The following is a 227207-nucleotide window of genomic DNA, read 5'->3' on the forward strand; positions in this document are numbered from 1 at the left end:
GGGGCGTGGGACCGATCCGGGTGGGAGCGATATGCTGGCCCGTATCCCGCTGTTAATGATGTACAAGGCAGCGCGGCTCAGCGGCGTGCCCCTGAAACTGGAAATGGCAGCGCCCATTGCACAAGCGCGATTCGCGCTGGCGCCTGAGGCGATCAAGGCATTCAACGCCTATATTGCGGCGTGCCGCGAGACCAATGGCCCCTTGCATCGCATCATGCGCGAGCAGGCGCGCAAACAGATTGAGTGGCGCCTGGCGCGCCGGGTGAAAGGCAACACGCCCATCCAGAAAACCGCCAGTTTTGCGCGTGCAACGACCTTCGATCAAAACGATTTGCATAGTGCCGCCGTCGAATTCGAAGATGAAATCAAGGCGTTTGGCGAGTGGCGCAAAGGGAAGGGGCCAGCCTTTCGGCCGGTTTCCCAACAACGCGGATTCGACAATGAGCACGAGTCCGAGTGGGAAGAAATTGCGACCTGGTGGAATGAGGCGGTCCGGCCTCCTGCCGAAGTACTGGCCTTCTTCGACAATTTCGTGCACGACTCACGGGCGTGGTTCAAGATGGACGGTTCTCCCGACAGTGAGGCGAAGATGCATGCCGAACTGTCGAAATGGGTCCAGAAGCGCAAGACGGCCCAGGCGCTGAATGCGCAGCCGATGGGCGGATCGGCGTTGGCCGCCGACTTCAGGGTGATGCGCGTTGCCGACGGCTTGAGCGAGGAGCAGCGCCGCGCCGCCGATGACTATGCGAGAACAGGCAAGATTCCACGGATGATGACGTCCGGCCGCGAGCCCTTCAGTCTCGCAAAAGCGGGCTACCTGCGGTTTCGCAAGGTCTACGGCGGATTGGACTCGGTACTTCTTTCCGCGGTCGAGGAGAAGCCAGGCTCCCTTGACGAAAACGAGGTGCATCGCGTGTAGCCAGGCCAGGCCTACGGCTGCACCGGCGCCGCCTGCACGACTGTTGCGCGCTGCGCCCACCGCTGCGCCAGCACCGCGCACACCATCAGCTGGATCTGGTGAAACAGCATCAGCGGCAGGATGATCATGCCCAGCGCCGAGGGCGCGAACAGCACCTTGGCCATCGGCACGCCGCTGGCCAGGCTTTTCTTCGAACCGCAGAACACGATCGTGATCTCGTCTTCTTTTGAAAAGCCCATGCGCCGGCTGGCCCAGGCGGCCAGGCCCAGGGCGACGGCCAGCATCACGCAAGAGAGCACGGTCAGCACCAGGATCGCCGTGCCGGACACGTGCTGCCACAGCCCCTCGGTCACCGATTCGCTGAAGGCCATGTAGACCACCAGCAGGATCGAGCCCTGGTCGACATAGCGCAGCACCGGCTTGTGGCGGTCGATGAAGGCGCCAATCCAGGGGCGCAGCAGCTGGCCGGCGATGAAGGGCAGCAGCAGCTGCTCGACGATCTTCCAGACCTGCGACAGTCCCGAGCCGCCCGCCGCCTGCGCGCCTTGCAATACCAGTGCGCCGACCATCAGGGGCGTCAGGAAAATCCCGATGAAATTCGAGGCCGTGGCGCTGCAGACGGCGGCGGCGACGTTCCCGCGTGCCAGTGCCGTGAAGGCGATCGAGGACTGCACGGTCGACGGCAGCACGCACAGGAAGAGAATGCCCATGGTCAGTTCGGGCGTCAGCAGGCGCAAGGCCAGCGGTTCGATCACCAGTCCCATCAGCGGGAACATGACGAAGGTCGAGGCCAGCACCAGCAGGTGCAATCGCCAGTGGGTCAGGCCCGCCAGCAGCGCTTCGCGCGAGAGCTTGGCGCCGTGCAGGAAGAACAGCAGGCCGATGGCAAGCGTGGTGATATCGCCCAGCACCACGGCCGCCTGGCCGCTGGCCGGGAGCAGGGTAGCCAGCAGCATCATGACCATCAGGCCGATGGTAAAGGCGTCGAGCGCGAGGCGGCGCGCGGTCGTGGCGAGGAAGTGCGTCATGCGTCCCATGGCGTTGCGGGCAGGCCCGGCAGTCAAAAGAATCCATTCTAGCTGCTCGGGCCCATCTGTTGTTGGCAACCCACGGCGCAGCGATGATTGGTAGATTTGCAATTAATAATGCTAAACTGCAATATTGCCGCTCACTTTCACCCATCGGAACCTGCCATGACCCAATCGCTTCGCGCCATCCTGATCGCTGCCGCCGTCCTCGGCGCCGCTTCCGCCCAGGCCTCGACCATCACCGTCACGCCTGAGGACATGGGCGCTGGCCTGAACAAGTGGAACGTGGCGAACGTGCGCGAGAGCAGCAGCGCGGCGATCACGGATACGCAGGCGCGCAGCGGCAACGGGTCGGTCGAGATGGCGCTGGCCAACGGCAGCGGCAAGGCCGATTACGTCTACACCTGGGGCTATGTTGCGGGCCGCACGCTGGGCAATCTCGACACGCTGAGCTATGACTGGCTGCGCAGCAGTGGCGGCGCGGCGCCGGCGCACCTGCAGCCGGCCCTGCGCCTGTCCTATGACGCCGACGGCGACAGCGGCACCACCTTCGACCGTGGCTACCTGGTCTGGGAGCAGACCTATAACGGCGGCGGACTGGTCGAGAATCGCTGGACCACGAGCGATATCCTGGCCGGGAATTTCTGGATGCGCCAGTTCAGCCCGGGCAATACGGTCGAAAACTACGGCACCTCGCTGGCCGAGTGGATCGCAGGTCCCCGTCCGGGCGCGCCGGCCGACGTGCTGGGCGCGAATACCGCCATCCTCGGCATCGAATTCGGCATCGGTTCGGGCTGGAACGGCAGCTTCACGGGTTACGTCGACAACGTCAGCTTCGGCTTCAAGGGCCAGGGCGCGACCACCTTCAACTTCGAGACGCAGCGCAGCGACGTGCCGGAACCGGGCAGCTTCGCGCTCCTCGGCCTGGGCGTCGCCGCCCTGGTCGCGGCGCGCAAGCGCAAGCAGGCCTGAAGGCGCGTATTGACGCCAAAAAATCGATTTCCCGGCGCTGGCAACCGGGCTATACTCCCCGCTTGAACTTTCTCACCCGGGGTCTATCTTGTTCAAATCGATCGTTCTTCCCGTCGTTCTCCTTGGCGCCGCGGCGCCTGCCCTGGCCGACGAAGGCCAGTGGCAGCCGCACCAGCTGCCCCAGCTGAAATCCGAACTCAAACGCATCGGCATCACCATGCCGGCCGAGAAGCTGGCCGACCTGTCGAAGCATCCGATGAGCGCGATCGTGTCGCTGGGCGGCTGCTCGGCCTCCTTCGTCTCGCCCGATGGCCTGGTCGTCACCAACCACCACTGCGGCTATGGCGCGATCCAGCGCAATTCGACCCCGGAAAAAAACTACATCGTCGACGGCTTCCTGGCCAAGACCCGCGCTGAAGAACTGCCGGGCGGCCCGAACACGCTGGTCTACGTGACCGAAAAGGTCGAAAACGTCACTGCCCGCGTCCTCAAGGACCTGGGCGCGGACCTGACCGGCCGCCAGCGCAACGAGGCGATCTCCCAGCGCGTCAAGGCCCTTATCGCCGAATGCGAAAGCGACAAGACCTCGCGCTGCTCGGTGCCGGCCTTCCATCGCGGCCTCGAGTACTACCGCATCAAGCAGCTGATGATCCGCGACGTGCGCCTGGTGTACGCGCCGTCGGACAAGATCGGCAACTTCGGCGGCGACATCGACAACTACGAGTGGCCGCGCCAGACCGGCGACTACACCTTCCTGCGCGCCTATGTCGGCCCGGATGGCCGCCCGGCCGATCCGTCGCCGAACAACCTGCCGTACAAATCGAAGGACTTCCTGGTCGTCTCGGCCGAAGGCCTGAAGAACGGCGATCCGATCCTGCTGGCCGGCTACCCGGGCCGCACCAGCCGCTACAAGCTGCCGTCGGAAATCCGCTTCGCGCGCGACACCGACTTCCCGGCCAAGGTCTCCACCATCACCGCCGACCTGGCCGTGATCGCCGACGCGACCAAGGGCAACCCCGCCTGGGACGTGCGCTACGCCAGCGTCGCCAAGGGCCTGAACAACGTGCTCAAGAAAACCCAGGGCCTGCTCGACGGCTTTGCGCGCAAGGACGTCGCCGCGATCAAGGACGTGCAGGATGCCGAGTTCCGCGCCTGGTACGCGCGCAGTGGCAACGTAAGCGGCAGCGGCGCCACGCTGCTCGCCGACCTCGACGCCGTGATCGCCGCCGACATGGCCTTGTCGCGCGAAGAGGGCGCCTATGCGGAAGCCTCGCACAGCGATTTGTTGAAAAGCGCGCGCAGCCTGTACCGCCTGGCGCAGGAGCGCCAGAAGCCGGACGCCCAGCGCGAAGCCGGCTACCAGGAGCGTGACCTGTCCTTCATCAAGGCGCGCCTGACCCGCCTGGAGCAGTCGTTTGTGCCGAGCGTCGACCAGGCCCGCTACACCGCGGCCCTGAACCGCTACGCGAAGATCGACCAGAAGCTGCGTCCGCAAGGGCTCGACGCGCTGGTGCCGAACGCAGGCGCGCTGGACGCGATGTACAAGTCGACCGAACTTGGCGACACGAGCAAGCGCCTGGCCTGGATGGGCAAGGACGTCGAGGCTTTCCGCACGTCGGCCGATCCCTTCATCGTGCTGGCCGTGCGCCTGAACGACATCGCCAAGGGCCTGGACGAGCGCCGCAAGGAAGTCGACGGCAACCTCGACCGCACCATCCCGCAGTACATGTCGGCCGTCATCGCCTATAAAAAATCGCAGGGCAAACCGGTCTACCCGGACGCCAACTCGACCCTGCGCGTGACCTTCGGCACCGTGTCGCCGTATGCGCCGCGCGACGGCCTGGTCAAGGGCCCGTTCACCACCGTCGAGGGCATCGTCGAAAAGGCCACCGACAAGGATCCCTTCCTGGTCCCGGCGGCACTGACCGAAGCGGTGAAGGCCAAGCGTTATGGCGTATTCAAGGACCCGGTACTGAACACCGTGCCGGTCAACTTCCTGTCGAGCGCAGACACGACCGGCGGCAATTCCGGTTCGGCCGTGATGAACAAGCGCGGCGAACTGGTCGGCCTGAACTTCGATTCGACCTATGAATCGATCACCAAGGACTGGTACTTCGACACCGCCATCACGCGTGCGATCCACGTCGACATCCGCTACATGCTGTGGGTGATGAAGGAAGTCGACCACGCCGACAACCTGCTCAAGGAAATGACGATCAAGTACCCGAAGAAATAAGTGGACAGCTTGTCTCGGAAAAGCCGCGGCCGGAGCAATCCGGACCGCGGTTTTTTTGTAGGTCGGCACCCCGTGTCCAGCAGGATGTAGGGTGGGCGGGTTCCCCGCCCACGCGTTCAGTGTAGCCGGCGTCGTGGCACACAGCGCAGTAGCACGAGCGTTCGTTGAACGCGTGGGCGGGAGACCCGCCCACCCTACGGGTCAAGTTCAAACGTCGGCGCTTGCGGCGGCGGTTGCGGCCGAAAACCGGATCTCGAAGCGCGTCTCGCCTTGACCCGTCGCGCCGAGCGCGTAGGCAAAACCGTGGCGGTTGAGCACCTCGCGCACGAACATCAAACCGATGCCCTGGCCGCCGCGCTTGGTGGTGAAGAAGGGCGTGAACAGCTGGCGCGGGGCGACCTCGCCCAGCAGGTCGGCCGAGTCGAGCACAGCCAGCACCACCTCGTTCCCCTGCGCCTCGAGCGTAACCCGCACATGCCCGCCCGGCACGCCGAGCATCTGCCGCGCCTGCACCGCTTCGATGGCATTTTTCACGACGTTGAGCAGCGCCTGTTCGATCAGCTGGGCATCCATGGGAATGGCGCCGACCTCGTCGCAGCGTTCCCAGCGCAGCGCGATGCCGCGTGCGGCGCAGGTTTCGCGGTTGAGCCAGAAGATGTCGTCGACGATCGCGCGCAGGCTGGCCGGGCGCAAGTCGACCTCGGGCATCTTGACCACCCGCGTGAAGCGGTCGATGAATTCGCCCAGGCTGACGTTGCGCCGCTTGACGGCGTCGATGGCGGTGGAAAAGTCGGCGGCGTCGCTCGAGGCCAGCTGGTCGCGGTAAAACAGCAGCGAGTCGAGCACCGAGCAGGTGGCCGCCACCGTGTTGTTGACCTCATGCGCCAGCACCCGCACCAGCTTGGCGTAGGTGGAGCGTTCCGAATCTTCCAGTTCGGCCGTCAATTCCTCGACCAGCATGAAGTGGCGCACGAAGCCGCGGTCATAGAACTGGCCGCGCTGGGCGCGGTAGCGGCGCCCATCGAGGTCGGTCAGCAGGCGGCTTTCGAGCGGCGCCAGGGTGTCAAGCTGGGCGATCAGGTCGCGCTTGCGTTCGCCCTCGCGCAGGGCGGCCGGGGCGCCAGGCAGGGCTGCGGCGCCCAGCCAGTGAGCCAGCGGCTTGCCCTGCGCCTGCTCGAGCCCGAGCAGGCTGGCCGCGCTGGCGTTGACCAGGCTGATGGCGCCGTCGAAATCGAATACCAGCACCGCGCCCGGTGTTGCTTCCAGCAGGCGGTCCAATAAACCCTGCTGCTCGCCGACCATCAGGCGCTCGCGGTGCAGGGCGGCGAGCATGGTGTTGAACATCGCGACCAGTTCGCCCAGCTCGCCCGAGGCGGGCGGCGCCAGCCGGTTGGCGTAGTGCTGGTCCTGCAGCAGGTCGTGGAAGCGGCGCGTGTAGTCGAGCGGTTCGAGCGCGCGCCGCGCCAGCCGCCAGCCCGTGGCCAGGCTCGCCAGCAGCAGCAGTTCGGCGCCCACGAAATACGCGGGGCGCTCCGGCAGCAGCAGGAAGGCGCAGGCGAAGGGCGCCAGGTGGATGGCGAGGATGTAGGCGCCGAGCCGGTGGCCCAGCTTCACGCGCCGTCCTCGCTGCCTGCATGGTTCTCGCCCAGGCCGTGCCGCTCGAGGCGCCGGTACAGCGCCGTGCGCGACAGGCCGAGCGTCTTGGCCACGCGCGAGATGTTGCCCGTGTGCTGGGCCAGCGCCTGCTCGATCATGTGGCGTTCGACCTGTTCCAGCGTCATGCCGTCCACCCCCAGGCGCGCGCCGCCGCCGGCTTCGTCGAGCTGTCCGGCCGCGATGAAATCGGCCTGGGTCAGCTGCGCCTTGTCGACCAGCAGCAGGGTGCGTTCCAGCGTCTGCCTCAGCTGGCGGATGTTGCCGGGCCAGGGCTGGGCGGACAGCCATTCGAGCGCCTGGCCGGTGAGCGACACCTCGCCCAGGCCATAGCTGGCCGCGACCCTGGCCACGATGTGGCGCGCCAGCAGGGGGATGTCGCTGCGCCGTTCGCGTAGCGGCGGCAGGCGGATCGTGATCAGGTTCAGGCGGTAGAACAGGTCTTCGCGAAATTCGCCGGCCGCGACCAGCTCAGCCAGTTCGCGGTTGGTGGCCGAGACCACGCGCACGTCGGCCTGCTCGCTGTGGCTGGCGCCGACCGGCTGGTAGCGCCCGTCCTGCAGCACGCGCAGCAGTTTTACCTGGTCGCCGCGATTGAGTTCCCCGATCTCGTCGAGGAAGAGGGTGCCGCCCTCGGCGCTGGCGACATGGCCCTTGCGGTCGCTGCGCGCGTCGGTGAAGGCGCCGCGCACGTGGCCGAACAGTTCGCTCTCGAACAGGGTCGAGGTGATCGCGCCCATGTTGATCTTGACGATGGGGCTGGCCGCGCGCGGGCTGTTGCGGTGGATCGCATCGGCCACCAGCTCCTTGCCGGTGCCGCTTTCGCCCAGGATCAGCACCGGCGCCCGGGTGCGTGCGACCTGGCCGATGGTGGCCAGCACGCGCAGCAGTTTCGGATGCTCGCCGACGATGCCGCTGAAGTCGAACTGCTCGTCGAAGGCGCGCCGCGAGGGTGCGCTGGCGGGCGAGTTCAGTTCGAGCGTCGCACGTACCAGTTCGATCAGCTGGGCGTTGTCCCAGGGCTTGGTGAAGAAGTTGGCGGCGCCCGCCTTGATGCCGGCCACCGCCAGCCCGATCGAGCCCCAGGCCGTCATCAGGAGCACCGGCAGTGCGGGATGGTGTTCGCGCACCCGGGCCAGCAGGGCCAGGCCTTCTTCGCCGCCGGTCTGCAGCGAAAAATTCATGTCCTGCAAAACGAGGTCGACCGGCTCGCGGGCCAGCAGGTCGAGGGCTTCTTGCGCGCCGGCGGCGCGCAGCGGCTCGAAACCGGATTGCTTGAGCAGCAGGGCCAGCGAGACCAGCACCGCGCCGTCGTCGTCGACGATGAGGATGCGCGGAGAGTGGGAAACTTGCATCGTGCGTGATTCTTTCGTTTGCTATTCGTAGTGCAGCGCTTCGGTTGGCGACAGGCGGCTGGCGCGCCAGCCCGGGTACAGCGCGCAGAGCGAGGATATCAGATAGATCACGGCCATCGACAGCAGCGCCGCGGCGCCGAAGACGCTCCAGTTCAGGCTTTCGCCGAGCACGCCGGTCAGCGGCAGCTGGACCAGCAGCACCAGGCCGAACGCAATGGCGATGGAGCTGAGCAGGAACTGTTCGGCCACGATCTGGCGGTAGATCCCGCCGGCGCTGGCGCCCAGTGCGCGGCGCAGTCCGATCTCGGGGATGCGCTGGGTGGTGTTCTGCCACAGCGCGCCGAACAGGCCGAAGGCGACCATCAGCAGCATGAAGGAGGCGATCACGCCGACCACGATCAGCGGGACCATGCGTGACTTCATCATCGACGCGCGCGTGCTGGTCAAGGGCGCGATCTGGTAGGTCCAGTCGTTGTGGATCAGTTTCAGGCGGGTGTTCAGGCGCCGCTCGAAATCGCGCGTGGTGCCGGGTTTCAGCTTGAGCAGGATGGTGCGGGCGTCGCGGTCGTTCTTGCCGGCCTCGAAGCGCATGAAGACGAAGTTGACGGGCGCGGCCAGCTCACCCTTGGCGCGGTAGTCGTCGACCACGCCGACCACGCGGTAGGTCGTTTCGATTTTCGCGCCTTCGCCGTCGACGAACTGTTGGCCAAGCGCGCGCTCGCCGGGGAACATGGCCTCTGCCATGCGGCGGTTGATGACGACCGGCCGTTGCGCGCTGCCGTTATCGCGCTCGGAAAACCAGCGGCCGTCGACCAGGTTCAGTCCCAGCACGGCGGCCAGGGCGTCGTCGGCTTCGACCATTTCGGTCGGCACCTGCTTGCCGCTGCCGCCATTGCGGCGCAGGTCGCTGGACATGGTCGACATCGCGTAGGGCTCGAAGCTGGCGAATGCGACGCCGGCCACTTCCGGCAGTTCGGACAGGCCGCGCCGCAAACCGTCGTAGCGCGCCGGGTCGATGCGGCCTTCGAGGTGATGGCCGGACTCGATCGAGACCGACCACACGTCGGCGCCCTCGAAACCCAGCGGCATCCGGTACAGCTGCGCATAGCGCAGGCCGAAGGCGGCAACGCCGAAGACGATGGCGAAGGCGAGCAGGATCTCGAGGCTGAGCATCAGGTTCCTGGACTTGCGCTTCCAGGTCAGTTTCAACAAATGGCGGAACATCAGATGGCTCCCTTCAGGGCATGGACGGGATCGAGGCGCGACATCTTCCAGGCGGGCAGGACGCCGGAGAGCAGGCCGAAGACGGTGGCGATCAGCATGCCCCAGCCGAAGACGGCGAGGTTCAGGTCGACCTTCAGGTAGGGAATCAGGCCGGCGCCCTCGAGCCAGGCGAGGACCAGGGCGGTGACGCCCAGGGCGATCAGGCCTCCGGCCAGGCAGAGCAGCACATTCTCGATCACCAGCTGCACCGCGAGCTGGCCGCTGGTGGCGCCGAAGGCCTTGCGCACGCCGATCTCGGCGCGCCGCTCCATGATGCGGCCGGTGTTCAGGTTGACCAGGTTCAGGGCCGGCAGCAGCATGAAGACCAGCATCGCCACCACGATCCCAGTGAGCAGCTTGCCGGCTCCGGAGTCGCTGCTCTCGTCGCTGCTGGTCAGGATGCGGGCGAACAGATCGAGCTTGCTGTCGGCCCAGAAGCGGATCGTCTTCCATTCTTTCGGGTCGTCGTGGACCACGCCGGCGGAGATGCGCGCGACCTGTTCGCGCACGCGCGGCAGGTCGGCCGCGCTGTCGGCCAGGATCAGCGCCGTGAACATGCCGGTCAGTTCGTTGCGGTAGCCGCTCGAGGCGAAGGTGGAGATCGGCACCCAGATGTCGGCAAACGCATTCAGGTGCATTGCGTCCTCGACCACGCCGACGACTTCGAACACCTGGCCGCCGACGTCGATGCGCTGGCCGAGCGCGGCCTTCGGCTCGCCAGGGAAGAGGCGCAGCGCGGTCGATGCGTTGAGCACCACGATCATGCGCCCGGCGGCGTCGTCGAGCGCGTTCGGCAGGCGCCCGGCCAGCAGCCTGAAGTCGAGCACCTTCCAGTAGTCGGCGTCGGCGCGGCGCATCTGGACCTCGCTCACGGCTGCGCCCTGGTAGACCGATTGCGCTGTGGGCAGGGTGACGGTGGCGACGCGCTCGACCCCCGGCATCGGTTTCAGGTATTTCTCGATCAGCTTGAAGCCGGGCGGCGTGCTGCTGCGGCGGGTCCCGTCGGGGCTTTCCATGCGCATCATCAGCACTTGCAGGAAGCGGTCGCTCTTGCCCTCGACGCCGGAAGGGCGGAAGGCCGTCTCGAGCAGGGAGGCGATCACCATCAGCACCACCAGGGTCAGCACGATGCACAGCAGGTTGATCGCCGTGAAGAGCTTGCGGCGCATGAAGACCTTCCATGCGGTGAGAAGATAGTTGCGGAACATGGCGGCCCCTTATGCGACCATCTGGCCGTCGAACACGCGCACGATGCGGTTGGTGCGGCGCGCGTCGCGTTCGTCGTGGGTGACCATGACGACGGTCGTGCCTTCCTCGTTCAGTTTCAGGAGGATGTCCATCACTTCCTCGCCCATCTTGCTGTCGAGGTTACCGGTCGGCTCGTCGGCCAGCAGCACCTGCGGCCGGCCGACGATGGCGCGCGCGATCGCCACGCGTTGCTGCTGGCCGCCCGAGAGCTGGTTCGGATAGTGGTCCATGCGTGCGCCGAGGCCCACTTTTTCAAGTGCCGCGCGCGCCAGTGCGCGGCGTTCGCCTGCGGCCATTTTGCGGTACAGCAGCGGCAGTTCGACATTGTCGATCACGCGCAGGTCGGGAATCAGGTGAAAGCTCTGGAAGATGAAGCCGAAGGTGCTGTTGCGCAGCCCCGCCACCTGTTTGTCGCGGTAGCGCGTGATCGGGACGCCATCGACTTCGATGCTGCCCTGGCCGGGCCGGTCGAGCAGGCCAATCAGGTTCAGCAGGGTGCTCTTGCCGCAGCCGCTGGGCCCCATCATGGCGACGAATTCGCCTTTTTTGACGTGCAGGTCGACGTCCTTCAGGGCCAGGGTTTCCACCTTGTCGGTGCGGTAGGTCTTGCTAACTTTGTTCAGGCGGATCATGGGCTCGCTCGTGTTGTTGTCGTTAATCGGAGATGCGGATGCTGTCCTGCTGGGCGTAGGCCTTGGTATCGGAGACGATGAAGCGCTCGCCGGATTTTGCGCCAGCCATGACTTCGACCAATTTGCCGTCGCTGCTGCCGAGTTGCAGGGTGGTCCTGCGCGCCATGCCATCAATGACCGCGAACGCATCCTGGCGCCCTCTGCCGTTGAAGGCCGCGCCGGAATCGATCACCAGTACGCCGGTCTTCTGCGCGGTGACGATGTTCACGTCGACCCGCATCTTGTTGCGCAGGAGCGGGTTGTGCGGCTGCGCCAGTTCGACCAGCAGCTTGACGGTGCCGTTCTGGATCTCGGGCAGGATCGTGTGTACACGGCCGGCCAGCCGCTCGCCGTTCTGCTCGACGCGCACCAGCTGGCCGGGGGACAGCAGGCGCGCGTGGAAATCGGACAGGGTCGCTTCGACCCGGTAGTTGTTCAGCTCCGAGACGCGCGCCAGCAGCTGGCCGGCGCCGACGCTGGCGCCTTCTTCCTGGACCAGCGAGGTGAGCATGCCCTTGATCGGCGCACGCACGCGGGCCCGCGCCAGCAGGCCTTCCTGCTGTGCGATCTGTTTAAGCAGGATCGCCTTTTGCAAGTTGGCGGCGCCGATGCTGCCGTCGGTGGCGCGGCGCGCATCGACCAGCTGTTCGCGATGCTGGCGCAGCTGGATTTCGGTGCGCTTGACGTTCAGTTCCGCGCCCAGCAGGTCTTCGCCCGATACCAGGCCGCTCTGGCGCAGCTTCTGGTTGCGCTCGTGGCGCGCGCGCGCCGACAGCAGGTCCAGTTCGAGCAGTTCGATGCTGCTGGTGAGCTGCTTGCGTTTCTGGTCGAGTTCGACCGCCAGCACCTGGACGCGGTTTTCCTGTTGCGCCAGCTGCTCCTGCAAGGCCTCCAGCGCGAGGCGGATCTCGCGGTCGTCGAGTTCGAGCAGCAGTTCGCCCTGCGCCACCTGCTGCCCCGGCTTGGCGTGCACTTTCGCCACGCGGCTGGCGGCCGGGCTGGCCACGACTTCCTCGTGCACGGGAATGACGACGCCGGCGGCGTTGACGGTGTTGGCGACGTCGCCGCGGCGCACGGTCGAGACGACGATGTCGGTGGCATCGAGGCTGGGACGCAGCACGCGGTTCACGCCCCAGGCGGCGCCGGCCAGGCTGGCAGCCAGGAGGGCGCCTGCCAGCATGCGGATGCGGCGGCGGCGTTGAAGAATTGCTGGGTCGAGGGCTTGGTCCATGGTCGGGGTGCAGTGGGTCTTGCCGCTTGTATTGCAAGGGCCGTGCCAGCTCCGTTTGCCCCGTGTGCGTGGCCAGGGCAGGGCCTTGCCTGCCCGCCTGCGGGCACCAGTGTCCGGATCCGGGCAGTGGCGCGAAAAAAATACCGCGGCGCTGGGCGCCGCGGCTGTCCGGGACATCGCCTGCACTACCGCTTATTTTGCGGCCGGCGCCTTGCCGATGTGGCGCCCGAGGAAGGCTTCGAGCTTTTCGTAGAACGCGGTGCGGTTGGCCGTGTTGTAGAAACCGTGGCCTTCGTCCGCGACCAGGAACCATTCCGGCGGGCGGCCGGCGGCGGTCAAGGCGGCGCGCATCGCGTGCGCATGTTCGACCGGCGCGCGCGTGTCCTTGCCGCCGTGGACCAGCATGACGGGCGAGGTGATTTTCGCGCCCAGCTTGACCGGCGAAATGCGGTCGAGTTCCGCGCGGTCGTCGCCGATGTATTTGCGCATCGTGTTGGCCAGGTAGGTATCGGTGCGTTCGTTCTGCGCCTTGCCCAGCAGTTTCAGGTCTTACACGCCGACATAGCCGACGGCGCACTTGTAGGTCGCCGGGTCGCGCGCGGCCAGCATCATCGATGCATAGGCGCCGAAGCTGGCGCCATAGGCGCACACGCGGGCGCCGTCGACTTCGCCCTGGGCCACCGCCCAGCGCGTCGCGTCTTCGAGGTCGTCGATGATCTTGCCGCCCCACTGGCGGTAGCCCGCCTCCTGGAAGTTGACGCCGCGCCCGCCGGAACCACGGAAGTTCAGCTGCAGCACCGCATAGCCGCGGCTGGCCAGGAACTGGGCGTCCTCGTCGAAGAACCAGTCATCGGAGGGGCCGTGCGGTCCGCCGTGCGGCAGCACCACCAGCGGCAGCCTGGTCCCGGCCGCGTGCGCGGGCATGGTCATGAAGCCGTGCAGGTCGAGGCCGTCGCGCGCCTTCAGGCTGATCGGGCGCCGCTCCGCCATGCGCTCCGGATCGATCGCATCCATCGCCGCGAACAGCATGCTCGCCTTCATCGTCGTCCGGTTGAACAGGTAATAGGCGCCGGGATCGCGGTCGCTCTTCACGCTGAACAGGAGCAGCTTGCCGTCGTCGCTGAAGTCGATGAAGTGCAGGTGCTGGCCCGGGAACTGGGCGCTGAGCTTCTTGTGCAGCTGGGCCTCGGCGCTATTCTCGTCAAAATAGCGGACGTTCGGAATGCCGATCGCGGAATAGGCGCCGAAGGGCAGGGAGGCGCTGGTGAAGAGCAGCCCGGTCACGCTGCCGACCGGATCGGCGAACAGGGAGGTGCGCTGGCCGCTCGCCAGGTTTTCCTTGATCAGGGTATCGGGCTCGCCCTTGGCCGAGTGGATGGCGATGAAATCACGGTCGTCCGGGCTGATATAGAAAGGCCGGTAGCGGCGGCCCGTGTCTTTTTCGATCTTGTTCCAGCGTCCGCTGGCGTCGTCGAAGCGGAACTCGACGGCGTGCGTCTTGTCGTCGACCCCGAACGCGAAGCGCGGCTGGCCGTTGTGCTGCAGGATGAAGGTCAGGTCCCCCATCGGCAGGTCGGCCAGCAGCTTGCGCGAGGCCCTGGCCGAGTCGATCTCGTAGAGGGCACTGTGACTGGTTTCCCAGTCGTGGCCGGTGACGTAGACGCGCCCGTCGCGCTGTTTCGAAATGTCCTGGACATAGCCGAAGCTGCGGTCATCGCCATAGTGCTCGCCGCGCCGCGACTGCTGGCGCATGCGGTAGCCGAACAGGTATTCCTGCTTCTTGCCGTCGATGTCGGTGGCGACGATCTCGCCGGTGGCCTGCGGCCCCTCGAGCGAACCGAATTCGCGGCCCTTGGCCACGACCAGCCGGGTCGCGCTGGCCCAGTAATAGTTGGCCGGCACCTCGAAGACAGGGAAGCGGATCGCGCCGGTGAGCTTCATGTCCGGCAGCGAATACATCTTCAGGACGGGAATGAAGCGGTCGCCGTCCGGTACGCGCTCGGTGATGGCGATGTGCTTGCCGTCAGGCGCGAGGCGCGGATTGTAATACTGGTTCTCGTGGACGAAGTCGGCAAGGGGCACCTGGGCCGGGGCGGCCGTGGATTGGGCCAGGGCCGGCTGGGCCGCGAGAAGGGCGGCGTAAAGGACAGCGAAATGCAAGCGCATGGAAACGTCTCCGATCATCTTTTCAAGAATGCACGCGTGGTTGATTGACATGGCAGGCGGTGCGGGCGGCCTTATTTCGGCGCCGCTCCCTTGCCGATGTTCCGGTCCAGGAAAGCCTGAAGTTTTTCGTAAAAGGCGGTACGGTTGGCGGTGTCGTAGAAGCCGTGGCCCTCGTTGGGTGCCAGGAACCATTCGGGCGGGCGGCCTGCGGTGGTGAGCGCGGCGCGCATCGCATGCGCATGTTCGACCGGCGCGCGCCTGTCATTGCCGCCGTGGACCAGCAGCACGGGCGAGTTGATTTTTGCCGCCAGCTTGACCGGCGAAATGCGGTCGAGTTCCGCGCGGTCGTCGCCGATGTACTTGCGCATCGTGTTGGCCATATAGGTATCGGTGCGTTCGTTCTGCGCCTTGCCCAGCAATGTCAGGTCATACACGCCGACATAGCCGACGGCGCACTTGTAGGTTGCCGGGTCGCGCGCGGCCAGCATCATCGATGCATAGGCACCGAAGCTGGCGCCATAGGCGCACACGCGGGCGCCGTCGACTTCGCCCTGGGCCACCGCCCAGCGCGTCGCGTCTTCGAGGTCGTCGATGATCTTGCCGCCCCACTGGCGGTAGCCCGCTTGCTGGAAGTTGACGCCGCGCCCGCCGGAGCCGCGGAAGTTCAGCTGCAGCACCGCATAGCCGCGGCTGGCCAGGAACTGGGCGTCCTCGTCGAAGAACCAGCGGTCGGAGGGTCCATGCGGTCCGCCGTGCGGCAGCACCACCAAGGGCAGCCTGGTCCCTGGCGCGTGTGCGGGCATGGTCATGAAGCCGTGCAGTTCGAGGCCGTCGCGCGCCTTCAGGCTGATCGGGCGCCTTTCCGACATGTGCGCAGGATCGATCGCCTCCATGGCCGAGAACAGCATGTCGGCCTTCATCGTGGCCCGGTTGAACAGGTAGTAAGAGCCGGGGTCGCGGTCGCTCTTCACGCTGAACAGGAGCAGCTTGCCGTCGTCGCTGAAGTCGATGAAGTGCAGGTACTGGCCCGGGAATTGCGCGCTCAGCATTTGGTGCAGCTGGGCGTCTACGCTCTTGTCGTCGAAGTAGCGCACGCGCGGGATGCCGACCGCGGAATGGGCGCCGAAGGGCAGGGACGCGCTGCTGTAGAGCGGCGCGGTATAGCTGCCGACCGGGTCCGAAAACAGCGTGGTGCGCTGGCCGGTGGCCAGGTTTTCGCGGATCAGGGTATCGGGCCCGCCGGTGGCCGAGTGATTGGCGATGAACTCGCTGTCGTCGGCGCTGAAATAGAAAGGACGGTAGCGGCTGCCGGCATCTTTTTCGATCTTGTTCCAGCGGCCGCTGGCGTCGTCGAAACGGAACTCGACCGCGCGCGACTCGTCGTCCACCCCGATCGCAAAGCGCGGCTTGCCGCTGTGCTGCAGGATGAAGGTCAGGTCCTGCATCGGCAGGTCGGCCACCAGCGTGCGCGTGCCCTTGATCGAGTCGACGTCATAGAGCATGCTGTGGTTGCCCTCCCACGCGCGGCTGGTAATGAAGACGCGCCCGTCGCGCTTCTCCGATACGTCCTCGACATAGCCGAAGCCGCGGTCGTTGCCGTAGCGATCCCCGCGGCTGGACTGATTGCGCATGCGGTAGCCGAACAGGTATTCCTGCTTCTTGCCATCGATGTCGGTAGCGACGATTTCGCCGGTCGCCTGCGGCGCCTCGCGCGAGCCGAATTCGCGGCCCTTGGCCACGACCAGCCGGGTCGGGCTGACCCAGTGATAGGCGACCGGCACCTCGAACACGGGGAAGCGGATCGCACCGGTGATCTGCATGTCCGGCACCGAATACATCATCAGGACGGGGATGAAGCGGTCGCCGCTCGGGACGCGCGCGGTAATGGCGATGTGCTTACCGTCGGGCGAGAGGCGCGGATTGGAGAACTGGTCCTCGTGCACAAAGGCGGCGAGGGGCACCTGGGCCGCGCCGGCCGTGGACTGGGCGAGGGCCGGCTGGGCCGCGAGAACGGCGGCGTACAGTGCAGCGACATGCAAACGCATCGAAACCTCTCCGATCATCTTGTTAAAAATTCACTCAAGGAATCATCGAGTATAAGGAAAATATTTCCAGAAATAAAAATCTTTATGGCAACATGTTGTTTTGATACGACCATTCCGCTTGCGTTGCATTAACATTGCGCAGCGTGCATACTCGCCGGCCCGATGGCTATCATCTCTCCACCTAATCGACCATGTTCCTGGCGCGCATGCCTGCCTGCCGGACCTGATCGCCGCTGCGCATGAACGACGCCCTCGCTTTCGCTGGTTTCAGCACCACTCCGCTCGAACTGATCTCGTTTGCCCTCGCGGTGACGACAGTGCTGCTCAACATCCGCCAGAACCATTGGGCCTGGCTGTTCTCGATCGTCTCTTCGGCCACGTATGCGGTCGTCTTTTTCGACGCCCGCCTGTACGGCGACAGCGGCCTGCAGCTGGTCTTCATCGCCGCCTCGGTATGGGGCTGGTGGCAGTGGCTGCGCGGCAGCGGCGAGACGAAGCTGGTCGTCACGCACCTGGACCGCACGGCCATTGCCTGGGCCCTGGGAGGCTGGGCTGCGGCCTTCCTGGCGCTGTCCTGGTTCCTGAAGACCTGGACCAACACCGACGTCCCCCATATCGACGGCTTCCTCACCGCGGGCAGCCTGGTCGGCCAGCTGCTCCTGGCGCGCAAGAAAGTCGAGAACTGGCATGTATGGGTGATTGTCGACGTGCTCTACGTGGGCCTCTACATCTTCAAGGACCTGCACGTGACGGCGGTGCTGTATGCGGTCTTCGTTGTGCTGGCCTGGCGCGGGCTGCGCGAATGGAGCAAGGTCGCGCGGGTGGCGCCATGACGCTGCGCCGCATCGCCGTGCTGGGCGCGGAATCGTCGGGCAAGTCGACCCTGTGCGTCGCGCTGGCGCGGCGCTACGAGACACTCTGGGTACCCGAATACCTGCGCGAATTCGTCGACACGCAGGGCCGCGTGCCTTATGAGTCGGACCAGTACGGGATTGCCCGCACCCAGCGTGCACGCGAAGACGCGGCTGCGCTGGAAGCGAACGGCTTCCTGTTCTGCGACACGACGCCTTTGATGACGGCGCTCTACAGCCGGGTGTACTGGGGCAGGGTCGACGCGCAGCTTGCGCAACTGGCCGCGAGCCACGACTACGCGCTGACCCTGGTGACGGCGCCGGACACGCCCTGGATCGCGGACGGCCTGATGCGCGAATCGGAAGAAATGCGCCAGCGGGTGTTTGCGCTGCTGGTGGAGGAACTGGATGCGCGGGGAGTGCGCTTCGTGCTGGTGGACGGGGACCTGCCGCACAGGCTGCGGCAGGTGGAGGCGGCGCTCAAGGTGCTGGCGCCGCCGCTGTAAATCCCTGTCAGAAGTCGAACTGGGCCGACACGCGCAGCGTGCGCGGTGCGCCCGGCAGCAGGTAGCCGCCCAAGTCCTGGGTGACGTCGCGCCAGTAGAATTTGTCGAACAGGTTGTCCACCCGCGCGCGCAGCGTGACCTGCGTCGACCCCATCTTCATGCCATACGCAGCGCCCACGCCGAACAGGTGGTAGCCCGGCACGTCGACCGTGTTCTCCGGGTCGAAGGTCTTCTTGCCGGCGTACTGCCACTGGCCGTTGAGCTTCAGTCCCGGCACCGCCGCCACGGCATATTCGCCCCAGACGGTCGTCTTCAGTTCCGGCACGTTGGTGACGCGCTTGCCGTCCAGGGTGGCGTCGCCCGTGTCCTGCTGGCGTGCGCGCAGCGCCATCAGCGAAGCGCCATAGGCCAGGCCATTCGCCGCGCGCTGCGCCGACAATTCCAGGCCGCGGTGATTGCGCTCGCCATTGCGCACAAAGGTCTCGGTTGCATCGGTGTATTCGAGGCCCGTGGTGATCTGGAACACGGCGGCGCTGAGCGAGACGCCATCGCCCGCAATGCCTTTCACGCCGAACTCGAGCTGCTTCGAGCGGTTCGGTCCCAGGTCCTGGTTCGCATTCGTCGTTTCGATCGGCGCCACGCCGCCGGACTCGAGCCCGTGCGCGAGCGTGCCGTAGACATTCCAGTTGCGGGTCGGGCTGTACACCAGCGAGACGTTCGGCAGCGTGAACGAGGCTTTGTCTGCTACCCATGGCAGGGCCGATTCGGGTTGCTGGTCGCTGTCGATTTTTACGAAGCGCAGGCCGGCGTGCAGGGCCAGTTGCGGCGAGAGGGTGACGATGTCCTGCACGTAGACGGCGCGCTCGCGGTCACGGAAGCGCTCGTAGACCGGCCCCGTGCGCGGGTTGCCCGGCGCCGGCTCGGTGACCAGCGGATTGTAGATGTTGCTGTAGCCGGCGTAGTCGTAGACATAGTCGCCGTAGCTGTTGTGGCGCTCGGCATAGCTGGCGCCGAAGGTCAGCAGGTGGCGCAGGGCGCCGCTGGCGAAGCGGCCCTGGAGCTGGGCCTGCAGGCCGAAGGGCGTCTTGCGCTCGCCCACGCTCTGGTAGTCGTAGACGTCGAAGTCGCCATTGCCGCAATAGCCCGGATAGTAACCCTCGCCCTCGTTGCTGCAGCCGTAAGGGAAGGCGGTGTAGTCGTCGCGCTTGAACCAGTGCTTGTTGGCGCTGACCGTCGCATTCCATTCGGTGTTCAGGCGGTAGGCGAAGCGCAGGCCGAGGTTGGCGCTGTCGGTGTCGACGGGGCGGGTCCAGGGCTGGGCGTTGAGCAGGGTTTTGGGCGAGATGTTGGCCGGCAGGTCGACGCCGCGGGTAAGCTGGTAGCCGGGCGCGGTGATCTGCTCCTTGTGCTGGAAGTCCATGTCCAGGTCGAGGCGCGCGTCGGGGCTGATCTGCCAGTCAAAAGCGGCGGAGGCAAACTGCCGCTTGCCGTCGGCGCCCTTCACGTAGGAACGCAGGCGGTCGGCGGCGGCATTGATGCGGTAGCCGAAACGCGTATCCTCGAAGCGGCCGCCGAGGTCGAACTCGCCGTGCAGGCTGCCGCGCTCGCGCGCTTCGACGGTCGCCGAACGCAGGGGCGCGTCAAGCGGACGTTTGGTCACGAAATTCAGCACGCCGCCCGGCGCCGCCAGGCCTGCCTGCAAGCCGGCCACGCCCTTGAGCAGCTCGAAGCGCTCCTTGTTTTCCATCGGGATCTGGGTGTCGGCCGCGATCGCGATGCCGTCCTTGCGGTAGCCCGAGTTGTTGTTCAGTTTGAAGCCGCGCACCGAGAACTGCTCGGCATAGCCGACCGCGTTGTAGGCGTCGCCGACCGAGGCGTCGTACTGCGCGGCATCGGTGGCCGAGCGGATCGACAGGTCCTGCATCTGGCTGCGGTCGAAGGCCACGACCGAGGCCGGAATGTCCATCAGGGGCAGGTCGGCGAAGCCGCCGATGCTGGCGCGCCCGCCGGCGGCTTCTTTGCTGCCGGTGACCAGCACCGAAGCGACTGGTGTGGGCGACTGCGCGGTTTGGGCGTGAACGGCGAAGGCTTGCGCGAGGGCGCAGGCGAGGAGGGAAAGCTTGAAGACGGGTTTCATTGGTGTGCTCGCGGATCGAGCGGCGCAGTAACGCGACGCTTTTTCAAAAAAAGCCGGAGCCAACGCGGGGGAAGGGCAAACAAGGTGTGAACTGCTTGGCGCGCTTTCCTTCGCTGGCATTATCCAGATCAGGTACGAAGGGTATCTCTCACCCGGAAACACGTTCCAGGACCCCTAGCGAGCCGCGAGTGTAGCACGGAGTTTTATAGCCGTGGTGCTTCTGTCAATGAAGGTGGGCGGCGGCAATGCCTCGGCGGCCGCCCGCGCCGGGGCGCCCCTTATACCTCGACCGTCTCCCGGAAGGGCGCGGCATGCTCGTGGTTCGAGCGCGCATGCAGCAAGTGGCGCTGCAGCGTCGCGCGCGTGCTCGCTTCGATCGCGCGCCAGTTGTCGCGGCGCTGGGCGGCGCGCTTGCGGTGCTTCGAGGGCATGTCGGCTAGCGGTTTGAGGTAGAAGGGCAGGCTCACCTGCCAGGCGTCGCCGGGCAGTTCGACCCCGCCCAGAATCTTCCAGAAGCCGTCATAGGCATTCGCGAAATGCTTGATCTCGTCCGGGTCGTAGGCGATGTGCGAAGTGCACTTCACGGCCAGCACCTGTTCCATGCCGACCGCCTGCGCCAGGCCCTGCATGGCCGCGAAGCAGAAGAAGCTCGGCGAATTGTTCGGGAAGCACAGCTCGAAGGCCTCGAAGGCATCGCCCGAATCGGTCCAGCGGCCCTGGTTGCGGGCCACGAAAGGCACCAGCGGCGCCGGCACGCCGACGATCCGGCCTTCGATCCAGGAATAGGACAAGCGGTGCAGCACCTTGCCGTCGGCAATCAGGGCAATCGTCAGGTCGCCTTCGGCATTCATGCGCGAGGCCATCTCGAGCCGGATCAGGAAGGCATGCGTGCCGACGGTCTGCTCCCACAGGGTCAGGCCGCCGCTGCCATACACGGCCGCCTTGTAGGCCGCATCAAACGTGGTCTCTTCGAAGCGGTAGTGCGAGAGCACGCACTGCACGCGCTGGCGGCTGCTCAGGCCCTGCAGCAGGTAGCCGCGGTGGCTCAGGTGGTGGAAGGGATCGTCGTTCGGCGCGGCCATCACGTGCTGGCGGTAGACGTCGAGCTGGCACAAGGCCGCGTGGTCGCGATAGAAGCGCAGCACGCGCGCGCTGCGCAGCACGGCCAGCAGCCAGGAGGAAAAACCCAGCTCGGTGCGGCGAGCCAGCCAGTAGCGGGTAAGGTGAGCGAAGATCATGGGGCGCTCCGTAGAAGACGGCGGGTTGCGGACAGGCTCATGGTGTCCCACCCGCACGCTCCCGGCGGTGCGATTGCTCAAGGGAAATAGATTCTCTGTGGCAATATTTTCGGCGGACTCATCCTCGCCCGGCGTTCGCATCGTCAGCATTGTGATGTTCTTTCGCAGCTATTGTTTTCTTGGGCAAACTTTTCTTGTTGCAAGATTAGCACGGGAATGGCGCAGTTTGCGCGGGGCCTTGCGAAATTCTGTTTCATACTCGGCCTTCGCATCCTGTGGAGGTGACGTATGGCATACGAACTGTTCTATTGGCCCAGCATCCAGGGCCGCGGCGAATTCGTCCGGCTGGCGCTGGAAGAGACGGGAGAAGAGTACGCAGACGTGGCGCGCGGGCCGGACGGCGTCGACGCGCTGATGGCGGCGCTCAAGGATGGGCCTACGCCCAGCTTCGCGCCGCCTTTCCTGCGCGCGGACGGCATGACAATCGGCCAGACAGCGGCAATCTTGATGTATTTGGGCGAGCGCCATGGCCTCGCGCCGCAGGACACGGAGGGCCGCATCTGGACCCACCAGCTGCAGCTGACGATCGCCGACCTGGTCAACGAGGCGCACGACAGCCACCACCCGGTCGGCAACGGCTTGTACTACGAAGACCAGCAGGAGGAAGCGCGGCGCCGCGCGGGCGAATTCACGTCGGCGCGCATCCCGAAGTTTTTGAAATACTTTGCCCGCGTGCTGGGCGAGAAGGACTACCTGGTCGGGCAAGAGATTACCTACGCCGACCTGTCGCTGTTCCAGGTGCTGGAAGGACTTGCTTACGCCTTCCCGAAAGCGGCCGGACGCGCACTGGCAAAGCACCCGAACCTGGCGGCGCTGCGCCGGCGCGTGGCCGAGCGGCCGCGCATTGCCGCCTATCTGGCGTCGCCGCGCCGGATCCCGTTCAGCGAAGAAGGGATCTTCCGGCATTACCCGGAACTGGACAGTTAGTCCCGGCGCGGTCCGAAGTCCGGGCTGACCAGGCGTTCGCCGCGATCGAGCGCATCGATGGCGGCGATGTCGCCCGGGCTGAGCACCAGTTCGCGCGAGGCCAGGTTGCTGGCCAAATTCTCGCGCCGGGTCGACGATGGGATGACCGTGAAACCCTTGGCCAGCAACCAGGCCAGCGTGACCCGGGCCGGCGTCGCGTTCAGCCGTGCTGCGATGGCGCCTATGACCGCGTCGTCCAGCACCTTGCCGTAAGCGAGCGGCATGTAGGCCGTCAGCGCGATGCCGTGTTCAAGCGCGAAGGCGGCGACGGCGCGGTTCTGCAGGTAGGGATGCAGCTCGACCTGGTTGGTGGCGATGTTCGCCGCGCCGACACTGTCAATCGCTTCCTGCATCAGGGGAATTGTGAAGTTGGAGACGCCGATGGCGCGCGTCAGGCCCAGTTCACGCGCTTCCAGCAGGGCCGCCATCGATTCGGCAACCGGTACCGCGCCGCCAGGCGAGGGCCAGTGGATCAGGGTCAGGTCGAGCTGCTCGAGGCGCAGCTTGCGCATGCTCTCTTTCAGGCTCGGAATCAGGGCGTCGCCGGCGAGGTGCTCGGTCCAGATCTTGGTCGTCACGAAGACGTCCTGGCGTGCCACGCTGCTCTTTGCGAGCGCGGTGCCGACCTCAAGCTCATTGCCATAGATCTGGGCGGTATCGATGTGGCGGTAGCCGAGGTCGAGGGCGTTGGCGACGCTGTCGATGGCGGTCTGGCCTTGCAGGCGGAAGGTGCCGGCGCCGATGGTTGGCATGTGCATGGTGTATTCCTTTTGAGTGAAAAATAATTAAACGAGTTCTGCTTCTTTGATTGGGGCGGGCCGCGCCAGCGCCTCGCGCTTGTCCAGCCGGCCGGCCAGCGTGGTCAGGGCCAGCGCGCCGACGAGGATCAGGGCGCCGATCGGCGGCGTCGCCATCAGGCCGAGGTGTTCCAGGATCAGGCCACCGCCCCAGGCGCCCAGCGCGATGCCGAGGTTGAAGGCGGCGATGTTCATTCCCGAGGCCATGTCGACCGCTTGCGGCACGTCGCGTTCAGCGCGCTGCACGACATACAGCTGCAGGGCCGGCACATTGCCGAAGGCGACCGCGCCCCAGGCCAGCACGGTGGCGACAACCAGCACCGGATGCGGCGCGGTGAAGGTCAGGATGGCCAGCACGGCGGCCAGCAGCGCGAACACGATCTGCAGGGCGCGGATCGGGCCCTTCTTGTCGGCCAGGCGGCCGCCCCAGATATTCCCGGCCGCGACCGAGACGCCATACACCAGCATCACGAGACCCACGCTGCTTGGGGCAAAGCCGGCCACGTCCTGCAGGATCGGGGCAAGATAAGTAAAGGCGATGAAGGAGCCGCCATAGCCGAGCGTCGTGATCGCATACACCAGCAAGAGGCGCGGCTGCTTCAGCACGGCGAACTGCTTGGCGAGGCTGGCCGGCTTGGCGCCGCCGATGGCTTTCGGCACCAGGAGCGCGCTGCCGATCATGGCGACGATGCCGAGCGCGGCCACCGCCAGGAAGGTCGACTGCCAGCCGAATTGCTGGCCGATCCAGGTACCGAGCGGCACACCGGTGACGAGGGCCACCGTCAGGCCGGTGAACATCAGGGCGATCGCGCTGGCGGCCTTTTCTTTCGGCACCAGGCTGGTCGCAATGGTCGAACCGATCGAGAAGAACACGCCGTGGGCGAGACCGGTGAGCACGCGCGCGGCCATCAGGGCGGCGTAGCCGGGGGCGATCGAGGCGACCAGGTTGCCGAGCGTGAACAGCAGCATCAGCGCGATCAGCAGTTTCTTGCGCGGCACATGGGCGGTGAGGGCTGTGAGCAGAGGCGCGCCGATGGCCACGCCGAGCGCGTACACGCTCACCAGGAGGCCAGCGGAGGGAACGGAAACGCCGAGGCTGGCGGCGACGTCGGGAATGAGCCCGACGATGACGAATTCGGTGGTACCGATGGCAAAGGCGCTCAAGGTGAGCGCCCAGAGGGCAAGTGGCATGGTGACTCCTGGGGCAAGGGATGAACAGGCATGCAGTCTGGGCCATATGCGTGTTGCGAAAAATCCCTTGCCGTACAATAGACTTTTGACTGGGAGTCACGAATGATCGATGTAGAGGCCTTGATTGCATTCTCCGCCGTCATGGATGCCGGCTCGTTTTCCGGCGCCGCCGCACGCCTCGGACAGACGCCTTCGGGTGTCTCGCGCACCATTGCGCGCCTGGAAAAGCATCTCGGCCTGACCCTCCTGCACCGCACCACGCGGAGCCTGCAGCTGACCGACGAAGGCGCCTGGCTGCTCGAGCGCGCCCGTACCCTGCTGGCGGCGCTCGCCAACACCGAAGCCGAAGCCGCCGCGCGCCGCTCTCAGCCCGCGGGCCTGGTGCGCGTGAATGCGGCCACGCCCGCGCTCGGCCACCTGCTGGCGCCGCTGGTGCCGGCTTTTCTCGACGCCTATCCGCTGGTGCAGCTGGAGCTGAAGAGCGGCGAAACCGTCGTCGACCTGATCGAGGAACGCGCCGACCTGGCAATTCGCATCGGCAGCCTGCCGGACTCGACCCTGAACGCGCGCAGGCTGGGCGCCAGCCGCCTCCGGGTGCTGGCTGCACCCGCCTATCTCGAACGCCATGGCATGCCGCTTGATGTGCCCGCGCTGGCACACCACCGCCTGCTCGGCTTTGCGGCGCCGGCCACGCTCAACACCTGGCCGCTGGCGGATGGCGGGGCCGAGGGCTATACGATCGCCCCCAGCGTGACCGCCTCGAACGGCGAAACGGTGCGCCACCTGGCGCTGGCCGGTGCGGGGATTGCCTCGTTGTCGGACTTTCTTACGCGCGACGACCTCGCCGCAGGAAGGTTGGTGCCGGTGCTGGCAGAGGCAGCGCTGCCGTGGTCGCAGCCGGTGTGGGCCGTGTTCTACAAGCAGGGCGGCCTGGCGCCGCGGGTGGCGGCATTGGTGGATTTTCTGGCGCGCGAATTGGGGGCCGTGCTCGACGCGTGAGGCGCTTGGCGCAGCGCAGCACAAGCATTCGTTGCGCGAACTTCTGCCAGGCGCTACGCTCATAAAGCAGCACCAACAACAATATTAATTATCCTGAAAGGAACACGTCATGAGTTCAGAGGTCAAGCCGGTCGAAGAGGGCATGCACACCGTTACCCCGCATCTCGTCTGCGCCAACTGCCACGAGGCGATCGAGTTCTACAAGAAGGCTTTCGGCGCCATCGAAATCATGCGCTCGCCCATGCCGGACGGTAAGGTCGGCCACGCCATGCTGCGCATCGGCGACTCGCCCCTGTTCCTGGCCGACGAATTCCCGGACTACGGTTCCTTCGGCCCCCTGACCCTGAAAGGTTCGCCCGTCACGATCCACCTGTCGGTGCCGAACGTCGACGAGATCTGGGCCAGCGCAACAGCCGCCGGCGCCACCGTGCGCATGGAACTGGCCGACATGTTCTGGGGCGACCGCTACGGCCAGATCGTCGATCCCTACGGGCACATCTGGTCGATGGCGACCCACATCAAGGATGTGTCGCCCGAGGAGATGGAAGAGGCGATGAAGCGCGAGTGCGCGTAAGCGTTCAGCGCAACAAGGTGGCTGCTCAAAGCGCCGCCACCTGCAGGTGATCGTACAAAATCAAACTACCGATCACGATCAGCACCACGCCGCCGACGATCTCGGCGCGCTTGCCCACCAGCGCGCCCAGGCCGCGGCCCAGCATCACGCCGAGCGTGACCATGATGAAGGTAGCGCAGCCGATCGCGGCGGCGGTAATGAAAATGTTGGCGTCGATGAAGGCCAGGCCTGCGCCCACGATCAGGGCGTCGATGCTGGTCGCCATGCCGGTCACGGCCAGGCGCAGGAAGGAATGGCTGTTCGGCTTTTCCTCGTCGAGCTCGGGTTCGCCCCAGCCTTCGTGGATCATGCGCAGGCCGAGCGCGCCCAGCAGCACGAAAGCAATCCAGTGGTCCCAGGCCTGCACGTAAGGTGCGGCGGCGTTGCCCAGCGCCCAGCCGAGCAGGGGAGTGAGGCCTTCGATCACGCCGAAGATGAGGCCGGTGCGCAGCGCCTCGCGCAGCTGCGGCCGCTGCAGGGCCGCACCCTTGCCGACGGCGGCGGCGAAGGCGTCGGTGGACATGGCGAGGGCGAGCGAGGCGGTGGCGGCGAAATTCATGGGGGCTTTCCGTCGGGCAAACGCAAAGGCAAGCCCGCGCGGCCCGAACTCGCGCGCTGGCATGCCAGTGGTCTTGCCAACCGGACGGTCGATCGACCGGCTGCCCGTACCACGGCGCGCTGCTGGCGCCGAGTATGTTGATACGGGAACTTCGCTGACAGCGAAGCAGGCTACTCCCCAATGGATGGCGATATTGTACTCCAGCGCATCGAAAAACTCAGCCATTGGCTGTGGCGCCCGCACACAGTAGCCATTTGCACAAGACCTGCCGGCCACGTAGACTGGGCCCGAACCCCTGCAAGGAGAATAGTTTGGACAGCCACGACAACATCGGCGCAATCGACATCGTCATCGTCCCGCCCACCCACGACCTGGGCGACGGTTTCAAGGTGCGGCGCGCCTTGCCCAGCCGCCAGCGGCGCATGGTCGGCCCGTTTGTGTTTCTCGACCAGATGGGCCCGCACGTGTTCGACGCTGGGCGCGGGCTCGACGTGCGTCCGCATCCGCACGTCTGCCTGGCCACCGTCACCTATTTGTTCGATGGCGAAATCCTGCACCGCGACAGTGTCGGCAGCGTGCAGGCGATCCGCCCCGGCGAGGTGAACTGGATGACGGCCGGAAGCGGCATCGTCCACTCCGAGCGCACCGACAGCGTGCTGCGCCAGGGCCGCTCGAACCTGTTCGGCCTGCAGTGCTGGGTTGCGCTGCCCACGAAACACGAGGAAACCGATCCGGCCTTTGCCCACCTCGACGCCGGCGCGCTGCCGGTGATCGAAGGCGAGGGCGTCGAGGCACGCGTCGTGGCCGGCAGCTTCTGGGGCCGGCGCGCGCCGGTGGCGACCTTGTCCGACATGTTCTACGTCGACGTCAAGCTCCAGCCCGGCGCGCGCATCGCGATGCCGCCGGAATACCCGGAGCAGGCCATCTATATCGTCGAAGGCAGGCTCGACCTCGGCCGCGACGGCGTCTTCGACGCCGGCCAGCTGGCGGTCATCAAGCCTGGGGCGGAAGTGATGCTGGGGGCGCCCGGACCGGGACCGACGCGCATCATGCTGCTGGGCGGCGAGCCGATGGATGGGCCGCGTTTCCTGTCCTGGAATTTCGTTGCCAGTTCCGAAGAGCGCATCGAGCAGGCCAAACGCGACTGGCAGGCCGGCGCCTTTCCCCAGGTGCCGGGCGAGACCGAATTCATCCCGCTGCCGGAGCCGCAGGGCAAACCAGTGCGTTATCCATAAACCAAGGTCACGTCAGCAAAATTGTTGGGTACACGCTAACATCGGCGCTCTTCCATGTTCCAGGAGCGCGCCGTGTCCCAGCCCCACCACTTGACCGCGAACGCCGCCGACGTCCAGCGCATCGCCGCCTTTTCCGACGGCACCCAGGGCGGTAATCCGGCCGGGGTGTGGATCGGCGCCGCCTTGCCGCTTGAAGCCGAGATGCAGCGCATCGCCCACGAGATCGGCTATTCGGAAACTGCCTTCGCCGCACCGCTGGGCGAGGGCTGGCGCGTACGCTATTTTTCGCCCGAGTCGGAAGTGCCCTTCTGCGGCCATGCCACCATCGCGCTCGGCGCTGCGCTCGCGGCCAGCCATGGCGACGGCGTCTATCCGCTGGTACTCAATAGTGCTGCGATCACCGTCGAGGGCCGGCGCGGCACCGGCGCGGACGGCAGCGTGCTCACCTCGGCCGCGCTGCAGTCGCCGCCCACCCGCAGCGCCCCGGCGCCAGGCGAGGTCGTGGCCCGGGCGCTGGCGCTGTTCGGCTACCAGAAGGAAGATCTCGATCCGCACATTCCGCCGGCCCTGGCCCATGGCGGGGCGGACCATCTGGTGCTCGCCCTGCGCAGCCGCGCCCTGCTGGCGGCCATGCGCTACGATCTCGACGCCGGCCGCCATTTCATGCGCGAACTGGACATCGTCACCGTGGTGCTGGTGTTTGCGCAAACCGATACGCTGCTCCACACGCGCAATCCCTTCGCCTCGGGCGGCGTCTACGAAGACCCGGCCACGGGCGCCGGCACGGCCGCGCTCGCCGGCTACCTGCGCGACATCGGCTGGCCGCATGGCGGCGCGATCGACATCGTGCAGGGCGAAGACATGGGCATGCGCTCGCGCCTGCATGCCGGGATCGGGGTGGAGCAGGGCGGCTCGATCCGCGTTTCGGGGACTGCGCGCATTATTTGAAAGCGGAATTATCCGAATAGCATGAATTAGAACGGGCGTTCAGTGAGCGTTGAATAAAGGGAAAAAAGCATCTTTTATTGACGTTTAGAAAAGTTTCTAAAGATTGATAATTATCAACACAGAAGTCGTTGGCCAACTATCAATCAAGGAATTCCGTCATGGATATGCGCACCCCCGCCACTCTCTCCGCCACCTTAGCGCGTCCAGCCATGTCGACCGAGCGCCTGCCGTTCACGATCCGCCGGGTCGAGACCGAGGACAGCCTGAAGAAAGCCGTGGCGCTGCGCCATGCGGCCTATGCCCGCCACGTGCCGGACTTCGCGCGCTCGCTGGCCCTGCCGGAAGCCTGCGACTACGACGAGGACACGGTAGTCTTGCTGGCCGAATCGAAGCTCGACGGCACGGCCCTGGGCACGGCGCGCATCCGCACCAATGTGCACCATCCGCTGCATATCGAAGAATCGGTGGTGCTGCCGCACTGGCTGCAGGGACGCAGCCTGGGCGAAGTCGAGCGCCTCGGCGTCACCGAAGGGCGCATCGGCCACGTCGTCAAGGTCGCGCTGGTCAAGGCCTTCTTCGACTACTTTGAAAAGACCGGCATCGAATACGCCGTCATCGCCGGCCGCGCCCCGATCGACCGCCAGTACGAACAGCTGATGTTCAGCGACGTGTTCGGCGAAAAGGAAATGGTGCCGCTGGTTCATACGGGCAACATTCCACACCGCGTGATGGCCTTCGAGATCGCCACCGGCGAGGCGCGCTGGCAGGCGGCGAACCACCCGATGCTGAAATTCTTCCGCCATACTCACCATCCGGACATCGACGTCGGCGTGGCGCCGCGTCGCCTTGTGGCCACGCCGGCCGGCGCCCGTTCGCCGATGTTGGCCGAAATTGCACAGATGGCTAGCTGCTAAGGCAAATATTGCATGACAGCATCTGCAGCAGCTTGTATCCTTCAGGGGTAACACGCGCTGGCAGCGGGCTGGCGTTTGCCAGCCTGACCCGACCAGCCTATGCCCGATTCGCCTTCGCCAGACCCAGTACCGCCTCCAGCGTCGTTCGACCGGCTGCTGACGGCAGCGATGCGGCTGTTGTCCCTGTACCTGGTGCCGCTCGGGGTGGCGCTGGTCTCGGTGCTGGCGCTGGTTTCCTGGAACAGCCATTACGTCGCCAACGACGACGTCATCTTGCCGCTACGCGTGGTCGCGGAAGAGGGCAGGGCGCTGACGCCGGCCACCGCCCTGCGCCAGCTGGCAAACGTGCCGGGCGTCGAGCGCTACGACACGCATCTCACCGAAGAGCCGCTCTGGTTCACGCTCCATACCCATAGCCAGGGCGATGGTCGCCAGGTGGTCGAATTCCCCTCGCGCCACGCGGTCGACATCGCCTGCTGGAATGGCGCCACCCTGCAGTCGCTGGGCAGCGCATCGCACGAGAACGCCAGCGGTGCGCTTGCGCTGGCCAAGGCCGGCTTCGTGCTGCAGCCGAAAATGATGCCGGCCGAAGTGCTATGCCGCGCCCGCTTCACGGGACCGGCGCGGGTGAGCGCCGTGCAATGGCCGGCGGACGAAATGACGCTGTCGATCCAGCAGTTCCACCGCAAGTCGGGCCTGCTCGACGGCGGCATGATCGTGCTCAGCCTCTTCATCCTGATTACCGCCCTCATCAACCGCCAGCTGCTCTACCTGCAGTTTGCCGTCTGGCTGATCCTGAACCTGCGCATCGGCGCCATCTCGGCCGGCTGGGACATCCAGTGGCTGGGCCAGACCCTGCCCCAGGACTGGCTGGCGCCGAGCCGCGCCGTCACGACCGCCCTGTACGCCATCGCCACCATGACCCTGTACCGGGAACTGTTCGGCGCGGAACTGGCGCGCACCCGGCTGGCCGGGCCGCTGCGCGTGGCGCAGGCGCTATGCCTGTGCCTGCTGCCGATGGGAATCTTCCTGCCTTACGGGATCTACCTGCCGGTGATGTGGCTGCTGGTCGGTCCGGGCCTGGCGATGATGACGCTCGGCCTGTTTGGCGTGATGCGCAACAGCCAGGCGCGGGTGGCGATGTGGTTTGCCGCTTCCTTCGTCGTCACCTTCCTGTCGACCCTGGCCGAGGTGCTCTCGGCCGCGCTGGGCATGCGCGAGATGCTGGGCGTGGTCAACAGCGTGACGGCGGCACTGGCCTCGAGCCTGCTGGCGGCGCTGGCCGTAGCCGAGCAGATGCGCCTGGAAACCCAGAAGCGCATTGCGGTGCAGGCAGAACTTGAACACGCCTACGAGGCCATGCCGGTGGGCCTGTTTACGCTCGACCTGCAGGGCGCCTTCCTGTCGGCCAATCCGGCCCTGTGCCGCATGCTCGAATGCGAGCTGCCCGCGCCAAGCCGCACGCTCTGGCAGCAGTTTTTTGACGACGCATCCTGGTTCCACCTGCGCGAACAGGTGCACCAGCAGACCGCGGTCGAGATGGACATCGCCAGCCGCCAAGGCGGGCGCCGCTTCCTGGTGCGCGCGACGCTGGCCCATGGCCGCATCGAAGGCGTCCTCGAAGACATCACCGAAAAGACCAAGGCCACCGAGCAGCTGCAGTTCATGGCCAACAACGATCCGCTGACGCGCGTCTTCAACCGGCGCGGCATCGAGAAGACGTTCGAAGGCGCGGCGGCCTCGCTTGCCAGCGGCAAGCCGATGGCGATCGCCTACATCGACCTCGACCGCTTCAAGCTGATCAACGATCTGTTCGGCCACAGCGCCGGCGACGAGGTGCTCAAGCAGGTCTGCGAGCGCATGGCCATGATGCTGGCCGGCGGCCAGCAGATCGGGCGCGTCGGCGGCGACGAATTCGTGATCGTGATGCCCGATACCGCCATTCCGCTGGCTTCGCTCATTTGCCGCGGCATCGTCGAGCGCATCGGCGGCACGCCTTACCGGGTCGGCGACAAGGCCTTCCACGTGCGCGGCTCGGTCGGCCTGATCGAAGTCTCGAACGGCATGCCGATGCGCGACGCCATCTCCGCGGCCGACCGCGCCTGCCGCGAAGCGAAGGAGGCCAGCGACGGCCTGGTAGTCTACGAGCGCAATGCGGCGGCCTTCCACGAGCGCGAGGCCGAGCTGAACCTGGTCGCCAAGCTGCAGGGCCCGAACGCGACCGAGGGCCTGTTCGTCGAGATGCAGCCGATCATGTCGCTGAAGAACCCGCACGATTCGCTCAACTTCGAAGTCCTGCTGCGCATGCGCGGGCCCGACGGACGCGTGATGCCGGCCGGCCCCCTGATCGGCGCTGCTGAAAAATGCGGGCGCGCAGGCGCCATCGACCGCTGGGTCCTTTCCACCACCCTGGGCTGGATCGCGGAGAACGTGGGACGCCTGCCGAACACCCGTTTCGTGTGCATGAATTTGTCGGGGGCTTCGCTCAACGACGAACGCTTCGTCGCCGACACCCTGGAGATCCTGGGCCGCCACGTGCACGTAGCGCCGCGCCTGTGCATGGAAATTACCGAGAGCGTGGCCTTGCACGACCTCGATAACACGCGCCGCTTCATCGACCAGGTGCGCAATTTCGGCGTGAAGGTGGCGCTCGACGACTTCGGCGCCGGCTACACCTCCTTCTCCTACCTGAAGGAATTGCCGGCCGACGTGCTGAAAATCGACGGCAACTTCATCGTCAACATCAACGCCCATCCCGCCAACGTGGCGATCGTCGAAGCGATCGTCAGCCTGGCCGGGAATCTCGGCATGAAGACGATCGCCGAATGGGCGGAAGACGCGGCCACGGTGCAGACCCTGGCCGGGATCGGCGTCGACTACGTGCAGGGCTGGGCCGTGACGCGCTCGCTGCCGCCGGAGCGCATGCTCAGCGCCGCCTCGTCGGCGAGCTTCATCTCCGATCCGGAATTGCTGGAGATGCTGCCCAACCTCGGGCTGGGGGCGGCGCTGGATTTACGCGGAATGATGAAGTTTCACTGAGGCTGGCGGTGGTGCTTTGGTAGGGTGGGTACTCTGTGCCCACGCGGAACGCGCCGCTGTGTTTGCCGGGCGCAGCGTGCGTCGTTTCCCATTCGGCGCTGCGTAAAATGATGTTTCCCCAACGCTTGCCGTAGCCAACGTGATGCAGGCGTTGGCGTGGGCACGGAGTGCCTTTCGCGGCTCGGCCCACCCTTCTATGAAGACTGTCAAGGAGCGTGTGCGATCTTGCCTCTCCTGGTAGCTATCTGGTTGATGCTGCTGTCGTAAAGCTCTTGGTCATCTGTCCGTGAGACATTGGCGTCTCACCACCTTCTATCCGTTGGGCTGTTTGTCCAACTGAATCCTGCATGCGCGTTGCGCTCAGGTGACCTCGTTAAGGCAAGCCCCATCTACTAGCGTCGGCTGTTGGTTGACAGCCAGGGTGGGCCACGGGCTTGCAAGCTTCACACTGCAAAACTTCCTGCTCGTCATACTGCCGCTTCGATTATCTTGCCAGTCCTTGGTTTGAGCTCAGCGCCGTCGGGCATCACGCCGTCCTTCAGGTAACGCCAGAGGGCAATGGCCAATCGTCGGGCCACAGCCACGATGCAGACCCGCCGGCCACGCTTGCCCGCCGAAGGGGCGTCGGTGCCGCTGTTGGTTCGTCGCTTGAACCACTGGGCCAGCGCACTGTCGGGCTGGTGGCGCAGCCACATCCAGGCCATCTCGACGAGCAAGGCGCGCACCCGGCGATTGCCCTGCTTGCTGATGCCCTGGTCGACCCGGCGTTGCCCGCTGTCGTACGGTTGAGGTACCAGTCCCACGCAACTGCCGACCTGGCGGGCATTGTCGAACTGGCGCCAGAACAGTTCGAGGACCAGGCGCTGCGCGCCGACCGGGCCGACACCGCGCAGCTTCTGCAGCGTGGCGGCCGAGGACGCCGCAGCGGGGGGTAACAGCCGGGGCAACTGGGCTTCCAGTTCGTGAAATTGCTGGGTCACCAGCGCCAGCCGATCGCATTCCCTCATCAGGCGCTGTCGCAGGCACTGCGGCAGCGCAACGCCGTCATGGCAGATGATTTCGTTGCGTCCGAGCTGTTCGGCAAACTTCGGTCCGACTTCCATCCAGCAGCCGACGGTACGCAGCAACTTCGTGATGCGGTCCCGGTGCTGCGTGATTTCCTTTTGCAACTGGCCGCGGTCGCGTACGAGGTGACGCGTCGCTTCGTCCTCAGCCGCCGGCACCGATACTGCCCGCAGCCGGTCACGCTCGCCGCGCAGCCAGCCGCGCAGGCACGACAGCAGGCGCAACGCGTCGAGTCGGTCGGTCTTGGCGCGCCGGGCGTGGCGTTCCACGGGAATGCTCGCTGGATCGGCGACCACGACTTCGTATCCATGTTTCTGCAAGGCCCGGCAAATCCAGAACCCGTCCTGGCCTGCCTCATACAACACCACGACGCGACAGTCTGGGGGCAAGCCCCATTTCCCTCGTTCTGCTTCGATTAGCCCAATCAATTCGGCTAACCGGTTAGAGGCGCTTGCCTGCTTCGTGTTGTGCACTGAGGGCCGCTCGTGCGCATCGTCCTGCAACGCCACTTTCCAGTTCTTGCACGCAAGTTCGAGCGAGGCTGTCAGCGTCTGGTGGGTGAGCGTAATATCCTGAGTGTGAGCCGGTTGCATGTCGTTCTCCTAAATCTGCGTTTCGAACTCTCAGGTTAGGACTCGATCTGCAAATCGGCTCACTTTTTTTTCATCATAGGATCTACGGGAAAAACAACGCTTACTGGATTGTTGCGAGCGTCTGACGATGCGGCCGGTCGGCATCGATCAGCAGCAACTGCGCACGGGCCGCCTTCAGCGTGGCCACGTCGCGCGCCAGCGGGCGGTCGCGGTTTTCCACGCGCGGGCGCCAGGCATGCTGGCGCACCAGCGCGGGCGAGGCCTCGTAACGCTGCGCACCTGCCGTGGGTGCTTCGTTTGTCGCTGCGGCCGGTGCCGGCTCGCTGTCGGGCGCTGAGCCACTGCTCAGGCGCGTAACGCGCGAGCCGCTTTCGCAGGGCTGGTCGGTCAGGGTCACATGGCCGGCGCCATCGACGCATTTCAATACTTCAGATCCCGCCAGGGCGGCGGGGGCGGCGACTATGGCCGCAAATACCAGGGTCAGCTGAGTGGCCAGGCGTTTCATGGCTACCTCCATCAATACGATGGAGCCATTGTCCCGGCCGAGGCTGCCGCAGTATGTTCGGTGCTACACAGAGCACTAATATTATCAAAAAAACCACGGATGAGCTCGCTCATCCGCCCGCTGCAGGCGCGAACGCCTCAGGGACGCTGGGCGACCAGCTGGATCTCGACCAGGAAACCGAAATGCAGGGCGGGTACCGGCACCACGGCGCGCGCCGGTTTGTGCGCGCCGAACGTGCGCGCGTAGAGGTCGTTGAAGGCCGGCCAGTGTTCGACGCCGGCCAGGTAGACCGTACACTGCACGACGTCATTGAAACTGCATCCCGACGCGCGCAAGACCTTCTCGCATTGGTCGAAAACCGATGCGCACTGGTCTTCGAAGGACGCGTCCGGCGCGACGCTGCCCCGTGCCGGCAGGATGCCGGACACGAAAACCAGGCCGCCCGCCGCCACCGCCTGCGAATAATGCCCGCCAGGCGCGGGCAGCTCATCGGACTGGATCAGCTCCATCAGGCGACCAGTTCGGCGAAGCGCGACAAGTCGACGTTGCCGCCGCTGATCAATATGCCGACGCGCTTGCCGGCGACCGGCACCACGCCGCACAGGGCCGCCGCCGCACCGAGGCAGCCGGTCGGCTCGACCACCATCTTCATGCGTTCGGCGAAGAATTTCATGGTCTCGACCAGCTGCGCGTCGCTGACCGTGACGATGTCGTCGACGCGGCGCTTGATCACCTCGAAATTATGCTCGCCCACATGGGTCACCATGGCGCCGTCGGCGATCGTTTTCGGCACGCCGATGTGGACGATCTCGCCGCGCCGCAGGGATTGCTGGCCGTCGTTGCCGGCTTCCGGCTCGACGCCGATCACCTTGCAGCTTGGTGCCAGGCCGCTGGCCGCCAGCGCGCAGCCGGCCAGCAAACCGCCGCCGCCGAGCGGCACCAGGAGCAGGTCGAGCGGGCCGACTTCCTCGAACAGCTCCTTGGCCGCCGTGCCCTGGCCGCAGATGACGTCGGGATGGTCGTAGGGCGGAATCAGGGTCATGCCGCGTTCATTGGCCAGCCGGCTTGCGATCGCTTCGCGGTTCTCCGTGTAGCGGTCGTAGAACAGCACTTCGCCGCCGTATTCCTTCGTCGCCTGCACCTTCAGGGCAGGGGCGTCCTGCGGCATGATGATGGTGGCGCGAATACCGGCCAGGCGCGCCGACAGGGCGATGGCCTGGGCGTGGTTCCCCGAGGAGAAGGTCAGCACGCCGGCCGCGCGCTGGGCATCGGTGAAACGTGCGATCGCATTGAAGGCGCCGCGGAACTTGAAGGCGCCCATGCGCTGGTAGTTCTCGCATTTGAAAAACAGCGCGGCGCCGGTGCGCGCGTTGGCGGTCGTGGAAGTGAGCACCGGCGTGCGGTGGGCGGCGCCTTCAAGGCGGCTGGCTGCCAGTTCGACGTCGCTGTAGGAGAGAAGTGCGGAATCGTTCATGGTGGTCGGGTAGAAAAGTATTAGCTTGCCAGGGGGAGCGCCAGCTGCACCAGCAGCCCGCCGCCTTCGCGGTTGCGCACCGCGAGTTCGGCGTTGTGACGCGTGACGACGCGCTCGACGATCGCCAGGCCCAGGCCCGCGCCATTGGCCTGGCCGCGCGCCGTGTCCAGGCGCGTGAAGGGTTTCAGGAGCTGGTTGATCTGGTCGTCCGGCACGCCGGGACCATGGTCGGCGATCTCGACGACGGCGCGCCGGCCCTGGGGCGTGCTGCGCACGTGGCAGGCGAAATCGAGCTCGGTGTAGTCCTGGCCGGGCGTGCGCGCATAGCGGCGCGCGTTTTCGACGATGTTGTTGATCACGCGGCGCAGGTCGATCTCGTTGCCGAGGACCTGCACGTCTTCCTCGAGATGGGTCGACACACGCATGCCGGGCAGGCGCCGCGCGTGCTGGGCACAGTCGGCCAACAGGTGCGAAATCTCGACCGGCACGAAGCTCGACGTCTCGGTCGGCTTGGCGTAGTCGAGGAACTGGCCGATGATCGCATCCATCTGCGCGATGTCCGACTGCATGCCTTCGCGTGCGTCGGTCGACAGGCTGGCCATCTCGAGTTCGAGCTGCATGCGCGCCAATGGCGTGCGCAGGTCGTGCGAGATGCCGGCCAGGATCACGGCGCGGTCTTTTTCGACCTGGGCCAGGTCTTCGACCATCTGGTTGAAGCTGCGGTTCGCGACGATGATCTCTTTCGAGCCCTTCTCGGGCAAGGGCGTCGGACGCTCGCCTTTGGCGATGGCACGCGCCGCCGCGGTCAGGCGCGCGAGCGGCCGGTTGATCAGGCTCGAGATGAAGGCCGCACCCAGCAGCGACAGCACGCCCACCACGCCGGCCCAGCCCAGCCACTGGACGCGCGTCAGGCCCGCGATGCGCTCGCGTTCGAGCATCAGCCAGTACTGGTCGTCCTCGATGTTAAAACTGATCCAGAAGCCTGCCATGCCGTTCACGCGGCTGGAAAAGCGGGTCTGGGGGCCGAGCTTTTCGCGCACGGCGGCGGCGATTTCCGGCATCAGGGGGTTGGCCGGGGGCGGGTCGACCTGGTCGGAGTCTTCGAGCGCGAAGATGCGCACGCCTTCGTTCGACACCAGTTCGAACATCAGTTCGCGCCGCAGTTCGGGCGCCGAGTGGGTCAGCGCCGCTTTGGTGAGCGTGACCACCGAGACCACCAGTTCGGCCGTTTGCTGCACCTGGGGGCCACGCTGGAACACGTTGAGCATGCCGATCCAGGAACCCATCGACAGGGTCGTGAGCAGCGAGAGCAGGAAGAAGGTGCGCCAGAACAGGCCGCTCTTGACCCAGCCCATGCGCCTTGACTTGCGCGGTGAAAACGAAGCAAGCACTTAGCGCGGCTGCCCTTCAGGGATGAAGACGTAGCCGAGACCCCAGACGGTCTGGATGTAGAGCGGGCTCGACGGATCGGGTTCGATCAGTTTGCGCAGGCGCGAAATCTGGACGTCGAGCGAGCGGTCGAAGACCTCGTATTCGCGGCCGCGGGCCAGTTCCATCAGCTTTTCGCGGGACAGCGGCTGGCGCGCATGGCGGGCGAACACCTTCAGCACCGAGAATTCGCCGGTCGTCAGGGGCACGGTCTCGCCATTCTTCTTGAGCGTGCGCGTGCCGAGGTCGAGCACGAACTGGCCGAATTCGAAGGACTGCGGCGTCTCCGACGGCGCGCCCGGGATTTCGTCCGGACCCTTGCGGCGCAGGACGGCGCCGATACGGGCCACCAGTTCGCGCGGATTGAAGGGTTTCGGCAGGTAGTCGTCGGCGCCCATCTCGAGGCCGACGATGCGGTCGACGTCTTCGCCTTTGGCCGTGAGCATGATGATCGGGGTCTGGTCGCCGGCGCCGCGCAAACGGCGGCAGATCGACAGGCCGTCTTCGCCGGGCAGCATCAGGTCGAGCACCAGCAGGTCGTAGCGCTCGCGCAGCCACAGCTTGTTCATGGCCGGCGCGCTTTCTGCCGTGACGACCTGGAAGCCCTGTTCGGTGAGGTAGCGGCGCAGCAGGTCGCGCAGGCGCACGTCGTCGTCGACGACCATGATCTTGGCGCTGTGCGTGGCGTTGGCGGTGGTGTTAGTTGCGTTGGAAGCAGAATTCATATGCCGTTAGTTTGTCAGATTCATATCGCTATGGTAACTTCTCTTCGCTTTGCATTCAGCATTACAGACAAGTCATTACATTGTGTTACAAACTTTACCCAATTAGCCTTATACCCCCGAGCACTTCCCCATACACTGGGAACCAATGAAACACAGCTTATCCGTTTATCCCGCACCACGGAAGAGGAACACCATGACAAACGCGCTCGACAATACCAATGCAGCAGCCCAGGCCCAGGGCCGGCTCGCCCGCCTGGCGCGCCGTGGTGTGGCGGTGTGCCTGCTCGCCTGTGCCGGCGTTGGCGCGGCCCACGCACAATACCATGGCCGCCGCGACGATGCCCAACTGACGCCGCCACCGTCCGCCCGTGCCGACCGCCTGCCGCCCCCGCAGATCGAACAGCCGCGCGAGCAGCAGCGTTATTACGATCAACAGCGCGAGCAGCAGCGTGCCTACGAGGAACAGCGGCGCCAGGCCACCCAGGTGCAAGGCGAGGGAAATCGCGAAGGCCGCCGCGGCGGGCGCCTGACGCCTGACGAACGGCGCGACCTGCGCCGCCAGATCAACGAGGCGGGCGCCGACATCTATCCAAACGCGCAGCGGCGCTAGAGCGCTGACGCATTGGACACAAAGCCAGGCTGGTCCCGGCTTTTTTAATGTCTGAAGTGACAAGCTTGCCTTGATCGTCGTCATTTTTAGTGACGATCCGCGGCTATTATTGTCAATTGTCATTTATTTATGTGAAACAACATGGTAGGCTGATACGGTGCGATCCTTGCGTTTTGATAAGGGTCCAGTCCATACCCTGGAGTGTGAACGTGTCCGAACCTGCTGTTGCCCTACCTGCCGCGCCAGGCGCCCGTTTCGATTCGACCGGCCCCGAGCATTGCATCCAGCGCCGGCCGGACGGCATCTATGCGGATCCGGCCGTGCTCGGCACCACCGTGCTGGCCGCCATCGACAGCATCCTGCGCTCAGGCAGCATCCTTGCCGGCATCGACTATCCAGTCCTGATCAAAGCCATCTACGGCAGCGGCCCGGCCCTGCCGCATGGCCCCGACGGCCAGCCGCTGGTGCGCCTGGCGCGCGACATCGTTCCCTTCAACGTCCAGCGCCGCAGCCTCTACCGCTCGGTACGCATCACCGGCGGCGAGGCCGAATACTGCTTCGAGCCGGTCTACCTTCCGGGGCCAAACGGCGAGGGAGATATCCCGACGCGCCTCGACCTCGACGAATTCGTGGCCGACATGTGGATCAAGGGCATCCGTTTCGGGATCGACCTGGCCAGCGTGCAGGCGGGGATCGCCAATCCGAGCATCGGCCGCAGCGTGGTGGCGCGCCGGCTCGAGCCGGTAGCCGGCATCGATGCCACGGTCGTGGAGGTATCGGACGACATCCACCGCAGCGACGCGCCGCGCCAGCTGTCGAACGGCAAGCTCGACCTGATGTCCTTCCAGAACCGCTTTCCGCAGGTGCAGGGCGGCACCAAACTGCTGCAAAAACTGCCGAGCAAGGTTGGCCAGCCGGGCTTCGAGCTGTCGGGCATCCGCATCGAGCCCGCCGCGCCGGCCGACCTCGATTTTTTGCGCTTTGCCGGTGAAGGCACCAGCGTCGAGAAAAGCGCCGGCGGCGAATACCTGCTGGCCGCGCGCGCAGGCTTCCTGAACGTCGACCCGAAGACCCACCAGATCGCCGTCGGCAACAAGATCGTCAGCCGCGACGGCGTCAGCGCCCGGACCACCGGCAACCTGCATCTGACCGGCGACTACGAGGAATTCGGCGAGGTGCAGGAAAAGCGGGTCGTCGAAGGCAACGGCATCACCGTGCACGGCAACGTGTACGGCGAGATCCTCTCGCGCGGCGGCATGGTGCGCCTGCGCGCCAACCTGGTCGGCGGCAGCGTCCACAACAAGCTGGGCGACGTCCAGGTCGACGGCGTGACGGCCAACGCCATCGTGCAGGCCACGTCCGGCACCGTGACGCTGCAGCGCGCCGAGAACAGCGTTATCTCCGGCACACGCGTGCGCATCGAGCAGGCACTTAATTGCGAGATCATCGCCGACGAGGTCTCGATCGGCAGCGCCGAAGGCTGCGCGGTCGCCGCGCGCCGCATCACGATCGACAGCAGCGCGCCCTGGCACGACAGCGAGATGCTGGTGTACGCGCTGGCGGCCGACTGCGGACGGATCGACGAGGTGCTGGTGCAGATCGGCGCGCGCCTGGCCCAGTTCGACGCCGCCATCAACGGCCACAAGACCGAGCAGGCCTATTTATGCGCCCAACCTGCCGTGCGCAAATACCTCGACGTCGCCGGGCGCGTGCGCAGCGGAGAAATGGTCCTGACGCCGGCCCAGGGAACGCAATTCAAGCTGATGGGGCAGGCCGTTTCCGCCGACCTCACGCGCATCGGCGAGCTGTCGAACGCGCGCAAGGCGGCCGAGAAGGAAAGGGCAGAAGGGCAGGCCATGTTGGACCGTTTCAGCGCCCAGCGCAGCGAGCGCGCCGCCGGCACCGAACTGACGCTGCGCCAGATCAAGGGCGACACGCAAATACGCCTGCTCCCCTTCGACCCGGACGGCCCCTGCTTCTACGACCTGGCCGCGCGCGAAATCAAGGCCAACCTGCGCGGCAACGGCGGCACCAGGCTGCATGCGGCCGCCAGCGGCAGCTATGCCTTCCAGGGCAGCGCCATCGCGCCACCCGCCTGATCCAGTAATAATGGTGTAAGGAAATATTGACTGCACTCAACGAGTGCAGGAGGGCAAAAGCCTAGCATGGTGGCTGTTACCGAAAGGACCCATCATGCACAAGGACACAACGGCTTTCTGCCCGCCAGCGCATCGCTTCCTCAGCTTCAAGCTCGGCGGCCTCGAATACGGGCTCGATTTCAGCAAGGTGCAGGAGCTGCGCATCCTCAAGTCGCTCGAACGCTTCTCGTCCGACGGCGCCATCGTCCAGGGCGTGGCCGTCTCGCGCGGCGTCATCATGCCCATCGTCGACATGCGCGGCGGCATCGTAGGCCACCCGGTCGCCACCACGCCCACCACGGACGTCATCATCCTTAAACTGTCGACCTGCGTGATGGGGATGGTGGTCGATGGCGTCACCGACGTGGTGGGCCTGACGCCTGAACAGATCTCGCCGATTCCGGGGGCGGACGGCGGGGCGATCGACTACCTGATCGGGCTCGGCGTGACCGAGGGCCGCAGGCTGATCCTGGTGGATATCGACCGCCTGATGTCGATCGATAAAAAAACGAGCACGCGCCAGGTGGCGTAACTGTCTTGATTGTCCCGCGACCCTCATCGCAGGGAGGTAGGGTGGGCGGGTCTCCCGCCCACGCGTTCAACGCACGTACGATTCGTCGCGGGGCATCATCGGCCGCTGGAACCGACAGCGTCAAATCGGCCTTACGCGGCCAGCCCTTCGATCTGCTCCTGCAACTCCAGCCACTCATTCTCCAGCGTCGCCAGGTCGCGCACGCAGAAGGCCTGGTCCGCGACCAGGGTCTTGAGGGTATCCTTCTTGTCGGCGTCGTAGATCGTCGGATCGAGCAAACGCGCGTCGATGTCGGCCTTCTTCGCATTGAGCTTGGCCATCTGCTCGTCGACCCGCTTGAGGCGGTTCTCCAGAGGCTTCTTCAGGGCCGCGACGCGCTGGCGTTCTTCGGCGCCGAGGCGCTTCTGTTCCTTGCGCTCGGCCGGCGGCACCGGAGGCGCGGCTACCACGGGCGCGGCGACCGGGGCTGCGGCGGCAGCTGCTTTCGGCAGCGGCAGCAGGTCGGTGCCCTTGCCAAGCTTGGTCTTGAACAGCCAGTCCTTGTAGTCGTCCAGGTCGCCGTCGAAAGGCTGCAGGCGGCCATTGGCGACGATGATGAATTCGTCGGTCGTGGCGCGCAGCAGGTGGCGATCGTGGGAGACGACAACCAGCGTGCCTTCGAACTGCGCCAGCGCCATCGTCAGCGCCTCGCGCGTTTCCAGATCCAGGTGGTTGGTCGGTTCATCGAGCAGCAGCAGGTTCGGACGCTGCCAGACGATCAGGGCCAGCGCCAGGCGCGCCTTTTCGCCGCCCGAGAAGGGACGGATCGGGCTGGTGACCATTGTGCCCGGGAAGTTGAAGCCGCCCAGGAAGTTACGCAGTTCCTGCTCGCGCACGGTCGGCGCGATCTTCGCGAGGTGCCACAGGGGCGACTCGTCGTGGCGCAGCATCTCGACCTGGTGCTGGGCGAAATAACCGATCGACAGGCCCTTGCCCAGCGTCGATTCGCCGGTCAGGGGCGCCAGTTCGCCGGCAATCGTCTTGATCAGCGTCGATTTGCCGGCGCCGTTCACGCCCAGCAGGCCGATCCGCTGGCCGATCGTCAGCGAGAAGGTGATGTCGTTGACGATGGTCTTGGCGCCGACCTTGTCGCCATGGCCGTCCAGCAGCGGGTAGCCGGCGTCGACCTTGTCCATTACCAGCAGCGGATTTGGCGCTGCCAGCGGCTCGCGGAATTCGAAGGAGAATTCGGCGGCGGCGCGCAGCGGCGCCAGTTCTTCCATCTTGGCCAGCTGCTTCATGCGGCTCTGGGCCTGGCGCGCCTTACTGGCCTTCGCCTTGAAGCGGTCGATGAAGGACTCGAGGTGGGCACGCGCGCGCTGCTGCTTTTCCATCGCGCTGGCGGCCAAAATCATGGCGGCGGCGCGCTGGCGCTCGAAGGACGAGTAGTTGCCCGAATAGCGTTTCAGTTTGCGCTCGTCGATGTGCACGACGACGTTGACGATCTCGTCCAGGAAGTCGCGATCGTGGGAGATGATGACCAGGGTGCCCGGATAGCGCTTGAGCCAGTCTTCCAGCCAGATGATCGCATCTAAATCTAAGTGGTTCGTCGGTTCATCGAGCAGCAGCAGGTCGGAAGGACACATCAGCGCCTGCGCCAGGTTCAGGCGCATGCGCCAACCGCCCGAGAAGCTTGCCACCGGCTGCTGCATCTGGTCGAGCGTGAAGCCCAGGCCCAGCAGCAGCTGTTCGCCGCGCGACTGCACCGTGTAGGCGTCGGCATCCATTAGCGCGCCGTGGACGTTGCCCATCGCGATGCCGTTTTCTTCCGTGTGTTCGGCCGCTTCCAGCACGTCGAGTTCGGCCTGCAGGCGGCGCAGCGTGACGTCGCCGTCGATCGCGTATTCGAGGGCAGGGCGGTCGAGCGCCGGCGTCTCCTGCGCCACGTAAGCCATGCGCCATTTGGCGGGGAAGTCGATCTCGCCCTGGTCTGCATGCAATTCATTGCGGAGCATGGCAAACAGGCTGGATTTGCCGGCGCCGTTCGCGCCGATGAGGCCGATCTTGTCGCCGGGGTTCAGGGTCAGGTCGGCGTTTTCCAGCAGCGGCTTTATGCCGCGCATCAGGCTGACGTTCAGGAAGCGGATCATTCGTGCGTCTTTACTTTATAAATCTTGTTGATTATGCGTTTTGCAGTTGCTCGGCGGTGAGCAGGAACACCGCCTCGTCGCCGGCGCTCGTGGTAAGCCAGGTCAGGCCCAGGTGGCCGAAAGCAGCTTCCGCGTACTCGGCCTCGTTGCCGATTTCGACGACCAGGATGCCTTCCGGCGTCAGGCGCTCGGCGGCGCCGGCGACGATCTTGCGCACCAGGTCCATGCCATCCTCGCCGCCGTGCAGGGCGATTTGCGGCTCGCGCAGGTATTCCGGCGGCAGCTTCGCCATCGAATCGGCGTTCACATACGGCGGATTGGTGACGATCAGGTCGTACTTCTTGAACGGGACGTTCTCGTACAGGTCGGACTCGATCGGATTGACGCGCCCTTCCAGTTTGTAGTCGCGGATATTGCGTTCGGCGACAGCCAGCGCATCCTTCGAGATGTCCACTGCGTCGACCACCGCGTTCTGGTAGACGTCGGCCATCATGATCGCCAGGCACCCGGATCCCGTGCACAGCTCGAGCACGTTTTCGACTTCATACGGATTGGTCACCCACGGGCTGAAGAAGTTCGGAATCAATTCGGCGATGAAGGAGCGGGGCACCAGCACGCGCTCGTCGACATAGAAGGCATAGGTGCCGAGCCAGGCTTCGTTCGTGATGTAGGCAGCCGGAATACGCTCGACGGTGCGGCGCTCGATGACCGACAGCACTTGCAGCACTTCTTCCGGCAGCAGCTTCGCATCCAGGAAAGGATCGAGCCGGTCGAGCGGCAGCTTCAGGGTATGCAGGACCAGGTAGGCCGCTTCGTCGAAGGCTTCGGCGCTGCCGTGGCCGAAGAACAGCTTGGCCGCATTGAAGCGGGTAACGGCATAGCGCAGCAGGTCGCGCGGGGTGCTGAAAGGTGTAGTGGTCATGGCGGTTTCTCGCGGTCTGGGTGTCTGGATCGGTTCAAGCGGCCAGCAGGTTTTCCAGCGTGCGGCGGTAGATGTTCTTCAGTGGATCGATGAAGCGCAGCTCGACGTGTTCGTCGATTTTATGAATGCTGGCGTTTGGTGGGCCGAATTCTATCACCTGAGGGCAGATGCGGGCGATGAAGCGCCCATCCGAGGTCCCGCCGGTGGTCGACAATTCGGCCGCCACGCCCGTTTCCTGCTTGATCGCGCTGCAGACAGCGTCCGACAGCGTGCCTTTGGGCGTGAGGAAGGGCAGGCCGGACAGCGTCCACTCCAGTTCGTACTCGAGGCCGTGATGGTCGAGGATGGCATGCACGCGCGCTTCCAGCCCCTCGGCCGTGCTCGCGGTCGAAAAGCGGAAGTTGAACTCCAGCGTCATCTGGCCGGGAATGACGTTGTTGGCGCCGGCGCCGGCATGGATGTTCGACACCTGCCAGGAGGTGGGCGCATAGTATTCGTTGCCCTCGTCCCAGACCTCAAGCGCCAGCTCCGCCAGCGCGGGCGCGGCCTGGTGAATCGGATTGCGCGCCAGGTGCGGGTAGGCGATGTGGCCCTGGATGCCCTTGATGACGAGGTGGCCCGAGAGCGAACCGCGCCGTCCGTTCTTGATCATGTCGCCCAGGATGTGGCTTGACGTGGGCTCGCCCACCAGGCAGTAGTCGAGCTTGACGCCGCGCTCTTCCAGCAGCTCGCAGACGACCACGGTGCCGTCGGTCGCCGGGCCTTCTTCGTCGCTCGTGATGAGAAAGGCAATCGAACCGGTGTGGTCGGGGTGGCTTGCCACGAACTCTTCGCAGGCGACTACCATCGCCGCGATCGAGGTCTTCATGTCGGCTGCGCCGCGCCCATACAGCTTACCGTCGCGCACGGTCGGCGCGAAGGGCTCGGAGGTCCACTGGTGCACAGGGCCGGTCGGCACCACGTCGGTGTGGCCGGCGAAGACGAATACCGGAGATTCGGTTCCCTTGCGCGCCCACAGGTTGGTCACGCCATTCGACTCGATGGTCTCGCACACGAAACCGAGGGGCGCGAGCAATTCGGCCAGGCGCCGCTGGCAGCCCTTGTCCTGCGGCGTGATGGAATCGAGCGCGATCAGTTCGGCGGCCAGTTCCTGGGTGCGCGAGGTCTTGATCATGCCGCCCCCATCAGGCGCGCGTAGTTGTCGGGGCTGAAACCCACCGCCAGCGCGCCGTCGCCTTCCAGCACGGGACGCTTGATCACCGAGGTCGTTTCCAGCATCAGCTCCAGCGCCGAGGCTTTGTCCACGACCGCCGCCTTGCGCTCGTCCGGCAGGTTGCGCCAGGTCGTGCCCTTGCGGTTGACCAGCACTTCCCAGTCGATTGTCTCGAGCCAGCGCGCGGCCGTCTCGCGGTCCAGGCCCTGCTTTTTGAAATCGTGGAAGCTGAAGTCGTGTCCGTTCTCAAGCAGCCAGGTGCGGGCCTTCTTGACGGTGTCGCAGTTGGGAATACCGTAGAGCGTCTTATTCATGGGCGTAAATAGTGCTGAGCAAGGGGGCTTGCCGGAAGCGCGGTGGGTCGGGGAGGGCGAGAGGATAGCATAAGCCCATCGCGCCAACAGATGTCGCACACGGCCGTTCCAAATCGAACTGCTGGGCATTCATCCTGTCTTAGTGATAAGGGCCGCGCTGGGCGGCCCTCCCAGACAGGAGGACATCATGAACGCTTTGCGGATCGTACCGGGTGCGCTGGCCGCGCTCGTCTTGCTGGCCGCATCCGGCTGCGCCACGCGGGAGTATTACCACGCGCCCCATGAAATGGCCGAGCTCTATGGGACCTATCCGCTCTCCGATGGCGACACGCTGCGCGTGGAGCGGCGGGGACACCGCACCTGGGCGCAGCTGAACGACACCGAGCCGATGCGGCTGACCGGGGTGGGGCCGCTCGAATTCGTCACCCAGGACCAGTCCCTGCACCTGCGCTTCGAGCCCTACGCGTTCTCGACCGAGGTGGAGGTGCAGCGCTTGCGCCAGCCTAGGTATTGAGGGTGAACTCGGTGAACGAGGCTTCCGGGGGCTCGTCGTTCTTGTTCGACGCGTCCTCGGCGCCCTGGGCCGGCCCGTTATTGAGCAGCCAGAGCAGATTGGTCGCCGAGTCCGCGTTGGCCAGCGCTTCTTCCTGCGTGACGAGGCCTGCCTGCACCAGCGCCAGCAAGGCATACTCGAAGGACTGCGAGCCGGGAGAGAGGCTCTTGTCCATCGCTTCCTTGATGCCGCTGAGTTCACCCTTTTCGATCAGGTCGGCGACGTAGCGGGTATTGAGCATCACTTCCACCGCAGGCTGGCGCGTGCCGCCGGCGGCCGATTTCACCAGGCGCTGCGAGACGATCGCGCGCGTGGCCGAGGCCAGGTCCTGCAGCAGGGCGGGGCGGTTCTCGACCGGGTAGAAGCCGATGATGCGGTTCAGGGCGTTGTAGCTGTTGTTCGCGTGCAGGGTCGCCACGACCAGGTGGCCGGACTGGGCATAGGCCAGCGCCGCGCCCATGGTGGCCTGGTCACGGATTTCGCCGATCAGGATCACGTCGGGCGCCTGGCGCAGGCTGTTGCGCAAGGCCTGGGCGAAGTCGAGCGCGTCGCTGCCGATCTCGCGCTGGTTGACGATCGATTTTTTGTTCTTGAACAGGTATTCGATCGGGTCTTCCAGCGTCAGGATGTGGCCGGTGCGCTGCTCGTTGCGGTAGTCCAGCATCGAAGCGATCGTGGTCGATTTACCGGAGCCGGTGGCGCCGACGATCAGCAGCAGGCCGCGCTTGTCCATGATCAGTTCGGACAGTACCGGCGGCAGGCCGAGTTCGCCCAGCGGCGGAATGGTCGCCGGCACGAAGCGGAACACGGCCGAGACGCTGCCGCGCTGGCGGAAGGCGGACAGGCGGAAGCGCCCCAGGTTGGGCACGGAGATGCCCATGTTCAGTTCGTTGGTGCGGTTCAGTTCATCGCGCTGTTCGGGGGAGGTGATTTCCGAGAGCAGGGAGTCGATGTTGTCGCGGTCGAGCTTGTGCTGGTTGATCGGGATGAGGTTCCCGTTGATCTTGATGTGGACGGGAGAATTGACCGCGAAGAACATGTCCGACGCGTTTTTTTCTTTCATGAGCTGGAACAGGCGGTCCATGGCCATTGGCGGTGTCTCCCGGGTGGTGCGGTATTCGTATGATAGTTGAACGCGTGGGCGGGAGACCCGCCCACCCTACGGGTATGCAATTTACGATACAGGCTGAGCAGGGACGTAGGGTGGGCAAGTTCCTTGCCCACGCGTTCAACCAGCTGAAGCCAAGCCGCGAAAAATTAAATCCCGCGCAGCAGCTCGTTGATGCCCGTCTTCGCACGCGTCTTCGCATCGACCCGCTTGACGATCACTGCACAGTACAGGCTGTACTTGCCGTCCGCCGAAGGCAGGCTGCCCGACACGACCACCGAACCCGAAGGAATGCGGCCATACGTCACTTCACCGGTTTCGCGGTTGTAGATCTTGGTCGACTGGCCGATATACACGCCCATCGAGATCACCGAGTTTTCCTCGACGATCACGCCTTCGACGATCTCCGAACGCGCGCCGATGAAGCAGTTGTCTTCGATGATGGTCGGATTGGCCTGCATTGGCTCCAACACGCCGCCGATGCCGACGCCGCCCGACAGGTGGACGTTCTTGCCGATCTGGGCGCAGGAGCCGACGGTGGCCCAGGTGTCGACCATCGTGCCTTCATCGACATAGGCGCCGATGTTGACGTAGGACGGCATCAGCACCACGTTCTTGCCGATGAAGGAGCCGCGGCGGGCGACCGCCGGTGGCACCACGCGGAAACCGCCTTTGGCGAAGTCTTCGGCCGTGTAGTCGGCGAACTTGGTCGGCACCTTGTCGTAGAACTGCAGGCTGCCGCCGAGGCCCGCCGCCGAGCCCATTGGGGTATTATTTTCGAGGCGGAACGACAGCAGCACGGCCTTCTTGATCCACTGGTTCACGGTCCACTCGGCGCCTTCTTTCTGCGCCACGCGCAGGGTGCCGGCGTCCAGGCCGGCCAGCACGTGGGCGACGGCCTCGCGCAATTCGGCGGGCGCATTCGAAGGACTGAAGTCAGCGCGCTGTTCCCAGGCGGTGTCGATGATGTTCTGGAGTTGTTGGGTCATGGTTGTGGTCTCGTTTCAGGAAGCGGTATTCGGTGACTTGGTGCCGAGCGACTGGCAGAACTGGACGATGCGATTGGCGGCCTCCAGGCCTTCGTCGACGCCGGCCACCAGTGCCATGCGGATGCGGTTGCGGCCCGGATTGGTCCCGTGCGCATCGCGCGCGAGATAGGATCCTGGCAGTACCGTCACATTATATTCGGCGTAGAGGCGGCCTGCGAAGTCGGTGTCCGACAGGCCTGTCCTGCGTACGTCGGCCCACAGGTAGAAGCCGGCATCGGGCAGCTCGACGTCCATCACCTCGCGCAGCAGCGGCGTGATGAGCTTGAATTTTTCCTTGTACAGGGTGCGGTTGTCCTGCACGTGGGTCTCGTCGTTCCAGGCTGCGATCGAGGCGGTCTGCACCACCGGCGACATCGCGCCGCCGCAGTAGGTGCGATACAGCAGGAATTTCTTGAGCACGGCGGGGTCGCCCGCGACAAACCCGGAACGCATGCCCGGCACGTTCGAGCGCTTCGACAGGCTCGAGAACACGACCAGGTTGGCATAAGGATGGGCACCGCTGCTGCGGCCCAGCTGGTGCGCCGCTTCCAGCGCGCCCAGCGGCGGCGCGGCGCCGGTATAAATCTCGGAATAGCATTCGTCGGCCGCGATCACGAAGCCGTGGCGGTCGGAGAGCGCGAACAGCTCGCGCCAGTCGTCCAGCGTGAGCACGGCGCCGGTCGGGTTCCCCGGCGAGCAGACGTAGAGCAGCTGCACGCGCGCCCAGACGGCCTCCGGCACGGCGCTGTAGTCGGGCGCGAAGTTGCGCGCAGGGTCGGAGTTCACGAAATACGGCGTGGCGCCGGCGAGGTAGGCCGCGCCTTCGTAGATCTGGTAGAAGGGATTCGGGCACAGCACCAGCGGATCCGGCCGGCTGGCGTCGATGGTGGCGTGGGCGATCGCGAACAGCGCTTCGCGCGAACCGTTCACCGGCAGCACCATCGTGGCAGGGTCGATACCGGTCAAGCCATAGCGGCGTTCGATCCAGCCGGCGATGGCCGCGCGCAGCGGCTCGGCGCCGACCGTGCTCGGGTAATTCGACAGGCCGGCCACCGCATGGGTCAGGGCCTTTTCGATGAAGAGCGGCGTCGGATGCTTCGGTTCGCCGATGCCGAGGCTGATCGGCGCCAGCGCGGCATTCGGGGTCACGCCGGCGAACAGTTCGCGCAGCTTTTCGAAAGGATAGGGATGGAGTTTGTCGAGGTTTGGATTCACGGCGGCGGTCTGGTTGGGCGCGATGCGAAAGCGACCATTATAAGCCGATAAATGGCGCCGCCGCGCGGCCGCCTGCCTCAGGCCGGGCCGCGTGCGGCGCGCTCGCGCCAGGCGCCGGGATTCGCGCCCGACCATTCCTTGAACGCATGCGTAAACGCGCTCTGCTCCTGGTAGCCGAGCAGGAAGGCGATTTCCTGCAGCGACAGGCTGCCCTGGCGCAGGTAGTCGAGCGCCAGCGCGTGGCGGGCGCCGTCGAGCACCTGCTGGAAGCTGGCCCCGGCGTCGGCCAGCTTGCGCTGCAGGGTGCGCGGCGACAGGGCCAGCTCGGCCGCGATCGTGTTCAGGCGCACCCGGTCGTGCGCCAGGTTGCGGATGATGGCCGCGCGCACCTGGGCCACGATGGCGGGCGCTGTCGCTTCGCGCTGGCTGAGCACGCGTTCGGCATGCTGCTGCAGTACCGGATAGAGCGTGATGTCGGCATTCGGCAGCGGCAGCGCGAGCAGGCTGGCCGGGAAGTGCGCGCTGTTGGCCGGCGCATCGAAGCGCGGCAGGACGCCGAACACGCGCACGTACTCGCTGGTGTCCGTGCTGCCGGCATGGGTGAAGGCCAGCGCGGCCGGCGGCAGGCGGCCTCCGGCGAGCCAGTGGCCGAAGGTCTGGATGCCGGCGAAGACGCTGTCGGCCAGGTGGCGGCTCGCATGCGGATAGTGGCTGATCCATTCGTACTGCGCGTGGGTGGCGCCGAGCGTGAGCTGCGAGCGCCCGAGGTCGTGCGCCAGCGCCTCGTAGCGCATGGTCTGCTCGAAGGCCTGGCCGAAGTCGCGGCAGGCCAGCAGCACCAGGCCGTAGACGCTGTAGGTGCCGAGCTTGACGCATTCGCCCACGTGCAGGCCGAAGTGCTCGTCCTGCGCCAACGCCGCGCCGGCGTCGAGCAGGCGCAGGTAGTCGCAAGCGGGCAAGGAGTCGGGGAGCGGCGTTAGTAGCCCATCAGGCAAACCGGCGGCGCGCGTCAAGGCGTCAGTCGTCACGCCGCGCGCGCCGGCGGCGTCAAGCAGGGGCTGCAGGTAGGAGCCGGTGACCCGGGGCGGGGCCGAAACGCCGGCTGGCGCAATCGAGCAAGGCTGTGTCATAAAGGAGCAAGACGCCGCGGCGGTTTCCGCTTACTCTGGCATGAAATTTGATAATAAGTATAAGGGGAAAAGCGCATGAGACGGTGGAATGGCTGGGGCGACGACACGATCGATGTGGCACTCAATGACGATGCATTGGCCTTCCTGGAAGCGCGCATCGGCGCAGGACAGGCGCCGGCCGATGCAAGCTTCGACCAGGCCTGTGCTGCAATCGCGCCGAGCCGCCTCGCGCCGCATCCGCTGGTCGATACCGCGCCTTCCGTACGCGCCCTGCATGCACTCGGCCAGAGCCTGCCCGACTGGCTGCGCCTGCGCCACGGCCGCCTCGGCCCCGTGCCCGATGGCGTGGCATATCCGGAAAGCGCCGCCCAGGTGCGCGCGCTGCTGGCCTACGCGGCCGCGAACGGCGCCTCGGTGATTCCCTACGGCGGCGGCACCAGCGTCGCCGGCCACCTGAGCGTGGCCGATGGGCCGCCGACGCTGTGCATCGACATGACGCGCCTGCGCGCCATGACGGCGCTCGACCGCGAAGCGCAATTGGCCACATTTGGCGCCGGCGTCACCGGCCCCGACCTGGAAGCCCAGTTGCGCGCCCACGGCTACACCCTCGGCCACTTCCCGCAATCCTTCGAATACTCGACCCTGGGCGGCTGGGTGGTGACGCGCTCCTCCGGCCAGCAATCGCTGCGCTATGGACGCATCGAGGCGATGTTCGCGGGCGGGCAGGTCGAAACGCCCGCCGGCACGCTCGCCATCCCGACTTTCCCAGCGTCCGCCGCCGGCATCGACCTGCGCGAAATGGTGCTCGGCTCGGAAGGGCGGCTCGGCATCCTGACGGAAGCGACGGTGCGCGTGACGAAGCTGCCCGATTACGAAGCCTTCCATGCCGTCTTCTTTCCCGACTGGGAATGCGCCGTCCAGGCCGTGCGCACGCTGTCCCAGGCGCGCCTGCCGCTGTCGATGCTGCGCCTGTCCAATGCCATGGAAACGCAAACGATGCTGGCGCTGGCCGGCCACAAGCGCCTGGTCGGCTGGCTGGAGAAATGGCTGCTTCTGCGCGGCTGCGGCGAAGGCAAGTGCATGCTGCTGGTCGGCGCCACGGGCGCGAAGCGGCAGGCGCGCGCCGCCCTGGCCGATGCCTTCGCCATCTGCCGCAGCCAGGACGGCGTGCATATGGGGCAGGGGCTGGGCGAGCGCTGGCGCGCGAAGCGCTTTCGCAACGTCTACATGCGCAATACCGCCTGGCGCCACGGCTATGCCATCGACACGGTGGAAACGGCCGTCGACTGGCCAGGCGTCACGGGCGCCATGCAGGCGATCGAAGCGGCCGCCACGCGCGCCTTGGGCGAGCACGGCGAACGGGTGCACGCCTACACCCATTTGTCGCACCTGTACCCGCAGGGCGCCAGCGTGTATTCGACCTTCGTGTATCGCCTGGCGGGCGACTACGACACCGATCTCGCGCGCTGGCGCAGCCTGAAAACTGCCGTATCCGACGCCATCGTCGCCGGCGGCGGCACGATCAGCCACCAGCATGGCGTCGGCGCCGACCACGCGCCCTGGCTGGCAGCGGAAAAAGGCGAGCTCGGGCTGGACGCGATGCGCGCGCTGTTTGCGCGCTTCGATCCGGACGGGCGCATGAATCCGGGCAAGTTGGTGCTGCCGCTGGTTCAATCATGAAGGCGCTCTGGCCGCAGGGCTGGCGCGCTGCGCTGCCGGACCTATGCGCGCGCGAGTGGGACCTGTTGATCGTCGGCGGCGGCATCACCGGCGCCGGCATCCTGCTCGAAGCATCGCGCCGGGGTTTGTCGGCGCTGCTGGTCGAGCAGCGCGACTTCGCCTGGGGCACCTCGAGCCGCTCCTCGAAGCTGGTCCACGGCGGCCTGCGCTACCTGGCGCAGGGACACATCGGGCTGACGCGCGAAGCGGTGCACGAACGCGAAGCGCTGCTGCGCGACGCGCCCGGGCTGGTCGAGCCGCAGGGCTTTGCCTTCGCCGATTTCGGTACGAGCAAGCGCAAACGGCGCACCATGCTCGCAGGTCTCGCGCTCTACGACCTGTTCGCCGGACGGCGCGAAGCGCACTGGCTGGCTGCCGACGAATTCGCGCTGCGCGCGCCGAATGCGGCGGGGCCGAACCTGGCGGGCGGGATCGTCTACACCGATGCCAAGACCGACGACGCGCGCCTGGTCCTGCGCACGCTCGCCGAAGCGCGCCGTCACGGCGGCGTTGCCGTCAACTACCTGAGCGTGCAGGCCCTGCGGCGCGAAGGCGAGCAGGTGGTGGGCGCCTGCCTGCGCGACAGCGCCGCCGGCGAACAGCATGAAGTCAGGGCCAGGCTCGTCATCGACGCCTGCGGCGCCTGGAGCGGCATGCTCGGCGCCAGCAGCCTGCGCCTGCGCCCGCTGCGCGGCAGCCACCTGGTCCTGCCGGCCTGGCGCCTGCCGCTGGCGCAGGCGGTCAGCCTGATGCACCCCGTCGACGGCCGGCCCGTGTTCGCCTTTCCCTGGGAAGGGGCGACCCTGGTCGGCACGACGGACGTCGACCACAAGGAGGGCCTGGTGAAGGAAGCGGCGATCACGCGCGCAGAACTCGATTACCTGGTGGCGGCCCTGCAGGCGCAGTTCCCGCAACTGGGTTTGAGTGAGCGCGACGTGATTGCGACCTATGCCGGCGTGCGGCCCGTGGTCGACAGCGGCGCCGATGGCACGCCCTCGAAGGCGGGACGCGAACACGCGATCGTCGCGGCAAAGGGCCTGGTCAGCGTCACCGGCGGCAAGCTGACGACCTTCCGCGCGATTGCGCTCGCGACCCTGCGCGAGGCGCAGAAGCAGCTGCCCGGCTGGAGCGATGCGCTGGCGCCATGCCGCATTTTCGACCCCGTGCCGCTGCCGCGCGCGGCGCAGCGCCTGCCGGCGCCGGTCCTGCGCCGCCTGGCCGGGCGCTATGGAGAGCAGGCGCAAGCCCTGCTGGACGCGGCCGGCGTCACCGAGCTGGAAACCATTCCCGGCACCGAGACCCTGTGGGCCGAGCTGCGCTGGGCCGCGCGCGCCGAAGCGGTGGCGCAGCTGGACGACCTGCTGCTGCGCCGCACCCGCATCGGCCTGCTGCTGCGCGGTGGCGGAGAGGAACACCTGGCGCGCATCCGCGCGATCTGCCAGCCGGAACTGAACTGGCCTGACGCGCGCTGGGAAGAGGAGGCTCGCGCCTATGCCCGGCTCTGGCAAACCCACTACAGCCTGCCCGCGGCAGAGCAGGCATCCGCATGAAGACCGAACCGCTCATCCTCGCCATCGACAACGGCACCCAGAGCGTGCGCGCGCTGCTGTTCGACCTGCAGGGGAACATCGTGGCCAAATGCCAGGTGCCGCTGCAAGCCTATTTCTCGACCCACCCCGGCTGGGCCGAGCACGAGCCGGAAGGCTACTGGCAAGCCGTCTGCCGTGCCTGCCAGAGCCTGTGGGACCAACCCGGCGTGGAGCCCAGCGCCGTGCAGGCGGTTGCGGTGACGACCCAGCGCGGCACGGTGGTGAACCTGGACCGCGCCGGCCGGCCTCTGCGTCCGGCCATCACCTGGCTCGACCAGCGACGCACCGAGTCGGTCCCGCCGATCAGCGCCTTCTGGCGCACCGCCTTCAGGCTGGCGCGGGTGAACAACACCATCGATTTCTTCCGCGGCGAAGCCGAGATCAACTGGATTCGCGCCCACCAGCCGGAGGTGTGGGAAGCCACCGACAAGTTCCTGCTGCTCTCGGGCTACCTCAACTGGCGCCTGTGCGGCAGCTTCGTCGATTCGAGCGGCTCGCAAGTGGCCTATCTGCCCTTCGACTACAAGCGCCACCAGTGGGCCTCGAAACGCGACTGGAAGTGGCAGGCGCTGGCGGTCGAAGCGCGCATGCTGCCCGAACTGCAGCCGCCCGGCACGCAGCTGGGCACGATCGACGCGGATGCCGCCGCACAGACCGGGATCCCGCTTGGGACGCCCCTGTTCGCCGCCGCCGCCGACAAGGCCTGCGAAGTGCTGGGCGCCGGCTGCCTCGAGCCGCAGGTCGGCTGCCTCAGCTACGGCACCACGGCGACCATCAACACGACCAGCCGCCGCTATGTCGAGGTGACGCCCTTCGTGCCGCCGTACCCGTCCGCCGTGCCCGGCGCCTACAGCACCGAAGTGCAGGTCTTTCGCGGCTACTGGATGGTCAACTGGTTCAAGGAGCAGTTCGGCCATCACGAGCAGCTAAGGGCGCTGGCCGGCGACCTGGCCCCCGAGCAGCTCTTCGACCAGCTGGCCGAATCGGTCCCGCCGGGATCGATGGGCCTGATGCTCCAGCCCTACTGGACGCCCGGCATCCGGGTGCCGGGGCGCGAGGCGAAGGGTGCGATCATCGGTTTCGGCGACGTGCACACGCGCGCCCACGTCTACCGGGCCATCCTCGAAGGCCTGGCCTATGCGCTGCGGGACGGGAAGGAACGCATCGAAAAAAGGAGCGGCGTGCGCATCACCGAGCTGCGGGTGTCCGGCGGCGGTTCGCAGAGCGACGCGGCGATGCAGCTCACGGCCGACATTTTTGGCTTGCCGACCGCGCGCCCGCACGTCTACGAAACCTCGGGCCTGGGCGCGGCCATCGACGCCGCCGTGGGCTTGAAGCTGTATCCGGATTTCGCCAGCGCCGTGAAGGCGATGACGCGGGTGGGGCGCGTGTTCGAGCCGATCGAGGCCAACCGGGCGATCTACGACAAGCTCTATAAGCAGGTGTACCGCAGGATGTACCGCCAGCTGCAGCCGCTGTACCGCGAGATTGCCGACATTACGGGCTACCCGAAGCAGTGCTAGCGTTGTAGTGCGGCGTCGATGGTCTCGAAGGTAGCGCCGGTTCTGACCGCGCGCACCGCGTTGCGCCCGGCCTCCTTGACCGCGTACATGGCACGGTCGGCCTGCACGAAAAATTCCTTGATGTCGTCGAGCTGGGTCGGCACGATCGTGGCCACGCCCAGGCTGGCGGTGACCCAGTGCGACGTGGCGGAGCGGGGATTCGGGATGTTGAGCGACTCGATGTGGGCGCGGATCGCCTCGGCCAGCACGCAGGCTGCCTCGAAGCCGGTCTCGCCGAACAGCAGTACGAATTCTTCGCCGCCGTAGCGCGCGGCCAGGTCGGTCGCGCGCAGCGCATGCGACTGCAGCGCCATCGCCACTTGCTGCAGGCAGGTGTCGCCGGCGGCGTGACCCAGGCTGTCGTTATAGCCCTTGAAGTGGTCGACGTCGAGCACGATGAGCGACAAGGGCTGGCTCGAGCGGATCGCGCGCTGCCATTCCTTCTCCAGGAAGGTGTCGAAATGGCGCCGGTTGGCTATTTTCGTGAGCGGGTCGATCAGGGCGGCGCGCTGCAGCGCGTTTTCCGACTGCTTGTGGTGGGTGATGTCGTGCAGCAGGGCGACAAAGAGCGGCTGCTCGGCGCCCAGCGGGGTCAGGGTGAAGTCCATCGCGCGCAGGGTGCCGTCGCGCTGGCGGATCAGCACTTCGCGCGCGCCCGCCGCCACGCCGCCCACACCGCTCACCTTCATGCTTTCGCCAAACATCGCGAGGTATTCCTGCGCCACCGAAGGCGCCAGCAGGTCGTCGAGGGCGGCGCCGGCCAGTTCTCCGCTGGCATAGCCGAGGTAGCGGTCGCAGGCGGGATTGGTGTACTGGATGCGGCCGTTCGGTTCGATCACCATCAGGCCCTCGTCCATGCTGTCGACGATCAGGCGCAAACGCTCGGCCTGCTGTTGCTGCGACATGCTGGTGCGGCGCAATTGCAGCTGGGCGCGCACCCGGGCGCAGACTTCGGCCAGGCGCAGGGGCTTCGCGACGTAGTCGGACGCACCGATGTCGAAGGCAGCGACGATGTCGTCGGTCTCGTTCCTGGAACTGATGAACATGACGGGGATATGGCTCGTCGCTGGGTGCGCCTTCAGGCGGCGGCACACTTCCATGCCGTCCATGCCGGGCAGGACGATGTCGAGCAGGATCAGGTCCGGCTGGGCGCGCTGGGCAATGACCAGGGCACGCTCGCCGCTGTTGGCCACGAAGGTCTGGTAGCCCTGCTGCAGCATCATGGAACGCATGGCGCCGAGTTGGGCGGGAGCGTCGTCAACGATCAGGATGGCGGCCTGGCGCGTCGTTGCGGCAGGTGCGGAGGCTTGAGTGGACATTGCAATTCGTCGCAGTTGACGGGTTTGATCTCGTTCAAAATCATACCCCGATGTCCATGCTAGCGGGAAACTTGTTGTTTAAAGACTAGTTTTTATTGTTGCAATGCCACAACCAATAATTGCAATGTTATCAGTAACTTAAGGTATTCAATCAGGAAGGGGCAGCCGCTGCCTGCTGCAGCTGCCCCAAGCCGTTACAGCAATGCCGCGATCAGCTTGCCGAGGATCGCAATGCCTTCGCGGATGCGCTCGGGCGGTACCGTCACGAAGGACAGGCGCAGCGTATTGGTTTCGCCTTCGTTGGCATAGAAAGGCGCGCCCGGAACGAAGGCCACGCGCGAAGCGATCGCGGTGTCGAGCAGCTTCATGGCGTCGATGCTTTTCGGGAGCGTGACCCAGATGAACATGCCGCCTTCCGGCTTGGTCCAGGAGACGCTGGCCGGGAAGTGCTCGGCCATCGCGTCGAGCATGGCCTGGCACTGCTTGCCGTACAGGTCGCGAATGGTCGGGATATGCTCGTCGAGGAAGCCGTCCTTGATCACCTCATGCACCACCATCTGCGTGAGCTGGGCGGTGTGCAGGTCGGCGGCCTGCTTGGCCAGCTCGAGGCGGCGCACCAGCGGCAGCGGCGCGCACACGTAGCCCAGGCGAATGCCGGGCGTGAGCACTTTCGAGAACGAACCCATGTAGATGACGCCGTCCGGGTTCATCGCCACCATCTTCGGCATCGGCTCGCCCGAGTACGAGAGCGCGCCGTAGGGATCGTCCTCGATCAGCGGCAGGCCAAGGCGGGCGCAGGTGTCGACCAGCTCGCGCCGGCGCGCCAGCGACAGGGAGCGGCCGGTCGGGTTCTGGAAGTTCGGCAGCGAATACAGCAGGCGCGCGCCCTTGGCGACGGCGTCGATCGAGGACGGCACCAGGCCGTCCTCGTCGGTGGCGACCGAGGCGAACTCGGGGCGGTAGACCGAGAAGGCCTGCAGCGCACCGAGGTAGCTCGGGGTTTCGACCAGCACGCGGCTGCCTTCGTCGATCAGCACTTTGCCGATCAGGTCGAGCGCCTGCTGCGAACCCGACACCATCAGGATCTGCTCGGGCAGGATCTTCGTTCCTTCCGTGGACAGCGAATTGGCGATCCATTCGCGCAGCGGCGCATAACCATCGGTCGGGCCGTACTGCAGCGCCACCTTGCCGGCTTCGCTGAGCACCTTGTCGTAGGCTGCCTTCATGCGCTCGACCGGGAAGGTGGCGGGCGAAGGCAGGCCGCCGGCGAACGAAATGATCTCCGGGCGCTGGGTGATTTTCAGGATCTCGCGGATGAAGGAGCTTTGCAGCCCCTGCGCGCGTTCCGAAAACTGCCACTGGATGGGATGGGGATTCTCGATTTTCATGCTGGTCTCACAGGAATGAATCGCCGGCCCGGTATCCGGTGCCGGCCATGATGGGCGCGCTGGGTAAGCTGCCCGCGAAAGGGGCCAGGGCGGATAAGCCCGGCCCCGGAATGCGTTTGTTATGCCACTTCGACGATCATCTCGATCTCGACGCAGGCGCCGCGCGGGATCTGGGCCACGCCGAAGGCCGAACGGGCATGCTTGCCGGCGTCGCCAAAGACTTCGCCGAACAGTTCCGAGGCGCCGTTGGTGACCAGGTGCTGCTCGGTGTAGTCCGGGGTCGAATTCACGAGGCTCATCAGCTTGACGATGCGCGTGACGCGGGTCAGGTCGCCGCCGCAGGCATCCTGCAGCGTGCCCATCAGGTCGATGGCGATCGCGCGCGCGGCGGCCTGGCCGTCGGCGGTGGTCTTGTCCTTGCCGAGCTGGCCGACATTGACCGAGCCGTCCGCGTTCTTGGCGATGTGGCCCGAAATGAAGACCAGGTTACCGGTCTGCACGTACATGACGTAGGCGGCGGCAGGGGCGGCGGCCTGCTGCAGGGTGATGTTCAGTTCCTTCAGTTTGTCGTAGACGGACATGGCAATTCCAATGCGGTGGATGAAGCCGGTATTGTACGTCTTGAAGGGCGCGCTGGACACCGCCGCGGTAAGGGGCGCGTGGCGCCAACCCAGGGCGGACATTGCATTTTGTTATCAACTCGATATTGCTTGGTGGTATCATCGCGGCTTGCCGCAGTTGCGGCTCAAGAGGGAGATACACCTTGTTTACCCCGGTTTTCGCGCTCAAGCTTTTCCTGGTCCCGCTCCTGATCTGGCTCGTCACCCTGGCAGGCCGGCGTTGGGGGCCGGGCGTGGCCGGCTGGCTGTCGGCCTTTCCGATCGTCGCCGGCCCGATCCTGTTTGCGCTGAACCTGGAGCAGGGCGCGGCCTTTGCCGCGCACGCGGCCGAGGGGACGCTGCTGGCGGTGCTGGCGATTCTCGTGTTCTGCCTGGTGTATGCCTGGGCCTCAGTGCGCTGGGGCGTGGCCGGTTCCATGACGCTGGCCTTGCTGGCCTGGGCCGCGAGCGTGGCCCTGCTGCAGACGCTGCGCCTGCCGCCGGCTGCGGGCTTCCTGCTGGTGTGGGCTGCGCTCCTGCTGGCGGGGCGCCTGTTTCCGCCGGCCGTGCCGGTCGCCGTGGGCGCGCGCCGCAACGATCTGCCCTGGCGCATGCTCGCCGCCGCCGCGCTGGTGCTGGCGGTGACGGCCGGCGCGGCCCACCTGGGTGCGCGCCTGTCGGGCTTTCTGGCCATGTTCCCCGTCATGGGCAGCGTGCTGGTGGGCTTCGCCCATGCCGGCGCCGGACGCGGCAGCGCGGTGGCGCTGCTGCGCGGCATGGTGACCGGCTTCTATGGGTTCGCCGTGTTCTGCGTCGTGCTGGCGCTGCAGTTGCAGCCGGGGCGCGTCGGGACCGCGTTCGCACTCGCTTTGGGCTGCGCACTGGTGGTACACGTGGCGGCGCGGCGTCTGCTGGCGCCGCCTCCTTCGGCCGCGCTTGCGAGGGCCTCTTGAAAACCGACACGCTATCCCAATATTGCAGCAATCCGTTCAACACCTAATCCGTTCAATCTGTAACTAACGAGGAACAAGATGGCGCACGCCGAAAAAGAAACCCTTGGCTTTCAAGCTGAAGTAAAGCAGCTGCTGCAACTGATGATCCACTCCTTGTATTCGAACAAGGAAATCTTCCTGCGCGAACTGATATCCAACGCCTCCGACGCGGCCGACAAGCTGCGCTTCGAAGCGATCAACAACGACGCCCTGTACGGCAATGACCATGAGCTGAAAATCCGGGTCACGCTGGACAAGGAAGCGAAAACGATCACGATTTCCGACAACGGCATCGGCATGAGCCGCGAGGAAGTCATCTCGCACCTGGGCACGATCGCCAAATCGGGCACCAAGGAATTCTTCTCGCGCCTGTCGGGCGACCAGCAGCAGGACGCGGCCCTGATCGGCCAGTTCGGCGTGGGCTTCTATTCCGGCTTCATCGTCGCCGACCGCATTACGGTCGAGACGCGCCGTGCGGGTGCCGATGCATCGGAAGGCGTGCGCTGGGAGTCCGCCGGCGAAGGCGACTACAGCGTCGAATCGATCGAGAAAGTCGGCCGCGGCACCGACGTCATTCTGCACCTGCGCGCCGGCGAAGAAGAGCTGCTGTCGAACTGGAAGCTCAAATCGATCATCCGCAAGTACTCCGACCACATCTCGCTGCCGATCCTGATGCAGAAGGAAGAGTGGGACGAAGAGGCGAAAGCCACCGTCGCGCGCGACGAGTTCGAGACCGTGAACCAGGCCAGCGCGCTGTGGGCACGCAACCGCTCCGAGATCACGAAAGAGCAGTACGACGAGTTCTACAAGCACGTCTCGCACGACTTCCAGGAGCCGCTCACCTTCACGCACAACCGCGTGGAAGGGCGCAGCGAATACACCCAGCTGCTGTACGTGCCGAGCCACGCGCCGTTCGACCTGTGGGACCGCAGCAAGCGCAGCGGCATCAAGCTCTACGTCAAGCGCGTCTTCATCATGGACGATGCCGAGCAGCTGATGCCGACCTACCTGCGCTTCATTAAAGGCGTGATCGATTCGGCCGACCTGCCGCTGAACGTCTCGCGCGAGATCCTGCAGGAGTCGCGCGACGTGAAGGTGATCCGCGAAGGTTCGACCAAGCGCGTGCTTGGCATGCTGGAAGAAATGGCGAACGCGGACGAAGCCGAGACGAAAGACAAATACGTCACCTTCTGGAAGGAATTCGGCCAGGTGCTCAAGGAAGGCATCGGCGAGGACGCGACCAACAAGGACCGCATCGCCAAGCTGCTGCGCTTCGCCTCGACCCAGAACGCGTCGGACGACCAGACCGTGTCGTTCGAAGAGTATGTCGGGCGCATGAAGGAAGGCCAGGACAAGATTTTCTACGTCACGGCCGATAACTTCAACGCCGCCAAGAACAGCCCGCACCTCGAGATCTTCCGTAAAAAGGGCGTCGAAGTGCTGCTGCTCACCGACCGCGTCGACGAGTGGATGCTGTCCTTCCTGACCGACTTCGACGGCAAGGAACTGACCTCGGTGGCCAAGGGCGGCCTGGACCTCGGCAAGCTGGAAGACGAAGCCGAGAAAAAGGAACACGAAGAGACCGAGACCCAGTACAAGGACCTGGTCGAGAAGATGAAGGGCGCTTTGGCGGAGAAGGCCAAGGACGTGCGCGTGACGCACCGCCTGACCGATTCGCCGGCCTGCCTGGTGGCGGACGAGCACGAGCTGTCGGCCAACCTGGTGCGCATGCTCAAGGCCGCCGGCCAGAACGCGCCCGAGTCGAAGCCCATCCTCGAGATCAACCCGAACCACCCGCTGGTGACGCGCCTGAAGTACGAAGATGCGACCCAGGCGCGCTTTGCCGACTGGTCGCATATCCTGTTCGACCAGGCGATGCTGGCCGAAGGCGGCAGCCTGGCTGACCCGGCGAGCTTCGTGAAGCGCCTGAACGAGATGCTGCTGGCGATGGCGAAGTAAACGCCGGAGGAGTAGACGAAAAAACGGCCCGGGCAGCGATGCCCGGGCCGTTTTTATATGCTGGCGCCGGTTCGGCGATCAGGTCTTGCGGCGGCGTGCCCCGGCCAGGGCGGCAAGCGCCAGGCCAAACAGCGCAAGGTTGGCAGGCTCAGGCACGTCGCTGCGCTGGCCGATATCGAGCTGGAACACGGCGTTATTGGTGGTGAAATTGAAGATGTCGCGCGAGTCGTAGGCGATGCGCAGGCTGTTGCCCGTGAAGCTGAACTGGGCGGCGGCGTTCGTGGTCAGCTGATCCGATACGAGGCTCAGGCCGCGCAGGTATTGGCCGGCATCGAATGTGAGGTTATCGATGGTCAGCACGTAGGTCTGGAAGTCCAGGTTGTCCTGCGAATCGAGGGTCAGCAGTCCAGTGCTTGGGTTCAGGTCGATGAAGACGCGGCCACCGCTCCAAATCGACGGATTGTCGAACGCGGTGCTGCCGTTGATCTCGAAGCCGCTACCGATCGCACCGCTGTATTCGGCGGTCAACGGACCGCTGCGCTGGCAGCAGTATGGCAGGTCGGCAGCAGATTTGATGTCGGCCGTCAACACGTCGGCATTGGCCGCTGTTGCGCTGATTGCGAGAAGGAAGGAAAGCAGAAATTTACGCATGAGACACCCCTATGGTTTAGTTTTAATTACAGCTCATCCATTAGCACAATTTGTGCCAGGAAATAAAGCATGAGGCAAATCAAGTATTTACGGCTGCCAGCTGCGTTAAATTTTGCTCGGCTGTAAGGTTTTCCGACAGTGCGCTGCCCGGGAGCGGGGCTGGCTTCAACGTGGCGCCGGCGCGCCGCTGGCGTGGAAGAAGACGCGCCGCGCAAGCCTGGTGAACCCGGTCTGGAACAGCTGCTTGCGATGTTCGGTCAGCTGGCCAATTATCAGGGTCGCCGCGATGATCAGCATCACCAGCGCCAGCACATCGCCAGGATGCGACTGGCGGTGCGGATAGACGAGCAGCCACGTCTTCATTACCAGGGCATGCGAGAGGTAGAGCGTGAAGGTGTACGAGGCCAGCCAGCGCACCGGCCGCTCGATGCGCAGCAGGGCCTGGAGGCCGGCGCTCTTCGCGCACAGGAAGTTCACCACGACCAGCACGCAGACCAGGTAGTCGGCCAGGTAGCGGTCGGCGCTTTTCAGGGGCAGTCCGGTCCAGGGCCAGTGTGCCAGGGCGAATGCGCGCAGCGCCGCATCCAGGTCGCCCAGCTTGAACGCCGCCAGCAGCGCCAGCGTTGCGCACCAGCCGGCGAGCGCCAGCGGACGCGCGATCGTATGCGTCTTGTGCCAGTGGTAGGCGCCCACGCCGGCCAGCCATACCGGCAGCAGCAGCCAGAGCTTCGGCCCCACGAACAGCAGCACCGAGCCGACGACGGCCAGCCGGCGCCTGCCGCGCAGGTAGAAGGCCGCGCCGAACAGGACGTAATACCAGACCTCGTAGCCGAGCGACCAGTAGGGTGCGAGCAGCGGCGGCGGTTCGGAGACGGTCCAGAGTTCGCCCATGAACAGCAGGTGCAGCGGCAGGTAAAGCCAGGGTTTGGCCAGCTGGTAGTAATGCGCGAGCGTCCCCTGGCCCGACAATACCAGCACGGCGGCCACGGCAAAACCGAGCAGCAGCACGGGCAGGGCGACCGAATAGATGCGCGTGCAGCGGGCCACGCAGTAATCATGCAGGCTCGCGTTCTTGTACTCTGTGGTGTAGGCGATCACGAAGCCGGAGAGCACGAAGAACACCACCACCGATTCGCGCCCGAGGTTGGGCAACCAGGCGACGGCACTGGGGGCGACCACGCCATAGGGAACAAAGTGGCTGACGACGACCAGCACCGCCGCCAGGAAGCGGCAGCAGTCGAGGTAGAGCGAAAATGGACGGGGAAGCGGGAAGACCGGGGTTGTCATGGTCGTGCCTGGTGGTGCAGCGGCCATGATAAAGGCATCCCTGAGCTTGCAGCCGTGGCTAGGCGCGCAGCTGGGCGAGGAAGTCGAGCAGCAGCTGCTCGCCCTCGGGCCAGTCGCCGAAGCCTGCGTCGGCATTCACATGGCCGGCGTCGCCGATCTCGACATAGCTGCTGCCCCAGGCCTCGGCAAAGGCGCGCGCCCGTTCGCGGCTGACGAATTCGTCATTCGTGCTGGCGAGGACCACGCTGGGAAAAGGCAGGCGCGCCATCGGCACCGGCGCAAAACCGTTGGCGTCGATCGGGTAGGATGGGGCCTCGACGTCGCTCGGCGCGACCAGGAAGGCGCCGGCTGCGCGCAGGGGCGAACCGGACGCCGCCCAGTGCGCGGCCAGCATGCAGCCCAAGCTGTGCGCGACCAGCACCGGCGCGCCATTGCAGGTGGCGATTGCCGCATCGAGTTCAATGACCCATTCGCTTTGCACCGGGTTGTTCCAGTCGCGGTGCTGAACGCGGCGCCACGCGGGATGGCGCGCTTCCCAATGCGACTGCCAGTGCTGCGGGCCCGAATTCCACAAGCCCGACAAAATCAGTACGTCGCCATCCATGCCGCCTCCTTGTCGTTCAATCCATTCTACATGGGCTAACGGTCGGCCGTTCACAGCGCCGTGCGCAGCGCGAACAGTTCCGGGAACAGCACCACGTCAAGCATCTTGCGCAGATAGCTCACGCCCGCCGTACCGCCGGTGCCTTGCTTGAAGCCGATGATGCGCTCGACCGTCGTCACGTGGCGGAAGCGCCAGAAGCGGAAGGCTGTCTCCAGGTCGACCAGCTTTTCGGCCAGTTCGTACAAGGCCCAGTGCTGTTCCGGATCCTGGTAGACGGCGAGCCAGGCGGCCTGCACCGAATCGTCGTGCGCGGTCGCCTCGCTTGGCGCGCGCGCCAGGCGTTCGGGGGAGATCGTAAAGCCGCTCCCCGCCAGCAGCTGCACGGCTTCGTCATAGATCGAAGCTGTCTGCAAGGCGCCGGAGAGCACGGCATGGGCCGGCGGATTCTTTTCGTGCACCGCCAGCAGGGCCGCGTTCTTGTTCCCGAGGATGAATTCGAGTTCGCGGTACTGGTGCGACTGGAAGCCCGAGGAGGCGCCGAGATAGGGGCGGATGGCCGTGTATTCGGACGGCGTCATGGTCGCCAGCACGTCCCAGGCGTGCACCAGCTGGTCCATGATGCGGGCCACGCGCGCCAGCATCTTGAATGCGGGATTGAGTTCGCCGGCGCGCAGGTGCACGCGCACCGCGTGCAGTTCGTGCAGCATCAGCTTGACCCAGAGTTCGCTGGTCTGGTGCTGGATGATGAACAGCATCTCGTTGTGGTTCGGCGAGAGCGGGTGCTGGGCCGACAGGATCTGGTTCAGGCCGAGGTAGTCGCCGTAGCTCATCGACTCCTTGAAGTCCATCTTCGCGCCATGCCAGTCGGCGGGTTTTTTCTGATCGTTGTCCATGTACGCCTCAAGTCACCGCGCCGCGTTCGGCGGCCACGTCGTAGTCTTCACGGTCGAGAATATCCTTCAGGATCGCCACCGCATCCCAGACGTCGACAAAGCGCGTGTACAGCGGCGTGAAGCCGAAGCGCATGATCTCCGGTTCGCGGTAGTCGCCGATCACGCCGCGCGCAATCAGGGCCGCCATCACCGCATAGCCGTGCGGATGGGTAAAGCTGACCTGGCTGCCGCGCCGGGCATGCGCGCGTGGCGTGACCAGGCCCAGCGGGTGGCCGGCGCAGGTGGCTTCCACCAGTTCGATGAAGAGGTCGGTCAGGGCCAGCGACTTGGCGCGGATCGCGTCCATGCTGGTTTCTTCGAAGACTTCGAGGCCGCACTCAACCAGGGCCAGCGACACCACCGGCTGGGTGCCGCACAGCGCGCGGCCGATGCCATCAACCGGTGCGAAGCCGGGCGCCATGGCGAAGGGCCTGGCGTGGCTCCACCAGCCGGTGAGTGGATGCTGGAACTGCGCCTGGTGGCGCCGCGGCACCCAAATGAAGGCGGGCGAGCCGGGACCGCCGTTCAGGTATTTATAGGTACAGCCGACGGCGAAGTCGGCTTCCGCGGCCGTCAGGTCGAGCGGCACGGCGCCGGCCGAGTGGGCCAGGTCCCAGACGATCAATGCACCATTTTGGTGCGCGTGGCGGGTGAGGGCGGCCATGTCGTGCTGGTAGCCGGTCCGGTAGTTCACGTGGGTCAGCATGACGACGGCGCAGTCAGCGTCGATTGCTCCCGGCAGTTCGTCGACGGAGTCGACCAGGCGCACGCGGTAGCCCTGTTTCAGCCAGGCGCTCAGTCCCTCTGCCATGTAGATATCGGTCGGGAAGTTGCTGCGTTCGGTGACGATGACCCGGCGCGCCGCGTTCAGCCCCGCGGCCTGGATGTGCACGGCGGCGGCCAGCGCCTTGAACAGGTTGAGCGAGGTGGTGTCGGTGACGGCCACTTCGCCCGCCTGCGCACCGATCAGCGGGGCCAGGCGTTCGCCCAGGCGCTTGGGCATGTCGAACCAGCCGGCCGTGTTCCAGCTCTTGATCAGGTCCTGGCCCCATTCGCGCGCCACCACCGCTTGTGCGCGCTCGAGCGCCGCGCGCGGACGGGCGCCCAGCGAATTGCCGTCGAGGTAGATGACATCGGGCGGCAGGTCGAAGCGCTCGCGCAGGGGCGCCAGGGGATCGGCGGCGTCGCGCGCGATGCAGCCGGCGCGGGTAATCGAAAGTTCGCTCATGCTCATGTCTATATAGAGAGGTGGAGGGCAGGGCCGTTCGGGCGGGAGTGTAGCAAGAAAAGGGAGGCTGAAGTCAGCTGCAAGATGACGCTTTTGCATCTGTTGTCCCTGCCACGAACTTTTTTGAACTTTTTTGAACTTTTTTCACTCTGAACCCTAAAGTTCAGCCGAACGCTGCCGTAAAGGAGTCAGAGGCAGCAGAACGGTGACGAAAAAAGTTCAAAAATAGTTTGAAATCACCCTAAAGTTCCTCGCGATGCTGCCGTTAAAGGTGCATCAGGCAAGAAAGCGGGTCGAAATTAATTTCAAAACGACCCTAAAGTTCTGGATTTGGTTGACGTAAACCAACACATGAGCAGATTGCCGCGCTGGCTAGCAAGTTGATACAGCCCAGTTCGCATCACCGCTTCAGCCTCCTGCTTCATAGGAGCGCACCCCACCTTGGCCCGGGTTTGTCAGACAAACTCCTACGGGTACACCCGCGTTTACCGGACGCAAAATACAGTGTCCGTCCGATTCCCCAAAAGTTTCCGTACAGTCAGAATCTATCTCACTGGCAACACACATAGCGCCAGGTTCAACGGAAGATGGAGAATAAAAATGACTGCAAACGACATGATGGCTGAAATTCGCGACGCCAACCTGAGCTACCTGATGCTGGCCCAGCAAATGATCCGCGCCGACAAAGTCACCGCCATTTTCCGTCTGGGCATCTCGGCCGACATCGCCGACCTGATCGAAGGCATGAGCAACGCCCAGATCCTCAAGCTCGCCGGCGGCAACATGATGCTGGCCCGCTTCCGCTTCGATGACACCGCGATCCTGTCGATGCTCACCAGCCACACCAAGGATCGCGCACTGGCCCAGTCCCACGCCGCCATCCTCATGGCCGGCCAGCCTGCTGAAGAAATCGCCTAAGTTGCCTGTCAGTGGATAAATTTCCACTGGGCTACATTGTAAAATCCCGCTGAGCTCAGGCTGATGGTGTAGGATAGCTGTGAACCAAGCGGAGCCGTCGGATGAGTAAAAAAAGCGTCGTATCAGAAGCGCAGGAAATCCAGCTCGCCATCGAGCTGATCACATTGGGCGCCCGCCTGCAATTGCTCGAGAGCGAAGTCTCGCTGTCCCGCGAGCGCCTCATCAAGCTGTACAAGGAGTTGAAGGGCATGTCGCCTCCCAAGGGCATGCTGCCGTTTTCGACCGACTGGTTCCTGACCTGGCAACCGAACATCCACTCCTCGCTGTTCATCAATATCTATAACTTCCTGGTCGAACATGCCGGTGCCACCGGCGTCCAGGCGGTGATGAAGGCCTATAAACTCTACCTCGAACAAATGCCGGCCGCGCCCGGCGAAGAGCCGCTGCTCTCGCTGACCCGCGCCTGGACCCTGGTGCGTTTCTTCCAGAGCAACATGCTGGCGCTGGCCCCCTGCGGCAAGTGCAAGGGCAAGTTCGTCGTCAATTCATTCGACCTGAACAGCGACTACCAGTGCGGCCTGTGCCACATGCCTTCGCGCGCCGGCAAGACGCGCAAGGCCAAGGACGCCGCCGCGCTCGACGCCGCCAACGCCATCGAAGCGGCCCGCCAGGATGCCCAGGGCGGGGCGTAAGTAACTCCCGTGACCTTCACGCTCCTGCGCGCACCCGCCGTGCGCGCGCTCCTCTGCCAGATCGCCGCCTTTCCGCTGACCCTGCTCACCGTCTACCTGCTCGCGCGCGCCGCCATGCAGCCGACCTATCTCGTGGCCGCGCTCCTGCAAGGCGCGTTTGCCGCGCTCTTCACCTGGCGCTGGCGCCTGGCCTCCTGGTGGATCGCGATCTGCCTGCTGTTCCCGCTGGCCTTATACGGCGCGAGCGGCCTGGACTTGCCGCCCTGGCTGTTCTTGACCGTCTTCCTGTTCATGCTGGTGCTGTACTGGTCGACCTTCCGCACCCAGGTGCCCTACTACCCGTCCGGCAAGACGGCCTGGGCGGCGGTGGCCGCGCAGCTGCCGCAGGGCAGGGCAGTGAAGGTGATCGACATCGGCAGCGGCCTGGGCGGCCTGGTGCTCGACCTGGCGCGGCGCCGCCCGGATGCGCAGGCGACCGGAATCGAACTGGCGCCGCTGCCCTGGCTGGCCAGTTTCCTGCGTGCGCGCCTGCAAGGCAGCCGGGCGCGCTTCGTGCGCGGCGACTATGAGTCACTCGATTTCGGCCAGTACGACGCCGTGTTCGCCTACCTCTCGCCGGCAGCGATGACGGCGCTCTGGCGCAAGGCCCAGCGCGAAATGCTTCCCGGCAGCATGCTGATGAGTTATGAATTCGCTATTCCCGCCGCACCTGCGCCGGTATCGCTCCATCTACAAGATACTGGTCGAACTCTCTACATATGGCACTTTTAGGCCACAAATCGGGCCTTTTTACTTGCCCGTAGGCCATTCTCAAGCTATTGTTCCAGCTGTAGTAGTTCCCCAAGTAAATATTTTTTCTGAGATACATTGTCTCGGATACTCGCGTCGCATCCGCGTCACTGCTAGTTGCCATCTGGAGCACGTTCTTGTTAGTTATTATTGGTTACGTCATTGTCTGTGCTTCGGTGTTCGGCGGCTTCATCCTGGCCGGCGGGCATGCGGCCATCCTGTTCCAGCCGATCGAGCTCCTGATGATCGGCGGCGCGGCCGTCGGCGCATTCTTTGTCGGTAACAACAACAAGTCGATCAAGGCGACAATGAAGGCGATGCCGGGCCTGTTCAAGGGCTCGCCTTATACGCGCGAAATGTACATGGAACTGATGTCGCTGCTGTTCGACGTCCTGTCCAAGGTCCGCAAGGAAGGCCTGATGTCGATCGAGGGCGATATCGAAGCGCCCGAAGCGAGCCCGCTGTTCTCGAAATACCCGCTGGTGCTGGCCGACCATCACATCATCGAATTCATGGCGGACTATCTGCGCCTGATGGTGTCCGGTAACATGGACGCCTTCCAGATCGAGAACCTGATGGACAACGAGATCGAGACCCATCATCACGAAGGCCTGGTGCCGGCTCACGTGATCGCCAAGCTCGGCGACGGCCTGCCGGCCTTCGGTATCGTGGCGGCCGTCATGGGCGTGGTCCACACGATGGAATCGGTCGGCATTCCGCCGGCGGAACTGGGCATCCTGATCGCCAAGGCGCTGGTCGGTACCTTCCTGGGTATCTTGCTGGCCTACGGCTTCGTCGCACCCCTTGCCAGCCTGCTCGAGCAGAAGCTGGACGAGTCGAGCAAGATGTTCCAGTGCGTGAAGGTGACCCTGCTGGCCAGCCTGAACGGCTACGCCCCGGCCCTGGCCGTCGAATTCGGCCGCAAGGTGCTGTATTCGACCGAGCGCCCGACGTTTGCCGAGCTCGAAGAACACATCAAGAAATCGAAGGCCAAGTAAGCCATGGCCGATGAAGGAATGCGCCCGATCATCGTCAAGCGGATCAAGAAGACCGCTGGCGGGCATCATGGCGGCGCCTGGAAAATCGCCTACGCCGACTTCGTGACGGCGATGATGGCCTTCTTCCTTTTAATGTGGCTGCTGGGTTCGACCTCCAAGGGCGACCTCGAAGGCATCGCCGAACATTTCAAGAATCCGCTGAAGGTGGCGATGTCGGGCGGCTCCGGTTCCGGCGACAGCTCCTCCGTCATCAAGGGCGGCGGTACCGACCTCACGCGCCGCAACGGCCAGGTCAACAAGGGCGATACCGAGACCAACAAGAAGACCTACGACCTGAACGCCGCCAAGGCTGCGCTCGAGAAGGCCGAAGGCGAGCGCCTGAAGTCCCTCAAGATGAAGATCGAGTCGGTCATCGAAGCCAATCCGGTCCTGAAAAAATACCAGAACCAGCTGCTGCTCGACATCACCAGCGAAGGCCTGCGCATCCAGATCGTGGACGAGCAGAACCGCCCGATGTTCGCGCTGGCGAAAGCCACGCTCCAGCCGTATACCAGCGACATCCTGCACGTGCTGGGCATGGTCCTGAACGACGTGCCGAACCGGATCGGCCTGTCGGGCCACACCGATTCGACCCCGTATTTCAGCGACGCCGGCTACAGCAACTGGGAACTGTCGGCCGACCGCGCCAACGCCTCGCGCCGCGCGATGGTGGTGGGGGGGCTGGCCGACGAGAAGATCCTGCGCGTGGTCGGCCTGGCCGCGGCTGCGCCGCTCGACCGCGCCGATCCGTTCAACCCGATCAACCGCCGGATCAGCATTATCGTGATGAACAAGCGCACCGAAGAAGCCATCATGCGCGACGCCGCCACGCTCGACGTGCCGGCGGACGACGGCAAGGCGGCCGCACAGGCCGTTGTTGCCGCGACCAAGTAAGCAGCAGGAGGACACAATGACAAGAAAAAAGATATTAGGTTCGCACGTGAAACGCCTGCTGTCGGGCGTGTCGGCGCACGGGCGGCGCCACCTGAGCGAAGTCGAGACCGACCTGCTGCAGACCGAATTGCTGCTTGAAGAGGCGGTGGACAAGCTCACCAGCAGCTTCATGGCGATCCATAGCGCGGTCGGCGCGCGCCAGGAAGCGATCGACCGCCTGCTGGCGGGCGGCAGCCTGACGCCGGAAGACTCGGCCACGCTGTCGGGCATGTCGGGCGAAATCGGCACCCATGTGAACACGGCGATCACCAGCATGCAGTTCCAGGACATGACGAGCCAGCTGATCGAGCGTACCCTCAAGCGCGTGACGGGGCTGCGTGAATTCCTCGGCACGCTCGACGAACACGGGGCGGAGATCCATCCCGAGACGGGCAGCGACGAAATCGTCGAGCGCCTGGGCAAGGTCAGCATGGCGCTGGCGATCCAGTCGCTCGAGCTGCGCAGCGTGCTGCGCAAATCGGTCGAACAACAGCATCTCGAAAGCGGCGACATCGAACTGTTCTGACAGTCCGGCCGCCACACTATCCCGAAATCAAAGAAAACAGCAGGAGCACAACATGGCTAAAACAATTCTCGCGGTCGACGATTCGAGCTCGCTGCGCCAGATGGTGGCGTTCAGCCTGAAGGCGGCCGGTTACCAGGTGGTCGAAGCGGTCGATGGCCAGGATGGCCTGGACAAGGCCAAGAACCAGGTCGTCGACCTGGTCCTGACCGACCAGAACATGCCGCGCATGGACGGCCTGTCGCTGATCAAGCACCTGCGCGGCCTGCCCGAGTACCAGAAGGTGCCGATCCTGATGCTGACCACCGAATCGTCGGACGAAATGAAATCGAAAGGCCGCGCGGCCGGTGCGAACGGCTGGCTAGTCAAGCCGTTCGACCCGCAGCGGCTGATCGAAGTCGTCAAGAAAGTGATCGGCTGAGGCGATGACGCAGCGCTGTAACGCAATTCGCAGGATTCTCGCCAGGACTACCCCATGACGATCGACATCAGCCAGTTTTACCAGGTCTTTTTCGACGAGGCCGAAGAGCTGCTCGCCGAAATGGAACGGCTGCTGCTGGGCGTCGATGTGGCCGCCCCGGATAGCGAAGACCTGAACGCGATCTTCCGCACCGCGCACTCGGTCAAGGGCGGCGCCTCGACCTTCGGCATCACCGACATGAGCGAAGTGACGCACGTGCTCGAGTCCCTGCTCGACCGCATCCGCAAGGGCGAGATGGCATTGACCTCGCAGCACGTGGACGCGTTTTTAGCAGCCAAGGACACGCTCAAGATGCAGTTGGGCGGCCACCGCAACGGCGCCTGGGTCGACCAGGACTCGGTCGCCAACGTGCGCATGGTGCTGCACGACCTGTCCGAAGGCCTGGTGCCGGCGGCTTCCATCGTCGCGCCATCCTTCCTGCACGCCGAACCGAAAGCCCAGACCGGCGAGGGCGCCCACCGCTACAAGATCGAGCTGCCCGCTGTCGAGCAGCGCGACGTGAACGCCCTGGTCGACGAGCTGGGCCTGATGGGCCGCGTCTCGGTCACGCCCCTGGCGGGCGGACGCAGCGCGCTCATCATCACGACCCACGAGAGCCTGGACGACATCGTCGCCATCTGCTCCTTCGTGCTCGACCCGGACGACCTCAAGATTTTCGAAGCCCCGCCCCTGACGCCGCAGCAGCGCGCCATCGAGGCGAGCGAGCGCGCCCGCATCGAAGAAGAGCAGGGCTATGGCTTCTTCGACCCGGCCGACGACGCGCCGAGCCCCGACGCTGAGCTTTCTGACGACGAGCGCGGCTATGGCTTCTTCCAGCCGATCGAGCAGATCCGCGCACTGGCCGGGGTCGATGCCCCTGCGGCGGCGCCTTTGAGCCCGGTCGACGTGGTCGAAGCGGTGGAAAAGAAGGCGGCCAAAAAAGACGAAAAGGGCGCCGAGTCGTCCTCGATCCGGGTCTCGGTCGAAAAGGTCGATCAACTGATCAACCTGATCGGCGAACTGGTCATCACGCAAGCCATGATCGAGCAGCGCTCCAGCGGGCTCGACCCGATGCTGCACGAGCGCCTGCTCTCGTCCGTTTCCCAGCTCACGCGCAATACCCGCGAGCTGCAGGAAGCCGTGATGTCGATCCGCATGATGCCGATGGACTTCGTGTTCTCGCGCTTCCCGCGCATGGTGCGCGACCTGGCCAGCAAACTGGGCAAGAAGGTCGACTTCATCACCCATGGCGCCGCGACCGAACTGGACAAGGGCCTGATCGAGCGCATCGTCGACCCGCTGACGCACCTGGTGCGTAATTCGATCGACCACGGCATCGAAATGCCGGCCGCGCGCGCCGCCGCCGGCAAGTCCGAAGCAGGGCGCCTGTTCCTCTCGGCCGGCCACCAGGGCGGCAACATCGTCATCGAAGTGGCGGACGACGGCGGCGGGCTGAACCGTGAGCGCATCCTGGCCAAGGCCGCGCAGAACGGCATTCCCGTCTCGGACAACATGCCGGATTCCGAAGTCTGGCAGCTGATCTTCGCACCGGGCTTCTCCACGGCCGACGTCGTCACCGACGTCTCGGGCCGCGGCGTTGGCATGGATGTTGTCAAACGTAATATCACTTCGATGGGCGGCTCGGTCGACATCCGCTCCGCGCGTGGCTTTGGCACCACGATTTCGATCTCTTTACCACTGACTCTCGCCATTTTGGACGGGATGACTATACGTTGCGGTGAGGAAATCTATATCCTTCCATTAGGCTATGTCGTCGAGTCCCTGCAACCGCGCCGTGAAGACGTGCGCGAGATCGCCGGCCGCGGCCAGGTGCTCAAGGTGCGCGGGGAATACCTGCCGCTGATCGCCCTGCACGGCATGTTCGGGATCGCTTCGCGCGTGACCGAGCCGAGCGAGGGCATCGTCGTGATCCTGGAGTCCGAAGGCAAGCGTGCAGCCCTGCTCATCGACGATCTGGTCGGGCAGCAGCACGTGGTGGTCAAGAATCTGGAATCGAATTACCGCAAGGTGGCCGGGATTTCCGGCGCCACGATCCTCGGTGACGGCGGCGTTTCCCTGATCCTCGACGTGGCGGCGCTGGTGCGCTCGTCGCGCCAGCTGGCCGGCGAAGCGCTGGCCTCTTAATTTATAGATAACTAGGAATAACCATGTCCATTACCCAGAACATTTCCCAAGCCACCGACGGCGCCGGCAACGAATACCTCGCCTTCACGCTCGGCTCGGAAGAGTACGGGATCGACATCCTGAAGGTGCAGGAAATCCGCGGCTACGAAGCCGTGACCCGCATCGCCAACGCGCCCGAATTCATCAAGGGCGTGATCAACCTGCGCGGGATCATCATCCCCGTGGTCGACATGCGCATCAAGTTCAACCTCGGCGCCCCGACCTATGACCAGTTCACGGTCGTGATCATCCTGAACATCGCCGGCCGCGTGATGGGCATGGTGGTCGACAGCGTCTCCGACGTCACCACCCTGACGCCTGACCAGGTCAAGCCGGCCCCGGACATGGGCAGCGCATTCTCCACCGACTACCTGATCGGCCTGGGTACGGTCGACGAGCGCATGCTGATCCTGGTCGACATCGACCGCCTGATGTCCTCGGCCGAAATGGGTCTCATCGATACGAAGCTGGCTGCGTAAGACGAACGGCACCGAGCAGAACAATCGCCGGCCCCCCCCGGGCCGGCAGAACAGACAGGTAAGGCAAAGTGCCGTTACACAACTCCGACACAGTCAAGGAATTTGACTTCACGCGCGCCGACTTCGAGCGCGTGCGCGCACTGATCTACCGCCGCGCCGGCATCTCGCTGGCCGATAGCAAGCAGGAAATGGTCTACAGCCGCCTGGCGCGGCGCCTGCGCGCCACCGGCATCGTCTCCTTCGGCAAATACCTCGATGACCTGGAAGCAGGTCGCCTGGGGGATGAATTCGAAGCGTTCACGAATGCGCTGACCACCAACCTGACCTCGTTCTTCCGCGAAGCCCACCACTTCCCGCTGCTGGCCGACCACGTGCAGCTGCTGCGCGGGCGCGAGCATGCGCCGTTGACGATCTGGTGCTCGGCCAGTTCCACCGGCGAAGAACCGTATTCGATCGCGATGACGCTGTGCGAAGCGTTCGACTCGCTCACGCCGCCGGTGCAGATCATCGCCACCGACATCGACACCAACGTGCTGGCCACCGCCAGCGAAGGCATGTATGGCCTGGACCGCGTGGAAAAGATGTCGCCCGAACGCCTCAAGCGCTTCTTCTTGCGCGGCAAGGGCCGCCACGAAGGCATGGTGCGCGTGCGCCCGGAACTGCGCCAGCTGGTCACTTTCCGCCAGCTGAACCTGCTGTCGGATTCGTGGCCGGTGAACGGCCAGTTCGACGCCATCTTCTGCCGCAACGTGATGATCTATTTTGACAAGGAAACGCAACGCAAGATCCTGGCGCGCTTCGTGCCCCTGATGAAGCCGCATGCGTTGCTGTTCGCCGGCCACTCGGAGAATTTCCTCTACGTTTCCGACTCGCTGCGCCTGCGCGGCAAGACCGTCTACGAACTCAACGAGCGCCGCGCCTGAGGCGTGCCGCTCATGCGTACCTCCCGGAAACACCATGCATTCGAATAACCAGTTCGCCACCAACGTCTACTACGACCGCACCTTCGATTGCGACGCGGCCAAGATCCTGCCGGGCGAGTACTACTACACCGGCAAGAACATGCTGATCGTGACCGTGCTCGGTTCCTGCGTCTCGGCCTGCATCCGCGACCGCATCACCGGTCTCGGCGGCATGAACCACTTCATGCTGCCCGATGGCGGCGGCGACGCCGGCAGCCCGGTCTCGGCTTCCATGCGCTACGGCACCTTTGCCATGGAAATCCTGATCAACGACCTGCTGAAAGCCGGTGCGCGCCGCGAAAACCTGGAAGCCAAGGTCTTCGGCGGCGGCGCCGTGCTGCGCGGTTTCACGGCCATGAACGTGGGCCAGCGCAACGCCGAGTTCGTGATGCAGTTCCTCAAGACCGAACGCATCCCGGTGCTGGCCGAAGACCTGAACGACATCCACCCGCGCAAGGTGTACTTCTTCCCGAAGACGGGAAAGGTGCTGGTGAAGAAACTCATGCAAACCCAGAACGATACGCTGGCCAAGCGCGAACTCGACTACGCCAAGCGCCTCAAGGTCGAGCCCGTGGGCGGTGAAATCGATCTTTTCTGATTCGCTAAGGAAAACCCATGAAAACCAAGGTCCTGATCGTCGACGACTCGGCCCTGATCCGCAGTGTGATGAGCGAGATCGTCAATTCGCAAGCCGACATGGAAGTGGTGGGCACCGCCCCCGATCCGCTCGTCGCGCGCGAACTGATCAAGAAAACCAACCCAGACGTGCTCACGCTCGACGTCGAGATGCCGAAGATGGATGGCCTCGACTTTCTCGAGAAGCTGATGCGCCTGCGCCCGATGCCGGTGCTGATGGTGTCTTCGCTGACCGAGCGCGGCTCGGAAATCACGATGCGCGCGCTCGAACTGGGCGCGGTCGACTTCGTGACCAAGCCGAAGATCTCGATCCAGAGCGGCATGCGCGAGTACACCGAGCTGATCACCGATAAAATCCGCGCCGCCGCACGTGCGCGTGTAAAACGCACGGTGGCCAGCGCCACGCCGACCACGGCGCTGCCTTCGATGCGCAGCCCCCTGATTTCGTCGGAAAAACTGATCATCGTCGGCGCCTCGACCGGCGGCACCGAAGCGATCCGCGAATTCCTGATGCAGATGCCCTCGGACTGCCCGGGCATCCTGATTGCCCAGCACATGCCCGAAGGCTTTACCACCTCGTTTGCGCGGCGCCTCGATTCCCTGTGCAAGATTACAGTGTGCGAGTCCGCCGGCAACGAGCGCATCCTGCCGGGTCACGCGTATATCGCGCCTGGCCATTCGCACCTCTTGCTGGCGCGCTCGGGCGCCAACTACATGACCAAAATCGAGCAGACCGATCCGGTGAACCGCCATCGTCCTTCGGTCGACGTGCTGTTCCGCTCGGCGGCAGTTGCCGCCGGTAAAAATGCGGTCGGCGTGATCCTGACGGGCATGGGTAAAGACGGCGCTGCTGGTATGTTGGAAATGAAAAACGCTGGTGCACAGAATTTCGCCCAGGACGAAGCCTCGTGCGTCGTCTTCGGCATGCCGCGCGAAGCAATCGCCATTGGCGCCACCCACGAAGTGGCGCCGCTGACGGCCTTGCCCGGCCTTGTACTCGGTCATCTGGCGGCCCATGGTGGAAGAGCGTTGCGTGTTTGATCCGGATCGCGCCGAATCGCACCATTTCCTGTCGGTTTTATCGCCGTACGGCAACAAAAATGCTATTCTTGAGGTTGCTTGTTGCAGCGACTCAAGCCACACTAACCATTAGTAGAAGAAACAACGGAGTATTTCATGGCTGATCCAAAGATGCGTTTCCTGGTTGTTGACGATTTCTCGACGATGCGCCGCATTGTCCGGAACTTGTTGAAAGAACTGGGCTACGCCAACGTCGATGAAGCGGAAGACGGCGTAATGGCGCTGGCCAAGCTGCGCAGCGAGACGTTTGACTTCGTGGTCTCCGACTGGAACATGCCTAACATGGACGGTCTGACCATGCTGCAAAACATCCGTGCCGATCCCGCACTGGCCAAGCTGCCGGTGCTGATGGTGACCGCGGAAGCGAAGAAAGAAAACATCATCGCGGCGGCCCAGGCCGGCGCAAGCGGCTATGTGGTCAAGCCATTCACCGCCGCCACGCTCGACGAAAAGCTGAACAAGATCTTCGAGAAAATGGAAAAGGCCTGATCATGCTCGAGCCGGTCGCTGTCGTTGGAGTGGATGGGCTTGGACACGAAGAAGTCCTGAGCCGGGTCGGTCACATGACGCGCACGCTGCACGACAGCCTGCGCGGCCTCGGCCTGGACAAGCTGGTTGAAAAAGCGGCGAGCGACATCCCCGATGCACGCGACCGGCTCGACTATGTGGCCCGTCTCTCGGAACAGGCCGCCAAGCGCGTGCTCGACGCCACCGATGCGGCCGGCCCCTTGCAGGACGCGGTGGAAAGCCGCAGCGCCGACATTCGCACCTCCTGGCAGGCCTTGCTCGACAAGGACGGCGCCGGCGAAGCCGCCAAGGCGGAAGACTGGCGCGCCCTGGCCGAACGCACGATGGCGACGATGGCCGAGAACGAACGCGCCGCCACTGCCACCCGTGCCGAGCTGATGAACATCATGCTGGCCCAGGACTTCCAGGACCTGACCGGCCAGGTGATCGGCAAGATCACCTCGATCGCCCAGGACCTGGAAAAGCAGCTGGTGCAGGTGTTGATCGATTTCGCCCCGGACGAAATCAAGCGCGAGCTCGACAACGGCCTGCTGAACGGCCCGCAGATCAAACCCGAGGGCAACCTCGAGGTGGTGTCGAACCAGGGCCAGGTCGACGACCTGCTCGACAGCCTGGGCTTCTGAGGCCTACCGGCGGCCGCGCGCCGCCTCCTGTTCGCCCTCGATTTACTGCGACCACTCCATGCATCACACCAACTATATTGTTCGCGAACCGCTGCTCGACCCGTCGCAGCGGGTCATCGGCTATGAATTGCTGTGGCAGCAGGGCGGCCAGGCCATGCCGGACGCCGAGCTCGAACGACTGGTCGCGTTTGTGGCCGAGCACCTCAACCACGACCTGCACGGCTGGCTGCTGCGCGAAAAGCAACTGTTCCTGGACGCCGTCCCGGCCATGCTGTCGACCGACGCGCTGTTCAACCTGCCGCCCGAACGCACGGTCCTGAGCCTGGACGCGCGCCACCTGATGGACCCGGGCGCGCGCCCCGCCGTGCAGGCGGTACGCGCCGGCGGCGTCGGCATCTCGCTGCGCGGCCTGGACGTCAAGCACATCACCCCGGCCCTCGTGCCCTATGCGTCGCACGTCGAGATGCGCTTTGCCGGCATCAACGTGGCCGAGCAGGCGCGCACCTATGCCGCGGCCAAACAATCGGCGCTGCGCATGCTGGGGCGCCCGGTCACCAACTGGGTCGACTACGACGCCTGCGCCGCGCTCGGCCTGGACGCCTTTGTCGGCAAACTGCACCTGACCCCGCGCCCGGGCAACCCGGTCAAGGGGCTCAATCCGGCCCAGACCATCATCCTGCAACTGATGCAGATGGTGCAGAACAACGACGACATCCCCAAGCTCGAAAGCGTGCTCAAGCGCGACCCGGCGCTCACCTACAAGCTGCTGCGCAACATTAATTCGGCCGGCTTCGGGGCAGGGCGCGAGGTGCAGTCGATCCGCCAGGCGATCAGCCTGATGGGCTACGCGCCGCTCTACCGCTGGCTGACCATGCTGCTGGCCAGCGCCAGCGCGAGCGGTTATTCGCCGGTGCTGATGGAAACGGCGGTCGTGCGCGGGCGCCTGACCGAACTGCTGGGGCTCAGTACGCTGCCCAAGGTGGAAGCCGAAAACCTGTTCGTGGCCGGCATGTTCTCCCTGCTCGACCGCCTGCTCGGCCTGCCGATGCAAGAGGTGCTGGAAACCATCCCCCTGCCGCCGGAAGTCGTGCGTGCGCTGCTGTCGCGCGAAGGCATGTACGGGCCCTACCTGGCGCTGGCCGAGGCCTGCGAGCTCAGCTCGAACCTGGTGGGCGCGCTGGCCGGCTCGCTCGACCTGAGTCCGCTGGAAGTGAACAAGGCGCACCTGTCGGCGCTGGCCTGGGCGCAGGCGGTGACGCAGTAGCTGGAGCAGTCCGCAGCGCGAGGAAGCTCGCCCGGCTGAACTCCTGCCGCTGATCGCAGTCCACCTTCCAGTACATCGGACAGGCCTGGGGAGCGTGCCATGAAGATTGCCGTATTCAGCGCGGAACGCTACGACCGCGAATTCCTGAACGCAGCCAATGCCGCCGAGGGGCACCAGCTCAACTATTTTCAAGACCTGCTCGACCTCGACACCGCCAGCCTGGCTGCGGGCCATGAGGCAGTGTGCATATTCGTCAACGACAATGCCGACGCGGCCGTGCTGGAGGTGTTGCGGCGCGCCGGCACCGGTCTGGTCGCCTTGCGCTGCACCGGGTTCAACAATGTCGACCTCGCTGCCGCACAGCGCTTGGGCATGAAGGTCGTCCGGGTCGTCAACTATTCCCCGTATTCGGTTGCCGAGCATGCCGTTGCCTTGCTGTTGGCCATTAACCGCAAGATCCATCGCGCTTACCAACGCACGCGCGACTCGAATTTCGCACTCGACGGTTTGATGGGCTTCGACCTGCACGGCAAGACGGTTGCAGTGATTGGAACAGGGAAGATCGGCCGCGTCTTCGGGCGGATCATGCTCGGGTTTGGATGCGAGGTCATCGGTTATGACATCCATCACTCGGCCGAATTCGAGGCGATGGGGGCGCGTTACGCCACGGCCGATGAAATCGGGGCGCAGAGCGACATCATCTCCCTGCATTGCCCCCTGACCCCTGAATCGCATCACCTCGTCAATGCAGGCACCCTCGCGCGCCTGAAGCCGGGCGCATTGCTGATCAATACGAGCCGTGGCGGCCTGGTCGATACCGACGCCGCCATCGCGGCACTCAAGAGCGGCCAGCTGGGTGGTCTTGGCCTGGATGTCTACGAGCAGGAAGGGGATCTGTTTTTCCGCGACCTGTCGAGCAGCGTGATCACCGACGACGTGCTGCAGCGTCTGGTCTCCTTCCCGAACGTCATCGTGACCGGCCACCAGGCCTTCTTCACGCGCGAAGCGATCACGACGATCAGCGAAACCACGCTGCGCAGCGTCACCGAGTACGCCACCGGCCAGCCACTGTCGAACGAGATCAGGGCCGCCTGATCCGGCATCGGGCCGAATGGGACCATGGTCTCATTGTGAAATGACTTTGGTGGGACAAAATGAGAGCTCCAGTGGAAGCTGCACCTTCAGAATTCTCCACTGAGCACTTGCTTACCATCCCACATTCGAGGTTTTCCTATGGACGCTGCCACGCAACTTGGACGGAGCCATGAGATCGGCACGAAGATCGGTCTTGTCTATCAAAAACGGATGAAAACCGCAGCCGATCAGTTCAGCCAGCGGGTGAAAGACGCGGCAAGCGAAGCGGTGGGCGGCAAAAGCCCCGAGGCAAGTCCTGGGCCATTGGCGGCCTTCAATCCCTTGTCCTTCCAGCACTATGCGGTCGATGCCTTCCAGCGTTCAATCCTGTTCTGGGACACGATGCGCCAGCGCGGCGACAACTTCATCGAGCGTGCGATGAAAGGGTCGGAACCGGTGCTCCATTTCGACTACGAAACCATCCTCGACGGCCGCACGTTCGAGCGGCCGGTCAACTACACCCTGCTGCGGGTGACGCCGCCGGCCGGCGTCACGATCGATCCCGCGAAACGTCCCTATCTCATCATCGACCCGCGCGCCGGGCATGGTCCGGGCATCGGCGGCTTCAAGGACGACTCGCAGGCCGGCGTGGCGATGCGCGCCGGCCATCCGGTGTATTTCGTGAGCTTCTTCCGCGACCCGGAACCGGGCCAGACCCTGCTCGACGTGTGCAGCGCCGAGGGCCAGTTCGTGAAGCACGTGCGCAAGCTGCACCCGGACAGCGGGAAGCCGGTGATCATCGGCAACTGCCAGGGGGGCTGGGCGGCGATGATGCTGGCCGCGTCCGGTCCCGAGGACACCGGGCCGATCCTCATCAACGGTGCGCCGATGGCCTATGTGAGCGGCGCATGGGAGGAAGGCGAAGGCGACAACCCGATGCGCTATTCCGGCGGCATGCTGGGGGGCACCTGGCTGTCCTCGTTTACCGCCGACCTCGGCAATGGCATCTTCGACGGCGCCTACCTGGTGGAGAACTTCGAACACCTCAATCCCGCCAACACGCTATGGGACAAGTATTACAAGGTGTACAAGGACGCGGACACGGAACCGGCGCGCTATCTCGATTTCGAGCGCTGGTGGGGCACCTACTACCTGCTCAACCGCGAGGAAATCGAATTCATCACGCACAACCTGTTCGTCGGCAACAAGCTGTGGTCCGGCGACGTCAAGGGAGCCGGCGGCCAGGCTTTCGACTTGCGCGCCATCAAGATGCCGATCGTCCTGTTCGCTTCAATGGGCGACAACATCACGCCGCCGGAGCAGGCATTCAACTGGGTGGCCGACATCTACGGCAGCACCGAGGAAATCAAGGCGCGCGGCCAGGTGATCGTCGGCCTGCTGCATCAGAACGTCGGCCATCTCGGCATTTTTGTTTCCGGCAAGGTCGCCAAGAAGGAATATACGCAACTCGTGTCGGTGCTCGACGAAGTGGAGATTTTGCCGCCCGGCCTGTACGGCATGCAGATCACCGAAATCGAGGACGCGGATGCGGGCGCAGAGAAGCAGTACGAAGTCACCTTCCACGAACGCCGGCTGGAAGATGTCGTCGCCCGGGGCAACCGCTTCAGGCGGGTCGACGAGAAGCCGTTCGAGGCAGTGGCGGCGCTGTCGGACTTCAACCAGCGCGCCTACGAGCTGTTCGCGCAACCGCTGGTGCGGGCGATGTCGAACGACGTGAGCGCGAAGCTGCTGCGTACCCTCCATCCCTTGCGTGTCCAGAACTGGGCGCTGTCGAGCCGCAATCCCTGGATGGCCTGGCTCGAACCCGCGGCCCAGGCGGTCAAGGCGCACCGCCAGCCGGTCGATGCCGACGATCCGTGGCGGCGCCTGGAAAACTCCGGCGCCGAGCTGGTCAGTGCCTCGCTCGACCTGTACCGGGGCTTGCGCGACGCCACCACCGAAGCGCAGTTCTTCAGCGTCTACGCCAACATGTTTGCGTTTTACCTCGCGGACAAGCAGCCGGCGCAGCTCGAGACCCATACGGCGGGTGACGTGCGCAGCCTGCCTTTCGTCCAGGAAGCGCTGGGCTCGATCACCGAGGGCGGCTATGCCGAGGCCTTCGCCCGCCTGGCCAGCTTGCGCGCCCCGCAACAGGGCGAGCTGCTGCCCCTGGCGCGGCTGGTGAAGCGCAAGGAGCTGGCGCATGACTACGCCGAGTACCTGCCGGACCTGCCGCTCGACCAGTGGCGGCGCATCCGCGGCGAGCAGGAAATCATTGCCCGCTACGCGCATGAGGAGGCGATCGCCACCCTGCCCACGCTGTTGCGCGAGCGCGGCGACCGCGAGCGCCTGCTGACGCTGGTCGACAAGCTGATGGCGGACCCGCGCGTGCAGGCGACGCCGCCGACGGGCGGGCAGCTGGCCGCGGTGGAGCGGCTGCGCGCGCTGTTGAGCGGCGAATCCCCCGCGGTACCGCCTTTCGTAACGATCCCGCAGCCGGCACCCGGCGCCCGCCTCCATTGACAGGAGCCTGACATGGAACCGAAGCACGAAAAATACCAGCGGCTGATCGATTATTGCAAGGAGCTGCCGCCGATGCCGACCGCCGTTGCGCACCCCTGCGACAAGAGTTCGCTCGCGGGCGCGCTGGAAGCTGGGCGCGTCGGCCTGATCGCGCCGATCCTGGTCGGGCCGCGTGCACGGATCGAGGCGGTTGCGAAGGAGAACGGCCTGGACCTGGACGACGTGCGCATCGTCGAGGCGGAATACAGCCAGGCGTCCGCGGCTGCGGCCGTCGCGCTGGTACGTGAAGGCAAGGCCGAAGCATTGATGAAGGGCAGCCTGCATACCGACGAGCTGATGGGCGCGGTAGTCAAGCGCGAGTCGGGCCTGCGTACCGGGCGCCGCGTCAGCCATTGTTTCGTGATGGACGTGCCGGGGCACGACGATGCGCTGGTCATCACCGACGCCGCCGTGAATATCGCGCCGACGCTGGAAGAAAAGATGGACATTTTGCAGAACGCCATCGACCTTGCGCACGCGTTGCAGTTTCCGGAAGTGCGGGTGGCGGTGCTGTCGGCGATGGAGACGGTCAACCCGAAGGTGCCGTCCACGGTCGAGGCTGCCGCACTGTGCAAGATGGTCGATCGTCACCAGATCAGCGGCGCCCTGGTCGACGGCCCGCTGGCGCTGGACAATGCCATCGATCCGCTTGCGGCGAAAATCAAGAACATCGATTCGCCCGTCGCCGGGCACGCCAACGTGCTGATGGTGCCCGATCTCGAGGCCGGCAACATGCTCGCCAAGAGCCTGTCCTTCCTCGCCGGCGCGGATGCGGCCGGCATCGTCCTCGGCGCGCGGGTGCCGGTCATCCTCACCAGCCGCGCCGATTCGATGGTGACCAGGCTGGCGTCCTGTGCAGTGGCCACCCTGGTGGCGAAAGCGCGCCGCGAGAGCGCCAACCCGGTGAGGTGATGCCATGGCTGACGTCATTCTCGTCCTCAACGCCGGCTCGTCGAGCATCAAGTTCCGCGCCTTCGACGCCGGCCCCGTCGAACCCGAACTCATTTTCTACGGCCAGGTCGAGGGCCTGTACACAGGTGCGCGCTTCAGCGCGAAAGATGCCGGCGGCGGCCCCATCGGCGAGCAGCGCTGGGAGGCGGACGCCGGATTCGGACACCACGAGGCGACCGAGTACATCGCGCAATTCCTGCGCAGCCACGGCGAGGGCCACCGCCTGGCCGCGGTCGGCCACCGCGTCGTGCACGGCGGCCTGCAGTTCACCGGGTCGACCCTGGTCACACCGAGCGTGATCGACGCGCTCGACAAGCTCACGCCGCTGGCGCCCCTGCACCAGCCGCACAACCTGGCGCCGATCCGCGGCCTGGCCCGGGCGCGGCCCGACTTGCCGCAGGTCGCCTGCTTCGATACCGCCTTCCACCGCTCGCAGCCCGAGGTGGCGCAGGCCTACGCGCTGCCGGCCTCGATTACCGGGATGGGGGTGCGGCGCTACGGTTTCCATGGCCTGTCCTACGAATACATCGCGTCCGTGCTGCCCGGGTATTCGGAGCAGGGCGCGGCGGGTGCCACGCTGGTTGCCCACCTTGGCAACGGCTCGAGCCTGTGCGTGCTGGAGGGCTGCAAGAGCATGGCCAGCACCATGGGGTTTACCGCCGTCGACGGCCTGCCGATGGGCACTCGCTGCGGCAACCTGGATCCGGGCGTGATCCTGTTCCTGATGGATCACCTCAAGATGGATACGCGCGCCATCGAAAACCTGATCTACAAGCAATCGGGCCTGCTTGGCGTGTCGGGCATGTCGAGCGACATGCGGGTATTGCTGGGCAGCGAAGATGCGCGTGCCCGCTTCGCGGTCGACCTGTTTGTCTACCGCATCGGCCGCGAAATCGGGTCGCTGGCGGCGGCCACGCAGGGCGTCGATGCCCTCGTCTTCACGGCCGGCATCGGCGAGCACTCGGCGCTGATCCGCGAACGCGTCTGCAGCCAGGCGCGCTGGCTCGGGGTCGAGCTCGATCCGGCCGCCAACGAGGCAGGCGGCCCCTGCATCAGCACGGCGGCGAGCAGGGTCTCCGCCTGGGTGATTCCGACCAACGAGGAACTGATGATCGCGCGCCACACGCGCGACGTGGTCAAAGGGGCGGGGGCATGAAAACGCTCAGCCTCGAGAATGCGGTTGCGCTGATCCCGGACGGCGCCAGCGTCATGATCGGCGGCTTCATGGGCGTCGGCACCCCGGAACGGGTGATGGACGAACTGACACGCCAGGGCAAGCGCGAACTGACCGTGATCGCGAACGACACCGCCACGCCCGGGCGCGGGATCGGGAAGCTGGTCTCGGCCGGGGCGGTGCGCAAAGCCATCGTCAGCCATATCGGGCTCAATCCGGAAACCCAGAAGAAGATGATCGCGGGCGAGATGGACGTCGAGCTGGTGCCGCAAGGCACCCTGATCGAGCGGCTGCGCGCCGCCGGTCATGGCCTGGGCGGAATACTGACGCCGACCGGCGTCGGCACGGCCGTCGAAGAGGGCAAGCAAAAGATCGAGCTCGACGGCGCTTCCTGGCTGCTGGAGACGGCATTGAAAGCCGATTTCGCGCTGGTCGAGGCCTTCCTCTCCGATTATTACGGCAACCTGGTGTATGCGCTGACGGCGCGCAATTTCAATCCCGTGATCGCGATGGCCGCCGGCACCGTGATCGTCGACGCGGCCCATATCGTCCCGGTGGGGATGATCTCGCCCGACCATGTCGTGACGCCGGCGGTGCTGGTCGACTACGTCGTTGCCCACTAGGGCGACAAGGAGAGTGCGCCATGGACGCCCAGACCCTGATTGCCAAACGCATTGCCCAGGAACTGCGCCCCGGGATGCTGGCCAACCTCGGCGTCGGCATCCCGACCCAGGTCGCCAACTACGTGCCGCGCGACATGCACATCTACTTCCAGTCCGAGAACGGCCTGATCGGCACCGGACCGATTCCGCAGGAAGGCATGGCCCAGGCCTACCTTACCGACGCCGCCGGCCAGCCGGTCACGGCCTTGCCGGGCGCCGCCACCTTCGACAGCGCCATGTCGTTCGGCCTGATCCGCGGAGGACACCTTGACCTCACGGTGCTGGGCGGCCTGCAGGTCGACCAGGCCGGCCTACTGGCGAACTGGACGATCCCCGGGAAGATGGTGCCCGGCATGGGTGGCGCCATGGACCTCGTGACCGGGGCCAAACGGGTCATCGTCGCCATGCAACACACCGCCAGGGGCAAACCCAAGATCGTCAGGCAATGCTCGCTGCCGCTGACCTCGCTGCGCAGGATCGACCTGCTGGTCACGGAACTGGCCGTCATCGGCTTTGCCGAAGGCCGCGCGACCCTGCTCGAAACGGCGCCGGGCGTCGCGGTCCAGGAGGTAATCGCGGCCACCGAGGCCGAGCTGGTCGTGCCAAACCAGGTTCCGCACATGCACATCGAAGGAGATTCACCATGACAAACGATCGCCACCGCCCTGTGCTGGAGGGCAAGAAGGCACTGGTCTGCGGGATCGCCAACGAGCACTCCATCGCCTGGGGCTGCGCGAAGGCCTTTCGTGAACTCGGCGCTGAGCTCGCCATTACCTATGCGGGCGAGAAAACCAGGACCTATGTCGAACCGCTTGCGCGCGAAGTCGGCGCGCCCATTTTCATGCCGCTCGACGTCACGAAGCAAGAGGACATCGCTGCCGTGTTTGCCCGGATCGAACAGGAATGGGGACAGCTCGACCTGTTCGTGCACTCGATCGCGTGGGCGCCGAAGGAAGACCTGCAGGGAGGCCTGCTCGACAGCAGCGCGGAAGGTTTCGGCAAGGCGATGGACATTTCCTGCCATTCCTTTGTCCGCATGGCGCGGCTGGCCGCACCGCTGATGAAGGACGGCGGCAGCATGTTCACGATGAGCTATTACGGCGCCAACAAAGTGGTTGCCAACTACAACCTGATGGGCCCGGTCAAGGCGGCGCTGGAAGCGTGCACGCGCTACCTTGCCTATGAACTGGGACCGAAACGCATCCGGGTGCACGCGGTGTCGCCGGGGCCGCTCAAGACGCGCGCCGGCTCCGGGCTCAAGGACTTCGACCTGTTGCTGACGGAAGCGGCCGAGCGCGCGCCGCTCGGCGAACTGGTCGACATCATGGACGTCGGTTTCACCTGCGCCTTCCTGGCCTCGCCGTATGCCAGGCGGCTCTCCGGGGAAACCATGTACGTCGATGGCGGCGTACACATCATGGCCTGAAGGAGAAGCGTCATGGCCGACTTGGTAATGGGGAATGTGGAAGCCGGGACCAGCGACGAGGACATCAAGGCCTTCCTGGTCAAGTACGGCTTCCCGCCATTCGACGAGATCGAACACATGCCCGGCGACGGGTCGCGTCCGGCGGTGCTGTTGAAATTCAATGACGCGCCGCCGGAAGCCCTGAACAGCCTGCTGCCGCGCATCCAGGACATGTTCTGGAACAACCGCAAGCTTCATGTGCACGTCGTGAACGAGCGCTACAGTTAAGGGACTGGAACATGGGCTTCCTCAAGCGGCTGGGACGGGCCGACGATGCCGTCGCGCCGCAGGACCGGGAACGCGTCGGCGAGTCGATCGAACGCGTCATGGCGCTGCATCCGCAGTTGGGGCTGGCGCGCCACTGCCGCAAGCGCCTCACGCCCGCGCTGGGCGCCTCGCTCGCCTACCTGCGCGAGCTGGTCGATGCGGTGCCGGCGCCGCGCGAAGCGAGCGCCGCCGCCTGGGCCGTCGACCCCTACGTGCACGCCTGGTTCGCCGCACCCGACGACGTCGCGGCCACCCTCAGCCGCGCGGCCGAGCTGCGCGCATTTTTCGACAACGAGAACAACAGCCCCCTGGCTGAAGCCTGCGCGGTGCTGGGGATGGAAATGACCGACCGCCACGTCCTGGGCGTGCGCCAGGAAGGCGACACCATGCGCCGCGACGTGCCGCAAACGACGGTCAGCTTCAGCGACCACCAGGTGCGGATGTGCGGGCGCGACGAGGCTGAACTCAGGAAGGGGATCGTGGCGCGCCTGCTGGACCAGCTTGCCCTCGAAGGGCTGGCACGCACCGCCGCGGACAAGACGCGCCGCACGGCGCTCGAGCGCGAGCGTGCGCTGCTCAAGACGCGCCTGCAATTGCTGGAGCGCCAGGGCAGGGGCATCCGCGGCCTGATCGGCGGCGACGTCGCGCAAGACCTCGCCGAGCTCGAACGCCTGGCGGCGCAGGTGGAGGAGAACGCGCAGAACCTGGCCGCGCTCGGGCTGCGCGAAGAGGCGCTCGACCGCGAACTCGAGCATGTGTGCACGGTGTTCGCCCACCCCGAGCGGCATCTGACCGTCTCCACCCGGCGCCTGCGGCTGAACCGGATGAACGTGGTGGTGGAGGGCGCCCACGCGCAGGACGGCGAGGAACTCGAGTTCCGGATTGCCAGCGTTCCAACCGTCCCGCCGCGCATCCGCGCCTTCTCGCTGATCCGCTTCGCCCGGGCCAGCATGCTACCGCAGAGGAATATTTTTGACGAGGCAGAGCAGCAGCTGTCGTCTGGGCTCTGGTCGTGACGGGGGCACTGGCGAAATTTTTTCAAGGAGTCAGGATCATGGCTGGAGGCAAAGAAATACGCGACAAGATCAAGAGCGTGGAAAGCACCAGGAAAATCACCAAGGCAATGGAGATGGTCGCCACCTCCAAGATGCGCAAGGCGCAGGACCGGATGCGCAGCGCGCGGCCCTATGTCAGGAAGATCCGCAACATTGCGGGGCACCTGGCCGAGGCGAGCCCGGAATACACCCACCCCTTCCTGGTGACGCAACACGAGTCGAAGAAGGCCGGCCTGATCGTGATCACGACCGACAAGGGCTTGTGCGGCGCCATGAACACCAACATCCTGCGCGCGGTCACCCAGGCCATGCGCAGGTTCGAGGCGGAGGGCATCTCCAGCGACCTGGTGGTGGTCGGCAACCGGGGCCTGTCCTTCATGAACCGCATCGGCGCCCGGGTGGTCGCGCACGCGGTGCAGCTCGGGGACACGCCGCACCTGGAAAGGCTGCTGGGCCCGGTCAAGGTGCTGCTCGACGCCTACCAGGGCGGGGAAGTCGACGCCATCTACCTGGGCTACACCAAGTTCATCAATTCGATGAGCCAGGAAGCGGTGGTCGAACAGCTGGTGCCGCTGGCCCCGGAAAGGATGGCGGCCGAGCGGGGAACGCATAGCTGGGACTATATCTACGAGCCGGACGCGGCCGACGTGATCGACGAGCTGCTGGTGCGCTATGTCGAAGCGCTGATCTACCAGGCAGTGGCTGAAAACGTGGCATCCGAGCATTCGGCGCGCAGGATGGCGATGAAGGCGGCCAGCGACAACGCGGCCAGCGTCATCGACGAGCTCAAGCTTGTGTACAACAAGACCCGGCAGGCGGCGATCACGAAGGAACTCTCCGAGATCGTCTCCGGCGCGGCGGCGGTCTGATTGCATGACTAGATGAGAGAAACATCATGGCAACGCAGGGAACCATCCACGTCAGCGTCGTCTCGGCCGAGGAAGAAATCTTCGATGGCGAAGCCGAATTCGTCGCCCTGCCGGGCGAAAGCGGCGAGCTCGGCATCTATCCCATGCATACGCCCCTGATGACGCGGATCCGGCCGGGCGCCGTGCGCATCAAGCTCGCGGGAACCGAGGACGAAGAGCTGGTGTTCGTCGCCGGCGGCATCCTGGAAGTCCAGCCGGACGAGGTGACGGTGCTGGCGGAAACCGCCATCCGCGGGCGTGACCTGGATGAAGCGGCCGCGAACGAGGCAAGAAAGCAGGCCGAAGAAGCCTTGCGCAACCGAGGGACCAAGATCGATTACGCCAAGGCGCAGTCGGAACTGGCCATCGCCATTGCGCAGTTACAGGCAATTTCACGGCAGCGCAAACAACGCTGACGCCCAGCCATGCAAAACGATGCCGGAACCGCACTGAGGCTGCCGATGCAGGTAACGCTGCGCGACGGCCGCGCGCTCTTGTTGCGCGAGATCGGGGCGCAGGACGCTGACGAGATTGTCGAGGCCTTCGAGCGTCTGTCGGCCGAATCGCGCTACACCCGCTTCATGATCCCGCTGCGCGAGCTGTCCCCGCGCATGCTCGCAGCAGCGACGCATCCGGTGCCCGGCCGTGATCTCGCCGTGGTTGCCATCAGCTTCGATGGTGAGGATGAAGACATCGTCGGCGGCGCCCGCTATGTGGGCGCGCCTGGAAGCGATAGCTGCGAATTCGCCGTCACGGTGGCCGACGACTGGCACGGGCTTGGCCTCGCGCGGCGCCTGATGGAAATCCTGATCGCAAACGCCAGGGAGCGGGGTTTGCGCTGCATGGAGGGATATGTACTGGCCGTCAACACCCCGATGCGCCGGCTTGCCAGGCGCCTGGGCTTCAGCGACCGCCAGTGCCCGGACGATGCGGCGCTGCGCCTGGTGAGCCTGAGCCTGAGCGGTGGCGACCAGGCATAGTTTCAGCTCCGCGCTAGCGGGCGATTCGACCTGATCAGCCGCTCCAGATGCTGCTGCATCTGCATCTCGATATTCGAGATCGCGCACCCGACCTGCACCTGCTCGCCCAGCAGGAAACTGCGGAACGGGCGCAGCAGGCGCACTTCCAGGTCGGCCGTGATCGCCAATGCCGGGCCCAGCTGCAGGCGCACGCTTTTCAGCTTGCGGCCGAGGAACAGGTCCTTCGCCTGGTCGGGCGTCGCGCGCAGGCCGACGCCGCCGACCGAGTAGTCGCACAGCGGCAGTTCGAATTGCTTGTTCAGGATGGCGAAGGTGGCGGCGAAGTTGCCGTTCACCGGCGTATCCAGGCGCGGCGCCGCACGCCGGTTCAGGACCAGGCAGGTTTCCGGGAAGACGGCGGGAACCATGTTGGCCTGGCCGGGCAGGGCGCCCCAGCCGGCTTCCAGTTCGAACTGGAGCTTGGCATTGCCGCCCAGCGCCGCCACGAAGGTGGCCCGGCCGGCGGGAATCGGCAGGTCGCCGGCCAGGTCCAGCGTGAAATGGGGCTCTTCCGGATGAACCGAGGCGATCCGTGCCAGCATCGGCTCGCGCACATGCTGCGGGTAGATCGTTAGCGGCTCGCCCGATTCAGCCAGGCTGTGCAGGGTTTCGCCGATATCGAAGGGGTCGCACATCGCGTGCGGCGAGGCGTTCTGTCCGATGCGCTCGAGGACATCGGCGGGACGGGGCAGGCCCTTGCGGGGCGGACGGGCGGGGGTTTCGGTCACGGCAGCAATCCTTGCAGCAAGATCATTGCATGCATCCACAGTGGCCCGGAATGCATGCTTGTTGCCAGTAGTATAGACGTCTAGCGCTGATGTTGCAAAACGTTAATAGTTCTTTGCAAAATAGCAGGACGGCCGTGGCGCCTTTACATCAGATTTCGAGATTGTCGATCAGGCGCGTGGTGCCGAGCTTGGCGGCGGCCAGCACGACCAGGGGCGTGCCCTGGGCCAGGTCGCCGGCCGAGGGCGGCTGCAGGTCGATGCGTTTACGCACCGAGATGTAGTCCGGCTTCCAGCCGCGTGCGGCAAGCTGGGCCATCGCTTCGCGCTCGACCGAGAAGATGTCGAGGTGGCCGCTGCGGATTTCGTTGGCGACAAAATTCAGGCCCTGGTACAGCGCCGGCGCTTCCGCGCGTTGTTCTGTAGAGAGGTACATGTTGCGCGAGGACAGGGCCAGGCCGTCTTCGGCGCGGAAGGTTTCGGCGCCGATGATTTCGGTCGGCATCGCGAACTGGCGCGCCATGTTTCGCACGATCATCAGCTGCTGGTAATCCTTCTTGCCGAACACGGCCACGCGCGGCTGCACGCAGGAGAACAGCTTGGTCACGACCGTGCACACGCCCCCGAAGAAGCCCGGGCGGAACTCGCCTTCCAGCGTATTGCCGAGCATGTCGGGCGGCTGGACGCGGTATTCCTGCGGCTCCGGGTACAGGTCCGACTCGGTCGGCGCGAACAGGACGTAGACGCCTTCTTTTTCCAGCTTCTCGACGTCGGCCTGGAAGGTGCGCGGATACTTGTCGAAGTCTTCGTTCGGGCCGAACTGCAGGCGGTTCACGAAAATGGAGGCGACCACCGGGTCGCCATGCTTGCGCGCCAGGCGCATCAGCGAGAGGTGGCCTTCGTGCAGGTTGCCCATCGTCGGAACAAAAGCGGTGCGCAGCTGGCCGCGCAGTTGGTCGCGCAGTTCTTCAATGGTGGTGATGATTTTCATAATTGGATGCGGTAAGTTGAGTACGTCGGCAAGCGGCTCATGCCGGCGAGTATGCCAGGCGCACGTAAATCGGCGCGAACGGTTCGGCCTGGGTGATTTCGACCAGGGTTTCCTTGGCCAGCTCGAGCAGGGCCACAAAATGCACGACGACGATCGGCACCGAGGCCTGCCCCTCGAACAGTTCGCCGAACTCGACGAAGCGCTGCGACTGCAGGCAGCGCAAAATCGCCGACATGTGCTCGCGCACCGACAGTTCCTGGCGCCCGATGCGGTGGTGCTGGGTCAGTTTCGCACGGCGCAGCACATCGAGCCAGGCCCGCTGCAAGTCGTGCGGCTCGACCTGGGGCCAGACCGGCTCCAGGCTTTGCTCGACCGGCAGCGAAGGGCGCTGGAAATCGCGCCCTTCCTGCGGCATCATTCCCAGGTTCAGGGCGGCGATCTTCATCTGTTCGTATTCCAGCAGGCGCCGCACGAGTTCCGCGCGCGGGTCGCCCGCGTCTTCGACCAGGTCGTTCTCGCGCTTGGGCAGCAGCATGCGCGACTTGATCTCGATTAGCATCGCCGCCATCAACAGGTATTCGGCCGCCAGTTCCAGGTTGCTCTTGCGGATCTCTTCGACGTAGACGAGATATTGCAGGGTGACCTGCGCCATCGGGATGTCGAGGATGTTGAAGTTTTGCTTGCGGATCAGGTAGAGCAGCAGGTCGAGCGGGCCTTCGAAGGCGTCGAGGAAGATCTCGAGGGCGTCGGGCGGGATGTAGAGGTCGTTCGGCATGCGCAGCATCGGCTCGCCGTACAGGCGCGCAATCGCAGCCGCGGCGACATCGTCGAGCGGGTGAGGGGGTGCGCCCTCGATCACCTCGGCGCCCGGTGCTTCCGGCGCAGCCTGCTCCGGCAGCATGCCTTTTGGCCTTTAGAACTTGTTCTGGTACGGGTAGGCGTTCTGGCGCAGGCGCGATGCTTTCGTGCGCGCTTCTTCGTCGAGCGAAATCGGCAGCTTGTCCCAGAGCAGGGAGCGGCCTTCCTGCTGGCGCTCTTCCATGCCCGGAGTCTTCGACTTCAACTCTTCGATGAACTTCGTGTGGTCGGATACGTAACCGGTAAATTTAGGCATTGTTTTGACAGAATAAAATGAGAGCCGGGACGGCGAGGCAGATTGTTCTGCCCCTGCCTCCCGGCGTCAAGGGTTACGGATGCAGCGCGTTGAGTTGGCGTGCGATGATGTCGTGGTTCAGCCACACGACAGGCGCAATCTTTTCGGATGCACCGTGGAACATCAGCGGGCCGGCGCCTTCGAGCACCAGCGAGGACAGGTGGTCCGTGATCAGGGCCTTCTTGTCCTTGTGCAGATCGGTAATGGCTTCCGAGGTGCCGATCATGACCTCGGCCAGGGCCGGGGTGTTGTCCATCGGCCAGGCTTCGAAGTTGCGGAACTGGGCGCTGGTGGCATCGTTGTTGTATTGCTCGATGGTGTCGAGCAGCGACTGCAGCGAGGTGCCTTCGCCCAATAGTTCCTGGCAGATTGCCCATTGTTTCTCTGCCCATTCTCCGCCGCCTTCTTTCTTCAGCGCGGTCAGGAGCGGGAACAGCGACAATTCGACGCCCACAAAAATGTCCGAGGAATTGGTGCGGATTTCCGGGCAGTTGAAGACGGTCGCGGCAATGCCTTGCTTCCAAGCCGCTTCGGCGATGCTTTCCAGGCGCATCTTGGCATAGCCCTGGGTGTAGTTCGTATAGGTCTGCCAGACGTATTTGCCGCCGATCAGGATCTCGGTGCCATGATAGCCATAGGCCGTGTAGCGCACTTCGCCGCCGGCTTCGGTCACGCGTTCGCGGATCGGGGCGGAGGCATCGATCAGGTATTTCAGCGTATTGGCCGTGACTTCGTCGAAGTTCATCAGGATCAGCTTGCCGAGATCGCTCTCCAGCAGCGCGCGCGAGGATTCGAAGCGCTCGCCGCGGCCTTTATAGATGCGGTTGGCAATGGCCAGGAAGGCCTTGATCTTCGGAATGCCGCCGGCCATGGTGTGGGCGAAGAAGACGTTCGCGCCTTCGGGGATCAGCTTGTCGATTTCGCCCATCACCTGCGCGGCATTCGTGGTGAAGCGGCGCACGCCGGCTTCGCGGCAGCGCTCGATCTTGTCCCAGTCCAGCTTGTCGTCCTGCCAGGTTTTCAGTTTGACGCCGGCCAGCATTTCGGTCGGGTTCTGCTCGCCTTCCGGGGCGTCCATGTCGAAGCCGGCCATCAGCGGCACATTGATGATGCGCCCGCCCAGTTTTTCTTCGGCTTCCGCGTGTTCTTCGGCGGTCAGTGCGCGCAGGGCGCCGGTCTCGTCGCGGCGGCCGACGGTGATGCCGACCATCGTCATGCCCGCGGCGCGTGCCTCGTCGAGGAGGCCATTCACATAACCGCGGCCGAACAGTTCGCCGAACAGGACGAAGACGTCGCCCTTGCGGAACACGTTGGCGGTGGGGATGTGGCGGAGGGGGGTGAGTTCGGTCATGTTATTAGCTACCTCTCAAAAGAGTTTTGTAGGGGCGTCTCGAGCGCGTGTTTCTTGAGGAAAACGGCATTATAACGCTGCCGCGGACCCCGGGAAGAGCGTTTCCCGGGTCCTTGTCCAGGGCTTAACGGATACGCATGCCAGGCGTCGCGCCCGCCATCGGGTCGAGCAGGTACAGGCCCGGGTTGGTCTTCTCGTCGGCGGCGGAAGCGCACAGCACCATGCCTTCCGAAATGCCGAATTTCATCTTGCGCGGCGCCAGGTTGGCCACCATCACCGTCAGCTTGCCGACCAGCTCTTCCGGCTTGTAGGCCGACTTGATGCCCGAGAACACATTGCGGTGGCGGCCTTCGCCCACGTCCAGCGTCAGGCGCAGGAGCTTGCCGGCGCCTTCGACGTGTTCGCAGTTGACGATGCGGGCCACGCGCAGGTCGATCTTTTGAAAATCGTCGATCGAGATTTCGGGGGCGAGTTCTTCGATGTCGCCGGCGGCAGGCGCATCATCGGCTGGCGCCAGCGCGGCAACGGCCAGGCTGGCGTCGGACACCACCGCGGCCGGTGTGGCAACGGCCGGCGTAGCGACGCCCGGCTTGTCGAACAGGTTCTCGACCATTTTTGCGTCGACGCGCTGCATCAGGTGGTTGTATGCCCCGATGGTGCGGCCGAGCATGGTCTCGTGGACGGCCGCGCCCTGGGTGTCGGCCCAGGTGAAGCTGGCGTCGCCCAGGAATTCGGAAACGCGCGCAGCCACCTGCGGCAGCACCGGCGAGAGCATGATCGTCAACTGGCGGAACAGGATCAGGGCGGTGGTGCAGACATCATGCAGTTCAGCCAGCTTGGTTTCGTCCTTCGCCAGGATCCAGGGCTTGTTCTCGTCGACGAACTGGTTGGTGACGTCGGCGATCTCCATGATCTCGCGCAGGGCACGGCCGTAGTCGCGCGACTCGCAGCTGGCGGCAATGCTCGCCTGGCGTTCGGCGCCGTCGACCGTCAATGCCTTGGCGATCCAGCCCCTGGCGCTATCCGAGAGCGTGCTTGCCAGCTTGCCGTCGAACTTCTTGGCGATGAAACCGGCGCAGCGGCTGGCGATGTTGACGTATTTGCCGATCAAATCGCTGTTCACGCGGGCGACGAAGTCCTCGCCGTTGAAATCCAGGTCCTCGACTTTCGCGTTCAGCTTGAACGCCAGGTAATAGCGCAGCCATTCCGGGTTCATGCCCAGTTCCAGGTAGCGCAGCGGCGAAATGCCGGTGCCGCGCGACTTCGACATCTTTTCGTTGTTCACCGTCAGGTGGCCGTGGACGGCGACCTTCAGCTTGTCGATGATCGGGTGGCCCGAGAAATTCAGCATCGCCGGCCAGAACAGCAGGTGGAAGGAAACGATGTCCTTGCCGATGAAGTGCACTTGCTCGGCCTGCGGGTCGTTCAGGAAGGCCTCGAAGTCGAGTCCCTGCTTGTCGAAATAGTTCTTCAGCGAAGCCAGGTAGCCGACCGGCGCGTCCAGCCATACATAGAAGAACTTGCCCGGCGCATCGGGAATCGGGATGCCGAAATAGGGCGCGTCACGCGAAATATCCCAGTCGGCCAGCTTTTCACCGTTTTCGCCCAGCCATTCCGAGACCTTGTTCACCATTTCAGGCTGCAGGCGGCCCGGGGTGTTCAGCCATTCCTTCAGGAAGTGGTAGCAGCGCGGGTCGGACAGCTTGAAGAAATACTGCTCGGACGGTTTCAGGATCGGGGTCGAGCCGGTGAAGACCGAGAACGGGTTAATCAGTTCGGTCGGCTGGTAGGCGGCGCCGCAGACTTCGCAGTTGTCGCCGTACTGGTCCTTGGCGTGGCAGGTCGGGCACTCGCCCTTGATGTTGCGGTCGGCCAGGAACATGCCCTTGACCGGATCGTAGAAACGGTCGACGGTCTTGGTGACGATCAGGCCGGCGTCGCGCAGCTTGCGGTAGATGCCTTGCGAGAGTTCGACGTTTTCCGGCGAATCGGTGGAGTACCAGTTATCGAAACCGATGTGGAAGCCGTCCAGGTACTGGGCGCGGCCGGCGGCGATCTTGGCCACGAATTCCTGGGGCGTGATGCCTTCCTTTTCGGCGGCGATCATGATCGGCGTGCCGTGGGTGTCGTCGGCGCAGACGAAATGCACCTGGCGGCGAGCGTCTCCATCGCGCTGCATTCGCTGGAAGCGGACCCAGATGTCGGCCTGGATGTACTCCATCATGTGGCCGATGTGGAAGGCGGCATTCGCGTAGGGCAGGGCGGTAGTGACGAACAGCTTGCGGGTCATGGTCGAAACGCTATTGTAGGGATGAAAAAAACCATTTTACCAGCGGATGGCCCTGAAGAGGCAGGGGGTACTCCCTGGAATGACCAATGCGACAATAAGAGTTACAGCGTTTTTTGCTACACTGCGCTCATCACATTGGAGAAATACATGAGCATCACTGCAGACGACGTCAAGGCCGTATTGGCAAAGGTCATCGATCCTAATACGGGCAAGGACTTCGTGTCCTCCAAATCGGTCAAGAATATCCAGGTCGACGGCGCCGACGTCGCCTTCGACCTCGAGCTCGGTTATCCGGCCAAAAGCCAGATCGCCCTGCTGCGCGGTCTCGTCGTCAACGCGGTCAAGACCCTTCCCGGCGCCGGCAACGTCAGCGTCAGCGTCCAGGTCAAGATCCTGTCGCACGCGGTGCAGCGCGGCCTGAAGGTCATGCCGAACGTGAAGAACATCATCGCCGTCGCCTCGGGCAAGGGCGGTGTCGGCAAATCCACGACGGCCGTCAACCTGGCCCTGGCCCTGGCGGCCGAAGGCGCCAGCGTCGGCATCCTGGACGCCGACATCTACGGTCCTTCGCAGCCGATGATGCTCGGTATTAATGCGCGTCCGGAAAGCGTGGACGGCAAGACCATGGAGCCGCTGGAAAACCACGGCGTGCAGGTGTCCTCGATCGGCTTCATGATCGATCCGGACGAGCCGATGGTCTGGCGCGGCCCGATGGTCACCCAGGCGCTGCAGCAGCTGCTCGAACAAACCAACTGGCGCGACCTCGATTACCTGATCGTCGACATGCCGCCGGGCACCGGCGACATCCAGCTGACCCTGTCGCAGAAAGTGCCGGTCACGGGCGCCGTGATCGTCACCACGCCGCAGGACATTGCCCTGCTCGACGCCCGCAAGGGCCTGAAAATGTTCGAGAAGGTCGGCATTCCGATCATCGGCATCGTCGAAAACATGAGCACCCATATCTGCTCGAACTGCGGTCACACCGAGGCGATCTTCGGCCATGGCGGCGGCGAAAAGATGTGCAAGGACTTCAACGTCGACTTCCTCGGCGCGCTGCCGCTGACCATGTCGATCCGCGAGCAGACCGATTCGGGTCGTCCGACCGTGGTTGCCGATCCGGATGGCGCGGTGGCCTCTGTTTATAAAGAGATCGCGCGCAAGGTGGCGGTCAAGGTGGCGGAGCGGGCGAAGGACATGACCAGCAAGTTCCCGAGTATCGTCGTCAAGAACGACTAAGTTTTAAGCAGGTCGACGCGTGGAGTCCTGACTCCACGTTTTTTGGAATTGCCCGCCCCGTCGCCGAAAACGCGGTTTTTTCTTGTCAAGCGTTGCGCGCATGCTTTTCCGCGTTGTTTCTGTTTAAGAATAAAGTCTGTAGGAAATTTCCTTCCTACACTGGTGTTTGGACTGACTCGCCAGGCGGCCCTGCCGCCGGACCGACACCATATGAACAGCACCTGCGCGCGATGGAGCGACCGTTACCTGGGCGCGAACCACTGGTTCATCCCGGCCGACCTGTTAAACCAGGCAGCCAGCGCCCGCACGCGCGCCGAGAACGTCGTCAACGCCGCCTTGCTGGCCGCCACCGCCGGCCCCTTCTACGCGCTGGCCTACTATCTGCTGGGGTTTTCCGCCGCGGCCGTCGAGATCCTGCTGTGCTGCGCCTGCATGCTCGCTTCGCCCCTGCTGCTGCGCGCCAGCGGCAGCATCTGGGCCGCGCGCGAACTGTTCCTGTGCGCGCTGTTCTTCAATTTCACCTGGCTCAGCTATAACCTGGGCGGGATCGGCGCGCCGACCGCCAGCTGGCTGATCACCGCACCCCTGGTGGCGATGTTCCTCGGTGGCGTGGCCAGCGCGCTGTTCTGGCTCGCGCTCAGCTGCGTGGCCGCGATCGCCATCTACGCGCTGCCGGGCGCCGGCTACCCGCTGCCCAGCCACCCGGTATCGGACATGGCGCTGCTCTACCTGGTTTGCCACCTCGGCCTGTTCGTGGTGGTGCTGGTCTTCGCGCTGCTGTTCGAGCTGACCAAGACCCAGGGTTTCGTGAAACTCGAGCAGGCGCTCGGCACCATCAACGAGCTGGCGATCCGCGACGAACTGACGGGCGTGCACAACCGGCGCTACCTGATGCGCCTGATCGAAAGGGAAAAGGAGCGCAGCGACCGCAATGGCCGCGCGTTTTGCCTGTGCCTGCTCGACATCGACTTCTTCAAGCGCGTCAACGACACCTGGGGCCACAGCGCGGGCGATACCGTGCTGCGCGCGTTCGCCGAAACGGTGCAGGCGCTGGTGCGCGGCAGCGACAGCTTCGGGCGCTACGGCGGCGAAGAATTCCTGCTGATGCTGCCCGAAACCCCGGCCGCCGACGCCATGGTGCTGGCCGGGCGGGTGCGCGCCGCGATCGAGAAGATGCGCTGCATCGAGGGAGGCAGCGAGATTGCGCTGACGGTCTCGATCGGCGTGGCCGAATACCGCATGGGCGAAACGGTAGGCCTGGCCATCGGGCGCGCCGACGAGGCGCTCTACCTGGCCAAGTCGAGCGGCCGCAACCGGGTGGTCTGCCACGGCCAGGGCGAAGCGCCGCTGGCGCTCGCGCTGCGCGCAAATGAGCCCGCCGTGGTGGAGCTGAAAGACCTGGGCGCGAGCGTCGGGCGCATGCTCGATGGCGTGCACTGCGACCAGCTCACGGGCCTGCTCAACCGGCGCCTGCTGCGCGACCGCCTGCGCCACGCCATGGACCGGGCCGATCGCAACCGCCGCCTGGTGGCGCTGCTGCTCCTGAATATCAACAAATTCAAGGAAGTGAACGACGCGCTCGGCTACGAGGCCGGCGACGCGTTGCTGGTGCAGGCCGGCGCCATCATCCGCCAGTGCCTGCGCGACTGCGATACCGTGGCGCGCTGGAGCGGCGACGAATTCGTCGCCCTGCTCGAAGACGTGGCCGAGGAAGGCGATGCGCTCCAGGTGGCCGAGAAGATCCTCGACCGCTTTGGCCTGCCATTGAACGCGGGCGAGCGTGAATGCTTCGTGACGCTCTCGGTCGGCGTCGCTCTGTATCCGGCCGAGGACTGCGACCTCGACGCGCTCCTGAAACGCGCCGACATCGCCATGCGCAGCGCGCGCGCCTGGGGCGAGAACAGCGTGCAGCAGTATTCGAGCGCAGCCTGCGAGCCGCAAAGCGAGCGCCTGGCGCTCAAGAACGGCCTGCGCGAAGCGCTCGCTCGCGGCCAGCTGTTCATCGAATACCAGCCGCAGGTCGATCTCGCCACACGCTGCATCGTCGGCGTCGAGGCCCTGCTGCGCTGGCAGCATCCGGTGTATGGCCGCATCGATCCGGGCCGCTTCATCCCGCTGGCCGAGGAGACCGGCATGATCGTGCCGATCGGCGACTGGGTGCTGCGTACCGCCTGCGCCCAGAACCGCGCCTGGCGCGATGCCGGCCTGCCCGGGGTGAAGACGGCGGTGAACCTGTCGGCGCGCCAGCTGCGCCATCCGGACTTCGCCGCGCGCGTGCTGGAAATCGTGCAGGGCGAAGCGCTGCCGCGCGGCTGCGTGGACCTCGAAATCACCGAAGGCATCCTGATCGACGACCTCGACGCCAACCGCCAGGTGATGGGCGCGCTGCGCGCCGCCGGCGTGCTGGTGTCCATCGACGACTTCGGCACCGGCTATTCGAGCCTGAACTACCTGTCCGAGCTGCCGGTCGACATCCTCAAGATGGACGGCCTGTTCGTGCGCCGCCTGGGTGGCAGCGCCCGTGCGCGGCCGTATGCGATCGCCGAGGCCATCGTCGCCATGGCGCACCGGCTCGAATTGAAGGTGATCGCCGAATGCGTCGAAACGCTTGAACAGCTGGGCGACCTGGGCGCCATGCGCTGCGACGAAGCCCAGGGTTACCTGTTCCACCGCCCCCTGCTTGCCGAGCAGGTCGGCGCGCTGCTGGCGCGCCAGGCCGATCAGCAGGCGGCCCTGGCGCCGGCCTGAATCCTGTTCCCCTGATTTTTCTTACCCATCAAGAGGAGTCCACCGTGCACGAGGAAACGATCGTCTTCGAGCGGGCCGCCGATATCGCCGAACTGGAAGCCTGCGGCGCGCTGCGCGGCAGCGTCGCCCAGTTCGCGCAGCCGCGCGGCGCCAACCTGATGCGCCGCACCGAGCCGCTCGATGCCTGGTGCCGCCTGCGCGCGGCCCATGGCCTCTGGCAGTACGCACGTGCGCTCGAGGGCGCGCCCAGCCCCGAGTCGAACGTGCACGAGGAGGGTGCGCTGCCGGGCGCCTCGACCCGCGGCGTGAATTTCGCCTCGCAGGACTACCTGTCGCTGGCTTCGCACCCGGCCGTGCACGCAGCAGCCCAGGCCGCGCTGAGCGAGGCCGGCCCGCACAGCGCCGGCTCGGCCGTCCTGCTCGGCAACAGCCGCCTGTCGCTCAGGCTCGAAGAGGCCCTGGCCGAACTGCTGCAGCTCGAGCACGTGACGCTGTTCCCGACCGGCTGGGGCGCCGCCTTCGGTGTCATCACGGCGCTGGTGAGTGCGCGCGACTACGTGCTGGTCGACCAGCTGGCGCATGCCTCGCTGCGCCAGGGCGCGAACGCCGCCACCCGCAACGTGGCGCTGCACCGCCACCTCGACACCGGCCACGTGCGCGAACTGCTGGCCGCGATCCGCGCGCGCGATACCGAAAACGGCATCCTGGTCGTCACCGAAGGCCTGTTCAGCATGGACGCCGATTGTCCCGACCTGCCGCTCATGCAGCACCTGTGCCGCGAGTACAACGCCACCTTGCTGGTGGACGTGGCGCACGACCTGGGCGCGCTCGGGCCGAACGGCACCGGCAGCCTGGGCCAGCAGGCCATGCTGGGCAAGGTCGACCTGGTGATGGGCGCGTTCTCGAAGACCTTCGCCTCGAACGGCGGCTTTGTCGCCAGCGCCTCGCGCGCGGTCAAGCGCCAGCTGCAGCTGTTCGCAGGACCCCACCTGTTCTCGAACGCGCTCTCGCCGATGCAGGCGGCCTGCGTGCTCGAATCCCTGCGCATCGTGACCAGCGAGGAAGGCGACACGCTGCGCGAGTCGCTGCTGCGCAATGCCATGGCGCTGCGCGCGAACCTGGCTGAAACCGGGATGCGCTGCCTGGGCGTGCCCTCGGCCATCGTGCCGCTCTGGATCGGCAGCGAACAGGTGGCGCGCCTGGCCGGGCGCACGCTGGCGCGCGAAGGGGTGTTCGTCAACGCCGTCGAGTATCCGGGCGTGCCGCTCGGGGCGGCGCGCCTGCGCCTGCAGGTAATGGCCGGACACGGGCCGGCCCAGTTGCGCCTGGGCGCGCGCATGATCGGCGCGGCGGTGAGCGGCGCCGGCGCCGCGCTCGGCGTGGAACCGGCACGCCAGCCCTGGCCGCGGGAGCGCGCCCGTGGCTGAAGACGCCAAACCCGCCAGCCTGCTGCTGGCAGAGCGGCTGCGCGAGCGCGCCCTGCGCACCCCAAGCCGCATCGCCTACACCTTCCTGCGCGAAGACGGCAGCGAACACACGGTCTGCCATGCCGAGCTGGCCGCGCGCGTCGATGCGCTCGCCGGGCACATGCTGGCGCATGCCGGCCCGGGCGCACGCGCCCTGCTGCTGTACCCGGCGGGCATCGACTTCATCGTCGCCTTTTTCGCCTGCCTCGCGGCCGGCGTGGTCGCGGTGCCGGCGGCGCCCGCCAACCGTACCCGCGATGGCGCGCGCCTGGCCGCGCTGCTGGCCGACGCCGCGCCCGCGCTGGTGCTGTGCGCCCCCGAGGCGCAGGCCGCCACCGCCGCGGCACTGGCGCGTGCCGGCTGCAGCGTGCCGCTGCTCGGCGAGATGAAAGCGGCGCCCGCCGCCGTCCTGCCGGCACCGGCAGAGAACAGCGTCGCCTTTCTTCAATATACCTCCGGCTCGACCGGCCAGCCGAAGGGCGTCGAAGTCACGCACGCGAACATCGGCGCGAACGTGGCGGCCATCGGCAGCGCCTTCGGCTTCGGCCCCGATTCCGTGATGGTCAGCTGGCTGCCGCCGTTTCACGACATGGGCCTGATCGGCAGCATCGCCGCGCCGATGATCATCGGCTTTCGCTCGGTGCTGATGGCGCCCGGCGCCTTCCTGCGCCGGCCAGGCGCCTGGCTGGAGGCGATCACGCGCTACCGCGCCACCTGCAGCGGCGGGCCGAACTTCGCCTGGGACCTGTGCCTGCGCCGCGTCAGCCGCCTGCAGAAGGCCACGCTCGACCTGTCCAGCCTCGAGGTGCTCTACAACGGCGCCGAGCCGGTACGCGCGGCGACCCTGGCGCGCTTCATCGAGGCCTTCGGCCCCTGCGGCCTGCGGCTAGATGCCGTGTTTCCCTGCTACGGCATGGCCGAGGCGACCTTGCTGGTGGCCGGCGGGCCGCGATCACGCGCGCCGCGCATCGTCGGCGTGGACGCCGCCGCGCTCGAACGGGGCGAAGTCTGCGCAGCCGCTGAAGGCACACCGGGCAGCCGGGCGCTGGTCAGCTGCGGCTTGCCCGCGCCGGGCGTGGAGGTGGCCGTGATCGATCCGGCGCGCTTCGTCCCGGCCGCCCCTGGTGCGATCGGCGAACTCTGGATCGCCGGGCCGGCGGTCGCCCGCGGCTACCACGAGCGGGCTCAGGACAGCGCCCAGCTGTTCGGCCTGCGCATCGCGAACGCGCCGCCGGCGCTGGCGGGTGCGCGCTGGCTGCGCAGCGGCGACCTCGGCTTCGTGCAGGACGGCGAAGTCTTTATTACCGGCCGCCGCAAGGACGTCATCGTCGTCAACGGACGCAAGATCCACGCGCGCGACGTGGAGGCGCTGGCCGAAGACGCCTGCGCCGAGCTGGCGCCCAACAGCTGCGCTGCCTTCGCGCTGGAGGGGGAGGGCAGCGAGTGCCTGGCCCTGGTGGTGGAAGCGAGCCGCGCCCTGGTACGCGGCGGCGACATCGACGCACTGGCGCGCCGCATCCGCGCAGCAGTCGCCCTCGGGACCGGCGTGCCGCTGCATACGCTGGCCTTTGTCGCGCCGGGCGTCTTCCCGCGCACCACCAGCGGCAAGGTCCAGCGCGCGCGCTGCAAGACCCTGCTGCAAAACGGCAGCCTGCCGCTGCTGGCCATGCGTGCCCCCGGCATCGAAGGCAGCGCCACGCGCGCCGATGCCCTCATCGGCTGGCTGCGCGGCTATGCGGCGCGCCGGCTCGATTCGCGCCTGGCCGACGAACGGCGCTCGCTGGCCCCGCACGTGCTGCTCGATTTCGGCGCGCGCGGGCTGCTCGGGCTGCAGGCGCCGCGCAGCAGCGGCGGCCTGGCCCTGGCCACGTGCGACCTGGTGCGCGTGATGGCGCAGCTGGCCGCGATCGACCTGACGCTGGCCACCATGGTCGGCGTGCACAATGGCCTGGGCCTGCGGCCCCTGCTGCGCTTCGCGCCCGAGGCGCTGCGGGCGCAGTGGCTGCCGCAGCTGGCGGGTGGACGCCAGCTGGCGGCCTATGCGCTGAGCGAGCCGCAGGCAGGGTCCAACCCGCGCGCGATCGGCACCCGCGCCGACCGCGTCGACGGCGGCTGGCGCCTGCGCGGCGAAAAGCACCTGATCGGCCTGGCGGCCTGGGCCGGCGTGCTGACCGTGTTCGCGCGCGCCTTCGATGCCGCGGGACGCGCGCTCGGCACGGTCGCGCTGCTGGTGCCGGGGGATGCGCCGGGCCTGTGCCTGGGGCCGGAAGCGCTGACGATGGGCATGCGCGCGATGCCGCAAAGCGCAGTGCGTTTCGAGGACGTGTTCGTGCCCGATGCCCAGGTGCTGGGCACGCCGGGCGCCGGCATGGACGTGGCCAACGACGCGATGGGCTTTGCGCGGCTGGGCATCGGCGCCTTGTCCGTCGGCGCCATGAAGCGCTGCCTGCAACTGATGGCGCGCTATGCGGCGCGGCGCGACATCGCGCTCGGGCGCCTGATCGACAACCCGGTCACGCTCCTGCGCCTGCATGAACTCGATTGCGCCATTTCAGCCGCCGAAGCCCTGGTCGACGCCCTGGCCGGCAGCATGGACGACGACGCCGCGCTGCCGCTGGACGCCTGCAGCGCCTGCAAATGCGTGCTCTCGGAGCTGCTGTGGGAAGCGGCCGACCGCCTGATGCAGATGCTGGGCGGGCGCGGCTACTTGGAGACCAACCTGGCGCCGCAGTTGCTGCGCGACGCGCGCGTGCTGCGCATCCTCGAGGGTCCGAGCGAAGCCTTGTATGCGCACCTGGGCGCGCTGGTGCGCCTGCCGGGCAATCCGATCGCGCAGGCGGTCGCGCGCTTCGGCGGGGCGCAGCACGCCGCCTTGCTGGCGCAGCTGCCGGCGCAGGGCAGCGGCGCCTGGCAGGATGGGCGCAACGGCGAATTCGCCGCCTGGACCCTGCTCGCTGCGGCCGCACGCGGGGACGCGTCCAGCTGGGCGCTGCGCAAGCTGGACGCGCTGCGCCGGGACATCCAGGCCGAGAGCGCCGCCGCTGCCCTGTGTCCGCCGAGCGGCGCGCTCTTGGCGCGGGTGGCCCGGCATGCGCTGGCCATCGGCGACATCGAACAAAGCGCCCCGGGCGAAGCGGCCGGGCTCGACGCCTTATTGCGCCAGGCGGAGGCGCCCGCGGCGGCAGTGCCGCAGCCGGCCGTGCCTGCAGCGCCGACCAGCCTGGAACTGGTGCACGCCTGCCTGCAGCGCTGGCTGCGCGAGGGTGGGGCAGGCGACGCGCTGCCCGGCATGGGAGATACAGTTCAAGTGCCGGGCATGGAGGCCTGGAGCGTCGACACGCCCTTCAGCGACCTCGGTATCGATTCGCTGGCCTCGGTGCCGCTGGCGCTCGAAGTCGAGCAGGCCAGCGGGGTGCCGGTCAGCGCCGAGCTGCTCTACGATTACCCGACGGTGCGGCTGCTGGCGGGCTATATCGACGAACAGCGGGACGAGCAAGGTGGCCGGGAAGAGGACGGAGCGGAGCCGACGGCGCTGTCCGCGTCCAGCGCATCGGGGTAGAATAGCCGCTTTCCCCTTACGCTTTTCGCCATGACCGTCCGCACCCGATTTGCCCCCAGCCCGACCGGCTTCCTCCACCTCGGCGGCGCGCGCACCGCGCTGTATTCCTGGGCCTATGCCCGCCATTTCGGCGGCACCTTCGTCCTGCGCATCGAAGACACCGACCTCGAGCGCTCGACGCCGGAAGCGGTGCAGGCGATCATCGACGGCATGCAGTGGCTCGGCCTGTCGCATGACGAAGGCCCGTTCTACCAGATGCAGCGCATGGACCGCTACCGCGAAGTCGTCAAGGGCATGCTGGAAGCCGGTACTGCTTACCTGTGCTATTGCTCGCCCGCCGAAGTCGAAGCGATGCGCGAGCGCATGCGCGCTCTAGGGGAAAAGCCGCGCTACGACGGCACCTGGCGTCCGGAGGCCGGCAAGACCCTGCCCGACGTGCCGGCCGGCGTCACGCCAGTGGTGCGCTTCAAGAATCCGCTGGACGGCGAAGTGACCTGGAACGACGTCGTCAAAGGGCCGATCACGATCGCCAACAAGGAGCTCGACGACCTGGTCATCGCGCGTCCGGACGGCACGCCGACCTATAACTTCTGCGTCTCGGTCGACGACTGGGACATGAAGATCACCCACGTGCTGCGCGGCGACGACCACGTCAACAACACGCCACGCCAGATCAACATCCTGCAGGCGCTGGGCGCCGAGCTGCCGCAGTACGGCCACCTGCCGATGATCCTCGGCGCCGACGGCCAGAAGCTGTCGAAGCGCCATGGGGCCGTCAGCGTGATGGAATACCCGGAGCAGGGCTATCTGCCGGAAGCGATGCTGAACTACCTGGCGCGCCTGGGCTGGAGCCATGGCGACGACGAGATCTTCTCGATGGAACAGTTCACCGAGTGGTTCAACCTCGAGCACCTGACCGCCTCGGCGGCCCAGTTCAATCCGGAAAAGCTGGCCTGGCTGAACAACCACTACATCAAGGCCGCCGACAACGAGCGCCTGGCCGGCCTGGTGCGCCCGAAGATTGAAGAGCAGGGCGGCCAGTTCGAGGGCAGCCCGGCCTTGCCCGGCGTGCTGGCGCTGGTCAAGGACCGCGTCAACACGGTCAACGAGCTGGCCGACGCCGCCATGCTGTTCTACCGCCAGCCGCAGCCTGACGCGGCCTTGCTGACCCAGCACCTGACCGACGCGGTGCGCCCGGCGCTGGCCACGTTCGCCGAGCGCTGCCAGACGGTCGAGTGGAACAAGGCGGCGATCGCCGCCATGCTCAAGGAAGTGCTCGCCGCACACGGCCTCAAAATGCCGCAGATCGCCATGCCGCTGCGCCTCCTGGTGACGGGCCAGCTGCAAACGCCGGCCATCGATGCGGTGCTGGAATTGTTCGGCCGCGAGGCCGTGCTGGCCCGTGTTGCAAAAGGTCTGCAGGCCTGACGATAGTTCGTTCAAATCGGTATTTGCGTAATGCAAGAACCCCCGCTATAATGCTCGCACTTCAGCAGTACGGGGGTATAGCTCAGCTGGGAGAGCGCTTGCATGGCATGCAAGAGGTCAGCGGTTCGATCCCGCTTACCTCCACCACTTTGAAGTGTAGTAATCGGTAGTTCAGGGTCCCCATCGTCTAGAGGCCTAGGACATCACCCTTTCACGGTGAGTACCGGGGTTCGAATCCCCGTGGGGACGCCAAGGTTTTGGCAGAAGTTTGCCGGAAGCTGCGCCAGCGGCAGCGAGTAGTAGAAGCAAATGCGGTATGTTATGATGTTGTTTCCCCGTGGGGGGTATAGCTCAGCTGGGAGAGCGCTTGCATGGCATGCAAGAGGTCAGCGGTTCGATCCCGCTTACCTCCACCACGAAGACTTCAGTAAGCAGTAACGGTAGTTCCAGGGTCCCCATCGTCTAGAGGCCTAGGACATCACCCTTTCACGGTGAGTACCGGGGTTCGAATCCCCGTGGGGACGCCAAGAATTTGGCAGCAGTAATGAGCAGCAAACAGTTTTAGGTCCCCATCGTCTAGAGGCCTAGGACATCACCCTTTCACGGTGAGTACCGGGGTTCGAATCCCCGTGGGGACGCCAGTCAAGTAGAAGTAAAAAACATAAAGCCGCTTTTCAGCGGCTTTATGTTTTTTTTCACGTGTATTCTTTTCCAGCTATCCCATCATGGCTCCCGAATCCCTTCCATCGCTGGCCATCTTCTGCAAGGTCGTCGACAACTACGGCGACATCGGCATCTGCTGGCGCCTTGCGCGCCAGCTGCAGGGCGAGCATGGCGTCGCCGTCACCCTGTGGGTCGACGACCTGGCGAGTTTTCGCCGGATTTGCCCCGACGTGAACCCGCAAGCCGACGTGCAGACGGTTGCCGGCGTCGTGGTGCGCCATTGGAAAGGCCAGGACGACCACTACCTGCCGGCCGAGGTCGCCGACATCGTCATCGAATTCTTTGCCTGCGACATTCCGCCTAGCTATATAGAAGCGATGGCCCAGCGCACGCCGCGGCCCGTCTGGCTGAACCTGGAAGGCTTGACGGCCGAGGAATGGGTCGAGGGCTGCCACAAGCTGCCGTCGATGCATCCGCGCCTGAAGCTGACCAAGCATTTCTTCTTCCCTGGTTTTACCGCCCAGACCGGCGGCCTGCTGCGCGAAGCCGGCCTCGAGCGCGAGCGCCTGGCTTTCCATGACGAGCCGCAGCGCGCCTGCGCCTTCCTGGGCAAGCTCGGCCTGACGCAGGCCGAGATCGACGCCTTCAAGGTCTCGCTGTTCTGCTATCCGCATGCCCCGGTGGCCGAGCTGTTCGCGGCCTGGCAGGAGGGCGGCGAACGGGTGACTTGCCTGGTGCCCGAAGGCGTCGCCGCGCAGGCCGTGCAGGCTTTCCTCGGAACCGAAGCGCGTGCCGGCGCCGCCGCGACCCACGGGGCGCTGACGGTGCGCGTGCTGCCCTTCGTGCCCCAGCCCGATTACGACCGCTTGCTGTGGTGCTGCGACCTGAATTTTGTGCGCGGCGAGGATTCCTGGGTGCGTGCCCAATGGGCCGGCAAACCCTTCGTCTGGCATATTTATCCGCAAGACGAGAACCTGCACCACAAGAAGCTGCGCGCCTTCCTCGAACGCTATGCGCCGGACATCGACAGCGTGCAGGCAGTGATGTTGCAGTGGAACGGTGCCGCTGTCGAGGCGGCCGATTGGCCTGCACTGTGGTCGGCGCTGCGGGCCGATGGCGCACGCATTGCCGCGCGTTCCGAAGCATGGCATGCCGAGATGGCAAGCCATGGCGACCTGGCGTCGAACCTGCTGGCTTTTGTCGCTTCACTTCGTTAGGCAGACAATTCGTTACGTGATATCATGCCCGGTTACTGAAACCCTTTTTTTTGATACCCCAGACTCCTATGAAATCCGCAAAAGAGATCCGTGTCGGCAACATCATCATGGTTGATGAGAAGCCATTTATCGTGCTGCGTTCCGATGTCAACGGCTCGAGCCGCACGGGCTTCACCTACAAGTGGAAGATGAAGAATCTTCTGACCAACGCTCCGCTGGAAAACGTGTTCCGTGGCGATGACAAGTTCGACGTCGTCGTGCTCGACAAGAAGCCAGTGACCTACTCGTACTTCGCCGATCCGCTGTACGTCTTCATGGACGCCGATTACGAACAGTTCGAAATCGAAGAAGAGAACCTGGGCGACGCACTGCACTACCTGAAAGACGGTATGGAATGCGAAGCCGTGTTCTATGACGGCAAGGCCATCTCGGTCGAACTGCCGACCACGATCGCACGCCAGGTCATCTACTCGGAGCCTGCCGTCAAGGGCAACACTTCGGGCAACGTCCTGAAGGAAGCCAAGATCGAGAACGCCATCGAAGCCCACCAGCACGTCGTCATGGTGCCGCTGTTCGTGAGCCAGGATGACACGATCGAGATCGACACCCGTACCAACGAATACAAGCGCGTCGTTCGTAACTGATCGATTCCGCTGTAGTCCGTTTTGCGAAAGAACGCTGCCCTTACCGGCAGCGTTTTTTTTCGTCTGGACATTTCTCTTGCGAATGGTGCTGAAGAGAAAGCACTGCTATGCTGTTGCTCTACTATTATTGAACGTGGAGAAACGCATGGACCGCAGGGATTTCGTTCGACTTGGCGTGGTGGCGGGAACGGTAGCCGGCGCAGGCAGCGCGGCAGCGGCCGCACCGAAAACGGCGGCGCCGGACGATTTACTCGAAGCGGGCGTGCGCGAGCAGGGCGCGGCGATGGCGGCCGGCAAGACCAGTTCGCACAAGCTGGTGACGCGCTACCTGGCGCGCATCGCGGCCGTCGACAAGGCCGGACCCAAGCTCAATTCGGTGATTGAACTCAATCCCGACGCCCTGCAGATCGCCGCCGAACGCGACCGCGAGCGCGCGGCCGGCAAGCTGCGCGGCCCGCTGCACGGCATCCCGGTCCTGCTGAAGGACAATATCGCCACCGGCGACAAGATGAGCACCAGCGCCGGCTCGCTGGCATTGAACGGCGTGCGCGCCACGCGCGACGCCTTCGTTGCCGAACGCCTGCGCGCGGCCGGCGCCGTCATCATCGGCAAGACCAACCTTTCGGAATGGGCCAACATGCGCTCGACGCATTCGGTCAGCGGCTGGAGCGGCCGCGGCGGCCAGACCAAGAATCCCTTCGCGCTCGACCGCAATCCTAGCGGCTCGAGCTCCGGTTCGGGCGCGGCGATTGCCGCCAGCCTGGCCACGCTGGCGGTGGGCACCGAGACCGACGGCTCGATCGTTTCTCCCGCCTCGAGCTGCGGCATCGTCGGCCTGAAACCGACGCTGGGACTGGTCAGCCGCAGCGGCATCATCCCGATTGCTCACTCGCAAGACATGGCCGGACCGATGACCCGCAGCGTGGCCGACGCCGCCTACATGCTGGCGGCCATGACTGGCGTCGACAATGACGATGCGGTGACCAAAGAGAGCGACGGCAAGGTGGCCGATTACGCGGCAGCCCTGCGCCTGGACGGCTTGCGCGGCAAGCGCATCGGCGTGGCGCGCAATTTCTTTGGCGGCAGCAAGGTGATCGACGAGATCGTCGAGAAAGAGCTCGCCATCCTCACCGCCCAGGGCGCGATCCTGGTCGACGTCAAGCTGCCCAACACCGACAAATACAACGAGTCCGAAGTCGAGGTCCTGCTCCATGAGTTCAAGCCGGACCTGGCGGCCTGGCTGGCCGGCTACGCGCCGCATGCGCCGGTGAAGAACATGGCCGACGTGATCGCGTTCAACGACAAGAACGCGTCGCGCGAAATGCCGTATTTCGGCCAGGAACACCTGATTGCGTCTCAGGGCAAGGAAGGGCTGGACGCCAAGGGGTATCGGGACGCGCTGGCGAACAACCACCGCTATTCGCGCGGAGAGGGCATCGACCAGATCCTGCGCGAAGAAAAACTCGATGCGCTGGTGGCGCCGACGGGCGGGCTGGCCTGGCTGACCGACTACATCAACGGCGACCATTACGGCATGAGCTTCTCGTCGCCGGCGGCGGTGGCAGGCTATCCGCACATCACGGTCCCGGCCGGCTTTGCGCGTGGCTTGCCGGTGGGGATTTCGTTTGTCGGCGGCGCCTACAGCGAGGCGGCCCTGATCGGGATGGCGTATGCCTACGAGCAGGCGTCGAAACGCCGCCGCGCGCCGGCTTTCCCGGGCACGGTCAACATCAAGGTCTAAACATTTGTTTATCGGCTACCAACATATGTTGGCAGCCTGCTTGATCCTGAAAAGGCTTAGCCCTTCTTGGCGCGGTCATAGGCAGGGCCCCATAGCGGGTGTCCCTGTTCGCCGGATTCCAAGCTGAAATCCGGGTCGATCTTCAGCGCTTTCTCGAATGCCTGCTCGCACTGCTTCGGGCGTGAAGTCACGCAATAGCTGAAGGCCGTGTATTTCAGCGCCGCCACCCGGATCCGGGCCGGCGAATTGCTGCGGATATCGTTCGAACCGAGCCGCTTGATCGCTCCGTTGAAATCCCCTTCGTTGTACAGGCGTATGCCTTCGCGCAGCGCAGCCTGGTCACGCCCCGACTGGGCTTCGGCACGTTCGCTGCGGGCGGACTGGCGGTCGTCGTCCTTGTCGGCGGCGCGCGGCAAGGTGCGCACATGGACCCGGTCGGGCTTGCGTTCGAATACTTGTGACAGCTCGGCACAGCCGGCGAGCGTACTGGCCGCCAGCAGCGTGGCGAGCAAGCGGGGAAGGAGATTATTTGTCATGGCTGCCTCCTTATTGCGCCTGGGCGGTGAAATCGTGCTCGATGACCGCGGTTTCCCGCAAACCTGCGTCGACCGTCATGCTGTGGTCGGCGAAATTCGGGTTGGTGATCCGGATCGTGTGGCGGCCCGGGCCGAGCGTCAGGCGCTTGACCGGTGGGCTGACGCCATGGTCGACACCGTCGACGTAGAGCGTGCCCCAGGGCTTGATCACGAGTTTATAGGTGGTGCCGTTGACGATGGTCGCGGCCTGCGTGGCAATCGGCGCGCTTGAGGCCTGCACCGGCAAGCCGTTTTCCGGCGCCGCGCCCGTGGTCGCGTCGAGTGGGCTGTCGGCCGGCTGCACACCCGCCGGCTGGTCGGTGGCGGCGGCACCGGTGGGCGCCGCGACCACGGTTTCGCCGGCATCCAGGCCGCTGGCCGAAGGCTCGTCCACGGGCAGGGCCAGCGGCACCACGTCGCGCGTATCGTTCTGGTTCATGTAGGAGAGGAGGGCGCCGCCGGCGGCCAGCACGACGATGGCCGCTCCCGCGATCATGCCCCAGCGCTGGGCGCGCTTGCCGCGGCCCTTGACCGCCTGCGGCCGGGCAGCGCTGCCAGGTGCACTCACCGGTATTGCCGCTGACGGTTTGCTGGGTGCCGACTGGATCGGTTCGGAGCTCTCGTGCAGGGGCGCCGCGCGCGGCGTTGGTACTTCCCCGGCTGCCGCGCTGTCCTGGCTGGCAGGTTTGCGCAGCATACCGGCTTCGGTTTGTTCACGCAGGCTGAGCGGTTCCGGTGCGGGCTGGTCGAGGGGAGCGGTAACCAGGGGCGGTTCCACGAATTCGACGGAAGCGGTGTCGGCCGCTGGCGTTGCCGGTTCGGCGAATACCTGCGGATCGTCCGCGAGCGTCAGCGGAATGAGTTCGTCCGGCACATCCGACGACATCATGATGGCCGGTTCCGCCGTGCTGATGGTCTCAACCGGTTCGAGCGCAGGCGCGGCCGGCACCAGCAGTTCGCCCGTGCCCGCCTCGATGCCAAGCAGGCGGCGCATATCGTCGACGGTCTGCGGCCGCAATCTGCGGTTCGGGCCCAGGCAGGAATCCAGTCCTTTGGTCAATTGTTCGCTGTAATTGTCGTACAGGCGCGGACCGAGCGGTCCTTCCGGTGGCATCTCGGCGGTGATCGCGTAATGCACGGCCAGGGCCAGTGCGTGCAGGTCGGCCGGCAGGTCCGCGCCGGACGCAAGCTCGTCGTCTGAGGGAAGCAGCAGCGCCTCGCCATTGGCAAGCATGACCAGCGTGTCGGGCGTGATGGGACGGTGCGGGGCGCCACTGGCGTATTGCTGGTCGAGCGAATCGAGGGTGTGGCGCAACAGGTTGCGGCACCAGGTCTCGTCGACCAGCGCAGGAGTGTGCTCGACAATGTCGCGCACCGGGCGCCCGTCCGCGAACGGGGTAAAAATGGTTGTGTTTTGGCTGGTCATTTTGCTAAACGTTTATTTTCAGCAAAACTATGCCAGATTTACAGCATTTGTGTCGCCACTGAATCGTGCGCCACGCTAGCAAGCGCTCAGACGTCCAGGAAACGCATCTTGAAGCTGCGGCCTTTGAAATTGCCGAAATCCGGTCCGAGCTTGTTGCCGGCATTGAGCTTGCGGTAGGCCGCATCGGCCACATCGCGCGCCAGCGCCACATAGGTCTGGAATTCGGTGACATTGATCTTGCCGACCTGGTCCTTCACCAGGCCGGCGTCGCCGGTCAGCGCGCCCAGCACGTCGCCCGGACGCAGCTTGTCCTTCTTGCCGCCGGCGATGATGAGCGTCACCATCGGCGCGGGCTCGGCCGGGAGCACCGAGTCGCCCAGGTCGTCCAGCTTGTACCAGGAGGCTGGCTTGTCCTGATACTCCTCGATCGCCTTCACCCATTTCTTTTCGTTCGGCGCGCATAGGGAAAGGGCAACGCCCTTTCCGAGGCCCCGGCCGGTACGGCCGATGCGGTGCACGTGCACTTCGGCGTCTTTCGACACGTCGACATTGACCACCGCTTCCAGGTTGGCGATATCCAGGCCGCGCGCGGCGACGTCGGTAGCGACGAGCACCGAACAGCTGCGGTTCGCGAACAGGATCAGGATCTCGTCGCGCTCGCGCTGCTCGAGTTCACCGTACAAGGCGAGGGCCGAGAAGCCCTGGTCGCGCAGGGAATCGGCCAGTTCGCGGCAATGGGCCTTGGTATTGCAGAAGGCAAGCGTCGACACCGGCTTGTAATGGCGCAGCAGGCGCGCAACCGCATCGTCGCGGTTGTCGAAACCGACTTCATAAAAGCGCTGCTCGATCTTGGAGTCGTCGTGCTGGCTCTCGACCGCGATTTCGATCGGCTCGTTGAGAAAGCCCGCAGTGGCGTGGCGGATGTCGTCCGGGTAGGTGGCCGAGAACAGCAGGGTCTGGCGCCGCTGCGGGCAGGCACTCACGATGCCGGCGATCTCGTCATAGAAACCCATGTCGGTCATGCGGTCCGCTTCGTCCAGCACCAGGGTCTGCACTTTCGACAGGTCGATCGTGGCGCGGCCCAGGTGGTCGCGGATGCGGCCCGGGGTGCCGACGACGATGTGGGCGCCGTGTTCGAGCGACGCGATTTGCGGGCGCATCGAGACGCCGCCGGTAAGCGTGAGGATCTTGACGTTGCCGACGCCGCGCGCCAGGCGCCGCAATTCGCCGGCTACCTGGTCGGCCAGTTCGCGCGTCGGGCACATGACCAGGCCCTGGATCGCGAACCAGGCGGGATTGAGTTTGTGCAGCAGGCCGATGCCGAAGGCCGCGGTCTTGCCGCTGCCGGTTTTCGCCTGGGCGATCAGGTCGCGGCCTTCGAGGACCGAGGGCAGGCTTTCGGCCTGGATCGGCGTCATCTCGTGGTAGCCGAGCACGCCCAGGTTGTCGAGGAATTGCGCCGACAGCGGCAGCGTGGAAAAGGATGTCGTCATGTGGCCTCCAGCCGGGGTTACCGACTAGGGGGCCGGCGCCCAGACCGGCAAGCCGGTCAAATCAAGATTATCGTCGCGGCGCCAGACTGGCAGGCCGGAAGTGTCGGTTTCTTCGAGCAGGGGAATCTGTTCCTGCTTCAAGGTCGAGCGACGGGAGCGAGGCGCGGGGCGCCGAAACTCGACATTGCCGCCTTCGAGCGGGGCGGCCGGTTCGAAACCCGGCAGATCGATCGTGGCGTTGTCTTTCTTGTCTCTCATCCCGTGTCGCTGCCCAAAAAACAAAAGCCCGGCTGCAAGAGTCGGGCTCGGGGGTATTGCTCAATTCGAACTAGTGTTTGGTTGCGGGGACAGGATTTGAACCTGTGACCTTCGGGTTATGAGCCCGACGAGCTGCCAGACTGCTCCACCCCGCAGCGCTATTGTACTGCTTCGCGCCGCAGGATGCAAATGAAGTTGATTATGCGGCGCGCAGGCGCCACAAGGAGGTCGTTTCCTGCGAGCGCGCGGCATGCAGCGGGTCGTCCGCATCCATCGCTTTCGCGTGCGTCGGGCGCACGTCGTGGCGCGCCGCCACCACCAGGCCCGCGGCCTCGATCCAGCCGGTGAGCTGTTCGCGCGTGCGCAGGCCCAGATGCTCGGCGAAGTCCGACAGAATCAGCCAGCCTTCGCCGCCCGGCGCCAAATGCGCCTTCAAGCCATTCAAGAAGCCGCGCAGCATGCGGCTGTCCGGATCGTAGATCGCATATTCGATCGCCGAACTCGGTTTGCCCGGCAGCCAGGGCGGATTGCAGACCACCAGGTCGGCCTGGCCTTCGGGGAAGAGGTCGGCCTCGATGATCTCGACCTGGCTCTCGAGCCCCAGGCGCGCGATGTTCGCTCGCGCGCAGCCCAGCGCCCGCGCATCCATATCGGTCGCAATCACGCGCTGCAGGCCGCGCCGCGCCAGCACGCTCGATAACACGCCGGTACCGGCGCCGATGTCGAAGGCGATTGTCGCGTTGTTCGGCAGCGGCGCCTGCGCCACCAGCTCGACATACTCGCCGCGCACCGGCGAAAACACGCCATACCAGGGGTGGATCCGGTCGTCGAGCGCCGCGATCGGCACGCCCTTGCTGCGCCACTCATGCGCGCCGATCAGCCCAAGCAGCTCGCGCAGCGAGACCACGAAGGGCTCGGTTGCAGCGCCATAGGCCTCGCTGCAGGCCTGGCGCACGTCGGGCGCCCGGCGCAGCGGAATTGAGTAACCGGCCTCGAACGGGATCAGGAGCATCGCCAGTGTGCGGGCGCGCTGCAGCTGCGCCAGGCGATGACGGTGGAAGCTCTCCAGCAGCGTCGGCGCGACTTTTGGCTTTGCACGCTTGGCGCGCGAGCCTTTATGGTCGATACGGCGCGCGAGCGCCTGCACCAGCTGGCGCGCATTCTGGAAGTCGCCGCGCCAGAGCAGGGCGGTGCCGTCGAGCGCGAGGCGATACGCGGCATCGGCCGTCATCGTGTCGTCGGCGATCACGACCTTCTTCGGCGCCGGCCAGCCGCTCTCCGAACGCCACAGCGCCGAACGCTGCTCGCCGTTTTCGATCCATTCGATGCGCGTCATCGGATTAATGGTGATGGTGCCAGTTGTTGTCGCCCGACTCGACGAAGGATTTCACCGCATCCGGATTGCCGGTCGCATGGCGCTTGACTTCGCCGCAGCCGCAGATGCCCTGGTAAGGCTGGACGTGCGAGCAGGCAGAGACCTTTTGCAGGTAAACGGTGACGGGCTTGGCGCACTTGGCGCATTTGAAAGTGAGGGTGCGGGCGGGTTTCATCTGGGGATACGTGGATATGCGAAAGAGCGTCATTGTACAACGTAGGGTGGGCACTCCGTGCCCACGCGGTAGGCACGTATCCGGCGGCGCCGGCGGCAATGCTTCGCTACGCGGCCCTGATCTCGTCGGCCGACGTGATTACTCCAAATGCATCTGTTTTGCCTCTGTGGTCCCGCCCCAATCCGCCGGCAACACCCCCGCCCGCACATACCGATGAAACGTTGAAAACGGCCACGCTGCCGCGCTCTCGGCATGCCCGTGCCGTACCGGATTGAAATGCACATAATCCACATGCCGCTCGAAATCGAGCTCGTCGCGTATCGCGTGCTCGTAGAAGCGGCGCTGCCAGATCACGGAGTCCCGATGTTTGCGGCGTGATTCGCTTACCGGGTGACACGCCCGGATATCGGTATCGCAGAACCGCGACACGGTTCGCTTGATCTGAGCCCAGCGTGTCGAATAGTCGGTATCGCCTTCAGGCAGGGTTCAGATGCAGTGCAAGTGATCGGGCATCAGGACCCAGGCGTCGATCTCGAACGGGCGTTTGGCGCGGACGTTTCGCAGGGCGAGGCGAAGGACATTGCGTATCGGCGCGTAGCACAATATCGGCCGGCGTTCGAACGAAACGAGGGTGAAGAAATAGGTGGGCCCGGTGCGGGCGCGGCGGTAGCGGGGCATGGTGGCGCGGATTGTAGAGCGCGCCGGCATGCGGGTTTTGCGTTATTGGGTGATCATTGGGAGGTGTCAACGATTGGCGGATTATGCGGAACCGTTGAGCGTTTCGTATGTGCGGAGTTTCGCGTGGGCACGGAGTGCCCACCCTACGTGATGATGCTGCTTCCGCCTCCCGTTGGGCGCACTTGAATTTTCGCCGCGATCCGCTCCGTCATCTCCTGCACGTGCGAGATCACGCCGACCTTCCTGCCCATCGATTGCAGCGCGTCGAGCGCATCCATTGCCACGCCCAGGGTGTCGCTGTCGAGCGAGCCGAAGCCTTCGTCGATGAAGAGCGACTCGACCCGCACCCGGTTCGACGAGAGCGAGGCCAGGCCGAGGGCCAGGGCGAGGGAGACGAGGAAGGATTCGCCGCCGGAGAGCGAATTGACCGAGCGGATTTCGCCGCCCATGTCCTGGTCGCGCACCATCAGGGCCAGCGAGGGGGCGCCGGCGTTGTCGACGCGTTCCAGGCGGTAGCGCCGCGCCAGCTGGTTCAGGTGGCTGTTGGCGTAGCCGAGCAGGACGTCGAGCGTGAACTGCTGGGCGTAGTTGCGGAATTTCTTGCCGTCGGCCGAACCGATCAGTTCGGATAAACGTCCCCAGCGCGCCTCGATCGCCTGCTGGCGTTCGATCTCGGCCAGCATCGATTGCGCCTTGACGCGCCGTTCGTCGTCCTGCGCCGCCTGCAGGCGCAGGCTGGTGGCCCGCTCGTGCACGGCGCTGCGCTCTTCCAGCACGGCCTCGAGCGCATCGGCGACCGCAGCGCCGTCCTGCATGGCGCCGTCGGGCGAGGCGCTTTGCTCGTGCAGGTCGCGCTGCGACTTGCGCTCGGCCAGCACGGTGACGGCCTTGGCCAGCGCCGCGTCGAGTTCGGCCAGCGCGGCGCGTTCCTGGGCCAGCCAGGCGGCGCCGACCGCCAGCAGGCTCGCCAGCTTGGCCTGGTTTTCCACGGCTTCGAGTTCGCTGTGGTGGGCGGCGTAGTCTTCGATCCAGTCGGCGAGCCTGGCAGCGGCGTCGCGCGCATCGTCCTGCAAGGCGCCGATGCGTTCCTGGGCCTGGGCCAAGGTGCTTCGCACCCGCGTTTCGCGCTGGGCCGCTTCGCCGGCGGCGGCCTGGCGCGCGGCCAGGGTTTCGCGGGCGGCGCTGACGGCGCGGCGCAGGGACTGTTCGATGTCGCCGACGGCGCGTCCTTCGAACAGGGCGGCGCGCGCCAGGCGCCGTTCGCGCAGCTCGGCTTCGCTGCGCGCAAAGGCTTCCCTGTCGGCGAGCGCCGCACCGGCCGCATGCTCGGCGCGCACGGCCGCTTCGCGCTGGGCCGCTTCCAGGTTCGCCAGCGCGGCGCGGTGCGCGTCGAGTTGCGCCGATTGTTCCGACCACGCCTTTGCCTCGAGCGCGCGCGCGGCCTGCCACTGCGCGGGATTGCGGCGCCACAGGTCTTGCCAGCCGTCGCCGGCCGATTCCGCCAGCACCGGGTCGAGTTCGGCGAGAAGAAAGCCCAGCGCCGCACGGTCGCGTTCCAGCTGCGTGCTGAAGCTGGTGTGTTCGATGTCCAGCGTCGCCAGGGAGGTGCGTGCGTTCTGGGCCAGGTCGCGTGCGCGCAGGTGCTCGGCGTTGCCGGCATCAAAAGCCGTCTGCGCCGCCTCGCGCGCCTGGGCGGCGCGGCGCGCGGCCTGCTGGCGCGCCTCGACGGCCAGCAGGGCCTCGCGCACGGCGTTCGTCTGGGCCTCGAACCAGGGCTTGCGTTCGCCCTCGGGCGGCGCATCGCGGGCCACGGGGTTATCGCGCCAGGTGGCATCGAGTTCGCCGATGTCCTGCACCAGCGTGGCCCGTTCCTCGCCCAGCGCGGCCAACCGCTCGCCGGCGCCTTCGAACTGGGCGCGGCGCGTGGCCTGGTCCGACAGGTTGTCCTGCACGCCGGCGCGGCGCTCGGCGACCTGGCCGCGCAGCAGGTCGAAGACCGCATGCAGGCGCGCGTCCTGGTGGGCGTAAGGGTGGGCTTCGCTGCCGCAGACCGGGCAGGGTTCGCCCTCGGCCAGGGCTGCTCGCAAGTCTTCGACATTGCCGGCGACCGCCCGTTCGGCCGCGCTGAGCGCATGTTCGGCCTGGGCAGCGGCGCTGGCGAGACCCGGCGCGGCGGCAGCAGCCGCCGCCAGTTGCGTCTCGGCGGCGGCGCGGGCTGCGCGCGTGCGTTCGATCTCGGCGTCGATGCGCGCCAGGTGTTCGCGCGCGGCCTGCAGGCCTTTGGCGATCCGGGCGGCCGCGCCCAGCGCTTCGCGGCGTGCTTCCAGGCCCTGGCGCTCTTCAGACAAGGCGTCGAGATCGAAGGCGGCCAGCGCTGCGGTGGCCGCCTGGCGCGCGGCATCGAGTTCGGCGATGCGCGCGCTGGCGCGTTCGGTGGTCTCAAGCGCCGCCGCCAGGGTGGCGGCCGCATTCACGCGTGCGCGCTCGGTTTTCGCCAGCGCGGCCAGGTTCGCGCCCTCGGCGCCGGCAGCCTGCGCGGCCTGGGCGAACAGTTTTTCCCAACGCGGCCATTGAGCGGCAAGCAGCGCATGCCGCCCGTGCGCGGCCAGCCAGGCGGCGCTGCGGGATTCGGCTTCGCGCGTTTGCGCCAAACGTGCCGCGGCGCCGGCCAGCAGGTCGGCCGTGCGCGCGGCGTCCAGCGCCGATTGATCGCGCCGCTCCACCAGTTGCGTGTGCGCCGCGAGCAGCGTGCCGATGGTCGCGTCGAGCGCCTTGGCCGCATCCAGCTGCGCGGCGGCGCTTAGCTGCGCTGCTTCGGCCGCTTCCTGCGCGAGCGTCGCCGTGTTCACTTCCTGCAGCGCTACCCGTGAAGCCTCGCCCGCCTGCGCCAGTTCGCCCTGGCCCTTGGCCAGTAGCGCTTCCAATTGCGCGCGTTCGGCGTCCAGGCGCGCCAGTTCCGCCATCAGCGGACGCGCCGCCTGCACCTGGTCGAGCGTGGCCAGGCGCAGGCGCCGTTCGCGTGCGGCGTCGGCCTCGGTGCGTGCGTCCTGCAGCAGGCTGTCGGCCTGCGCTTCGTTGACGCGCAGGCGTTCGCGTTCCTGGTGCCAGCGCAGCTGCGCTTCCAGCAGGGCGCGGCGCACGTCGACCGCCTGCAGCGCCACCTCGGCGGCGGCGCGTTCGGCGTCGAGTTCGGCGCGCGCCTCCTGGGCCAGCGGGGTCTGGTCGGCCAGGCGCAGCGTCAGGCGCCGCACCGCATCCTGTTCCTGCTTGTAGCGCTCGTAGGCGCGCTTCGAGATTTCGCTGTAGACGGCGCTGCCGGTCAGGGTTTCCAGCAGCTCGCCGCGTTCGTTCTCATCGGTTTTCAGGAAGGCGGAAAATTCGTTCTGCGCCAGCAGCACCGAGCGCGTGAACTGTTCGAACGAGAGGCCGATGCGCGCCGCGATCTCGGCCTGCGCCTCGGTCTTGGTACCGCCCAGGGCGACCAGCTCCGGCAGGCGGTGCAGGGTCATGTTCGAAGCCTGCAGCAGGCCGCTGACCTTGTTGCGCGAGCGCCGCACGCTCCAGCGCGCGCGGTAGGCAATGCCGTCGTTGCCGACGAAATCGACTTCCGCATGGCCTTCGGCCGAGCCACGGCGCAGTAAATTACGGGCGTCGGTGGTCGACACCGATTCGCCGCCGGCGTCCGGCAGGGCGCCGCGGCTGCTGCGCTGCTGCAGGCGCGGGGTATTGCCGTATAAAGCCAGGCAGAGGGCGTCGAGCAGGGTGCTTTTGCCGGCGCCGGTCGGGCCGCAGATCGCGAACAGGCCGGACGAGGCCAGCGGTTCTGCTTCGAAGTCCACGCAAAAGTCTCCCGCCAGGGACGCCAGGTTGCGTCCCGCGATCCGGAGGATTTTCATGCGCGCTCCGCGTCGCCGGGCAGCATCAGTTCGGCAAAAGCCGTCAATTGCTCGTTCGGGGCGTCCTCGCCGAAGCGCTGCTGCCACAGGCGCCGGAAGATGTCGTCCGGCTGCAGCTGGGCCAGCTGGTCGAGCGTGAGCGCGTCGGCGCCATCCTCGCGCGTGACCACCTTGCGGGTCGGTTCGATCTTCGCCAGGCGTACCGGTTTAGCGGCAATCGCCGCCTCCACCTGGGCGCGCAGGCTCGGCTCCGGGCCGTCGAGCAGCACCCGCACTTCCAGATAGGGCCGGCATTGCGGCGGCAGGTCGGGATCGAGTTCCAGGCTTTCCAGCGCGGCCAGCACCTCGGGCAGCAGCGCCGGCTTGGGCGGCACGCGCAGCAGCTCGACCGCGCGCGGCACCAGCAGGGGCGTGACTTCCCTCGCCACCGGGCCTTCGAGGTCGATGCGCAAGATCTGGTGCTGGTAGCCCACTTCCGCAAACGAGAGCGGCAGCGGGCTGCCGGAATAGCGCAAATGGTCCTTCTTGCCGACGCGCTGGGCCAGGTGCAGGTGACCAAGGGCCGCATAAGCGATTTCAGGGGCGAACATCGACGCCGGCAGCGCTTCGGTGCCGCCAATGACGATGCGGCGCTCGGAGTCGATCGAGGACTGGCCGTCGACCATGTGGCAGTGGCCCATCGCCAGGATCGCCTGGCCTGGTTCACAGCGCGACTGCGCCAGTTCGAAAGCCTGCTGGTAGAGGAGAGCAATGCCGTTCAGGTAGGCGTCGCCCTCGGCGTCGCTCTTCGGTACGTCGCCGGGACGCAGGAAAGGCACGCCCAGGCACCAGGCCTTGATCTCGCCCGATTTGTCCCGCAGCGGCACGATCAGCCGTTCGAGGTCGATCGCACCCTCGCGATTGCGCACCACGTTCCCGATCACGACCGTGCCATGCGCTTCCAGCAGCGGCCCCGGCGCTTCCAGGCGGCCCGGCGAATCGTGGTTGCCGGCGATGACGACGATCTGCACATGGGGCGCGCGCGCCTTTGCCTGCTGCAGGAAGCGATACAGCTGGCGCTGGGCGGCGGACGAGGGGTTGGCGTTGTCGAAAATGTCGCCCGCGATCAGGAGCGCGTCGGCATCTTCACTCACGATCGTGTCGACCAGCCAGTCGAGGAAGCACTGGTGTTCGTAGGTCCGGTCGTAATTGTGCAGGGTCTGGCCGAGATGCCAGTCGGAAGTGTGCAACAGCCGCATGCGGAGTTCGATCAAGGGAAAAGGGGACGGCTGCACTATAGCGCAGCTGGGGTAGGCATTCAAAAAAATTCCGGGCGGCGACGAATCCGGACGGCGAAATATCGTTAAGATATTTACATGAGCGAAATCATCTTGTCGATCGGCGCCGCGCGCGCCCTGCACCTGGCAGCCCAGGGGCTGCTCCAGCCACGCCGGCGCAAGGCCGTGAAGGACGACGTGCTCGACGCCATCCGCCGCATGGGTGTGTTGCAGATCGACACCATCAGCGTCGTCGCGCGCAGTCCGTATTTCGTGCTGTGGAGCCGCCTCGGCGACTACCCGCCCGAATGGCTGGACGAACTGCTGGCCGAAGGCAAACTCTTCGAATACTGGGCCCACGAAGCCTGCTTTATCCCGCGCGAAGATTACGGCCTGTACCGGCATCGCATGCTCGACCCGAGCGCCATGGGCTGGAAGTATTCGGCCACCTGGATGCGCGAGCGTGCGGGAGAGGTGGCGGCGCTGCTGGCGCATATCCGCACCAATGGCCCGGTGCGCTCTTCGGATTTCGAACGGTCGGATGGCAAGGCCGGCGCCAAGGCGGAAGGATGGTGGGAATGGAAGCCCGAAAAGCGCTCCCTCGAAGTCTTGTTTACCTCCGGCGCCCTGATGATCGCGCGGCGCCACAATTTCCAGCGCGTCTACGACCTGGCCGAGCGCGTGCACCCCAGCTGGGACGAGACGACGACGCCGCCCCTGCACGAGGTGCAGCGCAGCTTCGCGCTGCGCGCCGTGAAAGCGCTGGGACTGGCGCGCGCCGGCTGGATCGCCGACTACCACCGCACCCGGCGTCCGCACGTCGACCCGGCCCGGCTGGCCGAGGAAGGCCTGCTGCTGCGCGCCCGCGTCGCCGGCTGGGACGACCCGGTCTATATCCACCCCGACCACCTCGACCTGGCCCGGCAAGCAGCCAGCGGCGCCTTGACGCCGACCCTGACCACCATCCTGTCGCCCTTCGACCCGGTGGTCTGGGACCGGCGCCGCGCGCTGGAACTGTTCGGCTTCGATTACCGCCTCGAGTGCTACACGCCGCAAGCCAAGCGCCGCTACGGCTATTTCACGCTGCCGGTGCTGCGCCGCGGCGCGCTGGTGGCGCGGATCGACGCCAAGGCGCACCGGCGCACGGGCGAGTTCGAAATCAAGGCGGTGTTCTTCGAGCCCGGCGTGAGGACCAGCGAGGCGCTGCTGCGCGACCTGGCCGGCGCCTTGCTGCGCTGCGCGCGCTGGCATGGCTGCCCGCAGCTGCGCCTGGTGCGCACCGAGCCGCTTGAAGTGAGCGAGCGGCTGGCCGCACTGCTCGGCAGCGAAACGGTCGCGGCGGCCGCATGAAGCTGGCGCCGGCGCCCATGGATGCCGTCGGCCCGGACGGGCTGGCGCTCTTCGGGCGCTACCAGGGGCTGGCCGGGGCCCCGGGCTGGGCCAATCTCGCACCGCCCCATGCGCGCGGGGCCCTGTGGCGGCGCCTGCACCACAAGCGCTGGCATTTCGTCGCCCTGGTGACCGAGGAGCTGTTTTGCGGCGTGGCGATCGTCGATATTGGGTGGAGCAATACCTGCTTCGCCTATGCCTTCGACCGGGGCGAGGGGCGGGTGCTGGCCGCTTTCTCGCCGCTGGGCGTGGCCGGCCTCACGGCCTTTGTCGGCGCCACGGTGGCCGAAGGCGCCCGCTTCGGCATGCCAGGCCGGCGCATCGCGATTACCCCGGACGGCGTCCACGGCCACCATCTGCTGCTGCGCGGCGGGCGTCTCCGGATCGACGCGCACTACAGCGGGGAGGGTCCGCGCCTGCTGGCGATCGGCCCCACCTTCGACGGCGGCAGCGTGCACAGCACGCAAAAATCGCCCGGCCTGGCCTTGACCGGCGAGGTCGAGGCGAACGGGCGGCGCTACCGGCTGGAAGGCGGGACCGCCAGTTACGATTTTTCCAACGGTCTGGTTGGCCGCCGCACGGCCTGGCGCTGGATTTCGGCGCACAGCGCCCGGCTCGGCTTCAACCTGCAATGCGGTTACTTTGGCGACGCCGAAAATGCGCTCTGGGTGGACGGGGAATTGTTGCCGCTGGGTCCGCTCGAAGTGGAGGTCGAACCAAGCGGCTGCTGGCGCATGCACACGGCCGACGGCCTGCTGGCGCTGCGCTTCACGCCGGAAGGTACTCGCATTGATGACAAGCAATTATTGGTCGCCAGCAGCCACATGCGCCAGCACGTCGGCCGTTTCGACGGCTGGGTGAAGGCCGGCGAGGACGCGCCGCGCCTGCTGGTGACGGGGCTGGCGGGCCTGGCCGAGGACTACCGCGCGCGCTGGTAGCGTCTGTTGCGGCGCAACGAATCCGGCTTATGCACGGTTGACGCGAACTGCGCCGTCGTCTCCCCCGAGTTTGATCAAGATCAAAGTCGCAAGGTGCACGGTCCGTAAACTAGACCTTCCTTCAGGCTGAAGAGAAGAAAAAAGAACCGCACAGCCTGTCCAAAAACCATAGCGTCCAGCCTGGCCGTGTTCCTCTACGGAGCATGCGCTTGCGTTGACGACGCCGAGAGGAGACAGAATGCTCACCGCGACCTATACCCTCGTTGCGCTTTCCGTAGAACAAACGAATATGCGGGTCAGCCTCAATACTGTCCAGCAACTCGTTCAACAAAGCTATGCCCGCCAAAGCGCGCTCACCGAGGGTCAGGCCGATTACGTTTGCGATACCCTGCGCCGCCTGTATGAAGGCTGCCAGGGCCGCAAGCTCGACCGCTTCCTGCTGCCGGCCCTGCGCCGCGCCGGGGCCGACGCCGAGCCGCTGCTGTGCGAACTCGATATGCTCAGCCGCAGTGCCGCCGAGTCGCTCGGCACCGCCTGCCGCCTCGCCGCCGGCAGCATCGACGAGGAAGAAGGCGTCGATGCATTCTGCATGGCCGCGCTGCGCTTCTGCGCCGCGCTCGAACTGCGCTTCGACCGCGAAGAGCGCGAGCTGTTTCCGATTGCGCGCGGGGCGATTGCCGGCGACGCCTGGTTTGCCGTGGCCAATCAGATGCTCACCCACGACGCTTACCGCGAGGAACACCGCGGGCGTGGGCGGGTGCCGCCGCCGGCAGGCCGCATCGGCCGGGCCGAACATGCTCATCGACAAGGTGTGGCTGCCTACTACGTCCATTAGTAGCGGCGCTTGCGCCTGTGCAGGGTATGCCAGAAAAAACCGCCTTCGTTCTTTGCTATGATGGGGGTTTTGCAAGTGCGATCATCTTATGTTCGAATTCCTATTCAAGCGCCAGGGCGACAAGACGGGCAATGGGCGCGGCGCGCAAGCGGCCGTGCCGGCAAAGTCCGCCCAGGCGTCCGCGCCGGCCGGTAAGGAGAACGGCCCGTCGAACAAGAGTGGCGCCGCCGCGCCCGACGCCGCCGCCACGCGGGCGACGTCGGCCGTGCGCGAGCAGCAGGCGCAACTGCTCAAGACGCTCGACGGCGACGAATCGCGCGCCGTCGACTTCATCCTCCAGTGCGAATTTTCCGAGCTGCGCCTGCAGGCTGCCGAGCTGGTGCACAGCCGCGCCGCGCTCGAGCGCGTGCATGGCGCGATCCGCAACCTCGACCGCCGCGTCGCCAAATTGATGCAGGCGCGCCTCGACGCGATTCGCCACCACGAGGGCGAACTGGCGCGCGGCCAGGCCACGCTGGCCCAGGCAAAAGCGCTGTTGGCGGACGAGCACCTGACGCCCAACCAGGTTGCCGATCTCGATCGCAAATGGGCGATCATTGCCGCTCCCGAACTCCAGGACGAATTCGCGCCGCTGCGCGCAGGCCTGGGCGAACGCCTCGAAGCCCAGGTGCAGCTGCAGCGCGCCATGATCGACCGCCTGGGCGCACTGCGCCAGCTCGAGACCGCCGGCCTGAACGCGGCCGAGATGGCGGCCCGTCTGGAACAGATGCAGGCCGAGCAGGGCGCGGCGCTGGCGGCGCCCGAACGCACCTCGCTGCCGCGCTCGCTCGTGACGGAATTCGCCGCCGAGCACGCGCGCGTGTCCAGCTTGCTTGCCACGCTCGAACAGTCGCAGGCCGCCCTGGCCGCGCGCGAAGCGGCGCTGCTCGAGTGGCAGGCGCAACCCGTCGCCGAACTCAATGCCGAGACCTTGCGCCGCGCCTGGCATAAACTGTCGGCCCTGCCCGCGGGAGCGGCCGCGACCGAAATGCAGGCGCGCTTCGATGCACTGCTGGCGAGCCTGCCGCAGCCGGTGCGCAAGGCGCGCGAAACGCCTCCCGCGCGTGCTGCGGACGGAACACCCGGCGAGCCGGCGGGCGAGGGCAGCGCCCCACGTGCGCCCAAGCCGGCGAAAGGCGCCGACCAGGCCTTCATCGACAACATGGACGCACTGGAAGGGGCCTTGCAACAGGGCTCGCTCGCCCACGCGGCCGAACTCGACAAGGCACTGAAGGACACCAAGGGCAAGGGCATGCGTTTGACTGCCCCGCAGGCCGACCGCCTGGCCCACCTGCGCGCCGAACTCAAACGCCTGTCGGACTGGGCGCGCTGGGGCGGCAACGTCTCGCGCGAAGAACTGATCAAGACCGTGGAAGCGCTGCCGACCCAGAACCTGGCGATGGCGGAGCTGGCGAAAAAAGTCGGCAGCATGCGCGAGCGCTGGAAGGCGCTCGACAGCCTGTCGGGCGCGGCGCCGAAAAGCTTGTGGGAGCGGTTCGACCACGCCTGCACGGTGGCCTATGCGCCGGCCGCGGCCCATTTCAAGCACCTGGCAGACGAGCGCCATGCCAACGCCGCCAAGGGCGAAGCCATCGTCGCCGAAGCCCAGGCCGAGATCGCGAGCTTGGAATCCGGGGAGGCCGACTGGAAGCACGTGGCCGGCACCGTGCAGCGCCTGCGCCTGGCCTGGAGCCACCTGGGCGCCATCGACCGCAAGGACAAGAAGCGCCTCGACACCCTGTTCGGCGCCGCCCTCACCACGCTGCAGGGCCCGCTGGAAGAGCAGCGCAAGGCCGAGGTGGTGGGCCGCGAAGAGCTGATCGAGGAAGTGCTCGCCATCGACGCGCACGACCGCCACGCGGTCGACCATTTGCGCGACATCCAGGCGCGCTGGCAGGAGCATGCGCGCGCGCTGCCGCTCGAACGCAAGGCCGAGCAAGCCCTCTGGCAGCGCTTCCGCGGCGCCTGCGACGACCTGTTCGCGCGGCGCAAGGAAACCGCGCACGCGGCGGACGCCGAACGGCGCGCCCACGAAGCGGCCAAGGAAGCAGTCAGCGCCCGGCTGGAAGAAGCGGCGCTCGATGCCACCGCGGCCAGCGCCCCCAAGCTGCTGCGCGAGGCGGCCGCCGAATGGCACGCCATCGGCCCCGTGCCGCGCGCCCACGAAGCGCGGGTCGACAAGCGCTATCACGACGCGGTGGCCAAGGTGCAGCACCACGCCGACCTGTCGCGCCGCGCCGCCGGGCTGGCCCTGGCCGGGGCCCTGCGCGACAAGCTGCGCGCCTGCCAGGAACTCGAGGACTCCCTGGCCCAGCCCGGGCAAGAGGTGTCGGGTGCCGACTGGCGCGCACGCTGGGCGGCCCTGCTGCCGGCGGGCAGCGAATACGATCCGGTGCTCGACGCCCGTTTCGAAGCGGCCCTGCATGCGCTGGATACCGACCGCGCGGCCTATGCGCGCCTGCTCGACGCGAACCGTCAGCCCCTGCTTGCCGAACTGCTGCGCCAGGAAGTGGCGGCCGGCATCGACAGCGGCGCCGAGTTCGCACGCGACCGCCTGAAACTGCAGGTGGAAGCGCTGCAATCGACCCTGAAAGCCGGTAACAAGCCGACCCACCGTCACGCGGCCCTGCACGCGCTGTGCGCGCTGCCGGCCCTGGTCGACGAGCGCACCGCGCACCGTATCGAGCAGCTCTTGATGCGCGCCGGCCGGGAGGGCAAATGAGTGAAGTGAGAGTACAGGCCGGGGACTTCGACCTCGGCCATGAACTGGCGCGCCTGCGCGCCGGCGATGCGCGCGTCGGCGCCGTCGTGAGTTTCGTCGGCACGGTGCGCGACATGAACGATGGTTCCCAGGTCTCCGAAATGGAGCTAGAACACTATCCGGGCATGACCGAGCGCGCGCTGGAAGAGATCCTCGCCCAGGCCAGCGAGCGCTGGCCGCTCTACAATGCGCTGGTGATCCACCGCGTCGGCCCGCTGGCGCCGCTGGAGCAGATTGTCCTCGTGGCCGTGAGCGCCGCGCACCGCGGCGAAGCCTTTGCCGCCTGCGAATTCATCATCGACTACCTCAAGACCGACGCCCCGTTCTGGAAGAAGGAACAAACGCCTGAGGGTGCGCGCTGGGTCGACGCGCGCCTGACCGACGACAGCGCGAAGGCCAAGTGGGTGCAGGCTTGAGCTTGGGCTGGCTGGCCGTCGGGGCGGGCGCGGCGATCGGCGCCTGGCTGCGCTGGGGTTTCAGTCTCTGGCTCGGGTCCATGCATGCCTACGTCCAGGCCGGCACGCTTGCGGCCAACCTGGTCGGCGGCTACCTGGTCGGCATCGCGCTTGGGTTCTTTTCAAGCCATCCCCAGCTCACGCCCGAGTGGCGCCTGTTCGTCATCACGGGTTTCCTGGGCGGCCTGACCACCTTCTCCAGCTTTTCCGGCGAGTCGGTGGCGCTGCTGCAGCGTGGCGACTACGGCTGGGCCTTGACGCACACGCTGCTGCACCTGGCAGGCTCGATCCTGCTCTGCATCGCCGGCTTTGCGACCTGGCGCGCCCTGCGCGGATAGTACTGCAAGTAGCGCCTGCCGCTACTCCTGTTGTGACGCAACAGGCGCGGCCCCCGCAATGCTAAGCTTGCCGCCGGACAACTAACCGGAGCCTGCCATGACCACCGTTCAACGACCGACCGCCGCTTTCGTGAGTGCTTCCTGGGCTGCGCTGATCATCGGCGTCTGCGCCTTCCTGCTGGGCTTGTGGAACGCCCAGATGCAACTCAACGAACGCGGCTATTACCTGACCCTGCTGATGTACGGCCTGTTCGCCGCCGTCTCGCTGCAGAAATCGGTGCGCGACCGCAGCGAAGGCATCGTCGTGACCGGCCTGTACTTCTCGCTGTGCTGGATCTCGCTGGCAGCGGTAATCCTGCTGCTGACGGTGGGCCTGTGGAATGCGACCCTGGCGCCGAGCGAGAAGGGCTTTTATGCGATGTCCTTTGTGCTGAGCCTGTTCGCGGTGGTCGCGGTGCAAAAGAATGTGCGCGACCTGGGCGCGGCGCGGCCGGGACTGGCGACGCCCGCCGAACAGGCGTGAAGCGCCTGCCTTCGATCAGTGCGGCGTCACCAGCTTGAGTCCCACAATGCCGCCGGCGATGAGGCCGATACAGGCCAGCCGCGCGGCGCCGGCGGACTCGCCAAAGACCAGGATGCCGACACAGGCCGTGCCGACGGCGCCGATGCCGGTCCAGATGGCGTAGGCGGTCCCGATCGGCAGCGTCTTCAAGGCATGCGCGAGCAAGCCAAAGCTGACCACCATCGCGGCCACCGTGGCGACGCTCGGCCACAAGCGCGAAAAGCCGTCGGTGTATTTCAGGCCGACCGCCCAGCAAATTTCAAAGAGTCCCGCAGCAACAAGGGAAAGCCAGACCATGATGTACCTTTCAAAACGATGAACCGATAAGATCCCTGAGGGCATAGGAAGCATCGTATATCTGGTTTCATGGTATAAAAAGTCAGTAGCTATCAGCGGAACTGACACATGGCGTTCGATCTCGACAACCTGAAGGCCTTCCTTGCCGCGGTGGACCACGGCTCCTTCTCGGCAGCGGCGCGCTCCCTGCAGCGGGTGCCGTCGGCCGTGAGCATGGCGATCGCCAATCTCGAAGCCGAACTCGACCTGCAGTTATTCGACCGCAGTAGCAGGGAACCGAAGCCGACGGCGCAGGCGCTGGCCTTGCTGCCGCAAGCGCGGCTGCTGGCCGAGCAGCTGCACCGGCTCAATATCCACGCGCTGTCCCTGACGCGCGGACTGGAAACCTCGCTCACCATCGCACTGATGCCCGAGCTGCTGGCCGCCGCACCCTGGAGCGCGGCCCTGAACACGCTCGCTGCCGAGTACCCCTTGCTCGCGGTGGAAGTGCTGACCGCGCCCCAGGACGATGCCCTGGGCATGCTGCACAGCGGGCGTGCCGACCTGGCGCTGGTCTTCGAGCGCTACGGGATCGGCGCGCACGAGGCCTTCCAGGAAGTAGGCGAGGAGCGCCTCGTGGCAGTGGTGGCGCCCGGCCACGCCATGCTCGCCAGGCTCGCTCGCCATCCCGTGCGCGACGCGGATTTACTGCAGGAACGCCAGATCGTGGTGGCCGGGCGCGATACCGACCAGGTCGACAAGCGCATCGCCATCTCGCGCCTCCAGTGGAAAACCGACAGCCCGGCAGCGGCGCTGGCGCTGGTGAAGGCGGGACTGGGCTGGGGCTGGCTTCCCGCGGGTTTCGTCGGAGCGCCCTTGCAAGAGGGGGACCTGGTCGAAATCCCCATCGATAATTTTACGAATGCCCTGCGCTTTTTCGTGGACGTCGTCTGGAGCGCGGAGCGCCCGCTGGGGACGGCGGCGGCGCGCTTTGTCGCTCTGTTGAATCAGGAGCGGCGCGCCGTCACCGCGCCCTGATTTTATGGATCCCGAGGGGGCGGGTGGGCCGCCATTGCCTTGCCCATGCCCATAGGATCGGTTTCTCCCAGCAGGTATTCCAGGAAGGTCCTGGCAACCAGCGACAGCGGCCGCTCCTTCCGGTAGAGGACATACCATGCCCGCTCGAGCGGAAAGTGGGCCACCGCCAGTTCCTCGAGTCCTTCTGCGGACGGCGCATGCCCCAGCACGTGGCGCGACAGGATCGACAGCCCCATGCCGCCTGCGACCGCCTGCTTGATTGCTTCGTTGCTTCCAAGCGTCATGCGTACGTTCAGCGACACGCCCTGCCTGGCCAGGTGCTCGTCGACCGCCATGCGCGTGCCCGAGCCTTCCTCGCGCATGATGAAGCGTTCGGCCGCCAGTTCGCGCAGCAGCAGCGGCGGCGGGTGAGGGTAGCGATGGCCGAGCGGCGCCACGACGACCAGGGGATTGGGCACGAAAGGAATGACTTCGAAGGAAGCGTCCGCCGGTGGCATGCTCATGACGTAGAGCTCGTCGAGGTTGTCCTTGAGCCGGTCCAGCACCTGGTCGCGGTTGAACAGGCCGAGTTCGACGTCGATCCCGGAATAGCGCTCGCAGAACGGGCCGAGCATGCGCGGGATCACATATTTCGCCGTGGTCACCATCGCCAGGCGCAGGCGGCCGCAGCGCACGCCCTTGTAGTCCGAACAGATCGCCTCGAAGCGGTCCCAGGCGTCGGTCATTTCGCGGCAAGTCCGGTACAGCGCCTGGCCCACTTCCGTGAGCCGGATTCGCCTGCCGACCGGTTCGAACAGGGGCAGGCCGACAGCGTCGGACAGTTGCCGCATCTGGATCGATACCGAGGGCTGGGTCAGGTGCAGTTGTTCGGCCGCGCGGCTGACGTGCTGGTTGCGTGCGACCGCCTCGAAGATCTGCAATTGGCGCAGGGTGACGTGCATGGCACTTCTCCAAACGATAGACGCTAGTTTATGGATCTTGCATGAATTCCCAATTATTCATTATGAGGGTGAACACGTAATATTTGTTTAATGATCGCTGCCGAGCCGCATCGGCGGCCGTGCCGTAGCGGCTTTTTGCATCGAAAGAGACATGGAAAAATTCATTGAACGAATACTTTTCCTCAGCCGCTGGCTGCTGGTCCCGATGTACGTCGGGCTGGCCGGCGCCCTGGTTTTCCTGGTCTACACCTTCGCCGCGGAGTTCGTCCACGTAGCGCTCGGTATCGTCCAGCTCAGCGAGCGCAAGGTGATGCTCTCGGTACTGAGCTTGATCGATATCGTACTGGTGGCCAACCTGCTGCTGATGGTAATCCTCAGTGGTTACGAAAATTTCATTTCGCGGATCGACATCGCGGCCGGGCACGAACGCCCGGCCTGGATGGGCAACCTGGACTTTTCGGGACTCAAGCTCAAGCTCTTCGGCTCGATCGTGGCGGTGGCTGCAGTCGACTTGCTCGGCGCGTTCATGAACGTCTCCCAGTTTACTTCCGAGCAGCTGGCCTGGAAGGTAGGCATTCAGCTCACCCTCGTCGTGTGCGGCGTGCTTTTTGCGCTGATGGACCACATCGCCGCCCAGACCAGGCGCATCGAGGCGTCGGGCCATGCCCTGCACGTGGAACCGGGTGCAGGCGCCGCGCCGCGCATGGGCGCGGCCGGCGAGCGGCACGCGGGATCAAACCAATAGAGGGAAAAATCACATGGACCAGCCTCTTGTTCTCATCACCGGGGGGCGCGGCCGCATCGGCCTCGCAATTGCGGAGCGTCTCGCTCCGCGCTACCGCGTGGTTGCGCTCGAGCGCCGCTGCGAGCCGGGCGACGGCGCTTGCATCGAGGCCGACATCGCCTCCGATGAGGCGCTCGAGCGTGCCCTCGGGCGCCTGCGGGAAAGCCACGGAGGCCGCATCGCCTGCGTGGTGCACCTTGCGGCCTTCTATGACTTTTCGGGAGAAGACAATCCGGCCTACGAGCAAGTCAATGTCGAGGGCACCCGGCGCCTGTTGCGCGCCCTGCGCGGCTTTGACGTGGAGCAGTTCGTGTATGCCAGCACCATGCTGGTCCATGCGCCGGCCCGCCCCGGCCTGCCGATCGACGAGGAGGGGGCGCTGGCGCCGAAGTGGCCCTACCCGCGTTCCAAGGCGCAGGCCGAGGAAGTAGTGCGCCGCGAGCACGGCGCGATCCCGGCGCTCATCCTGCGCATTGCCGGTGTTTATACGGATCAGGGGGAGGTGCCGTCGCTGACCATGCAGATCCAGCGCATCTACGAGCGCCAGGTGAGCAGCCACCTGTTTCCGGGCGACCCTTCGCACGGCCAGAGCTTCGTCCATATCGACGACCTGGCGCAGGCCTTCGTGCAGGCGATCGAGCGCCGCGCCAGCCTGCCGCAGGAAACGGTGCTGCTGATTGGCGAACCGGTGACCGAGAGCTACCAGGCCCTGCAGAACCTGATCGGCCAGTTGCTGCACGGAGAGCCCTGGGCCACGCGCAGCGTACCCAGGAGCGTCGCCGCAGCCGGTGCCTGGATGCAGGACAAGGTCGAAGATATCGTGCCGGACGCCATCGACGGCGGCATCGAGCCCTTCATCAAGCCCTTCATGATCGCGCTGGCGGACGAGCACTACGAGATCGACATCGGCCGCGCGCGCGGCCTGCTCGGCTGGGAGCCGAAACGGCGCCTGCGCGACACCCTGCGCGCGATGGTCGATTCCCTCAAGCGCGACCCGCTCGCCTGGTACCGGCGGAACCGCCTCCCGCTGCCGCCCTGGCTCGACGAAGTGGCCGCGTCCGGCGTGCCGGCAGGGCAGCTGATCGAGCGCGATGAGCAGGTCCAGCGCGAGGCGCACGCGCGCACCCTGTGGTGCCATTTCGCCAATGCCGGCCTCGGCCTGTGGCTGATGTCCAGCCCCTTCGTGCTCGGCCTGGCGCAATACTGGATGCAGGCAGTGGAGCCGATCGCGCCGAACGGACGCGGCCTGGAGTTCAGTCATACATACATGACGGCCAGTAACGTGATTACCGGCCTGCTGATCACCGTGTTCGCCTTGCTGTCGCTGTCGCGCTTCAAGGGCTGGGCGCGCTGGCTGGTCGCGCTGCTCGGCGCCTGGCTGCTGTTCGCGCCGCTGCTGTTCTGGACGCCCAGCGCGGCCGCCTACGCCAACGATACGCTGGTCGGCGCCCTCGTGATCCTGCTGGCGGTGGCCATCCCTGACGCCCCCGGCGAGAGCCTGGCGGGGCGGATGAGCGGTCCCGACATTCCTCCCGGCTGGAGTTATTGCCCATCGAGCTGGAACCAGCGCCTGCCCATCGTGGTCCTCGCCTTCGTCGGGCTGTTCGTGTCGCGCTACCTGGCTGCCTATCAGTTGGGGCATATCGACGCCGCCTGGGACCCCTTCTTCGGCGATGGCACCGAGCGCATCGTTACCTCCTGGCTGTCCGAGGCCTGGCCGGTGCCCGATGCCGGCCTGGGCGCGGCGACCTATGTACTGGAAATCGTCACTGGCGTGATCGGCAGCCGGCGGCGCTGGCGCACCATGCCCTGGCTGGTGCTGTTGTTTGGCATCCTGATCGTGCCGCTGGGCGTGACCAGCATCTTCTTCATCATCGTCCAGCCCATATGGCTCGGCGCCTGGTGCACGCTCTGCCTCGTCGCGGCGCTGGCAATGCTGGTCCAGGTGCCATATTCCTTCGACGAGATCCTGGCGACCCTGCAGTTCCTGCGGAGCGGCCGGCGCAGCGGCAAGCCGGTGCTGCGCCTCCTCGTCTTCGGCGGCACCTGCCCCGGCGACGCGGTGGACCGTTCGGACGACTTCGCCCGGCCGGCGCGCGAGGTGCTGCGGGAAGTCCTGTACGGCGGCATCACCTTTCCCTGGACGCTATGGGCCAGCATGGCGATCGGCATGCTGCTGATGGCCACGCCGCTCCTGTTCGGGACGACAGGGGCGGCGGCCGACAGCGACCACGTCGTCGGTGCCCTGGTAGTGACCTTCAGCATCATGGCCTGGGCCGAGGTGGCGCGTCCGCTGCGCTACGTGAACGCCGCCTTCGGCGCCTGGCTCGTGTTTGCGCCCTGGCATATCGCGGGCTTTTCCGCGCCCGCCGCGGCGGCCACCGTGGTGGCGGGCGTCGCCCTGGTGCTGCTCGCCATTCCGAAGGGCGCGGTAGAAAGCCATTACGCGCAGTGGGACGCGCGTATCGTCTGACCTGCTGACGTCAGCAGCGCCGTGTCATGTCCTCGGCTGGAGCGGGCGATGACCAGCTACGCAGCGCACGTTGCAGCAGCAGGTGTTCGCGGCTGTCGACCAGGCGGTCGGCATCGACGACCTCGAGCATCGCCTTGAGCGTGCACATGCGCAGGAGCGGATCAGTAATTTCGCCCAGAAGGCCGTCGAGCATATCCCGGTCGAGTGCGATTGTTCCGGAATCGAGGCCGATGGCGCTCGCCAGCAGGTCTTCGCACAGGCCATGCACGACCTGGTCGAACCTGTCGGCGTCGGCCCCGACCCGCTCCAGGATGGCACAGTGGTGCAGTGCCTTCAGTTCGGACGGCGCCAGGTGGCCGTCGACGATCATCGACAGCGCCAGCAGCCGGCAGACGGCTTCCTGGCTATCGTTCGGGTAGCTTCGCATGATGTCCTCTCTTGGTGGTGGTGGGGATGGCTGTAGCATAGTTGGCCTGACGCGAAAGGAAAAATCGATTAATCTTTCCTTATCCTCAATTTTTATGGAACTGTCAGGTGATGAACTACAAGCACTTGCAGTACTTCCATGCGGTGGCCACCGGCGGCTCGATCGCGCGCGCCGCACAGGAGCTGCACGTCACGGCCCAGGCCATCAGCACCCAGCTCGGCCTGCTGGAAGAACGCTTCGGCACGCCGCTGTTCAGGAAGAAGGGAAGGGGCCTGGAGCTGACCGATGCGGGCCGCGTCGCCCTGGAGTACAGCGCGCGCATCTTTGACCTCGGCAACGAGCTGGAACAGACCATGCGGCGCGGCGCGTCGCCTGTGCCGGAAACGCTGCGGGTGGGCATTTGCGACATCGTCCCGAAGACGGTTGCCTTCCGCCTGCTGCAGCCGGCGCGGGAAGCGGGCATGGCGATGCGCCTGATCTGCCGCGAAGGGCGTTTCGATCAACTCCTGGTCGAACTGGCCGCTCACCGGCTCGACCTGGTGCTGGCCGACCGCGCCCTGGCGCCCGGCGCGGCGATCCGCGCGCATACCCGCTTGCTCGGATCGACCACCCTCAGCGTGCTGGGCCACCCGCGCCTGTGCCAGGCATGGAGCGGCGCTTTCCCGGCACGCCTGCGCGAGGCGCCTTTCCTGTTGCCTGGCGTCGAGGCGGCCGTGCACAGCCAGCTGCAGGGCTGGTTCGAGGAGCACGGCCTGCGCCCGATCGTGGTTGGCGAATTCGACGACGGCGCCTTGCTCAAGGCGTTCGCGCGCGCCGGCGCCGGGTTCATCGTGGTGCCGACCGTCGTGGCCGCCGTGGTCGCTGCCGAATATGGCCTGGAGCAGGTTGGCGTGATCGACGCGATCACCGAACAGTTCCATGCGATGACGGTCGAGCGCCAGCTCGACCATCCTGCCGTCAAGCGCATCCTGCAGCGGGCAGGCGACGTGTTCGCGCCTGCGGGCAGCACGGGCCAGGCCCAGGCGGCGTAAGACTGCGCTTACCGCGGCGCGGGCAGATCTTGAAAAGCGCGTCGGCATCCCAATGTTGTTTCGTAGTTATGAATACTCACCAGGGAGTACAACATGCGGCAAGATAAATTGACGACCAAGCTCCAGGAAGCACTGGCCGATGCTCAGAGCCTGGCGGTCGGCAACGATAACCAGTACATCGATCCCGTGCACCTGCTCGTCGCCCTGCTCAACCAGGACGACGGCAGCGCCCGTTCACTGCTGCAGCGCGCGGGAGTGAACGTCGGCGCACTGACCAATGCGCTCAAGAGCAGTATGGAGCGCCTGCCCAAGGTGTCCGGCACCGGCGGCGAAACCCAGGTCGGGCGCGAGCTCGTCGCCTTGCTCAACCTCGCCGACCGCGAATCGCAAAAGCGCGGCGACCAGTTCCTGTCCTCCGAAATGGTGCTGCTGGCGCTGACCGAGGACAAATCCGACGCGGGCCGCCTGGCGCGCGAGCATGGTCTCGCCCGTAAATCGCTGGAGTCGGCCATTTCGGCCGTGCGCGGCGGCGAGAACGTCAATTCGCAGGACGCCGAAGGCCAGCGCGAATCGCTGAAAAAATACACGCTCGACCTGACCGAGCGCGCCCGCATGGGCAAACTCGACCCGGTCATCGGGCGCGACGACGAGATTCGCCGTGCGATCCAGGTGCTGCAGCGCCGCACCAAGAACAATCCCGTGCTGATCGGCGAGCCGGGCGTGGGCAAGACTGCGATCGTCGAAGGCCTGGCCCAGCGCATCGTGAACGGCGAAGTGCCGGATTCTCTCAAGGGCAAGCGTGTGCTCTCGCTCGACATGGCAGCGCTGCTGGCGGGCGCCAAATACCGCGGCGAGTTCGAGGAAAGGCTGAAAAGCGTACTGAAGGAACTGGCGCAAGATGAGGGCCAGACCATCGTCTTCATTGACGAGATCCACACCATGGTCGGCGCCGGCAAGGCCGAAGGCGCGATGGATGCGGGGAACATGCTCAAACCGGCGCTCGCGCGCGGCGAGCTGCACTGCGTCGGCGCGACCACGCTCGACGAGTACCGCAAGTACGTGGAAAAGGATGCCGCGCTCGAGCGCCGCTTCCAGAAGATCATCGTCGACGAGCCGACTGTCGAGGCGACGATCGCCATCCTGCGCGGGCTGCAGGAGAAATACGAGCTGCACCACAAGGTCGAGATCACCGACCCCGCCATCATCGCCGCGGCCGAGCTGTCGCACCGTTACATCAGCGACCGCTTCCTGCCCGACAAGGCGATCGACCTGATCGACGAAGCGGCCTCGAAGATCAAGATCGAGATCGACTCCAAGCCGGAAGTCATGGACAAGCTCGAGCGCCGCCTGATCCAGCTGAAGATCGAGCGCGAAGCCGTGCGCAGGGAGACCGACGAAGCCTCGCAGCGGCGCTTGGAACTGATCGGCGAGGAGATCGCCCGCCTCGAGCGCGAATACAACGATTACGAGGAAATCCTGAAGGCGGAAAAGGCCGCGGTGCAGGGCACCACCCACATCAAGGAAGAGATCGAGCGCATCCGTTACCAGATGGAGGAAGCCAAGCGCCAGAGCAACTGGCAGGTGGTCTCGGAACTGCAGTACGGACAGCTGCCGCAACTGGAAGCCCAGCTCAAGCAGGCCGAGGAAGCGGCGACGCTCGCCCAGTCCGACGGCAATGCGAAACCCAAGCTGCTGCGCACCCAGGTGGGCGCCGAGGAGATCGCCGAAGTGGTCTCGCGCGCGACCGGCATTCCGGTCTCGCGCATGATGCAGGGCGAGCGCGACAAGCTGCTGCACATCGAAGAGAAGCTGCATGAGCGCGTGGTGGGCCAGGACGAAGCGATCGAAGCGGTGTCGGACGCGATTCGCCGTTCGCGCGCCGGCCTGTCCGACCCGAACCGCCCGTATGGCTCCTTCATGTTCCTGGGCCCGACCGGCGTGGGCAAGACGGAGCTGTGCAAGGCACTCGCCGGCTTCCTGTTCGACGCCGAGGAATCGATGATCCGCATCGACATGAGCGAATTCATGGAGAAGCATTCGGTCGCCCGCCTGATCGGCGCGCCGCCGGGCTATGTCGGCTACGAGGAGGGCGGTTATCTGACCGAAGCCGTGCGCCGCAAGCCCTACAGCGTGATCCTGCTCGATGAGATCGAGAAGGCGCACCCGGACGTCTTCAATGTGCTGCTGCAGGTGCTGGACGATGGCCGCATGACCGATGGCCAGGGCCGCACCGTCGACTTCAAGAACACGGTGATCGTGATGACTTCGAACCTGGGCTCGCACAAGATCCAGTCGATGGACTCCGACGAGCCGGCCGTGGTCAAGATGGCGGTGATGGCCGAGGTGCGCGGACACTTCCGTCCGGAGTTCATCAACCGGATCGACGACATCGTGGTCTTCCACGCGCTCGACGAGAAGAACATCGGCGCGATCGCCAAGATCCAGCTGCGCAGCCTGGAGGAGCGCCTGGCGAAGATGGAGATGACGCTCGACCTCGACGAGGAAGCCCTGCAGAAGATCGCGGAAGCCGGTTTCGATCCGGTGTATGGCGCGCGTCCATTGAAACGCGCGATCCAGCAGCAGATCGAAAATCCGCTGTCGAAAGCCATCTTGTCGGGCAAGTTCGGGCCGAAGGACACGATCACCGTGCGGGTGCGGGCGGGGCAGCTGGTGTTCGGCGAGGAGAAGACGGTCGAGCTGGCGAAGTAAGCCGGTTCTGGCGGTCGGGACGGGGGCGCAGCGATGCGCCCCTTTTTCGTTTTACGGCTGCGACGTGTATCGGAGGGACGTAGGGTGGGCGGGTCTCCCGCCCACGCGTTCAATTGCGGCTTGAACATCCACACTGTCTCGACGGAACGTTGGATCGGGAGCAGATGTTGCGGATGCACTCAGGTTCATTGAACGCGTGGGCGGGGAACCCGCCCACCCTACGTCGGCTTACGGAACGAGTCTTGACTGAACACTCCGCCCCCTCGCCAGCAAAGCTGCGCGGTTTTGACTACACTGATCGCTTTCGCTTCTCAACATCGGTAAGCCATGAGCACAACAAGCCTGCGCCAGGATGCGCGCGTGATCGGCCTGGTCGGCGTCTCGCACGGGGTATCCCACTTCTATCACCTGATCCTGGCGGGTCTGTTCCCCTGGCTGAAGGCGGCCTTCGTGCTCTCGTATGCGGAGCTGGGCTTCCTGATGACGGTGTTCTTCGTCGTCTCCGGCGTCGGCCAGGCGCTGTCGGGCTTCCTGGTCGACAAGGTCGGCGCGCGGCGCGTGCTGTTTTCCGGGCATGCGCTGCTGGGGATCGGGGCGCTGGTGCTGGCCGCCGCGCCGAATTATTCGGTCCTGCTGCTCGGCTCCCTGATTGCCGGCTGCGGCAACGCGGTGTTCCACCCGGCCGGCTACACGCTGCTGAACCAGAACGTCTCGAAGGAACGCCTGCCGCATGCCTTCTCGGTGCACGGTATTTCCGGCAACATCGGCTGGGCGGCGGCGCCCCTGTTCCTGGCGGGCGTGGCAACGCTGTCGAGCTGGCGCGTGGCGCTGCTGGCGGCGTCGGCGATTCCCGCCCTCATGCTGCTGACCCTGGTCCTGAACCGCAAGGTGCTGAGCACGGCTGCTCCGGTGCAAACGAGCGCGCAGGCGGCCGGCGGTTCCTTCGATTTTCTGCGTTTGCCGGCCGTGTGGATGTGCTTCGGCTTCTTCTTCCTCACCTCGGTGGCCCTGGGCGGGATCCAGGCCTTCTCCTCGACCAGCCTGACCGCCCTGTACGCCATTTCCTTGCCGACCGCGGCCACGGCCTACACCACCTATATGCTTTCTTCGGCGGCGGGCATGGTGGCCGGCGGCTTCCTGGCGGCGCGCGCGCGCAGTTACGACCGCACGATCGCGGTGTCCTTCCTGTTCGCGGCCGCGCTTGCCTTGCTGCTGTCGGCCTCGATCCTGCCGGGCGCGCTGGTGGTGCCGATGATGGGTGCGATCGGCCTGGCGAGCGGCGTTGCCGCCCCTTCGCGCGACCTCCTGATTCGCGCCGCGGCGCCGCCGAATGCAACCGGGCGCGTGTTCGGCGTCGTGTATTCGGGCCTGGACAGCGGCATGGCGGTCGGCCCGGTGCTGTTCGGCATGCTGATGGATGGCGGCCATCCGGCCGGCCTCTTCATCGGCGTGGCCTTGTTCCAGACCCTGGCGATCGCCACGGCGGTCGGCGCCGGGGGCAGCGCAAGGGCGCCGCTGCCGCACAAGGCGTAAAGACCTCGGCAACAAAAAAGCGCGGGCCAGTGAATGGCCCGCGCTTTTTTTATGGGTGCTTGCTTGCGCTGTGGATCAGCCGCGTTTGCGCAGCGCCGCGCCCATCAGGGCCAGGCCGCCGAGCAGCAGGGCGATCGACTGCGGTTCCGGCACCTCGTTCGAGCCCTGCTCCTGCGACACCGGCTCCAGCACGAGCTCGGGCTGCGTCACCAGCACTGGCGGCGGGACTGGAATCGCCGGCGTCGTGACAGGCTCGACGGCAGGTGCGGTCACCACCACGGTTTCCGGCTGTCCCACGGTCGTGTTGCCGCTCGCGGGCAGGCTCGCCGGCGTGCCGGACTCGGACACCGGCGTCGACGCGACGGGGGCCGGCGTCGCCGGCGCAGCTGGCGTTGGGGCGGCCGGGGCAGGGACGATGACAGGGGCGACGGGCGTCGGCGCGACTGGCGTGGCCGGCGTCACAGGCGTCACCGGCTGGACCACGACGACTGGCGCCGCGGGGATCTGCCGCGACAGCAGGTCGCCCACCTTGTTCTTCGACGCATCGAGGAAGCTGACCTTCAGGTGCGGCGCATCCAGGTCCGGCGTGCCGCCGGTGAAGGTGAAGGTGAACACCATGTTGTCGGTCAGCGCAATCGGCGTGCCCGAGATGCACAGCGCGGTGCCGGTACGCGAACCGCCGCCGCCGGCGCAGCCCTGTGCGTTCAGTTCCTTCGAACTCAGGCTCCAGGCAGTTGCGCCTTTCGGTGCGGCCGTCACCGACACGCTGCTGAAACTGCCGATGTCCTTCAGGCTCAGGGCGCCCAGCGAGGTGGCGCGACTCCAGTCGCCGCTGTGTTTCGCGGCGTCGATGTCGAGCGTCAGCACATTATTCGACCAGGTGGTCGTGAACACGACGTCCTGAAAGCGGAGCACGCCGGCTTGCGCGGTGCCGAGTCCTGCTGCCATGGCCAGGGCCAGGCTCATCTTGCGGAAAATGGGTTTCAAATGCGTTCCTTGACATGCCGGTCATCGGCGGATTCGATAAATAAATGCAACTTCAAGCCCGAATATTGCCGAATTTACTGATTTCAGTCAACAAGAAATTCATTGATAACAACAAAACTAGCTGAATAGCAACATCTTGCAACCCAGGGTGCATAGATTTTTATGATTGTTAATTATCAAACGCAAAGAATACCTATTCAGCATCGAAGGCATGTTCGCCAACACGGAGTGCGCCGCGAAGGCGCGATCGCTGTGGTACGAGGAGATGAAGCGCCAGCAGCTCAGCGTGCTCGACGGCGCGATCCTGCAGCGCAAACTCGCCGCCAGCGGCGCGCGCGGCGACCTCGAGTACCAGTCGCTCAAGGGCGCGGCACGCTTCGTCTTCGAAGTCGAACTGCTGAACCTGAACGGCAAGTGCGAACTGGACGGCGCGCTGAAGGACGTCGGCAACGGCGCCCTGGTGGCCAGGGTCAAGCTGCGCTTAGACAGCGTCGCAACGCGCGACGAGATGGACCGCCTCAGCCGCGCCCTGGTCGCGCGCCTGCTGCAGTCGCAGGTCGGCTGACCACAGCCTGAAAACACCATGCGGGCGCCGATTTGGGCGGCCCGGCGGTTCTGGGAGATAATGGCGGCTTGAAGCCGGCGATTTTCCCGGAGCCGCGCCCCCGCGCCGGCTCCATGCCGGCGCTTTCTATTTAGGATTCCCATATTATGTTGAGCTACCGCCACGCCTTCCACGCGGGTAACCACGCCGACGTCCTCAAGCATTTCGTTCAAGTGCAATTGCACGAGTACATGAACCAGAAGGACACCGCCTACACCTATATCGACACCCACTCGGGTGCCGGCGTGTATGCGCTCGACGGCAGCTTCGCCTCCAAGAATGCCGAGTTCGACACCGGCATCGGCCCGCTCTGGACCCGCACCGACCTGCCGCCGGCGCTCGCCGCGTACGTCAAGCTGGTCAAGGGCATGAACCCGAGCGGCAAGATGCGCTACTACCCGGGCTCGCCCTGGGTGGCCGACCAGATGACGCGTCCGGAAGACCGCCTGCGCCTGTTCGAACTGCATCCGGCCGACAGCAAGATCCTGGGGGATAATTTCCGCAAGGCGGACGCGCACAAGGCGGAGCAGGGCGAGCGCTCGCGCGGACGGCGCGTGATGATCGAGCGCGGCGACGGCTTCCTCAGCATGAAGGCGCTGCTGCCGCCGCCATCGCGCCGCGCGCTGGTGCTGATCGACCCGCCCTACGAGATGAAGGACGACTACCGCAAGGTGAAAGATGCGCTGGAAGACGCCCTCGGGCGTTTCCCGAGCGGCATCTTCGCCGTCTGGTACCCGGTGCTGCAGCGCATGGAGTCGCGCCAGTTCGCCGACCGCCTGAAACGCCTGCCGGCCAAGGAGTGGCTGAACGTGACGCTGACCGTGTCGACGCCCGGCCCCGACGGTTTCGGCTTGCACAGCAGCGGCATGTTCATCCTGAACCCGCCGTACACGCTGGAACCGATGCTGCGCGAAGTGATGCCCTACCTGGTCAAGGTGCTGGGCAAGGATGCGGGCGCGACTTTCGTCATCGAACGCGGCACCCAGGTGACCGGTGCGGCCGCCGCCCGGGTCGGCGCCGGCGGCACCGCGCGCCAGCCGGTCGGCAATGCGCGCCGTGCCAGCCCGCTGTCGGGCACCGGCAGCCTGCGCCTGCCGGGCCAGGCCGCGGCGGCGCGTGCCGAAGCGGCCCCTGCCGACACGCGCCGTCCGGATGGCGCGGCGGCCAGCAAGGTGGGCGCCTCCGAGCGCGCCCGCCGCTTCTCGCGTTCGGAAGGCGCCGCGCCGGCCGCCGATGCACGTCCGAAGAGTGCCGGTGCCCGTCCGGAACGCGCCACCAGCGGCCGTCCGACGTCGGGCCGTCCGGATGCACGCACTCCGGCGCTTGGCACCGGCCCGGCACGCCCGCGCAAGCGCAGCTAATCTGCCGGCTCGCCGGGCGCCGCGCGCGCCCGGCTTTCCCGTTGACGTGATGTGAGAACCCGTCCGCATGGGCGCGAGCGGGTCATTTTCGCAACGCGGCCGTCGCTCGTTTCGATGTAAAAATGTAAAGATTGATGCGATGGTGTATAGTCGGAAGAGGTGCGCAACCATGCGCGCGCGTATTGCTGCGCCCACGTGCCTGCTGCGCAGCAAACGTTTTCAGGAGTCAACATGCTTGCCGAAGTAAGGACCGTATCGACAACGATGCTGTCCGACGAATTTTTCCTGGCGCGCCAGCCGATCCTGGGGCGCGACCAACGTCTGGTTGCTTACGAGCTGCTGTTTCGCGCAGCCGGCGAGCACGACGACGCACGCCTGACGGACGGCGCCGCTGCCACGGCAGCGGTGATTTCCCACGCTTCCCAGCTCGGCCTCGAGCAAGTTGTCGATAACAAGCTTGCCTTCGTGAATGTCGACGAGAACGTGCTGATGAGCGACTACGTGCGTTTCCTGCCGCCTAATAAGGTTATCCTCGAAATTCTCGAAACCGTCAAGCCGACCGAGCCGTTGCTGGCGCGCGTGGCAGTGCTGAAATCGCTCGGCTTCAAGTTCGCCCTCGACGATGTCGTCAACCATACCGAGGAGGTCGAAAAGCTCCTCGGGTTGGTCGATATCGTGAAAGTCGACTTGCAGGGCGTGGCGCCGGAAGCCCTGGCGCATCTGGCCGCCTCCCTGCGCAAGACCGGCAAGAAGATGCTGGCCGAAAAGGTCGAAACCCAGCAGGAGTTTCGCGCCTGCCTGGAACTCGGTTTCGATTACTTCCAGGGCTATTATTTCGCGCGCCCAGTGATCCTCAGCGGCCGCAAGATCACGCCCTCCGAAATGGTGATCCTGCACCTGCTCGAACTGATCAATTCGGACGCCGACGACGCCGCGATCGAAACCTATGTCAAGCGCGATCCCCTGATCAGCCTGAACCTGCTGCGCCTGGTAAACAGCCGCGCCTCCAAGCCCGGCAACCGCATCGAATCGATCGCCGAGGCCCTGGTCAAGCTGGGGCGCAAGCAATTGCGCCGCTGGCTGCAAATCCTGATGTTCGCCGCGCCCGGCAGCAAGGTCGAACTCAATTCGCCGCTGCTGCAGCTGGCCACCACGCGCGGCAAGCTCCTTGAGCTGATGTCGCTGCAGGTGCGCCCGGGCAACGTGGTCGGCGCCGAGCGCGCCTTCACGGCCGGCATCATGTCGCTGGCCGACGCCCTGTTTTCGATGCCGATGGCCGATATCCTCGAGAATGTCGAGCTGGCCGAAGACGTGCGCGCGGCGCTGCTCGAGCGCGCGGGCGACCTGGGTGCGATGCTCGACGTGGTCGAGCGTTTGGAAAAAGCCGATACCGGCCGCCAGTTCACCGCGGCCTTACGCAAGCTCGGCCTGACCTCGAAGCAGGTGCGCGAGATCGAGCTGGCGGCTTTTGACTGGGTGCGCGAGCTGGTGCACGACGCGGGTTGATGCAGGATGTAGGGTGGGCGGCTCGACTGTTAACGATGCAAGCACACGACTCTTGCGCCGCCCACGCGTTCAACGCACGCTGGCATCTTCGCGTCGTTTCACGGGCTGGTTGAACGCGTGGGCGGCACTCGCGCCGCCGTGCAATCACGCACCGCGGTGTAGCCGCCCACCCTACGGTAAGGAACGGCCGTGTCTGCGGTCTTACTGCCCCAGGAACAAAAACACCGTCGGCTTCTTGTGAAAGTCTGGCATCTTCCCCGCGCCCAGCTGCGCCTTCCACTTGGTCGCCGTCATCGTGCGCACCGATTCGGTTGCCAGCGACAAGTCGGTCGCCACGCACACCAGCGTTCCCGGCTGGCAGCTCGCCACCAGGGCTTCGAGCATTTGCCCGTTGCGATACGGCGTTTCGATCAGCAATTGGGTCTGCTTCTCCAGCCGCGAGCGCGTTTCCAGTTCGCGGATGCGCTTGGTGCGTGCCGCGGCGTCGGTGGGCAAATAGCCGTTGAAGGCAAAGCTCTGCCCGTTCAGGCCGCTCGCCATGACGGCCAGCAGCAGCGACGAGGGGCCGACGAGAGGGCGCACCGTCACGCCATGCTGATGCGCCAGGCGCACCAGGTCGGCGCCCGGATCGGCCACGGCCGGCACGCCTGCTTCCGAGACCAGCCCGGCGTCTTCCCCGGCCAGCAGCGGCGCGAGCAGCTGTGCCAGCGCCGCCGCGGGCGTGTTGACGTTCAGTTCGGCAATGCGGATCTCCTGCAGCGGTTTCGCCAGCGGGTGGTCGATTGCAATCAATTTCAAAAAGGCGCGCGCGGTCTTCGCATTTTCGGCGACAAAATAACCGAGCTGGGAAGTGATCGCCTGCACCTGGCCGGGCAGGACCTGGGACAGGGCGCCGGGCGCGGCATCGGTGGGGCCTAGGGTGTTCGGAATCAGGTAGAGGGTGCCGGGCATGAGTCAGGAAAAAAAGGGTTAAACGCCGAAGAAAGCCACGCCGGCGCGGCGCAGCATGCCGGTCAAGGCGATCAGGGGCAGGCCGGTGAGGGCGGTCGGGTCGGAAGAGTCGATGCGTTCGATGAGGGCGATGCCCAGGCCCTCGTTCTTGGCGCTGCCGGCGCAGTCATAGGGCTGTTCGATGCGCAGGTAGGCGTCGAGTTCGGCGTCGGGCAGGTCGCGGAAACGCACGAAGACCTGCACGTTTTCAACTTGCACATGTTCCGACTGCCCCGCGGCGCTGACGCGTCCGTCCCACAGGCAGAGCGCCGTATGGAACACGACCTCGCGTCCACGCATGGTTTGCAATTGCGCCAGCGCGCGGGCGTGGTCGCCCGGTTTGCCGATCTGCTCGCCGTCCAGGGTGGCGACCTGGTCGGAACCGATCACGAGCGCCCCCGGATAGTGGCGGGCAATTGCTTCGGCCTTGGCCCGCGCCAGGCGCAGGGCGGTCTCTTGCGGGGCTTCGCCGGCGCGCGGCGTCTCGTCGATATGGGGTGCGATTGCCTCGAAAGGCAGGTGCAGGCGGCCCAGCAATTCACGCCGGTAGCTGGAGCTCGACGCTAAAATCAGGCGCGTTACGGTAGAACTTGGTATCATGTGCGCGCTCAAGGAATCTATAAGAAAAACAGATGGATGACGCCTCCCGGCAAGCAATGCTGATGAATGCGGCAGAGCAGGGCGCCAGGGCCGTGAATCACAGCAACAGCCAGGGGCGTCAGGACCAAAAAAACGCGCCAAGTCTTTGACTGCGCGTGGATAACCCTGTTATTATCGCAGGTTTTCCGGGGACGTTTTCTGCAATGAGCGCTTTTGTCATCGACGCTTTTGAATTTTGCCGGACCAACGGCCACCGCGAAGGGGTCACCCCGCTGACGGAGATGCCCCGCCTCGCCGCCGATTGCGCGAACGACAGCGGCGCGATCACCTGGTCGATCCAGGGCGGCACGACGCCGCAGGATTATCCGACGATGACCTTGTCTGTCGAAGGTACCGTCCAGCTGGTATGCCAGCGTTGCCTGGCCCCGTTCGATTACCACATGGACTCGGCGACCCAGCTGGTGCTGGGGCGTGACGACGAGGAAGCCGATGGCATGGAAGAAGTCCTCGACGATGAAAGCATCGACGTGATCGTCGGCAGCCACGCTGCCGATATCCGCGAGCTGCTCGAGGACGAAGCACTGCTGGCCCTGCCGCAGTCGCCGAAACACGAGGTATGTCCGAGCACGCCGCTGCTCGACAACCTGAAGTCTGAAAAGGTCTCGCCGTTTGCCGGCTTGAAGAACCTGAAATCCGAATAAGCAGTTTGCAGTAAAGCAGTTGTAGTCAGACGCGTGCACAGTCGAGTATGTCAGGGCAGCGTTACAAACATGTCGGCAATCGTGAGATTGCCGGTGGGATACTCGATGTGCATGTTTTTGCAAATCGATTGTGTTAGAATTTTAGAACTTTAGTATTAGGAGTCATCATGGCAGTTCAGCAGAATAAGAAGTCCCCATCGAAGCGCGGTATGCACCGCTCGCACGATTTCCTGGTTGCCCCTAACCTGGCAGTCGAGCCTGTGACCGGTGAAACCCACCTGCGCCACCACATCAGCCCGAACGGCTTTTACCGTGGTCGCAAAGTCCTGAAGACCAAGAACGACGAGTAATCGCCGTCTTGTTTTTCTGTACCATGAAAGCGGTGCAACGTATGTTGAGTGCGTGGCGCCGCTTTTTCTTTGTCCCCGGTCGCCGATGTTCGCGCACCATTACGGTTTCTGTCCCGGACCGGCATGCGTTTAATTCGCGTATGCGTCTTGCCGCCACCACCGCGTGAGCGCAGTTGCACCCCCCCACAGATGACAATTAAAATATCCATCGACTGCATGGGCGGAGACCACGGTCCTTCCGTTACCATCCCGGCAGCCCTGTCCTTCCTCAAGCAACAGCCGGAAGCCGAACTGATTCTCGTCGGCGTCGAAGAGGCAATCCGCGCCGAGCTGAAAAAACACCACGCCGGCGCCAATCCGCGCCTGACGGTCAAGCACGCCTCCGAAGTCGTGGAGATGGACGATCCGATCGAAGTGGCCCTGCGCCGCAAAAAAGATTCCTCGATGCGCGTCGCGGTCGAGCTGGTCAAGGACGGCAGCGCCCACGTCTGCGTCTCGGCCGGCAATACCGGCGCCCTGATGGCCGTCTCGCGCTATGTGCTCAAAACCATGGCCGGCGTCGACCGCCCGGCGATCTGCTCGATCCTGCCGAACCAGAAAAACGGTCCGACCTATATGCTCGACCTGGGCGCGAACGTCGACTGCAGCCCGCACCACCTGCACCAGTTCGCGATCATGGGCTCGGTCCTGTTCGCGGCCATGGAAGGCCGGCAGCCGACGATTGGCCTGCTGAACGTGGGTACCGAAGAAATCAAGGGCAATGACGTCGTGAAGGAAACGGCGCTGCTGCTGCGCGCCGACCACGAGCGCGGCGCCCTGAATTTCTACGGCAACGTCGAAGGCAACGACATCTTCAAGGGTACGGCCGACGTCGTCGTCTGCGATGGTTTCGTCGGCAACGTCACGCTCAAAGCCATCGAAGGCCTGTCGCGCTTCATGAAGTCGGTCTTCAAGCAAAGTGCGCTGTCGATGCTCGGCGCACTGATCGCGCGCGGCGCCCTGAAGAAACTCAATCCCGAGCGCTACAATGGCGCCGGTTTGCTCGGCCTGAAGGGCCTGGTCTTCAAGAGCCACGGCGGCGCCAATGCGTACGCCTTCGAATGGGCCATCCGGCGTGCTTTCGATGCGGCGAAAAATAATGTACAAGAGCAGCTGTCGGCGATGATCGCCGAACTCATGCCAGAAACGCCTGACGCCCAGCGGCAGGTTTGATAGACGACGGAATTCGGGTGGAGATGTAATGACTGTCTACAGCAAAATCATCGGCACCGGCAGCTATTTGCCGGCGCGCAGGGTCACCAACGAGGAGCTGGCCGCTGAACTGGCCGCCAAGGGCATCGAGACCTCGGACGAGTGGATCGTGTCGCGCAGCGGCATTTCCGCGCGCCACTACGCCGCAGCCGACCAGAATTCCTCCGACCTCGCGGTCGAAGCCGCGCAGCGCGCGCTCGAGATGGCCGGCAAGGCCCCGGGCGAGATCGACATGGTCATCGTCGCCAGCTCGACCCCGGACTTCCAGGGCAGCTTCCCGAGCACGGCCTGCATCGTCCAGCAAAAGCTGGGCATGGCCAACCACAGCGCGGCCTTCGACGTGCAGGCCGTCTGCAGCGGTTTCGTCTACGCGGTCGCGACCGCCGACGCCTTCATCAAGTCGGGCATGCACAAGACGGTGCTGGTGATCGGCTCGGAGGTGTTTTCGCGCATCCTGAATTTCGAAGACCGCACCACCTGCGTGCTGTTCGGCGACGGCGCCGGCGCCGTGGTGCTGAGCGCCTCGAGCGAGCCGGGCATCCTGGCCTCGAAACTGCATGCCGACGGCACCCATGCCGACATCCTGTCGATCCCGCCAAGCCCGGCCGGCAGCGCCGCCAGCGGCGGTTTCCTGCACATGGATGGCCAGGCCGTGTTCAAGCTGGCCGTCACCGTACTCGAAGAAGTCGCCAACGAAGTGCTCGATGCCGCGCAAATGGCGCCGGCCGACGTCGACTGGCTGATCCCGCACCAGGCGAATATCCGCATCATGAAGAGCACCGCCAGGAAACTCGGCCTGCCGCTCGATCGCATGGTCGTCACGGTCGACGAGCACGGCAACACCTCGGCCGCCTCGATTCCGTTGGCGCTTGACCTTGCGGTGCGCGATGGTCGCATCAAAGCAGGCGACAATATCCTGATGGAAGGCGTCGGCGGCGGCTTTACCTGGGGCGCGATTCTGGCGCGCATGTAAGGCGCAGCGCTAAGCGCGCGCCACGTCCTCGAATTCACAAGGAACATAATAAGATGAGCAAATTCGCATTCCTGTTTACCGGCCAGGGCGCACAAGCGGTCGGCATGCTGAACGGCTTCGCCGGCAATGCCGTCGTCGACCAGACCGTGGCGGAAGCCTCCGAGGCGCTCGGCATGGACCTGGGCCGCCTGATCGCCGAAGGGCCGAAGGAAGACCTCGACCTCACCACCAACACCCAGCCGGTCATGCTGACCGCGGCCGTGGCCGTCTACCGCGCCTGGATCGCCGCCGGTGGCCCGGCGCCATCGATTGTCGCCGGCCACAGCCTGGGCGAATACTCGGCCCTGGTCGCCGCCGGCGTGATCGATTTCAAGGACGCGGTGCCGCTGGTGCGCTTCCGCGCCCAATCGATGCAGGAAGCGGTGCCGGTCGGGCAGGGCGGCATGGCCGTCGTGCTGGGACTCTCCGCCGACGACGTGCGCGCCGTCTGCCTGGAAGCGGCCCAGGGCGAAGTGGTGGAAGCCGTGAATTTCAACGAGCCGACCCAGATCGTGATCGCCGGCCACGCCGCGGCAATCGACCGCGCCTGCGAGATCGCCAAGGCCAAGGGCGCCAAGCGCGCCATGAAGCTGTCGGTGTCGGCGCCGTTCCACTCGTCGCTCCTGAAACCTGCTTCGGACCGGCTGCGCGAGTACATGGAAAAACTGAACTTCAACGCGCCGCGCATCGATTTGATCAACAACGTCGATGTCGCTATCCTGAAAGACCCGGAAGCGATCAAGGATGCCCTGGTACGCCAGGCCGCAGGTCCCGTGCGCTGGGTCGAGACGATGCAGAAGATGGCGGGCGAGGGCGTTACCCAGGTCATCGAATGCGCCCCGAGCAAGACCCTGATCGGCATGGCGAAACGCATCGATCCGGTGCTGGTGGGCGAAGCGCTGACTGACCAGGCCGCGATCGATCGCGTGCTGGAAAGCATTAAGGGCGCCTGAGCCCCTGTTATAGATAAGGAAAAGAATTACATGAATCTGGAAAACCAAGTCGCTCTCGTCACCGGTGCCTCACGCGGCATCGGCAAGGCCATCGCACTCGAGCTGGCCCGTCAGGGTGCAAAAGTCGTCGGTACCGCCACCAGCGAATCCGGCGCGGAAGCGATCACGGCCTACCTGGCCGAGTTCGGCGGTAAGGGCCTCGTGCTGGACGTCACCGATGCGGCGCGCTGCACGGCCGTTATGGACGAAGTGCAAAAAACTTTCGGCACCGTCGGCATCCTCGTGAACAACGCCGGCATTACCCAGGACAACCTGGCCATGCGCATGAAGGACGAGGAGTGGGAGAGCGTGATCGCGACCAACCTCACCGCCGTCGGCCGCCTGTCGCGCGCCGTGTTGCGCGGCATGATGAAGGCCAAGGCTGGCCGCATCATCAACATCACCTCGGTGGTGGCCTCGTCGGGCAATCCTGGCCAGATGAACTACGCCGCCGCGAAAGCGGGCGTGGAAGGCATGGCGCGCGCCCTGGCCCGCGAAATCGGCAGCCGCAACATCACCGTCAACTGCGTCGCGCCCGGTTTCATCGATACCGACATGACCCGTGGTTTGGGCGAAGGCCAGCACGAAGCGCTGCTCACGCAAATCCCGCTGGGCCGCCTCGGCCAGCCGGAAGACATCGCCCATGCGGTGGCCTTCCTGGCCGGTCCGACCGCCGCCTATGTCACCGGTACTACGCTGCACGTGAATGGCGGCATGTACATGAATTGATGCAAAAGCCGCGAATAGGGGGCGGTCGATTACATTGACCCGTTTTTGAATCGCGGCAGGATCTCATCTTTTAGCAGGAGTTCCGGTCGAATTAGCGTCACACGCCGAAACTAGTTTTTCAGCGCGCAAACCTGATAAAATGCGCGCACTTTCCGCAACACATACCTAATGGAGCCATAACATGTCGGATATCGAACAACGCGTTAAAAAAATCGTCGCTGAGCAACTGGGTGTTGCAGAAGCCGACATCAAAATCGAGTCGTCGTTTGTTGACGACCTCGGCGCTGATTCCCTGGACACCGTCGAACTGGTGATGGCCCTGGAAGACGAATTCGAAATGGAAATCCCTGACGAACAGGCTGAGAAAATCACCACCGTCAAGCAGGCAATCGACTACGCAACTGCGCACGTCAAGGCCTAAGCTGTTTTAGTTTTCGGGAGAATCGCTTGAGCCGTTCACGCAACCGCCGCGTCGTCATTACCGGCCTGGGCTGTATTTCACCTATCGGCAATAACATCGCCGACACGTGGAGCGCAGCGCTGGCTGGCAAGTCGGGCATTGCCAACATCACCAAGTTCGATGCAGCGCCATTTTCGACCCGCTTTGCGGGCGAAGTCAAAGGCTTCAATATCGAGGATTTCATCCCCGCCAAGGAAGCCCGCAACATGGATACCTTCATCCATTTCGGCATGGCAGCGGGTATTGAGGCGCTGAAGGACTCGGGCCTCGAAGTTACTGAAGAAAACGCCGACCGCATCGGCGTGATCGTCGGTTCGGGTATTGGCGGCTTGCCGCGGATCGAAGAGCAGAAGGACGAGTACGACAAGCGCGGCCCACGCCGCATTTCGCCGTTCTTCGTGCCGGCGTCGATCATCAACATGATCTCGGGCGACCTCTCGATCAAATACGGCCTGCGTGGTCCGAACCTGGCCATCGTCACGGCCTGCACCACGGGCCTGCACTGCATCGGCGCGGCTGGCCGCCTGATCGAATACGGCGACGCCGACGTGATGATCGCCGGCGGTGCCGAGTCGACCATCTCGCCGCTGGGCCTGGGCGGTTTCGCCTCGGCACGCGCACTGTCGTCGCGCAACGACGATCCGGCCACGGCTTCGCGTCCCTGGGACCGCGACCGCGACGGCTTCGTGCTGGGCGAGGGCGCCGGTGTCATGGTGCTGGAAGAATACGAGCACGCCAAGGCGCGCGGCGCGAAGATCTACGCCGAGCTGCTCGGCTTCGGCATGAGCGCGGATGCGAACCACATCACCGCGCCGATGGAAGACGGCAGTGGCGCGAGCCGCTGCATGGTGTCGGCCATGGGCAATGCCGGGATCAATCCCGACCAGGTGCACTATGTGAATGCGCACGGTACCTCGACCCCGCTGGGCGACCTGGCGGAAGTGCAGGGCATCAAGCGCACCTTCGGCGACCATGCCCACAAGCTGGCGGTCAACTCGACCAAGTCGATGACCGGCCACTTGCTGGGCGGCGCAGGCGGACTCGAGTCGGTGTTCACGGTGCTGGCGATCCACAACCAGATCTCGCCGCCGACCATCAACATGTTCAACCAGGATCCGGCCTGCGATCTCGATTTCGTGGCCAACACGGCGCGCGACATGCAGATCGATTATGCCGTGAAGAACTCGTTTGGTTTCGGCGGTACCAACGGTACCCTCGTCTTCGCCAAAGTTTAAATTAAGGTTCTGAACCTGCTGCGTCCGGTCCTGTCTAACAACGGATCGGACGCCTGACCCTGCCGCACCCCGCGCGCGGCAGGCGTTCCGTTTTACTTTTCCTCCATACCCGTGTCCCTTGCCGTGTCCGCACGCGTTGCGCCGTCACGCCTTCTGCGCACAGCGCTCCTGCTGTTCGCGCTGGCGCAGCTGTGCGCGGCCGTCCTGGTCGGCCTGGTGTTGCCCGAACGCGTCGCCGGTGCGGCGTTTTGCGCCGCTTTTTTCCTGCTTGCAGCACTCGCTTCCTTGCGCGGATGGGCTGGCGCGACAAAGACGCACCGGATTGATGTATCTGGAACCGGCACCCTGCACCTGACGGTACAACAACGGATGGGGGCCGAAGCGCTGGCGTCCAGCGGCACCGTCGTCAGGCTGTTGCCCGCCACACTCATCTGGCCCTCGCTCTTGCTCTTGCACCTGGCCGATGAAAGCGGACACAAGCACATCGTAGCGGTTCTGCGCGACAGCCTGGCGCCCTTTGAATACCGGGCGCTGCGCGTTGCAATCGGCACCTTGTGCAGGCGCCATGAACGTGCAGCACCGACAACCGAAATACTTTGAACTTATTGCAGTCAGCCAACTCTTAGGCTGGAGAGGCCTCAAAAAACCGTAGCAAGCGCAAGAATTTTTTGGTCGTGCTCCGCGGCGCATGCTTGCCGAACGCAAGGGCGGCGAGCATCGCAGGGTCGGGCAAGTCACCAAAAATTTCCTCGCGCGGCAGGTTTTTCGACAGCTCTCCGGCCGGGTGTGCAAGGGGCACGGTCAGTGACAACAGAACGCGAGGGTGATCAACTGCTGGTTGAACGCGTCCAGGCCGGTGACAGGGGGGCGTTCGACTTATTGGTGGCGAAGTATCAGCGCAGGCTGATGCGTTTGGTGTCGCGCCTCGTGCACGACCCCGCCGAAGCTGAAGATGTGGTGCAAGAAACCTTTATTAAGGCTTTTCGGGCCTTGCGCCATTTTCGCGGTGAATCGGCGTTTTATACTTGGCTCTACAGAATAGGCATTAACACCGCAAAGAATTATCTCGTCACACAAGGCAGGCGCGCGCCGACCTCGACCGAGGCCGATACGGAACGTGCCGAAGGGTTTGACGATGCGGACAGCTTGCGCGACATAAACACGCCGGAATCGGTGTTGGCGAGCAAGCAGATCGCGTACACGGTCAACGCAGCAATGGAAGCATTGCCGCTCGAATTGCGGACTGCGATCGTTTTGCGCGAAATTGAGGGTTTGAGCTACGAGGAAATCTCGGAAGTGATGGCTTGTCCGATTGGAACGGTGCGCAGCAGGATATTTCGCGCACGCGAAGTCATCGCCGAAAAATTAAAGCCTTTGCTTGATTTTCCGGCTGACAAACGTCGGTAGCGAAGGTGGTCGCAAACGAGCCCTGAGCAGGTGCAGCACCGGGTTAGCCGAGGTTCCCTAAACCTTGGCATGTTGGATCACACAGCTATGGACTACCGATGGACACGAACAAAAAGAACCGCGAACGTATCTCCGCCCTGAGCGACGACGCGTTGCCGAAGGACGACCACGAGCTGGCCTGCGCAGCCCTGCGCACGGCCGATGGAATAGCAGCGTGGGAAGTGTATCACCTGATCGGTGACGCCCTGCGCACGGGAGAGTCTGCCGACCTGTCGCCCGGCTTCGCGGCACGCCTGTCCGCGCGCCTGGCCGACGAGCCGCTGCACCCGCGCCGCCCGGTCGCCGAGCTCGAGCGCGCCAAGCAGCCGGCGGCGCTGGCGGCGTCGACCCCGGGCTCCTGAAGTCCGCCAGGTCTGCGCGTCCCTGCGGGTGCAATGCCCGCCGGGCTCGTTTCCACCCAAGCCACAGGTTGGACCAGTATCGCCGGCGCAGCGCCGGTCTTCCATCGTGGTGCATCCGCGCCAGATTGCAGCTTGCAGGGCGCCTGAACGGCCAACGGCCGGGATGCGCGACAAGACGCCGGGTTTTGGCTTACCATAACGTCAATCCCGTCCTCACTCCCTGACTCTCATGACAAGCAAAAATTTTGCTGGTGCAGTCCTGTCGGCCCTGCTGTTGACGGGCGCCGGCCTTTTCCTTCCCCCTGTCGCCCATGCCGCCGCGCCGGTCCCGACGCCGGTGGTCACGGGTTTGCCCGATTTCTCCGACCTGATCGACAAGGCCGGCCCCGCGGTCGTCAACATCCGCACCACCGAGCGCGTGCGCATGGGACAGGGTGGGCCGGGCGAGGAAGAAATGCAGGAATTCCTGCGCCGCTTCTTCGGCCAGCCGATCCCGCGCCGCCGTTCGCCCCAGCCGCAGCAGGAAGAGGAGGAAGTGCAGCGCGGGGTCGGCTCCGGCTTCATGGTGTCCGACGACGGCTATGTGCTGACCAATGCGCACGTGGTCGAGGGCGCCGACGAGGTCACGGTCACGCTGACCGACCGCCGCGAATTCAAGGCCAAGGTGCTCGGGGCGGACCGCCGCTCCGACGTCGCCCTCTTGAAAGTGAACGCCACGAACCTGCCTTACCTGCGCACCGGCGACTCGAGCAAGATCCGGGTCGGCGAATGGGTGATCGCGATCGGCTCGCCCTTCAACCTCGACAACACCGTCACGGCCGGCATCATTTCGGCCAAGTCGCGCGACACCGGCGAATATCTGCCGCTGATCCAGAGCGATGTCGCCGTCAATCCGGGCAATTCGGGCGGCCCCCTGATCAACATGCGCGGCGAAGTCATCGGCATCAATTCGCAGATCGCCACGCTCTCCGGCGCGTACAACGGCATTTCGTTCGCGGTGCCGATCGACGAAGTCATGCGCGTGGCCGACCAGCTGAAGAAAACCGGGCGCGTCACGCGCGGGCGCCTGGGCGTGCAGATCAGCGAAGTCACGCGCGACGTGGCCGAGTCGCTCGGCCTGGGCAAGGCGCGCGGCGCCGAAGTGTCGATGGTCGAAGCAGGCGGGCCGGCCGAGAAGGGCGGGATCAAGGTCGGCGACATCATCCTCAAGTTCAATGGCGCGCCGATCGAAACTACGCGCGACCTGCCGCGCCTGGTGGGTGCGGCCAAAGTCGGCACCCGCGCCAGCGTCACCGTCTGGCGCCGCGGCGCCCAGCTCGAGGTGCCGGTCACGATCGTCGCGCTCGATGACGAAAAAGCCGTTGCGGTCAAGCCGCAGCCGGGCAAGAGCACCCCTGGCGCGGCGCCGAACCCGCTGGGCCTGGCCGTGTCGAACCTGAGCGCGGAACAGCGCCGCGGCCTGAAGCTCGAGGGCGGCGTGGTGGTCGATGCCTCCGAGGGCAGGGCAGCCAGCGCCGGCGTGCGTCCGGGCGACCTGATCCTGCAAATGAACAATGTCGAGATCAAGGACGCGGCCCAGTTCAATGGCCTGGCTGCCAAATTGGACCCGAAAAAGAGCGTGGCGGTGCTGGTGCGGCGCGATAACGTGACGCAGTACCTCGTCATCAAACCGGGCAAGTGATGCAATTTACGCTTTACTCGCGCAGCTACTGCCACCTTTGCGACGACATGCTGGCGGCCTTGCAGGCGCTGGCGCCCGCGGGGCAGCCATTCACGGTCGAGGTCATCGACGTCGATGCCGACCCGGCCCTGGTCGAACGCTTCGACGAGCTGGTGCCGGTGCTCTACGGGCGGCTCGACGAGCCCGAGCTGTGCCACTACTTCCTCGACGAAGCCGCCGTGCGCGGGTACCTCTTGGGCCGGACGGAAACGCCGGCATAGGGCCCCAGCGCCGCCCCGGCGGCCCGCCTAGCCGATTTCCGGGCTTTCTACCCCGAAATCCGGTAAAATGCCTGGTTTGGAAAAGCTTTGGTCGCCCGTACATGGCTTAGTCCCTCGCATGATCACGTTGAGATAAGGCGCTCGCCTGGGGAGGAACAGCCCCACACGAAGCGCCTTTTTCGTATTGCGCCGGCAGTTTGCGGCGCCGGCCGGCCACCCGTCAGCGGCCTCGCCCCTTTTTGGTTTTGAGCTTTGTTAATGAACAACATACGTAACTTCTCCATCATCGCCCACATCGACCACGGTAAATCGACCCTGGCCGACCGCATCATCCAGCTGTGCGGCGGCCTGTCGGACCGCGAAATGGACGCGCAGGTGCTCGACTCGATGGACCTGGAGCGCGAGCGCGGCATCACCATCAAGGCGCAGACCGCTGCCCTGCAATACAAGGCGCGCGACGGCCAGGTCTACAACCTGAACCTGATCGATACCCCGGGCCACGTCGACTTCAGCTACGAAGTCTCGCGCTCGCTGTCAGCCTGCGAAGGCGCGCTGCTGGTCGTCGACGCTTCGCAAGGCGTCGAGGCGCAGACGGTGGCCAACTGCTACACCGCGCTGGATCTCGGCGTGGAAGTGGTGCCGGTCCTGAACAAGATCGACTTGCCGCACGCCGACCCGGACAACGCCAAGAAGGAAATCGAAGACGTCATCGGCATCGACGCGGCGGAAGCGGTCATGTGCTCGGCCAAGTCGGGCCTGGGCGTGGAAGACGTGCTGGAAGATTTGATCAAGCGCGTGCCACCGCCAAAGGGCGACGTCGATGCGCCGCTGCAGGCCCTGATCGTCGACTCCTGGTACGACCCGTATGTCGGCGTCGTGATGCTGGTGCGCGTGGTCAACGGCACCCTGCGCCCGAAAGACAAGATCCTCCTGATGGCGACCGAATCGGTGAACCTGGTCGAAAGCATCGGCGTCTTCACGCCGCGCTCGGTCTCGCTGCCGACCCTGTCCGCAGGCCAGGTGGGCTTCATCATCGCCGGCATCAAGGAACTGAAAGCCGCGAAAGTGGGCGACACCGTCACCCTGGCCAACCGTCCGGCGCCGGCGCCGCTGCCTGGCTTCAAGGAAGTCCAGCCGCAGGTGTTCGCCGGTTTGTTCCCGGTCGAATCGAACCAGTACGACGCGCTGCGCGACTCGCTGGAAAAGCTGAAGCTGAACGACGCGGCCCTGATGTACGAGCCGGAAGTGTCGCAGGCGCTGGGCTTCGGCTTCCGCTGCGGCTTCCTGGGTTTGCTGCACATGGAAATCGTGCAGGAACGCCTCGAGCGTGAATTCGACATGGACCTGATCACCACGGCGCCGACCGTCGTGTACGAGGTCGAGATGCGCGATGGCAGCATCCTGCGCGTCGACAATCCGTCGAAGATGCCGGAGCCGTCGAAGATCAACGAAGTGCGCGAGCCGATTGTCGACGTCAATCTCTACATGCCGCAGGAATATGTCGGCGCGGTGATGACGCTGTGTAACGGCAAGCGCGGCCTGCAGATGGACATGGCCTACCACGGCCGCCAGGTGAAATTGCACTACGAAATCCCGATGGCCGAAATCGTGCTCGACTTCTTCGATCGCCTGAAGTCGACCTCGCGCGGCTACGCCTCGATGGACTACGAGTTCAAGGAATACCGCTCGGCCGACGTGGTCAAGGTGGACATGCTCATCAACAGCGAGAAGGTCGATGCGCTGGCGATCATCGTGCACCGCGCCAACGCGCCTTACCGTGGACGCCAGGTGGCCGCCAAGATGCGCGAACTGATTCCACGCCAGATGTTCGACGTGGCGATTCAGGCCGCGATCGGCGCGACCATCATCTCGCGCGAAAACGTCAAGGCGCTGCGCAAGAACGTGCTGGCCAAGTGCTACGGCGGCGACATCAGCCGTAAAAAGAAACTGCTTGAGAAACAAAAAGCCGGTAAGAAACGCATGAAACAGGTCGGTTCCGTGGAAATTCCACAAGAAGCCTTCCTCGCCATCCTTCAAGTGGACGATAAATGAACCTGCAACCGATCCTGGGAAATTTCGCACTCATCTTATTCGTACTCACGGTCCTCACCGGCGTCATCTGGCTCTGGGACATCTTCGTCCTGGCCAAGCAGCGCCGCGCCGCCGCCGATGCCGCCCTGGCCGAGTACGATGCACGCACGGCCAAGTTGCTGGCCGACGGCATCAAGGTCGACAACAACGGCAACCGGGCCGCGCTGGAAGCAGGGCATTTGCGCCAGCCGACCTGGGTCGAGTATTCGGGCAGTTTCTTCCCTGTGATTGCAGCGGTGTTCTTCCTGCGCTCCTTCTTGTGGGAACCGTTCAAGATCCCATCGAGCTCGATGGTGCCGACCCTGCTGGTGGGCGACCTGATCCTGGTGAACAAGTACACCTATGGCATTCGCCTGCCGATCATCAACAAGAAGGTGATTCAGTTGAATGATCCGCAGCGCGGCGATGTCATGGTTTTCAAGTACCCGAAGGACATGAGCCAGGATTACATCAAGCGCGTCATCGGCGTGCCTGGCGACAAGATCACCTATGAAAACAAGCGCCTGAGCGTGAACGGCGTGCCGGTGCAGTACACGGCGCTGGACGACTACCTCGACGACGAGAAGCCGGTCTACCACAAGCAGCTCATCGAAAAGCTGCCGGGCAGCCAGCACCGCATCCTGAACACGGATATGGTGCGCTCGTTCAACCTCGACAGCGTGGAGAGCTTCCCGCAGCGCGAAGCCTGTGACTATTCCTATGACAAATTTACCTGTACTGTACCGGCAGGCAATTACTTCATGATGGGCGACAACCGCGACAACAGTTTGGACAGCCGTTACTGGGGTTTTGTCCCGGACAAGAATATTGTCGGCAAGGCCTTCCTGGTGTGGATGAACTTCGGCGATCCGAAGCGCATCGGCGGCATCAAGTAAGTTCGTTTGCGACATCCACAAGGAGAGAAGATGGTCGACCGCACCCCGGTTTCCCTGCGCAGGCAGGGCGGTATTTCGCTCACAGGGCTGATCCTGGTGCTGATGGTACTGGGCGCGTTTGCGCTCCTGGCCATCAAGATCGTGCCATCCTTCCTCGAGTACCGCGCCGTGCGTGACGGCATCGTGCGCGCGAAAGCGGTCGGCGGCAGCCCCGCCGAGATGCGCGAAGCCTTCGACAAGTACGCCGGCATCAACGACGTCGAGGCAGTGCGCGGGCGCGACCTCGTCATCAGCCGCGACGGTGCGGTTCCGGAAGTCAGCTTTGCCTACGAGAAGCGCATTCCGCTGACCGAACGCGCCACCCTGGTCATCGATTACGATGGCACGACCGACCCGAGCGGGGTCGTGGCGGCAAAAGCCGACTGATCCGCCAGCCGGCAGCCACGGGCGCAGGCAGCCGGCCTGGCGCCGGCGTCCAGGCGGACACATCACCATGGCGCGCGCCGCCCGGCGCCGTCCAACCGAGCAGCAAGCGCCGTCTTCGCGGCGGCCGTACTACAATACATCGACAATGAATCTTCAGTTATTGCAAACGCGCTTGGGTTACACGTTCCGGGATGCTGGCCTCTTGCAGCAGGCCCTGACACACCGCAGCCATAGCAGCCTGCATAACGAACGCCTCGAATTCCTCGGCGACTCGATCCTGAACTGCGTCGTGGCCTCCATTCTGTACGAGCGCTTCAGCCACCTCGACGAGGGCGACCTGTCGCGCCTGCGCGCCAACCTCGTCAAGCAGCAGTCGCTCTACGAAATCGCCCAGAAGCTCGAATTGTCGCAATTCCTGCGCCTGGGCGAAGGCGAGCTGAAATCGGGCGGTTTCCGCCGTCCCTCGATCCTGGCCGACACCCTCGAGGCCCTGCTCGGTGCGATTTTCCTCGACGCCGGTTTCGATGCCGCGCGCGACGCGATCCGCGCCTTTTACATTCCGCTGCTCGATACGGTCGATCCGCGCACCCTCGGCAAGGATGCCAAGACCCTGCTGCAGGAATTCCTGCAGAGCCGCAAGATCTCGCTGCCAACCTATAACGTCATCGCCACCCATGGCGCGGCCCACAGCCAGGAGTTCGAGATCGAATGCCTGGTGCCGAAGCTGAATATCCAGGTCTTCGGGCGCGGCGGCAGCCGCCGTGCCGGCGAACAGGCCGCCGCGCGCCTGGCGCTGGAAGTCGCCGAACAGGCGCTGCGCAAGACCCCGGCCGCCGGCCGCAAGGCCAAGCCGCGTGCCGCCCAGCTCAAGCTGGCCGGCATCGCCACCATCCAGGGCGAGGAGGCTGCCGATGCACCCGCAGTCGCGTCCTCCGCCGCCCCCACCAAACAGGCATGAACGAAGTATGAATACCGAACATAATCCAGACGACAATATTGATCCCGTGCATAACGCGGCCGAGGACAAGGCCATCACCGGCCGCGAAGAAGACGGGCAGGGCGCCGACCTCAACGCCTTCTTCAACGACCGCACCGATGCCAGCAAGGGCACCTCGGTCGAAGGCTTCCGTTGCGGCTACATCGCCATCGTCGGCCGCCCGAACGTGGGCAAGTCGACGCTGATGAACCAGCTGATCGGCGCCAAGGTGTCGATCACCTCGCGCAAGGCGCAAACCACGCGCCACCGCATCACCGGCATCCAGACCGTCGACGATGCCCAGTTCATCTATGTCGATACGCCTGGCTTCCAGACGCGTCATTCGAACGCACTGAACAAAACCCTGAACAAGACGGTCTCGAACACGCTCACGGCCTCGGACGTCGTCCTGTTCGTGATCGAGGCCGGCACCTTTGGCCCGGCCGACCAGCAAGTGCTCGACCTGCTGCCGAAGAACGTCCCGGTGATCCTGGTCATCAACAAGTCGGACCACATGAAGGACAAGGCGACCCTGATGCCTTTCGCCCAGAAAGTGGCGGCCTTGCGCGACTTCACGGCCATCGTGCCGGTCTCGGCCAAGTTGCGTTTCCAGATCGACTCGCTCGAGCGCGAGATCCGCAACCACCTGCCGGAAAACCCGCCGGTGTTCGGCGCCGACGACATCACCGACCGCAGCGAGAAATTCCTCGCGGCCGAGATCGTGCGCGAAAAAGTCTTCCGTCTGCTGGGCGACGAGCTGCCTTACACCAGCACCGTGATCATCGAGCAGTTCCTGCAAGAGGGCAACCTGCGCCGGATTTTCGCGGCGATCCTGGTCGAGCGCGATACCCATAAATCGATGATCATCGGTAACAAGGGCGCCCGCCTGAAAGAAATCTCGACCCAGTCGCGCCTGGACATGGAGAAGCTGTTCGGCGGCCCTGTGTACCTGGAGATCTGGGTCAAGGTCAAGTCCGGCTGGGCCGACAACGAAGCGGGCCTGCGCGCCTACGGCTACGAGTAAGCGTCGGAGGACTTCCCGACCGCATGACGAGCCCAGATCCAGACGCCAAGGCGACACCCGGTCACGCAGCCCAGGCGTCCAGCCTGCCTGCGGTGGCCGAGGCTCCCGCAGCCTATGCGGTCGCGGCCGCACCGGCGCCGCGCCGCAGCCGCGTCCCCGTGCGCGACACCCGCATCAATGGCCAACCGGCCTTCGTCCTGCACAGCTATCCCTATAAAGAAACCAGCCTCATCGTCGACCTGTTTACGCGCGACCATGGCCGCGTCGCGGTCGTGGCCAAGGGCGCGAAGCGGCCGCTGTCGAAGCTGCGCGGGGTGCTGCAAACCTTCCAGCCGCTCTCGGTGTCCTGGAGCGGCAAGTCCGAGCTGCGCACCCTGATCGACGCTGAATGGGTCGGCGGCATGCTGCCCATCGAGCGCAACGCGCTGCTGTGCGGCTTTTACCTGAACGAGCTGCTGGTCAAGCTGATCGCACGCGACGACCCGCACCGGGCATTGTTCGACCACTACATTTCGACGCTCAACGAGCTGGCGCACGACGAACCGGCACAAATTGCCTTGCGAAAGTTCGAACGGGCCTTACTTAAGGAAACAGGCGTCGCCGCCAACCTGGGACGTTCGACGACCACGCGCGAGGCGGTGCAGGTGGCGATCGACTACGTGGTCGATCCCGAAAAGGGTGCGCGCGAAGCCCGTGTTTCCGACGTCTGGCCGGTTGTCTCCGGCAAGACCCTGCTCGACATGGAGCGCGAAGACTACGCGGACCCGGCAACGCAGGCGCAAAGCAAGCAATTGATGCGCTTCCTGCTGGCGCACCACCTCGGCGGCGTGCCGCTGAACACGCGGCAGATTTTGATCGACCTGATGCAACTATAAAACCAATACCACCATGAGCTTCCTGCAACCCGTTGGCCAGGTCATCGACCTGGGCGTGAACATCGACCACATCGCCACCGTGCGCAATGCCCGCGGCACCGTCTATCCGGACCCGCTGCGCGCAGCCTTGCTCGCCGAGCAGGCCGGCGCCGACCTGATCACGCTGCACCTGCGCGAAGACCGGCGCCACATCAAGGATGCCGACGTACTGGCGATGCGCCCGCAGCTGGCCACGCGCATGAACCTGGAAGCGGCGGTCACGCAGGAGATGATCGATTTTGCCTGCCAGGTGCGCCCGCAGGACGTCTGCCTGGTGCCCGAACGGCGCGAGGAAGTCACGACCGAAGGCGGCCTGGACGTCATCCGCTATTTCAAGGAAGTCGAGACCGCGGTGAAGCAGTTGAAAGGCGAGGGCATCCGCGTCTCGCTCTTCATCGACGCCGACGAAGCGCAGATCGCGGCCGCCGCCCAGACGGGCGCGACCGTGATCGAGCTGCACACGGGGCGCTATGCCGAAGCCGAAGCCGAAGGCGAGGAAGCGCTGCGCGAACTGGAACGCATCAAGGCGGGCGCCGCCGCCGGCGTGCGCCATAACCTGGTCGTGAACGCAGGCCATGGCCTGCATTACACCAACGTGCAGGCGGTGGCCGCGATCCGCGACATCACCGAACTGAACATCGGCCACGCGATCGTCGCGCATGCGCTCTTCGCCGGCTGGGAAAACGCCGTGCGCGAAATGAAGGCCATCATGGTGGCGGCGCGCCTGGGCGTGTCGCTGGGCGCAAAATGATTTACGGTATCGGCACCGACATCGTCCAGATCTCGCGTGTCGAAGCGGCGCTCGCGCGCAGCGGCGAACGCTTCGCCGAAAAGATCCTCGGGCCGCAGGAACTCGAGAAATACCACGCACGGCGCGCCCGCAGCGAAGTGCGCGGCCTGCGCTTCCTGGCGACGCGTTTTTCGGCCAAGGAAGCGTTCTCGAAGGCCATTGGCCTGGGCATGCGCATGCCGATGACCTGGCGCTCGGCCCAGATGCTCAACGCCCCGAGCGGCAAGCCGACCATCGTCTGTAGCGGCGCGCTCGAGGAATTCATGCGACAGAACAAATTGACCGCCCAGGTGACGATCAGCGACGAGGCCGACTATGGTGTGGCTTTTGTGATCGTCACTCAGGAGGCGTAAGGGCTTTATCACCGTATGACCGAAGCGAATCAAGAAATCAGTCCCGACGCGCAGCCGGACGCGCGCGCCCACGTGCTCGCCACCGTGGCCAAGCTGCCCAACCTGCCGGGCGTGTACCGCTATTTCGACGCCAACGACGCCGTGCTGTATGTCGGGAAGGCGCGCGACCTGAAAAAGCGGGTGTCGAGCTATTTCCTGAAGAACGTGTCGAGCTCGCGCATTGCGATGATGGTCAGCAAGATCGCGCGCCTGGAAACCTCGGTCACGCACAGCGAGGCCGAAGCCCTGATCCTGGAAAACAACCTGATCAAGGCCTTGAAGCCGCGCTACAACATCTTGTTTCGCGACGATAAGTCCTACCCGTATTTGAAAATCACGAGCGGCGACTTCCCGCGCATGGCCTATTACCGCGGCGGGCTCGATCGCAAGAACCAGTATTTCGGTCCCTTCCCGAGCGCCTGGGCGGTGAAGGAATCGATGCAGATCCTGCAAAAAGTCTTCATGCTGCGCACTTGCGAGGACAGCGTGTTCGCCAACCGCACGCGCCCCTGCCTGCTGCACCAGATCGGGCGCTGCAGCGGCCCGTGCGTCAACCTGATCGACAAGGAAGAGTACAAGGTCGATGTCGAGAACGCCGCCAAGTTCCTGCGCGGACGCCAGACCGAGGTCATGGAAGACCTGCAGCACAAGATGCAGGGCTTTGCCGAGAAGCTGATGTTCGAGCAGGCCGCCGGCGTGCGCAACCAGATCCAGTCGCTCTCGCGCGTGCTGCACCAGCAAAGCATGGAAACGACCGGCGACGCCGACGTCGACGTCATCGCCGTGGTGGTGCAGGGCGGGCGCGCCTGCGTCAACCTGGCGATGATCCGCGGCGGGCGCCACCTGGGCGACCGCGCCTACTTCCCGACCCAGGTTGCCGAAGCGATTGCCGAGCTGTCGATCGAGTGCGAGGTGCTGGCCGCTTTCCTGGTCCAGCATTACACGGATAAATTCATCCCTGGCACCCTGATCCTGAATATCGAGTTCGACCAGCCGGAACTGATCGTGGCGCTGGCCGAGCAGTGCGGGCACCGCATCAACCTGATCTTCCAGCCGCAGGGGCAGCGCCGCCAGTGGCTTGAGCTCGCTCAAAAGGGCGCAGAGATCTCGCTCGCCCGCCTGCTGTCTGAACAAGGGTCGCAGCAGTCGCGCACGCGCGCGCTGGCCGAGGCCCTGGGGCTGGACGCGGCCGAACTCGAAACCCTGCGCATCGAATGCTTCGACATCAGCCACACGGCGGGCGAGGCGACGCAGGCGTCCTGTGTCGTGTTCCATCACCACGCCATGCAGAACTCGGAATACCGGCGCTACAACATCAACGGCATCACGCCGGGCGACGATTACGCGGCGATGCGCCAGGTGCTGATGCGCCGCTACGAAAAAGTGGTGGGCGGCGACGGCGTCATGCCCGACGTCGTGCTCGTCGACGGCGGCAAGGGCCAGGTCGAGATGGCGCGCCAGGTGCTGTCCGAGCTGGGGCTCGACATCGGCCTGATCGTCGGCGTCGCCAAGGGAGAAGGGCGCCGGGTCGGCCTTGAAACCTTGATCTTCGCCGACGGCCGCGCGCCCCAGGAACTGGGCAAGGAATCGGCCGCGCTGATGCTGGTCGCCCTGATTCGCGACGAGGCGCACCGCTTTGCCATCACCGGCATGCGTGCCAAGCGCGCCAAGACGCGCCAGGCCTCGCGCCTGGAAGAGATCGAGGGTATCGGCGCCAAACGCCGCCAGCGCCTGCTGGCGCGCTTTGGCGGCCTGCGCGGCGTGGTCGACGCCAGCGTCGAAGACCTGTGCCAGGTCGAGGGCATCTCGACCGCGCTGGCGGAAGAGATTTATCGGCAGCTGCATTGAATGGCTGCCATTGATCCGGCCCTGATCCTGGTGGCGCCGCCACGCCATCGACCTCAACTGGTTTAAAAAGCAATACCCATGTAGACTAGCGGCGCACGCTTTTTTCAACCGTAAGCCAGATCACCCCTTATGCCGCTTAACATCCCGATTCTCCTGACCTGGTTACGCGTAGCACTCATTCCCCTCGTTGTCGGCGTCTACTATCTCCCCCCACAATGGCTGCCGCATGCCGACCAGAACCTGGCAGCGACCGTCGTCTTTATCGTCGCCGCCATCACCGACTGGTTCGATGGCTTCCTGGCGCGCCGCTGGAACCAGACCTCCGCCTTCGGCGCCTTCCTCGACCCGGTCGCCGACAAGCTGATGGTCGCCGGCGCACTGTTGATCCTGATTCAGCTGCAACGCGTGGATGCGGTCATCGCCTTCATCATCATCGGCCGCGAAATCACGATCTCGGCCCTGCGCGAGTGGATGGCCGAAATCGGCGCGCGCAAGTCGGTCGCCGTCAGTTCGCTGGGGAAGGTGAAGACCGCCGCCCAGATGGCCGCTATCCCGATGCTGCTGTTCCATGACACGCTGCTGGGCATCGATATCCACTTCTGGGGCCAGGTCCTGCTGTGGGTGGCGGGCGTGCTGACGGTGTGGTCGATGTTCTACTACCTGCGCCGCGCGTGGCCAGTGATTAAGGAAAAAGGCGGGAATCTGTAAGATTAATTCTCTGGCATCCTTGACGTACGGATCAGATCATCTATAATGCTTGCCTGTTGTGACGACATCACAGCAAACGACAGACAAAGCGGGAGTAGCTCAGTTGGTAGAGCGCAACCTTGCCAAGGTTGAGGTCGAGAGTTCGAGCCTCTTCTCCCGCTCCAGAGTTTGCAGAAGTCAGTAGTAACGGGTTGTCTTGGAAATTGAAATCATTTCTGCGATAATCGGTGGTTCCAGAATGCGGGAGTAGCTCAGTTGGTAGAGCGCAACCTTGCCAAGGTTGAGGTCGAGAGTTCGAGACTCTTCTCCCGCTCCAGTTATCTGGGGCAGCAGTAATCGGTAACACACTCCATGCGGGAGTAGCTCAGTTGGTAGAGCGCAACCTTGCCAAGGTTGAGGTCGAGAGTTCGAGACTCTTCTCCCGCTCCATGAAGCGTGCATGTAACAACTCCTAAGCGGGAGTAGCTCAGTTGGTAGAGCGCAACCTTGCCAAGGTTGAGGTCGAGAGTTCGAGACTCTTCTCCCGCTCCAGAATTCAGAGAAGACCTTCCCCCTTCTCCTGTTGAAGTGGAACATAACCGTCCACCTCGGCAGTCGTTCGATACCTAATGGCGAGGTAGCAAAGCGGTTATGCAGCGGCCTGCAAAGCCGTCTAGACGGGTTCGACTCCCGTCCTCGCCTCCAGAAAAAAGCCAAAAATCGCCACTCGCTGGCGATTTTTGCATTTCTGGTCCCGTTCAAGATTATGAAGAAGACCATGGGTCACAACATCCACACGATCAAAGAAGCCGGCGCCCTCGCGCTGCGCACCTGGCGTAACGCCGCCCGATTTTTCCTCAGCATCGAGCTCGCCCTGATGGTGCTGGTGGCCGCTGCCACCGTCGCCGGCGTCTTCCTGGCCGCCATGCTCGATGCGCGCTGCCTGCTGGCGTTTGGCTTTGCGATTGCCTACGTCGCCACGCGCACGGTCCTGCACGTGAAACGCAAGCTAAGCTGGCCGTTTATCTGAATGGTTGACCGGGGCTGAGTGAGCCGGATCAAAGCCTTCCATCCCGGCAGGCGTACCATAGATTCATGGCGAGGTAGCAAAGAGGTATGCAGCGGTCTGCAAAGCCGCCCAGACGTGGTTCGACTCCCGTCCTCGCCTTCGGAACACCGCCAAAAATCGCCACGCGTTGGCGATTTTTGCATTTCCGGACGGCCGTTCATCGTGCTCGATGTTCGCAGCCTGAGGGGGACTGTGCCGGATCAAATCCTCCCAGCCCGGCAGGCGTATTATTTGTTCATGGCGAGGTAGCAAAGAGGTATGCAGCGGTCTGCAAAGCCGCCCAGACGTGGTTCGACTCCCGTCCTCGCCTTCAGAATACACAGCCAAAATCGCCGCTCGACGGCGATTTTGGTTTTTGTGGCGCAGGTCCAGGTGGATACAGGAGGTCTGGCGGTCACCGCGAATCGAAGGACGGCGCCTTCAGTCCGCCTTGTCCATATTGCCCAGCACGCGCGCCACGAAGCCGGCAAACTGTTTCAGCTCGGCCTTCGTGAAGCCGGCATAGGCCGCGCTCAGTTTCGTGGAAATGTCGGGCAAGGCTTCTGCGATCACGGCGCGCCCCTGCTCGGTCAGGGTGATCAGCACACTGCGCCGGTCGCCCGCGCGCGTACCGCGTTCGATCAGCCCGCGCGCGGCGAGGTCGTCGCAGACCCGGGTCAGGTTCGCAGGCTTCTCGTGACAGGCTTCGCTCAGTTCCGACGCGGTCGTGGTTTCGTCCGCGCTGCCGTAGAGGATGGCCAGCACGATATAGCCGGTGTCGGCCAGTTCATATTGCTTGAGCGCGGCGTTGGTGCGGTCGCGCTGGCGCTTCTGCAGGTGGTGGATCAGGCGCACGAGCAGGATTGGTTCGTACGGAAAATCCGGCACCCGCGCCTGGATGTTGCGTAGTCGTTTTTCCGTCGGCTCGAAAATGCTCATGAACGCTCCTGCATGAAATGCCAGATTGTAACCGCGGCGGCAGCCGGGCGGGGGAGTTCAGGTAGCACCGGCCGCGCCGCAAGCTGCGCCGCTACTCAATGCGACGAATCGCCGCCCTTGACGGTGCGCGCGGCACTTTCCAACTCCGGGTGGCCGTCGGTCATGCGTGCGGCTGCTGGCGCGGCGGCGACGCTGCGGGGTGCAACGGTGGCCACGGCCGGAGCGTCGGCTTCTGCCAGGTGCCCGTCGGTCATGATCACGCCGGCCGGGTTGGCGATGTTGACCCAATCGTCGGTCGCGGCGACCGTCGACGAGGCGCAGCCTGCGAGCAGGGAGACGAGGAGGGCGGGGATGAGGAATTTGCTGGACATGGTTATTACTCCTGAAGTTTGGCGAGACGCACGACAATCGGCGTCATGGGTCTATTTTACTACTGAATAGTTCATTAGTGTAGTAAGTGCTCAAAAATCACGCCCAACGGAAAAAGGCCGGACGACGCACACTGCGCCGCCCGGCCCGCCTACTGATTACGTTGACTGCTTATTGACAGCTGAAATTCGCCGCATCCTCGATGCTGCCGCTGCCCTTGTAGCGCGCCACTTTCGGGTAGGCGCACAGCGGCCGCGAGCGGGTCGCCGACCAGCCGGCCGGCACATCCGCGTTCACGCCGCCCGCATTGCCGGCCCCACGTGCGCTGGCCGTCACGCTGTCCGGCGCCTGGCCCTTCTCGACCCAGTTCACCAGTGGCGTCAGCATGTCGAACTGCTCGAGGGAAGGGCCGCCGGAACAGTGGTTCATGCCGGGCACCGGGAAGTAGCGCGCGAAGTTCGATGCGTCGCCACTGTTTGCCGCGCGCAGCTGCTCGTACCAGCTGGCGGTGTCGTCGCTCGAGAAGATCGGGTCGCTGGTGCCGTGGTAGACCAGCATCTTGGCGCCGCGGTTTTTCAGGGCGCCCAGGTTGCCGGGATTCGGCGGCAGCATGAACGACAAGGCGTTTTCCTGATACGTGCCGTTGGTGGCCTTGATGCTCGCCAGCAGGGCGTCGAGCTTGGCGTTGAGCGCAAAGGCGTTGCCGTCGAAGCCGACGACCGCAGCTGGCGGTACCTGCCAGATGAAGGCGATCGCGCCGGCGTCGCGCTGCATCGGTGCGGTGAACTTCCACGAGGCCCAGCCGGCGGTCGCCAGGCCCGCGTCGTAGGGGAAGCTGGTGTAGATGGTGGCGCCGCTCTCGGTCTTGGCACCGGCGAACAGCGCCGCAATCCCTGTCTTTTGCGCGGTGCTCAGGCAGGTACCGTCGCGCGTGGCGCTGCAGGTCCGCACGTCGCGGTTCAGGTCGAAGGCCTTCTGGCAGGCGCCGGTGTCTTGCACCAGGCCGTCCGCCACGCCATCGAGCGCATCGCATTTGCCGAGGACCGCATTCGACACCAGCGCGCGCTCGGCCAGCGTGAAGCCGGTGCCGAGGTCGCCCGGGGTGGTGGCGAGCGCCGCATAGGTCTTGGCGCCGGCGACGTTGGCAATCGCCGCCAGCGGCAGCCGGTAGCCTGGATTGCCGACCAGGAAGCCGTCGTATTGATCGGCATAGCGCGCCGCCGCAACCATCGCATGGCGCCCGCCGTTCGAGCAGCCGCCGATGTAGGAGCGGTCCGGGCCCTTGCCGTAGGCAGTCTGGATAATGTTCTTCGCCAGCGGCGTCAGCTTGCCCACCGCCTGGTAGCCATAGTCGAGGCGCGCCTGCGGGTCGATGCCGAAGAAGGGCGTCGGCGCCTGGTGGCCGGCGTCGGAACTGATCACGGCAAAACCAAGGTTCAGCGCATTCTCGAGCGGCCCGCCACCGCCTACCGGCCCGGTTGCGGTGACCACGCTGCCGTCGACGCCGCCGTTGGCCTGGTAGAAGAAGCGCCCGTTCCAGGTCAGGGGCAGGCGCATTTCGAAGCCGATCGCATAGGCCGCGCCGTCGACCGGACTGGTTCGGCGCGCGAGCTGGCCGGTCACCAGGCAGTGCTGGCCGACCGGCTTGCCGGCAATGCTCAAGGCGCCTGCCGCGACCGAGGTGGCGGCGGTGATGACGGCCTCGGGATAGGCGATGCGGCTGGCCAGTTCGGTGCAGGCGCCCAGCGTTGTGCCGACGGCCGGCGACAGCTGCGGAAGCTGAGCGGCGTCGGGATCGTGGTCGTTGTCGCCGCAGCCTGCCAGGGCGAATGCGGCAAGCGCCGCTGCGCTACCGAATTTCAAAGTGTTCATGCGTGAGGTCTCCTCTGCTGGAATACAGATAAGCGATTGAAGTCGAAACGATGGGGAGTACGGACGGCGCGGCGATGGGCGCCGCGCCGGAACTACGGTGAGGCGGAATTAGTCCGGCATCACGTCCTTGAGGGTGCCGATCGGCTGGTTGACCAGCTTGCCGTTGACGCGCTTGACCTCGCGGATGTACATGTTCTGCACGATGTCGCGGGTTTTCGGATCGATGCTGATCGGTCCGCGCGGGCTGTTCCACTTCATGCCGGAGAGCGTCTTGACGGCTGCCTCGCCGGTGACCTTGCCGTCCAGGCGTTTGATGGTCTCGTAGATCATGCCCATGGTGTCGTATGCGGCGACGGTGACGAAGGTCGGCGGTTTGCTGTTCGGATTGGCGTCCGCATAGGCTTTCAGGAAGACCCGGTTGGCCTCGTTGTCGAGCGCCGTCGAATAGGTGATGCAGGCGCGGGTTTTCAGTTTCATGCTGTCTCCTTGTCGTTATAGGTCTGTTTTATGCCGCAACTATTGTGTTTGCATCCGTTCCGTCATACATCGCATCGACCACGGCCGCGCGCCGCGTGAGCACCGCCGCCTGGTTGATCGAACCCTTGTCCGTCTGCTCGCGCGCGTCGATCGAGGGCGGCTCTTCCAGCAGGAGCAGCCGTTCGACCCGGGTCGAGGACCCGCTGGCATTCACGTTCAGCGTCGCGAGCAGGCGCTGGAAGAAGTCGCGCACCGGGGCGCTGGCCAGCACCTCGGCGTCCGAAGTGCCGGCCGGGAGTTTTGAGAGCGCCAGGCAGTTGTCCAGCCGCGGGAATATCATCAGGCCGATCGCATGCCGGTCCAGTCCCGTCACCACCGCATCCTGCACATAAGGCGCGCCCTGGCTGATGACGCGCGCCCGCAGCGGCCCGACACTGACAAAGGTGCCCGAGCTGAGCTTGAAGTCCTCGGCAATGCGCCCGTCGAACATGAAGCCCAGTTCCGGATGTGCGTCGTCGACGAAACGCAGCGCGTCGCCGGTGCAGTAGTAGCCATCGTCGTCAAAAGCTGCGGCTGTCAGGTGTGGCGCGCGCCAGTAGCCGGGCGTGACGTGCGGCCCGTGGAAGCGCGCTTCGAGCTTGCCGTTCAGCGGCACCAGCTTGACTTTGCAGCCCGGCGCCGGCACGCCGACGTAACCGGCGCGGCTGATCGGGCCGGTGCCGAAGGTGCACGAGGGCGAGGTTTCGGTCATGCCCAGGCCCGTCATGATGCGGATCGATTCGCCGCAGCGCGTCAAGGCCACGGCGTCCAGGTGCTCCCAGGCCGACTGCGACAGCCCGGCCCCCGCGCAGAAGAACAGCTTTACGCGCGAGAAGAAGGTCTGGGCCAGCTGGTCGTCTGTCTCCAGCGCCTCGGCCAGCATCTCCCAGGCCACCGGGATATTGAAATACACCGTCGGCGCAATCTCGCGCAGGTTGCGTAGCGTCGCGGCGAATTCGCGCTGCGTCGGGCGGCCGTCGTCGAGGTACATGGTGCCGCCGTTGTAGAGCACGATGCCGACGTTGTGGCTGCCCCCAAAAGTATGGTTCCAGGGCAGCCAGTCGAGCAGCACCGGCGGCTCTTCGCCAAAGAAGGGGAAGGTCTGCAGCAGCATCTGCTGGTTCGAGCAGAGCATCTTGTGGGTCGTGATGACCGCCTTCGGCTTCTTGGTCGAGCCCGAGGTGAAGAGGAACTTGGCGATCGTCTCCGGGCCGACTTGCGCATTGCGCGTATCGATGCTCGTCGGTTCGGTGGCCAGCAGCGAAGCGAAGCTTGTGGCGGTGCGGCCCGGCACCGCGCCGCGTGCCAGGATCAGTTCCGCGTCCGCCGGCAGCACCGCTTCCAGGGCGTGCGCGAAGGCGTCGCCGTCGCTGGCAAAGACGGCGCCAGGCGTGAGCTGTTCGATCAGGTCGCGCAGCTTGGCCGGGTCGCTCGCCACCAGCGAATAGGCGGGCGAGAGCGGCGAATAGGGAATGCCCGCGTACATCGCGCCGAGTGCAAGCTGGAAGTGCTCCAGGTCGTTCCCGGACAGGATGACGAGCGGACGCTCGCTTGACAAGCCACGGTCGAACAGGGCCTGGGCGATGCGGCGCGCACTTTCCAGCACGTCGGCATATGACAGGCGGATCCACTCGCCGTCCGGCCCGCGGCGCGCGACTAGCGTGCGCTCGGGGTGCGCCTGCGCGCCCGAGACCAGGCGGTCGGTGAAGCGCGCAGGAACCGGCGCCAGCGGCGTGACGGCGTCGACATGCCAGACGCCATCCTCCTGCCAGGCACGGACCTCGGGATTGCCGAGGGCGACCGCGCGCCGCTTCCCGGCGCCCTGCGCCGGAGAAGATTGGTTCATGACGGCCTCCTCAGATCGGGAAGTGGCGCGGCGTGGTTTGCACCGTGATCCAGCGCAGGTCGGTGAACTCGGCGATCGCCGCCTTGCCGCCGAAGCGCCCGTAGCCGCTGCCTTTCACGCCGCCGAAGGGCATCTGCGCCTCGTCGTGCACGGTGGGGCCGTTGATGTGGCAGATGCCCGATTCGATGCGCTGGGCAACCGCCATCGCGCGGCCGATATCGCGCGAAAACACCGCCGACGACAGGCCATATTCGCTGTCGTTGGCCATGCGGATCGCTTCCTCGTCGCTGTCGAAACGCAGCACCGAGACGATCGGCCCGAAGGACTCTTCCTGGTAGACGAGCATCTCCGGCGTGACGTCGTCGACGATCGCCGGCTGCATGATGTTGCCCTCGACGCTGGTGCCCGTCTGGGTCACCTTGGCGCCGCGTGCACGCGCATCCTGCAGCATCGATTCGACACGCGCGGCCGCGCTCGGATCGACCATGCCGGCCAGCGGCGCATCGCTGCGCGCGGCCTTCAGGGTTGCGGTCTTGGCTGCCAGCTTCTCGACGAAGGCGGGGGCCACCTTGCGGTCGACCAGGATGCGGTCGGCCGACATGCAGATCTGGCCCTGGTTGAAGAAGGCGGAGAACGCCGCCGCTTCCACGGCCGCGTCCAGGTCGGCGTCGTCCAGCACCACGACCGGATTCTTGCCGCCCAATTCCAGCAGCACAGGTTTCAGGTACTTGGCCGCCGTCTGGGCGATGATGCGCCCGACCTTGGTCGAACCCGTAAAATTAATGCGGCGCACGGCGGGCGCTGCGATCAGGCGCTCGACGACCTGGGGCGCATCGGCTGGGGCATTCGTGATGACGTTGACCACGCCTTCCGGGAAGCCGGCGTCGACGAACACCTGGCCGATCAGGCGGTGCAGGGCAGGGCAGAGCTCCGACGCTTTCAGGATCACCGTATTGCCGCAGGCGAGCGGCATGGCGACCGCGCGCGTGCCGAGGATGATCGGCGCATTCCACGGCGCGATGCCGACCACCACGCCGCAAGCCTGGCGCAGGCCCATGGCGAGCGAACCCGGCACGTCCGACGGAATCACTTCGCCGGCGATCTGGGTCGTCATGGCGGCCGCTTCGCGCAGCATGTTCGACGCCAGCGTCACGTTGAACTGGTACCACATCGGTGCGCCGCCGCATTCCGCGACGGCCGCTTCCACGAACTGGCCGCGCAGCGCTTCCATCTTGTCGGCCGCTTTCAACAGCAGCGTGCGGCGTGCGCCTGGGGCCATGGCGGACCAGGCGGGGAAGGCGGCTTGCGCGGCGGCGACGGCGGCGTCGACATCGTCAAGCGTGGCGGCGGCGGCGCGGGTGGCGACCTCGCCGGTGGCGGGATTCAGGCGCTCGAAGGTGGCGCCATTCGATGCGGACGCGGTTTGGCCGTTCAACAGCAAATCTGCTTGGAACATCAGAGGTCTCCTCTGTTATCTATCTGGATTGGAAGGCGGCTACCCATCACGGGTGCCGCCGCCGGTATTATTAGTGTTGATGTACTGCGCGTCTTATTTTGGACGCTTGTAGGTCTGCAGGCCCGGCTTGATGGTTTTATCGTCCAGGAACTGCTTGAGGCCTTCCTTGCGCCCCTTTTCCGGATCGCGCTGGTTCGACTGGTCGGTCTTGGCGTACAGGTAGTCTTCGCCCTGTTCCCAGGTCAGTTCGCGGCAGCGCTTGAAACCGATCTTCGCATAGCGCAGCACCACCGGGTTCTTTTCGAGCAGCTTGTTCGCCAGTTCGATGACGGCGTCGCGCAGCTGCTCTTTCGGCACGCTCTTGTTGATCAGGCCCATGGCTGCCGCTTCCTTGCCGGTGAAGGTGTCGCCGGTCATGATGTAGTGCAGCGCCTGGCGGTGGCCCATGGTGTCGGCCACGGCCTTGCTCACCAGGTTGCCCGGCGGGATACCCCAGTTCACTTCCGACAGGCCGAACACGGCGTCGTCGGCCGCAATGGCCAGGTCGCAGGCCACCAGCGGCGAGAACGCGCCGCCGAAGCACCAGCCGTTGACCATCGCAATGGTCGCCTTGCTGTACATGCGCAGCAGCTTCCACTGCCACTGCGAGCAGTCGCGGCGCATGCGCTCCTGCATGATCTCCGGCTTGCCGTCGGTCTCGCGGAAATACTCTTTCAGGTCCATGCCGGCGGTCCAGGCGTCGCCCGCACCGGTCAGCACCACCACTTGCGCATCGTCGTCGAGTTCGAGGGTTTCCAGCACGTCGATCATCTCGCGGTTGAGCGTCGGGCTCATGGCGTTGCGCTTCTCGGGACGGTTCAGGGTGATCCAGCCGATACCGTTCTCCACATCCACCTTGACGGTCTTCCAGCGCGCTTCGTATTTGGACATACAATGTCTCCTTTGATGTAAGTTCTTTATCAGGCTGCCTGATATGTGGCTTATACTATTCGCACCTGATTCCCGTGACAAGCATTTTTTTATGACGACTTCAAAAAAACTTCTGGTAGCGAACGCGGCCGCATCCGGCGGCGCCGCCACCAACAAGCCGATGGGCCTGGCCTACCTGGTCGGCCGCCTCGATCACGTGCTGAACCAGCGCCTGCGCGACAGCCTGGCGCCCGCCGGCCTGTCGGTGCCGCAGTACACGGCCCTATCCGTCTTCCGCGCCCACGGCTCGCTCTCGAACGCCCAGCTCGCCACGCGCACGATGATTTCGCCGCAGTCGGCCAACGAGATGGTCAAGCAGATGGAAGCGCGCGGCTGGATCGCCCGCACGCCCGATCCGGCGCATGGGCGGATCATTCAGATCAGCCTGACGGAGGCGGGGCAGGCGGTGCTGGGGGAGTGCGATGCAAGGGTGGCGGAGGTGGAGCGGATGATGTTTCCGGAGCTCGATGAGGCGGGAAGGGCCTTATTGCAGGCGCAGTTGCGGGGGGCGGTGCGCGCCCTGAGTGTGCAGGGGTTATAGGCAATTGTGCGGCCCCTGGCTCAGCGTAAGTGCGACTAGCCATTAATTGACACCAGCAAAGTCGTCAGCGGTCGAATAGAACCTCCTCAGGCATCGACGAAATTTACCGTTGCGGTCAAGGTAGATGGCCGTCATAAATTTGCCATTCGGTATCGTTTGGAACCGCCTATCCATTTTAGCTTTGTCTTCCTCTAATATCCGCCTTTAACTCTATTTGGCTTAACGCAGTCAAGGGAAAGCCCGTTAGTGCTCGTTGAGCATCGCGGGTGAGCGCGCGCCGCGTATACCCTTTAAACCCTTTACGCTTGACGAAAAATCCATAACGATTGATGATGTCGGTAAGGACGAAAAATTTCATTTTAATTAAAGGATATGCCTTGAAGACAGAGTTTTTAATTCTAATTCCAGATGAAGAGGAATTTTGTAGCACGAAGAAAGCCTTTGTGGAATTTATAAAGGTTGATGCGTTATTCTCTGTTGTAGGGCAGAAGATTACATTTCGACGAACAGCTAAGTCGAAAGACGTTGTATCAGTTAGGTTTAGGGTCGAAACAGATAAGGTAAAGTCTAAGCAGGAACGATATTTTCTGCTCGTTTTAGAATGTGAAGATGCTTCAAAGGTTGACGAATTTTCGGATTTGTGTGATCGAATTAAGACGATTGCACAGAGGATCTCGCCTGGTCAGGTGGCCGTAAATACATTATGGGACGGAGTGGGGCGGATCTATGCTGAGAAGGCATATCCGATAATTAATGAAGTTGAAAACTTAATGCGGCGATTGATTACCAAATTCATGCTGATTACTGTCGGTATGAATTGGTCAAAGGATGCGATACATCCTGAGCTTTTCAAAAAAATCGAAAGTTTTGAGGAAGAGGAATTGTATTTGAATGATCTTCATAAGCTCGATTTTATTCATCTTAGTCAGGTCTTATTCGAAAAGAAGCGAGACATCGCCGTGGATGAGTTGGATAGATTACTTTCTAAAACTAGGTTTAGCGAGGAAGATAAGGAGAAAATTCTTAGATATCTACCCAAATCGAATTGGGAGAAGTATTTCTCTTCCCTAATTGTTGAGAAGGATCGTAGCTTGGAGAGAAAGTGGGAGTTGCTTTACAAATTGAGAAATAAAGTCGCGCATAATCGGAGTGTCAAAAAATCTGAGTTCCTACAAGTTAGAGGCCTGTCTGATGAAATAAAAGATATCATCGGCAAAGCTACTGCGAAGCTCGGAGAAATTGATTTAAATGAAGTTGACAGGGAATTGTTTATCTCATCATACAGTTCAGATAGTATGGCATCAATTGGTTACCTAACTGAAAAAGCTGTAGCGGATTATTATTCGAAGATGGGTTATGAAGTAAGGGCTATGCCCCCTCGGCAGTCAAGCTTTGACCTAATTGCATCGAAAGGCGACGATACTGTTGCTATTGACGTAAAATCGGTTAGCGAGCGAAGCTTTATTGTTATGGTGCGTATGATTATGGATCAAGCAAAAAGGTGGGAATTGCTTCCTGATTATTTGAACTATACTAAAATTCACATCGTTATTGCTATTCGCGATATCGATTCTGATTACGCAATCAACAGATTTTTCCTCCGAGCTGACTCTCTAACAGCTGTACTTGGAGATAAATATGAAGTGCACCTTGGTCGTATTAATGACGAACATTCATTTATACCTTTATTCAAGGAACTAGAACTTCGGCCGGCTTAACGCATTAGTTTGCAACACGGCGCTTTGATTTATAAATGATTGGCGCAAGGACGGCTGGCCCGCGCTCTTCGTGCCCGGCTTTCGAGACACTGTTAGGATCGAGACCATGACAACGACGACCCTCTTTTCCGGCTTTCGCGCCATGACCCTTTACATGGCATCTGGCATCGACATCCACGCCATCATCGGCGGCTCGGGCCCGCCGCTGCTGCTCCTGCACGGCCACCCCCAGACCCACGCCATCTGGCACCGGGTCGCACCGGTGCTGGCCCAGCATTTCACAGTGGTGGCCATCGACCTGCGCGGCTACGGCGACTCCTCGAAACCCCCGGGCGACGCCGACCATGCCAATTACAGCAAGCGCACCATGGCCCTGGACGCACTGACGGTCATGCGCTCGCTCGGCTTCGACACCTTCAGCGTGCTCGCTCACGACCGCGGCGCGCGCGTCGCGCACCGGCTGGCGGCCGACCATCCGCAGGCTGTCCTGAAAATGGCGCTGCTCGACATCGCGCCGACGCTGGCCATGTACGCGCAGACGAATGAAGATTTTGCGCGCGCCTACTGGCACTGGTTCTTCCTGATCCAGCCGGCGCCGCTGCCCGAGCGCTTGATCGAAGCCGATCCCGCCGCCTATGTGGTCGACGTCATGGGCCGGCGCAGCGGGGGCTTGAGCGTCTTTGATCCACGCGCGCTGGCCGAATACCAGCGTTGCCTGTCCCAGCCTGGCGCTGCGCACGGCCTGTGCGAGGACTACCGCGCCGCGGCCGGCATCGACCTCGAGCACGACCGCGCAGACCGCGGGCAGGGCCATCGCCTGGCGATGCCGCTGCTGGTGCTGTGGGGCGAGCAGGGCGTGGTGCACCGCTGTTTCGAGCCCTTGAAGGAGTGGAGGGAAGTGGCGGACGATGTGCGTGGCGAGGCGCTGCCGTGCGGGCATTACATCGCCGAGGAAGCGCCGGACGCTTTGATGGCGCGGGTGCTGCCGTTTCTGATTGACGGGCAGTAGCCAAATGCCCGGTTCGGATAAATACCCCAGCACCCCCGACGGCCGCTACTTCATCGTCAAAGGCCGCCTCTGGCGCACCAGCAATCCGCTTCTAGCGCCCGACGAGCGCCAGACGCTGGTCGACCAGCTCATGAGCGCGCGCCGCCAGGTCGGCCTCGCCCTGAAAGCCGCCGACAAGGACGCCGAGCGCCAGGCGCGCGCCGCCGTCGACGCGGCCAAGATCGCCCTTGGCGAGCGCGGCGCGGTCTGGTGGAGCGACGGCGCGCCCGACTTCAACCGGCGCATGGTCAAGAACACCCCCTACGCCGACTGGTTCGCCGCGCTCTAGGCCCGCAAAGCCTGCACCGGACTCATACGAATCGCCACCGCCGTGTGCCGCGCCGTCGCCGCCAGCGCGGCGAGAAGCGCGAGCGCCACCGCCGCAATCAGCGGCCACTGCCCGAAGGGCGCGTGCTCGGCAAATCCCGCCAGGTAGAAGCGGATCGCGAGCGCCGCCACCGGCAGTCCGATCAGCGCGGCCACCGCCACCGTCAACCCGAATTCGCGGCCCAGGCGGCGGGCGATGGCGCCGTTGCTGGCGCCGTAGAGTTTGCGGATGACGATCTCGCGCCGGCTGCGCTGCACCGTGTAGGCCGACAGCACGTAGATGCCGAAGGCGGCCAGTGCCAGCGCCACCAGGCTGGCGGCGCCCAGGATCTTCACCATGCGCAGGTCCTGTTTGTAGCTTTCGCCGGAGATGCTGGCGGCGCTTTGCATGGTCATGATCCCGTGCGGGAAGTACTGGCGCCAGACCGGCGCGATGGCCTTGGCCAGGGCCTGCTGGTCCAGCCGTGTGCGTACCGTGACGACGCTGTCGGCATCGGTCAGCAGGTAGACGATCGGCCCGGGGCGCTCGCGCATCGACTGGTGGCGCAGGTCGGGCGCGATGCCGACGACCGTCATCTCGCTCCCATTGTCGCGCGCTGCGAACGGCAGTTTGCCGACCGCGTCCTGCGCCGTGCCGTAGCCCAGCGCCTGCGCCGCGGCCAGGTTCAGCACGATAACGTTTGACGTCGGCTGGTCGCGTTCGACACTGAACAGGCGTCCGGCGCTCGGGCGTATGCCGTACAGGTCGAAAAATTCCGGCGACACGCGCTTGATCTCGACGCGCATCTCGCCACCCTTGCGCAAGTCGTAGGCGCCGGTGATCTTGTTGGCGTCGCGCCCGATCGCTTCGGCCGACACTGCCGAGCCTTCGATTCCCGGCACGCGTTTCACCGCACGCACAAAACCCTGCACCTGTTCGTTCTTTGCCAGCGGCATGTGCAGCAGCATCAAGCGGGCCGGATCAAAACCCGGATCGGCAGTAGTGGCGTACCAGGTCTGCCAGCCGACGGCCACGGTAATGCCGCCCAGCGCCATCGCGGTGGCGAACTGCAGCACCGTGAGCGCGCGCCGCAGCCACAGGTTCGACGTCGTCTCACTGCTGCTGTCGCGGCCCGCGAGGACTGTGGAGGCGCGCACGCTCAGTGCGGTCCAGGCCGGATACAACCCTGCCGCCAGGCCCGCGCTCACGCCCAGCAGCAGCGCCAACGCCAGCCGGCCGGGCGTGAAGAAGCCTTCGAGCTTGCGGTTGACGAGGTCGGCGAAGATCGGCAGCAAGAGCCAGGCGAGCAGGATGCCGGCCCCGGTGGCAAGCAGGGCGACCAGCACCGACTCGGCCAGGAACTGGCCCGCCACGCGCGGCGCGCTCGCGCCAAGCACCTTGCGCATGCCGATCTCGCGCTGCCGTTTGAGCGTGCGCACGGTCGCCAGGTTGATCCAGTTGGTCATGGCCAGGGCCAGGATCAGCAGCGCGACGCCGGCCAATGCCAGCGTGCTGTCGCGCTGGCCGTAGCTGTTCTTCTCGCGGCCGCTGGCCAGGTCGGGGTCGAAGTAAGCGTCGGGCATGGCCACCAGCCTGACTTCGACGCCGGGGCCTGCCGTCGCGCGGCCCATGGGACCTGCGCGGAAATCCCGGTTCATGGGCGATGCCTCGACCGCCTCCTGCAGCAGCGCCGCCAGCCGGGGGACGTCGGCCCCGGGGCGCAGTTTCAGGAAGATCTGGCCGCGTTTCTTGTCCGACGGGTGCAGCGTGCGGTCCTCCATCGGGCGCGCGCGGCTCAGAGGGCCGGTCAACACGTCCCAGCGCTGCGTCGTGTTCGCGGGCAGGTCGGGGATCACGGCCAGCACCTGCAGCACTTCGTCGCCGACGGACACGGTTTTGCCCAATACCTCGAGCTTGCCGAACAGGCGCAGCGCGGTCTCGCGCGTGAGGGCCAGGCCATCGGGCCGGTTCAAGGCCGCCTGCACATCGCCCGCCAGTGGCGTGATGCCGAAGATCGCTGCGAAGTCCGGGTCGACCGCATACAGGCGCGCCTCGTGTAGCTCGGTGCCGACGCGTAGCGGCTGCTGACCCTGGGTTGCGGTCGCGGCCTGCTCGACCATCCCGCTGGCCATGGCGGCGTCGCGCAGAGACAGCGTGGCGCGCGTGTTCCAGTCCGGGCGCGGGAAGAAATTGATGCGCTGTTTGACCACGTGCACGCGCGCGCCTTCCGGCACATGGCTGTTGTAGTTCAGGCAGTAAGCCACGAAGCCGAGCAGCAGGAAGCAGGCCGCACAGGCCACGGCCAGGCCCAGCACCGTGACGGCGGAATAGCCGGGTTCCTGCACCAGCTGGCGCCAGCCGATGCGAAAGTCGCGGGCGCTTTTAATGATCATCTTCATGCGGCCCTCAGCGCGTCGACAACGATGCGGCCATCGAGCAGGTTCAGCGTGCGCGAGGCCTGCGCCGCGTGGCTTGGCGAGTGCGTGACCATGACGACCGTCGTGCCTTCGGCGTTGATTGTACGGAGCATGCGCATCACCTCGTCGCCGTGCGCGGTATCGAGGTTGCCGGTCGGTTCATCGGCCAGCAGCAGGGCAGGGCCGGCCACCAGCGCGCGCGCAATGGCCACGCGCTGCTGCTGTCCGCCCGAGAGCTGCGAGGGTTTGTGGCGCGCGCGGTGCGCGACGCCCAGCTTGTCGAGCATGGCCCCGACCCGTTCGCGCCGTTCGGCGCCTTTCATGCCGGTGTATTCGAGCGCCAGTTCGACGTTTTCGAACACGTTCAGTTCGTCGATCAGGTTAAAGCTCTGGAAGATGAAGCCGATGCGGCCGCGGCGCAGGCGGTTCAATCGCGCTTCGCTCCAGCCGGCCACGTTCTCGCCGTCGAACCAGTATTCGCCGGTGCTGGGCACATCCAGCAGGCCCAGTAGGCCAAGCAGCGTCGACTTGCCGCAGCCCGAGGGGCCGGTGATGGCGACGTATTCGCCCGCTTCGATATCGAGGTCGATCCGGTCGAGTGCCGTGGTGTGGACTTCACCCGCCACATGGGTCTTGCTGACGCCTGAGAGTTTGAGCATGCCGTTCTTTCTTTTCTGGTGAGAGAGATTACTGTGAAATGCTGAGCGCGGTCGAGTTTCCGAACGCGGTATAGCTTGAAACGATGACGCGTTCGCCCGGCTGCAGACCGGCGAGCACTTCAACCTGATCGAGGCTGCGCCGCCCGGTGCGGATCTCGCGCCGCACTGCCTGGTCGCCGCTTGGCGTGAGCACGAACACCCACGCGCCGCCGCTGTCGCTCATGAAGGCGCCGGCCGGCAGCAGCAGGGCGCGCGCCGGCTCGCCCAGCGTGACCTGGGTGTCCAGGCTCTGCCCGGGCCGCAGCCCGGCCGGCTGGGCGCCGGTGAACAGCAGTTCGGCGAGGAAGCGGCCTTCCTTGATCTGCGGGTAGACGCTGGCGATCTTCACCAGGTAGCGCTGGCCGTCGTGCATGACCGAGCCGGCGCGGCCGGCGGCCACGCGGTTCAGGTAGAACTCGTCGATGCGCGCGGTGAGCTTGAAGCGGCTCGGGTCGTCGATGCGGCCGACGTTCTTGCCGGTGGCGATGGATTCGCCGACCTGCATGCGAAAGTCGGTCAGGCGGCCCGCCACCGGCGCGCGCACGACCAGCGCATCGACTGTCGCCTGCACCAGCTGCAGGCCGGTGTCGAGCCCGGCGATCGCGCGTTCGAGCTGCGAGAGCGCCGGCGTGCGCACCTGGGCGTCGGCGGCGGCGCTGCGTTTTTCGAGGGCGATGGCGCGCGTTTCCTTGTCGAGCGCATCGTTCGATTCGTCCAGCGCCACGGCGGAGATATAGCCTTGCTGCGCCAGGCGTTCGTTGCGGGCGTGGCGCTTGTGCGCCTGCTCGAGCTGGAAGGCGAGTTCGTCGAGGCGGCGCTGGCGCGCGCTGCGGTCGCTCTCCTGGGCCAGCCGCAGGTTCGACAGGTTGTAGAGCTGCTGCGCCTGTTCCGCCTGGCGCGCCAGCAGTTCCAGGTTGCGCTGCGGGTTGGCGATGCGGAACAGCAGCTGGCCCTTCTTGACGATGTCGCCGTCACGCACGAACACTTCCTCGATGCGGCCCGATTCGACCGAGTCGAGGATCACCGAATCGAGCGGCGCGGCGCTGGCGCGCACTACCAGTTCGTCGCGAAAGACGCCTTGTTCGGCGGCCGCGATCTCTAGGTCGGCGCGTTCGACCCGCAAGCCGCGCGGTATCTGCTGCCAGGCGAAGACGGCCAGCGCCAGCGCCAGCAGGGCCGCGGTGCAGGCAAGCGCAATCTTCTTGCCACGCTTGCGCGGGACGATGCTGTCCATGGCGGCGCCGGTGGAAGGGGTGTGGATCGGTTGCAGGGGCATGGATTTCAGACTGAGTGGTGACAGGCCATGCCATTGCAAGCGCCGTGCCATGCCTTTTTTGCCGCTTTTTCGCCGGTCTTTCGGTCCACCTGTTCACGACCGGACAGGTCACCTGTTCGATTCCGGACAGGTGGCCGGCCGGCCCCGATTTAGCGTGTCGCCGTTTCACCTTCGCTGCTAGAATGCCCCGTCTCCAACGCCTCGCACCCGCACCATGGACCCGACGTCTGCCCGCATCCTGATCCTCGACGACGACGCCGACGTGGCCTTCGCCGCGCGGATGCTGCTGCGCCGCCGGCATGGCGAAGTCACCGTGCTGCACGACCCGGGCGCCTTGCCGGCGCTGCTGGCGCAGCGCGCGTTCGACGTGGTCCTGCTCGACCTGAACTTCACGCCCGGCCGCACCGACGGCTTCGAGGGCCTGGCGGTGCTCGACCTGCTGCGGCGCCAGCCGCAGCCACCAGGCGTGATCGCGCTCACCGCCTATGCCGACGTGCCGCTGGCGGTGGAAGCCTTGAAGCGCGGCGCCGGCGACTTCATCACCAAGCCCTGGGACAATGCGCGCCTGTTGGCGGCAGTGGACGGCGCCCTGGCGCGCCGCGCAACCGCCCCGGCGCAGGCCGCCGATTCGATGCTGATGGGCGAGTCGCCCGCCATGGCGGCGGTGCGCGCGATGGTGGCCGGCGTCGGCCCGACCGAGGCGAATGTGCTGGTGCTGGGCGAGAACGGCGTCGGCAAGGAGCTCGTCGCGCGTGCGATTCACGCGGCCTCGAAGCGCGCCGGCGCGGCCTTCCTCGCGGTCGACATGGGCGCCTTGCCGGAAGCGACCTTCGAGAGCGAACTGTTCGGCCACCGCAAGGGCTCGTTCACCGATGCGAAGGCCGACCGCGATGGCCGCTTCCAGGCCGCGCGCGGCGGCACGCTGTTCCTTGACGAGGTCGGGAACATGCCCTTGCCGAACCAGGCCAAGCTGCTGGCCGCGCTCGAGCGGCGCGAGGTCACGCCGCTGGGCGCCGACCGTCCGCAGGCCATCGACGTGCGCATCGTCAGCGCCACCAACCTCGATGAAGCGAGCCTGTTCGACCCGGCAGTGTTCCGTCCCGACCTGTTGTTTCGCTTGAATACCATCGTGATCCGGGTGCCGCCGCTGCGCGAGCGGCGCAGCGACGTTCCCGCGCTGCTGCGCCATTACCTGGCCCACTACGAAGCGCAATACACCCGGCCGCCGAAGCCCTTGCGGGAGCATGCGCTGGCCGCGCTGCTGGACTGGCACTGGCCCGGCAACGTGCGCTCGCTGCGCCACGCCTGCGAACGCGCGGTGATCCTGGCGGCGGGTGCCGGCTACGAGCTCGCGGACTTCGGCCTCACCGCGCCAGTGCAGGCGCCACCGGTCGCGCTTGCGCAAACGCCGGACGACCAGACCCTGGGCGAAGTCGAACGCGGCGCGATTGCCGCCGCGCTGGCGCAGGCCAAGGGCAATATCAGCGAAGCGGCGCGCCGCCTGGGCCTGAGCCGCGCGGCGCTCTACCGCAAGCTGGAAAAGCATGGCCTCTAGCCGCGCGCTGCGCCTGCAAGCCGGCGCCGGCGTCCTCGCCCTGATGGCGCTGGCCGCGCTCGCGCAGGCGTCCAGCGAGTCGCCGCGTTTGCTGGTCCTGTGCCTGCTTGCCGCCAGCTTCCCCGCATGGCAGCTGTGGCGCGCGCTGGCCCGGCTGGCGCCGCCCGCTGCGCGCGAAGCCGCGCCGACTGCGCCGCTGTTCCAGTCGCAGGACAAGGCCCTGGTGCTCGAAGCGCGGCTCGAACATGCGCCGGTGGCGCTGTTCCTGCTCGACGCCTCAGGCGACCAAACCGGGGTCGCGCCGATGAACGCGAATGCACGCCAGTTGCTCGCGCCCGGCCGCGTGGTCGATCCGGCAAAGCTGTTCGCCTTGCTGGCGGCGCAGCCGGCGAGCGGGCGCGCCTTGATCGCTTTCGACTCCGAACGCGGCAGCGAGCGCGCCATGGTCGCGGTGTCTTCGCTCACCGTGCAGGGAAGGCAGCAGCGGGTGGCGGCGCTGCTGCCGGTCGAGAGCGAGCTCGAAACCGAAACCCTGAACGCCTGGCAGCAGCTGGTCCAGGTGCTGACCCACGAAATCATGAATTCGCTCACGCCGGTGGCTTCGCTGTCGACCACGGCGCAGGGCTTGCTGCTGGAACTGCAGCCGCAGCTCGAGGGCGAGGCGGCGGCCGACCTGGGCATGGCGCTGGACGCGATTGCGCGCCGCGCCACCAGCCTGGCCGATTTCGTCGGCAGCTACCGCAGCCTGTCCGCGATGCCGCAGCCGCGGCTTGACCGGATCGACATCGAGCAGCTGTTCGCGCGCCTGGCGACGCTGATCGAACCGGCGTGGCGCGAGCGCGGCGGCGAATTGCGCTTCGTGGTGGAACCGGCTTCGCTGTCCCTGCTGGCCGATGGCGGCCAGCTCGAGCAGGCGCTGATCAACCTCCTGAAAAACGCGATGGACGCCACCGCCGGCCTGGCCGCGCCGCGCGCGAGCGTGCATGCGCGGCTGGTACGCGGTGCCCGTTTGCGCATCGAGGTCAGCGACAATGGTCCCGGCGTACCCGAGGAACTGCTGGCGCATATCTTCACGCCCTTCTTCACGACCAAAAAGGGCGGACGCGGGATCGGCCTGGCGCTGGTGCGCCAGCTGGTGCATGGCAATGGCGGCACCGTGCGCCACGTGCGGCCAGTGACGGGCGGGGCCCGGTTCGTCCTCAGTTTTTGAAATGTGAGGCTGACTGACGCTGGGCTTCTCGTAGGGTGGGCACCCCGTGCCCACGCGGAACGACGAGTATTGTCAGCATGGAGCGGGCCACGCCGACCAGATGCCACGCGGCGCTCCCGAATGATCATTCGGACGCCTATCGGCCTTCCCACAACGCGGACCGGGACAGCGGTAACTCTGCGCAGCGTTTCGCGTGGGCACAGGGTGCCCACCCTACCTGACGCAGCGATTTACGTGCCGGATCTATTTGACTATTAGCACCCCCGTCATCGTCCGGTGCAGCGTGCAGACATACGGATAGCTGCCGCGCTCCTTCGCCTTGAAGGTCCAGCGCGCTCCCGTGGCGATGTCGGGCAACCTGGGCCCGCCCTTGCCGCCGGTCGCATTGTGCGGAAACGGATCCTTGTTGCGCCAGACGCCGGTGTCGCCGCGCCTGACCTCGACAGTCTGCGGAAGCGTGCCACCCATCAGCTGACGGGCGGCAGGCTTTTCTGGGCGACCAGCCCTTACAGCGGCATCACCACGCCGGCAAACTGCAGCAGGTCGGCCATGCGGAAGCTGCCCGGCTGGCGCGAGGGCAGCGTCGGCGTCCATTGCGGCGCGGCGCGCAGGTAGGAAGCAGGGTCTTCCTTGAGCAGGCCAACGAACACTTCACCCACGATGCGCGAGCCGACCGGGCCCAGGCGCAGGCCATGCTCCATGACGTCGGCTTCCTTCAGGACATAGAAGAACAGCGGCGTCGACGTGGCCATCGTCGTCTTCGCATCGAGCGCATAGGGCGCCAGTTCGCTCAGCTGGTTCGGGGCCAGCACCGGCATGTTCATCTTGCGTGCGTTCGCCTGGCCGGAGGGCAGGCCGAAATTGATGTGACGCGTCATCGTGCGTGCCGGCAGGGACTGCAGGCCATCGTTCGGCAGGCCGGGGGAGGGGCCGGGCGAGCCAGGCAGGTGCATCAGCACCGACGACAGATGGAGGTCGATACGTTTGTTCGGACGCACGTTGCCGTCGCCAAAGTCGAAGAAGGTCTGCCGGTCGATGAAGCGGCGCGCGGCGCGCTTGCCGCCGCGCAGGTCGTTCGGATCGGGCGAAGCTGGGTTTTCCGCGTCGTCGAAGAGGAAGGCGAAGAAGGGCGAGCCGCCGGTCGGGCCGAAATTGGCCCGGTAGCTCGGCCTTACCTGCGAATGGCCGAAGCGGTAGACGGAGGCGGCAAATTCGACGGGAATCCTCGGCATCTCGTGCCCGCTGGCGGTGCGGAACCGGTTCGTGGCCGCTTGCGGGTGGTAGTAGAGCAGGCCGCCGCGCATGATCGCGTCGAGCCGGTCCTGGCCGATGGTCAGGGGCAGGAACTCATGCAGGATGATCCATTGGTAGTGCCAGGTAACGAGCCTGCGGGCATCGTCGAACAGGCGCTGGGCCGTGGCGCCCCGGTAGGCCGGCTGGGCGGCGAGGTGGTCCGTGATCCGGTTGTGGAAGGAGAGCAGGGCGACCTGTATTTGCGAGATGACGACGTTTTCGTCGTTGCGGCTTTCGGCCACGATGGCATTGCCCTGGGCATGGCGCGGCACATCGTTGCGCGGCGCGCCGTTGCGCGAGACGGCTTCGGCGCCCGGGATCCTTTGCAGGATGAACTTGATGCAGCCGGAACTGGTGTCGTAGAGTTCGGGCGAGCCGGCCGGGCCGTTGCCGTAGACGGAATCGAGGTCGAATGCCGCCGTCCGGAAATTTACCGTCTGGCCCGGCTGCGCGTTCGCGTTCAGGACGGAACGCTTGTCGAAGGTGATGTCATGGTCGAGGAACTGGCCGAGGAAGGTCATGCCCGCGGTCATGTTCGGGTTGTCCGGATTATGCGGGCTGAATACGGCCGGGTTGAGGATGGACTGGATCGGGTCCGTCAAATTGTCCTCGGCGTCGAACAGGTCGCCCCTGGCGCCCATGCGCTGCATCGCGGCGCGCGCGGTGGCGGTTTGCGGTGCAAAGGTAGGCAGGTCCGGATACATGCGGGTAAAGACATTCTCGGGATGTGCGGCCCGGCTCGGTTGGCGAGCGACGACGGTATCCGCGTGAGTGGAATTGACGAACAAACAGAGCCCCAGCGGCGCAAGCGCCGACAAACCATGCTTTCTCATCTATTGACTCCTGGAAATAAATAATCAACGCGCGTGAGTGGACACTACGGGCAATCCATACCTTGGGAAAAATATGTTTCAGATGCGTGCCGTCCCGCGGAGGGGCCGGTAGCGAATTGAATGACTGTCTGAAGGGCTGACGGACTCGGACGCTGGAAACGTTGACGGACTCAGTATCGACAGGCAAAAAAGAATGTCAAGCAAGGTGGAGCGGAAGAAAGGTTTGCTTCCGGCGATGGAATTGGCCCAATTTCCGTATGAGATAACGCCTGTCATCCGCGCTGTTGGGCGCTTGGCGCGCCCGCCGTGTATTTACGTATCTTTACATCCCGATGCCAACAAAAAACCGGCCTGTACGGGACAGGCCGGCGGCAGAAAATAAGACTTATTTGCCCGGATCTTTCTGGTTCGCGAACTGGTCGAACTCGATGTTGTACGGCTGGCCGTTGACCTTCTCGACCTTGCGCACATAGACCGTCTGCACGATGTCGCGCGTGGCCGGGTCGATGCTGATCGGGCCGCGCGGGCTGTTGATCTTCATGCCCTTCAACACCGCCATCGCCGCGTCGCCGTCGATCTTGCCTTTGAGTTTTTCGCTGACCTGGTAGATCGCGTTCATGCCGTCGTAGGCGCCGACGGCCATGAAGTTCGGGCGGCCGCCTTGCGGGTTGGTCGCGGCAAAACTCTTCAGGAAGGCGTCATTCTCGGGCGACTTGTGCGCGGCCGAGTAGTGGAAGGTGGTGATCACGCCCAGCGTCGCATCGCCCATGGCCGGCAGCACGTGGTCGTCGGTCAGGTCGCCGGTGGCGATGACCTTGATGCCGGCGGCGGCCAGGCCGCGTTCGCGGTAACCCTTCATGAAGGCAATGCTCTGCTCGCCGGCCGGGACGAACACGAACACGGCGTCGGGCTTGGCATCCTTGATGCGCTGGATGAAGGGCGCGAATTCAGGATTGCGCAGCGGCACGCGGATCGCTTCGAGCACCTTGCCGCCGTTTTTCACGAAGCGGTCGCTGAAGGCCTTTTCCGCATCGATGCCAGGGCCGTAGTCGGCCACGACGGTGGCCACGGTCTTGATGTTGTTCTTGTCTGCCCAGTCGGCCATCGGCGCCGAGATCTGCGGCAGCGTCATCGAGAAGCGCGCGATGTAGTCGGACTTGGTGGTGATCACCGAGGTGGCCGCGTTCATGATGATCATCGGCGTTTTCGACTGCTGGGCGATCGGCGCCACGGCCAGCGCTTCGGGCGTCAGGCCAAAGCCGGCCAGGAAGTCGACCTTGTCGCGCACCACCAGTTCCTGCGCCAGGCGCTTGGCCACTTCCGGGGCGGGGCCGGTGGTGTCCTTGTAGATGACCTGGATTTTCTTGCCGGCGACCGTATCGCCATGCTGCGCCATCCAGGCGTTGATGCCGCCCTGCATCTGCTTGCCGTAGTCGGCAAACGGACCCGAGAAGGGGGCGATGACGCCGACCTTGATGGTGTCCTGGGCATGCGCGCCTGGGGCGAACATGAGGGTGGCGCCGGTGGCGAAGGCTGCGGCGATCGTCGTGAACTTCATGGTGGTCTCCTGAGTTGGTCTTGTCGGAAGTCGTATCAGCTGCTCGAGCAGGCGTGTCGTTATCACAACTGCATCATAACCGCCTTGCGCATATTGTTGACAAGCTTCCGTGAGAAACATAGTATCCAAATTGCGTTCGATTAACAACCTCTTGTTCGGTAATCGAACGCACCACCATAAAACACGGAGACAACATGAAGAACACCATCTGCAGCGCCGTTGCGCTGATGTGCGGCATCGCCGCGTCCGCTTCCCAAGCCCAGACCTCGGTCCAGATCTACGGTATCGTCGACAGCGGCGTCGCGCATGTGACCAACGTCAACAGCGCGGGCGATTCGAACACCAAGATTCCTTCGCTCACCAGCTCCTTCCCGTCGCGCATCGGTTTCCGCGGCACCGAAGACCTGGGCAATGGCCTGCAGGCTTTCTTCGTACTGGAAAACGGCTTCGCGGTCGACAGCGGCACCCAGCAGCAGGGCGGGCGCCTGTTCGGCCGCAATGCCAACGTCGGCCTGAAAGGGGCCTGGGGCACGCTGACGATCGGCCGCCAGCAAAACATGACCTATATCTCGGGCCTGAAGACCGACGTGCTGGGACCGCACCTGTTCGCCATCGGCAGCATCGATCCCTACCTGCCGAACGCGCGCAGCGACAATGCGATTGGCTACATGGGTAACTTCAAAGGCTTCGTCCTCGGCGCGACCTACAGCTTCGGACGTGATGCGTCCGCCGCCGGTGGCCCGGCCGCCACCAATTGCGCCGGCGAAGTCGCCGGCGATTCGGACGCCTGCCGCCAGGTCACCGGCCTGATCGGCTACGAGACCAAGGCCTGGGGCCTGAATGCATCCTGGGACCAATTGCGCGGCAATACGGGCGCCGGCGCAGGCCTGACCAGCAGCATCAACACCGACGTGCGCAAGACCGTCAACGGCTACCTGATGCTGGGGGTGACCAAGCTGGGCGGCGGTGTGATCGCGCGCGAAACGAACGCGAATCCTGCGACGGGCTTCTCGGAATCGAACCTGTATTACTTCGGCGCCAGCCATCCCTTCGGCGCCTTCGTCGCCGACGCCCAGGTCGCGCGGCGCGATACCAAGAACTCCAACAACGATGTCGACATGCTCGTCGCACGCCTGACCTATGCGATGTCGAAGCGGACCTTCGTGTACGGCGCGGTGGGCCGCATGGACAACGATGGCGTGTCGCAGGTAGCGCTGGATGCGGGTGGTACGGTCGGTGCCGGCCTGGCGCAAAATGGTGTGATGGTCGGCTTGCGCCACCATTTCTGATTAGTCCACTGACCGTGGCGTAACGTAGGGTGGGCACTTGTGCCCACGCGGTCGTACCTTAGCGCGCCGCACGGTATGCATGGGCCGTACCGCGTGGGCACGAGTGCCCACCCTACAACCGCAAGTTCTACGGCAGCAGCACCGACAGCTCTTGCGCGCCGCGCTGCAGGATCGGCAGGAACTCCTGCCGCATGCGCTCCTTGCTGACCCGGCTGGCCTGGGCGCCGACGTTCAGTGCGGCCAGCACCTGGCCCGAGGCGCCGCGTACCGGCACCGCGATCGAACGCAGGCCCAGTTCCAGTTCTTCGTCGTTGATCGCATAACCGTCCTGGCGCACCTGCATCAGCAGCTCGCGCAGGCGCTTCTGGTTGGTCTCGGTCTTGTCGGTCATGGGCTTGAGCTTGACCTTCGCGAAATAGGCATCGAGCTCGGCGGGCGGCAGGTGGGCCAGCATCACGCGCCCGAGCGAAGTGCAGTAGGCCGGCAGGCGGCTGCCGGTGTTCAGGGCCACCGACATCACGCGCGAGGCGGCCGAGCGCGCCACGTAGAGTACTTCGCTGTCGTCGAGCACGGCGATCGAACAGGATTCGCCCAGATCGCGGCTGATGGCGTTCAGGTAGGGCTGGCTGGACACGGTCAGCGGCGTCGACGACAGGTAGGAATAGCCGAGCGTCAGCACCTTCGGGCGCAGCGAGAAATTGTTCAGTTCCGCGTCCACATAGCCGAGCTGCTGCAGCGTGAACAGGCAGCGGCGCACGGCGGCGCGCGGGATGCCGGTCTTCTGACTGATCTGGGCAATGGTCTGGGGTTTACGCGAATCGCTGAAGGCTTGCACGACCGCGAGGCCGCGGGCCAGCGAAGTCATGAAGCTGGGGTCGGTCAGGGCGTCGATCTGCTCGGCAATCGTCAGTTCGCGTTCTTCTGCCTGCTCGTCATTGCCGGTGCTGCCAGAGACGGGTGTTTGCTTGGTCAAATTTGTCATGGCGCGATTTTAATGCAGCGAAGGGCGCTTCGATTGGTCTTTTTTCTTGACCTTTCGGCCAGCCTGCTACTACACTTGGTTGGGCGGTAATCAATCATTAGTTCGATTATCGAACAACCGCGACAACATTACAAGTGCGCTCTATATCAGGGTGCACACCAGGGTGGAGACCAGGGTGCCAACATGATCGACAAAACCTACGAATCACTCCAGCGCGCCGTCGCCGACGTGCACGACGGCGCCACCGTCATGATCGGCGGCTTCGGCAATGCCGGCATGCCGGCCCAGCTGATCGACGCACTCATCGAGCAAGGTGCGCGCGAGCTCACCATCGTCAACAACAATGCCGGCAACGGCGACACGGGCCTGGCCGCGCTGCTTGCCGCCAAGCGGGTGCGCAAGATCATCTGCTCCTTCCCGCGCCAGTCCGACTCGCACCATTTCGACGCGCTCTACCGCGCCGGTGAAATCGAGCTCGAGCTCACGCCGCAGGGCAACCTGGCCGAGCGCATCCGCGCCGCCGGCGCCGGCATCGGCGGCTTCTTCACGCCGACCGGCTACGGCACGCTGCTCGCCGAAGGCAAGGAAACGCGTCTGATCGACGGCCGCCACTATGTACTCGAATCCCCGATCCACGCCGACTTCGCGCTCATCAAGGCGTTAAAAGGGGACCGCTGGGGCAACCTCGTGTACCGAAAGACCGCGCGCAACTTCGGCCCGATCATGGCGATGGCCGCGAAGGTGGCGATCGCCCAGGTGGCGGAGATCGTGCCGCTCGGCGAACTCGACCCCGAAAACATCGTCACGCCGGGCATTTTCGTGCAGCGCGTGGTGAAGGAGGCAGCATGAACCGTTTTACACGTGACCAGATCGCCGCGCGCGTCGCCCAGGACATTTTCGAAGGCGCCTACGTGAATCTCGGCATCGGCCTGCCGACCAAGGTAGCGAACTTCCTCCCCGCCGACCGTGAAGTCTTCCTGCACAGCGAAAACGGCCTGCTCGGCATGGGCCCCGCGCCCGCGCCTGGCGAAGAGGACGAAGACCTGATCAACGCCGGCAAGCAGCCCGTCACCATCCTCACCGGCGGCGCCTACTTCCACCATGCCGACTCCTTCGCCATGATGCGCGGCGGCCATCTCGACATCTGCGTGCTGGGCGCTTTCCAGGTGTCGGAAAAGGGCGACCTGGCCAACTGGCATACCGGCGCCCCGGACGCCATTCCCGCCGTCGGCGGCGCAATGGACCTGGCGCTGGGCGCCAAGAAAGTCTTCGTGATGATGGATCACCAGACCAAGACCGGCGAGAGCAAGATCGTCCCCGCGTGCACCTACCCGCTCACCGGTGTGGCCTGCGTGAACCGCATCTACACCGACCTGGCCGTGCTCGACGTCACCCTTGAAGGCTTGCGCGTCGTCGAGATGGCGCCGGGCCTGAGTTTCGACGAGCTGCAGGCAGCCACCTCCGCGCCCCTGCTGGCGCCTTGATTTAGAAGAGGATGATCATGACTGATGCATTTATCTGCGATGCGATCCGCACCCCGATCGGCCGCTACGGCGGCGCCCTGAAAGACATGCGCGCCGACGACCTCGGCGCCGTGCCCCTGCGCGAACTCATGAAACGCAATCCCGGCGTGGACTGGACCGCCGTGGACGACGTGATCTACGGCTGCGCCAACCAGGCCGGCGAAGATAACCGCAACGTGGCCCACATGTCGTCCTTGCTGGCCGGCTTGCCGCCGGAGGTGCCGGGCACCACCGTGAACCGCCTGTGCGGCTCCGGCATGGACGCGATCGGCATCGCCGCGCGCGCCATCAAGGCCGGAGAGACCCAGCTGATGATCGCCGGCGGCGTCGAATCGATGACGCGCGCGCCTTTCGTGATGGGCAAGGCCGACAGCGCCTTTTCGCGTCAGACCACCATTTACGACACCACCATCGGCTGGCGCTTCCCGAACAAGCAGATGAAGCACCTGTACGGCACCGATTCGATGCCGGAGACGGCCGAGAACGTGGCCGTCGACTACAAGATCTCGCGCGAAGACCAGGACAAGTTTGCCCTGGCCAGCCAGCAAAAGACGGCGCGCGCCCAGCGCGAAGGTTTATTTAACGACGAGATCGTGCCGGTCCTGATCCCGCAAAAGAAAGGCGACCACATCGCTTTCGCACAGGACGAGCATCCGCGCGAAACGAGCATCGAAGCGCTCGCCAAGCTGAAGGGCGTGGTCCATCCGGACGGAACTGTGAGCGCCGGCAACGCCTCGGGCGTGAACGACGGCGCCTGCGCCGTGCTGCTGGCCAGTAGCGAAGCGGCCGAGAAGTATGGCTTGACCAAGCGCGCCCGCGTCGTCGGCATGGCGACCGCCGGCGTGCCGCCGCGCGTGATGGGCATTGGCCCGGCGCCGGCGACCAAAAAGCTCATGAAGCAGCTTGGCATGTCGCTCGACCAGATGGATGTCATCGAACTCAATGAAGCGTTTGCATCGCAAGCTCTGGCGGTGCTGCGCGAACTGGGTATTGCCGACGACGATCCAAGGGTTAACCCCTACGGTGGCGGCATCGCCCTCGGCCATCCGCTGGGCATGAGCGGCGCCCGTCTGGTGACGACGGCCATGTACCAGCTGCACCGCACCGGCGGGCGCTATGCGCTGTGCACGATGTGTATCGGCGTGGGGCAGGGGATTGCAATGGTGATCGAACGCGTCTGACCCGGTCGAGCGTGTGAAAAAATCGCCACGGCTGCGTTGCATTCGTCTCGCCGTACTAGCGTACTGTCTTCGACGATGCGCCTTGCCCTGACGATTTTTTCACACGCTCGTAGCACCACTATAAATACAAGCAGGAGACAAAGCATGAACCAGTACGAACCCACACCAGGGAGGCAGCCATGATCGGTAATTTCATCGGCGTGCTCTTCGACGGCATCGCCTACGGCAGCCTGTTATTCCTCATCAGCGTCGGCCTCTCGGTCACGATGGGGATGATGAACTTCATTAACCTCGCGCACGGCGCCTTTGCCATGGTCGGCGGCTATGTCTGCGTGATCCTGCTGCAAAAACTCGGTATGCCCTTCCTGGCCACGCTGCCGCTGGCCTTCATCGCCGCGGCCGTGGTCGGCCTGGTGCTGGAACGTACGCTCTACCGCCAGCTCTACCAGGCGACCCACCTCGACCAGGTGCTGTTCTCGATCGGCCTGACCTTCATGGCCGTGGCCGGCGCCACCTTCCTGTTCGGGCCGACCCAGCAGCCGGTGAACCTGCCGGACTGGCTGCGCGGCCAGGTGCACGTGCTGGGGCTGGACGTCGGTTCCTACCGCCTGTTCCTGATCGGCGTCGTGGTGCTGGTCACGCTCGGCCTGTACTTCCTGATCGAGCGCACCCGCTTCGGCGCCCAGATCCGCGCATCGGTCGACAACCAGACCGCCGCCGCCGGTCTCGGCATCAACGTCAGCCGCGTCTTCAGCTTGACCTTCGCGCTCGGTTCCGGCCTCGCCGGTCTCGGTGGGGGCCTGGGCATCGACGTGCTGGGGCTCGATCCGAGCTTCCCTGTCAAATACATGGTCTATTTCCTGCTGGTGGTCGCCGTCGGCGGCGCCGGTTCCATCAAGGGTCCGCTGATCGCGGCGCTGATCCTCGGCGTGTTCGACGTCGCCGGCAAATACTATGTGCCGGAAGTGGGCGCCTTCGTCATCTACACGCTGATGGTCGTGCTGCTGATCCTGTTCCCATTCGGCCTGGTACGGAGGAAAGCATGAGCGCCTTTTCAACCTCAACCCTGAAAGCCAGGACCGCCGGTGCGCCGGAAACTGAACCGACTACCGCCATGAACAAATCGATGCTGCGCCTGCCGAACGACCGCTGGAAGCCGCTCGAGATCGTGTTCTGGCTGCTGCCGGTGGCCTCCTTCTTCCTGTTTCCGGAATACCTGGTCCTGATCAGCCAGATCATGATCATCGGCCTGTTCGCGCTCTCGCTCGATTTAATCCTGGGTTACGCCGGCATCGTCTCCCTGGGTCACGCAGCCTTCTTCGGACTGGGCGCCTACACCGCCGGCCTGCTGTCGGTGCATGGCTGGGGCGAGCCGATCTCCGGGCTGTTCGCAGCGGCGATCGTTGCCGGCATCGGTGGCTTCATCGTCAGCTTCCTCGTCGTACGCGGCCAGGACCTGGCGCGCCTGATGGTCACGCTCGGCATCGGCCTGATGCTGTTCGAGGCGGCGAATAAAGCCGCCTTCATTACCGGCGGCGTCGATGGCCTGTCCGGCATGGTGATGGGGAATCTGTTCGGCACCTTCGAGTTCGACCTGTATGGCAAGACCGCCTTCTGGTACAGCTTCGCCGTGCTCTTCATCCTGTTCGTGGTGCTGCGCCGGCTGGTCAACTCGCCCTTCGGCATGTCGCTGCGCGGGATCCGCGAAGGCGGACGCCGCATGCCGGCCATCGGCGCCGACGTCGACCGCCGCCTCAAGATGATCTTCACCGTCGCCGCCGCCGTGGCCGGCGTGGCCGGCGCGCTGCTGGCGCAGACTACCCAGTTCGTGGGCCTGGACGTGCTGGGCTTCCCGCGTTCGGCGGAACTGCTCATCATGCTGGTGCTGGGCGGTACCGGGCGCCTGTATGGCGCGCTGATCGGCGCTGCCGTGTTCATGATCGCCCAGGACAAGATCTCGGGGCTCGATCCGGCTTACTGGCAGTTCTACATTGGCCTGTTCCTGGTGCTGATCGTGCTGTTCGCACGCGGCGGCATCATGGGCGGTGCCGAGAAAATCTTCAACCGTCTGAAGCGCAAGGAGCCAGCATGAGCAACACATTGCGTACCGAAGGGCTCTCGAAACAGTGGGGCGCTTTCAAGGCCAATACCGACGTGTCTCTGACCTTCGAACCGGGCGGGCGCCATGCGCTGATCGGCCCCAACGGCGCCGGCAAGACCACCTTCATCAACCTGCTGACGGGCGGCTTCGCCCCGACCAGCGGCAAGGTGTACATGGGCGGCGAAGACATCACGAAACTGCCGCAGCACGAGCGCGTGAAGCTCGGCATGACGCGCACCTTCCAGATCAACACCCTGTTCGCCGGCATGACCGTGCTCGAATCGGTGGTGCTCGCGATCTGCGAACGGCGCGGCCTGCAGAAAGTGTGGTGGAAGACGGTGGAAAAGCACGATGACGTCGTCGACGAGGCGATGGAGCTGCTGGCCACACTGAAACTGACGAAGGAAGCCAATTCCATCACGCGCAGCATGGCCTATGGCAAACAGCGCCTGGTCGAGATCGCGCTGGCCCTTGCCACGAAACCGAAGATCCTGCTGCTGGACGAGCCGGCCGCCGGCATCCCTTCGGCAGAAAGCAAGGAACTGTTCGAAGTGATCGCGGGCCTGCCGCGCGATGTGACGGTGGTCTTCATCGAGCACGACATGGGCCTGGTCTTCCGCTTCGCCGACCGCATCACGGTGCTGGTGGGCGGCAAGGTGCTGACCGAAGGGACGCCGGAGGAGATTGCCGCCGACCCGCGCGTAAAAGAAGTGTATCTGGGGGAGGCCGAACATGGCTGAATTGCTGGCATTGGACAAGGTCACCGCCGGCTACGGCGAATCGATCGTGCTGGAAGACGTGAGCTTCACGATGAACGAGGGCGACAGCCTGGCACTGCTGGGCCGCAACGGCGTCGGCAAGACCAGCCTGCTGGTCACGCTGATGGGCCTGACGCGCCTGCACAAGGGCGCGATCCGCTGGAGCGGTCTTGATATCGCGCGCGTGCCGACCTATAAACGGGCGCAGTCGGGCCTGGGCTGGGTGCCGCAGGAACGCCACATGTTCCCCTCGCTTACCGTCGAAGAACACCTGACGGTGGTGGCGCGTCCGGGATCATGGACGCTGGCCAAGGTCTACGAAGTCTTCCCGCGTCTGCACGAGCGGCGCGCCAACATGGGCAACCAGCTCTCGGGCGGCGAGCAGCAGATGCTGGCCATCGCGCGCGCCCTCATGACCAATCCGCGCATCCTGCTGCTGGACGAGCCGATGGAAGGGCTGGCCCCGATCATCGTGCAGGAACTGGTGCGCGTGATTCGCCGGCTCGTCGCCGATGAAGGCATGTCGGTGATCGTGGTCGAGCAGCATGCGCGCCTGGCGCTGTCGCTGACCTCGCGCGCCATCGTGCTGGACCGCGGGCGCATCGTGCACGACTCGGATTCAGCCAGTTTGCTGGCCGATGGAGAAAAGCTCGATCGGCTCGTGTCCGTCGCCTGACGCCATTATTTGAAAACATACCCGTAGGGTGGGCGGGTTCCCCGCCCACGCGTCGATAGTTGGCGGCCAGATCATCGGGCCCGGAATTGGAGCCAGTAACTATCACCGCGTGGGCGGGAGGCCGCGGGGCCGCCGAGGCCCACCCTACGGGTCTTAAGCAAGCGTCCCAAGGACGCACACATAAAAACAGGAGACACACCTTGAATACCCTGAACCAAACCCGCCGCCACATTCTGCTCGCTGCCTCTATGTTGTCCGCAGGCGTCGCGACCGCCGCCGAGCCCCTGAAGGTCGGCCTGATCGTCCCGATGTCCGGTCCCTTCGCCTCCACCGGCCGCCAGGTTGACGCCGCCGTCAAGCTCTTCATGCAGCAGAACGGCGCCACCGTCGCCGGCCGCGAAGTGCAGATCATCCTGAAGGATGACGGCGGCGTCTCGCCGGACGTCACCAAGCGCATCGCCCAGGAGCTGGTCTCGCGCGACAAGGTGCAGGTGCTGGCCGGCTTCGGCCTGACCCCGCTCGCCTTTGCCGCCGCACCGGTCGCCACGCAGGCCAAGGTGCCGATGATCGTCATGAACGCGGCCACCTCGGTGATCCCGCAGCGCTCGCCCTACATCGTGCGCACCGGCTTTACGCTGGCCCAGGTCACGGCGCCCATGGCGCAGTGGGCGGCCAAGAACAAGATCAAGTCGGTCGTCACCTTCGTGTCCGACTACGGTCCCGGCATCGACGCCGAAAAGGTCTTCGTCAAGGACTTCACCGCGGCCGGCGGCAAGATCGTCGCCTCGCTGCGCGCGCCGCTGCGCAATCCCGACTATTCGCCTTTCCTGGCGCGCGTGAAGGATGCGAAACCCGATGCATTGTTCGTGTTCGTGCCCTCGGGCGAGGGCGCCGCTGTCCTGAAGCAGTTCACCGACCGGGGCCTTGCGCAAGCGGGCATCCGCCTGATCGCCACCGGCGACGTCCTGGATGATGACCTGATGCCGAGCATCGGCAACGCGGCGGTCGGCGTGGTCAGCAGCCACCATTATTCGGCGGCCCACCCGTCGCCGGAAAACAAGGCCTTTGTTGCCGCCTTCACCAAGGCGAACAAGAACATGCGCCCGAATTTCCACGCAGTCGGCGCCTATGACGGCATGCACCTGCTGTACGCGGCGCTGAAGAAAACCGGCGGCAAGAGCGACGGCCCTGCGCTGCTCGAAGCGATGAAAGGCCAGTCCTGGACCAGCGTGCGCGGCCCGGTCACGATCGACCCCGCCACCCGCGACATCGTCCAGACGGTCTATATCCGCAAGGCCGAGCAGGTCGACGGCGGCGTGTTCAACGTCGAGTTCGACAAGGTCGAGAAGTTCAAGGACCCGGGCGTGGAGTAAGGGAAGGGCGGACACGGGGTTGACCTCGTGTCCGCCAGTCCGCGGCCGGATCCGTAGGGTGGGCACTCCGTGCCCACGCGGATTCAAAACACCGCGAACAGTACAGGCAACAGCCCCACGTACCGAAATGACTCGGTGTTCGTGAAGGTCGCAGACACGCGCGCGCCCGCAACGCGTGGACTCAGGAGTCCACCCTGCGCCCCCGAGTTATTTTGCCGTCGCGTCAAGCGCCACCAGCCCCGCCAGCGGCGCGCGGCTCTGCTCATTATTCTCATGCACCAGCTTCGCCAGCAGCCCCATGAACACCTGCTGCTCCTGCGTACTCAAGGGTTCCAGCAAGCGCTGGCGCAGCCGCTGTGCCCCCGGCACCAGCGCGTCAAGCAGCGCCTGCCCAGCGGCGGTGATGGTCAAGGCCCGCTGCCTTCGGTTATGCGGAATCACCTTCCGTTCCATCAGCCCCTTTTCCTCGAGCCGCGCACACACCGTCGCCCCGGTCGAGGTATCGATCGCCGCCAGGCCCGCCAGCGACACCTGGTCGATCCCCGGATGCTCGGCCAGCCGGCTCAGGATCGCGTACTGAACGGGCGTCAGTTCGCGCCCCATTTCGTCGTAAAAAATCGACACCGAGATCTGCTGGGCACGGCGCAGCAAGTGGCCTGGATGCTGGTATAAATCAAGCTTTTCGCCCGGGACCAGGGCTGATTTTTCTTCAGGCATATTTCTCTAGGTTAGGTGACGCTGCGCACCGTCAAAAAAGTTTGAAAACACAGTTTACTTCGTGCCGCAAACGCGTGATACTTTTCTCACATTCAGTGCACTGAATATAAACGACTAAATCAAGAGCGTCTAACAAAATCGTCAGGGCAAGGCGCATCGTCGAAGACAGTACGCTAGTACGGCGAGACGATGCAACGCCGCCATGGCGATTTTGTTAGACGCTCGAAAGGAGACAAGGATGTTCCCGAAAAACGCTTGGTATGTTGCCTGCACGCCCGACGAGATCGAAAGCAAGCCTTTGGGCCGCCAGATCTGCGGCGAGAAAATCGTGTTCTACCGCGGCCAAGGCGGCAAAGTCGCCGCGGTCGAGGATTTCTGTCCGCACCGCGGCGCGCCGCTCTCGCTCGGTTTCGTGCGCGACGGCTCGCTCGTCTGCGGCTACCACGGCCTGGAAATGGGCTGCGACGGCAAGACGATCAGCATGCCCGGCCAGCGCGTGCGCGGCTTCCCCTGCATCCGCAGCTATCCGGTCGAGGAGCGCTACGGCTTCATCTGGGTCTGGACCGGCGACAAGGAAGCGGCCGACCCCGCCACCATCCATCATTTGGAGTGGGCCGAGAATCCCGAGTGGGCCTACGGCGGCGGCCTGTACCACATTAACTGCGACTACCGCCTGATGGTCGACAACCTGATGGACCTGACCCACGAAACCTATGTCCATGCGTCTTCGATCGGCCAGAAGGAAATCGACGAGGCGACAGTGACAACCAAGGTCGAGGGCGAAGAAGTCATCACCAGCCGCTTCATGGAAAACATCATGCCGCCGCCGTTCTGGCAGGCGGCCCTGCGCGGCAACGGACTGGCGGACGATGTACCGGTCGACCGCTGGCAGATCTGCCGCTTCAACGCGCCGAGCCACGTGATGATCGAAGTGGGCGTCGCGCATGCGGGCAAGGGCGGCTACCACGCCGACGCCGCGCACAAGGCATCGAGCATCGTGGTCGACTTCATCACGCCCGAGACCGAGACCTCGCACTGGTATTTCTGGGGAATGGCGCGCAACTTCAAGCCGCAGGATCCAGCGCTGACGAACACCATCCGCGAAGGCCAGGGCAAGATCTTCGGCGAAGACCGCGAGATGCTGGAACTGCAGCAGCAGAACATCCTGCGCCACCCCGAGCGCAAACTCTTGATGTTGAATATCGACGCCGGCGGCGTGCAATCGCGCCGCATCATCGATGCCTGGCTGGCGAAAGAACAGACCAAGGAGATCACCGCATGAGCACAATTGAAGTGAAAGTCGCTAGCAAGCACAATGAAGCGGACGGCATCTGCAGCTACGAGCTGGTGCCCACGAGCGGCGGCGCGCTGCCTGCGTTCGAGGCGGGCGCCCACGTCGATGTCCACCTGCCGGGCAGCCTGGTGCGCCAGTACTCGCTCTGCAATCCGCCTGGTGAAACCCACCGCTACCAGATCGGCGTGCTGCGTGACGCCGACTCGCGCGGCGGTTCCGAGGCCATGCACGACCGCATCGACGTCGGCACGGTGCTGACGATTTCCGCGCCGAAGAACCACTTCCCGCTGGTCGACGCCGAGCGCACGTTGCTGCTGGCCGGGGGCATCGGCGTCACGCCCATCCTGGCGATGGCCGAAACCCTGGCGGCAAAGGGTGCGGCGTTCGAAATGCACTACTGCGCCCGCTCGCCCGAGAAGGCGGCCTTCAAGGAACGCCTCGGCCAATCGCACCTGCGCGACCTGGTGCACTTCCATTACGACAGCGGCGACGCGTCCCAGAAGCTCGACATGGCGGCGCTGCTGGCGAACCCGCAGCCCGGCACCCACCTGTATGTCTGCGGGCCGCAGGGCTTCATCGAGTACGTGCTCGGGACCGCCAAGGCGCAGGGCTGGCCGCAAGCGCAGCAGCATGTCGAATACTTCAGCGCCGCCGCCGTCGACACCACCGGCGACCAGCCCTTCGACGTGAAGCTGGCCTCCAGCGGCCAGGTATTCACGGTGCCGACCGGGACCACGGTGATCAAGGTGCTGGCCGAGGCGGGCGTCGACATTCCGTATTCATGCGAGGAGGGCGTCTGCGGCACCTGCCTGACGCGCGTGATCGAGGGCGTTCCGGATCACCGCGACATGTACCTGACCGAGGAAGAGCAGGCGGCGAACGACCAGTTCACGCCTTGCTGTTCGCGGGCGAAGACGAAGGTGCTGGTGCTGGATTTGTGATGGGTGGCGGCGCGGGCGCGTGCCAAGAGAATGCGCCCGTACCGCGTGGGCACGGAGTGCCCACCCTACGAAACCCGCGACGGCGGTGCGTGACCCGTAGGGTGGGCGGGTCCCCCGCCCACGCGTTCAACCGGCGTCAGCTCAGCCGATCAATGCATCAGAGATCCGCCACAAATCCCACAACAGTCGCCGCAAACGCCTCCGGCTCCTCGATCGCGCTCAAATGCGAAGCCCCGTCGAGCACTTCCAGCCGCGCTCCCGGAATCGCTTCCGCCAGCGCCTGCGCCATCGCCACCGGCGTCCCCTGGTCCAGCTCCCCGGCAATCACCAGGGTCGGCACCCCGATCTGTCCCAGCCGCGAAGTCGTATCGACGCCGCCCACCGCATGGCAGCACCCGACATACCCCACCGCATCCGAGGTCACCAGCCGGCGCCGGAAACGCGCCACGGTCGCCGCCTTCCGCGCCCGGAACGCATCGTGGAAATAGCGCCCCATGACTGCATCCGCAATCGCCTCGATGCCGGACGCACGCACGGTGGCGATACGCTCGGCCCACACGGCGCGCGCCGCCTCGGGATAGCCGCTCGTGGTATTGGCCAGCACCAGTGCCCGCACCAGCGCCGGATGGCGCAGCGCCAGCTCCTGCCCGACCATGCCGCCCATCGACAGGCCGACCCACACCACCGGCCCGGTATCGAGTTCGCGCAAGAGGCGCGCGGCGTCGTCGGCCAGGTCAGCCATCGTGTAGGCGGCATCTGGCGCGTCCGAGCTGCCATGCCCGCGCTGGTCGTAGGCGATGACGCGGCAGTCCGTCGCCAGCTGATTGGCGAGGCTGTCCCACATCGTCAGGTCGCACCCGAGCGCGTGGCTGAGCACGATCGTGTGGCGCGGCGCCTTGCCGTTGGCAGGCTCGCGCACGCTGTAGTGCAGGGCAGGGCTGCTGGCGGTGCGGCCTTCGCGCCCGACGCCGGAGTGAACCACCGAAACAGGCGAAACCGGTTCCAGCACATAGCCGATCTGCTCCCCGACTTCGCGCAGGATCGCCAGCGTATGCGTGAAGGCCGTGTTCGCGGCCGGCACGCCGGCGTAGATCGCCGACTGCATCAGGATTTCCTTGATCTCGTCGGGCGTCAGCTTGCTGCCCTCGGTGCCGAGGAGAGCGGCGCGCACGTGCAGCTCGAATTCTTCCCAGCGGCCGAGAGCGATGGTGATCGCGAGGACGATCGCGCGCCGCGTCTTGTGCTCCAGGCCGGGGCGGCCCCAGATCTCGTTCCAGGCGAAGCGCGTGATCAGGTTCTGGAAGTCGGCGTTGAAACTGGTCGCCTTGTTCAGCGAACGGTCGACCCATTCGTCGCCCAGAACGCTGCGGCGGTTCTGCAGGCCGCGTTCGAAATCGTGGTCAATCGGATCGAAACTCATTGTTCATCACTCTCGAAAAGGTTGGGAAGCGTCCAGCGCGGCCATGCGCTTGCGCAGGCTTGCGAGCTGGCCCTCGGCCAGGCGGCGTGCCGGCGCCAGGGCGGCGACCGGGTCGAACAGGGTAGCGAGCTGCTTCAGGTCGACGTGCGCGGCGAGCTGCGGGTCCGCCTGCACGGCATCGATCAGCAGCGCGTCGAGCCGGCGTCCTTCGCTGTTCACTTGCCCGGTCAGGCGTTCCAGCAGCGCGTGCGCCGCAGGACGCCCCATCGCGCCGGCCAGGTAGCTCGACGCGCTTTCGGCAAACACCAGGCCCTGCAAGGAGGCGATATTGCCCAGCATGCGTTCGCGGTCCACGCCAAGACCCGCAAAGGCCTCGTTCAGCGCGTGCAAGGCGCCGTGGGTCGATAAAAACAGCGGCGGCCACTCGGCCAGTTCGGCCTGCCAGTTGCCCAGGCCCCGTTCGTGCTGCTGGTCCATGCAGGCCAGCAGCGCCGCTGCGTGCTGGGGCGTGCGGCGCGAGGCGGCCAGGGCGATCATCGAGGAGACGGGATTGCGCTTGTGCGGCATGGCCGAGGAGCCGCCGCGGCCGTTGCCCGAGGGTTCGGCCAGTTCGGCGATTTCACCCTGCGCCATCAGGGAAAGGTCGGTGGCCAGCTTGCCCAGGCTGCCGCAGAGGACCGCCACTTCCAGGCCGAGCCGCACCCATTCGTCGCGCTGGGTATGCCAGGCGGCGTCGGCCACCTTCAGGCCCAGTTGCGCGGCCATGCGTTCGGCCACCGCGGCGCCTTGTTCCTTCATCACCGACAGGGTGCCGACCGCGCCGCCCAGTTGCAGTTGCAAGGCGCGCGTGCTGGCCGCGCGCAGCGATTCACGCGCACGCACCAGCGGGGCCAGCCAGCCGGCGGCCTTGAAGCCGAAGCTCGTCACCTGGGCCGGCTGCATCAGCGTGCGCGCCAGCACCGGCGTGGCGAGATTGTTCTCCGCCAGCGCCAGCAAGTGCGCGCACAGCGCCGAGAGGCCATCGTCGAGCAGCTGCAGTGCGTCGCGCGTGACCAGCACCATCGCCGTGTCGATCACGTCCTGGCTGGTGCTGCCCCAGTGAACATGGCGCGCCGCGGCTTCGTCATACAGCGCCACCGTCCGCGTCAATTCCTTGACCAGCGGGATGGCCAGGCTGCCGGCGCGCCGGCCGGCGTGGATCAGGGCCGGGATGTCGTAGAGCTGGGCGTTGCACACGCCCGCAATCGCGCTGGCGGCGGCAAGCGGAATCAATCCTTCCTCTGCCTGCGCCCGGGCCAGCGCCGCCTCGAAACGAAACATCGCCCCGACGATCGCCGCGTCGTCGAAGGCGGCAATCATGTCGGAGGTCGTGAGAAAACTGTCGAAGATCGATACGCTCATGGATTTCCCTTGTGATGCCGCTCCCGGGTCATACGTAATCGAAGAAGACGGTTTCCTTCTCGGTCTGCATCCAGATGTCCCAGGTGTAGGCGTTCTCCCCGGTTTTGCGCGCGAGGAGGGTGGCGCGGCGTTCTTCCGGCACCTGCCCGAGTATCGCCGATTGCGACAGGCCCGCGTCGTCTTCCAGGAAGACGGCCGTGAACTGGTGCTTGACCAGGCCGCGCGCGAAGACGGTCACGTACATCACCGGTTCGCCGCGCGTTGCAGCTTCAGTCTGCGAGATGCACAGCGAGAATTCGCCCGCTTCGCCGCTCGGCACGCGGCGGAAACCAGGGATCGCATGTTCGTTTTCCGCGTCTGCAGCGCTGGGTGTCCAGGCTTCGATCTGGGCGTCGTTAATCGGCGCGCCGTTGCCGTCGTAGATGACGCCACTGATGTTGATCGTCGGCGCGCTCGACTTCACGTTGGCCGGCGTGCAGGCGTCGACCGCCCATTGCCAGGCTTCGTGCGAGAAGGGGCCGATGGTTTGCGAGGTGGTGATGTTGGTCATAGATTTGCTCATGATTCGTCTCCTTACAGGCCCATCGGCGTGGCGTCGCGTCCACGCAGGACGATATCGAATTCGTAGCCGAGCATCTCGCTGCCGACGGTTTGCTCGAGGCTGAAGCGCGACACCAGGCGCTGGCGCGCTGCTTCGTCCGGCACGCTCTGGAAGATCGGATCATAGGCGAACAGCGGATCGCTCGGGAAATACATCTGCGTCACCAGGCGCTGGGCATACACGTTGCCGAACAGCGAAAAGTGGATGTGCGCCGGGCGCCAGGCCTTGTCGTGGTTACCCCACGGGTAGGGGCCGGGCTTGATCGTCACAAAGCGATAGCGGCCATCGTCGTCGGTCAGCATTTTGCCGACGCCATAAAAATTCGGGTCGAGCGGGGCGGCATGCTGGTCTTTCTTGTGCCAGTAGCGCCCGGCCGAATTGGCTTGCCAGACTTCGACCAGGGAATTGCGCACCGGTTTGCCGTCTTCATCGACCACGCGGCCGGTGACGACGATCTTTTCGCCGAGAGGCTCGCTTTGCCCGTGCTTGGTGAGATCGGTGTCGTTCGGCAGCAGCAGGCGCGGCGTCGTGACGATGTTCTGCGTGACGGGCACGAGCGCCTCGATGCGCAGGTTCGGCTGCTTCGGCCCGCGCGGCACGGTCGATTTGTAGGCGGGGTAGATGAGCTCGGGGTAAACGCCTGCTTCGATGGGATCGAATTTCACGGCCTGTCTCCTTCAGTGGTCTTGTCGATAGTGAAAATGGTAGGCCTGTCCCGGCTCGACCACAAGCGGCGAAGATGCGAGGATATCCGCAGTGCGCACACCTTGTGCGATACTCGCACAAATCGATATCCTTTTTGCTTGCCATGCTTGAAACGCCCGCACCGCCACTCGAACGCGACCTCGTCGCCGGCCTGGAAAAGGGCTTGAAGGTCATCGAAGCCTTCGACCAGGAGCGCTCGCGCCTCACCATTGCCGAGGTGGCGGACGCCACCGGCCTGACCCGCGCGGCCGCGCGCCGCTACCTGATCACGCTCACCCACCTGGGCTATATGCGCCATGAGAACAAGCTGTTTTCGCTGACGCCCGCCGTGCTGCGCCTCGGCCAGAGCTACCTGCATTCGGCGCGCCTGCCGCGCATCGCCCAGCCGCTGCTGTACCGGCTGGCCTATTCGCTGGGCGAGGCGGCATCCGTCGGCGTGCTCGACCACGACCAGCTGGTCTGCGTGGCGGCGGTGAGCGCAGGGCAGCTGGTGTCGGCCACGCTGCAGCCGGGCACGCGCGTGCCGGCCTATTGCACGGCGAACGGGCGCATGCTGCTGGCCAGCCTGCCGCAGGCGCAGATCGAGGCCTTTCTCGAACGCGCCCATCCTGAACCGATCACCCAGCACACGATCGTCAACCGCGAGCGCCTGGCGCTGGAGATCGCCCGCGCGCGTGCGCAAGGCTATGCGCTGGTCGACCAGGAACTGGAACTGGGCCTGCGCACGATCGCGGTGCCGCTCAGGAATTTCAGGGGCGAGGTGGTGGCGGCGATGAACGTCAGCGTGCATGCGGGACGCCTGCCGGTCGAGCAGATGGTCGAGCGCTGCCTGCCGGCGATGATCAAGATTCAAGTGGAACTGGGAGCTTTACTTTGACCTGCACGCAACCCGTAGCCCTCGACACCGGCACCGGCGTCGCCATCGTCCCCGTCACGCTTGGGCATGCCGGTATGCTCGCGGTCCTGGTCCGCCACGATCGAGAACACCTGCACGCCTGGCTGCCGCTGGTCGCGACCCTGGCCACACCCGAGGCGGCGCGTGCCCACCTGGAGCGCGCCGTCGTCCGTGCGCAAGAGGGCGAGATCTTCGAGTGGCATCTGTTTGCAGGCGACACCTTGTGCGGCTCGGTGCGCCTGAAGGATATCGATCACGACGACCGCAAGGCGGGCATCGGCTATTTCCTGGGAAGCGAATACACGGGCAAGGGCATCATCACCGCGGCGCTGCAGGCGGTGCTGGCCTGGTGTTTCGGTCCGCTCGGCCTGAACCGGATCGAACTGCGCTGCGCCACAAACAATGTGCCGAGCATGCGCGTGGCCGAAAGGCTCGGGTTCGTGCGCGAAGGCTTGCTGCGCCAGGACAGTTGCCTGAACGGCGTGTTTGTCGACCACTGTGTCTACGGCCTGTTGCAGGCAGACTTCAGGCGCTGACGCTACGCGAGGTTTACCACAGCCAGCCGCTGCCGCCGCGCTCCGTGCGCCGCTTGTCCGCAAACGCATCGAGCATGAAGTCCACCATGGCCCGGGTCTTGGCCTGCAAATGGCTTTTGGTCGGGAACAGGATGTAGATGTCGGCCGGTGGCGCGTTCCAGTCCTCTAACAGCAGCACCAGGCGCCCCGAACGCAGGTAGGGGGCGGCTTCCCATTCGGAGCGCAGCACGATGCCGTGGCCGTCCAGTGCCCAGGACAGCGCCGCTTCGCCGTCGTTCGTGCTCAGCGGCCCGCGCACCTTGACCGTTTCCTGGCGCGTGCCGGATCGGAAATGCCAGCTGCCGTAGATCTCGTCGCTCTCGCGCAGCACGATGCAGCTGTGCCGGGGCAGGTCGCGCGGAGCGTTCGGTATGCCGTGCGCGGCGATGTAGTCCGGGGAGGCGCACAGGAAGCGCCGGTTGTCGGCCAGTTTGCGCGCGGTGATGCGCGCGTCGGGCTGTTCGCCGAAGCGGATCGCCAGGTCGAAGGCCTGCTCTACCAGGTTCACCGGCCGGTCGCTCAGGTGCATCTGCACCTCGACTTCCGGGTAGGCGCGGGCGAAGCGCGACAGCGCGGGCGTGATGAATTTGCGGCCGAAACCGAGCGTGGCGTTCAGGCGCAGCAGGCCCTGCGGCACGACGCTGCCGCCCGAGATCCTGCGCTCGAGCGCTTCCAGTTCCGCCACCAGCCGCTCGCCTTCGCCGAGCCAGGTTTCGCCTTCGGGCGTCAGGCTCATGCGCCGCGTGGTGCGGTTCAGGAGGCGCACGCGCAGTCGCGCTTCGATCGCGGCCAGGCGCTTGCTGACGGCCGGCGGCGTGACGCCGAGTTCCTGCGCGGCGGCGGCCAGGCTGCCACGCTTGACCACGACGGCAAAAAAGGAGATGTCATCGAGTCCATCCATTCGTAACTCCTGCGACCGAATATAGTTAGTAAATATTTATTATACGAGTTCTTGTTTTGAATATCATGGTGACATCCGGCAGCGATCCGGAAACGACATTCCATCCATCGGAGGAGACCCATGAAAATCAAACTTGCCCTGCTTGCACTCGCGACCTGCGCCACGACGTTTGCGTACGCCGAGACCTACCCGTCGCGCCCTATCCGCCTGGTAGTGCCGTATGCGCCCGGCGGCAGCGCCGACATCGTCGCGCGCCGGATTGCCGACGAATGGGCGAAGGCTGCTGGCGGTAATTTCTACGTCGAGAACAAGGCGGGTGCGGGCGGCAATATCGGCGTCGATGCGGTGGCCAAGGCCGCGCCCGACGGCTATACGATCGGGCTGCAGACGGTGTCGCTGGCGATCAACCCATCGCTGTTCGCCAAGATGCCCTACAACACCCTGAAAGACCTGGCGCCGATCGGCCTGGTCGCCAGCTCGCAGCACGTATTGGTCGTCAATCCCGCGTTCCCCGGCAAGGACACGAAAGAACTGCTGGCCGCCGTGAGAGCCAAGCCCGGCCATTACACCTACGGTTCGGCCGGCCCGGGCAGTACCTTCCACATGTCGGCCGAACTGTTCAAGGACGTCACCAACACCGAGATCATGCACATCCCGTACAAGGGCGGCGGCCCGGCCCTGGTCGATACCATGGCCGGCGTGGTGCACATGAGCTTCCCGGTGCTGTCGGCCGTCGTGCCGCACGTGAACGGCGGCAAGCTGCGGGCCATCGGCGTCACTGGCCCGAAGCGTTCGCCGCTGCTGCCGAACGTGCCGACCCTGCAGGAATCGGGCGCGCCCGGCTACAGCTTCGAGACCTGGTTCATCGTCTTCGCTCCGGCCGGAACCCCGAAGCCGATCATCGACAAGCTCAATGGCGCGCTGAACCAGGCCATCAATTCGCCGCAGCTGAAAGAAAAGCTGGTCAAGGACGGCTTCGACCCGCTGCCCACCACGCCGGCGCAGGCCCAGGCCCGCTTGAGCCAGGAACTCGCTTCCTGGGACAAGTTGATCAAGCAACGCGGCATCACCGCCGAATAACGCAAGCAGGACACCCAGATGAGCAAGACCCTTTACCGAAAACTGGTGGATGCGCACACGGTCGTGCAGCTCGACGCGGACAACGTCCTGCTGTACGCCGACCTGCACCTGATGAACGAGTACACCAGCCCGCAGGCCTTCGCCGGCCTTCACGAACGTGGCTTGACAACGCTGTATCCGGGGCAGAACGTGGCCACGGTCAGCCACATCATCCCGACCCATGCGGACAAGCTGCGCATCATCGCGGACGGCGATTCCGCGCTCCAGGCCAGCAACCTGAAACGCAATTGCGACCGGCACGGCATCCCGCTGTTCGATACGAATGACCGTTTCCAGGGCATCGAACACGTGATCGCGCCGGAGCACGGCATGATCCGCCCCGGGATGGTGGTCATCTGCGGCGACAGCCACACCACGACCTACGGCGCGCTCGGCGCGCTGGGCTTCGGCATCGGCACCACCGAAGTCGAGCACCTGCTGGCGACCCAGACCCTGGTCTACCGGCTGGCCGGCGACATGCGCATCCGCATCGACGGCCACCTGCCGCCGGGGACGACGGCCAAAGACCTGATCCTCATGGTCATTGCCCGGATTGGCGCCCAGGGCGCGCGCGGCTATGTCGTCGAATTCTGCGGTTCGGCGATTGAAGCGCTCAGCGTCGAGGCGCGCTTCACGCTGTGCAATATGGCGGTCGAAGCCGGCGCCCGCGGCGCCCTGATCGCGCCCGACCAGACGGCCATCGATTACGTGCTCGCCCATTGCCCCGACATCGCGGCCGACGACGCCCTGCGCGAACGGGCGCTGGCGCACTGGGCCCTGCTTGCCAGCGACGCCGATGCCCGCTTCGACATCGAGCATGCATTCGACGCCGCCGGCCTGGCGCCGATCGTCACCTGGGGCACCAGTCCAGACCAGGCGATGCCGGTCACGGGACGCATCCCGCAGCCGCAGAACGCGTCCGACACGCGCGCGCTGGCGTACGCACGCCTGGCCAGCGGCACGCTGCTCGCGGGCGTCGACATCCAGCACGTCTTCATCGGCTCCTGCACCAACGGGCGGATCGAAGACCTGCGCGCCGTGGCCGAGGTGGTGGGCAGCCGCAAGGTGGCGCCCGGTGTGCGTGCAATGGTGGTGCCCGGCTCGGGCGCGGTGCGCGAGCAGGCCGAGCGCGAAGGCATTGCCGCACAGCTGATCGCGGCTGGATTCGAGTGGCGCAAACCCGGCTGCTCGATGTGCCTGGCCATGAACGACGACGTCCTCGCACCCGGCGTTCGCTGCGCCTCGACCACCAACCGCAACTTCGAAGGACGGCAAGGACGCGGGGCGATTACCCACCTGATGAGCCCCGCCATGGCCGCTGCTGCCGCCGTGACCGGCAAGATCACCGACGTGCGCACCCTCCTGGAGTACCAGCCATGAAGAACACCATCATCGAGGGAAGCGCCGCGCCGCTTCCGATCGCCAACCTGGACACCGACCAGATCATCCCCAAGCAGTTCTTGCGCGGCATCGACAAGGCCGGCCTGGCAGGCGGCATCCTGTACGACCTGCGCTTCGACGGTAGCGGCACGCCGCGTCCCGAGTTCGTGCTGAACCAGCCTGAGTATGCAGGGGTGCCTATCCTGCTGGGGGGCGCCAACTTCGGCTGCGGATCGAGCCGCGAGCACGCGGTCTGGGGCTTGCAGCAGTTCGGCGTGCGCGCCGTCATCGCGTCGAGCTTCGGCGAGATTTTTTATTCGAATGCGATGAACAACGGGCTGATGCTGGCAACCGTACCGGAGGATTACATGCAACGCCTGCAGGCGCTGGCTGCAGCTTCGCCGGTGCCCTTGCAGGTGCGGGTCGACGTCGAGCGCCTCGAGGTCGCCAGCGCGGCGGGGACGGTGCGCTTCACGCTCAGCGAGCGCCACCGCAGGATGTTCATGGATGGGCTGGACATGCTCGGCGCCTCGCTGCAGCACCTGCCCGCGATTCAGGCCTTTGCCGAGCGCTGGCGTGAGGACAAACCGTGGCTGAAGGATGTGGCGGCGAATGCGCGTGCAAGGATTGACCGGGCGGCGTGATGCCGGCGTCGCGTCGGCGCATGCCTGGGTTGAACGCGTGGGCGGCGCAAAGGCCGCGTCGGTTCGGATGTCAGGGTGGAGCCGCCCACCCTACGTCCTGCTGCCGGCGCCGGAACTCCTTCGGCGTTACCCCGACCAGCTTCTTGAACAGCCGGCTGAAGTAGGCCGGGTCCTGGAAGCCCAGCTCATACGCAATGCTCGCCACCCCCGCCGGCACATAGGTCAGCTTGCGGCAGGCCTCTAACATCAGCCGGTCCTGGGTAATTTCGAAGGCCGATTTGCCTGCCAGTTTGACGCACAGCCGGTTCAGGCGCGCCGTCGCCACGCGCAGGGAGTCGGCGTACTGGCCGACCTGCCACTGCTCCTTGTAGTGGCGTTCGACCTCGACCCGGAAGCGCGAAAACAACTCGAAGTCGCCGCGTCCCGAGCTGTCGGCGATGTGGCGCTCGGCCTGGACCCGCACCAGCATCAGCAGCGCGCTCCTCGCCAGCCATTCGAGCATCAGGGTGTGGCCGTGGCGCGGCCAGGCGGCCTCGAAGATCAGGTTCTGCAGCAGCGCCTCGATGCGCGCCACCATCTCGGGCGCCGCGCCGAGGCCAATTGCCAGCGGCTGCACGAACAGCGAGGAAAACAGGTCGCCCTCGTGGCCGGCGGCGGCGAACAGCATGTTCTGGTCGACCGTCAGCACATAGCCATGGGCTTCTTCGGAAAAATCGAAGCCGTGGGGCAGGGAGGGGTGGACCGTCAGCGCGACCGGGGCTTCGCACTCCCAGAGCGCGCCATCGATGTTCGCGCGAACCTGTCCGCCAAGTAAAAAAAGTACCTGAAACAGGCCGGCATGGGTGTGGGTGCCGATATGCCAGTCGTACTTGCGGCTGCGCGTCTCGATCAGCTCGATATGGACGGCTTCGGCGTCCGTACCCCGCGTGGTCTCGCCATACAGGGCGAATTCGGGGACCTGCAAGGGGAGTGCGGCGGCGGTGGCGGGCATGGGGCGCAAGGTGGCGTGCGATAAGAATGAGAAAATAGTACAAGTTTTAGCAGATTTGATCCATTCATATTCCGCCGGCGCCGCACTACGATGGTGTCAACTAAAACACATTCGGAGACAGCGTCATGAAAACCCAGGTTGCCATCGTCGGCGCCGGCCCCGCCGGCCTGTTGCTATCCCACCTGCTGCACCTGCAGGGCATCGAATCGGTCGTGCTCGAGATGCGCAGCCGCGCCGACATCGAGGCGACCATCCGCGCCGGCGTGCTCGAGCAGGGCAGCATGGACATCCTCAACGAAGCGGGCGTCGGCGAGCGCATGCGTCGCGAAGGCGCGCTGCACCACGGTTTCGAGCTGGCCTTCGGCGGCCGGCGCCACCGCGTCGACCTGCAAGAGCTGACCGGGCATTCGATCACGGTCTATCCGCAGCACGAGGTCATCATCGACCTGGTGGCGGCGCGCCTGGCCGCCGGCGGCGACCTGCGCTTCGAGGTCAGCGAGGTCGCGCTGCACGACATCGACACGGCCCAGCCTTCCGTGACGTTCACGCACGCAGGCCAGGCGCAGCGCATCGACGCCGATTTCGTGATCGGCGCCGACGGCTTTCACGGCGTCTCGCGCCCGATGTTCCCGCCCGGGACGCGCGAGGACTTCCAGCGCGTCTATCCCTTCGGCTGGTTCGGCATCCTGGTCGAATCCGCGCCTTCGTCCGATGAGCTGATCTACGCCCAGCACGAACGCGGCTTCGCCCTGGTCAGCACCCGTTCGCCCACCGTGCAGCGCCTGTACTTCCAGTGCGACCCGCACGACAAGGTCGAGGCCTGGTCGGACGACCGCATCTGGTCCGAGCTGCACGCGCGCCTGGAGCACAACGACGGCTGGAAACTCAAGGAAGGCAGGATCTTCCAGAAGGGGATCATCGGCATGCGCAGTTTCGTCTGCGCGCCGATGCGCCACGGCCGCCTGTTCCTGGCCGGCGACGCCGCCCACATCGTGCCGCCGACCGGGGCCAAGGGCATGAATCTCGCCATCTCCGACGTGCGCGTGCTGTCGCAGGCGCTCGACACCTTCTACAAGAAGGGCAGCGAAGACGGCTTGAACGGGTATTCGGCAACCGCCCTGAAACGCGTCTGGCGCGCCGAGTATTTCTCGTGGTGGATGACGCGCCTGCTGCACACCTTCGAGGACGCGACGCCCTTCGAGCGCCAGATCCAGCGTGCCGAACTCGAAGCGGTGGTGGCATCGCGGGCGATGCGCACGGCGCTGGCCGAGAATTATGTCGGGGCGTTTTAAACGACGTTGAAACCGCCCCGGGCTTGTTGCAACAGCATCAGAGCGACATCGGCACCCGCACCATCAGCGTGACGTCCGGCGTATCGCGCGTCAGGCCCGCGCCGACGGCCACGCTCAGGGTTTTCTTCTGGGTCAGGCGGTAGCTGTAGCCGACCAGGAGCGTGCCGAGCTGCATCCGTACCGAGCCCGGCACCGTGCGGCCGTTCTGTTTGGTGCGGGCGACCGAGTTGTGGTCGTAGCCGACGCTGAACGAGGCCTTGTCGTTCAGGGCCAGGCCCATGCCGAAATTGAAGCCGATCACGCCGCCCGGCGCAATGGTGCCGAGCGACTCCTGTTCGCCGCCCAGCACCGTGCGCGAGACCTCGCGCCTGAAGTTGTGCAGGTAGCTGAAGCTGCCGAAGAACACGGCCGGGTCCGACGGGAACAGCCAGGTCAGGCTCGGCTGCAATGAGTAGAAGCCGGAGCCGGTCGGCAGTTCGAGCGGCAGGCCGCTGCCGGTGATGTTCTCGCCGACGCAGCGGCGCTGGCAATCGGTGGTCACTTCGAACGGGTCCTTGCCGGTGCGCGATTTGAAGCGCAGGCCGCCGATGAAATAGGGCCTGTCGGCGCCGCCGTCGTTGAGCTGGTAGCGCCCGGCGATTTCGACGTCGCCGATCGCCTTGCCGCTGGTCTCGAACGCCCGCTCCACGGCGGTGCCGGTGAACACTTCGCGGCTGACCGTGGCGTCGCTGCGGTAGACGTAGGGCAGCTTGGCTTCCATCTCGAAACGGTTGGTGAAGCCGCGGCGCAGGGTCGCGGTGGCGGTGGTCGTGTTGCGTTTTACTTCGCGCACGTCGATCAGCCCGATGAGCAGGGCCGGGATGACCGTGTAGCCGACCAGGGCCACGCGGTTGCTCGACGAGTAGCCGTACTGGATGGCCGGCTCGAACACATAGGAGCCGCGCGGGGTGAGCACACCCGGCGACTCGAAGATGGGTGCGACCTCGCGTGGGCGGCTGTCGCCGGCGGGTGCGCGGCCGACGGCGGCGGTGTTGGTGGCCGCGGTCGGGGCGCTGGCCGGGCCGCCCACCGGTGCGGCGGGTGCGGCCGGCTGCTGCTGCAGGCCGGCGCCGCCGGTGCCGCGCATGGCGCCCAGCGTTTCGGGGGAAAGGGCGCGGGTGGCCAGCCTGGGGTCGGCCAGGTCCAGCGCCTGCGGCGCCGGGGCGCGTACCGTGCGCACGTCCCGTTCCAGTTCATCGATGCGCGCGCGCTGGGCGTCCAGCTGCTGGCGCATCGCCTTGATTTGCTCCACCAGTTCCTCGACGGATTGGGCCTGCGCCGGCAGGGCGCAGAACGCCGCGCTGACGGCAAGGGCGCCAACACATAACGCCGGGATTTTCTGCATGCTTCTCTCCATGTAATTAGGCCGTCAGCGGGGTGCGACGGCGGTTGATAAGGCGTTGTTCAGGTTCGTGCCAAAATTGAGCGCACGCAGCATTCCAGCCGTGTTCACCGTGGCATTGATGGAGGTCTGGTTCTTGATGACCTGGTCGTTCAGCGAGTTCTGGATGACGGTGCCGCCCAGCAGATTCTGGGCATTGCCCGCCATCGTGCGCACGTCGCCGTTCTGGATCAGGCGCAGTTCGCCCAGGGCGTCGCGCGCGAGCGTGCCTTCGCCTCTGGCAAGCTTGCCGATGTCGCCCAGCTGCATCTGGGTGCGCTCGATGACGTTGCCATTGATGCTGACCAGGCGCTCGAGGCCGAGCGTGACGACCAGGCCATCGGCGGTGAGAAAGCCGCCGCGCGTCGCGTCCAGGGTGGCGCTGTCGACGGCGCTGGCGGCGTTGAAGGTAGGGGCGGCGCTGGCCAGGCTTGCCGTCGACAGCAGCAGCAAGCCTGGCAGGGAAAGGAAAAGCCGCATGGTGCCTCCTTAAAAATCGGTGGGACCGAATTTCGGCAGTCCATAGGTGGATTCGAGCGCGCGGCTGGCGCCTTCGGCGACGGGCGCGCGCGGCGCGTTGCGCCAGTCGGCCGCGAGATTGAAGCCGGGCTTGTTCGGTCCCTCGTGGATGACGAACAGGATGCGGTTGGCCCAGATCGATTCGAAGCGTTCGCGCGCCATCAGGCGCGTGCCGCGCGACGGGTCGCCCAGCAGTATGCGGCCGTCGTCGAAGCCCTTGACCACGACGAAGTGTTGGTAGCCGTTGTCCGAAATGAGCACGATGGCCGGCAGCTTCGCTTCGATCAGTTTGTCGAGCGGCAGCTGGAAGCCGTTGGCGGTAAAGCCGCGGTCCTTCAGGAAACGCTGCATGTCGAGCAGCGAGAAGCCTTCGCGCCGGATCTTTTGCTGGTCGCCTTTCACGAACATTTCCTGGAATGCGGCCTGTTCGGTGGTCGGGATGTTGTAGTGGTGGGTCAGCAGCGTGGCCAGCGCGGCCGAACCGCAGCTGAAATCGTACTGCTGGCGCAGCGTGGCCTGGAAGCGCAGGTCTTTCATGCTCTTGACCGGCATGCTGCCGACGCGCATGCCGCTGGGCAGCGACAGCTCGGCTGCCTGCGCATGCAGCGCGCCTAAGAGCAGGGCGAGGGTAGAGGCAGCGAGACGTCGTTTCATTGGAACTGCAAATTGATGACCGTGGCGTTCTGGATCAGCACGTTGGCGCCGCTGTTCTGGATCACCACCGGGATGCCGGACATGTTGGCAAACGAGCCGGAATCGATCGAGTTCGAGCCGGTCTGGACGTTGATGGCGCTGTTGTTGGCGACGTCGCCATTGAGTCTGGTGTCGTTGAAGACGGTGTCGGCGCGGCCGCGTTCTTGCTCGAGCTGGCCGAGATCGACCGCCTGGACGATTTCGCCGCCGATGGACAGGGTGCTGCTGTGCGCAATCTCCGGCGCGGCTTGCATGATCTGTTCGATGCCGGCGACGGCCGGCGTGCCGAGCTGCTCGAAGGCCAGCATGGCCGGCTCGCCTGCGCAGGCCTGGCCGGCCAGGGCCGCTGCCAGCGCCATCGCGCAGGCCTGCGGTAATCGGGGTAGTGCAAGAATCTTGTTCATCGTGTCTCCTGGATCCGGAAAACTGCCGCGCCGGTGAAGGCGCGGCAGTCCGTGCTACGGACAACGCATTACACGTGGTTCAGCTTATGGGCCGACGGCCAGGTTGCTCTGGACGTTGACGCTTTGCTGGATCAGGGACGAGAAGCCGTTGTTCTGGCTGACGACCATCACACCGGCAGCCGACTGGCCGACGTTGGTCATGGCGTTCGACATGTCGAAGGCGCCCGCGTTGACGGTGTTGGTGCCGCCGTTGCCGCCGGTCGCCGCGCCGCCCGCACCACCGGTGCCGGTGCCTGCGGTGTTGGTGCCGCTGCTGCCGCCCATGCCGCCGGTGCCTGTGCCACCCGTGCCGCCCGCGCCGCCGTTACCGGCGGTTGCCGCGCCCGAGGAGGTCGAACCGTTGGTCGCGCTGCCCGAGGTGGCTGCGCCGCCGGCCGAGCCTGCGCCGCCCGTGTTCGATGCCATGCCGGTCGAGCCGCCCGCGCCGCCCGCACCTGCTGCAGCGCCTGCGCCGCCGGTGCTGGTGCCGGCCGTGGCCGAACCGCCCGCGCCGCCCGTGCCACTGGTGCCGCTTCCTGCCGCGCCGCCGGTGCTCGACAGGGCTGCGCCTGCGCCGCCCGTGCCGCCGGTGGCCGTGCCGCCTGCCGCGCCGGCGCCGGCAGTGTTCGTGGCCATGGCACCCGAACCTGCCGTACCGCCTGCGCCGCCCGCCGCGCCTGCGCCGCCCATGCCGCCTGCAGCGCCCGCGCCGCCGGCGCCGCCGGTGCCGGTACCTGCCGACGCGGTATTCGTGGCGCCGGTCACGGTGCCGCCGGTGCTGGTGGCGCTGCCGCCGTCAGCCGCGCCGCTTGCACCGCCGGTCGAATCCGGGGTCGAGGCGCCGCTGCCGCTGGTGGCAACGTTACCGCTGTTGCCTGCTCCCGCACCGGACGCCTCGCCGGTCGAGGTGGCGCCACCCACGGTCACCATGCCGCCCGCTGCGCCACGTCCGCCCGCCGCGCCTGCGCCGCCCATGCCGCCTGCCGCGCCTTCGGCACCGTTGCCACCTTGCCCGCCGGTCGCCGCGCCGGTCGCGCCACCCGCGCCGCCGGCACCCGCAACGACGCGGCCAGCGTTGCCGCCGTTACCGCCGGTGTTGCCGCCTGCTTCGCCGCCCCAGCCACCAGTGCCTGCGCCGCTCGCGCCGCCGGCGCCGCCCGTGCCGCCGCCGGCGTTACCGCTCGAGCCGCCAGAACCACCCGAGCCGCCTGCGCCGCCCGCCGCGCCCGCACCGCTTTCCGCGTTCGACGCAAGGCCGCCTGCGCCGCCCGCGCCTGCCGATGCCGCGCCGGCCATGGCATTGCCGGTGCTGGCGCTGCCGCTCGAGGCGTAGCCGCCGGTTGAGCCCGATGCTGCCTCGCCGCCGGTGCCCGCAGCACCCGCGCCGCCGTTACCGCGTGCCAGGCCGCCCGTGCCGGCCGCACCGGCGCCGCCCGTGGCGCTGGCGCCGCTGGCATTGCCCATGTTGTTGGCGACGTTGCCGATGTTGTTGATGTGGTTGCCGGTCACCGTACCGGTCAGCGTACTGACGGCGGTGGCGTTCGAGGTGTTGAAGGAATTGGCGAAGTTCGACGTGGCGGTGCCGCCGTTATTCGCGGCGGCGGCGCCCATCTCGCTGGCCATGGCGGCGCCCGTGCTGTTGTTCTGGCCCGACCGGTCGTCGGTCGACGAATCGTTGTTCATGTTCGTGCGGGTGCTCGAATCGTTGTTCCGGTTCGAGTTGTCGTCGGTCCTCGTCGAATTGTCATCCATGCTGGCCGCGCCGCCATTGGCATTCACGCCGCTGCCGCGCTGGGTCACGTTGGTCGAGGAGTCGGTAGTCGGGTCCGTCGTCTGGGCTTGTGCGTTCAGGCTGAAGGCAAGCGACAGGGCGGTGGCGAGCAATGTCTTGTTCATGCAAATTCCCCTAGGGTGTGTGGTTGAGTTCGACTGGCGGTTGTACCAGCGGAACCTTGCTATATGCAAAACAGATGCCAGCGGAGTGTAAATATGCTCAAACCATTGAAATATAAGAACAATCTCATCAGGGATTGATGAAATTGCGCATAGACATTGTTGTTAGGAATTTAACACTCGCGAGGTGTAACGGAATCGGCACATTTGTGTACCGTTTGGCTGAGTTGACTGCGGACACTGTGTACTTGGGTTCATCCGGCGGCATGGTGCGCTCGCCCTGTCGTTTGCGAGAGAAGGGCCTGGGTGGTGGCTTGCCGCGTAGGAGGACGCTTGTGGACACGGTGGCGCCAAGTTGTGCCTGAGCTGTGCGCTACAAGGTGGGGCAAGGGTGCGCGGACAGGCGCCCGCGCGGTCGCGCAAGCGCAAGGGGCTAGAAGGAACAGCCTCAGCTACGCATCCCGTGCTTGGCCAGCAGCCGGTACATCGTCGTGCGCGAGACGCCCAGGTCGCGCGCGGCGCGGCTGACGTTCTGGCCGGTGCGGTCGAGGCAGGCGCGAATCGCCAGGCGCTCGGAACTGCAGCGCGCGTCGTCGAGCATGGCTTCGATGGGCGGCGAGGGCATAACGAGGTCGAGGTCGTCCGGCTCGATCCACTTGCCGTCGGCCATGACCATCGCGCGCCGCACCCGGTTGATCAGCTCGCGCACATTGCCCGGCCAGTCGTGCGCCGCAATGGCGGCGACGGCGCGGCTGCTGAAGCCCTTCAGGCGCGGCGACTTGTCGGACGCGTACACGCGGAAGAAGTGCTCGGCCAGTTCGACCAGGTCGTCGCGCCGCTCGCGCAGGGCCGGCACCGTGACGGGCAGGACCGACAGCCGGTAATACAGGTCTTCGCGGAAGTCGCCGCGCGCCACCGCTTGCTGCAGGTTCACGTGCGAGGCCGAGATCACGCGCACGTCGACCGGAATGGCGCGCGTCGAGCCGAGCCGGATGATGGTTTTGTCCTGCACGAAGCGCAGCAGATTCGCCTGCAGGTCTTTCGGCAGGTCGCCGATCTCGTCGAGGAAGAGGGTGCCGCCATTGGCCGACTCGATCAGCCCGACCTTGTCGCGCGCCGCGCCGGTGAAGGCGCCGCGCTCGTAGCCGAAGAGTTCGGAGTGGATCAGGTTGGGGGCGATCGCGCCGCAATTGATCGGCACCATGGGCCCCGTCGCGCGCAGCGACTGGCGGTGGATGGCCTGGGCGGTGAGTTCCTTGCCGCTGCCGCTTTCGCCCCAGATCAGGACCGGCGCGTCGACCTTGGCCACGCGCTCGACCTGGCTGCGCAGGCGCAGCATGGCGTCGCAGCTGCCGATCAGGGCCGAGGACGCCGCGCCTGCACGCGCATGCGGACGCCTCAGCAAGGCGTGCCCGTGCACGTGACCCAGGGTATGGGCCAGGCGCCGGATGTCGATCGGCAGCGTGTGGTGGTCGCACAGGTAATCGGCCACGATGTCGCGCCAGGCCGGCGCCTTGATGGCTTCGCCGCGTAATACGCCGACCCACTGGACGTGGCCATGCTGGCGCAGGAAACGCTCGACCTCGAGATGGGGACGCGCACCGATCACTTCCATCAGCAAACCGACCAGATAACCACCCTGACGCAATGCCGAATGCGCTTCGTCGAGGCTGCGCACGGTGCGGATCTCCCAATCGGGCATATCCATGCACAAGGCGTCGATCGCGCCCAGGTCATCGGGTGCAATGCAGAGTAATCGCTTCGGAGCCATTTACTTCCCTCGCTGGAACCGCCGCGGGCAACGCTCACGCCCGCCGGCTTCGCCTGAACCCGTGTAACCGCCGGTAAGCATACTGCATTATTCTGTTGTATGGCTGGCAATCGAAATGGTCGTGTTTTCTTACCAACGCGACAATTTGCGGGGCTTGACGAAGCGCTTTACCTAGGGCAGGCCAAGCAGGTCGGCGCGCGGATAGCCCCAGCGCGGCACCCGGCCGGGGCAGGGCGCGACGCTATTCGAGACGATCGGCAAGGTCGAGAAATTCGGCATGCCGGCCGGGCCGAACCGTACGTCCGTGGCCTGGCCGTTTGCCAGCGACGGCGCGCGCGCAAAGCGCAGCCAGGCGTCGAAGCGGCAATCGCCGCGCCGCGCGCGCAACGCGGCCACCGAGCCGCGCTCATCCCAGCCCCAGGCAAGGGCCGCCGGTCCCGGCGCCAGGCGCATCCCGGCGATGGCTTGCGGGCAGGCAGCGGCGGGCGTGATGCCTGGCGCCAGGCTCAGCACGCCGCGGCGGATGCGGTAGCCGTCCGGCCCCTCGCGCGTGACGGCGATCGCGCCCCAGCACAGGGGATTGGCGGGAAAGGCCGACAAGGGCAGGTCGAGGATGGCTGCGCCCGGGCTGCTGCGGCCGAGCGCGGCCCGCAGTTCGCCGCGCGCGCGTTCGGCCATTGTTCCCTGCAGCAGCACGAAGCAGGCAGTGAGCGCCACGCCGGCGAGCAAGGCGCTGCGTTCGCCCAGGCGGCGCTCGAGCACCAGGGCCAGCGCCCAGACCGCGGCCAGGCCGGCGAAGGATCCCCATTGCAGGAAGCCGGCCAGGGTGAACCCCGCCGGCACCACCAGCAATAATCCCAGCAGCAAGCGGCGCCAGCCGCGGCTGGCGACGTGTGCGGCCAGCGGCGTGCCCAGCGCCAGCCAGAACACGGGTTCGATGATGAAGACCATGTCGCCGTAATACCAGCGCGCATCGAACGGTGCGAAGGGGTGGATGCCGTAGACGTTCAGCGCATCCATGCCGAAGTGCAGCAGCAAGCCAAGCACCGTCGCCGCGGCCAGGCCGCGGCGCGCGTCGGCGCTGCCCCGCAGCAGGGTCCGCGCTCGCGGCCAGCTCAGCCAGAGCAGGGCCAGCAGCAGCAGCGCCTGCGGCAGCGCGTACAGCAGCGTGTGGGTATGGCCGCGGTGGTGCAGCAGGTAGCCGAGCGGGGCCGGCGCCAGCGGGGTCAGGACCAGGTCGAGGTCGGGAAAATTGCTGGCCAGCGCGGCGCCCGTCAACAGCAAGCGGCGCCGCGTGGATGCGGCCGCCGCATTTGCTTCGCGCGGCAACAGGCGATGCGTCAGTTCGCCGAGCGCAAGGCCGACGAGGGAGTGGGTAAGGTTATCCATGTTGCAATGTTAGCACTGCCCGCGGCACTTGGCGGGCTGAGCGAATACTCATGGTTTTGAACAGTCAAGCTTGAATTCTTGATCCAGATCAAGGATTTCCCAAACTACGCCATCGTAAAATCGCCCCTTGAATTCTTGCCATATGGCAACACAGGAGAGCGAAGTGCGTACCAATCTGCCGGTCACCGGCATCGAATACCGGATGGAAGCAGGCCAGTCGATCGTCTCGAAGACCGACACCAAAGGCCGCATCACCTACGTCAACCCCAGCTTCATCGAAGTCAGCGGTTTTGAAGAACACGAATTGCTGGGCAAGGCCCACAACATCGTGCGCCATCCCGACATGCCGCCCGAAGCCTTTGCCGATCTCTGGCAGACCCTGCAGGCCGGCCAGCCCTGGACCGGGATGGTCAAGAACCGCCGCAAGGACGGCGACTTTTACTGGGTGGTCGCCAATGTGGTGCCGGTCAAGGAAGCGGGGCGCGTGATTGGCTACATGTCGATCCGCACCACGCCCACCCGTGAACAGGTCGCGGCGGCAAGTGAGCTGTACAGTAAATTTCGCACCGGGGAGCAGGGCGCTTTGGCGCTGCGCGGCGGGCGCGCCGTGCGCACTGGCCTGGCCGGGCGGCTGAACCGCCTGCGCCGACCCTCGCTGGGCCAGCGCCTCGGCCTGGTGATGGGCACGCAGGCAATCCTGCTGGGCGCGCTTGGCCTGGCCGCCGACGGCATGCTGTGGCGTACCCTGGCTGCCGGCGGCGTGCTGGTGACGCTGGGTGCCTGGGCCGGCCTGCGCCAGGCAATCATCGCGCCGCTGCGCGAAGCGACGGAAGCGGTACATGCGCTGGCCGGCGGCGACCTGTCGCACCTGCCGGAGACGCGCCGCACGGACGAATTCGGCCGGCTGCTGCGCGCGCTGCGCCAACTCAACATCAATCTGCAGGCGATCGTCGGCGACGTGCGCAGCAACGTGCGTTCGATCGAACAGACGACGCGCGAGATCGCCAGCGGCAACGTCGACCTCGCCGCACGCACCGAGTCGCAGGCCGCCAGCCTGGAGCAGACCGCCGCCAGCCTCGGCCAGGTGGCCGGCGCCGCCGGGCGCAATGCCGACAGCGCCCACCGCGCCGACGGCCTGGTGGGTGCGGCAGCCAGCGTCGCGGGGCGCGGCGGCGATGCGGTCGAGCGCGTCGGCGCCACCATGGGTCAGATCAGCAGTTCGGCCACGCGCATCGTCGACATCATCGGCCTGATCGACGGCATCGCCTTCCAGACCAATATCCTGGCCCTGAACGCGGCCGTCGAAGCGGCGCGCGCGGGCGAGCAGGGCCGCGGTTTCGCGGTCGTGGCAGGTGAAGTGCGCAGCCTGGCCCAGCGTTCGGCCGGGGCGGCGAAGGAGATCAAGGCCCTGATCGACGATTCGGTGCAGAAGGTCGCGCAGGGCAATGCGCTGGTCGGCGAAGCGGGCCAGACCATGCGCGAAGTCGTCGCCTCAGTACAGCAGGCAGCCGGTATCATGCATGACATCACCCACGCCAGCCGCGCCCAGGGCGGCGAGATCGGCGAAGTCAATGCCGCCATGGCCGAGCTGGACGCCATCACGCGCCAGAACGCGGCGCTGGTGGAGCAGTCGGCGGCGGCATCGACCAATGTGGCCGAAGAAGCGGGCAGGCTAGTGCAGGCTTTATCGGTATTCAAGTTCGCGGCGCAGCCGGCCTGAAGCCGGGCGGCCGGGCCTGCCGCGCAGGACTCACATCGTCGGCCCGCGCCCCGTGCCTTCTTCTTTCTCGATCCGCTCCTGGCAAGGCACGCAAGTGCGCACCGTGGGCGTG

209 protein-coding genes, 13 tRNA genes and 2 riboswitches (2 of these 224 cut by a window edge) are annotated in these 227207 nt (G+C 65.4%); of the genes, 132 read left to right on the plus strand and 90 right to left on the minus strand.

What is annotated here, in order from left to right; genetic code table 11:
• Positions 1 to 919, plus strand: the 3' portion of a protein-coding gene (locus NMB41_RS08790) for a phospholipase effector Tle1 domain-containing protein (protein WP_494382084.1). Its footprint begins 1154 nt before the window's first position; 919 of the gene's 2073 nt are visible here — the last part of the coding sequence; its start codon lies beyond the left edge, outside the window; it ends in the stop codon at positions 917 to 919.
• 11 nt (positions 920 to 930) lie between these two features.
• On the opposite strand, the gene NMB41_RS08795 is transcribed toward NMB41_RS08790, so the two are convergent.
• Entirely contained in the window at positions 931 to 1956 is a 1026-nt protein-coding gene (locus NMB41_RS08795) for a bile acid:sodium symporter family protein (protein WP_494382085.1), read from the minus strand.
• Positions 1957 to 2112: 156 nt separating this feature from the next.
• On the opposite strand from NMB41_RS08795, the gene NMB41_RS08800 reads away from it, so the two are divergent.
• Both NMB41_RS08800 and NMB41_RS08805 read left to right on the plus strand, forming a co-directional pair.
• Positions 2113 to 2919 carry a PEP-CTERM sorting domain-containing protein gene (locus NMB41_RS08800; protein WP_494382086.1) on the plus strand — a complete coding sequence of 269 codons (807 nt, stop codon included), beginning with the start codon at positions 2113 to 2115 and terminating at the stop codon, positions 2917 to 2919.
• 88 nt (positions 2920 to 3007) lie between these two features.
• Positions 3008 to 5155 carry a S46 family peptidase gene (locus NMB41_RS08805; protein ID WP_494382087.1) on the plus strand — a complete coding sequence of 716 codons (2148 nt, stop codon included), beginning with the start codon at positions 3008 to 3010 and terminating at the stop codon, positions 5153 to 5155.
• Between the two features lie 207 nt (positions 5156 to 5362).
• Here NMB41_RS08805 and NMB41_RS08810 read toward each other — a convergent pair whose 3' ends face one another.
• The 9 genes from NMB41_RS08810 to NMB41_RS08850 all read right to left on the minus strand — a co-directional run bounded on the left by NMB41_RS08810 (position 5363) and on the right by NMB41_RS08850 (position 16787).
• Entirely contained in the window at positions 5363 to 6769 is a 1407-nt protein-coding gene (locus NMB41_RS08810; RefSeq protein ID WP_494382088.1) for a sensor histidine kinase, read from the minus strand.
• Positions 6766 to 8163, minus strand: coding sequence for a sigma-54-dependent transcriptional regulator (locus tag NMB41_RS08815; RefSeq protein ID WP_494382089.1), 1398 nt, complete (start codon positions 8161 to 8163; stop codon positions 6766 to 6768). Before NMB41_RS08815 ends, NMB41_RS08810 begins: the two co-directional genes overlap by 4 nt.
• A gap of 21 nt (positions 8164 to 8184) precedes the next feature.
• Positions 8185 to 9387: an ABC transporter permease gene (locus tag NMB41_RS08820; RefSeq protein WP_494382090.1), complete on the minus strand. Its 1203-nt coding sequence runs from the start codon at positions 9385 to 9387 to the stop codon at positions 8185 to 8187.
• Complete coding sequence (locus NMB41_RS08825; protein WP_494382091.1) at positions 9387 to 10634, minus strand: ABC transporter permease; 1248 nt, start codon at positions 10632 to 10634, stop codon at positions 9387 to 9389. Before NMB41_RS08825 ends, NMB41_RS08820 begins: the two co-directional genes overlap by 1 nt.
• 9 nt (positions 10635 to 10643) lie before the next feature.
• Positions 10644 to 11306 (minus strand): ABC transporter ATP-binding protein, encoded by a 663-nt coding sequence (locus NMB41_RS08830; protein ID WP_494382092.1) that lies wholly within the window; start codon positions 11304 to 11306, stop codon positions 10644 to 10646.
• A gap of 22 nt (positions 11307 to 11328) precedes the next feature.
• Entirely contained in the window at positions 11329 to 12576 is a 1248-nt protein-coding gene (locus NMB41_RS08835) for an efflux RND transporter periplasmic adaptor subunit (protein ID WP_494382093.1), read from the minus strand.
• A 192-nt stretch (positions 12577 to 12768) separates the two neighbouring features.
• A complete protein-coding gene (locus tag NMB41_RS08840) occupies positions 12769 to 13065 on the minus strand; it encodes an alpha/beta hydrolase family protein (RefSeq protein WP_494382094.1) in 297 nt (98 codons plus the stop codon).
• Between the two features lie 60 nt (positions 13066 to 13125).
• Positions 13126 to 14742, minus strand: a complete 1617-nt coding sequence (locus NMB41_RS08845; RefSeq protein ID WP_494382095.1) for an alpha/beta hydrolase family protein — start codon at positions 14740 to 14742, stop codon at positions 13126 to 13128.
• 71 nt (positions 14743 to 14813) lie between these two features.
• A complete protein-coding gene (locus tag NMB41_RS08850; protein ID WP_494382096.1) occupies positions 14814 to 16787 on the minus strand; it encodes an alpha/beta hydrolase family protein in 1974 nt (657 codons plus the stop codon).
• A 239-nt stretch (positions 16788 to 17026) separates the two neighbouring features.
• On the opposite strand from NMB41_RS08850, the gene pnuC reads away from it, so the two are divergent.
• Together pnuC and NMB41_RS08860 are read left to right on the plus strand one after the other, a co-directional pair.
• Positions 17027 to 17620 carry a nicotinamide riboside transporter PnuC gene (gene pnuC, locus NMB41_RS08855; RefSeq protein WP_494382097.1) on the plus strand — a complete coding sequence of 198 codons (594 nt, stop codon included), beginning with the start codon at positions 17027 to 17029 and terminating at the stop codon, positions 17618 to 17620.
• Complete coding sequence (locus NMB41_RS08860; RefSeq protein WP_494382098.1) at positions 17617 to 18144, plus strand: AAA family ATPase; 528 nt, start codon at positions 17617 to 17619, stop codon at positions 18142 to 18144. Before pnuC ends, NMB41_RS08860 begins: the two co-directional genes overlap by 4 nt.
• Before the next feature lie 7 nt (positions 18145 to 18151).
• On the opposite strand, the gene NMB41_RS08865 is transcribed toward NMB41_RS08860, so the two are convergent.
• Together NMB41_RS08865 and NMB41_RS08870 are read right to left on the minus strand one after the other, a co-directional pair.
• Positions 18152 to 20281, minus strand: a complete 2130-nt coding sequence (locus NMB41_RS08865) for a TonB-dependent siderophore receptor (RefSeq protein ID WP_494382099.1) — start codon at positions 20279 to 20281, stop codon at positions 18152 to 18154.
• An 88-nt stretch (positions 20282 to 20369) separates the two neighbouring features.
• A riboswitch (TPP riboswitch) is annotated at positions 20370 to 20467 on the minus strand.
• Positions 20468 to 20559: 92 nt separating this feature from the next.
• Positions 20560 to 21519 (minus strand): DUF535 family protein, encoded by a 960-nt coding sequence (locus tag NMB41_RS08870; RefSeq protein WP_494382100.1) that lies wholly within the window; start codon positions 21517 to 21519, stop codon positions 20560 to 20562.
• 288 nt (positions 21520 to 21807) lie between these two features.
• Here NMB41_RS08870 and NMB41_RS08875 point away from each other — a divergent pair, with 288 nt between their 5' ends.
• Entirely contained in the window at positions 21808 to 22506 is a 699-nt protein-coding gene (locus tag NMB41_RS08875) for a glutathione S-transferase (protein ID WP_494382101.1), read from the plus strand.
• Here the strand turns inward: NMB41_RS08875 and dkgB are convergent.
• Entirely contained in the window at positions 22503 to 23303 is an 801-nt protein-coding gene (dkgB, locus tag NMB41_RS08880; protein WP_494382102.1) for a 2,5-didehydrogluconate reductase DkgB, read from the minus strand. The genes NMB41_RS08875 and dkgB overlap by 4 nt on opposite strands.
• A 27-nt stretch (positions 23304 to 23330) precedes the next feature.
• A complete protein-coding gene (locus NMB41_RS08885) occupies positions 23331 to 24533 on the minus strand; it encodes an MFS transporter (protein ID WP_494382103.1) in 1203 nt (400 codons plus the stop codon).
• A 102-nt stretch (positions 24534 to 24635) separates the two neighbouring features.
• Here NMB41_RS08885 and NMB41_RS08890 point away from each other — a divergent pair, with 102 nt between their 5' ends.
• Positions 24636 to 25532, plus strand: a complete 897-nt coding sequence (locus NMB41_RS08890) for a LysR family transcriptional regulator (protein ID WP_494382104.1) — start codon at positions 24636 to 24638, stop codon at positions 25530 to 25532.
• A 109-nt stretch (positions 25533 to 25641) separates the two neighbouring features.
• Entirely contained in the window at positions 25642 to 26106 is a 465-nt protein-coding gene (locus NMB41_RS08895) for a VOC family protein (protein ID WP_494382105.1), read from the plus strand.
• 25 nt (positions 26107 to 26131) lie between these two features.
• Here the strand turns inward: NMB41_RS08895 and mntP are convergent, their stop codons facing one another.
• A complete protein-coding gene (mntP, locus tag NMB41_RS08900) occupies positions 26132 to 26704 on the minus strand; it encodes a manganese efflux pump MntP (protein WP_494382106.1) in 573 nt (190 codons plus the stop codon).
• 8 nt (positions 26705 to 26712) lie between these two features.
• Positions 26713 to 26895: riboswitch (yybP-ykoY riboswitch) on the minus strand.
• A 120-nt stretch (positions 26896 to 27015) separates the two neighbouring features.
• On the opposite strand from mntP, the gene NMB41_RS08905 reads away from it, so the two are divergent.
• From NMB41_RS08905 to NMB41_RS08920, 4 genes are all read left to right on the plus strand, one after another.
• Positions 27016 to 27939, plus strand: a complete 924-nt coding sequence (locus tag NMB41_RS08905; RefSeq protein ID WP_494382107.1) for a pirin family protein — start codon at positions 27016 to 27018, stop codon at positions 27937 to 27939.
• A 54-nt stretch (positions 27940 to 27993) separates the two neighbouring features.
• Entirely contained in the window at positions 27994 to 28887 is an 894-nt protein-coding gene (locus tag NMB41_RS08910; RefSeq protein ID WP_494382108.1) for a PhzF family phenazine biosynthesis protein, read from the plus strand.
• Positions 28888 to 29045: 158 nt separating this feature from the next.
• Entirely contained in the window at positions 29046 to 29801 is a 756-nt protein-coding gene (locus tag NMB41_RS08915; protein WP_494382109.1) for an N-acyl amino acid synthase FeeM domain-containing protein, read from the plus strand.
• 168 nt (positions 29802 to 29969) lie between these two features.
• Entirely contained in the window at positions 29970 to 32840 is a 2871-nt protein-coding gene (locus NMB41_RS08920) for a putative bifunctional diguanylate cyclase/phosphodiesterase (protein ID WP_494382110.1), read from the plus strand.
• Between the two features lie 467 nt (positions 32841 to 33307).
• On the opposite strand, the gene NMB41_RS08925 is transcribed toward NMB41_RS08920, so the two are convergent.
• The 6 genes from NMB41_RS08925 to ompR all read right to left on the minus strand — a co-directional run bounded on the left by NMB41_RS08925 (position 33308) and on the right by ompR (position 38630).
• Positions 33308 to 34498 carry an IS110 family RNA-guided transposase gene (locus NMB41_RS08925; RefSeq protein ID WP_494378481.1) on the minus strand — a complete coding sequence of 397 codons (1191 nt, stop codon included), beginning with the start codon at positions 34496 to 34498 and terminating at the stop codon, positions 33308 to 33310.
• A gap of 100 nt (positions 34499 to 34598) precedes the next feature.
• Complete coding sequence (locus NMB41_RS08930; RefSeq protein WP_494382111.1) at positions 34599 to 35003, minus strand: DUF4124 domain-containing protein; 405 nt, start codon at positions 35001 to 35003, stop codon at positions 34599 to 34601.
• Between the two features lie 137 nt (positions 35004 to 35140).
• Positions 35141 to 35512: a RidA family protein gene (locus NMB41_RS08935; protein WP_494382112.1), complete on the minus strand. Its 372-nt coding sequence runs from the start codon at positions 35510 to 35512 to the stop codon at positions 35141 to 35143.
• Positions 35512 to 36477, minus strand: coding sequence for a threo-3-hydroxy-L-aspartate ammonia-lyase (locus NMB41_RS08940; protein ID WP_494382113.1), 966 nt, complete (start codon positions 36475 to 36477; stop codon positions 35512 to 35514). The genes NMB41_RS08935 and NMB41_RS08940 overlap by 1 nt, the downstream gene beginning before the upstream one ends.
• A gap of 20 nt (positions 36478 to 36497) precedes the next feature.
• A complete protein-coding gene (locus NMB41_RS08945) occupies positions 36498 to 37832 on the minus strand; it encodes a sensor histidine kinase (protein WP_494382114.1) in 1335 nt (444 codons plus the stop codon).
• A gap of 36 nt (positions 37833 to 37868) precedes the next feature.
• On the minus strand, positions 37869 to 38630 hold the full coding sequence (gene ompR / locus NMB41_RS08950) for an osmolarity response regulator transcription factor OmpR (protein WP_494382115.1): 762 nt from the start codon (positions 38628 to 38630) through the stop codon (positions 37869 to 37871).
• Positions 38631 to 38823: 193 nt separating this feature from the next.
• On the opposite strand from ompR, the gene NMB41_RS08955 reads away from it, so the two are divergent.
• The 3 genes from NMB41_RS08955 (at position 38824) to NMB41_RS08965 (ending at position 41910) form a co-directional block, all read left to right on the plus strand.
• Entirely contained in the window at positions 38824 to 39240 is a 417-nt protein-coding gene (locus tag NMB41_RS08955) for a hypothetical protein (protein ID WP_494382116.1), read from the plus strand.
• A 209-nt stretch (positions 39241 to 39449) separates the two neighbouring features.
• Positions 39450 to 41339, plus strand: a complete 1890-nt coding sequence (locus NMB41_RS08960; protein ID WP_494382117.1) for a flagellar assembly protein A — start codon at positions 39450 to 39452, stop codon at positions 41337 to 41339.
• A 94-nt stretch (positions 41340 to 41433) separates the two neighbouring features.
• Positions 41434 to 41910: a chemotaxis protein CheW gene (locus NMB41_RS08965; RefSeq protein ID WP_494382118.1), complete on the plus strand. Its 477-nt coding sequence runs from the start codon at positions 41434 to 41436 to the stop codon at positions 41908 to 41910.
• Between the two features lie 131 nt (positions 41911 to 42041).
• On the opposite strand, the gene NMB41_RS08970 is transcribed toward NMB41_RS08965, so the two are convergent.
• Genes NMB41_RS08970 through NMB41_RS08985 form a run of 4 tightly spaced genes read right to left on the minus strand, consistent with a single transcriptional unit; the run spans position 42042 to position 46488 of the window.
• Positions 42042 to 44039, minus strand: coding sequence for an ATP-binding cassette domain-containing protein (locus tag NMB41_RS08970; RefSeq protein WP_494382119.1), 1998 nt, complete (start codon positions 44037 to 44039; stop codon positions 42042 to 42044).
• Positions 44040 to 44070: 31 nt separating this feature from the next.
• The gene (gene prmB / locus NMB41_RS08975; RefSeq protein ID WP_494382120.1) at positions 44071 to 44961 is read right to left on the minus strand and encodes a 50S ribosomal protein L3 N(5)-glutamine methyltransferase; all 891 of its coding nucleotides are present in this window, start codon (positions 44959 to 44961) and stop codon (positions 44071 to 44073) included.
• Between the two features lie 34 nt (positions 44962 to 44995).
• Positions 44996 to 46135, minus strand: a complete 1140-nt coding sequence (dapE, locus tag NMB41_RS08980) for a succinyl-diaminopimelate desuccinylase (protein WP_494382121.1) — start codon at positions 46133 to 46135, stop codon at positions 44996 to 44998.
• Positions 46132 to 46488, minus strand: a complete 357-nt coding sequence (locus NMB41_RS08985) for an ArsC family reductase (RefSeq protein WP_494382122.1) — start codon at positions 46486 to 46488, stop codon at positions 46132 to 46134. The genes dapE and NMB41_RS08985 overlap by 4 nt, the downstream gene beginning before the upstream one ends.
• A 187-nt stretch (positions 46489 to 46675) precedes the next feature.
• Here NMB41_RS08985 and NMB41_RS08990 point away from each other — a divergent pair, with 187 nt between their 5' ends.
• Positions 46676 to 47002, plus strand: a complete 327-nt coding sequence (locus NMB41_RS08990) for a hypothetical protein (protein ID WP_494382123.1) — start codon at positions 46676 to 46678, stop codon at positions 47000 to 47002.
• On the opposite strand, the gene NMB41_RS08995 is transcribed toward NMB41_RS08990, so the two are convergent.
• The 4 genes from NMB41_RS08995 to NMB41_RS09010 all read right to left on the minus strand — a co-directional run bounded on the left by NMB41_RS08995 (position 46992) and on the right by NMB41_RS09010 (position 51522).
• Complete coding sequence (locus NMB41_RS08995) at positions 46992 to 48131, minus strand: PilT/PilU family type 4a pilus ATPase (RefSeq protein ID WP_494382124.1); 1140 nt, start codon at positions 48129 to 48131, stop codon at positions 46992 to 46994. The two genes, NMB41_RS08990 and NMB41_RS08995, sit on opposite strands and share 11 nt — an antisense overlap.
• A gap of 167 nt (positions 48132 to 48298) precedes the next feature.
• On the minus strand, positions 48299 to 49138 hold the full coding sequence (gene dapD / locus NMB41_RS09000; protein ID WP_494382125.1) for a 2,3,4,5-tetrahydropyridine-2,6-dicarboxylate N-succinyltransferase: 840 nt from the start codon (positions 49136 to 49138) through the stop codon (positions 48299 to 48301).
• Between the two features lie 15 nt (positions 49139 to 49153).
• The gene (dapC, locus tag NMB41_RS09005; protein ID WP_494382126.1) at positions 49154 to 50392 is read right to left on the minus strand and encodes a succinyldiaminopimelate transaminase; all 1239 of its coding nucleotides are present in this window, start codon (positions 50390 to 50392) and stop codon (positions 49154 to 49156) included.
• A 77-nt stretch (positions 50393 to 50469) separates the two neighbouring features.
• Complete coding sequence (locus NMB41_RS09010) at positions 50470 to 51522, minus strand: AraC family transcriptional regulator (protein ID WP_494382127.1); 1053 nt, start codon at positions 51520 to 51522, stop codon at positions 50470 to 50472.
• A gap of 75 nt (positions 51523 to 51597) precedes the next feature.
• Here NMB41_RS09010 and NMB41_RS09015 point away from each other — a divergent pair, with 75 nt between their 5' ends.
• From NMB41_RS09015 to NMB41_RS09025, 3 genes are read left to right on the plus strand one after another with little or no spacing between them, the layout of a single operon-like run.
• Complete coding sequence (locus tag NMB41_RS09015) at positions 51598 to 53202, plus strand: FAD-binding oxidoreductase (RefSeq protein ID WP_494382128.1); 1605 nt, start codon at positions 51598 to 51600, stop codon at positions 53200 to 53202.
• Entirely contained in the window at positions 53199 to 54791 is a 1593-nt protein-coding gene (locus tag NMB41_RS09020; RefSeq protein ID WP_494382129.1) for a glycerol-3-phosphate dehydrogenase/oxidase, read from the plus strand. The genes NMB41_RS09015 and NMB41_RS09020 overlap by 4 nt, the downstream gene beginning before the upstream one ends.
• Complete coding sequence (locus NMB41_RS09025) at positions 54788 to 56353, plus strand: FGGY-family carbohydrate kinase (protein WP_494382130.1); 1566 nt, start codon at positions 54788 to 54790, stop codon at positions 56351 to 56353. Before NMB41_RS09020 ends, NMB41_RS09025 begins: the two co-directional genes overlap by 4 nt.
• Here the strand turns inward: NMB41_RS09025 and NMB41_RS09030 are convergent.
• The 3 genes from NMB41_RS09030 to NMB41_RS09040 all read right to left on the minus strand — a co-directional run bounded on the left by NMB41_RS09030 (position 56350) and on the right by NMB41_RS09040 (position 59680).
• Positions 56350 to 57711: a diguanylate cyclase gene (locus NMB41_RS09030; RefSeq protein ID WP_494382131.1), complete on the minus strand. Its 1362-nt coding sequence runs from the start codon at positions 57709 to 57711 to the stop codon at positions 56350 to 56352. The genes NMB41_RS09025 and NMB41_RS09030 overlap by 4 nt on opposite strands.
• 194 nt (positions 57712 to 57905) lie before the next feature.
• The gene (locus NMB41_RS09035; protein ID WP_494382132.1) at positions 57906 to 59099 is read right to left on the minus strand and encodes an aminotransferase-like domain-containing protein; all 1194 of its coding nucleotides are present in this window, start codon (positions 59097 to 59099) and stop codon (positions 57906 to 57908) included.
• A gap of 119 nt (positions 59100 to 59218) precedes the next feature.
• The gene (locus NMB41_RS09040; RefSeq protein WP_494382812.1) at positions 59219 to 59680 is read right to left on the minus strand and encodes a RidA family protein; all 462 of its coding nucleotides are present in this window, start codon (positions 59678 to 59680) and stop codon (positions 59219 to 59221) included.
• 182 nt (positions 59681 to 59862) lie between these two features.
• On the opposite strand from NMB41_RS09040, the gene NMB41_RS09045 reads away from it, so the two are divergent.
• Positions 59863 to 60651, plus strand: a complete 789-nt coding sequence (locus tag NMB41_RS09045) for a hypothetical protein (protein WP_494382133.1) — start codon at positions 59863 to 59865, stop codon at positions 60649 to 60651.
• Positions 60652 to 60729: 78 nt separating this feature from the next.
• Positions 60730 to 62649 (plus strand): molecular chaperone HtpG, encoded by a 1920-nt coding sequence (htpG, locus tag NMB41_RS09050; RefSeq protein ID WP_494382134.1) that lies wholly within the window; start codon positions 60730 to 60732, stop codon positions 62647 to 62649.
• A gap of 78 nt (positions 62650 to 62727) precedes the next feature.
• Here the strand turns inward: htpG and NMB41_RS09055 are convergent, their stop codons facing one another.
• The 5 genes from NMB41_RS09055 to kynU form a co-directional block, all read right to left on the minus strand.
• Complete coding sequence (locus NMB41_RS09055) at positions 62728 to 63300, minus strand: PEP-CTERM sorting domain-containing protein (protein WP_494382135.1); 573 nt, start codon at positions 63298 to 63300, stop codon at positions 62728 to 62730.
• Positions 63301 to 63465: 165 nt separating this feature from the next.
• Positions 63466 to 64587: an acyltransferase family protein gene (locus tag NMB41_RS09060; RefSeq protein ID WP_494382136.1), complete on the minus strand. Its 1122-nt coding sequence runs from the start codon at positions 64585 to 64587 to the stop codon at positions 63466 to 63468.
• A 58-nt stretch (positions 64588 to 64645) separates the two neighbouring features.
• On the minus strand, positions 64646 to 65191 hold the full coding sequence (locus tag NMB41_RS09065) for an RBBP9/YdeN family alpha/beta hydrolase (RefSeq protein ID WP_494382137.1): 546 nt from the start codon (positions 65189 to 65191) through the stop codon (positions 64646 to 64648).
• 50 nt (positions 65192 to 65241) lie between these two features.
• Complete coding sequence (gene kynA, locus NMB41_RS09070; protein WP_494382138.1) at positions 65242 to 66084, minus strand: tryptophan 2,3-dioxygenase; 843 nt, start codon at positions 66082 to 66084, stop codon at positions 65242 to 65244.
• A gap of 7 nt (positions 66085 to 66091) precedes the next feature.
• Positions 66092 to 67351 carry a kynureninase gene (gene kynU / locus NMB41_RS09075; protein ID WP_494382139.1) on the minus strand — a complete coding sequence of 420 codons (1260 nt, stop codon included), beginning with the start codon at positions 67349 to 67351 and terminating at the stop codon, positions 66092 to 66094.
• 600 nt (positions 67352 to 67951) lie between these two features.
• Here kynU and flhD point away from each other — a divergent pair.
• The 27 genes from flhD (at position 67952) to NMB41_RS09210 (ending at position 91557) form a co-directional block, all read left to right on the plus strand.
• A complete protein-coding gene (gene flhD / locus NMB41_RS09080) occupies positions 67952 to 68269 on the plus strand; it encodes a flagellar transcriptional regulator FlhD (protein WP_229437064.1) in 318 nt (105 codons plus the stop codon).
• A gap of 101 nt (positions 68270 to 68370) precedes the next feature.
• Positions 68371 to 68961: a flagellar transcriptional regulator FlhC gene (gene flhC / locus NMB41_RS09085; protein ID WP_494382140.1), complete on the plus strand. Its 591-nt coding sequence runs from the start codon at positions 68371 to 68373 to the stop codon at positions 68959 to 68961.
• 9 nt (positions 68962 to 68970) lie between these two features.
• Positions 68971 to 69732 carry an SAM-dependent methyltransferase gene (locus NMB41_RS09090; RefSeq protein WP_494382141.1) on the plus strand — a complete coding sequence of 254 codons (762 nt, stop codon included), beginning with the start codon at positions 68971 to 68973 and terminating at the stop codon, positions 69730 to 69732.
• A 155-nt stretch (positions 69733 to 69887) separates the two neighbouring features.
• Positions 69888 to 70748, plus strand: coding sequence for a flagellar motor stator protein MotA (gene motA, locus NMB41_RS09095; RefSeq protein WP_494382142.1), 861 nt, complete (start codon positions 69888 to 69890; stop codon positions 70746 to 70748).
• Positions 70749 to 70751: 3 nt separating this feature from the next.
• Positions 70752 to 71681, plus strand: a complete 930-nt coding sequence (gene motB, locus NMB41_RS09100) for a flagellar motor protein MotB (RefSeq protein WP_494382143.1) — start codon at positions 70752 to 70754, stop codon at positions 71679 to 71681.
• 16 nt (positions 71682 to 71697) lie between these two features.
• Positions 71698 to 72246, plus strand: coding sequence for a chemotaxis protein (locus NMB41_RS09105; protein WP_494382144.1), 549 nt, complete (start codon positions 71698 to 71700; stop codon positions 72244 to 72246).
• 52 nt (positions 72247 to 72298) lie between these two features.
• The gene (locus NMB41_RS09110) at positions 72299 to 72664 is read left to right on the plus strand and encodes a response regulator (protein ID WP_136218645.1); all 366 of its coding nucleotides are present in this window, start codon (positions 72299 to 72301) and stop codon (positions 72662 to 72664) included.
• 54 nt (positions 72665 to 72718) lie between these two features.
• Positions 72719 to 74848, plus strand: a complete 2130-nt coding sequence (gene cheA, locus NMB41_RS09115) for a chemotaxis protein CheA (RefSeq protein ID WP_494382145.1) — start codon at positions 72719 to 72721, stop codon at positions 74846 to 74848.
• Between the two features lie 23 nt (positions 74849 to 74871).
• Positions 74872 to 75366, plus strand: coding sequence for a chemotaxis protein CheW (locus tag NMB41_RS09120; protein ID WP_494382146.1), 495 nt, complete (start codon positions 74872 to 74874; stop codon positions 75364 to 75366).
• Positions 75367 to 75434: 68 nt separating this feature from the next.
• A complete protein-coding gene (locus tag NMB41_RS09125) occupies positions 75435 to 76289 on the plus strand; it encodes a CheR family methyltransferase (RefSeq protein ID WP_494382147.1) in 855 nt (284 codons plus the stop codon).
• Positions 76290 to 76323: 34 nt separating this feature from the next.
• Positions 76324 to 76926 (plus strand): chemoreceptor glutamine deamidase CheD, encoded by a 603-nt coding sequence (gene cheD / locus NMB41_RS09130; protein WP_494382148.1) that lies wholly within the window; start codon positions 76324 to 76326, stop codon positions 76924 to 76926.
• 17 nt (positions 76927 to 76943) lie between these two features.
• Positions 76944 to 78005, plus strand: coding sequence for a protein-glutamate methylesterase/protein-glutamine glutaminase (locus tag NMB41_RS09135; protein ID WP_494382149.1), 1062 nt, complete (start codon positions 76944 to 76946; stop codon positions 78003 to 78005).
• 135 nt (positions 78006 to 78140) lie between these two features.
• Positions 78141 to 78533, plus strand: a complete 393-nt coding sequence (gene cheY, locus NMB41_RS09140; RefSeq protein ID WP_379785642.1) for a chemotaxis response regulator CheY — start codon at positions 78141 to 78143, stop codon at positions 78531 to 78533.
• A gap of 2 nt (positions 78534 to 78535) precedes the next feature.
• Positions 78536 to 79195: a protein phosphatase CheZ gene (cheZ, locus tag NMB41_RS09145; protein WP_494382150.1), complete on the plus strand. Its 660-nt coding sequence runs from the start codon at positions 78536 to 78538 to the stop codon at positions 79193 to 79195.
• Between the two features lie 58 nt (positions 79196 to 79253).
• Entirely contained in the window at positions 79254 to 80459 is a 1206-nt protein-coding gene (locus NMB41_RS09150; protein WP_494382151.1) for an EAL and HDOD domain-containing protein, read from the plus strand.
• A 99-nt stretch (positions 80460 to 80558) separates the two neighbouring features.
• Positions 80559 to 81554, plus strand: coding sequence for a 2-hydroxyacid dehydrogenase (locus NMB41_RS09155; protein ID WP_494382152.1), 996 nt, complete (start codon positions 80559 to 80561; stop codon positions 81552 to 81554).
• A gap of 138 nt (positions 81555 to 81692) precedes the next feature.
• The gene (locus NMB41_RS09160; protein ID WP_494382153.1) at positions 81693 to 84056 is read left to right on the plus strand and encodes a DUF3141 domain-containing protein; all 2364 of its coding nucleotides are present in this window, start codon (positions 81693 to 81695) and stop codon (positions 84054 to 84056) included.
• Between the two features lie 12 nt (positions 84057 to 84068).
• Entirely contained in the window at positions 84069 to 85007 is a 939-nt protein-coding gene (locus NMB41_RS09165; RefSeq protein ID WP_494382154.1) for a phosphate acetyltransferase, read from the plus strand.
• Between the two features lie 4 nt (positions 85008 to 85011).
• On the plus strand, positions 85012 to 86202 hold the full coding sequence (locus NMB41_RS09170; RefSeq protein WP_494382155.1) for an acetate/propionate family kinase: 1191 nt from the start codon (positions 85012 to 85014) through the stop codon (positions 86200 to 86202).
• Complete coding sequence (locus NMB41_RS09175; protein ID WP_494382156.1) at positions 86199 to 86843, plus strand: 3-oxoacid CoA-transferase subunit A; 645 nt, start codon at positions 86199 to 86201, stop codon at positions 86841 to 86843. Before NMB41_RS09170 ends, NMB41_RS09175 begins: the two co-directional genes overlap by 4 nt.
• A 20-nt stretch (positions 86844 to 86863) precedes the next feature.
• Positions 86864 to 87529 (plus strand): 3-oxoacid CoA-transferase subunit B, encoded by a 666-nt coding sequence (locus NMB41_RS09180; protein WP_494382157.1) that lies wholly within the window; start codon positions 86864 to 86866, stop codon positions 87527 to 87529.
• A complete protein-coding gene (gene fabI / locus NMB41_RS09185) occupies positions 87526 to 88308 on the plus strand; it encodes an enoyl-ACP reductase FabI (protein ID WP_494382158.1) in 783 nt (260 codons plus the stop codon). Before NMB41_RS09180 ends, fabI begins: the two co-directional genes overlap by 4 nt.
• Before the next feature lie 12 nt (positions 88309 to 88320).
• Entirely contained in the window at positions 88321 to 88575 is a 255-nt protein-coding gene (locus tag NMB41_RS09190; RefSeq protein ID WP_494382159.1) for an RNA-binding protein, read from the plus strand.
• A gap of 11 nt (positions 88576 to 88586) precedes the next feature.
• Complete coding sequence (locus NMB41_RS09195) at positions 88587 to 89630, plus strand: hypothetical protein (protein ID WP_494382160.1); 1044 nt, start codon at positions 88587 to 88589, stop codon at positions 89628 to 89630.
• 38 nt (positions 89631 to 89668) lie between these two features.
• Positions 89669 to 90538, plus strand: a complete 870-nt coding sequence (gene atpG / locus NMB41_RS09200) for a F0F1 ATP synthase subunit gamma (RefSeq protein ID WP_494382161.1) — start codon at positions 89669 to 89671, stop codon at positions 90536 to 90538.
• A gap of 26 nt (positions 90539 to 90564) precedes the next feature.
• Entirely contained in the window at positions 90565 to 90993 is a 429-nt protein-coding gene (locus NMB41_RS09205; protein WP_494382162.1) for a F0F1 ATP synthase subunit epsilon, read from the plus strand.
• A gap of 9 nt (positions 90994 to 91002) precedes the next feature.
• Positions 91003 to 91557 (plus strand): GNAT family N-acetyltransferase, encoded by a 555-nt coding sequence (locus NMB41_RS09210; RefSeq protein ID WP_494382163.1) that lies wholly within the window; start codon positions 91003 to 91005, stop codon positions 91555 to 91557.
• 2 nt (positions 91558 to 91559) lie between these two features.
• Here NMB41_RS09210 and NMB41_RS09215 read toward each other — a convergent pair whose 3' ends face one another.
• The 6 genes from NMB41_RS09215 to metG form a co-directional block, all read right to left on the minus strand.
• On the minus strand, positions 91560 to 92324 hold the full coding sequence (locus NMB41_RS09215; protein ID WP_494382164.1) for a PilZ domain-containing protein: 765 nt from the start codon (positions 92322 to 92324) through the stop codon (positions 91560 to 91562).
• 148 nt (positions 92325 to 92472) lie between these two features.
• Entirely contained in the window at positions 92473 to 93312 is an 840-nt protein-coding gene (gene panC / locus NMB41_RS09220) for a pantoate--beta-alanine ligase (RefSeq protein ID WP_494382165.1), read from the minus strand.
• A gap of 37 nt (positions 93313 to 93349) precedes the next feature.
• Positions 93350 to 94213 carry a segregation and condensation protein A gene (locus NMB41_RS09225; RefSeq protein ID WP_494382166.1) on the minus strand — a complete coding sequence of 288 codons (864 nt, stop codon included), beginning with the start codon at positions 94211 to 94213 and terminating at the stop codon, positions 93350 to 93352.
• A gap of 12 nt (positions 94214 to 94225) precedes the next feature.
• A complete protein-coding gene (locus tag NMB41_RS09230; protein ID WP_494382167.1) occupies positions 94226 to 94426 on the minus strand; it encodes a DUF3460 family protein in 201 nt (66 codons plus the stop codon).
• A gap of 73 nt (positions 94427 to 94499) precedes the next feature.
• Entirely contained in the window at positions 94500 to 95816 is a 1317-nt protein-coding gene (locus NMB41_RS09235) for an enoyl ACP reductase FabMG family protein (protein WP_494382168.1), read from the minus strand.
• A 124-nt stretch (positions 95817 to 95940) separates the two neighbouring features.
• On the minus strand, positions 95941 to 98106 hold the full coding sequence (metG, locus tag NMB41_RS09240) for a methionine--tRNA ligase (RefSeq protein WP_494382169.1): 2166 nt from the start codon (positions 98104 to 98106) through the stop codon (positions 95941 to 95943).
• Between the two features lie 147 nt (positions 98107 to 98253).
• Here metG and apbC point away from each other — a divergent pair, with 147 nt between their 5' ends.
• From apbC to NMB41_RS09305, 13 genes are all read left to right on the plus strand, one after another.
• Positions 98254 to 99342 (plus strand): iron-sulfur cluster carrier protein ApbC, encoded by a 1089-nt coding sequence (gene apbC, locus NMB41_RS09245; protein ID WP_494382170.1) that lies wholly within the window; start codon positions 98254 to 98256, stop codon positions 99340 to 99342.
• A 210-nt stretch (positions 99343 to 99552) separates the two neighbouring features.
• A complete protein-coding gene (locus NMB41_RS09250) occupies positions 99553 to 102090 on the plus strand; it encodes a putative bifunctional diguanylate cyclase/phosphodiesterase (protein ID WP_494382171.1) in 2538 nt (845 codons plus the stop codon).
• A 44-nt stretch (positions 102091 to 102134) separates the two neighbouring features.
• Entirely contained in the window at positions 102135 to 103517 is a 1383-nt protein-coding gene (locus NMB41_RS09255) for an aminotransferase class I/II-fold pyridoxal phosphate-dependent enzyme (RefSeq protein ID WP_494382172.1), read from the plus strand.
• The gene (locus NMB41_RS09260; RefSeq protein WP_494382173.1) at positions 103510 to 107115 is read left to right on the plus strand and encodes an AMP-binding protein; all 3606 of its coding nucleotides are present in this window, start codon (positions 103510 to 103512) and stop codon (positions 107113 to 107115) included. The genes NMB41_RS09255 and NMB41_RS09260 overlap by 8 nt, the downstream gene beginning before the upstream one ends.
• A 30-nt stretch (positions 107116 to 107145) precedes the next feature.
• A complete protein-coding gene (gene gltX, locus NMB41_RS09265; protein ID WP_494382174.1) occupies positions 107146 to 108543 on the plus strand; it encodes a glutamate--tRNA ligase in 1398 nt (465 codons plus the stop codon).
• 71 nt (positions 108544 to 108614) lie between these two features.
• Positions 108615 to 108690: transfer RNA gene (locus tag NMB41_RS09270), tRNA-Ala, on the plus strand.
• A gap of 29 nt (positions 108691 to 108719) precedes the next feature.
• Positions 108720 to 108795, plus strand: a tRNA-Glu gene (locus NMB41_RS09275).
• 88 nt (positions 108796 to 108883) lie between these two features.
• Positions 108884 to 108959: transfer RNA gene (locus NMB41_RS09280), tRNA-Ala, on the plus strand.
• A gap of 35 nt (positions 108960 to 108994) precedes the next feature.
• Positions 108995 to 109070 (plus strand) — tRNA-Glu (locus tag NMB41_RS09285).
• Positions 109071 to 109108: 38 nt separating this feature from the next.
• Positions 109109 to 109184 (plus strand) — tRNA-Glu (locus NMB41_RS09290).
• Positions 109185 to 109268: 84 nt separating this feature from the next.
• Positions 109269 to 110423, plus strand: a complete 1155-nt coding sequence (gene earP / locus NMB41_RS09295) for an elongation factor P maturation arginine rhamnosyltransferase EarP (protein ID WP_494382175.1) — start codon at positions 109269 to 109271, stop codon at positions 110421 to 110423.
• A 68-nt stretch (positions 110424 to 110491) separates the two neighbouring features.
• A complete protein-coding gene (locus tag NMB41_RS09300; RefSeq protein ID WP_494382176.1) occupies positions 110492 to 111067 on the plus strand; it encodes an elongation factor P in 576 nt (191 codons plus the stop codon).
• A gap of 145 nt (positions 111068 to 111212) precedes the next feature.
• Positions 111213 to 112808 carry an amidase gene (locus tag NMB41_RS09305; RefSeq protein WP_494382177.1) on the plus strand — a complete coding sequence of 532 codons (1596 nt, stop codon included), beginning with the start codon at positions 111213 to 111215 and terminating at the stop codon, positions 112806 to 112808.
• Positions 112809 to 112864: 56 nt separating this feature from the next.
• Here NMB41_RS09305 and NMB41_RS09310 read toward each other — a convergent pair whose 3' ends face one another.
• The 11 genes from NMB41_RS09310 to NMB41_RS09360 form a co-directional block, all read right to left on the minus strand.
• Positions 112865 to 113344: a TssQ family T6SS-associated lipoprotein gene (locus tag NMB41_RS09310; RefSeq protein WP_494382178.1), complete on the minus strand. Its 480-nt coding sequence runs from the start codon at positions 113342 to 113344 to the stop codon at positions 112865 to 112867.
• Positions 113345 to 113354: 10 nt separating this feature from the next.
• Complete coding sequence (locus NMB41_RS09315; protein WP_494382179.1) at positions 113355 to 114809, minus strand: serine/threonine-protein kinase; 1455 nt, start codon at positions 114807 to 114809, stop codon at positions 113355 to 113357.
• A gap of 86 nt (positions 114810 to 114895) precedes the next feature.
• Positions 114896 to 116302: an ATP-dependent RNA helicase DbpA gene (dbpA, locus tag NMB41_RS09320; RefSeq protein WP_494382180.1), complete on the minus strand. Its 1407-nt coding sequence runs from the start codon at positions 116300 to 116302 to the stop codon at positions 114896 to 114898.
• 24 nt (positions 116303 to 116326) lie between these two features.
• Positions 116327 to 116560 carry a hypothetical protein gene (locus NMB41_RS09325; RefSeq protein ID WP_494382181.1) on the minus strand — a complete coding sequence of 78 codons (234 nt, stop codon included), beginning with the start codon at positions 116558 to 116560 and terminating at the stop codon, positions 116327 to 116329.
• 78 nt (positions 116561 to 116638) lie between these two features.
• Positions 116639 to 116715 (minus strand) — tRNA-Met (locus NMB41_RS09330).
• Between the two features lie 44 nt (positions 116716 to 116759).
• Positions 116760 to 117896 (minus strand): methyltransferase, encoded by a 1137-nt coding sequence (locus NMB41_RS09335; RefSeq protein WP_494382182.1) that lies wholly within the window; start codon positions 117894 to 117896, stop codon positions 116760 to 116762.
• Positions 117897 to 117900: 4 nt separating this feature from the next.
• The gene (locus tag NMB41_RS09340) at positions 117901 to 118110 is read right to left on the minus strand and encodes a hypothetical protein (protein ID WP_494382183.1); all 210 of its coding nucleotides are present in this window, start codon (positions 118108 to 118110) and stop codon (positions 117901 to 117903) included.
• Positions 118111 to 118248: 138 nt separating this feature from the next.
• Positions 118249 to 118539, minus strand: a complete 291-nt coding sequence (locus tag NMB41_RS09345) for a transposase (RefSeq protein ID WP_494382184.1) — start codon at positions 118537 to 118539, stop codon at positions 118249 to 118251.
• A 57-nt stretch (positions 118540 to 118596) separates the two neighbouring features.
• Positions 118597 to 118788 (minus strand): transposase, encoded by a 192-nt coding sequence (locus tag NMB41_RS09350; protein ID WP_494382185.1) that lies wholly within the window; start codon positions 118786 to 118788, stop codon positions 118597 to 118599.
• A 143-nt stretch (positions 118789 to 118931) separates the two neighbouring features.
• Positions 118932 to 122684 (minus strand): AAA family ATPase, encoded by a 3753-nt coding sequence (locus tag NMB41_RS09355; RefSeq protein ID WP_494382186.1) that lies wholly within the window; start codon positions 122682 to 122684, stop codon positions 118932 to 118934.
• Positions 122681 to 123922, minus strand: coding sequence for an exonuclease SbcCD subunit D C-terminal domain-containing protein (locus NMB41_RS09360; RefSeq protein WP_494382187.1), 1242 nt, complete (start codon positions 123920 to 123922; stop codon positions 122681 to 122683). The genes NMB41_RS09355 and NMB41_RS09360 overlap by 4 nt, the downstream gene beginning before the upstream one ends.
• 117 nt (positions 123923 to 124039) lie before the next feature.
• On the opposite strand from NMB41_RS09360, the gene NMB41_RS09365 reads away from it, so the two are divergent.
• The 7 genes from NMB41_RS09365 to yiaA all read left to right on the plus strand — a co-directional run bounded on the left by NMB41_RS09365 (position 124040) and on the right by yiaA (position 131218).
• Positions 124040 to 125290 carry a winged helix-turn-helix domain-containing protein gene (locus NMB41_RS09365; protein WP_494382188.1) on the plus strand — a complete coding sequence of 417 codons (1251 nt, stop codon included), beginning with the start codon at positions 124040 to 124042 and terminating at the stop codon, positions 125288 to 125290.
• Positions 125287 to 126267 carry a DUF2804 domain-containing protein gene (locus NMB41_RS09370; RefSeq protein ID WP_494382189.1) on the plus strand — a complete coding sequence of 327 codons (981 nt, stop codon included), beginning with the start codon at positions 125287 to 125289 and terminating at the stop codon, positions 126265 to 126267. The genes NMB41_RS09365 and NMB41_RS09370 overlap by 4 nt, the downstream gene beginning before the upstream one ends.
• Before the next feature lie 238 nt (positions 126268 to 126505).
• Entirely contained in the window at positions 126506 to 127102 is a 597-nt protein-coding gene (locus tag NMB41_RS09375; RefSeq protein ID WP_494382190.1) for a hypothetical protein, read from the plus strand.
• 88 nt (positions 127103 to 127190) lie between these two features.
• Positions 127191 to 129863 carry a DUF349 domain-containing protein gene (locus NMB41_RS09380; RefSeq protein WP_494382191.1) on the plus strand — a complete coding sequence of 891 codons (2673 nt, stop codon included), beginning with the start codon at positions 127191 to 127193 and terminating at the stop codon, positions 129861 to 129863.
• Positions 129860 to 130318, plus strand: a complete 459-nt coding sequence (moaE, locus tag NMB41_RS09385; RefSeq protein ID WP_494382192.1) for a molybdopterin synthase catalytic subunit MoaE — start codon at positions 129860 to 129862, stop codon at positions 130316 to 130318. Before NMB41_RS09380 ends, moaE begins: the two co-directional genes overlap by 4 nt.
• Positions 130319 to 130320: 2 nt before the next feature.
• A complete protein-coding gene (gene crcB / locus NMB41_RS09390) occupies positions 130321 to 130695 on the plus strand; it encodes a fluoride efflux transporter CrcB (protein ID WP_494382813.1) in 375 nt (124 codons plus the stop codon).
• A gap of 97 nt (positions 130696 to 130792) precedes the next feature.
• Positions 130793 to 131218, plus strand: a complete 426-nt coding sequence (gene yiaA / locus NMB41_RS09395; protein WP_494382193.1) for an inner membrane protein YiaA — start codon at positions 130793 to 130795, stop codon at positions 131216 to 131218.
• A 15-nt stretch (positions 131219 to 131233) separates the two neighbouring features.
• Here the strand turns inward: yiaA and sugE are convergent, their stop codons facing one another.
• Complete coding sequence (gene sugE / locus NMB41_RS09400; RefSeq protein WP_494382194.1) at positions 131234 to 131554, minus strand: quaternary ammonium compound efflux SMR transporter SugE; 321 nt, start codon at positions 131552 to 131554, stop codon at positions 131234 to 131236.
• 108 nt (positions 131555 to 131662) lie between these two features.
• Here sugE and NMB41_RS09405 point away from each other — a divergent pair, with 108 nt between their 5' ends.
• Entirely contained in the window at positions 131663 to 132571 is a 909-nt protein-coding gene (locus NMB41_RS09405; protein ID WP_494382195.1) for a LysR family transcriptional regulator, read from the plus strand.
• A gap of 2 nt (positions 132572 to 132573) precedes the next feature.
• On the opposite strand, the gene NMB41_RS09410 is transcribed toward NMB41_RS09405, so the two are convergent.
• Positions 132574 to 133512, minus strand: a complete 939-nt coding sequence (locus NMB41_RS09410) for a LysR family transcriptional regulator (RefSeq protein WP_494382196.1) — start codon at positions 133510 to 133512, stop codon at positions 132574 to 132576.
• Positions 133513 to 133663: 151 nt separating this feature from the next.
• On the opposite strand from NMB41_RS09410, the gene NMB41_RS09415 reads away from it, so the two are divergent.
• Together NMB41_RS09415 and NMB41_RS09420 are read left to right on the plus strand one after the other, a co-directional pair.
• Complete coding sequence (locus NMB41_RS09415; protein ID WP_494382197.1) at positions 133664 to 134257, plus strand: TIGR00645 family protein; 594 nt, start codon at positions 133664 to 133666, stop codon at positions 134255 to 134257.
• A gap of 13 nt (positions 134258 to 134270) precedes the next feature.
• Positions 134271 to 136769 (plus strand): NAD-dependent epimerase/dehydratase family protein, encoded by a 2499-nt coding sequence (locus NMB41_RS09420; protein WP_494382198.1) that lies wholly within the window; start codon positions 134271 to 134273, stop codon positions 136767 to 136769.
• 10 nt (positions 136770 to 136779) lie between these two features.
• Here the strand turns inward: NMB41_RS09420 and NMB41_RS09425 are convergent, their stop codons facing one another.
• A complete protein-coding gene (locus NMB41_RS09425) occupies positions 136780 to 137196 on the minus strand; it encodes a tellurite resistance TerB family protein (RefSeq protein WP_494382199.1) in 417 nt (138 codons plus the stop codon).
• 110 nt (positions 137197 to 137306) lie between these two features.
• Here NMB41_RS09425 and NMB41_RS09430 point away from each other — a divergent pair, with 110 nt between their 5' ends.
• From NMB41_RS09430 to NMB41_RS09440, 3 genes are all read left to right on the plus strand, one after another.
• On the plus strand, positions 137307 to 138227 hold the full coding sequence (locus NMB41_RS09430) for a LysR family transcriptional regulator (RefSeq protein WP_494382200.1): 921 nt from the start codon (positions 137307 to 137309) through the stop codon (positions 138225 to 138227).
• A 93-nt stretch (positions 138228 to 138320) separates the two neighbouring features.
• Positions 138321 to 140936, plus strand: a complete 2616-nt coding sequence (clpB, locus tag NMB41_RS09435; protein ID WP_494382201.1) for an ATP-dependent chaperone ClpB — start codon at positions 138321 to 138323, stop codon at positions 140934 to 140936.
• A 327-nt stretch (positions 140937 to 141263) separates the two neighbouring features.
• Positions 141264 to 142469 carry an MFS transporter gene (locus NMB41_RS09440; protein ID WP_494382202.1) on the plus strand — a complete coding sequence of 402 codons (1206 nt, stop codon included), beginning with the start codon at positions 141264 to 141266 and terminating at the stop codon, positions 142467 to 142469.
• A gap of 75 nt (positions 142470 to 142544) precedes the next feature.
• Here the strand turns inward: NMB41_RS09440 and NMB41_RS09445 are convergent, their stop codons facing one another.
• Positions 142545 to 143456 (minus strand): PEP-CTERM sorting domain-containing protein, encoded by a 912-nt coding sequence (locus NMB41_RS09445; RefSeq protein WP_494382203.1) that lies wholly within the window; start codon positions 143454 to 143456, stop codon positions 142545 to 142547.
• 211 nt (positions 143457 to 143667) lie between these two features.
• Here NMB41_RS09445 and NMB41_RS09450 point away from each other — a divergent pair, with 211 nt between their 5' ends.
• From NMB41_RS09450 to NMB41_RS09460, 3 genes are all read left to right on the plus strand, one after another.
• Positions 143668 to 144021: a hypothetical protein gene (locus tag NMB41_RS09450; protein ID WP_494382204.1), complete on the plus strand. Its 354-nt coding sequence runs from the start codon at positions 143668 to 143670 to the stop codon at positions 144019 to 144021.
• A gap of 146 nt (positions 144022 to 144167) precedes the next feature.
• Positions 144168 to 145421, plus strand: coding sequence for a 23S rRNA (adenine(2030)-N(6))-methyltransferase RlmJ (locus NMB41_RS09455; protein WP_494382205.1), 1254 nt, complete (start codon positions 144168 to 144170; stop codon positions 145419 to 145421).
• A gap of 231 nt (positions 145422 to 145652) precedes the next feature.
• Positions 145653 to 146927, plus strand: a complete 1275-nt coding sequence (locus tag NMB41_RS09460; protein WP_494382206.1) for an EAL and HDOD domain-containing protein — start codon at positions 145653 to 145655, stop codon at positions 146925 to 146927.
• A 201-nt stretch (positions 146928 to 147128) separates the two neighbouring features.
• Here the strand turns inward: NMB41_RS09460 and NMB41_RS09465 are convergent, their stop codons facing one another.
• Positions 147129 to 147878, minus strand: coding sequence for an SAM-dependent methyltransferase (locus NMB41_RS09465; protein WP_494382207.1), 750 nt, complete (start codon positions 147876 to 147878; stop codon positions 147129 to 147131).
• 18 nt (positions 147879 to 147896) lie between these two features.
• A complete protein-coding gene (locus NMB41_RS09470; protein ID WP_494382208.1) occupies positions 147897 to 148517 on the minus strand; it encodes a Maf-like protein in 621 nt (206 codons plus the stop codon).
• A 203-nt stretch (positions 148518 to 148720) separates the two neighbouring features.
• Between NMB41_RS09470 and NMB41_RS09475 the strand changes: the two genes are divergently transcribed.
• The 9 genes from NMB41_RS09475 to NMB41_RS09515 all read left to right on the plus strand — a co-directional run bounded on the left by NMB41_RS09475 (position 148721) and on the right by NMB41_RS09515 (position 155847).
• Positions 148721 to 149218, plus strand: a complete 498-nt coding sequence (locus NMB41_RS09475; RefSeq protein WP_494382209.1) for a YceD family protein — start codon at positions 148721 to 148723, stop codon at positions 149216 to 149218.
• A gap of 167 nt (positions 149219 to 149385) precedes the next feature.
• Positions 149386 to 149568, plus strand: coding sequence for a 50S ribosomal protein L32 (gene rpmF / locus NMB41_RS09480; RefSeq protein ID WP_055936259.1), 183 nt, complete (start codon positions 149386 to 149388; stop codon positions 149566 to 149568).
• Positions 149569 to 149757: 189 nt separating this feature from the next.
• A complete protein-coding gene (gene plsX / locus NMB41_RS09485) occupies positions 149758 to 150780 on the plus strand; it encodes a phosphate acyltransferase PlsX (RefSeq protein ID WP_494382210.1) in 1023 nt (340 codons plus the stop codon).
• 28 nt (positions 150781 to 150808) lie between these two features.
• Positions 150809 to 151792 carry a beta-ketoacyl-ACP synthase III gene (locus NMB41_RS09490; protein ID WP_494382211.1) on the plus strand — a complete coding sequence of 328 codons (984 nt, stop codon included), beginning with the start codon at positions 150809 to 150811 and terminating at the stop codon, positions 151790 to 151792.
• Between the two features lie 53 nt (positions 151793 to 151845).
• A complete protein-coding gene (gene fabD / locus NMB41_RS09495) occupies positions 151846 to 152784 on the plus strand; it encodes an ACP S-malonyltransferase (protein ID WP_494382212.1) in 939 nt (312 codons plus the stop codon).
• Positions 152785 to 152814: 30 nt separating this feature from the next.
• Positions 152815 to 153552 carry a 3-oxoacyl-ACP reductase FabG gene (gene fabG / locus NMB41_RS09500; protein ID WP_494382213.1) on the plus strand — a complete coding sequence of 246 codons (738 nt, stop codon included), beginning with the start codon at positions 152815 to 152817 and terminating at the stop codon, positions 153550 to 153552.
• A 181-nt stretch (positions 153553 to 153733) separates the two neighbouring features.
• Positions 153734 to 153973: an acyl carrier protein gene (gene acpP / locus NMB41_RS09505; protein ID WP_020653257.1), complete on the plus strand. Its 240-nt coding sequence runs from the start codon at positions 153734 to 153736 to the stop codon at positions 153971 to 153973.
• A 26-nt stretch (positions 153974 to 153999) separates the two neighbouring features.
• The gene (gene fabF / locus NMB41_RS09510) at positions 154000 to 155247 is read left to right on the plus strand and encodes a beta-ketoacyl-ACP synthase II (protein ID WP_494382214.1); all 1248 of its coding nucleotides are present in this window, start codon (positions 154000 to 154002) and stop codon (positions 155245 to 155247) included.
• A gap of 111 nt (positions 155248 to 155358) precedes the next feature.
• Positions 155359 to 155847 (plus strand): protein YgfX, encoded by a 489-nt coding sequence (locus NMB41_RS09515; RefSeq protein WP_494382215.1) that lies wholly within the window; start codon positions 155359 to 155361, stop codon positions 155845 to 155847.
• Positions 155848 to 155869: 22 nt separating this feature from the next.
• On the opposite strand, the gene NMB41_RS09520 is transcribed toward NMB41_RS09515, so the two are convergent.
• Complete coding sequence (locus NMB41_RS09520) at positions 155870 to 156058, minus strand: hypothetical protein (protein WP_494382216.1); 189 nt, start codon at positions 156056 to 156058, stop codon at positions 155870 to 155872.
• On the opposite strand from NMB41_RS09520, the gene rpoE reads away from it, so the two are divergent.
• The 22 genes from rpoE to NMB41_RS09630 all read left to right on the plus strand — a co-directional run bounded on the left by rpoE (position 156052) and on the right by NMB41_RS09630 (position 170398).
• Positions 156052 to 156654, plus strand: coding sequence for an RNA polymerase sigma factor RpoE (gene rpoE / locus NMB41_RS09525; RefSeq protein ID WP_494382217.1), 603 nt, complete (start codon positions 156052 to 156054; stop codon positions 156652 to 156654). The genes NMB41_RS09520 and rpoE overlap by 7 nt on opposite strands.
• Positions 156655 to 156752: 98 nt before the next feature.
• The gene (locus NMB41_RS09530) at positions 156753 to 157055 is read left to right on the plus strand and encodes a sigma-E factor negative regulatory protein (RefSeq protein ID WP_494382218.1); all 303 of its coding nucleotides are present in this window, start codon (positions 156753 to 156755) and stop codon (positions 157053 to 157055) included.
• Positions 157056 to 157284: 229 nt separating this feature from the next.
• On the plus strand, positions 157285 to 158736 hold the full coding sequence (locus NMB41_RS09535; RefSeq protein WP_494382219.1) for a DegQ family serine endoprotease: 1452 nt from the start codon (positions 157285 to 157287) through the stop codon (positions 158734 to 158736).
• Positions 158736 to 158996 (plus strand): glutaredoxin family protein, encoded by a 261-nt coding sequence (locus NMB41_RS09540; RefSeq protein WP_494382220.1) that lies wholly within the window; start codon positions 158736 to 158738, stop codon positions 158994 to 158996. Before NMB41_RS09535 ends, NMB41_RS09540 begins: the two co-directional genes overlap by 1 nt.
• 258 nt (positions 158997 to 159254) lie before the next feature.
• Positions 159255 to 161048, plus strand: coding sequence for a translation elongation factor 4 (lepA, locus tag NMB41_RS09545; RefSeq protein WP_494382221.1), 1794 nt, complete (start codon positions 159255 to 159257; stop codon positions 161046 to 161048).
• Positions 161045 to 161962: a signal peptidase I gene (gene lepB, locus NMB41_RS09550; RefSeq protein ID WP_494382222.1), complete on the plus strand. Its 918-nt coding sequence runs from the start codon at positions 161045 to 161047 to the stop codon at positions 161960 to 161962. The genes lepA and lepB overlap by 4 nt, the downstream gene beginning before the upstream one ends.
• A gap of 30 nt (positions 161963 to 161992) precedes the next feature.
• Entirely contained in the window at positions 161993 to 162388 is a 396-nt protein-coding gene (locus tag NMB41_RS09555; RefSeq protein WP_494382223.1) for a DUF4845 domain-containing protein, read from the plus strand.
• A gap of 172 nt (positions 162389 to 162560) precedes the next feature.
• Positions 162561 to 163346: a ribonuclease III gene (gene rnc / locus NMB41_RS09560; RefSeq protein WP_494382224.1), complete on the plus strand. Its 786-nt coding sequence runs from the start codon at positions 162561 to 162563 to the stop codon at positions 163344 to 163346.
• Between the two features lie 7 nt (positions 163347 to 163353).
• A complete protein-coding gene (gene era / locus NMB41_RS09565; RefSeq protein WP_494382225.1) occupies positions 163354 to 164388 on the plus strand; it encodes a GTPase Era in 1035 nt (344 codons plus the stop codon).
• Positions 164389 to 164411: 23 nt separating this feature from the next.
• On the plus strand, positions 164412 to 165263 hold the full coding sequence (recO, locus tag NMB41_RS09570; RefSeq protein ID WP_494382226.1) for a DNA repair protein RecO: 852 nt from the start codon (positions 164412 to 164414) through the stop codon (positions 165261 to 165263).
• 13 nt (positions 165264 to 165276) lie between these two features.
• The gene (pdxJ, locus tag NMB41_RS09575; RefSeq protein ID WP_494382227.1) at positions 165277 to 166053 is read left to right on the plus strand and encodes a pyridoxine 5'-phosphate synthase; all 777 of its coding nucleotides are present in this window, start codon (positions 165277 to 165279) and stop codon (positions 166051 to 166053) included.
• On the plus strand, positions 166050 to 166445 hold the full coding sequence (gene acpS / locus NMB41_RS09580) for a holo-ACP synthase (protein WP_435758621.1): 396 nt from the start codon (positions 166050 to 166052) through the stop codon (positions 166443 to 166445). The genes pdxJ and acpS overlap by 4 nt, the downstream gene beginning before the upstream one ends.
• Positions 166446 to 166460: 15 nt before the next feature.
• Positions 166461 to 168332 carry an excinuclease ABC subunit UvrC gene (gene uvrC, locus NMB41_RS09585; RefSeq protein ID WP_494382228.1) on the plus strand — a complete coding sequence of 624 codons (1872 nt, stop codon included), beginning with the start codon at positions 166461 to 166463 and terminating at the stop codon, positions 168330 to 168332.
• 129 nt (positions 168333 to 168461) lie between these two features.
• Positions 168462 to 169040 (plus strand): CDP-diacylglycerol--glycerol-3-phosphate 3-phosphatidyltransferase, encoded by a 579-nt coding sequence (pgsA, locus tag NMB41_RS09590; RefSeq protein WP_494382229.1) that lies wholly within the window; start codon positions 168462 to 168464, stop codon positions 169038 to 169040.
• 88 nt (positions 169041 to 169128) lie between these two features.
• Positions 169129 to 169204 (plus strand) — tRNA-Gly (locus NMB41_RS09595).
• 76 nt (positions 169205 to 169280) lie between these two features.
• Positions 169281 to 169356: transfer RNA gene (locus NMB41_RS09600), tRNA-Gly, on the plus strand.
• Between the two features lie 37 nt (positions 169357 to 169393).
• Positions 169394 to 169469 (plus strand) — tRNA-Gly (locus tag NMB41_RS09605).
• Positions 169470 to 169495: 26 nt separating this feature from the next.
• Positions 169496 to 169571: transfer RNA gene (locus tag NMB41_RS09610), tRNA-Gly, on the plus strand.
• Between the two features lie 79 nt (positions 169572 to 169650).
• Positions 169651 to 169724 (plus strand) — tRNA-Cys (locus NMB41_RS09615).
• Between the two features lie 73 nt (positions 169725 to 169797).
• Complete coding sequence (locus NMB41_RS09620) at positions 169798 to 170049, plus strand: hypothetical protein (RefSeq protein ID WP_494382230.1); 252 nt, start codon at positions 169798 to 169800, stop codon at positions 170047 to 170049.
• Positions 170050 to 170116: 67 nt separating this feature from the next.
• Positions 170117 to 170187 (plus strand) — tRNA-Cys (locus tag NMB41_RS09625).
• Between the two features lie 140 nt (positions 170188 to 170327).
• Positions 170328 to 170398, plus strand: a tRNA-Cys gene (locus NMB41_RS09630).
• A gap of 110 nt (positions 170399 to 170508) precedes the next feature.
• On the opposite strand, the gene NMB41_RS09635 is transcribed toward NMB41_RS09630, so the two are convergent.
• The 7 genes from NMB41_RS09635 to NMB41_RS09665 all read right to left on the minus strand — a co-directional run bounded on the left by NMB41_RS09635 (position 170509) and on the right by NMB41_RS09665 (position 177995).
• Entirely contained in the window at positions 170509 to 171006 is a 498-nt protein-coding gene (locus NMB41_RS09635) for a MarR family transcriptional regulator (protein ID WP_494382231.1), read from the minus strand.
• Positions 171007 to 171101: 95 nt separating this feature from the next.
• The gene (locus NMB41_RS09640; RefSeq protein WP_494382232.1) at positions 171102 to 171377 is read right to left on the minus strand and encodes a hypothetical protein; all 276 of its coding nucleotides are present in this window, start codon (positions 171375 to 171377) and stop codon (positions 171102 to 171104) included.
• A 169-nt stretch (positions 171378 to 171546) separates the two neighbouring features.
• The gene (locus NMB41_RS09645; RefSeq protein WP_494382233.1) at positions 171547 to 173247 is read right to left on the minus strand and encodes a tannase/feruloyl esterase family alpha/beta hydrolase; all 1701 of its coding nucleotides are present in this window, start codon (positions 173245 to 173247) and stop codon (positions 171547 to 171549) included.
• 108 nt (positions 173248 to 173355) lie between these two features.
• Positions 173356 to 173724, minus strand: coding sequence for an ABC transporter substrate-binding protein (locus NMB41_RS09650; RefSeq protein WP_494382234.1), 369 nt, complete (start codon positions 173722 to 173724; stop codon positions 173356 to 173358).
• 28 nt (positions 173725 to 173752) lie between these two features.
• Positions 173753 to 175609 carry a feruloyl-CoA synthase gene (locus tag NMB41_RS09655; RefSeq protein WP_494382235.1) on the minus strand — a complete coding sequence of 619 codons (1857 nt, stop codon included), beginning with the start codon at positions 175607 to 175609 and terminating at the stop codon, positions 173753 to 173755.
• 10 nt (positions 175610 to 175619) lie between these two features.
• Positions 175620 to 177065: an aldehyde dehydrogenase gene (locus tag NMB41_RS09660; RefSeq protein WP_494382236.1), complete on the minus strand. Its 1446-nt coding sequence runs from the start codon at positions 177063 to 177065 to the stop codon at positions 175620 to 175622.
• Positions 177066 to 177158: 93 nt separating this feature from the next.
• A complete protein-coding gene (locus tag NMB41_RS09665) occupies positions 177159 to 177995 on the minus strand; it encodes a p-hydroxycinnamoyl CoA hydratase/lyase (protein WP_494382237.1) in 837 nt (278 codons plus the stop codon).
• Between the two features lie 91 nt (positions 177996 to 178086).
• On the opposite strand from NMB41_RS09665, the gene NMB41_RS09670 reads away from it, so the two are divergent.
• The 4 genes from NMB41_RS09670 to NMB41_RS09685 all read left to right on the plus strand — a co-directional run bounded on the left by NMB41_RS09670 (position 178087) and on the right by NMB41_RS09685 (position 181630).
• Positions 178087 to 178575 (plus strand): MarR family winged helix-turn-helix transcriptional regulator, encoded by a 489-nt coding sequence (locus NMB41_RS09670; protein ID WP_494382238.1) that lies wholly within the window; start codon positions 178087 to 178089, stop codon positions 178573 to 178575.
• Between the two features lie 377 nt (positions 178576 to 178952).
• On the plus strand, positions 178953 to 180293 hold the full coding sequence (locus NMB41_RS09675; RefSeq protein ID WP_494382239.1) for a hypothetical protein: 1341 nt from the start codon (positions 178953 to 178955) through the stop codon (positions 180291 to 180293).
• Positions 180294 to 180435: 142 nt separating this feature from the next.
• A complete protein-coding gene (locus NMB41_RS09680; protein ID WP_494382814.1) occupies positions 180436 to 181302 on the plus strand; it encodes an alpha/beta fold hydrolase in 867 nt (288 codons plus the stop codon).
• Between the two features lie 4 nt (positions 181303 to 181306).
• On the plus strand, positions 181307 to 181630 hold the full coding sequence (locus NMB41_RS09685; RefSeq protein WP_494382240.1) for a hypothetical protein: 324 nt from the start codon (positions 181307 to 181309) through the stop codon (positions 181628 to 181630).
• On the opposite strand, the gene NMB41_RS09690 is transcribed toward NMB41_RS09685, so the two are convergent.
• Genes NMB41_RS09690 through NMB41_RS09700 form a run of 3 tightly spaced genes read right to left on the minus strand, consistent with a single transcriptional unit; the run spans position 181627 to position 186039 of the window.
• A complete protein-coding gene (locus NMB41_RS09690; protein ID WP_494382241.1) occupies positions 181627 to 184047 on the minus strand; it encodes an ABC transporter permease in 2421 nt (806 codons plus the stop codon). The genes NMB41_RS09685 and NMB41_RS09690 overlap by 4 nt on opposite strands.
• Entirely contained in the window at positions 184044 to 184724 is a 681-nt protein-coding gene (locus NMB41_RS09695; protein ID WP_494382242.1) for an ABC transporter ATP-binding protein, read from the minus strand. Before NMB41_RS09695 ends, NMB41_RS09690 begins: the two co-directional genes overlap by 4 nt.
• Before the next feature lie 28 nt (positions 184725 to 184752).
• Positions 184753 to 186039: an efflux RND transporter periplasmic adaptor subunit gene (locus tag NMB41_RS09700; RefSeq protein ID WP_494382243.1), complete on the minus strand. Its 1287-nt coding sequence runs from the start codon at positions 186037 to 186039 to the stop codon at positions 184753 to 184755.
• Positions 186040 to 186253: 214 nt separating this feature from the next.
• Between NMB41_RS09700 and NMB41_RS09705 the strand changes: the two genes are divergently transcribed.
• Both NMB41_RS09705 and NMB41_RS09710 read left to right on the plus strand, forming a co-directional pair.
• The gene (locus NMB41_RS09705; protein ID WP_494382244.1) at positions 186254 to 187594 is read left to right on the plus strand and encodes a sigma-54-dependent transcriptional regulator; all 1341 of its coding nucleotides are present in this window, start codon (positions 186254 to 186256) and stop codon (positions 187592 to 187594) included.
• The gene (locus tag NMB41_RS09710; RefSeq protein WP_494382245.1) at positions 187584 to 188804 is read left to right on the plus strand and encodes a sensor histidine kinase; all 1221 of its coding nucleotides are present in this window, start codon (positions 187584 to 187586) and stop codon (positions 188802 to 188804) included. The genes NMB41_RS09705 and NMB41_RS09710 overlap by 11 nt, the downstream gene beginning before the upstream one ends.
• A gap of 243 nt (positions 188805 to 189047) precedes the next feature.
• Here NMB41_RS09710 and NMB41_RS09715 read toward each other — a convergent pair whose 3' ends face one another.
• The 3 genes from NMB41_RS09715 to NMB41_RS09725 all read right to left on the minus strand — a co-directional run bounded on the left by NMB41_RS09715 (position 189048) and on the right by NMB41_RS09725 (position 192488).
• Positions 189048 to 189272, minus strand: coding sequence for a plastocyanin/azurin family copper-binding protein (locus tag NMB41_RS09715; RefSeq protein ID WP_494382246.1), 225 nt, complete (start codon positions 189270 to 189272; stop codon positions 189048 to 189050).
• A gap of 38 nt (positions 189273 to 189310) precedes the next feature.
• Complete coding sequence (locus tag NMB41_RS09720; RefSeq protein WP_494382247.1) at positions 189311 to 190801, minus strand: peroxidase family protein; 1491 nt, start codon at positions 190799 to 190801, stop codon at positions 189311 to 189313.
• Between the two features lie 514 nt (positions 190802 to 191315).
• Positions 191316 to 192488: an ABC transporter substrate-binding protein gene (locus NMB41_RS09725; protein WP_494382248.1), complete on the minus strand. Its 1173-nt coding sequence runs from the start codon at positions 192486 to 192488 to the stop codon at positions 191316 to 191318.
• Positions 192489 to 192682: 194 nt separating this feature from the next.
• Here NMB41_RS09725 and NMB41_RS09730 point away from each other — a divergent pair, with 194 nt between their 5' ends.
• Positions 192683 to 193777, plus strand: a complete 1095-nt coding sequence (locus NMB41_RS09730; RefSeq protein WP_494382249.1) for a porin — start codon at positions 192683 to 192685, stop codon at positions 193775 to 193777.
• Between the two features lie 127 nt (positions 193778 to 193904).
• Here the strand turns inward: NMB41_RS09730 and NMB41_RS09735 are convergent, their stop codons facing one another.
• Positions 193905 to 194759: an IclR family transcriptional regulator domain-containing protein gene (locus tag NMB41_RS09735; protein WP_494382250.1), complete on the minus strand. Its 855-nt coding sequence runs from the start codon at positions 194757 to 194759 to the stop codon at positions 193905 to 193907.
• 183 nt (positions 194760 to 194942) lie between these two features.
• Between NMB41_RS09735 and NMB41_RS09740 the strand changes: the two genes are divergently transcribed.
• The 8 genes from NMB41_RS09740 (at position 194943) to NMB41_RS09775 (ending at position 202371) form a co-directional block, all read left to right on the plus strand.
• Positions 194943 to 195608: a 3-oxoacid CoA-transferase subunit A gene (locus NMB41_RS09740; RefSeq protein WP_494382251.1), complete on the plus strand. Its 666-nt coding sequence runs from the start codon at positions 194943 to 194945 to the stop codon at positions 195606 to 195608.
• Entirely contained in the window at positions 195605 to 196243 is a 639-nt protein-coding gene (locus tag NMB41_RS09745; protein ID WP_494382252.1) for a CoA transferase subunit B, read from the plus strand. Before NMB41_RS09740 ends, NMB41_RS09745 begins: the two co-directional genes overlap by 4 nt.
• Before the next feature lie 17 nt (positions 196244 to 196260).
• On the plus strand, positions 196261 to 197463 hold the full coding sequence (gene pcaF / locus NMB41_RS09750) for a 3-oxoadipyl-CoA thiolase (protein ID WP_494382253.1): 1203 nt from the start codon (positions 196261 to 196263) through the stop codon (positions 197461 to 197463).
• 179 nt (positions 197464 to 197642) lie between these two features.
• Positions 197643 to 198509, plus strand: a complete 867-nt coding sequence (locus NMB41_RS09755) for a branched-chain amino acid ABC transporter permease (protein WP_494382254.1) — start codon at positions 197643 to 197645, stop codon at positions 198507 to 198509.
• Between the two features lie 68 nt (positions 198510 to 198577).
• Entirely contained in the window at positions 198578 to 199555 is a 978-nt protein-coding gene (locus tag NMB41_RS09760) for a branched-chain amino acid ABC transporter permease (protein WP_494382815.1), read from the plus strand.
• The gene (locus NMB41_RS09765) at positions 199552 to 200304 is read left to right on the plus strand and encodes an ABC transporter ATP-binding protein (protein ID WP_494382255.1); all 753 of its coding nucleotides are present in this window, start codon (positions 199552 to 199554) and stop codon (positions 200302 to 200304) included. The genes NMB41_RS09760 and NMB41_RS09765 overlap by 4 nt, the downstream gene beginning before the upstream one ends.
• Entirely contained in the window at positions 200297 to 200998 is a 702-nt protein-coding gene (locus NMB41_RS09770; RefSeq protein ID WP_494382256.1) for an ABC transporter ATP-binding protein, read from the plus strand. Before NMB41_RS09765 ends, NMB41_RS09770 begins: the two co-directional genes overlap by 8 nt.
• Positions 200999 to 201246: 248 nt before the next feature.
• Positions 201247 to 202371 (plus strand): ABC transporter substrate-binding protein, encoded by a 1125-nt coding sequence (locus NMB41_RS09775; protein WP_494382816.1) that lies wholly within the window; start codon positions 201247 to 201249, stop codon positions 202369 to 202371.
• Between the two features lie 207 nt (positions 202372 to 202578).
• Here NMB41_RS09775 and NMB41_RS09780 read toward each other — a convergent pair whose 3' ends face one another.
• The gene (locus NMB41_RS09780; RefSeq protein WP_494382257.1) at positions 202579 to 203088 is read right to left on the minus strand and encodes a MarR family winged helix-turn-helix transcriptional regulator; all 510 of its coding nucleotides are present in this window, start codon (positions 203086 to 203088) and stop codon (positions 202579 to 202581) included.
• 238 nt (positions 203089 to 203326) lie between these two features.
• On the opposite strand from NMB41_RS09780, the gene NMB41_RS09785 reads away from it, so the two are divergent.
• Positions 203327 to 204370 (plus strand): aromatic ring-hydroxylating dioxygenase subunit alpha, encoded by a 1044-nt coding sequence (locus tag NMB41_RS09785; protein WP_494382258.1) that lies wholly within the window; start codon positions 203327 to 203329, stop codon positions 204368 to 204370.
• A complete protein-coding gene (locus NMB41_RS09790; RefSeq protein ID WP_494382259.1) occupies positions 204367 to 205323 on the plus strand; it encodes a PDR/VanB family oxidoreductase in 957 nt (318 codons plus the stop codon). The genes NMB41_RS09785 and NMB41_RS09790 overlap by 4 nt, the downstream gene beginning before the upstream one ends.
• A 157-nt stretch (positions 205324 to 205480) precedes the next feature.
• Here the strand turns inward: NMB41_RS09790 and pcaCD are convergent, their stop codons facing one another.
• From pcaCD to pcaH, 4 genes are read right to left on the minus strand one after another with little or no spacing between them, the layout of a single operon-like run.
• A complete protein-coding gene (gene pcaCD, locus NMB41_RS09795; protein ID WP_494382260.1) occupies positions 205481 to 206743 on the minus strand; it encodes a bifunctional 4-carboxymuconolactone decarboxylase/3-oxoadipate enol-lactonase PcaCD in 1263 nt (420 codons plus the stop codon).
• A gap of 6 nt (positions 206744 to 206749) precedes the next feature.
• Positions 206750 to 208144 (minus strand): 3-carboxy-cis,cis-muconate cycloisomerase, encoded by a 1395-nt coding sequence (gene pcaB, locus NMB41_RS09800; protein WP_494382261.1) that lies wholly within the window; start codon positions 208142 to 208144, stop codon positions 206750 to 206752.
• A 28-nt stretch (positions 208145 to 208172) separates the two neighbouring features.
• Positions 208173 to 208694, minus strand: a complete 522-nt coding sequence (locus tag NMB41_RS09805; protein ID WP_494382817.1) for a peptidase associated/transthyretin-like domain-containing protein — start codon at positions 208692 to 208694, stop codon at positions 208173 to 208175.
• A 23-nt stretch (positions 208695 to 208717) separates the two neighbouring features.
• Positions 208718 to 209410, minus strand: coding sequence for a protocatechuate 3,4-dioxygenase subunit beta (gene pcaH / locus NMB41_RS09810; RefSeq protein WP_494382262.1), 693 nt, complete (start codon positions 209408 to 209410; stop codon positions 208718 to 208720).
• Between the two features lie 143 nt (positions 209411 to 209553).
• Between pcaH and NMB41_RS09815 the strand changes: the two genes are divergently transcribed.
• Both NMB41_RS09815 and NMB41_RS09820 read left to right on the plus strand, forming a co-directional pair.
• The gene (locus NMB41_RS09815) at positions 209554 to 210327 is read left to right on the plus strand and encodes an IclR family transcriptional regulator domain-containing protein (protein WP_494382818.1); all 774 of its coding nucleotides are present in this window, start codon (positions 209554 to 209556) and stop codon (positions 210325 to 210327) included.
• Positions 210324 to 210881, plus strand: a complete 558-nt coding sequence (locus NMB41_RS09820) for a GNAT family N-acetyltransferase (RefSeq protein WP_494382263.1) — start codon at positions 210324 to 210326, stop codon at positions 210879 to 210881. Before NMB41_RS09815 ends, NMB41_RS09820 begins: the two co-directional genes overlap by 4 nt.
• A 13-nt stretch (positions 210882 to 210894) precedes the next feature.
• Here NMB41_RS09820 and NMB41_RS09825 read toward each other — a convergent pair whose 3' ends face one another.
• Positions 210895 to 211821 (minus strand): LysR family transcriptional regulator, encoded by a 927-nt coding sequence (locus NMB41_RS09825; RefSeq protein WP_494382264.1) that lies wholly within the window; start codon positions 211819 to 211821, stop codon positions 210895 to 210897.
• Positions 211822 to 211941: 120 nt separating this feature from the next.
• Between NMB41_RS09825 and NMB41_RS09830 the strand changes: the two genes are divergently transcribed.
• Genes NMB41_RS09830 through leuD form a run of 3 tightly spaced genes read left to right on the plus strand, consistent with a single transcriptional unit; the run spans position 211942 to position 214964 of the window.
• Entirely contained in the window at positions 211942 to 212901 is a 960-nt protein-coding gene (locus NMB41_RS09830; protein ID WP_494382265.1) for a tripartite tricarboxylate transporter substrate binding protein, read from the plus strand.
• A gap of 18 nt (positions 212902 to 212919) precedes the next feature.
• Positions 212920 to 214320 (plus strand): 3-isopropylmalate dehydratase large subunit, encoded by a 1401-nt coding sequence (gene leuC / locus NMB41_RS09835; RefSeq protein WP_494382266.1) that lies wholly within the window; start codon positions 212920 to 212922, stop codon positions 214318 to 214320.
• On the plus strand, positions 214317 to 214964 hold the full coding sequence (leuD, locus tag NMB41_RS09840; protein ID WP_494382267.1) for a 3-isopropylmalate dehydratase small subunit: 648 nt from the start codon (positions 214317 to 214319) through the stop codon (positions 214962 to 214964). Before leuC ends, leuD begins: the two co-directional genes overlap by 4 nt.
• Before the next feature lie 70 nt (positions 214965 to 215034).
• Here leuD and NMB41_RS09845 read toward each other — a convergent pair whose 3' ends face one another.
• Positions 215035 to 215955, minus strand: coding sequence for a helix-turn-helix domain-containing protein (locus NMB41_RS09845; RefSeq protein ID WP_494382268.1), 921 nt, complete (start codon positions 215953 to 215955; stop codon positions 215035 to 215037).
• Between the two features lie 125 nt (positions 215956 to 216080).
• On the opposite strand from NMB41_RS09845, the gene NMB41_RS09850 reads away from it, so the two are divergent.
• Complete coding sequence (locus NMB41_RS09850) at positions 216081 to 217247, plus strand: 4-hydroxybenzoate 3-monooxygenase (RefSeq protein ID WP_494382269.1); 1167 nt, start codon at positions 216081 to 216083, stop codon at positions 217245 to 217247.
• 37 nt (positions 217248 to 217284) lie between these two features.
• Here NMB41_RS09850 and NMB41_RS09855 read toward each other — a convergent pair whose 3' ends face one another.
• The 7 genes from NMB41_RS09855 to NMB41_RS09885 all read right to left on the minus strand — a co-directional run bounded on the left by NMB41_RS09855 (position 217285) and on the right by NMB41_RS09885 (position 225375).
• A complete protein-coding gene (locus NMB41_RS09855) occupies positions 217285 to 218631 on the minus strand; it encodes an acetate kinase (RefSeq protein ID WP_494382270.1) in 1347 nt (448 codons plus the stop codon).
• A 24-nt stretch (positions 218632 to 218655) separates the two neighbouring features.
• Positions 218656 to 219147 carry a hypothetical protein gene (locus NMB41_RS09860; RefSeq protein WP_494382271.1) on the minus strand — a complete coding sequence of 164 codons (492 nt, stop codon included), beginning with the start codon at positions 219145 to 219147 and terminating at the stop codon, positions 218656 to 218658.
• 9 nt (positions 219148 to 219156) lie between these two features.
• The gene (locus tag NMB41_RS09865) at positions 219157 to 219840 is read right to left on the minus strand and encodes a C39 family peptidase (protein ID WP_494382272.1); all 684 of its coding nucleotides are present in this window, start codon (positions 219838 to 219840) and stop codon (positions 219157 to 219159) included.
• On the minus strand, positions 219837 to 220283 hold the full coding sequence (locus NMB41_RS09870; protein WP_494382273.1) for a hypothetical protein: 447 nt from the start codon (positions 220281 to 220283) through the stop codon (positions 219837 to 219839). Before NMB41_RS09870 ends, NMB41_RS09865 begins: the two co-directional genes overlap by 4 nt.
• An 84-nt stretch (positions 220284 to 220367) precedes the next feature.
• On the minus strand, positions 220368 to 222218 hold the full coding sequence (locus tag NMB41_RS09875; protein ID WP_494382274.1) for a hypothetical protein: 1851 nt from the start codon (positions 222216 to 222218) through the stop codon (positions 220368 to 220370).
• Between the two features lie 445 nt (positions 222219 to 222663).
• Positions 222664 to 223986, minus strand: a complete 1323-nt coding sequence (locus tag NMB41_RS09880; protein ID WP_494382275.1) for a sigma-54 dependent transcriptional regulator — start codon at positions 223984 to 223986, stop codon at positions 222664 to 222666.
• Between the two features lie 171 nt (positions 223987 to 224157).
• The gene (locus tag NMB41_RS09885; protein WP_494382276.1) at positions 224158 to 225375 is read right to left on the minus strand and encodes a metal-dependent hydrolase; all 1218 of its coding nucleotides are present in this window, start codon (positions 225373 to 225375) and stop codon (positions 224158 to 224160) included.
• A gap of 163 nt (positions 225376 to 225538) precedes the next feature.
• Between NMB41_RS09885 and NMB41_RS09890 the strand changes: the two genes are divergently transcribed.
• The gene (locus NMB41_RS09890) at positions 225539 to 227095 is read left to right on the plus strand and encodes a methyl-accepting chemotaxis protein (RefSeq protein WP_494382277.1); all 1557 of its coding nucleotides are present in this window, start codon (positions 225539 to 225541) and stop codon (positions 227093 to 227095) included.
• 30 nt (positions 227096 to 227125) lie between these two features.
• Here the strand turns inward: NMB41_RS09890 and NMB41_RS09895 are convergent, their stop codons facing one another.
• Positions 227126 to 227207, minus strand: the 3' portion of a protein-coding gene (locus NMB41_RS09895; protein ID WP_494382278.1) for a TraR/DksA family transcriptional regulator. It continues 320 nt past the right edge of the window; only the last 82 of its 402 coding nucleotides appear in the window; its start codon lies off the right edge, out of view; its stop codon occupies positions 227126 to 227128.

This window comes from Massilia sp. FBCC-B171, from assembly GCF_059134155.1.

Coding starts and splice junctions, on each gene's coding strand:
- NMB41_RS09205 (WP_494382162.1), top strand. CDS start 90,565: ATGGCAACGCAGGGAACCATCCACGTCAGCGTCGTCTCGGCCGAGGAA.
- NMB41_RS09315 (WP_494382179.1), bottom strand. CDS start 114,809: ATGACCAGCCAAAACACAACCATTTTTACCCCGTTCGCGGACGGGCGC.
- motB (WP_494382143.1), top strand. CDS start 70,752: ATGGCCGATGAAGGAATGCGCCCGATCATCGTCAAGCGGATCAAGAAG.
- acpS (WP_435758621.1), top strand. CDS start 166,050: ATGATTTACGGTATCGGCACCGACATCGTCCAGATCTCGCGTGTCGAA.
- NMB41_RS09855 (WP_494382270.1), bottom strand. CDS start 218,631: ATGCAGAAAATCCCGGCGTTATGTGTTGGCGCCCTTGCCGTCAGCGCG.
- atpG (WP_494382161.1), top strand. CDS start 89,669: ATGGCTGGAGGCAAAGAAATACGCGACAAGATCAAGAGCGTGGAAAGC.
- NMB41_RS09195 (WP_494382160.1), top strand. CDS start 88,587: ATGGGCTTCCTCAAGCGGCTGGGACGGGCCGACGATGCCGTCGCGCCG.
- NMB41_RS08935 (WP_494382112.1), bottom strand. CDS start 35,512: ATGGAGCTGATCCAGTCCGATGAGCTGCCCGCGCCTGGCGGGCATTAT.
- gltX (WP_494382174.1), top strand. CDS start 107,146: ATGACCGTCCGCACCCGATTTGCCCCCAGCCCGACCGGCTTCCTCCAC.
- NMB41_RS08940 (WP_494382113.1), bottom strand. CDS start 36,477: ATGAACGATTCCGCACTTCTCTCCTACAGCGACGTCGAACTGGCAGCC.
- fabD (WP_494382212.1), top strand. CDS start 151,846: ATGAGCAAATTCGCATTCCTGTTTACCGGCCAGGGCGCACAAGCGGTC.
- NMB41_RS09175 (WP_494382156.1), top strand. CDS start 86,199: ATGAAAACGCTCAGCCTCGAGAATGCGGTTGCGCTGATCCCGGACGGC.
- NMB41_RS09845 (WP_494382268.1), bottom strand. CDS start 215,955: ATGCCCGCCACCGCCGCCGCACTCCCCTTGCAGGTCCCCGAATTCGCC.
- NMB41_RS08865 (WP_494382099.1), bottom strand. CDS start 20,281: ATGAAACCCGTCTTCAAGCTTTCCCTCCTCGCCTGCGCCCTCGCGCAA.
- NMB41_RS08995 (WP_494382124.1), bottom strand. CDS start 48,131: ATGGCCATGGACCGCCTGTTCCAGCTCATGAAAGAAAAAAACGCGTCG.
- NMB41_RS08910 (WP_494382108.1), top strand. CDS start 27,994: ATGTTCCAGGAGCGCGCCGTGTCCCAGCCCCACCACTTGACCGCGAAC.
- NMB41_RS09470 (WP_494382208.1), bottom strand. CDS start 148,517: ATGATACCAAGTTCTACCGTAACGCGCCTGATTTTAGCGTCGAGCTCC.
- metG (WP_494382169.1), bottom strand. CDS start 98,106: ATGACCCGCAAGCTGTTCGTCACTACCGCCCTGCCCTACGCGAATGCC.
- NMB41_RS09670 (WP_494382238.1), top strand. CDS start 178,087: ATGACGACTTCAAAAAAACTTCTGGTAGCGAACGCGGCCGCATCCGGC.
- NMB41_RS09120 (WP_494382146.1), top strand. CDS start 74,872: ATGTCCATTACCCAGAACATTTCCCAAGCCACCGACGGCGCCGGCAAC.
- NMB41_RS09440 (WP_494382202.1), top strand. CDS start 141,264: ATGAGCACAACAAGCCTGCGCCAGGATGCGCGCGTGATCGGCCTGGTC.
- NMB41_RS09460 (WP_494382206.1), top strand. CDS start 145,653: ATGCTTGCCGAAGTAAGGACCGTATCGACAACGATGCTGTCCGACGAA.
- NMB41_RS09065 (WP_494382137.1), bottom strand. CDS start 65,191: ATGGATGGCGACGTACTGATTTTGTCGGGCTTGTGGAATTCGGGCCCG.
- NMB41_RS09825 (WP_494382264.1), bottom strand. CDS start 211,821: ATGGATGGACTCGATGACATCTCCTTTTTTGCCGTCGTGGTCAAGCGT.
- NMB41_RS08850 (WP_494382096.1), bottom strand. CDS start 16,787: ATGCGTTTGCATGTCGCTGCACTGTACGCCGCCGTTCTCGCGGCCCAG.
- NMB41_RS09340 (WP_494382183.1), bottom strand. CDS start 118,110: ATGAAACCCGCCCGCACCCTCACTTTCAAATGCGCCAAGTGCGCCAAG.
- NMB41_RS08985 (WP_494382122.1), bottom strand. CDS start 46,488: ATGAATAAGACGCTCTACGGTATTCCCAACTGCGACACCGTCAAGAAG.
- NMB41_RS09680 (WP_494382814.1), top strand. CDS start 180,436: ATGACCCTTTACATGGCATCTGGCATCGACATCCACGCCATCATCGGC.
- prmB (WP_494382120.1), bottom strand. CDS start 44,961: ATGACCACTACACCTTTCAGCACCCCGCGCGACCTGCTGCGCTATGCC.
- NMB41_RS08945 (WP_494382114.1), bottom strand. CDS start 37,832: ATGGGCTGGGTCAAGAGCGGCCTGTTCTGGCGCACCTTCTTCCTGCTC.
- NMB41_RS08920 (WP_494382110.1), top strand. CDS start 29,970: ATGCGGCTGTTGTCCCTGTACCTGGTGCCGCTCGGGGTGGCGCTGGTC.
- yiaA (WP_494382193.1), top strand. CDS start 130,793: ATGACCACCGTTCAACGACCGACCGCCGCTTTCGTGAGTGCTTCCTGG.
- NMB41_RS09060 (WP_494382136.1), bottom strand. CDS start 64,587: ATGACAACCCCGGTCTTCCCGCTTCCCCGTCCATTTTCGCTCTACCTC.
- NMB41_RS08930 (WP_494382111.1), bottom strand. CDS start 35,003: ATGAAACGCCTGGCCACTCAGCTGACCCTGGTATTTGCGGCCATAGTC.
- NMB41_RS09695 (WP_494382242.1), bottom strand. CDS start 184,724: ATGCTCAAACTCTCAGGCGTCAGCAAGACCCATGTGGCGGGTGAAGTC.
- NMB41_RS09815 (WP_494382818.1), top strand. CDS start 209,554: ATGCTTGAAACGCCCGCACCGCCACTCGAACGCGACCTCGTCGCCGGC.
- NMB41_RS09135 (WP_494382149.1), top strand. CDS start 76,944: ATGAAAACCAAGGTCCTGATCGTCGACGACTCGGCCCTGATCCGCAGT.
- cheA (WP_494382145.1), top strand. CDS start 72,719: ATGACGATCGACATCAGCCAGTTTTACCAGGTCTTTTTCGACGAGGCC.
- pcaCD (WP_494382260.1), bottom strand. CDS start 206,743: ATGAGTTTCGATCCGATTGACCACGATTTCGAACGCGGCCTGCAGAAC.
- NMB41_RS09775 (WP_494382816.1), top strand. CDS start 201,247: ATGTTGTCCGCAGGCGTCGCGACCGCCGCCGAGCCCCTGAAGGTCGGC.
- htpG (WP_494382134.1), top strand. CDS start 60,730: ATGGCGCACGCCGAAAAAGAAACCCTTGGCTTTCAAGCTGAAGTAAAG.
- NMB41_RS08965 (WP_494382118.1), top strand. CDS start 41,434: ATGCACAAGGACACAACGGCTTTCTGCCCGCCAGCGCATCGCTTCCTC.
- lepA (WP_494382221.1), top strand. CDS start 159,255: ATGAACAACATACGTAACTTCTCCATCATCGCCCACATCGACCACGGT.
- NMB41_RS09475 (WP_494382209.1), top strand. CDS start 148,721: ATGAGCGCTTTTGTCATCGACGCTTTTGAATTTTGCCGGACCAACGGC.
- kynU (WP_494382139.1), bottom strand. CDS start 67,351: ATGAGCGAACTTTCGATTACCCGCGCCGGCTGCATCGCGCGCGACGCC.
- NMB41_RS09425 (WP_494382199.1), bottom strand. CDS start 137,196: ATGCGAAGCTACCCGAACGATAGCCAGGAAGCCGTCTGCCGGCTGCTG.
- NMB41_RS09860 (WP_494382271.1), bottom strand. CDS start 219,147: ATGCGGCTTTTCCTTTCCCTGCCAGGCTTGCTGCTGCTGTCGACGGCA.
- NMB41_RS08890 (WP_494382104.1), top strand. CDS start 24,636: ATGATCGATGTAGAGGCCTTGATTGCATTCTCCGCCGTCATGGATGCC.
- dbpA (WP_494382180.1), bottom strand. CDS start 116,302: ATGACGACATCCTTTTCCACGCTGCCGCTGTCGGCGCAATTCCTCGAC.
- NMB41_RS09375 (WP_494382190.1), top strand. CDS start 126,506: ATGCTCACCGCGACCTATACCCTCGTTGCGCTTTCCGTAGAACAAACG.
- NMB41_RS09665 (WP_494382237.1), bottom strand. CDS start 177,995: ATGTCCAAATACGAAGCGCGCTGGAAGACCGTCAAGGTGGATGTGGAG.
- sugE (WP_494382194.1), bottom strand. CDS start 131,554: ATGGTCTGGCTTTCCCTTGTTGCTGCGGGACTCTTTGAAATTTGCTGG.
- NMB41_RS09730 (WP_494382249.1), top strand. CDS start 192,683: ATGAAGAACACCATCTGCAGCGCCGTTGCGCTGATGTGCGGCATCGCC.
- NMB41_RS09010 (WP_494382127.1), bottom strand. CDS start 51,522: ATGACACAGCCTTGCTCGATTGCGCCAGCCGGCGTTTCGGCCCCGCCC.
- NMB41_RS08895 (WP_494382105.1), top strand. CDS start 25,642: ATGAGTTCAGAGGTCAAGCCGGTCGAAGAGGGCATGCACACCGTTACC.
- NMB41_RS09105 (WP_494382144.1), top strand. CDS start 71,698: ATGACAAGAAAAAAGATATTAGGTTCGCACGTGAAACGCCTGCTGTCG.
- cheY (WP_379785642.1), top strand. CDS start 78,141: ATGGCTGATCCAAAGATGCGTTTCCTGGTTGTTGACGATTTCTCGACG.
- NMB41_RS09640 (WP_494382232.1), bottom strand. CDS start 171,377: ATGTCCAGCAAATTCCTCATCCCCGCCCTCCTCGTCTCCCTGCTCGCA.
- NMB41_RS09875 (WP_494382274.1), bottom strand. CDS start 222,218: ATGAACAAGACATTGCTCGCCACCGCCCTGTCGCTTGCCTTCAGCCTG.
- NMB41_RS09650 (WP_494382234.1), bottom strand. CDS start 173,724: ATGAAACTGAAAACCCGCGCCTGCATCACCTATTCGACGGCGCTCGAC.
- NMB41_RS09700 (WP_494382243.1), bottom strand. CDS start 186,039: ATGCCCCTGCAACCGATCCACACCCCTTCCACCGGCGCCGCCATGGAC.
- NMB41_RS09865 (WP_494382272.1), bottom strand. CDS start 219,840: ATGAAACGACGTCTCGCTGCCTCTACCCTCGCCCTGCTCTTAGGCGCG.
- NMB41_RS09790 (WP_494382259.1), top strand. CDS start 204,367: ATGAGCACAATTGAAGTGAAAGTCGCTAGCAAGCACAATGAAGCGGAC.
- NMB41_RS08840 (WP_494382094.1), bottom strand. CDS start 13,065: ATGCGCAAATACATCGGCGACGACCGCGCGGAACTCGACCGCATTTCG.
- NMB41_RS09745 (WP_494382252.1), top strand. CDS start 195,605: ATGAACCGTTTTACACGTGACCAGATCGCCGCGCGCGTCGCCCAGGAC.
- NMB41_RS08795 (WP_494382085.1), bottom strand. CDS start 1,956: ATGGGACGCATGACGCACTTCCTCGCCACGACCGCGCGCCGCCTCGCG.
- NMB41_RS09350 (WP_494382185.1), bottom strand. CDS start 118,788: ATGCCCCGCTACCGCCGCGCCCGCACCGGGCCCACCTATTTCTTCACC.
- NMB41_RS09055 (WP_494382135.1), bottom strand. CDS start 63,300: ATGCGTAAATTTCTGCTTTCCTTCCTTCTCGCAATCAGCGCAACAGCG.
- NMB41_RS09325 (WP_494382181.1), bottom strand. CDS start 116,560: ATGAGAGACAAGAAAGACAACGCCACGATCGATCTGCCGGGTTTCGAA.
- NMB41_RS09165 (WP_494382154.1), top strand. CDS start 84,069: ATGGAACCGAAGCACGAAAAATACCAGCGGCTGATCGATTATTGCAAG.
- leuD (WP_494382267.1), top strand. CDS start 214,317: ATGAAGAACACCATCATCGAGGGAAGCGCCGCGCCGCTTCCGATCGCC.
- NMB41_RS08875 (WP_494382101.1), top strand. CDS start 21,808: ATGGCATACGAACTGTTCTATTGGCCCAGCATCCAGGGCCGCGGCGAA.
- NMB41_RS09885 (WP_494382276.1), bottom strand. CDS start 225,375: ATGGATAACCTTACCCACTCCCTCGTCGGCCTTGCGCTCGGCGAACTG.
- NMB41_RS08800 (WP_494382086.1), top strand. CDS start 2,113: ATGACCCAATCGCTTCGCGCCATCCTGATCGCTGCCGCCGTCCTCGGC.
- NMB41_RS09310 (WP_494382178.1), bottom strand. CDS start 113,344: ATGACAAATAATCTCCTTCCCCGCTTGCTCGCCACGCTGCTGGCGGCC.
- NMB41_RS08835 (WP_494382093.1), bottom strand. CDS start 12,576: ATGGACCAAGCCCTCGACCCAGCAATTCTTCAACGCCGCCGCCGCATC.
- NMB41_RS08820 (WP_494382090.1), bottom strand. CDS start 9,387: ATGTTCCGCCATTTGTTGAAACTGACCTGGAAGCGCAAGTCCAGGAAC.
- NMB41_RS09155 (WP_494382152.1), top strand. CDS start 80,559: ATGAAGATTGCCGTATTCAGCGCGGAACGCTACGACCGCGAATTCCTG.
- panC (WP_494382165.1), bottom strand. CDS start 93,312: ATGAAAATCATCACCACCATTGAAGAACTGCGCGACCAACTGCGCGGC.
- NMB41_RS09535 (WP_494382219.1), top strand. CDS start 157,285: ATGACAAGCAAAAATTTTGCTGGTGCAGTCCTGTCGGCCCTGCTGTTG.
- NMB41_RS09170 (WP_494382155.1), top strand. CDS start 85,012: ATGGCTGACGTCATTCTCGTCCTCAACGCCGGCTCGTCGAGCATCAAG.
- pcaB (WP_494382261.1), bottom strand. CDS start 208,144: ATGAGCGTATCGATCTTCGACAGTTTTCTCACGACCTCCGACATGATT.
- NMB41_RS09705 (WP_494382244.1), top strand. CDS start 186,254: ATGGACCCGACGTCTGCCCGCATCCTGATCCTCGACGACGACGCCGAC.
- uvrC (WP_494382228.1), top strand. CDS start 166,461: ATGACCGAAGCGAATCAAGAAATCAGTCCCGACGCGCAGCCGGACGCG.
- mntP (WP_494382106.1), bottom strand. CDS start 26,704: ATGAATTTCGCCGCCACCGCCTCGCTCGCCCTCGCCATGTCCACCGAC.
- NMB41_RS09410 (WP_494382196.1), bottom strand. CDS start 133,512: ATGCACGTCACCCTGCGCCAATTGCAGATCTTCGAGGCGGTCGCACGC.
- pcaF (WP_494382253.1), top strand. CDS start 196,261: ATGACTGATGCATTTATCTGCGATGCGATCCGCACCCCGATCGGCCGC.
- pdxJ (WP_494382227.1), top strand. CDS start 165,277: ATGAGCTTCCTGCAACCCGTTGGCCAGGTCATCGACCTGGGCGTGAAC.
- NMB41_RS09530 (WP_494382218.1), top strand. CDS start 156,753: ATGGACACGAACAAAAAGAACCGCGAACGTATCTCCGCCCTGAGCGAC.
- NMB41_RS09660 (WP_494382236.1), bottom strand. CDS start 177,065: ATGTTCCAAGCAGATTTGCTGTTGAACGGCCAAACCGCGTCCGCATCG.
- NMB41_RS09490 (WP_494382211.1), top strand. CDS start 150,809: ATGACTGTCTACAGCAAAATCATCGGCACCGGCAGCTATTTGCCGGCG.
- NMB41_RS09620 (WP_494382230.1), top strand. CDS start 169,798: ATGGGTCACAACATCCACACGATCAAAGAAGCCGGCGCCCTCGCGCTG.
- NMB41_RS09370 (WP_494382189.1), top strand. CDS start 125,287: ATGAAGCTGGCGCCGGCGCCCATGGATGCCGTCGGCCCGGACGGGCTG.
- NMB41_RS09455 (WP_494382205.1), top strand. CDS start 144,168: ATGTTGAGCTACCGCCACGCCTTCCACGCGGGTAACCACGCCGACGTC.
- NMB41_RS09225 (WP_494382166.1), bottom strand. CDS start 94,213: ATGCTGCCGGAGCAGGCTGCGCCGGAAGCACCGGGCGCCGAGGTGATC.
- era (WP_494382225.1), top strand. CDS start 163,354: ATGAATACCGAACATAATCCAGACGACAATATTGATCCCGTGCATAAC.
- NMB41_RS09415 (WP_494382197.1), top strand. CDS start 133,664: ATGGAAAAATTCATTGAACGAATACTTTTCCTCAGCCGCTGGCTGCTG.
- NMB41_RS09030 (WP_494382131.1), bottom strand. CDS start 57,711: ATGTCCACTCAAGCCTCCGCACCTGCCGCAACGACGCGCCAGGCCGCC.
- NMB41_RS09850 (WP_494382269.1), top strand. CDS start 216,081: ATGAAAACCCAGGTTGCCATCGTCGGCGCCGGCCCCGCCGGCCTGTTG.
- NMB41_RS09305 (WP_494382177.1), top strand. CDS start 111,213: ATGGACCGCAGGGATTTCGTTCGACTTGGCGTGGTGGCGGGAACGGTA.
- NMB41_RS09645 (WP_494382233.1), bottom strand. CDS start 173,247: ATGAACACTTTGAAATTCGGTAGCGCAGCGGCGCTTGCCGCATTCGCC.
- NMB41_RS09765 (WP_494382255.1), top strand. CDS start 199,552: ATGAGCAACACATTGCGTACCGAAGGGCTCTCGAAACAGTGGGGCGCT.
- NMB41_RS09540 (WP_494382220.1), top strand. CDS start 158,736: ATGCAATTTACGCTTTACTCGCGCAGCTACTGCCACCTTTGCGACGAC.
- NMB41_RS09690 (WP_494382241.1), bottom strand. CDS start 184,047: ATGAAGATGATCATTAAAAGCGCCCGCGACTTTCGCATCGGCTGGCGC.
- kynA (WP_494382138.1), bottom strand. CDS start 66,084: ATGGACAACGATCAGAAAAAACCCGCCGACTGGCATGGCGCGAAGATG.
- NMB41_RS08845 (WP_494382095.1), bottom strand. CDS start 14,742: ATGCGCTTGCATTTCGCTGTCCTTTACGCCGCCCTTCTCGCGGCCCAG.
- NMB41_RS09450 (WP_494382204.1), top strand. CDS start 143,668: ATGTTCGCCAACACGGAGTGCGCCGCGAAGGCGCGATCGCTGTGGTAC.
- leuC (WP_494382266.1), top strand. CDS start 212,920: ATGAGCAAGACCCTTTACCGAAAACTGGTGGATGCGCACACGGTCGTG.
- NMB41_RS09760 (WP_494382815.1), top strand. CDS start 198,578: ATGAACAAATCGATGCTGCGCCTGCCGAACGACCGCTGGAAGCCGCTC.
- NMB41_RS08870 (WP_494382100.1), bottom strand. CDS start 21,519: ATGATCTTCGCTCACCTTACCCGCTACTGGCTGGCTCGCCGCACCGAG.
- flhD (WP_229437064.1), top strand. CDS start 67,952: ATGACTGCAAACGACATGATGGCTGAAATTCGCGACGCCAACCTGAGC.
- moaE (WP_494382192.1), top strand. CDS start 129,860: ATGAGTGAAGTGAGAGTACAGGCCGGGGACTTCGACCTCGGCCATGAA.
- lepB (WP_494382222.1), top strand. CDS start 161,045: ATGAACCTGCAACCGATCCTGGGAAATTTCGCACTCATCTTATTCGTA.
- pnuC (WP_494382097.1), top strand. CDS start 17,027: ATGAACGACGCCCTCGCTTTCGCTGGTTTCAGCACCACTCCGCTCGAA.
- NMB41_RS09785 (WP_494382258.1), top strand. CDS start 203,327: ATGTTCCCGAAAAACGCTTGGTATGTTGCCTGCACGCCCGACGAGATC.
- NMB41_RS09755 (WP_494382254.1), top strand. CDS start 197,643: ATGATCGGTAATTTCATCGGCGTGCTCTTCGACGGCATCGCCTACGGC.
- NMB41_RS09635 (WP_494382231.1), bottom strand. CDS start 171,006: ATGAGCATTTTCGAGCCGACGGAAAAACGACTACGCAACATCCAGGCG.
- NMB41_RS09405 (WP_494382195.1), top strand. CDS start 131,663: ATGGCGTTCGATCTCGACAACCTGAAGGCCTTCCTTGCCGCGGTGGAC.
- flhC (WP_494382140.1), top strand. CDS start 68,371: ATGAGTAAAAAAAGCGTCGTATCAGAAGCGCAGGAAATCCAGCTCGCC.
- NMB41_RS09710 (WP_494382245.1), top strand. CDS start 187,584: ATGGCCTCTAGCCGCGCGCTGCGCCTGCAAGCCGGCGCCGGCGTCCTC.
- NMB41_RS09110 (WP_136218645.1), top strand. CDS start 72,299: ATGGCTAAAACAATTCTCGCGGTCGACGATTCGAGCTCGCTGCGCCAG.
- NMB41_RS09020 (WP_494382129.1), top strand. CDS start 53,199: ATGAAGGCGCTCTGGCCGCAGGGCTGGCGCGCTGCGCTGCCGGACCTA.
- NMB41_RS09210 (WP_494382163.1), top strand. CDS start 91,003: ATGCAAAACGATGCCGGAACCGCACTGAGGCTGCCGATGCAGGTAACG.
- NMB41_RS09555 (WP_494382223.1), top strand. CDS start 161,993: ATGGTCGACCGCACCCCGGTTTCCCTGCGCAGGCAGGGCGGTATTTCG.
- NMB41_RS09830 (WP_494382265.1), top strand. CDS start 211,942: ATGAAAATCAAACTTGCCCTGCTTGCACTCGCGACCTGCGCCACGACG.
- NMB41_RS08885 (WP_494382103.1), bottom strand. CDS start 24,533: ATGCCACTTGCCCTCTGGGCGCTCACCTTGAGCGCCTTTGCCATCGGT.
- NMB41_RS08830 (WP_494382092.1), bottom strand. CDS start 11,306: ATGATCCGCCTGAACAAAGTTAGCAAGACCTACCGCACCGACAAGGTG.
- NMB41_RS09430 (WP_494382200.1), top strand. CDS start 137,307: ATGAACTACAAGCACTTGCAGTACTTCCATGCGGTGGCCACCGGCGGC.
- NMB41_RS09190 (WP_494382159.1), top strand. CDS start 88,321: ATGGCCGACTTGGTAATGGGGAATGTGGAAGCCGGGACCAGCGACGAG.
- fabG (WP_494382213.1), top strand. CDS start 152,815: ATGAATCTGGAAAACCAAGTCGCTCTCGTCACCGGTGCCTCACGCGGC.
- NMB41_RS08860 (WP_494382098.1), top strand. CDS start 17,617: ATGACGCTGCGCCGCATCGCCGTGCTGGGCGCGGAATCGTCGGGCAAG.
- NMB41_RS09230 (WP_494382167.1), bottom strand. CDS start 94,426: ATGCCTAAATTTACCGGTTACGTATCCGACCACACGAAGTTCATCGAA.
- NMB41_RS08955 (WP_494382116.1), top strand. CDS start 38,824: ATGACAAACGCGCTCGACAATACCAATGCAGCAGCCCAGGCCCAGGGC.
- cheZ (WP_494382150.1), top strand. CDS start 78,536: ATGCTCGAGCCGGTCGCTGTCGTTGGAGTGGATGGGCTTGGACACGAA.
- NMB41_RS09725 (WP_494382248.1), bottom strand. CDS start 192,488: ATGAAGTTCACGACGATCGCCGCAGCCTTCGCCACCGGCGCCACCCTC.
- NMB41_RS09365 (WP_494382188.1), top strand. CDS start 124,040: ATGAGCGAAATCATCTTGTCGATCGGCGCCGCGCGCGCCCTGCACCTG.
- NMB41_RS08925 (WP_494378481.1), bottom strand. CDS start 34,498: ATGCAACCGGCTCACACTCAGGATATTACGCTCACCCACCAGACGCTG.
- NMB41_RS09655 (WP_494382235.1), bottom strand. CDS start 175,609: ATGAACCAATCTTCTCCGGCGCAGGGCGCCGGGAAGCGGCGCGCGGTC.
- ompR (WP_494382115.1), bottom strand. CDS start 38,630: ATGAATTCTGCTTCCAACGCAACTAACACCACCGCCAACGCCACGCAC.
- dapE (WP_494382121.1), bottom strand. CDS start 46,135: ATGATCAAGACCTCGCGCACCCAGGAACTGGCCGCCGAACTGATCGCG.
- NMB41_RS09770 (WP_494382256.1), top strand. CDS start 200,297: ATGGCTGAATTGCTGGCATTGGACAAGGTCACCGCCGGCTACGGCGAA.
- NMB41_RS08825 (WP_494382091.1), bottom strand. CDS start 10,634: ATGTTCCGCAACTATCTTCTCACCGCATGGAAGGTCTTCATGCGCCGC.
- NMB41_RS09880 (WP_494382275.1), bottom strand. CDS start 223,986: ATGGCTCCGAAGCGATTACTCTGCATTGCACCCGATGACCTGGGCGCG.
- dapD (WP_494382125.1), bottom strand. CDS start 49,138: ATGACCCAACAACTCCAGAACATCATCGACACCGCCTGGGAACAGCGC.
- NMB41_RS09685 (WP_494382240.1), top strand. CDS start 181,307: ATGCCCGGTTCGGATAAATACCCCAGCACCCCCGACGGCCGCTACTTC.
- NMB41_RS09805 (WP_494382817.1), bottom strand. CDS start 208,694: ATGACCAACATCACCACCTCGCAAACCATCGGCCCCTTCTCGCACGAA.
- NMB41_RS09740 (WP_494382251.1), top strand. CDS start 194,943: ATGATCGACAAAACCTACGAATCACTCCAGCGCGCCGTCGCCGACGTG.
- fabI (WP_494382158.1), top strand. CDS start 87,526: ATGACAAACGATCGCCACCGCCCTGTGCTGGAGGGCAAGAAGGCACTG.
- NMB41_RS09035 (WP_494382132.1), bottom strand. CDS start 59,099: ATGAAAATCGAGAATCCCCATCCCATCCAGTGGCAGTTTTCGGAACGC.
- NMB41_RS08915 (WP_494382109.1), top strand. CDS start 29,046: ATGGATATGCGCACCCCCGCCACTCTCTCCGCCACCTTAGCGCGTCCA.
- NMB41_RS09870 (WP_494382273.1), bottom strand. CDS start 220,283: ATGAACAAGATTCTTGCACTACCCCGATTACCGCAGGCCTGCGCGATG.
- NMB41_RS09150 (WP_494382151.1), top strand. CDS start 79,254: ATGCATCACACCAACTATATTGTTCGCGAACCGCTGCTCGACCCGTCG.
- cheD (WP_494382148.1), top strand. CDS start 76,324: ATGCATTCGAATAACCAGTTCGCCACCAACGTCTACTACGACCGCACC.
- dkgB (WP_494382102.1), bottom strand. CDS start 23,303: ATGCACATGCCAACCATCGGCGCCGGCACCTTCCGCCTGCAAGGCCAG.
- NMB41_RS09015 (WP_494382128.1), top strand. CDS start 51,598: ATGAGACGGTGGAATGGCTGGGGCGACGACACGATCGATGTGGCACTC.
- NMB41_RS09715 (WP_494382246.1), bottom strand. CDS start 189,272: ATGGGTGGCACGCTTCCGCAGACTGTCGAGGTCAGGCGCGGCGACACC.
- NMB41_RS09040 (WP_494382812.1), bottom strand. CDS start 59,680: ATGTCCGTCTACGACAAACTGAAGGAACTGAACATCACCCTGCAGCAG.
- NMB41_RS08990 (WP_494382123.1), top strand. CDS start 46,676: ATGAACGCTTTGCGGATCGTACCGGGTGCGCTGGCCGCGCTCGTCTTG.
- NMB41_RS09250 (WP_494382171.1), top strand. CDS start 99,553: ATGAACAGCACCTGCGCGCGATGGAGCGACCGTTACCTGGGCGCGAAC.
- NMB41_RS09720 (WP_494382247.1), bottom strand. CDS start 190,801: ATGTATCCGGACCTGCCTACCTTTGCACCGCAAACCGCCACCGCGCGC.
- NMB41_RS08970 (WP_494382119.1), bottom strand. CDS start 44,039: ATGATCCGCTTCCTGAACGTCAGCCTGATGCGCGGCATAAAGCCGCTG.
- NMB41_RS09465 (WP_494382207.1), bottom strand. CDS start 147,878: ATGCCCGGCACCCTCTACCTGATTCCGAACACCCTAGGCCCCACCGAT.
- NMB41_RS09420 (WP_494382198.1), top strand. CDS start 134,271: ATGGACCAGCCTCTTGTTCTCATCACCGGGGGGCGCGGCCGCATCGGC.
- NMB41_RS09180 (WP_494382157.1), top strand. CDS start 86,864: ATGGACGCCCAGACCCTGATTGCCAAACGCATTGCCCAGGAACTGCGC.
- NMB41_RS09735 (WP_494382250.1), bottom strand. CDS start 194,759: ATGACAAATTTGACCAAGCAAACACCCGTCTCTGGCAGCACCGGCAAT.
- clpB (WP_494382201.1), top strand. CDS start 138,321: ATGCGGCAAGATAAATTGACGACCAAGCTCCAGGAAGCACTGGCCGAT.
- plsX (WP_494382210.1), top strand. CDS start 149,758: ATGACAATTAAAATATCCATCGACTGCATGGGCGGAGACCACGGTCCT.
- NMB41_RS09235 (WP_494382168.1), bottom strand. CDS start 95,816: ATGACCGAACTCACCCCCCTCCGCCACATCCCCACCGCCAACGTGTTC.
- NMB41_RS09360 (WP_494382187.1), bottom strand. CDS start 123,922: ATGCGGCTGTTGCACACTTCCGACTGGCATCTCGGCCAGACCCTGCAC.
- NMB41_RS09355 (WP_494382186.1), bottom strand. CDS start 122,684: ATGAAAATCCTCCGGATCGCGGGACGCAACCTGGCGTCCCTGGCGGGA.
- pgsA (WP_494382229.1), top strand. CDS start 168,462: ATGCCGCTTAACATCCCGATTCTCCTGACCTGGTTACGCGTAGCACTC.
- apbC (WP_494382170.1), top strand. CDS start 98,254: ATGAGCATCACTGCAGACGACGTCAAGGCCGTATTGGCAAAGGTCATC.
- NMB41_RS09300 (WP_494382176.1), top strand. CDS start 110,492: ATGAAATCCGCAAAAGAGATCCGTGTCGGCAACATCATCATGGTTGAT.
- NMB41_RS08815 (WP_494382089.1), bottom strand. CDS start 8,163: ATGCAAGTTTCCCACTCTCCGCGCATCCTCATCGTCGACGACGACGGC.
- NMB41_RS09380 (WP_494382191.1), top strand. CDS start 127,191: ATGTTCGAATTCCTATTCAAGCGCCAGGGCGACAAGACGGGCAATGGG.
- rpmF (WP_055936259.1), top strand. CDS start 149,386: ATGGCAGTTCAGCAGAATAAGAAGTCCCCATCGAAGCGCGGTATGCAC.
- earP (WP_494382175.1), top strand. CDS start 109,269: ATGGCTCCCGAATCCCTTCCATCGCTGGCCATCTTCTGCAAGGTCGTC.
- NMB41_RS09335 (WP_494382182.1), bottom strand. CDS start 117,896: ATGACGCGCATCGAATGGATCGAAAACGGCGAGCAGCGTTCGGCGCTG.
- NMB41_RS09025 (WP_494382130.1), top strand. CDS start 54,788: ATGAAGACCGAACCGCTCATCCTCGCCATCGACAACGGCACCCAGAGC.
- NMB41_RS09780 (WP_494382257.1), bottom strand. CDS start 203,088: ATGCCTGAAGAAAAATCAGCCCTGGTCCCGGGCGAAAAGCTTGATTTA.
- recO (WP_494382226.1), top strand. CDS start 164,412: ATGACGAGCCCAGATCCAGACGCCAAGGCGACACCCGGTCACGCAGCC.
- acpP (WP_020653257.1), top strand. CDS start 153,734: ATGTCGGATATCGAACAACGCGTTAAAAAAATCGTCGCTGAGCAACTG.
- NMB41_RS09160 (WP_494382153.1), top strand. CDS start 81,693: ATGGACGCTGCCACGCAACTTGGACGGAGCCATGAGATCGGCACGAAG.